Genomic DNA, 226,416 nt, shown 5'->3' with positions numbered 1-226,416 from the left:
CACCTTGGTTGAAACGGATATTGCGCGGATGGAACGCCAGGCGATCCGTGACGGCATCGATTTCATGCGGATCGAACCAGTGATTACGCGAAACGATCGCACCCTGACCTTGGATGTGGAATACCGCATCACCCGTGGCCCGCGTGTTTTTGTCGAACGGATCGATATTGAGGGCAACACAACAACGATGGACCGTGTTGTGCGTCGTCAGTTTGACAGCGTCGAAGGTGACCCGTTCAATCCCCGCGAAATCCGCGCCAGTGCCGAACGCATCCGCGCGCTTGATTATTTCGAAACCGCAGAGGTTAATGCCCGTGAAGGGTCAAGCCCCGAACAGGTGGTGATCGACGTCAACGTTGTTGAAAAACCAACCGGGTCGCTGAACTTTGGTGGCTCGTTCTCGTCCACGGACGGGGTCGGTGTCGCGATCAGCTTTGCCGAGGATAACTTCCTTGGGCGTGGGCAAAAACTGAACCTGACCGTTAGCACCGCAGAAGATGCAAAACGCTATGGGTTGGGCTTTATTGAACCCAGCCTGCTGGGCCGCGACGTGGCCTTTGGTCTGAACCTGGATTACGCGGAAACCAATTCGTCCTACGCGACCTTTGATTCCGAGCGTCTGACCTTTAGCCCCAGCCTGACCTTCCCGGTCAGCGAAAATGGTCGCCTACAGCTGCGCTATACGTTTGAAGACTTTGAGATGATCGAACGCGAGACGCCAGAGCAGGGCCCGGTTATCAGCAATGATATCGCTGCGGGTGCGCAAACGGCGTCGTCGCTTGGCTATACCTACAGCTATGACACACGCCGTGCCGGTATCGACCCGACCTCGGGCGTATTGCTGCAATTTGGTCAGGATTTTGCCGGACTGGGTGGCGATTCCAAATTTGTTAAAACCACAGCCAAGGTTGTTGGTGAAAAGCAGATCCTGAACGAGGAAGTTACCTTGCGTGCCAGCCTTGAAGGCGGGGCATTGGCGTGGAGCGAAGGCAACAACCGCGTCGTTGACCGTTTCTTGCTTGGCCCGTCGATCATGCGTGGCTTTGAATCCGGTGGCATCGGTCCACGTGACCAAAGCGGCACCTATGACGATGCGCTTGGCGGTAACCTCTATGTGGTTGCCCGGTTCGAGGCTGAATTCCCCATCGGTCTGCCCGAAGAATACGGCATCTCGGGCGGTGTGTTCTATGACGTTGGCAACCTTTGGGACCTGTCCGACGTAAATACGACAGGCGGCACAATTGTCGGTGAAGACGGCTCCTTCCGCCATGTTATCGGCGTATCCTTGTTCTGGGAAACCCCTGTCGGGCCATTGCAGTTCAACGTGTCGAAGGCCCTGCAAAAGGAAGACTACGATCAGGAACAATCGTTCGAAGTTACCCTAAGAACCCAGTTCTGATGGCCAGATGCGTCTGAACCGATTTATAATATGTTTGATCCCGGCTTTGTCTCTTTTGACAGGGCCGGGATTTTCGCAACAGGCAGGTGGCCCCGCCGCCCGCGCCTTGATCCAAAGCCCAATCCTGACCATTGATTCCGACCGCGTTTTCAACGAAAGCGCCTTTGGTCTGCGGGTTGCTGCGGAAATCGAAGCCCAAAGCGCGGAACTCTCCAACGAAAACCGCAAGATCGAACGCGATCTGGAGACAGAAGAAGAACGGCTGACCGCGCTGCGCAAAACCATGAACGCCGAAGCCTTTCGTTTGCTGGCAAATGCCTTTGACGAAAAGGTACAGCAAACCCGTCAGGCACAGGCTGCCAAGAGCCGGGCGTTGAGCGATCTGGTGGATCAGGAACGCGAAGTGTTCCTAAACGCCGCCAGCCCCGTACTGGAGGAGTTGATGCGAGACACAGGGGCGGCCGTGATCCTTGAACGCCGCTCTGTTTTCGTAAGTGCCAACGCCATCGACATCACAAATCAGGCCATCGCACGCCTGAATGCATCACTGGGCAGTGGCAAAGACTAGACCGCCCGCTTGCTCAAGCGCAGCAATATTGCTAGCCAGACGTAGTTTTTCAAAAGACAGGACCCGCAATGACTGACACCCTGCCAAGCGCTGACATCCAGATGATCCAGCGGATCATTCCCCACCGTTACCCGTTTTTGCTGGTCGATAAGGTGGTCGATATCCAAGGTACCGACAGCGCCGTGGGCCTGAAAAACGTGACCATGAACGAACCGCATTTTCAGGGGCATTTCCCCGGCATGCCGATCATGCCCGGCGTCACAATCGTCGAGGCGATGGCACAAACCGCCGCTGTGATGGTCGGTGTGACGCTTGAGATGGCGGATAAGGAAATGAAGGTCTATTTCATGGCCATCGACAAATGCAAATTCCGCCGCAAGGTTATCCCGGGCGACGTTCTGCGGATGGAGCTGAAAACCCTGCGCGGCAAGCCCGGCGGCAAGGTCTGGCGCTTTGGCGGCGTGGCCAGCGTCGAGGGCGAAATGGCGGCCGAGGTCGAATTCACCGCTATGATGGACATGTCCTGATGGGTCATATTCACCCCAGTGCGGTTATCGAAGAGGGCGCGCAGATTGATCCGTCGGCCACCGTCGGGCCGTTTTGCGTTGTTGGCCCTCAGGTTGTGCTGCATGCGGATGTCATTCTGAAATCCCACGCCATCGTCACCGGCCAGACCGAGGTGGGCGAGGGCACGGTTATCTTTCAGTTCGCCGTGATCGGTGAGATTCCCCAAGATTTGAAATTCAAGGGCGAGGCCAGCCGTCTGGTGATTGGCAAGCGCAACCGCATCCGTGAACATGTGACCATGAACTGCGGCACCGAAGGCGGTGGCGGGCTGACCAAGATCGGTGACGACGGTCTGTTCATGGCAGGCTGCCACGTTGCGCATGACGCCATTCTGGGCGACCGGGTGATCATGGCCAACAGCAGCGCCGTTGCGGGCCACTGTATCATCGATGATGACGTGATCATCGGCGGGCTTGCGGGTATCCATCAATTCGTACGCATCGGCCACGGGGCCATTATCGGTGCCGTGACCATGGTGACCAATGATGTGATCCCATACGGGCTGGTGCAGGCCCCACGTGGTGCCTTGGACGGTTTGAACCTTGTCGGGCTGAAACGGCGCGGCGTTGCGCGCAGCGACATCACCGCCCTTAGGGCCGCGTTCCAAATGTTGGCGCAGGGCGAGGGAACGTTCCACGACCGCGCGCAGCGCTTGGGCGGCGAAACCGAAAGCGACTATGTACGCGAGATCGTCGATTTCGTTATGGCCGACACGGGCCGCCATTTCCTGACGCCGGGCTGATGCTAGCGCTGATCGCTGGGGGCGGCGGACTGCCCCAACGGGTGGCAGATACGCAGGCCGAAGCACCGCTGGTTTGTGCCTATGAGGATGTGCCCGTCGAAGGGCTGACACCCGCGCTGACCTTCCGGCTGGAAACCCTTGGCAGCTTGATTAAAGCCTTGACAGAAAAGGGCGTTTCCCGCGTCTGCTTCTGTGGCAGCGTACCGCGCCCGCGCTTTGATCCGTCAAAGCTCGATGCGGATACCATGCCGCTGGTGCCGATGTTCCAAAAGGCCTTGGCGGCAGGGGACGACGGTGCCCTGCGCGTGCTGATCGAGATCTTCGAACAAGCCGGCATGACGGTTATTGCAGCCCATGATTTGGCCCCTGATCTTTTGGCAAAGGCCGGTGTTCTGGGCGCGCAGGAACCTGACGCCGCGATGGAACAAGACGCCGCGCGTGCCGCCCAAGTGGTTGCGACCCTTGCGCCCTTGGACGTCGGACAATGCTGTGTTGTTGGCGGTGGTCAGGTCTTCGGGATCGAAGCCATCGGCGGCACCGATCATCTTCTGGCCACCTTGCCCGAGCGGGTGAAAACCTCCCGCGCCATCCTGTTCAAAGGGCCAAAACACGGCCAAAGCCGTCTGATCGACATGCCCACCATTGGCCCCGCGACGCTTGAGGCTGCCCATAAAGCGGGCCTTGCCGGTGTCGTGATCGCAGCAGGCGGGGTGATTGTCCTAGAGCCTGAACGCTGCGCTTCCCTTGCGGATGATCTGGGGCTGGTCCTTTGGGCGCGGGCACCGGAATGAAGGCGTTTATCATCGCGGGCGAACCTTCTGGGGATCGTTTGGGTGGTGCGCTGATGGCGGGGCTAAAAACCTTGCGCCCTGATGTGACGTTTGAGGGGATCGGCGGCAGTGACATGACCGCTGAGGGGCTGCAAAGCCGGTTCGACATGTCGGAACTGTCGGTTATGGGCATCGCCGAGATCCTGCCGAAATACCGCGCCTTGATGGCCCGGATCAACGAGACTGCCGAGGCCGTGATCGCCGCCAAGCCCGACGTGATGATCACCATCGATAGCCCTGATTTTTCGCTGCGCGTGGCCAAGCGGGTCAAGGCCAAGTCTGACATTCGCACGGTTCATTACGTCGCCCCCACGGTCTGGGCATGGCGCCCCGGTCGGGCCAAAAAGATGGCGCGCTACATCGATCACGTGCTGGCGCTATTCCCGTTTGAAACACCGTTGATGCAAGCCGAAGGCATGGACTGCGATTTCGTGGGGCACCCCGTGGTGGCCGAACCCGTCGCGACGCAGGGCGAAGCGCAGGCGTTTCGTGCAGAGGCCGGTATTGGCGACGCACCGCTGTTGATGGTTTTGCCCGGATCACGGCGGTCAGAGGTAGCTAAACTGTCGGGTGTGTTCGGCGATGCGGTGGCGCAGTTTGCCAAAACCGTGCCGGATTTGCGCGTTGTTATCCCTGCGGCGGGCCCCGTTGCAGATGCGGTGATTGATGCCTGTCAGGATTGGGCGGTCGCGCCGGTCATCCTCGATCCACGCGGGCTAAGTCGAGAGGATGCACAAGCCCGCAAGCTGGCTGCATTCCGCGCGGCGGACTTGGCGCTGGCGGCGTCAGGTACGGTTTCGCTGGAACTTGCCGCCGCTGCGACCCCGATGGTCATTGCCTACCGCATGCATTGGCTCAGCTTTCGTTTGATCAAGGCGATGGCGTTGATTGATACGGTGACCTTGGTGAACTTGGTCTCTGACACGCGTGTGGTGCCAGAGTTTTTAGGGCCAGACTGCACGCCGGACCGGATTGCAGGCGGATTAAGGGATGTCTTTGAGGCACCGGATGCACAGAGGGCCGCCATGGCCCTGACGATGGCGCGGTTGGGGCAGGGTGGTGAAGCCCCCGGTTTGCGCGCTGCACGGGCCGTTTTGGGCCGTATGGGACTGGTTTCAAGCGACGCATGAGGGGCGCTGCCCCTCAAACTCCCCGGGATTTTAGTCCATTTGGAAATAGTTTAGCCTTTGTGGATCCATCCGCCGCCAAAGATGCGCGAGCTGTCTGGGTCATAGAAGACGCAAGCTTGGCCCGGGGAAATACCTTCCTCGGGGACCAGCAATTCAACCTCGGCTGTGGTGTCGCTGATCGGGCGCAGGATGGCGTCGATCGGCGGGCGGGTTGAGCGGACTTTGACGGCGATTGGCCATTCGGATTTCGACATCAACGGGGTGTCGCCAAGCCAGTTGATCTCGCGCAGGGGGACCGTGCGTGTGGCGAGCATGGATTTCGGGCCGACGACGACTTGGGCCTTGTCCGCATCAAGACGGACCACGTAGAGCGGATCGGCGAGGCCACCAATGCCAAGCCCGCGACGTTGCCCGATGGTATAATTGATCACACCATCATGACGGGCCAGAACATTGCCGTCTGTATCAACGATATCACCGGGATTTGCGGCCTCGGGGCGCAGTTTGCGGATGACGGCAGCGTAATCACCATTGGGCACAAAACAGATGTCTTGGCTGTCGGGTTTATCCGCCACGCTCAGCCCGTATTTTTCCGCCAGCGCACGCGTATCGTTCTTGGAGGGCAGGTGCCCCAAGGGAAAACGCAGATAGTCGAGCTGTTCTTTGGTCGTGGAAAACAGGAAATAGCTTTGATCGCGGTTAGCATCGGCGGCGCAGTGCAGTTCGGCACCGTTTTCACCCATCTTGCGTTGGATATAATGGCCTGTCGCCATGCAATCAGCATCCAGATCCTTGGCGGTTTCAAGCAGGTCTTTGAATTTCACCCGTTCGTTGCAGCGAATGCAGGGGACCGGGGTCGCGCCGCCCAGATAGCTGTCGGCGAATTCGTCGATCACCGCGTCTTTGAACACGTTTTCATAGTCGAGCACATAGTGGGGGAAACCCATGTCCTCGGCCACGCGGCGCGCGTCGTGAATGTCGATCCCTGCACAGCATGCGCCCTTTTTCGCCAGGGCCGCGCCGTGGTCGTAAAGCTGCAGGGTGACGCCGACGACATCATAGCCTTCCTCGGCCAGCATGGCGGCCACGACCGAACTGTCGACGCCCCCGGACATGGCGACGACAACACGCGTATCGGCCGGGGCTTTTGCAAAGCCCAATGAGTTCAACGGCGGTGTGCGATCGAGTGGCATGACAATTCTCCGGGAGGTTTGATGCGATATATAAGAAAATGCGCTGTATTCTCAAGGGGGCACTTCATATGTCTTTAAGGCTGCCGTTTAACAATCGCTTTTATGACTAGGATTGGTGAATGGTGGTAGATGGTATGTATCTAAAGAAAGTCGACGGGCCGAGGGCGGTCACATTGCCGGACGGGACAACGTTCAGCCATGCAGATTTGCCCGATCGGGCGACCTGCAGATGGGTTGCATCCCGCAAAGCAGCGGTGGTGCGTGGTGTAGTCTATGGATTGATTAGCCAATCTGATGTATTTGAGAGATATAACATCAGTGAAGACGAGTTCCTTGAATGGGTTCGTGCTGTGTCAGAACATGGGGAGGCTGCCTTGCGTACAACGGCCTTGCAGAAATATAGGCAACTCTAGGTTGTTTTGCTGCAAATCATATGCCATTAACGTGTGATTAATTGTTTTTGTCCACGGTATGCTTTGGTAGAGCAAAGATTGAAGTAGCGGAGAAACCGAATGCGCGTATTGCTGGTAGAAGACGATCCTACAACCTCGAAAAGCATCGAAATGATGCTGACCCACGCCAATTTGAACACCTATGCAACAGATTTGGGGGAGGAAGGGATCGATCTGGCAAAACTGTATGACTACGATCTTATCCTGCTCGATCTGGATTTGCCGGATATGAACGGGCACGAGGTGCTGCGCCAGCTGCGGCTGAGCCGGATTGAAACGCCGATCCTGATCCTTTCGGGGTCCGACGATACCGAAAGCAAGATCAAGGGATTTGGTTTTGGCGCTGACGATTATCTGACAAAGCCGTTTCACCGCGAAGAACTGGTCGCACGCATTCACGCGATTATCCGGCGGTCCAAGGGGCATTCGCAATCTGTCATCAATACAGGAAAAATTTCGGTTAATCTGGACGCCAAGACTGTGACTGTGGATCAAAAGACCGTGCATCTGACGGGCAAAGAATACCAGATGTTTGAACTGCTGAGCCTGCGCAAAGGCACGACATTGACCAAAGAAATGTTCCTGAACCACTTATATGGCGGCATGGACGAGCCCGAGCTGAAGATTATCGACGTCTTTATTTGCAAACTGCGTAAAAAGCTAAGCGTCGCCACGGGTGGTGAAAACTACATCGAAACCGTGTGGGGCCGTGGTTATGTTTTGCGCGATCCGGAACCGGATGCGATGTCGGGCCAAGAAAAGATGGCTGTCGGGCTTTAATCTTCTGAGCGCGATATCTGCTAGACCTGCGAAAGATGCCTGCGTATTTATGCACCAGTAGTGACAGTAAACTGGGGCAGTGCTTTGAATTCAGATATCGCCGTTCAAGACCTGACGGAAACCCAAGCACGGGCTGAGTTGGAAGCGCTGGCCGCTATCCTACGCCAGGCCAACTTGGATTATCACGGCGAGGACGCGCCCCGGATCAGTGACGCGGAATATGACCGGCTCAAGCTGCGCAATGCGCAAATTGAAGAACGGTTTCCATCGCTGAAGCGCCCCGACAGCCCCAGCGAGCAGGTAGGGGCTGTACCGTCCGAGGGGTTTTCCAAGGTCACCCATGCGGTTGCGATGCTGTCGCTGTCCAACGCGTTCGATGATGAGGACGTGATCGATTTCGATGCGCGGATTCGAAAGTATCTGGGTCTGTCGCAAGAAGCAGAGCTTGAATACACGGCAGAGCCAAAGATCGATGGCCTGTCTTTATCGCTTCGCTATGAAAATGGGGTTTTGGTGCAGGCGGCCACGCGCGGCGATGGGGCCGTCGGCGAAAATGTGACAGCAAATGCCAAGACCGTCGACAATATCCCCCAAAAGCTGGACGGCGCACCCGACCTGCTTGAGGTGCGCGGCGAAGTATATATGAGCCACGCCGATTTTGAGGCGCTGAACGAACGTCAACTGGCCAACGGCGGCAAACCCTTTGCCAATCCGCGCAATGCGGCGGCGGGGTCTCTGCGTCAGCTGGATGCTGAGATTACCCGGTCGCGCCCGCTAAAGTTTTTTGCTTATGCATGGGGTGCATTATCGGCACCACTGTCGGATACCCAATATGGCGCGATCAAACAGCTTGAGGCGTTTGGTTTTTCGGTAAATGCGCTGACAGAAATCTGCAAAACGCCGCAGGATCTTATCGACCATTATGCGAAGATCGAAGAACAGCGCGCGACACTTGGCTATGACATTGATGGCGTGGTCTACAAAACAAATGATCTGTCGTTGCAAGAGCGTTTGGGCTTTCGGTCAACAACGCCGCGATGGGCCATTGCGCATAAGTTCCCCGCTGAACTGGCTTGGACACGGCTTGAAGATATCACAATTCAAGTCGGTCGCACCGGTGCCTTGTCACCCGTTGCGCGGTTGAAACCGGTCACGGTAGGCGGTGTCGTCGTGTCAAACGCGACGCTGCATAACGAGGATTATATCAAAGGGCTGGACAGCAAGGGCAACAAAATCAGGGACGGCAAAGACATACGCATCGGCGATTGGGTGCAGGTGTATCGCGCGGGCGATGTAATCCCTAAAATTGCAGATACTGATCTGAGCAAACGCCCTGCCGATGCCGAACCCTATGAATTTCCAACCATATGCCCCGAATGCGGCAGCGATGCGATCCGCGAAGAAGGGGATGCCGTCCGCCGCTGCACAGGTGGGCTGATTTGTCCGGCGCAAGCTGTCGAAAAGTTGAAGCATTTTGTGTCACGTGCGGCGTTTGACATTGATGGTTTGGGCGCAAAACAGGTCGAACAGTTCTATACTGACGGATGGATCGCCGAGCCTGCGGATATTTTTACGCTGAAAGAACGTTATGGCAGCGGCATGCAGCAGTTGAAAAACCGCGAAGGTTGGGGGGATAAATCCGCCGACAAGCTGTTTCAGGCGATTGAGGATAAGCGTAAAATACCGCTGTCTCGGCTGATTTTCGCCCTTGGAATTCGCCATGTGGGCGAAGCTGCGTCAAACCTTGTGGCCCAGCATTACACCACGTGGGACGCGTTCGAGGCCGCGATGGCCCAAGCAGCACCGATGGAAGGGCCCGCTTGGGATGATCTGATTGGTGTCGATGGCGTGGGTGCGGTGATGGCGAAATCTTTGGTTAACAGCTTTAACCAAGAGGCCGAGCGCGCGTCGATTGACCGGCTTGTGGCGGAGTTAACCATTCAAGAGACCAAGCGCCCATCGACCGAAGGGTCGCCTGTCGCGGGCAAAACGATTGTGTTTACCGGCACGCTTGAGAAAATGAGCCGCGCGGAAGCCAAAGCGCGCGCGGAACGTTTGGGCGCGAAGGTGTCGGGATCGGTCAGTGCCAAGACCGACATCTTGGTGGCCGGGCCGGGGGCCGGTTCCAAGGCGAAAAAGGCGGCTGATCTGGGGATCAAAACATTGGACGAAGACGAATGGCTTGACCTGATTGCAGGCTTATGACGGGCCGGCCCGAACCCCTTTTCCCGCTGTTCGCGGGGCTTGAAACCCTCGAAGGGGTAGGGCCGAAAACGGCGCAGCATTTCGCACAGTTGAACATTCTCGCGCCGCGTGACCTGCTGTTTACATTGCCATATTCCGGGATTGACCGGCAACTGCGGCCGACCATCAAAGACGCGATTTTGCCCGACACGGTGACCGTGGCCATCACCGTCGGCCCACACCGGCCAGCGGCCAATAAAACCGGCGCGTACCGCATCCATGTCGAAGATTCGCAAACGTCGTTTCAACTGGTGTTTTTCCACGCGCGCGGGGATTATCTTAAGCGCCAATTGCCCGAAGGATCGCGCCGGATTGTGTCCGGGCGGGTCGAATTATTCGACGGGATGGCACAGATGGTGCACCCCGATTTCATGGTGGCCGAGGACGAAGCGGACCAGGTACCCGCGTTCGAGCCTGTCTATCCGTTAACCAGCGGGATCACGCAAAAACTGATGTACAAGGCCACGCGGGCGGCGCTGGCCCGGGCACCCGAATTTGACGAATGGATTGATCCGTCGCAGAAAGCCAAGGCCGGTTGGCCCGATTTCAACGTGGCGATCCGCGCCGCCCATGACCCTGAAACCATGGCCGATTTATCGGCGACGGCCCCCACACGGGAACGGTTGGCCTATGATGAATTCATGGCGCATCAGTTAACGCTGGCCCTGGCCCGCGCCAAGGAACGCCGCAAAAAGGGCAGGCCTAGCCAAGGGACTGGTGAGCTCCAAAAACGGGTTCTGGCGGCGTTACCCTACAAGCCGACCACCGCGCAGACCCGTGCAATTGCCGAGATCGCCGCGGATATGGCCAGCCCGCAGCGCATGAACCGGCTGTTGCAGGGCGATGTGGGCGCGGGCAAGACCTTGGTCGCCTTTATGGCGCTGCTTGCGGCGGTCGAATCCGGCGGGCAGGGCGTGTTGATGGCCCCGACAGAAATCCTTGCACGTCAGCATCTTGAGGGGCTGCAACCGCTTGCTGAACAAGCCGGTGTGGTTCTGGAAATCCTGACCGGCAGGGACAAAGGGGCCGAACGCCGGGCCAAGCTCGCGGCCTTGGCCAGTGGTGCGATCCAGATTTTGGTCGGCACCCATGCCGTATTTCAGGCCGATGTCAGCTTTGCCGATCTGCGCCTTGCCGTGGTTGATGAACAGCACCGTTTTGGCGTGCGGCAACGGCTTGAGCTGGGGCAAAAGGGACATCTGGCCGATGTCTTGGTGATGACGGCAACGCCGATCCCCCGGTCCCTCGCCCTGGCGCAATATGGGGATATGGACGTGTCGGTCTTGGATGAAAAGCCAGCGGGGCGCAAACCGATCCGCACGGCCTTGGTCAGTACCGACCGCATTCCCGAAGTGGTCGAACGCCTGCGCGCCGCCGTTAACGAAGGGCGGCAATGCTATTGGGTTTGTCCGCTCGTCGAAGAAAGCGAAGTCAGCGACCTGATCGCGGCCGAGGAGCGGTTTAAACGTCTGCGCGCAGCACTGGGCGAAGGCGTAGTTGGCTTGGTGCACGGGCAGATGCCGCCCACCGAAAAAGACGCCGCCATGCGGGCGTTCCAGAATGGTGAAACCAAGGTGCTGGTTGCCACGACGGTGATCGAGGTTGGCGTTGACGTGCCCAATGCCAGCATCATTGTGATCGAACGCGCCGAAAGCTTTGGTTTGGCGCAGTTGCACCAGCTGCGCGGCCGTGTGGGGCGGGGGCAGGCGGAATCGACCTGCCTGCTGCTGTACAAATCCCCACTAAGCGAGACAGGCAAACAACGGTTAGAGGTCCTGCGCGAGACGGAGGACGGGTTTGTGATCGCCGAAACCGATCTAAAGATGCGCGGCACAGGCGATTTGATCGGTACGGCACAATCGGGTGTTCCGCGTTTTCGGGTCGCCGATCTGGAACGTCAGGCAGCATTGATGCAAACCGCCCAATCCGACGCCCGCAAATTGCTGGCCGATGACCCCGAACTGGCAAGCCACCGGGGGCAGGCCGCGCGGATGTTATTGTGGCTCATGCGGCAGGATGAGGCGATCCGTTTGATTACAGTGGGTTAGCGGTTTTCGACACTCTTTGTTCGCAAATGTTCTCAAAAAGTTCTTTACACAGCGTTAAAAAAATGAGAACAAAGAGGCAACAGAGAGTGGAGGACGCAGATGACAACGTTTAGAACAGTCAAAGCCATCGCCAAACGGTCGCAAGATACGATTTTGCAAGATGCTGTTGGTATGGCCGCCTTGGTTGTGATCCTTGTTGCCGGGTTGCACATTCCCTCTTTTGTTTGACTTCTGCCTACGCACTTTGTGTCGTATTGATCTAGGAAACGCATCTGTCCCAAACTTTATGCGTTCAACCACACTGCCTGTCCTTGGTTGAAAACGCCGATTGTCCCCTCGGCACCCGGATCAACACGAGCCTGCACAAATAAAGCGTGACTGCGCCGCCATCCCTTTGGATGTGCGGCGTTTTTTTTAGACCGTTGTCGGGAGTATTAACGAGTCTCGGCAACGCCTTCGGACTGGCTTTGCTGCATGGCTTCGGCCAGTGCTTCGATCGTTAGCAGGATCGACGCATGGCGGTTTTTATAATCAACAGCGGGGGTCAGTACCTCGAACCCATCGAACGGCGCGTCGGGAACCGGGCCCTTGCCCTTGAGCATCGCCTTAAGCTGGTCGCGCGCAGTTTCGATCTGGGGCAAGGTTGCACCGATTGCCGCGGCACCCGATACCGCTGCCGCCGCCTGACCCAATGCACAGGCTTTGACGTCTTGGCCCATCTCGGCCAGCTTGCCGTCTTTCACGACCACATCCACCGTCACGGTCGACCCACACAGGGGCGAGCGCCGCGTGACCGTCGCATCGGGATGATCCAGCCGCCCGACATGCGGAATGTCAGCTGCCAAGCCCAAAATACGGGCGGAGTAGAGCTTGATCAGATCCGTGTCGGCACTCATGGCTGTTCCTTTCTGCGCGTACACCCTACATAAGCCACTAAACAGATGATGCAAAAATAAATTGGGGGTCCCCATGGAATTCGATCCAAGCACATTGAAATATAACGAGGCCGGGCTGATCCCCGCAATCGCCCAAGATGCGGAATCGGGCGAAGTGCTGATGATGGCATGGATGAACGCCGATGCGGTAAGCCAAACGCTGGCCACTGGCCGCGTTACCTACTGGAGCCGTTCGAGGCAATCTTTCTGGATCAAGGGCGAAACCAGCGGCCACGTGCAAGAGCTGGTCGAGTTCCGTATTGATTGTGACCGCGATTGTCTGCTGGTCGTTGTGAACCAGACCGGTGCGGCGTGTCACACGGGGCGGCGGAACTGCTTTTACACCTTGGTCGATAATGGTGTTGAACGTATCACACTGGACGTGATGGATTAACGACGCCAGCTAAGCACTTGTCATTAATCGGATATCTTGCGGCGATGCCCCTTCGGAGCGATAGAGAGATATCGCCCGCGCGTCGTCGCGTTTGGCCAACCGTTTGCCATGTTCATCGCGGATCAGTTTGTGGTGGTGGTAAAGCGGTGGTTTATGCCCAAGCAAATGCAGCAACAAAACCTGCACTTGCGTAAATTCAAACAGGTCGACACCCCGCACCACATGGGTGATCCCTTGGGTGATGTCGTCCAAGGCAGAGGCAAGGAAATAGGCCGCGGTTTGAATATCTTTCCGCCCGATCACAATATCGCCGACAGATGCAATAATCTCTTCCCGATCAATGACATGAACGCCTTTCTTCAAGTCGCCAAGCTCCGTAAATGACAACGGCTCACCGCCCAAGGCATCCATTGCGCGATCCATATGCAAGCGCAGCGCGTCCGTGGGGCCGCGCTCTGACATGCTCCGGTGCTTGCAGGTCTGCGGATAGACGGCGTGCGGCGCACCCTCTTGCGGGGCGGCCAAGGCGGCGGTGATATCTTTGCGGCTGCAGCGGCAGGGATAGGTTAAACCCTGCGCAATCAGTGCCTCAACACTTTGATTATAGGCGTCAAAATGTTCCGACTGCATCAGGGGTGGCGCGTCCCATGTGATGCCAAGCCAGGTCAGATCATCGATGATCTGCGCGACATACTCCGGCTTTGACCGCTCCAGATCCGTATCTTCAAACCGCAGCAAAAACTGCCCACCTGCCGCGCGCGCCATGTCATGGGCCAGCAATGCGGAATAGGCATGCCCCAGATGCAGCGGCCCCGTGGGGGACGGCGCAAATCGGGTGACGAAGCTCACGCGGAAACGGGCGCGCCGTTCAGCCAGGCCTGCCAGTCTTCCTTGGCGCGGTCGGTATAGGCTTTGTAGCGGTCTTTGCGGCCACGGCGGCCTGATTTCAGCCCTTCAACCGGGGGAAACAGCCCGAAATTGACATTCATGGGCTGGAAGGTTTTCGCCTCTGCGCCGCCACTGATATGGGTGATCAACGCGCCGGTTGCCGTTGTCGGTGGGGGCGGTGTGGCGGTTTCGCCCTTGATTTCGGCCACGGCCAAACGACCGGCCAGCAGACCCATGGCAGCACTTTCAACATAGCCTTCGACGCCGGTGATTTGCCCTGCAAACCGGATATTGGGCTGGCTGCGCAGGCGCATCTGATCGTCCAACAACGTGGGCGAGTTCAGGAATGTATTGCGATGAATGCCGCCAAGCCGCGCAAAGGATGCGTTTTCAAGGCCGGGGATCATCCGCAACACTTCGGTCTGGGCACCGTATTTCATCTTGGTCTGGAAACCGACGATGTTGTACAGCGTGCCCAGTTTGTTGTCGCGGCGCAGCTGCACCACAGCATAGGGTTTGTTTTCCGGATCATTGGCATTGGTCAGGCCGACAGGCTTCATCGGGCCAAACCGCAAGGTCTCGCGGCCACGTTCCGCCATCACCTCGATCGGCAGGCAGCCGTCGAAATAGCCCGCAGTTTCGCCTTCTTTAAATTCGGTCTTATCGGCGGCCAGCAGGGCGTCGATGAACGCCTCGTATTGATCCTTGGTCATCGGGCAATTGAGGTAGGCGGTGCGCTCTTCCTCGGTCTCGCCCTTGTCATAGCGTGATTGCATCCACGCTTTGCTCATGTCGATGCTGTCATGATAGATGATCGGCGCGATGGCGTCGAAAAAGGCCAACGCCTCGGCCCCGGTTTCAGCCGCGATGGCCTGCGCCAGATTGCCCGAGGTCAGCGGCCCCGTGGCAATAATCCAATGCCCCTCGCGGGGCAGCTCGGTAATCTCGCCGTATTCAACGGTGATATTGGGGTGCGCCATCAGCGCGTCGGTTACCGATTGTGCGAAAGGGTCACGGTCAACGGCCAGCGCACCGCCCGCAGGCAGGCGGTGTTTTTCGGCCGTGGCCATAATCAACCCGTTGGCCGCGCGCATTTCCCAATGCAGCAGTCCCACCGCGTTTTGTTCGCTATCGTCCGAACGGAACGAATTTGAACACACCATTTCCCCCAGTAAACCGGTCTGATGGGCAAAGGTGCCGACCTTGGGCCGCATCTCGTGAAGAACGACCTGAATGCCAGCGTTCGCGGCCTGCCAAGCGGCCTCTGATCCGGCCATTCCGCCGCCGATGATATGAAGTGTTTGTGTCATACGGCCGATGTAGGGCAGGGGCGGTATCTATGCAATAGAACCTCGCCAAAACCTAAACGTGGCCAACGACAGTCTGGGGTTACTGGTCCCACGCCGGATCACGTTTTTCCAGAAAGGCGCTGATCCCTTCCTCGGTATCGCGGTGCAGCATATTTTCGACCATCACATCGCCCGTATAGGCATAGGCCTGATCGGTGGGCATTTGCAGCTGATTGTAAAATGCCTGTTTGCCGATTTTGACGGCCACGCCCAGCTTGGCCGCGATCTGGTCCGACAGCGCTTGCGTTTCCATGGCCAGCTCATGTTCAGGCACGACACGGTTGATCAGCCCCAGCTCTTGCGCGCGGGATGCTTCGATAAATTCACCGGTGGTGAGCATTTCAAACGCGTGTTTGCGCGGGATGTTACGGCTAAGCGCGACCATTGGGGTCGAGCAAAACAAGCCGATGTTAACGCCATTGACGCCGAACCGCGTGCCTTCGGCGGCGACGGCCATGTCGCAGGTCGCGACCAATTGGCACCCTGCTGCCGTGGCGATCCCGTGAACTTGGGCGATCACCGGCTGGGGCATCGACTGAATGCCCGCCATCACGCGGCTGCACCGTTCGAACAGATCCTTGAACGCCGCAGCGCCGCCGTCTTGGGTCTGGCGCATGGCGGTCATCTGCTTGAGGTCATGGCCTGCACAAAACGCCTTGCCCCGCCCGGCAAGGGTGACAACCCGTATCGAAGGCGTCTCGGCGATCTCGTCCAATGTGGTTTGCAGCGCCGCCAACATTTCATCCGAGAGGGCATTCAACCGCTCGGGTGCATTCATGGTTAACCTTGCTACCGCACCGTCACTTTCAACTTCGAGAATTGTCATCTTGCCCTCCTGATCAATTTGCCAGAGCGTAGCCCCGACATAAGAAGGAAGACAAGTATGCCGATTATGATGGATGCCGATGCGCTCGCCGTTTTTATGAAAGACGTGTTTAAACAAGTCGCTGATGATTTTGCCATTGACCATGTGGGAGAAACCGACCTGACCACTCGGCTGCTGGTCGGCGACCGCCATTTGCGCCCAGGTGGCACGGTTTCAGGCCCGTCGATTTTCGCGCTGGCCGATGTCAGCGCCTATCTGATGACACTTGCGCGGATCGGGCCAAAGGCGTTGGCGGTGACAACGAACTGTTCGATTGATTTCATGCGCAAACCCGAAGCCGGCGTCGATCTTATCGCCAAAACACGGCTTCTTAAGCTGGGTAAACTGCTGTCGGTGTGTGATGTGCTGGTGTTTTCCGATGGGATGGAACAACCCGTGGCGCGGGCATCGCTGACCTATGCCATTCCGCCAAAATAAATGTATCAAAACACCTTTGGTACAATTGAAAAAAGGGCCGGTGTATACCGGCCCAAGTGAAGAGGTCTGGCTAGCGCCACAGGGACGTTACGCTTTCCAGAACACCCGAATAGACTCATCATGAGCCTGTTTAGGTGTCAGTCCTACGTCATCCAACTGCCACGCCTCTAACTGTTTTAGAGCATGACGTGTACGGCGACGTGTTGCCATTTTCGTGACGCAGACCGCGAATTTTACCGCAATAACAGCTAGAACAGGCGTTCCGCGCTGGTTCAGGATGGCCACTGTTTCAGTGGAAAGGGTAAGGGTCTGTGTCATGAGAATCTCCTTAATATCTAATTGTATTGACACAATGTTGAGTGTACCGTAATAAAGTGGTACAAAATGCAGTACATTTTGAAAAGGAAAACATTGTAATGGGTACAATTTGGCAGCCGTCACTGGATCACGGGGCAGGGCCCAAGTACAAAGCTGTCGTTGCAGCCATTCGGCAAGGCATTGAAACCGGCGACCTGAAAGAGGGCGATAAACTGCCCCCCGTGCGCGATCTGGCGTGGACCTTACAAATTACCCCCGGCACCGTGGCGCGCGCCTATACGATGCTAACCGAAAGCGGCACCTTGCTGGCCGAGGTCGGGCGCGGCACCTTTGTTGCATCAAAGACGCCAACACCCGAACCCGAAGGCCCGATTGAAATTGATGTCATCGCCCACCAGTCGCAAAAGCTCGATGACCACTATAACGTTAATATGTTTTCTCCACATTTGCCGTCAGGCGGGCAGGCACGGCTGATCCGCAAACTGCTGGCCGAAGTGGCGCAGGAACCGCCGTCGGGCATCATGCATTACCCCAGCCGTATCGGCGCGCAACCGGCCCGCGAAGCTGTGGTGCGATGGTTAACCGGCACGCCGATGGGGGCCTTTGATCAGAGCGATGTGGTTCTGTCACATGGCGGGCAACATGCACTGTTGCTGGCGTTTCAGGCGATCTTGCAAGGGCGCAGGCCCGCGATTTTGATCGAAGAGCTATCCTATCCCGGCTTTCGCCGCGCTGCCGAACTGCTGCGCGCCGATGTGATCCCGCTTGCGATGGACGCCGATGGTGTGATCCCCGAGGCGATGGAGGAAGCCGCAAGAAACCACGACGCGCAAATCTTTTGTACCTCGCCAGAAGTCCACAACCCGACCGGCGGCTTTACCCCGGTCGCACGGCGCAATGAATTGGTGCGGATCGCGCGTAAATATGACATTCAAATCGTCGAGGATGATTGTTACCGGATGCGGGTTGAACGCGCACCGACCTACCGCATGCTGGCACCCGAACGCGGTTGGTATATCTCGTCACTGGCGAAAATCCTGACCCCAGCCTTGCGGATCGGTTTTGCCGTCGCCCCCGAAGGACGCACCCCCGATTTGCGCCGCGTGGCCGAATACAATTGCTTTGGCCTTGCCACCCCGTTGATTGACCTCTGCGCGAAACTGCTGACCCATCCGCAAATCGACACCTTGGCCGAAAACACCCGTCAGGGCTTTAACGTTTATGTGCAAAGCGCTGTGAACATTCTGGGCGGCTATGACGTAAGCTGGCGGGCGAATGTGCCCTATCTTTGGCTGCGTTTGCCGCAAGGCTGGCGGGCAGGGGCGTTTTGCCAAGCCGCCGAAGCGCGAGGGGTGCAGATCAGATCGGCCGAGGAATTCGTGAGCCGCGACGCCCGCGCGCCCCATGCGGTACGGATGGCTGTGAATGCAGGTGTTTCGCTAGAAAGCTATGAGGCCGCGATTTTGCGGCTGCGGCAGCTTCTGGATAACCCGCCAGAGCAGTTGAGCGTGTGATTTTTATGGGGTATTATTATACCTAATTTTCAAGACATTGTTTTTGAACGATTATTTCGGAAAAGCTGCGCTTGACGCGACATGGGGCGTGTTTATAACCCAGCCATCAGATAGCGGGGTTCGCGTTTCGGGCCCCTTCACCACATTAACGGGAATTCCCTCCATGAAAACCTTTTCTGCAACACCGGCAGATATCGATAAGAAATGGATCATCGTCGACGCTGAAGGCGTTGTCCTTGGCCGTCTTGCATCGATCATCGCCATGCGTTTGCGCGGCAAGCACAAAGCATCCTTTACACCTCACATGGATTGCGGCGACAACGTCATCGTTATCAATGCTGAGAAAATCCAGATGACCGGCAAGAAGCGCGAAGAAAACTTCTATTGGCACACTGGCCACCCCGGCGGGATCAAAGAGCGCACCAAGGCGCAAATCCTTGAGGGTGCACACCCAGAGCGTATCGTGACTTTGGCTGTTAAGCGCATGTTGCCTGGCAACCGCCTGAGCCGTCAGATCATGACAAACCTGCGCGTTTATGCCGGTTCCGAACACCCCCACGAGGCGCAAAGCCCCGAGGTTCTGGACGTGAAATCCATGAACCCTAAAAACACGCGGAGTGCATAAGCATGGCTGATGAAATCAAAACACTCGAAGGCCTCGAAGCGGCCGTAACCGAGAACATCGGCGCTGTTCAAGGCACCGAAGTTGAAATGACCCCACGCGAGCCCGTCCGTGACGCGCTTGGCCGTGCCTATGCAACCGGCAAGCGTAAAGATGCGGTTGCCCGCGTCTGGATCAAGCCAGGTTCCGGCAAGGTGATCGTAAACGGTAAGGCGCAGAACGAATATTTTGCACGCCCCGTTTTGCAGATGATCCTGGCACAGCCTTTCACCATCACAGGCACCGACGGTCAGTTTGACGTTGTTGCAACTGTTAAGGGTGGCGGTCTGTCCGGTCAGGCCGGCGCGGTAAAGCACGGTGTTTCCAAAGCACTGCAGCTTTATGATCCCTCCTTGCGCGGCGCGCTGAAAGCGGCAGGCTTCCTGACCCGTGACAGCCGTGTTGTTGAACGTAAGAAATACGGTAAGGCCAAAGCGCGTAAGAGCTTCCAGTTCTCCAAGCGCTAAGTTTTATCTTCAGAATATTTGGAAAAGGCCGCTCCTGCCCGGGGGCGGCCTTTTTCGTATGGTGCTTGTGGCGGGCCGACCCTTCGGGGAGAGTTTATTTGGCAAAATGAAACGGGCGGGGTGGTTTTGTTTTGACCCTCGCGTGCTTAGATTGGCAGCAAGGTTAAAGGAGACATCCCCATGCGCTATTCTGTTTTGGATCTTTCGCCCGTCCCTGAAGGGTCGGATGCGCGCCAAGCCATTGCAAACACGATTGATTTGGCAAAGCGGGCCGAGGCGGCAGGGTATCACCGCTATTGGATGGCCGAGCACCACAACATGCCGGGGATTGCGTCGGCGGCCACATCCGTTTTGATCGGCCATGTGGCAGATCACACGTCAACGATCCGGGTCGGGGCTGGCGGGATTATGTTGCCCAACCACGCGCCACTGGCCATTGCAGAGCAGTTTGGCACGCTTGCCACGATCCATGGCGACCGGATCGATCTGGGCTTGGGCCGCGCGCCCGGGGGCGATCAGGCCGTCTATCATGCGCTGCGGCGCGGGATGCAGGGGGGCGACCGGTTCCCTGATGATGTGGCCGAATTGATGAGCTATCTGGATGAAGCGCAGCCCAATGCCCCGGTCAAGGCGCATCCGGGCCAAGGCACCCATGTGCCGATCTGGATTTTGGGATCATCGCTTTATGGGGCGCAGCTGGCGGCGCATTTTGGCTTGCCTTATGCGTTTGCCTCGCATTTTGCGCCGGACGCGCTGGAGGATGCGATCGCTATTTACCGGCGTGATTTTAAACAGTCGGCGCAATGGGCCAAGCCGCATTTCATGCTGGCCGCCAATGTGTTTGCCGCTGATACGGATGCGCAGGGGGCGTATTTGCGGACCTCGATGCAGCAGGCCTTTGTCCGGTTGCGGACGGGAAGACCCGGAAAACTGCCACGCCCCGTCGATGATATTGACGCGGAAGTTGGCACGCAGATGCGCCAAGCGGTCGATCAGGCGTTACGGGTGACTGCCGTCGGCAGCCCCGACAGCGTGCGCAGGCAGCTGGCGGCGATGATTGAACGCTATCAACCGGATGAAATGATCCTGACCGGGCAAATCCACGACCATGCGGCGCGGGTTAAATCCTTTGAAATCGCGGCTGATGTTCTATCGGAACTGGTAGGGCGCGCAGCGGCCTAAGGGCGCGTCTCTAGGCGTCGGGGTCAACCAAACCCAATCCGCGCAGATAAATACCAACGCCGCTTTCCAGCAATTCATCGGCTGGAAAGGGCGATGCCCGGCCGGGTGAGTTTCGTGCGAAAAGTTCGACCACGCCGTGGCTGAACGCCCAGATATGGGCCGAGAACATTGACGCAGGCGGGCGTTTTTCCACGGGAATATGCTGGCTTAGATCGCTTGCCGCCTGTTCCAGCACATTACTGGCCCGATTGGCAGCCGCGGCAAGTTCGGGTGTGCGGTTCACGGAAATTCCGCTTTCGAACATCGCGATGTAATGGCCGGGGTTGGCGCGGGCAAAAGCCAGATAGGCGCGGCTGGTCGCCTCGAACGCCTTGAGGGCGGAGGGTTGGCCGGAATTATACGCCGCCTCCATCAGATCCGCGAAAATCACATAGCCTTGCAGCGCCCCTTCGGCAATCAGGTCTTCGCGCCCCTCAAAATGCCGATAGACGGCGGCGGGGGTCACGCCCGCTTGTTTGGCGGCCTCGGAGAGGGTGAAACCCGTGGGGCCGCGCAGTTCGATCAGTTCGAGCGCTGCGTCGATCAGCGCCTGACGTAGATTGCCGTGATGATACCCTTGTTTAGGCATCCCAAATATCCGGTCCGCCGCAAATTTGATCGTCTATGGCACCAATCGCGCGGGTGTCTTTCTGCGCATAGTCAAACGCGTGCAATACCGTGCGGATCGCCTGCAAGCGCGCGCGGCGTTTGTCGTCTGACCGAATGACCGTCCATGGGGTGACGTCATTATGGCTGCGCGCCAGAGTGTCGCTGATCGCGGCGCTATAGGCATCCCATTTGGCAAGGCCTTTTACGTCGATCATGCTGAGCTTCCACTGCTTGAGAGGATCACGCTCGCGCGCCAGCATACGGCGCAGCTGTTCGGCGCGGCCGACGTTCAGCCAGAACTTGAACAGATGAATGCCGTCATCCACGAGCATCTGTTCAAATGGCACCACTTGAGAGAAGAAATGTTCACGCTGCGCGTCGGTGCAAAAGCCGAATACCGGCTCAACCACGCCACGGTTATACCACGACCGGTCAAAGAAGGCCGAGTTACCGGCACTCGGTAAGTGCTGGATATAACGTTGGAAATACCATTGACCCATTTCGGTTTCGGTGGGTTTGGGCAGGGCGACGATATGCGCCTCGCGGGGGTTCAGGTTTTCACGGAAACGCTCAATCGTGCCACCCTTGCCAGCGGTATCGCGCCCCTCGAACACCATGGCGATCCGGGTGCCTGTATCACGCGCCCATGATTGCAATTTGACCAGTTCGATCTGCAGACGTGCCATTTCCTTGTCATAGCTTTTGCGGCCCATCCGTTCGGAATGCGGATAGCTGTCGCCCAGAATATCGTCCTTTTCCGCGCGTTTGATTTCTTTGCGGATTGAATCGGGGGCTTCATTTTCGAAATAGGCGCTGATTGCCCCGTCAAATGGCAGGTCCATGGCGGCCTCCTGAGTGGTGTTGTTATCTTGTTATGAAGCGTTCCGGCCCCTAGCGCAAACCCGCACGCGCGGTTGCGCGGTCAATCGCGTCAAAAACCGCGCTGTGATCAACATGTTGGGGCATATGGCCAATGCCGGGCAGGGTGGTCAGATGGGCATTGGGAAGTTGTGTCATCAGCACCTTGGCGTGGATATCCATCGGCACAATCGTATCTGCGGTGCCGTGGATCACCTCAACCGGCATGGTCAGGGTGCTGTAGCGTGGGACCATTTCCTTGATATGTGGTAAAAGCGAATTCACCTGTTGGGAATTGGCCCGCATCGATACGCGGCGCAAGGCAAGGTCGGGGCCGATATGACTGATATACCCCGCCGGGCTGGGTTGCGGCGCGAATATACTGTCGATGCTGTGCTGCACCAGTTTTTCAGGCCAGAACCCCGTGATGACGGGGATCAACAAACCACTGCCAAGGGTCGATCCGGTAAGCTGATATTGCCAGCCAAGGCTGCCGGGCCATTCCTCGGACACGGCAGAGACGAGAACGAGTGCGCTGGTCTGATCGGGCCGCGCCAAGCCCCAAGCCAAGGCGACAGCGCCGCCATAAGAGTGGCCCAAAACAATCGGATTATGAACGCCCAGTTGATCGGCCGCTTGCTGGAGCAGCGCCGCTTGATCGGCGGGCGAAGCCGCGCGCTTGTTCCACGCACCGGCATGTTGCGGCAAAACATCTGTCCAGCCAAGGCCGGGGCGGTCGAACAGGATGACGCGGTAGCGGGTGGCCAGTTCATCAACCATGTCAAAGGTGAAATCGCGCATGTTGCCCGATGCGCCGTGGATCAACACCAGATCAGGCCCGCTGCCCTGCACCAGTGCGTGCACCTTGGTGCCGCCGACATCCAGTAACTCCCCAATGGGGGGATATTGCGCATTCGCAGCGGCTTCACGACGGTAAGCGCGCCATTGGACAAGGGCCACCAGCCCCACAATCAGCAGGACAGTTGTCAGCATAGGTTAGGTGCCAATTTTGGTGATATCAAAATGCGTCGACTGGTAAATTTCGTTGATCCAATTGCCATACAGCAGATGCGCATGGCTGCGCCACCGGTTCAACGGCACCTGTGTCGGGTCGTCGTCGGGGTAGTAATTGCCCGGCACGTTGATCGGCACGCCCGCTTCGACATCGCGGTCATATTCGTCTTTCAGCGTGTCGCGGTCGTATTCAAAGTGGTTAAAGATATACAGCGCGCGGTGCGCCGCATCTTCGACCAGACAGGGGCCAACCTCGGAACTGCCCAGCAGAATATTCAGGCCCGGCACGGCCTCAACCTCCGCCGCGCGCATTTCGGTCCAACGGCTGACAGGCACCACGCAATCGTCTGAAAAACCGCGCAAATACGGCGATGATGGCACCAGGTTTGTATGCCTGAAACAGCCAAAGGCCTTGTGATCCAAGATGTGTTTTCTCACGCCGTGGAAATGGTTAATCATCGCCATGCCGCCCCAGCACACGCCAAATGTCGAATGCACGTTGGTTTGGGTCCAATCCATCACCCGGGTCAGTTCATCCCAATAGGTGACATCGTCGAAATCCATATGCTCGATTGGCGCGCCTGTAATGATCAAACCATCGAATTTTTCGTCCCAAACTTCGGACACAGGGCGGTAAAAGCTCTCCATATGGTCCGCAGCCGTGTTGCGTGACTGGTGATCAGACATGCGCAGCAGGCTCAATTCAATCTGCAACGGCGTCGCCCCGATCAGGCGCGCAAACTGATTTTCGGTCTGAATCTTTTTCGGCATCAGGTTCAGCAAGGCGATGCGCAGCGGGCGGATGTCCTGCTTGGCGGCCTGACCTTCATCAAGCACCATAACGCCTTCCTGCGTCAGCACATCATAGGCGGGCAGGTCAGAGGGGAGCTTGATCGGCATAGGTGAATTCCAACTTGAAACAGACGTCTAGAAAGGGGTGTTCAGTAGATAGAGCGCGCGGGCATCACTGCCAAGGGTCAGCCGTCAATCGCTTTGGCGATCAGGTCGACGAAATCCTCTTCGCAGGTCAATGCCGCCACCTGATCGGCGCTTACGGTGACCCCCCAACGGGCCATCGCCTCGTAGCGGGGCTGACGGTGGGCAAGCGCTTGGGCATAGGTCCAACGCACGAAGGCATCAGGATCAACATCGCCTTCTTCGCAGTTGTTTTCGCTTAGATATTCATCCCAGACACGCGCCAAAAATTCGGGCTGATAGGCCATCGGTTTGGGGGCTTTATCAAAGCGGCGGATTAATTCCTGCGTATGGGCATCATCGCCCTTGATCCAGACCAGCAGACATTCCTCGGCCAGGGCGGTCATCAGCGGATCGTGATCATCATCGGGATCGACCCATTCGCAGATCGAGCCGCCGGTGTCGCAAATGAAATGCGGATAATCATACAGGGCTTGGGCACGCTCGGCAAAATGCGCGGTATCCATCAACGCCGACAGCTCCGCCTGTTTGAACGCCTCTTGGCGCTTTGCATATTCGGCCATGGGCAGGCCACCTTTTGCCGGATCGCCCGGTTTGCCCAACCATGTGGCGACGGGGCTTAGGTTATCAAAGGTGATGTTTGACCCGATATAAATGCTGTCGCTTAGCAGCAGATCGCGCAGAAACGGCACCTTCATCGCCTCGGCCTTGGCATTATCCGCGATGGTTTCGCCCAGATAGCGGGTGCCAATGCGGTAATCGATGGAATAGTGAAACCAATCGCCATTGCTGCGCAACAGATGGGCGAGGTGGGTTTTTCCAAGGCCAGACATGGCAAACAACAGCACCTTTTTGCGCGGCGCGGCACGCCATGCATCAGCAGAAGGGTAAAGCATCAGTATCGTCCTTGGATCAAACGGTTTTGCGTTAACTATCAAATGGCTTGCAGATAGACTAGCCACCCCATTACCCCCAAACGCAAAAGCCCGCCGCAGTTTTGCGACGGGCCAGTTTTACACCTGATCAACGGTATTAGAAATTGTAACCGATTTTTACACCCACAGACACGGCTGAGTTGTCTGCAAAGGTTGCTTGAGCTACCCCGCTCGTCGCAGCGCGGGCATCACCCAGCTTGGTATAGCGAACACCAACCGACACATCCAACTGCTCTGTCGCTTGGTATTTTGCACCCACCGACACATATGTGGCGCCGTCCGTCGGCGACAGGGGGGACACAAGATCATCGCCCTGTTCGTCTTGGTAGCCAATAGCCACAGAACCCGACCACTGGTCATTGATGCGACGCCCGATGCCGATTTCATAATCGGTCGAATCCTCGATATCGGTCAGGTTACCGCCGCCTGTTTGGGTGTTGAAAAAGGTTGGCGACACATAAGTGCCGCTATGACGTGCATAGCGCACAGAGCCAAAGACCAAGGTGTCTTTTGCGACGCCCGTCTGGAATTCCAGATTTAGGGCCTCTGGTGTCTCAACAAGTGTTTCGCTTGGCCCGGCCGTAACCGCAGCCCCATTTAGGGTTTCAGTGGTGGACACATGGTGCGAGATTTTCGAGTTATAGGTCAAGGCGACCCGCAATGCGATTTCGGGCTTTTCAAACGCGGCACCTACGACATACCCAACAGCCCCGTCCGAGGCAAAGTCACCTCTATAACCGCTCAGCCCGCCATAGCCTTGGCCGCTCAGGGTGACCGACGCCTTCAGCTCTTGATAACGCAAACCACCATGAACACTGAACGCATCGTTAAATTTGTACCGTGCGACAGCGGTCAAGGCCACGGTCTCTACCGTCGCCTTAGTACCACCATAGGATGGTGAGGTCGCAATCACGGGGAACGCGATATCGGACCCAAACGGTTCATCAACAATCAAACCCAGCGACCATTGATCGGACAATTCATAGCGCAAGGCACCGCTGAGGATGTTGAAGTCATTGGCGATATTGCTGGTGGTTTGGCCACCGCTGCGCACATCTGTGCCGTCAATGCTTGGCGACACTTGGCCAAAGCTCAGCTCAAAGCGGTTGCCGCTTTCGAAAATAATACCAATATCCTGGTTCGATCGGTCAAGCCCACCCGCCTGAACCCCTGTTGCACTGCCGGCCAGCACTGCAACTGCAATCAACTTCTTCATTACTGTAACCCCTCCCAAGGTCAAAAACGGCTCAGGTTCGAGCACGCGTTTTACAATTAGAAAGGGTAAGGTAAACGCTCCGTCAACGAGGACCCAAGGTCAACCTCGGATGACCTTGCGGCAACTAAATCGACTGACAGGCTAGGCGCGTTTGTGTGTCTCAAACCAGAGATTGATGTAGTTACCGGCAAAGATAACGGCCGCCCCGACAAAGACCCAGATGTCCAAAGCCTCGGCATAGACCAGCATCCCGATGATCGCGATTACCGGCAGGCGGATGAAATCAATCGGCACCACTACGGTGGCCGGGGCAATCGACAAGGCGTTTGTCAGACAATAATGCGCCACCAGTCCGGCAATCCCGATCACCAGCAAAAGCGGGCCATGCGTCATGTCAGGCAACGCAATATCGCCATCATACCCCGCCATAACCAACCCGAACGCCAGCTGTGTAACGGTCAGATAAAACAGGATGGTGGTTATGGTCTGGGTGCGGGTCAAACGTTTGGTGAGCATGATCGTCAGGGCAAAAAAGATCGCCGATGACGCCGCCGTAATCACACCGGCATTGATCCCTGCAACGGTGGGCTGCGCCACAATTAAAATGCCGATAAAACCCATGATCGCAGCCAAGGCCCTGATCTTGGTCAGCTTTTCACCCAGTATCAGTGGCGACAACACGATCACCCACAAGGGCGAGGTGAATTCGAGCGCAAAAACCTGCGCGAGCGGAATCACGGTCACCGCATAAAACCACAGGTTCTGCCCGGTAAAATGCGCCAGATTGCGCCCGATCTGAAGCCCCAAGTTGCGCGTGTTGATCTGCCGCCACGCGCCCGTGGCCAAGGCCAAAGTCACAACAATCAGAACACCAACCGCAGAGCGGTACATCATGATCTCGAATGTATCGTAAACACCCGACAGCTCGCGGCCCGCGACGGCCATCGCGGAAAACGAAGTGATCGACCCGACCATCCAAAGCGCTGCCTTAAGGGTCGGGCTCACAACCTATTTTCCAAATGGACTAAAATCCTCGCCGAAGGCAAAGAATCTCTTTTGGTCCTTATTCCCATTCAATCGTGCCGGGAGGTTTGGACGTGATGTCATAAGTGACCCGGTTGATGCCCGGCACCTCGTTGATGATGCGCGTTGCGGTCTCACCAAGGAAATCATGGGTAAAGGGGTAATAATCCGCCGTCATCCCGTCCACAGATGTCACCGCACGCAGGGCGCAGGCGAAATCATAGGTCCGTCCATCGCCCATCACGCCAACCGTGCGCACGGGCAGGATCGCAACAAACGCCTGCCAGATTTCATCATACAGATTATGTTTGCGAATTTGGTCGATATACACGGCATCCGCCTCGCGCAGGATCGCCAGCTTTTCGCGGGTAATCTCGCCGGGGCAGCGGATGGCCAGACCGGGGCCAGGAAACGGATGACGCCCGATAAAGCTGGTGGGCAGACCCAATTCACGGCCCAAGGCGCGGACCTCGTCCTTGAACAATTCGCGCAAGGGTTCGACCAGTTTCAGGCCCATCTTTTCGGGCAAGCCGCCAACATTGTGGTGGGATTTGATGGTGACCGAAGGCCCACCAGAAAACGACACCGATTCAATGACATCAGGGTAGAGCGTGCCTTGGGCCAAAAACTTGGCATCGCCCACGGCGGTCGCGTGTTTCTGGAATACGTCAATGAACAGCCTGCCGATGATCTTGCGTTTGGTTTCAGGGTCGGAAACCCCGTCCAATTCACCCAAGAACAGCTCTTGTTCATCCGCATGGATCAGCGGCATGTTATAATTGTCGCGGAACATTTTCACGACTTCTTCGGCTTCGCCTTTGCGCAGCAAACCGTGGTCGACAAAAACACAAGTGAGCTGGTCACCGATCGCCTCGTGAATCAACACGGCGGCAACGGACGAATCAACACCGCCCGAAAGACCGCAGATCACCTTGGCATCACCCACCTGTTCGCGGATCGCGGCAATCGCTTCCTCGCGGTAGGCGCGCATGGTCCAGTCGCCCTTGAAGCCCGCCAGTTTGACGAAATTTTCGTATAGTTTGGCACCGTTCGGGGTGTGGTGCACCTCGGGGTGGAATTGCACGGCGTAGAAATGTCGCGACGCGTCGCCGGTGATGGCAAAGGGTGCGTTGGGTGAGGTGCCGTAAACCTCGAACCCCGGGGCGATGGCGCTGACATGGTCGCCGTGGCTCATCCAGACCTGTTCGCGGTCTTGCGTGAACCAACCCTCTAGAAGATCAAGCTTTTCTACGGTCGGCGTCACAAAGGCACGCCCGAATTCTGCGGTGCCGTGGCCGCGTTCAACCTTGCCGCCCAGGCAGTGCATCATCACTTGCTGGCCATAGCAAATACCCAAGATCGGCACGCCCAGATCGAACACCGATTGCGGCGGCATGGGTGCCCCTTCGGCGAATACCGAAGACGGCCCGCCCGAGAAGATCACCGCTTTGGGATCAAACTCCTTGAGGAAGGCGTCATCCACCGTGTTGAACGGATGAATTTCGCAAAACACGTTAAGTTCACGCAAGCGGCGGGCGATCAGCTGGGTGACCTGGCTGCCGAAGTCGATGATGAGAAGGCGGTCATGGGAGATATCTGTCATGCAGACTGATTATGGGCGGATCGCCCGCGTGGCAAGAGAGGACTGGGGGCCAGCCCCCAGACCCCCGGGATATTTTTAAGCCAGAGAAGGGGCAAGAGGGGGACAATGTCGGTTTTTGACCCCTAAAGCCGTTATCCGCGTGAAGCCGCCCGAAAGAATAGGGTAGCTAGGCGGCAGTTTTGACGAAAAGGAAAGTAACATGGCGGAATCAGCAAGACGTGGGCGTGGTGGCGGTGGGGCAGCACGGCGAGCGGAGCGTTCGGCCGTGTCCTTTGAGACCGCGAAATACATCGAACGGAATATCCCGAACTTTGAGATTTTGAACGACGAGGCGCTGGAGATCATCGAGCGCAACGCGGATATCGTTCTGGAAGAGATCGGCGTGAATTTCCCAGACAACCCTGAAGCGTTGGAGCTGTGGCGCGCGGCGGGGGCCACTGTGACTGGTGACCGTGTGCGCATTCCGCGTGGTTTGGCGCGCGAACTGTGCAAGACGGCCCCGTCGGAATACACCCAACATGCCCGCAACCCGGAGCGTAACGTCGTGATCGGCGGGCGTAATTTGGTGTTGGCCCCGGTTTACGGCCCGCCATTCGTGCGCGATGCCGCCGGCGGGCGCCGCTATGCCACGATGGATGATTTCAACAAATTCGTGAAGCTTGGCTATATGTCGAAATGGTTGCACCATTCGGGTGGTACCGTGTGCGAGCCGACGGATGTGCCGGTGAACAAGCGGCATCTGGACATGCTGCATGCCCATATGACCCTAAGCGACAAGCCGTTTATGGGCTCTGTTACCGAGCCGAGCCGCGCGCAGGATTCGGTTGATATGTGCAACATCCTGTTTGGTGCGGATTTCGTGCAGCAAAACACGGTCATGACGTCACTGATCAACATCAACTCGCCCATGACATTTGACGATGTGATGATGGGTGCGCTGAAGGTGTTTGCCGAAAACAATCAGGCGGCGATCATTTCGCCCTTTATCGTCGGCGGGGCGATGGCACCTGTGTCGGTGGCGGGGACCCTGACGCAGGTCTTGGCCGAAGTGATGGCCGGTATCGCCTATAGCCAGTTGATCCGCAAAGGCGCGCCGGCGATTTTCGGGGCCTTTGTGACGTCGATTGATATGAACTCCGGTGCGCCCACATTCGGCACGCCAGAGGCCGCGCATATCACATATGGCGCGGGTCAGTTGGCGCGGCGGATGAAACTGCCGTTCCGGTCCGCGGGATCGTTCTGCGGATCGAAACTGCCCGATGCGCAGGCTGCTTATGAAACCGCGAACAGCCTGAATATGGGCCTGTTGTCGGGCGTGAACTTCATGCTCCACGCCTGCGGCTGGCTTGAGGGTGGATTGGTCAGTTCGTTCGAGAAATTCGTGATGGATGCGGACCAGCTGGGCACCTTGCACCATCTGGCCCGCGGCATTGAGATGGACGAGAACGCCCAGGCGTTGGATGCCATCCGTGAGGTAGGGCCGGGTGGCCACTATCTGGGCTGCGCGCACACCCAGGCGAATTTCAAACAGGCGTTCTGGAAATCTGATTTGTTGGATTACAAACCGTTCGAGACGTGGTCGGATGAGGGGTCACGTGACACCCAAACCTTGGCCACGGCGCGGGTTGAAAAACTGTTGGGCGACTATGTTCAGCCCCCCATGGATCCGGCCATTCGCGAGGCGCTCGACGCGTTCGTGGCTGAACGTAAGGCGGCAGAGCCGGACAGCTTTATGTGATCTGATCAAGCCCGCCACGCAAAACGCGGGCCTCGCCGATCATCGCGATAACGACCTCCACATGGCGGACCAGGCAATAGCTTGCGTCCGCCATTTTTCGTTGGTCGTTCAGCTCTGCCTCGATCTCGATCAGATGCATTAACGCGGGGCCGCTGCGGGGCAGGGTGCTGCACCCCAACAGGCGGCGCAAATGGCTTGCCCGTCTATAACGTTCGGAACCAATGCGCGCCGCACGCATCAAGAGAGACGGGCGGTGCAAGCTGTTGAGACGGGTGAGAATATCTTGCATGTTTTCATGTCCTTAAAGGGTTGAGCAGCCCCACGTCGGATGCAGGTACAGCACAACCTTTCCACGAATTTTTCGCCCGTTGCGTCGCTTTTAATCCCTCCGAACGGGATGGTTACGGCTGTTTACGAATTAGAAACAATGATTGAGCGAACGGTCGAATTTTAACAAACGCGTAACCAGTACATCCGTAGGTTATGTGGATAAGTCTGGGGATAAGTCGGCCACCTGGAGAAAAAGGACATTTGCTATGACAGGGCTATTAAACACGCATGCTTCGCCAGTTTTCGCGGGATCAAAGATACCGGGCTGGGTGCCGAGAGAGGCGCGGCACTATCTGTCGCATGTAGAATTGGGGCGCCCCATCCGTGCGCTGGCACGTTCCGCCGATTGCCACGCCTCGACGATTTTACGCCAGATCAGAAAACTTGAAACACGGCGGGATGATCCGCTGATTGACGATGCTTTGGAAACTCTGGGCCGCGCCAGCCGTAATGAAATGCCCGCAGATATCGAAAGGCCCAAGATGAACCAGCCCAATGACCCGAATATGCCAGATGACGAAACGCTGAACTGCGAGGCGCACCGCATTTTACGCCGCCTGTGCGAAACCGGCGCTGTGCTGGCAGTCGCGGCGGAAATGGAGAAGGCTGTTGTGGTGCGCGACGGGGCAGGCGGGACAAGTACCCGCACGGCGGTGGTTGACCGGCCTATTGCGCAGGCAATGGCGTTGAAGGGCTGGATTGCGACCAATGGCGGCGGCCGCATCACCCGATATTTTATTACCGCAGCGGGGCGCACGGCCCTTGAGCAGTTGCTACAGCAGGAAAAACCCCGCGCGCTACAGGGCTTTGCCGATGCACAAGCCGAGTTTACCCCCCAACAAGACGAAGACGAGACGCCGCGCATGTCGCGCCGGGCGCGCTATACATTGGCCGAAAGCCCCTTGGCCGCCCTTGCGCGGCGCCGGGACAAGGATGGCACGAACTTTCTGTCGGACCGGTTGGTGCAGGCAGGAGAGCGGTTGAGAGAAGATTTTGAACTGGCGCAAATGGGCGAGAAGACCACCCAGAATTGGGACCGTTTCCTGACCCCCGGCGGTGACGCACCAAGCGGCAGCTTTAGCGGCAGCGCGCCGTCAGCGGCACGTGCGCGGGTTGCCTCGGCGCTGGCCGATTTGGGACCGGGACTGTCAGATGTGGTGTTGCGCTGTTGTTGCTATCTGGAAGGGTTGGAAACAACGGAAAAGCGGCTTGGCTGGTCGGCGCGATCTGGCAAGATCGTGCTGCGCATCGCCTTGATGCGGTTGCGCAAGCATTATGACGAAACACTCGGGCCAGAAAGCGCGATGATCGGATAACCAAAAATCACCAACGGTGGGGGCAGCGATGGCGCGGCAGTGATATGCCGCGCCATTTCTTTATTCTGCGGCGGCTTGTTGCTGGGCTTGGCCGAGACCCACGCGGGCCAGAAACGCATCAAGCTGTCGGCGCGCGACATCCGCAGGATCAACCGTGCCGCCGGCATCGGCAAATGTCATCTGCAACACCGTGCCTTGGTCGCCATCACGCGCATCGCGGGGGCGCCAATCGGCATCCAGATGATCGGCCATGTGCATTTCATCCACGACCTCACCATCGCTAATCAACCGGATGACAGGGTGAATAAACGCGTCCGGCTCTTTGCCAAAAACATTGTTCTGGCGTTTGACATGCAATGCATCGGCACCGAAATCCCCATATTCCAACGTGACTTGCAGAAACCGGCCCGTGGTGAACGGCGCGTTTTTCGTCCAAGATACCGGTACATCATGATAGGTTTTACCCGCCTCATCTCCGTCCAGCAAAATCAGATCAGCCATGAAACCGGGCTGAAGGAATATCCCCGAAGCCGTGCTGATACGGTGAATGATACTGTCGCCGAGAGCCGATGCTGTGAGCGGCGTCGTCACGGTGGGGAATTCGGTGCCCTGCACCCGCGCCACGATCAAATCAGCCAAGCTTTTTACATTATGTCGAAAGCCGTGAATGAACCCCGACATGGTTTTCTTGTAGTCGCAAGATTGCATAATCGTCCCGGCAAAGAACAACCCTTTGACGTTCTCGCTTTCCCACTCGCCGGTCATGACGGGGAATTTATCAAAATGGCGCAAGGCGGGTTGGATATCTGGGGCAAAGATCGAATTGTCGAATTGGAACCCTGTGCAGGCGATAACATGATCGTAGGTCAGCACAATCTCGTGCCCCTCGGCCGCCGTCATCGCGGCGCGCACGGTGCAAATGTCGCCGTCCTTTGTGATCTCAAGCGCCTTGGCGTCAATCACGGCGTTCTGGGATTTCAATTGATAGGTATCGAGGAAGTTATTGTTCACCGCCCGCAGGTTACCCACAAAATGGGTCTGCCATGCGAACTTGATCGGGTTCGGGCTCATCACGTGGATGCTGGCGGCGTGTTCCACCAGCGAATCCGCTGTCTCAAAGGCCGAGTTGCCCTTGCCAAGTATCAGCACCCGTTTGTTTTCGTAAAGCGCAGGATCGGTATCAAATTCGGTATAATTCGCGGCCAGTTCGAAACCTTCGATGCCCGGATCCCAGGCTTGGCTGACCCCTGTGGCCACGATCACATTGGCTGCATGATGGGTGGCCCCATCGGCGCAGGTAATCAAAAACCCGTCGTCGGATTTTTCGATTCTCTGAACATCGGAATTGCAGATGATGTGATCAGCCAAGGGTTTGGCAAAGGTTTCGGCATAGTCGATAAAATCATCGGCACTGGGAAAATACTTGCGGCTCCAGTCCTTGAACAGAATTCCCTCGTCATTCAGCAGCGAATTCCAGTCGTGGCGCAGGCGGGTTTCGGGATTACTTAGGCCCGTATGAACCTTGTTGATCGAAATAAATGTGCGATGCCGTGGAAAATTTCGCAAAAACGCGCTGATCTTGTCCGACCGCTCAAGAATGGTAAATGACAGCCCCTTTTTGGCGAAGTAATAGGCGGCCTGAAGCCCGGCAGGGCCGGAGCCAATAATGCAGACATCTTGGGTCTTGGTCGGTGTAGACATAAAATTTCCCTTTTTACTGTAACAATCCGATTTGCGACAACCATAGGGGCGATATATGGCGGTGCGAAGGAAAAACATACACGCAGGGCGGGGATTTCCATTTGCCGCAGGGGGGCGTAACCGTTTGGAAACACGCATAAGGCCGAAAACCCGCCATGCGCCCGACGCCCCTTTCCTGTAGGGCACGAACCGACTACATTGCAGACGAACCGCCATACGGAGCCTGATCATGCGCGACCTAAAGATTCCCGAGCAGCGCCACCCCGAGAAAGCCAAACGCCCCGACAATCCGCAGCCGAAAAAGCCTAGCTGGATTCGCGTCAAGGCACCCGGCGGTCAGGGCTATGCTGAGACGGCCAAGATCATGCGCGAGAACAAGCTGGTCACAGTATGCGAGGAAGCGGGCTGCCCCAATGTGGGGGAATGCTGGTCGCAAGGCCACGCGACCATGATGATTATGGGCGAGGTTTGTACCCGCGCCTGTACCTTCTGCAACATCGCAACCGGTAAACCGCCCGAAGATTTGGACGTGTTCGAGCCGGGCCGCGTCGCCGCTGCCGTGGCCAAGCTGGGCCTGAACCACGTCGTCATCACATCCGTAGACCGCGACGATATCGACGATGGCGGGGCTGAACATTTCGCCCAAACCATTCGCGCCATTCGCAAACGGTCGCCCGACACCACGATCGAGATTCTGACCCCCGATTTCATCCGCTGCGATCCGTCTGTGCTTGAGACCGTCGTCGAAGCGCGCCCTGATGTGTTTAACCACAATCTGGAAACCGTGCCGGGCCTATACCCTGAAGTCCGCCCCGGCGCGCGCTATTTCCACAGCTTGCGTCTGTTGCAGCGGGTCAAGGAACTGGACCCGTCGATGTTTACCAAATCCGGCATCATGGTCGGCTTGGGCGAAGATCGCCAATCCGTCATTCAGGTCATGGAAGACATGCGCGCCGCCGACATCGATTTTCTGACCATCGGGCAATACCTGCAACCCACGCCGAAACATCACCGGGTGGACCGTTTCGTGCACCCTGATGAATTCGCATCCTATGAAAAGGCGGCGTTCGGCAAGGGGTTCTTGATGGTATCAGCGACACCGTTGACCCGGTCCAGCTATCACGCAGGCGATGATTTTGCCCGCCTGCGGGCCGCCCGTCTGGCGAAACTATCAGCGCGTTAGGTTAAAGCCCGCGGCCGATACGGGTCGCGGTTAACCACTCGGGCCAATAGCCCGCATATTCCAGAGCAAAGATGATCGCCGCGACCAGAATGATGGCAAAGATGAACTTGACCCGCCGCGGCGACGGCGGGTTTTGCGCCCAGCGTTTCATGCGCATGAACCAGACGGGGCTCATCATGTGAAACGCACCTTGCCGATAAAGGGCAGGTTGCGGTCGCTTTGGGCAAAATCGATGCCATAGCCCACAACAAATTCATCCGGTATTTCAAAGCCGATCCAATCGGCCTTCATATCCACCTCGCGGCGGCTGGGTTTGTCCAGCAGCGCAATGGTTTTCAGACGCGCCGGTTCGCGCGACATCAGCAGATTGCGCACGTGATGCAGGGTATGGCCGGTATCCACGATATCCTCGACAACCAGCACATCGCGCCCTTCAATTGCGCCGCGCAAGTCCTTGAGAATGCGCACTTCTCTGCTGCTTTCCATGCCGTCGCCATAGCTGGACGCCTCAAGGAAATCGACCTCGATCGGCAGGTCCAGCTCGCGCACCAGATCGGCAATGAACACGAACGATCCGCGCAGCAAACCGACCACGACCAGCTTCTCGGTGCCATCGAATTCAGCTTGAATTTCGCGGCACAAAATCTCGATCCGCGCGGCGATCGATTTGGCAGAAATCATTTCATCGATAACATAAGGGCGCGTTGGCATGGGTTTAACCTTGAAAAAGGGGCATTTAAGATTTCATAAGGGCTAACTTCTAGACAGATGGAAATCAATGCCTACCCATTCAGAGACCCGCGAACTGCCCTACACCGCGCAACAGATGTATGATCTGGTGGCCGATGTGGCGTCTTACCCCGAATTCCTGCCTTGGACAGCCGCCGCGCGCATCAAAAGCCGCGACGACAGAGGCGATCACGAGGTGATGGACGCCGATCTGGTGATCAGTTTCAAAGTGTTCCGCGAACGGTTCACCAGCCGTGTGGTGCTGTGGCCTGAGGCGAAAAAGATCGACACCGAATATCTGGACGGGCCGTTCAAGTTCATGAAATCCAACTGGCATTTCGAGGATGCCGGGCAGGGTGCCTGCAAAGTGCATTTCTTTGTCGATTTCGAGTTCAAGAACCTTGTGCTACAAAAGATCATCGGCGTGGTGTTTAACGAGGCCATGCAACGCGTCGTCCGCGCTTTTGAGAAACGCGCGGCGGACTTGTATGGGGCAAAGGCTTAGGGGCTGCGAGGGGGCGCGGATCGATGTCGTGGCAACGGCAGCAATCAGTCCAAGCTTACTTGGGATAGGTGCCTTCTTCAAACCGGCAAAATTGCTCATATTGAAGATTCACATCCAAGTCCGAAATCGTGATGACGCCGATATTTGGGGCCTCTTCACTTGGCTTAAAAGTGTCCCAATTCCATTCTGGTCGCGGAGCTGGGGCTTGATACAGGATTGAGCGCATCGTCGAAAACGGGACGCCGCGTATCGTGCCAGAAATGGGACGGTGAACATGCCCGATGAACAAATATTTCACACAATCATATTTCGAAACCAAGTCCAGAAAAACATCCCCATCTGCCAAACCGTCGGCGTCCTGCATCGGCAAACCGACAGCCATGGGTGGATGGTGCATAAAGATGTAGACTGGTTTGTCTGCGTTATTTTCCAATACGTTACGAAGCCAATCAAGACGCTCTTGGCATAGCTCGCCAGCGTCTGATCCGACCTTTAATGTATCTAAACACACAATAAATCCGCTGGGCGTGGAAACCGAGAATTGAATGAACTCTTTCATACAAGTGTCAGGTAGCGATAGGTTTTTCCTAAACAGCTTACGATCATCATGGTTGCCCACCATTGGCAGCAGGGGAACGTCAAGCTTTTCAAGCAGCTTGGATATCGCCTCGTAATTTTCCCGTGTCCCTTGGTTGACCATGTCCCCAGAAATCACACAAAAACTGGCGTCAGAATGGTTTCCGTTGATGTGATCCAAGGCACTTTCCAGCCGAACGCGGGGATCGTGACCCAATATGTCGCCTTCATATGAAAAATGAGGGTCAGACATCCAAATTACTTTCAGCATGCTCGCCACCTTTCGATCTGTCGTTGTGTCAGAGCTATAGCAACCGACGACCGACAGGAAGGTCCACGAAGCAAAACCGCAGTTCGGAAAAACCCTCGAACATCTCCAAAAAAAAACCCTTCCAACAAAGGCCTGCGGGCATCTCAATCCGCCGCAGGCCCCTGATGTGTTTAGCTGGTCAGCTCGTAGGCGCGTTCGCCGTGTACGGCCAGATCTAGGCCGGTGATCTCGTCTTCTTCCGAGACACGCAGCGGGGTGATCGCTTTGCAGATGAACAGCAGCGCCACGGTTACGACCGTGGTGTAGACGCCCACAATCGCCAGTGACCCAAGCTGCGCGGCCCATGAACCGGCACCAAAGGCGGCGATCATGATCGTGCCGAAAATACCGCCCACGCCGTGTACGGCAAAGACGTCCAGCGTGTCGTCGATCTTGGCCTTGTTTCGGATCAGCACAACGGCCTCTTGGCAAAGCACACCAGCGACGGCACCGATGATCAGCGCCTCCCACGGGCCGACGAAACCGGACGCGGGGGTGATCGACGCCAGACCGGCGATTGTGCCAGTGACGATGCCAACCATGGATGACTTGCCAAATTTGACACGTTCCCACAGCGCCCAGGACAGCGACGCCGTCGCGGCCGAGATATGTGTGACCGTGATCGCCATGGCCGCACCACCGTCCGCGGCCAGTTGCGAACCGCCGTTGAAGCCGAACCAACCGACCCAGAGCATCGCGGCACCGATCATCACATAGCCGGGGTTATGCGGCGGGGTGTTGTGGTTTTTGCGCGCGCCCAGAAAATAGGCGATGATCAACGCGGCAATACCTGCGGTTTCATGCACAACGATGCCGCCCGCGAAATCTCGCACGCCCACGTCGCCAAAGATACCGCCATCGGCCAGAAAACCACCGCCCCAGACCCAATGCACGACCGGCGCATAGCAGATCAGCATCCACAGCCCCGAAAACAGCATGACAAAGCCAAAGCCGATCCGTTCGACATAGGCACCAACGATCAGCGCGGGCGTGATGATGGCAAAGGTCATTTGAAACGCGAAAAACAAGATCTCGGGCAGGGTGCCTGACAGGCTGTCGGCGGTCACTCCGCTAAGGCCCAGTTTATCCAAACCGCCCCAGAAACCAGATGTACCGGGCCCGAAAGCGATGGAATAGCCGACGAAAAACCAAAGCACGCTCATGAGACATGCAATCGCGTAACAATGCATGAAAACGCTCAGCACATTGCGCCCTCGCACGAGGCCTCCGTAAAACAGCGCAAGCCCCGGCAATGTCATAAACAGAACCAAGGCCGTCGCGGTCATGATCCAGGCTGTATCAGCAGCATTCATTGGTGAATTCCCCCCATTAATTTTACTTGGAGGGTGGCAAAGCCGATGGGGCTACGCAGTGAAAGTTAAAAAGCAGGCAGAACCGCCATTTAATCGTGCATTTATGCAAGTGCCTTAATGGTGGGCGCTATATCGGGCGGCTTGCTTAATATATAATCAGTTTGAAACTGCAGCCAAAAGCAGGTTCAGCGCATGGTCGCGGGCCGCCAAACGCACCTTGCCGCGGCCCAAGGCACCGAATTCTTGGGTGTGGGCATCGACGTGATCCGACGTGGCGATGGCAAAGCACACGCGCCCCTCGGGCTTATGCTCTGACCCGCCGGGGCCCGCGATTCCGGTGATGGACACGGCGATATCCGCCTTGGAATGCGCCAGCGCGCCTTGGGCCATTTCGCGGGCGACCTGTTCAGAGACAGCCCCGAATTGATCTAGCGTTTCTGGCGACACGCCCAGCAGATCGATTTTTGCGTCATTGGTATAGGTCACAAACCCACGGTCAAACATCGCGGATGATCCGGGCAAATCGGTCAGCGCCGCCGCGACCATGCCGCCCGTGCAGCTTTCGGCGCAGGTGATCATGACGCCGCGCGCGATGGCGCGTTCCAGCAAGGCAGCCGCGTCAGAGAAGCCCATGATACAGCCCCGCCAAGGCAATCACGCAGATCAGCGCAAAGACACCGGCAATCACATCGTCAAGCATCACACCAAGCGCGTCGCCGCGCCGGTCGGCCCAACCCACCAACAGCGGCTTCCAGATGTCGAACAGACGAAACAGGGCAAATGCGGCAATCCAGCCCGGCCACATCACAAGGATGTCCAAGCCCATTGACCACGCCGCATAGCTCAGCGGCAGCAGGGCGATCCACTGGCCTGCGACCTCGTCTATCACGATCTCGGACGGGTCGTGGTCATCACTGCCCGCTGTCATTTTCGCAGTCGCCCACCAACCCGCAGCAAAGGCCACGATGATCCCGATCACCAGCAAGGGGAACCCGCCGATCACATGCAGTAACCATCCCCACGGCAGGGCGACCAGCGACCCCCATGTGCCGGGGGCAGGGCGTATATATCCGACACCCAAAACAGTCGCGATCAGCTTTGCAAGTTTCATAATTTCACCAATGTTGCTGTGGCCATGCAGGCGATACCTTCGCCCCGTCCGGTAAAGCCCAGACGTTCCGATGTGGTTGCTTTAATTGATACCCGATCCGCTTCAATGCCCAGATACATCGCCATCACGTCGCGCATCGCAGCGGCATGTGGGCCAACCTTGGGGTGTTCGCAGATTAGCGTGCAATCGACATGGGTCAGGGTGAACCCCTGGGATCGGGCCAGATCGGCGGCATGGGTCAAAAAGATATGGCTGGCAGCGCCCTTCCACTGCGGATCAGAGGGCGGGAAATGCTGGCCGATATCGCCCATGGCCAGCGCGCCGTATATTGCGTCCGTCACCGTATGCATACCAACGTCAGCATCGGAGTGACCCACAAGCCCTTGATCGTGATTAATTTTCACGCCGCACAACATCACATGATCGCCCGGACCAAAGGCATGTACGTCAAAGCCGTTGCCGGTGCGAATGTCCATCTGGCTCTCCAATATACGGGCGGCCCGGGTCAAATCGCCGGGCATTGTTATTTTCAGGTTATCGGCGCTGCCGGGGGTGATGGCAACGGGCAATCCGGCGGCACGGGCTACTTCCACATCATCGGCGGCTGTGCCTTCGAACGCGGCATGGGCGGCGCGAATGGCGGCGGTGTCAAAGCCTTGCGGCGTTTGGGCTGCATAAAGCGCTGTGCGGTCTTGGGTGCCTGCGACCTCGCCATCCTCGCCCAGCCACAGGGCATCGGTGATCGGCACCCCCGGCGCGGCGGCAGGGCCATCCACCAAGGCATCGAGCACGCCATCAATCACCGCGCGGGAAACGCAGGGCCGCGCCGCATCATGGATCAACACCTGATCGGACCCGTCTACCAACGCCAAACCATTGCGCACCGACGCCGCGCGGTCGGCACCACCCGTGGCGATCAGGCAACCGCTGGCGCGGAACCTGTCCGCCTGATCCATATCGCTGTCGTTCAGAACAACCACGATGGTGTCGATCCTGTCGTGGTTTTGAAACGCGGCCACCGTGTGGTCGATCACGCGCTTGCCGCACAGCGCCTGCCACTGTTTAGGCACAGCACCACCTGCGCGCGTGCCACGCCCTGCGGCGACGATAATGGCGGCAATTCTTGGCGGTGATGACATCGGCGGCCCCTTGAAGTGTTAGCGTGGTTTTAGGCAAAGCAGGACTGCGGCGCAATCTCTTGGCGCATCTGCTTAAAAAATAGGCAGCAGCACGCATATATCTGCCATAAAGCCCCAGCGTTTCTTGAGTTCAGGCAAGGCTGTCGCTACACCCAATGGAAATGCACAAGGATTAATCATTTGGGTCTTACCGATCTGCCATTTACCCTAAACCCGCCTGTTTTACTTGCACCCATGGCCGGGATTACGGACCTACCCTACAGAAATATGGTCGCGTCCTTTGGGGCGGGGCTGGTGGTTTCTGAAATGGTGGCATCGGAAGATATGATTAACGCACGCCCCGGCACCCGCGAGAAAGCCGAACTGGGTCTGGGTATCGAAGGCACCGCCGTGCAGCTTGCCGGCCGCGAAGCCGCCCCGCTGGCAGAGGCAGCCCGCATGGTCGAAGCGCAAGGCGCGCGGGTGATCGACATCAACATGGGCTGTCCCGCCAAAAAGGTCACCCAAGGTTATTCCGGTTCCGCGCTGATGCGCACCCCGGATTATGCCCTGACGTTGATCGAAGCGGTGGTGAATGCGGTATCGGTGCCAGTGACCCTGAAAACCCGCCTTGGCTGGGATGACGCGATGCTGAACGCGCCGCACATTGCTGCGGCGGCGGAAAACGCGGGCATCACCATGATCACGATCCATGGGCGCACGCGCTGCCAATTCTACAAAGGCTCTGCCGATTGGGCCGCCATCGCCAAGGTGAAAGACGCCGTGTCGATCCCCGTGATCGCAAATGGCGATATCATTGACAGCACCACCGCGCGGACGGCCTTGAAACAATCCGGCGCGGATGGGGTCATGGTCGGGCGCGGGTCGCAGGGGCAACCGTGGATCTTGGCGCAGATCGCGCATCAGCTGTATGGAACCCCCGCGCCGCTTGTGCCGCAGGGCGCGGATTTCACCCGCATGGTCGCCGATCACTACGAAGAGATCATCCGCTTTTACGGTTCCACCATCGGATTGCGCGCCGCGCGCAAACATCTGGGTTGGTACATGGACACCTGCGCCACGCCGACCGACCTGCGCCGCGCCATTCTGACAGCACCCGACCCGCAAACCGTGCACAGCCTGATCGATGACGCCATGGTCGCGCACCCCGCAAAGGCAGCAGCATGATGAGCATGGACGCGGTGTTTAACTCGCTGCCGGTGCCCGCCGTGTTGATCGGGCCTGATGATAAAATCGTTGATCTGAACTCCGCCGCCGAAGGGTTCCTGAACACCTCGGCCAAATCGGCCAAAGGCATACCCGTCTGGGATCTGATCGCCGTAAATGCCCCGCTGGAGGAGGCATTTGGCCGCGCACGCAAACATGACACGCCGTTGTTCGTGAATGACGTTGATGTCGGTAGTGGCCAACGCCCACCCGCGCTGTCCGATCTGCATCTGGCCCCGCTGAACGGCATGCCGGGCCATATGCTGCTGATGATCACCCCGCGTGAATTTGTCGGCAGGATGAGCCACAACAATCAGGTGAAATCCGCCGCTAAATCCGCGATTGGCATGGCCGAAATGCTGGCCCACGAGATCAAGAACCCGTTGGCGGGGATCACGGGTGCGGCGCAACTGCTCAGCATGAACCTGAATGCAGAAGACCTTGAGCTGACCGATTTGATCGTCGCGGAATCGCGCCGGATCGTAAAGCTGCTGGAACAGGTCGAACAGTTCGGCAACCTGATGCCGCCCGAGCTGGGGGCCGTGAACCTGCATGACGTGCTGGACCGCGCCCGTCGGTCCGCGCTGCTGGGTTTTGGTGCGCGCATGACCATCGTCGAAGACTATGATCCGTCCTTGCCGCTGGCATTGGGCGACAAGGATCAACTGCTCCAAGTCGTTCTGAACCTTGTTAAAAACGCTTCTGAGGCCGCAGGAGAGACCGGCGGCACCATTCGGCTGCACAGCTTTTACGAACATTCCTTCCGTCTGCGCCGCGCGGATGGCAGCGGCCAATCGCTGCCCCTGCAGATCGAAGTGATTGATGACGGCCCCGGCCTGCCGCAATCCATTCAGGATGATGTTTTTGAGCCCTTTGTGTCGGGCCGTGAAAACGGCACCGGGCTGGGGCTGGCGCTGGTCAGCAAGATTATTTCCGACCACGGCGGCTGGATTTCGGTCAATTCCGCGCCCGGCAAAACCGTATTTCGTATTTCACTGCCACGCGCCGACAAGGCGATGCTGGCGACCCTCGCACCCGAACAGGAGACATAAAAATGGATGGCACAGTTCTGGTCGCCGACGACGACCGCACAATCCGCACCGTCTTAACGCAGGCGCTGACCCGCGCCGGGTGCAAAGTGCATGCGACCTCCAGCCTGACCACGCTCATGCGGTGGGTCGGCGAGGGCAAAGGCGATGTGGTCATCTCGGACGTGGTGATGCCCGATGGCAACGGGCTTGAGATGCTGCCAAAGATCGCCAAGGATCGGCCCGGCCTGCCAGTGATTGTCATTTCGGCGCAAAACACCATCATGACCGCGATCAAGGCCGCCGAGGCCGAAGCCTATGATTACCTGCCCAAGCCGTTTGATTTGCCTGACCTGATGAAGCGCACGGCGCGGGCATTGGAACGCAACGGGGCACCACGCCGCGCCGTGCAAACCAACGATGCAGGCGACCGCGACGATCTGCCGTTGGTCGGGCGCACACCGGTGATGCAATCGTTGTACCGCGTGGTGGCGCGGGTGATGAACACCGATCTGCCCGTGTTGATCTGGGGTGAATCCGGCACCGGTAAATCCCTGATCGGCAAGGCCATTCACGATTTTTCCGACCGGCGCAATCTGCCGTTCGTCACAGTGACATCCGCCGATCTGCAAGACATCGAAGGGCCAGCGCGCGTGTTGGCACGGGTGCGGGGCGGGACATTACTGATCGACGAAATCGGTGACTTTTCCGAGGAAATTCAAGCCCGTATCGCACGCATGATGGATACACCGGGCGATCACGCGCCGCGTTTTCTGGCCACCAGCCAGTCCGATCTGGCCGCCGCGATGAAGGCGGGCACCCTGCGCCGCGATCTGTATTACCGCCTGTCGGGGGCGACCTTGCACGTGCCTGCATTGCGTGACCGGGTCGAAGACATCAGCCTGCTGGCCGCGCATTTCCTCGAACGCTCTGAAACCGGCAACACCGTGCCGCGCGCGCTGTCCGAAGGCGCGGCCAAAGTGTTTGCCAACTATCAATGGCCCGGAAACGTCCGCCAGTTGGAACATGCCATGCGTCAACTGGCCCTGACCAGCCGCGCGCCGGAAATCACCCAAGTGGAAGCCGAACAGGTCTTGGGTGCGCAGCCCGATCCGGAACCTTTGCGGGCGCAGGCCAATACCGAAAAACTGGGCGCGTCCGTCGAACGTCATCTGCGGCGGTATTTCGATCAACACGGGTCCATGTTGCCGCCTCCGGGTCTGTATGCGCGGATACTGCGCGAGATTGAGGCCCCGCTAATTGAAATCGCGCTGGCCGCAACCGCAGGAAATCAGGCTAAATGTGCCGATTTGCTGGGAATCAACCGCAATACCTTGAGAAAAAAGATCACTGACCTCGATATTGAGGTGACACGCGGTCGTAAGATGATGTAAAAGAGCCACATAACCGTGGCCATCGGGCCTCACAGCCCGATCAGGACCACATTAATAGGCAGTGGATGCATTTATGCATCACATCATCGGTGAGGATTGCGGGTGCTAACCCGGTCACGCAGTTATTATCTGTTACGTCTTGAGCGACTGCGCCGGGTTCGGCGGTATCGCAACTTGGCGACCCTTGGGCTTGTGGTCTTGGGGCCTGTTTTGGCGATCATCACCTATCTGGTCTTGGGGCCATTGGGGCAGGGCAGCAATACGCCCAGCTTGCGGCTGATCCTGCTGACCGACCTCGTCTATATCCTGTTGGTCGCCGCCCTCGTTTTCATTCAAGTCGCCCGCCTGATCGCGGCACGCCGTGCGAAATCTGCGGGGTCGCGACTTCACCTGCGGCTGACCGGTGTGTTCGCGCTTATGGCGCTTATTCCCACCGTCAGTGTCGCGGTTTTCGCGGGACTGACGATCAATGTAGGGCTTGAGGGATGGTTTTCCGACCGTGTGCGCGGTGTGGTTGGCAATTCACTTGCTGCCGCGCAGGCCTACGAATCCGAACAACGCGATGATCTGATCGAAGATGCGCTCACGCTGGCCCGTGGCATCGACCGGGCCCGCGATCAAAATTTACCGCTGGCTGACTCCCAATTATTGGCCGAGGGGCAGTTGCAAATTCAGCGGGGCCTGCGCGAGGCGTATTTGATCGATGGCACAGCGCAGATCAGGACCCGTGGCGATCGGTCGTATTTGTTCAACTACGAAGCCCCAGACGCAGCACAGCTGAGAAGCGCCCAAGAGAACAACGGCCAGCCTTTGGTGATCGAGGATTGGCCAAACAACGAATTCCGCGCGCTTGTGGCCCTCGATTCCTATCTGGACCGGTTTTTATACATCAGCCGCGATGTTGACGGTGAAATCCTGTCTTTGCTGGACGATACCAAAGAAACGGTGCGCCTGTATCAGCAGTTGGAGAACGACCGGGGCAAGTTGCTGTTTGAGTTCGGCCTCCTTTACGTCGGCTTTGCGCTGATCCTTATTCTGGCGGCGGTGTGGCTTGGCCTGTGGTTTGCGGAACGGCTGTCTGGCCCCGTTGGGCGGCTTACCGGTGCGGCGCAACAGGTTGGCGCGGGCGATCTTGAGGTGCAGGTGCGCGAGGCATCGGGCGATGATGAAATTGCCATGCTCGGGCGTTATTTCAACCAGATGACCAAGCAGCTGAAGGCGCAGCGTGAGGCGCTGTTGGACAACACCCGCCAGATCGAACGCCGCCGCAGGCTGTTTGATTCCGTGCTCAGCTCGGTCACGTCCGGGGTTGTCGGTCTTGATCCAGAAGGGCGGGTGGCCTTTGTGAACAAGTCTGCCATGCGGCTGCTGGATTGGGCCGAAGACCAGCAATCACTGGCGATCTCAGTCGCGGTGCCCGAGTTCGGGCCGCTCTTCGATACCGTGGTTTCCGGTCAGGGCGAGGTTGCCCAAGGCGAGGTCAAAGTATCGCGTCACGGCAATATGGAGAACCTGTTGGTCCGCGTCGCCACACGGCGCAGCGAAGATGGTCGCCTAGAAGGCTATGTTGTGGCCTTTGACGATGTCACCGATCTGGTTAGCGCGCAGCGCATGGCGGCATGGGGCGACGTGGCCCGCCGGATCGCCCACGAGATCAAGAACCCGCTGACACCGATCCAGCTGAGCGCCGAACGCATCCAACGCAAATTCGCCCGCAAGCTGCCCGACGATGCGGCTGCGCTTGAACAGATGACGGGCGTGATTATCCGCCAAACCGGCGATTTGCGCCGCATCGTGGATGAGTTCTCGAAATTCGCGCGGATGCCAGAGCCTGAAACATCGGAGCAGGATATCGGCCAACTGGTGCGCGATGCCGTGGTGTTGCAGCAAAGCGGCCAGCCCGATGTGACCATTCACGCCACGTTACCTGACGGCCCCGTTCTGGCGCAGGTGGATGCAACCATGCTGTCGCAGGCCTTAACCAACCTGATTAAGAACGCTGGCGAAGCCATTGAAAGTTTGGTGAAAAGCGGCGCGCCTGACGGTTTCGAGCCACGTATCAAGGTCGCATTGACCGTTCAAAAAACCACGCTGCAAATCGCAATCGCGGACAACGGCATCGGGTTGCCAGAAGACCGCGCGCGGCTATTTGAACCCTATGTAACCACACGCAGCGAAGGAACAGGCCTCGGCTTGCCGATCGTGAAAAAGATAATCGAAGAACATGGCGGAACCTTGGTGCTGGAAAACGCACCTGTGTTCGACGGCCAATCCCATTTCGGTGCCATGGCAATCATTACATTGCCGCTGGCGCCCTCCCCAAAGACAACCGCATTGGAGACCCAAGATGAGTGACATCCTGATCGTGGACGATGAACGCGATATTCGCGAACTGATTTCAGACATTCTCGAAGACGAAGGTTTTGCCACGCGTCTGGCCGGTAACTCAGACGAAGCGGTCGCCGCCATTAACGCAGAACCACCCGCGCTGATGATCTTGGATATCTGGCTGAAAGACAGCCAGATGGACGGCATCGACATCCTCAAGGCGGTCAAGCGGGACAACCCCGATGTGCCTGTGGTGATTATTTCGGGTCATGGGAACATCGAAATCGCCGTCGCCGCGATCAAGCAGGGTGCGTATGATTTCATCGAAAAGCCGTTCAATATCGATCAGTTGCTGGTGGTGATCCGCCGCGCGATGGAAACATCACGTTTGCGCCGCGAAAACCTGTCGCTGAAACGTCGTGATGTAACAAGTGCCGATATGATCGGATCATCGACGGCGTTCAAAATGCTGATGGCGCAGTTGGATAAGGTCACCAAATCCAATGGCCGCGTGATGCTGCGCGGGCCTGCTGGGTCGGGCAAGGAAATTGCCGCGCGTTATATCCATAATAACTCCGCCCGTGCGTCAGCGCCGTTTGTGACCGTCAATTGTGCCAGCGTCGCGCCCGAGCGGATGGAGGAAGTGCTGTTCGGCACTGAAAGCGCCGACCGCGGCGTTGAACCCGGCTTACTCGAACAAGCCCATGGCGGTGTGATCTTTTTTGACGAGGTCGCGGATCTGCCACTTGGCACCCAATCGAAAATCCTGCGGGTGTTGGTTGACCAGCAATTCACCCGCGTTGGTGGCCATGACAAGGTGCGTGTCGATCTGCGCGTGGTGTCCAGCACGAACAAGGATCTTGATGCCGCGATCAAGGCCGAAACATTCCGCGAGGAACTGTATCACCGCCTGAACGTCGTGCCGATTTCCGTCCCGTCGCTGGAAGACCGCCGCGAGGATATTCCGGTACTGGCCGAGCATTTCATTGCCGAGTTTAACAGCAGCCAAGGGTTGCCGTTGCGCAAGTTTTCCGACGATGCCGTGGCCTTGCTGCAAACCATGATCTGGCCCGGCAACGTGCGTCAGTTGAAAAACCTTGTCGAACGGGTGCTGATCCTTGGTGATGGCACTGGCCCGATCGAGGCGCGTGAACTGCCGGGCGAGGATGACAACGCCGATGAAGACGGCCGCGTTGTTCTCTCAGGTGCCTTGGCGACCTTGCCCCTGCGCGAGGCCCGCGAGGCGTTCGAGCGTGAATATTTGCTGACGCAGATCAACCGTTTCGGCGGCAACATCAGCCGCACCGCCAATTTTGTCGGCATGGAACGGTCGGCGTTGCACCGCAAACTCAAAAGCTTGGGCGTGGTGACATCGGCGAAATCCGGCACCCGCATCGCCCATGTCGACGAGGATGCAGAAGTCGACAGTTAACCCCGTGTAACGATCTGAAAACTGCCGTCGTCGTTGCGGATCACGCAGGATTTGTCGTTCAGCGGGGGCAGGGTGGTTGTGGCCCGTTGCGGGGCCGCTTGGGCCACGGCACTGGGGCAGGCGGGGATCGACACGGGCACAAAGCCTTGATCGGCCATGCATTGTGTCTCTACCCGGTTGCGCAGATCAACATTGGGATCGACGGTATAGACCGCCCCCGGCTCGTAATACCCCGGCAAAATGCGGCAACGACCGGCGCTGTTACATATCTCGCGCGGCGGGATAAAGCGGGGCGGCGCGCGGCGGATTTGGGTTGAAACCGGTACCTTGGCCAGTGCTTCGACCTCGCAAGCGGTGGTTTGGCGCTGCACCGCTGTAATATCGGCACCGGGTTTGTAATAGGTGTTCAGCGGTGCGCAGGCCCCAAGGCCGATCAACACCGCCGCAGTCATTGTCACATGTTTCATCGCACCGCTCCCCTTTTGCCGTTATCCCCATGTAGACATTTGAATTGACCCTTGCAAAGCCATCTGTCATTCAAATCAACGATCAAGCGGGTGGTTTCCGCCTTGCCCCGTCATCAGGCGCAACACCAAAGGAACCTTTCATGAAAGTGATTATTTGCGGTGCAGGTCAGGTCGGCTGGCAAATTGCGCGCCATTTGTCGGGCGAACGCAACGACGTAACAATCGTGGACAGCAATGCCGATCTGGTGCGCCGTGCCACGGATACGCTGGATGTCCAGGGCATTGCGGGCTTTGCCAGCTATCCCGATGTGTTGGACCGTGCAGGCGCGCGCGATGCGGAAATGATCATCGCCGCCACCCATTCGGACGAGGTCAACATGGTCACCTGTCAGGTGGCCCATTCGGTGTTCGGCATCAACCGCAAGATCGCCCGTTTGCGCAGCCAATCCTATCTGACGGCGATTTATTCCGACCTTTACCGCCGCGATCACATGCCCATCGATGTGGTGATCAGCCCGGAAAAGGAAGTCGCCGCTGCCGCCCTTCAGCGGCTATCGGCGCCTGCTGCGTTTGACACGGAAACCTTTATGGATGGCATGGCCCATCTGATCGGTATCCAGATCGAAGAGGGCTGCCCGGTTATTAACACGCCCCTGCGCCAGTTGTCTGACCTATTCTCGACCCTGCGCGCTGTTGTGGTTGGTGTGCGCCGTGATGGCACGTTGTTTGCTCCGGAAAGCAAGGACCAGCTGTTTGTTGGCGACGCCTGCTATGTCTTTACCCACCGCGATGACATCCCGCGGACCCTTGATATTTTTGGCAAGAAAACCAGCAAGCTGGAACGTGTTGTGTTGGTGGGCGGAGGCAATGTTGGTCTGGCCGTCGCGCAAAACCTTGAAAGCAAGGGAAAGCGCGTCCGCACCAAGATGATCGAGAAAAACCGCGCCATCGCCGAACGCGCCGCCGAGGCGTTGGAACGCACGATTGTACTGAATGGCGACGGTCTGGATGCGGCGCTGCTGGCCGAGGCGGGGATCAACCGCGCGGATGCGATGATGGCCATCACTGATGATGATAAAACCAATATGCTGGCCTGTGTGCGCGCCAAGGCCGAAGGCTGCCCCTTTGTGATTGCCTTGATCAACGACCCGACTTTGGTGCCCTTGATGCAACCGCTTGGTATCGACGCATATATCAACCCGCGGGCGACGACCGTCAGCTCGATCTTGCGCCACATCCGCCATGGCCGCGTGCGGTCGGTCTACTCCATCGGCGACGCCGAGGCCGAAGTGATCGAGGCCGAAGTGCTGTCAACCTCGCCGCTGGCTGGCAAACGCATTACCGACATTGATTTCCCCGAAGGGGTGTTGGTGGGCATGGTCCAAAAGGGCGATCAGGTGATCCGCCCCTTGGGCAGCACCCGCATTGACGAAGGCGACGTGATCGCTGTTTTCTGTCTGGCCAAAGACGTGCCGCAGGTCGAACAGTTGATGCAGGTATCGATCGACTTTTTCTGATGCCACATCGGGATGCCCCATCATGAGACGCAAAAGCTATATTCGCCGGGAAATCCTTGATCTACCGCTGTTTTTGCTGATTTTTGGCGTCTTTAGCGCCTCCATGATCATTCCCGCGTTCTTTGCGGTGGTCACCGATGATCTGCTCGCATCGCGGGCGTTTTTCTATTCCTGCCTGCTTGGCGTCGTCGTGTTCACCATGATCGCAATCGCCCATTCGGGGCGCAAGGCGCGGCACGGGTCGTTGGGGCCGCTGCTGTCGCTGTTTTCCAGCTTTGTGATCTTGCCTGCGATCCTTGCCATCCCGTTTCTTGAGGCCTTGCCGACCACGCGTTTTATAAACGCTTATTTCGATATGGTCAGCTCGATCACCACCACAGGGGCCAGCCTGTTTGACGATCCCGGACGTCTAAGCGACACGCTGCATCTGTGGCGCGCGCAGGTCGCGTGGATGGGTGGCTTGCTGATGTGGATTGCCGCCTCGGCCATTCTGGCACCCCTGCATCTTGGCGGGTTCGAGGTGACATCCCAAGCCGAACCCGGTAATCCAGACGACCGGCGCACCACGGCATCCGCGCCGATTAACCCGCGTCTGCGTTTGCTACGTTCAGCGGCGGCGCTAGCACCCACCTATCTGGCGCTGACGCTGTTTTTGTGGGTTTTGCTGCTGGCCAACGGCGACCGATCGCTGGTGGCGCTGTGCCATGCCATGTCGGTGATGGCGACCTCCGGTATTTCGCCCTTGGGCGGGACACATGACACCGGCGTCAGTTTTGGTGCCGAAGCGGTGATGATGCTGTTCATGCTGTTCTCGCTGTCGCGGCTGACCTTTTCCAAGGATACGGTCACAGCGACCCAAGGCGGCCTGCGCACTGATCCTGAATTTCGCATGGGGCTGGCGTTGATCATTGGCGTGCCGCTGATTCTATTTGCGCGGCATTTTCTGGGGGCTTTTGACGTGTCCGCCAGCGGCGAGGCTTATGAAAGCGGCAGCGCGCTGTGGGGCGCGATCTTTACCGTCACATCATTTTTGACCACCACAGGGTTTGTCAGTTCGTCTTGGGCCGAGGCGCAAAGCTGGTCCGGGCTGGAAACGCCGGGGCTGATCCTGATGGGGCTGGCATTGATCGGCGGCGGGGTGGCCACCACCGCAGGCGGGGTGAAATTGCTGCGGGTGTTTGCGCTTTACCGCAATGGCGCGCGGGAGTTGGAACGGCTGGTGCATCCCCATTCGGTTTCGGGGGCAGGGACCACGGGCAGACGCCTGCAAAGCAACGGGGCCTTTATCGCATGGATCTTTTTCATGCTGTTCGCCCTGTCGCTGGCTGCTGTCACGCTGCTCCTGACCTTTGTCGGGGCCCCGTTCGAGGATGCGCTGGTGATGTCTGTGGCCAGCCTGTCGACCACCGGACCGTTGATCGAATTCGCCGCAGACGCGCCCATTAGCCTGATCGAACTTGGGGATCCGGCCAAGATAATCCTGATCGGTGCCATGGTGTTGGGACGGCTGGAAACCCTTGCCATCATCGCCTTGCTAACCCCAGACCTGTGGCGCGCGTGACACGAATTACCATCTGCCGTACTGTGCTGTGTGACATTTGGGGTGGAAACTCCTGACCGGCATCTACATACTCGTTCTAAATCGGAGCTCGGTCCGCGAGCATCAGCAAGAAAAACAGCAAGAATAAAGGCGAGACCATTATGGCGTCTGACAGACAAAACCTTCAGGACGCATTCCTGAACCATGTGCGCAAAACCAAAGTTCCGGTAACGATCTTTTTGATCAACGGTGTGAAGCTGCAAGGTGTGATCACTTGGTTTGACAACTTTTGTGTGCTTTTGCGCAGGGATGGCCAGTCGCAGCTTGTGTATAAGCATGCGATCTCGACCATAATGCCAAGCCAGCCAATCTCGCTTTACGAGGGTGAAGACGCGAATTGACGCGCCCTCCCTTCCAGATCGACGACACAGCAGGCCCGAAAGTAACCCGGGCTTGGGTGCTGCACCCTGACATTAAAACCGACAACAACCGCCGAATCGCGGAACCGGCCTTGGCCGAAGCCGTCGCCTTGGCCGAAGCGCTTCCTCATTTGGAAGTCGTGGGGGAAGAGGTTGTTATTCTGCGCACCGTGAACGCGGGCATGATGTTCGGGTCCGGCAAGATCGAAGAATTAAAGCGCCGCATGGAGGACGCCGAGGTCGATCTGGTCTTGGTTGATGGACATGTGACGCCGGTACAGCAACGCAACCTTGAAAAAGCATGGGGCGTGAAACTGCTGGATCGCACCGGTCTGATCCTCGAGATTTTCAGCGACCGCGCCGCCACCCGCGAGGGTGTGTTGCAGGTCGAAATGGCCGCGCTGAACTATCAGCGCACGCGGCTGGTGCGGGCATGGACCCACCTTGAACGCCAGCGTGGCGGGTTGGGGTTTGTTGGCGGTCCCGGTGAAACCCAGATTGAATCGGACAGACGCGCCATTGACGAACAGTTGGTCCGGTTGCGCCGCCAGTTGGACAAGGTCGTAAAAACCCGCGCGCTGCACCGTGCCGCCCGCGCCAAGGTGCCGTTCCCGATTGTCGCTTTGGTCGGCTACACCAACGCAGGAAAATCCACGCTGTTCAACCGGTTGACCGGTGCGGATGTGATGGCAAAAGACATGCTGTTTGCCACGCTCGACCCGACCATGCGCAGCCTCGTGCTGCCCGATGGCCCCGAGATTATTCTAAGCGACACGGTTGGATTTATCTCTGACCTGCCGACCGAGCTGGTTGCCGCGTTTCGCGCCACGCTAGAAGAGGTATTGGCCGCCGATATCATCTGCCACGTGCGCGATATTTCCCATGCCGAAACCGAAGAGCAGGCGCAGAATGTCCGTGATATTCTGGCGTCTTTGGGTGTGCCCAAGGAAACCCGCAGCTTTGAGATTTGGAACAAGATCGACCTGCTTAGCCCGGACCGTGCCGATGCCGTGCGCGCCCGTGCGGCTCGCGACGAAAACGTCTTGGCGATTTCGTCACTGACGGGCGAGGGTCTGGAGGAGTTTCAGGCTGTGATTGCCGAAGCCCTGCAAGGGGCAGTGCGTGAGGCCGATCTGGTGCTTGGGTTTGCAGAGGGTAAAAAGCGTGCATGGCTCTTTGCTCAAGAGGTGGTTGTGGACGAAGAGCAGACCGAGGACGGTTTTGCCCTCAAGGTCCGTTGGTCAGCCGAGCAAGAAGCCCAGTTTCAGCGGCTGTAACCCGCTGATCCGCACGCAATAAAATTTTTCCGAAAAATTTTGACCGGAAAATTCGAATTTTCCGCCGCGCGATACATATGGTAACCTGCATCACGGCGGGAGGGCCCTTATGACGCTGATCATTCTATATGTGCTGACCTTCGCGGTTTTTCTGGGGCTAGATATTCTGGGTCTGACCTATTTGGTCAAACCCGTCTTTTCGCGCTACATCGACCCGCTGTTGCTGGATCGGTTTCGGATGATACCGGCCTTGGCCTTTTATGCGTTCTACATTGCCGTGTTCTTGTATTTCGTATCCTGGCCCGCGGTTCTGCAGGACAAAAGCTTGCTTTGGGTCTTTGCAAACGCGGCGCTGATTGGCGCGTTGGGCTATGGCACCTATGAGTTCACCAATCTTGCGACCCTCAAAGACTGGACGCCGAAGATGGTTGCCACTGATTTTTCATGGGGCGTGGTGTTGACGGGTGTTTCGGCAACTGTTGGGGTTTGGGCGACGCGGGTGTTTGTCTGAACTGCGGAGTGATTTAGGGGACCAGCCCCCCGGCCTTTGGCCGTCCCCCGGGATTTTAGTCCATTTGGAATTAGCGGCCTGTTTCTGAGGAAAAGCGCCATGTGCCGGGTTGCATGTTGTTGAGTTGCCAGTCGCCGACTTGGGCGCGGATCAGGCGCAGCGTGGGCAGGCCCACATGGGCGGTCATACGGCGTACTTGGCGGTTGCGGCCTTCGGTGATGGTGATGGAAAGCCATGCATCGGGCACCGATTTGCGAAACCGCACCGGCGGGTCGCGGTCCCACAGCGCTGCGGGCGTGTCGATTTGGCTGACCTTGGCGGGGGCGGTTTTGCCGTCTTTGAGGGTGACGCCGCTGCGCAGGGCATTCAGGGCCGCGTCATCGGGGGTCCCTTCGACCTGAACCCAGTAGGTTTTTGCAAGTTTGTATTTTGGGTGTGATATCCGCGCCTGCAGTGGACCGCTGTCGGTGAGCACCATCAACCCCTCGCTGTCGCGGTCAAGGCGGCCAGCGGGGTAGAACCCCTTTTCATCGATATAGGCGGACAGGGTCGGGCGAAGGGACCCTTCGGTGCCTTTGTCGGTGAATTGCGACAGCACGCCGTAGGGTTTGTTGAACAGGATGACGCGGTTCATGGCTGTGCCGGGATCAGTTTGGTCACGCCCACGGATGCGGCGCGGGCCAGATCCTCGTCCAGCGACATGGGGATATATTCGCCGCGCCGCCACAGCTGGGCGAGGTTGTCATAGTAGCGTGACAGGAAATGCCCCGACTGGCCGGTTGAGGTGATAAAGACCGACGAATCCGGATCGGCGAAATCATAGACGCCGCGGTATCCGGCCCCGTGCACGTTAAAGAACGGATCGGGGCTGGTGCCTTTGGTCCGGCCGCGCAGCAAGGTATTATCGCCGCCCGAGGTCGATTGGCGGATGTTGACGAAGTAGCGCAGGATCGGCACCTCGCCCAACGTGGGGTGATCATGGGTGGCTTGGTGCGCATCGCCCCACCGCAGGGATTCGAGCTGGCTGCCCCATGTTTCATTGATCCAGATCAGGGCGTCATCCAAGGCAAGCCGGGCCATGTCAGGGCAGGTCTCCACTGGGGCGGATTGCAGCACGTCACACCATACAGCGGCACCATCGACATCGCGGAACACGCGTTCGATGAACAGCGGCTCAACATGGTCGAACTCCTCCGCCAGCGGGCCAAGCTCGTCCTGAATCAGGCGGTCCTGCAGGGCGCGCAGCCAGGCGGCATAGATCAGCGGTTCGGGCAGGTGTTCGTTCATCTCGCCCGACCACCCCGCGAGCAAGATCAAAGCGCGTTCGCGTTGGCGCGCGGCGGTGCCTTCGGCGGCGGCCTCGCCGGTGAACCATAGCTCGGCCCCGATCAACGGCAGCAAGGTGCGCGCGGTAAAGCTGACCGTATCAAGCTGCGCTTCGATAAAGCTGTCGCGGGTGTGGACTTGGCGGCGTTGCATCAGGTTACGCCAGCGCTGAATGCGCTGCGTATCGCCCCATAGAAACGACACATGGTTGGGGAAGGGGCGGTCCAGCGTCTTGTTGTTGGTGTTGCCCAGAATACCGCCCAGCGGGGCCACGAATTCGGGGTTGGACGCATAGGGCAGCACCCCCTGCCAGCGGTTGGCGGCGTTCCAGCCGACGGTGGGCATGCGCCCTTGGCTTTGGTGAGCCGGATCGCGGGCGGGCAATGCGCCGATGGTTTTCAGCGCAATCGTGTCGGCATCCACCAGCGTCAGGTTTTGCGATGGGGCGATGTAATCGGCGGTGGCGGCAAGGCCTGCGTCCACCGATTTCGCCTCCATCAATGCCATGGCGGCGGCGAGGGAGGTATCGTCCGGGCTAAGCGCTGTCCAACTCACCGTGGCCACATGGCCGGGCGGGGTGATGGCGGCGAGGTTGTAGTGTCTGCCGGGCAGCACGGGGCCGTTATCCGTCCAGCGCAGGGTCAGGGTGATGGGATCGGCGTCCTTGACCGTGATAATCGACGCACGTTTGGCAAAGGGTTTGAACCCGTCCGGCGTGCGGTATTCTTCGGGGTTGTCTGGGTTCAGCTCTTCTACATAGACGTCTTGGTCATCGGCATAGGACGATGTGATGCCCCATCCCAAGGCGGCGGAGCGGCCGGTTAGCACCACGGGAAGGCCCGGAATAGTGCCGCCGATCACACCACCCGATTGCAGTTCGAGCCGCGCGAGATACCAGATGCTGGGTGCGGTAAAGCCAAGATGCGGATCATTGGCAATCAGCGTGCCGCCGGATGCAGACCGATCGCGCGCCGCAGCCCATGCATTGGATGCCCCGGCCAGCTCAAACGGCTTGAACGGCGACAGCGGATTGGGATCAAGGGGGATGTTTTCGGCGAATTGCGGCAGCTTGCCGGGAACAAGGGCAGCATATTCCGGCAGGGCGGCGATGCCGCTGCCCGGCGCATCGGGTAAAATATCCAGCAGACGTTTCTGATCGGGCAGGGCAAGCGAGGTGCGCGCGCGTTTCACCTCGGCATCCAGATGGCCAGAGAGTTGCAGCGACATCAGTTTCGTCATTGCCAGCGAATCTGCCGGGCGCCACGGGGCGACGGGCACATCGAACATCAGCATTTCGGGCGCGCCCCGGCCCAATGCTTCGGTATTGATCTGGTCAAGACGGGCGTTCACCCCGGCGGAATACGCCTCGAGCGCGGCGCGGGTTTTGGGGTCAAGGGTGTCAACGGATCTGACGGCAAGGGGGTAGAGATCGAACCGGCGCAGCAAGCGGTCAATGTCGATTGTCGCAGGGCCGAACACCTCGGACAGGCGGCCCTGAACGGTGCGGCGCATGGTAATCATCTGCCACAGACGATCCTGCGCATGGGCAAAGCCAAGGCCGTAAAACACATCCTGATCGTTTTGCCCGAAAATATGCGGCACATTGGCGTTGTCGCGCACGATCTCGACCTCGGCACGCAGATTTGGCACCACGACCGTGTCGTCATATTCAGGCAAAGACCGCGACGCGAGCCAATAAATGCCGACAACCGCGACCACCGTTAAGACAATCAACAAGGTGGCCAGACGCATAAGCCACTTAAATACCACTGCCATTGGGTGCTCCTGAATAAACCCCTCAGTTGATTGACCAAACTCTGTGGGCTGTTAGATGTTATACCAGCCAATAGCGCAACTAATAGATAAGGAAAAGACGATGGCAAAACTCGCATTTCTGGGACTGGGAGTGATGGGCGGGCCGATGGCCGGACATCTACAGAAAGCCGGTCACACGGTCACCGTATACAACCGCACAACCGAGAAAGCCCGCCAATGGGCGGAAACCTATGGCGGCGACATGGCACAGACCCCGCGTGAAGCGGCGCAGGGGGCCGATATCGTATTTTCCTGCGTGGGCAATGATGATGATCTGCGGTCTGTCTGCGTGGGCGACGACGGGGCCTTTGCGGGCATGGCCGAGGGGACGATTTTCGTTGACCACACAACGGTTTCCGCCGCAGTAACCCGCGAACTGTACGACGCTGCAAATGCCGCGCAGATCAGCTTTGTCGATGCGCCGATCTCGGGCGGGCAGGCAGGGGCGGAAAACGGCCAACTGTCGATCATGTGTGGCGGCGATAAAGGGGCGTTTGACCGCGCTTTGCCGATCATGGAGGTGTATTCCAAGATTTGCCGCCGTTTGGGCGACACAGGTGCCGGCCAGATGACAAAGATGTGCAACCAGATCGCAATTGCTGGTTTGGTTCAGGGCCTGTCAGAGGCGCTGCATTTCGCCCAGAAAGCCGGGCTTGATGGTCGTGACGTGGTCGAAGTCATCAGCCAAGGTGCGGCAGGCAGCTGGCAAATGTCCAACAGGTTCGAGACAATGCTGGACGACGAATTCAACCACGGTTTCGCGGTGGACTGGATGCGCAAGGATTTGGGTATTTGTCTGGACACCGCAGACGAGATTCAGGCAAGCCTGCCTGTGACCGCCTTGGTCGATCAGTTCTATAAGGATGTGCAAAAACTGGGCGGTGGCCGTTGGGACACCTCAAGCCTGATCAAACGTTTGAACGCCGTCGGCTAAAACAAAAGCGCGGCCCGCAAATGCTGCGGGCCGCGCTTTTCGCTTATGGAATGATCCGCGTGTATTTGCTGCCCTCAAGGGTGGCACCGATGCGCAGACCCGCGCGGCCAAAAACAGCGGCCAGAACCGGCGAAAGCGATGTGGTGGTATCCGCGTTGACGCTGTCGCCCACATTATCAATCACATATTCGACATTCGCACCTGCCGCCCAACCGGGGGAGCGGCGGAAATTGTTCAACGCGTCTTCGGTCATGAAAAACAGAACATGCGCATATTGCTGCGCGCCGATTTGCAGCCCGCCTGTCGCCTTGGTCATCGAATAATAATCAACCGAGATGTTGTTGACCCGCAGCGCGCCGCGCCCGTAACCGCCGCCCAGGCCCACGCCTGCCTCGGTCACCAATGGCATAATCAGCATACCGTTAGATTTCGCGGCCAGCTGTTGGGTGTTCGGGAATTGGCGGTACATTTCTTGCAAGGTTGCATCGACGCGCGCATCGATCTGACCGCTGCCACGGCTTCCAACCCCATTGCCACAGGCCGCGACGGCCCCTGCAGTTGCCAACGCGCCCAACGCAAACGCGCGGCGCGAAAAAGAAGAATTGCTCATTTTAATATGCCTGTAATTGCCTGTGCCGGTTTGTCCCGACTTATGCGCGACCTTATGCCGAAAAATCGATGCTGTCACCTTTTTAGGCCACGAATCGGCGGTGAACTGCCTTTGCCTGGCGGTTTTTGCGCTGATTTAGCGCCCGCGCGCCATTAAACGGGCTACGTCCGGCGCGAAATAGGTCAACACGCCGTCACAGCCCGCGCGTTTGAACCCCATCAGGCTTTCCATCATCACACGCTCTTCCTCGATCCAGCCATTTTGCGCGGCGGCCTTGATCATGCTGTATTCACCGGACACCTGATAGGCAAAGGTCGGCGCGCCAAAGGTGGTTTTCACACGGTGGCAAATATCCAGATAGGGCTGGCCGGGTTTGACCATCACCATATCCGCCCCCTCGCGCAGATCGCGTTCAATCAGGCGCAGGGCCTCGTCGCTGTTGGCATAATCCATCTGATAGGTCTTTTTGTCGCCCGTCAGCGCGCCTGATGCGCCAACCGCATCGCGAAACGGCCCGTAATAGGCAGAGGCGTATTTTGCCGAATAGCTCATGATCATCACATCGCTATGGCCCGCATTTTCCAGACCCGCGCGAATGGCCGCCACGCGCCCGTCCATCATATCAGATGGCCCGATAATGTTGGCACCCGCCTCGGCTTGGGCCAGCGACATCTTGACCAGCGCCTCGACCGTGCGGTCATTGACGATAATGCCATCTTCCACAAAGCCGTCATGCCCGTTGATATTATAGGTATCCAGCGCCACATCCGTCATGATCACCATTTCTGGCTGGGCCTTGCGGATGGCGCGAATGGCACGGTTTGCATTGTTCTGCGGGTCCCAAGCGCCGGCGCAATCCTCTGTCCGGTCCTCTATCCCGGTGTAGGGAAAGATGCACATCGCGCCGATACCCAGATCAGCGGCCTCGCGGGCGGCTTCGACCACCTTGTCGACACTGCGGCGGAACACGCCGGGCATGGAGGGAACCGGTTCTTCGATCCCTTCGCCTGAGCGGACAAACACGGGCCAGATCAGATCCCCCAGCTCAAGCGCGTTTTCGCGCACCAACGCACGGATGCCAGCAGATTGACGGGTGCGGCGCAGTCGTGTCGCGGGATAGGCGGCTTGTTGGGGTCTCATGCAAAATACCTTAGATGTTTCATCACAAGGCTTTGCATTTATTTTTGCACGGCTCAAGGCTAGGAATTAGAGGCAAGCGCCGCTATGAGGGCATAAGCGCGGTACGAATTGCCGCAGATGGCTAATTTTACGATCAAAGACGGGCGTTCCTTGGACTTGTACCAGACAATCTTAGAAGTGATCGACATGCGGTCGTTCTCAAACCTCTGGTTCTGGATCATGTTGGCCGTCGTTTGGTCATCGGCAAGCCACTGGGTCTTGGGCGTTCCTTATGATCTGGTCCTGCGTGCGCGCCGCTACGGAGAGCAAACCCAGGTCGATCTGGAAGACCTGGTCCGCATCAACGTGAACCGTACCCTTTATATCGCGCAGGTGTCGGGTATATTGATTTTGGCCTTTGTCAGTTTTGTTCTGACGGTGCTGTTCATATTGGCCATGTTTTACAACGTCGAATTTGCCCAAGCCGTGCTGTTTCTGGCGTTTCCCTTGTCGATTATCGCCATGCTGAATGTGTCGACCGCCCAGCAGATATTCGAGGAATCCGCCAAGGGCGAATTGCTCTACAAGCGGCTTTCGCGCCATCGGCTCTATACGCAGATCATCGGGATCATCTCGATTTTTGTCACCTCGATCTGGGGCATGTATCAAAACCTCTATGTTGGTCCGTTCGGCGGTTGACAAACCGGCACCAAGGAACAACTGACACTTCATGTCGAATTCCACACAAATAACGCTGTCCGGCGTGCCCGAAGGCTTTGATGCCCGCGCCTTGCTGGACGAGCTGACCAAAAACAAGCGCCCCGTGATCCATGTGGCGCGCGATGACAAACGCATGGCGGCGATGCAGGCGGCCTGCCGCTTCTTTGCGCCCGATGTGCCGGTGATCACCTTTCCGGGGTGGGATTGTCTGCCCTATGACCGCGTGTCGCCCAACGCCGATATTTCGGCGCAGCGCATGGCGACGCTGGCGGGGTTGGTGCATGGGATGCCCGACCAGTTCATCCTGCTGACCACGCTAAACGCCGCCACCCAGCGGGTGCCGGCACGCGCCGTGCTGCGCGATGCCGCGTTTTCCGCCCGTGTGGGGGATCGCATTGACGAGGCCGCATTGCGGAATTTCCTTGTCCGCATGGGGTTTGTACAAAGCCCCACAGTGACCGGACCCGGTGATTATGCGATACGGGGCGGGATTATCGACATCTACCCGCCCGGCGATCTGGGCCCCGTACGGCTGGATCTTTTCGGCGACACGCTGGATGGCGCGCGCCGCTTTGATCCGCTGACCCAACGCACCACCGAAAAGCTGGATCTGGTCGAACTCGCCCCGGTGAGCGAGGTTATTCTGGACGAGGCGGCGATTACGCGTTTCCGCCAGAACTACCGTATCGAGTTTGGGGCCGCGGGCACCGACGATCCGCTTTATGAGGCGATCAGCGCGGGGCGCAAGCACCAAGGTGCCGAACATTGGATGTCGTTCTTTCACGACACGTTGGAAACCATCTTTGACTATCTGCCCAAGGCCACGGTCACCTTGGATGACCAAGTCACCGCGCAGCGGCTGTCGCGGTGGGATAGCATCGCCGACCAATACGAGACGCGCCGTTTGGCCATGGCGAACCGGTCCAAGATGGACAGCGTTTACAAACCCGCACCGCCCGAAGGGCTGTACCTGACCGATACTGCTTGGGAACAGGCGTTGATCGGCAAGCGGGTGATCCAGTTCAAACCCTTGCCGCAGCCCACAGGCCCGAATGTTCTGGACGCAGGCGGGCGCATCGGACGTGACTTCGCCCCCGAACGCCAACAAGAATCCATCAGCCTTTTCGGTGCCTTGGCAACCCATCTTAAGGTAAAGTTAGGCGAAGGCCCGGTTGTCATCGCGAGCTACTCCGAAGGTGCGCGCGAGCGGCTGACCGGATTGATCGAAGACGAAGGCATGGGCGAAACCATCGCCATTCCCAACGGTACACGCATCGGCAAACGCGGCCTGTATCAGGCGGTTTGGGCGCTGGAGCATGGGTTCGAGGCGCCTTTAACCAGCGATGGCCAAAAGCTGACCGTTATCTCTGAACAGGATATATTGGGGGATCGTCTGATCCGCGGCCCCAAACGCAAACGCCGTGCTGAAAACTTCCTGACCGAAACGCAATCCCTGACGCCGGGCGATCTGGTCGTGCACGTGGACCACGGTATCGGCCGCTATCTGGGCATGGAGGTTATCACCGCCGCAGGGGCGGCCCATGAATGCCTGTTGCTGGAATATGCAGAGAATTCAAAGCTGTACCTGCCGGTAGAAAACATCGAACTGCTGTCGAAATACGGCCATGACGAAGGTCTGCTGGACAAGCTGGGCGGCGGGGCGTGGCAGTCGAAAAAGGCCAAGCTCAAGGAACGCATCCGCGAGATGGCCGATAAGCTGATCCGCATTGCCGCCGAACGCGCGTTGCGCCGCGCGCCGGTCATGGATCCGCCTCCGGGCATGTGGGACGCGTTTTCCGCGCGCTTCCCCTATACCGAAACCGACGATCAGATGTCGGCGATCAACGATGTGATCGACGATCTGACCAGCGGCAAACCGATGGACCGGCTGATTTGCGGCGATGTCGGCTTTGGCAAAACCGAAGTCGCCATGCGCGCCGCATTCGTGGCGGCCATGTCGGGTCTTCAGGTTGCCGTGATTGCACCGACGACCTTGCTGGCACGCCAGCACTATAAATCCTTTGCGGAACGGTTCCGGGGCTTCCCGCTTGAGGTCCGTCAACTGTCGCGGTTCGTATCTGCAAAAGACGCGAACACCACCCGCGAAGGGATTACCAAAGGCACCGTAGACGTCGTTATCGGCACCCATGCTTTGCTGGCAAAATCGATCAAGTTCAACAACCTAGGTCTGTTGATCATTGACGAAGAACAGCATTTCGGCGTCGGCCACAAAGAACGCCTGAAAGCGATGCGCACCGATATCCACGTCCTGACCCTGACCGCGACGCCGATCCCGCGCACCTTGCAGCTAAGCCTGACAGGCGTGCGCGATCTGTCGATCATTGGCACGCCGCCTGTGGACCGTCTGGCGATCCGCACCTATGTCAGCGAATTCGACAGCGTCACCCTGCGCGAGGCGTTGCTGCGCGAACATTATCGCGGCGGGCAATCGTTCTATGTCGTGCCGCGCATCTCGGACCTGCCCGAGATCGAGGCCTTCCTAAAGGAACAACTGCCTGAACTGACCTATCTGGTCGCCCATGGCCAGATGGCAGCGGGCGAGCTGGATGATCGCATGAACGCGTTCTACGACGGGAAATATGACATACTGCTGGCTACTACGATTGTTGAATCCGGTCTGGATATTCCAACCGCCAACACCATGATTGTGCACCGCGCCGATATGTTCGGCCTCGCGCAGCTTTATCAAATTCGCGGACGTGTAGGCCGGTCAAAAACCCGCGCCTATGCCTATCTGACCACCAAACCGCGCGCCAAACTGACGGCTACCGCAGAAAAACGTCTGCGGGTGCTCGGCAGTCTGGACACGCTGGGGGCAGGGTTCACGCTGGCGTCGCAGGATTTGGATATTCGCGGCGCGGGCAACCTGCTGGGCGAAGAACAATCCGGCCAGATGCGCGATGTCGGGTTCGAACTGTATCAATCCATGCTGGAAGACGCCATTGCCAAGATCAGGGCGGGCGAGCTGGAAGGCGTGATTGACGATGATGGCCAATGGGCACCGCAGATCAATCTGGGCGTGCCTGTGCTGATCCCGGAAACCTATGTGCCGGACCTTGATGTGCGTTTGGGTCTGTACCGCCGTCTGTCGAGCCTGACCACCAAGGTCGAGTTGGAAGGCTTTGCCGCCGAGATGATCGACCGCTTTGGCAAGCTGCCGCGCGAGGTGAATACGCTGATCCTTGTGATCCGCATCAAGGCGATGTGCAAACGGGCAGGGATCGCCAAGCTGGACGGCGGGCCAAAAGGCGTGACGATCCAGTTCCACAACGATAAATTCGCCTCGCCCGAGGGGCTGGTGACATTCATCCAAGACCAACGTGGACTGGCCAAGGTCAAAGACAACAAGATCGTCGTGAAACGCGATTGGGCGACAGATACGGACAAGATCAAAGGGGCCTTTGCCATTGCCCGCGATCTGGCCGAACATGTTATCGCCAAAGAAAAGCAGGCCAAAAAAGCAAAAGCCTGAGCCGTTTCTCGCTCAGGCTTTCACGCTGTCATTCAGACCGTCTGGGTCAGGTGTAAAGCGACGGCACACCCATTTGTTCGTGAATCTCATTCACCGCCGCAGGTTTCATGCCGTACCCCTTGGCAAGCTGGTGCAGATACTGCGCCTCGTCTTGGGTATCCAGATCAATGGCCAGCAGGGACATTGCGTAAACCTGCGCTTCCATGCCCTCGGGCGTCTGCGCAACCAAACCATCGACATCGACGGGGGCGTCCATACGGGCGTTTACAAACGCCGCTTCCTCGGCATCGACATCGCCAAGGTGGCTGAGCAGTTTTTCGCGCTCCGCCTGATCAAAGGTGCCATCGGATTTCGCCGCTTGGATCATCGCGGCGATCATCAGCGCGGCCAAAACCTCTTGGTCTTGGGACGGTTGGATCGCAGGCGTCGGGTTGGCGTCAAATTGCGAATTCAACACCGCGCCAAAATCTGCTTCTTCACGTTCGGGTTTGCCGCTGGTTGACCCGCCAAGGCCAGCCATCAAGCCGCCAGCGCCTGCCGCACCGGCCAAACCGCCCAACAATCCACCCAGACCGCCACCGGACGCGCTGGACCCGCCAGCGCCGCCCAACTGGTTCAACAAACCACCCAAACCGCCAGAGGCACCGGAACTGCCGCCAAGCTGGTTCAGCAAGCCGCCCAAACCACCAGACGCACCGGTGCTGCCACCCATCAGGCCGCCCAGCATGTCCTGCAAGCTGCCTGCCGATGATCCGGCACCGCCTGCCGACCCGCCCGCCAGACCACCCAGCAAACCGCCAAGCCCGCCAGCGCTGCCCGCATTGGTGCTGCTGCCGCTTTTCTTCATCATCGCGCTGGCACCTTTGGCCACAGCAACGCCGATGGCCACTTTGGCCAGTGTTTTCATCAAGCTCATTTCGGTGACTTCCCCGTTTGTAAATTATGCGCGGAGTGTGTTGTAATTCTGCGACGGACACAACCAGATAGCGATCAACCCCGCGGAACTCGGCGCTTTATTGCGATTGACAACATGCCCGTAACGCGGGTCTGTGAGGCATGGAACGTAAAACTCAAATTGACATGTTTGGCGCGCTGGCGCTGATCGCCTTTGCGCTGAACCTTGCCTTTAATCAGGTCGTAATCAAAGTCACAAACGGGGGCTTTAATCCGGTGTTCGCGGCGGGCCTGCGGTCGCTGGGGGCGATTGTTATCCTGACGATCTGGATGAAGGCGCGCGGGGTCAGTTTTTCCTTTCCCCGGCCCACATGGGGCTGGGCCGTGGTGTCGGGGTTGCTGTTCACGTTCGAATTTACCTGCCTTTTCATTGCGTTAGACACGACAACTGTCAGCCGCGCGTCGGTGATATTCTATTCCATGCCAGTATGGCTAACCATTGCCGTGAATTTCCTGCTGCCCGATGAACGGCTGACCAAGCTCAAGATCATTGGCCTTACGCTCGCCATGGCAGGTGTGGTTGTGGCGCTAAGCGAACGCAGCGGCGGGCATGTCAGTTGGATGGGCGATCTGCTGGCCTTGGCCGCAGCGCTGTGTTGGGCGGGCATCGCGCTGTTGGTACGGGTGACCCCGCTGGAAAAGGTGCCACCTGCGCAGCAGTTGATGTGCCAGGTTGCGATCTCGGGGCCCATTCTGGTGCTGATCGCCCCGCTGTTCGGCCCCCTGATCCGCGACGTGCAAATGATCCATCTAGCCGGATTGGGTTTTCAGATCATCGCCGTTGCCAGCCTTGGGTTTCTGGCGTGGTTCTGGCTGATGTCGGTATATCCGGCCTCAACCGTCGCCTCGTTCAGCTTTCTATCGCCGGTGTTTTCAGTGATTTTGGGCTGGTTGCTGCTGTCCGAGGAGGTGGCCCTATCAGTCTGGGCCGCGCTGGTATTGGTCGCCCTCGGGATTTACCTAATCAACCGCAAACCGCGCGTGGCCCATTAGGTCCCGCAGAACGTCGCCGGTACAATTTCGCTGTCTGTCGGCGGGCGCTGCAGGTCTGTATCGGTGGTGTGATACGGCGTTGCCAAGGCTTTCATCAAACGCTCAAACGGTGCCATATCGCCAGCAACGGCGGCTTGGATCATCTGTTCAATCCGGTGATTGCGCGGTATGATCACGGGGTTGGCGGCATTCATCACGGCCACCGGATCAGCCTCGTCTGCGATGCGCGCCTGCCATCTGGCCTGCCACGCGGCAAAGGTATCTTGGTCAAGGAACTGATCTTGCGGGGCATCGCCAGATAATGCCCGGAACGCATTGGTAAAATCGGCACCGTCTTGCTGCATCAGTGCCAACAGATCGTCGATCAGCGCCGCGTCACCGGCCACCGGATCAGCGATGCCGATTTTCGCGCCAAAGCGTTTCAGCCAAGCCCCCTCGATCAGCGCGGGCATGGCGTGCACGATCTCGGTCGCTTCGGCCACGGCGGCATCGGGGTCGTCCAACTGCTGGATCAATGCGGTTGCCAACTGCGCCATATTCCACACCGCCATTTGCGGCTGGTTCGAGAACGCATAGCGGCCCTTACGGTCGATCGAGCTGAACACCCGATTGGCATGAAACGCATCCATAAAGGCGCAAGGGCCGTAATCAATCGTCTCGCCCGAGATCGAACAATTATCGGTATTCATCACGCCGTGAATGAACCCGACAGACATCCACGCCGCGATCAGTTCGGCCTGTGCCGTACAAACCGCACGCAGCAACCCCATGGGGCCGTCGGCCTGCGGATAATGCCGCTGGATCGCGTAATTGGTAAGGGTGCGCAAGTTATCAACCTCGCCACGATGGGCAAAAACCTGAAATGTGCCGACGCGCAGATGGCTGGCGGCAACGCGGGTCAACACAGCGCCGGGCAGGGCGGTTTCGCGGTAAATATCTTCGCCCGTGGCAACGGCGGCAAGGGCGCGGGTGGTGGGAATGCCAAGGGCATGCATCGCCTCGGACACCACATATTCACGCAGCACAGGACCTAGCCACGCACGCCCGTCACCGCCCCGCGAATAGGGCGTGGGGCCAGACCCCTTAAGCTGGATATCGCGGCGCTGGCCGGTGACATCGACAACTTCGCCCAGCAAAATCGCACGGCCATCGCCAAGCTGGGGATTATAGTTGCCAAACTGGTGACCCGCGTAAAGCTGCGCCAACGGGTCCGCGCCCAATGGCAGTTCATTCCCGCCAAAGGTAAAGGCGAGATCATCTTCCCCGGCATCATCAAGACCCAGTGTTTTCGCCAAGTCAGCGTTAAAGGCCAACAACTTGGGGTCGGCCACAGGGGTCGGGGTGATGCGGGTGTAAAAGCCGGCCGGCAAAGCGGCAAAACTGTTATCAAAGGGGGCGTTAAATGTCATGGCTTAGATATAGCCATCAAACGCCGCATTGCCAGTGCGATCACAGCTTTCGTGTCATGAACATATAGTTATCGCGCGGCCTAAACCCTGCGCGGCTGTACAGTTTCTGCGCAATCAGGTTCTCTTTGTCGACCTCAAGATGGACGGCCTTTACACCAGCACCTGACAGGGCATTCGGTAGGGCCAGCAGCGCCTCGGACGCGATACCGCGACCACGCACGCCGGGGCGAACATAGATTTCGTCAATGATCGCGTCCAACCCGCCAAATTCAACCGACCAGCCAAGGGTAATGATGACATAGCCGATGGGCGCACGGGGCGGGCCGATCAGATAGGCAATACCATGAGGGATACCGTCGAGCAGCGGCGCGATGCCATTGTGCCGGTCCTCGTCCGATTGTTCGATCCCCGCCTCGGCGTGAAAAGCCGTAACCAAACCGATCAACCGCTCAAGATGCTCCGGCTTGGCAAGGGTAAAGGCGGCGCTCACAACCGGGCCAGACGTTCGGTGAGCAGGCCGAAAAACCCGTCCGCATCCAAGTCGCCCATGAAAGTCGCGTTCGCGGCACGATCGGTGACGCCCCACCAATCGGCGACGGTCATGCCCATGGTCAGCTCGGAGTCTGTCTCGATCTCGACGTTGATATGACGGCCTTTGAACAGATCGGGGCGGATCAGATAGGCTGTCACGCAGGGATCATGCAGCGGGGCCCCTTCGGAGCCGTATTTTTCCTTGTCGAAACGTTCAAAGAATTCGGTCATCTCGGCCACGGCGATCCCTACGGGGCTGCCGATGTTGCGAAACGCGTCGTTGCGGGCCGTCGTGACCAGCGCCTTGTGCGTGACATCAAGGGGCATGACCACAATCGGCGCACCTGATTTAAACACTATATCAGCGGCTTGCGGGTCAACGTAAATGTTGAACTCGGCCGCAGGGGTGATATTACCGCCCTCGAAATAGCCGCCGCCCATCAGCACGATTTTCGCTATACGGTTGGCGATCTCAGGGGCCTTTTGCATCGCCGTCGCGATGTTTGTGAGCGGTCCCAGCGGGCATAGCGTCACGGTGCCGGGTGCGTGTTCGCGCAGCATATCGATAATGAAATCCACCGCATGGCCGTCGGCGATTGGCATCGTGGGTTCGGGTAGCACGGGACCATCAAGGCCGGTTTTGCCATGCACATGTTCCGCCGTGACCAATTCACGGCCCAGCGGGCGATCGCATCCGGCAAAGATTTTCACGTCCGTCTTACCCGCCAATTCGCAGATAATACGGGCATTTCGCACCGTCAGATCCAGCGGCACATTGCCCGCGACACAGGTGATCCCTAAAACCTCGATGTCTTCGGGGCTGGCCAGCGCCAGCAAAATCGCCACCGCATCGTCCTGACCGGGGTCGGTGTCGATGATAATTTTGCGCGGTGTCATGGCGTGTCTCCTGTCTTTTATGTTGTCCGAGCCTTGCCGGATGCGACGGGGCTTGTCCAGTGCAAGCGCTTGATCTAGCTGCGTTCCGCCTGTTTTACCGCATCCCACAGCGCGTCCATCTCGGCCAGGTCGCTTTGCTCGGGCGTCTTGCCGATCTGCGCAAGCCGCGCCTCCACGCCCTCAAACCGGCGGATGAATTTGGCGTTGGCACTGCGCAGGGCCGCCTCCGGGTCAAGGCCCAGATGCCGGCCCAGATTGGCCATCACAAACATCAGATCGCCAAATTCCTCTTCTACCTCGGCTTGGGTCAGGGTATCGCGGGCCTCGACCAGTTCGGCGGCTTCCTCAGCGATCTTGGCGACGACATCGCCAGTATCCGGCCAGTCAAACCCCACACGCGCGGCACGTTTTTGCAGCTTATAGGCGCGCAGCAAGGCTGGCAGGCCAACGGCCACACCATCCAGCGCGCCGCCTTGAGCCTTGCCCGCACGCTCAGTCGCTTTGATCTTTTCCCAATCAGCGGTCTGCTGATCGGCCGATTTATCGCGGGATTCATCGCCAAACACATGCGGATGACGCGCGACCATCTTATCGCTGATATTGCGCACCACGGATTGAAAGGTGAAATGCCCGTCTTCTTCGCCCATGGCCGTGTGATAGACGGTTTGCAGCAACAGATCGCCCAACTCGCCCTCCAGCTCGGGCCAGTCGCCGCGTTCAATCGCATCGGCGACCTCATAGGCCTCTTCGATGGTGTAGGGCGCGATGCTGGCGAAATCCTGTTCGATATCCCACGGGCAGCCGGTTTCGGGATCACGCAACCGGCGCATGATTTCCAAAAGCCGCTCAATCCCTGCGCTTTGATCAAAGATCAGTGCATCTTTCGATGTCTCGGCCATTGCAGCCCCCGTGTGTCTGGTGTCAGATGCAACCTGACCAAGATATATGCAGGAGTCCACCCAATGCCCGTCGTGAACCGTATCGCGGATTTTGCCACCTTGATGACCGAATGGCGCAGACATCTGCACACGATACCCGAGCTGGGCTTTGACTGCCCCAAAACAGCAGCGTTCATCAAAGAGCGGTTGCAGGAACTGGGCGCAGACGAAATTCACGAGGGCATCGCGCAAACCGGCATTGTGGCGATCATCAACGGCAGCAGCGATGGCCCGACAATCGGCCTGCGCGCGGATTTTGACGCGCTGCCGATCCTTGAGGAAACAGGCGTTGAGTATGCATCGACACACCCCGGCAAAATGCACGCTTGTGGCCATGACGGGCACACGGCCATGCTGCTGGGGGCCGCAAAATATCTGGCCGAGACGCGCAATTTTGCAGGCCGCGTGGCGCTGATTTTCCAACCAGCAGAAGAAGACGGCGGCGGTGCCCAAGTCATGTGCGCCGAAGGCATGATGGACCGTTTCGACATTGCGCAAGTCTACGGCATCCACAACATGCCAGGGGCCGAGTTCGGGTCGTTTTTCACCACGCCGGGGCCGATCATGGCGGCGGTTGATTCCTTTACCATCCAGATCAACGGGCGCGGCGGGCATGGTGCCATGCCGCACGAAACCGCCGATCCGGTCGTCGCCGCCTGCGGCATTGTCCAAGCGATCCAGACGATCACCAGCCGCAACGTGCCATCGGCGCAGGAAATGGTGATCTCGGTCACGCAGATCCACACAGGGTCGGCCAGCAACATCATCCCCGACACGGCAATGATCAACGGCACCGTGCGGACGTTTGATAAAGACGTGCAGACGCTGATCCGCAAACGCATGGAAGATATCGTTCAGGGGCAAGCGGCAAGCTATGGCGTGACCGCGACGCTGGATTACGAGGTTGGATACCCCAGCACGCAAAACGCGCCCGAACAGACAGCGCTGGCCGCTGATGTGGCGCGCACCGTTGCAGGCGACGCCAATGTCGACGCGGAATTCCCGCGCGTCGCAGGTGCCGAAGATTTTGCCTATATGCTGGAGGAACGCCCCGGCGCCTATCTGTTCCTTGGCGCGGGCGAGGGTGCCGGATTGCACCACCCCAAATTCAACTTCAACGATGATGTGGCCCCCGTGGGCGCGTCGTTCTTTGTGCAACTGGTCGAACAACTGCAACCGGCGGCGGGTAAATAATGGCGCTCGAAGACGCAAAAACTCAGGTAGATCAGGCCTTTACCCGCGATGATCTAAAGGGGCCCAGCTTTGAAAACGCCTTTGGCGGGGCAACGTCATTCCTGCGCCGCCGCTATACCAAGGACCTGACAGGGGTCGATATCGCCGTGACGGGCGTGCCGTTCGATCAAGCCGTGACCAACCGCCCCGGCACCCGGCTTGGCCCCCGCGCGATCCGCGAGGCGTCCAGCCTGCAACCCTATGATCCGCCCTATGGCTGGGATTTCGATGTGCTGAGCGAATGTGCCATCGCCGATTATGGTGACATGGCGTTTGACTATGGCCATACCAGCCAGTTCCCCGCCACATTGACCAAACATATCAAAGGGATATTGGACGCAGGTGCCGCAAGTGTGGTGCTGGGGGGCGATCACTATATCAGCTTTCCGATCCTCAAGGCCTACGCCGAAAAATACGGGCCGATCAGCCTGCTGCAATTCGACGCGCATTCCGACACCTGGCCCGACGACGATATGGACCGGATCGACCACGGCACGATGTTCTATAAGGCGGTAAAATCCGGCATCGTTGATCCGGCGACATCCGTGCAGGTGGGGATCAGAACGACCAACCCGGATACGCTGGGTGTGACCACCATTGACGCACGAGAGATCTATGAGAAGGGGCCGCAAGCCGCCGTTGCCAAGATAAAACAAATACTTGGCGACCGGCCTTGCTATCTAACCTTTGACATTGATGCGCTGGACCCGGCCTTTGCACCCGGCACTGGCACGCCCGTGTGGGGCGGTCTGACGTCCGCGCAATGTGCCATCATGTTGCGCGATCTGGCCGGTATCAATATCGTCGGCGGTGATATCGTCGAAGTGTCACCCCCTTTTGATACAACCGGGGCCACAGCCATTGCAGGTGCCCATGTGGCGACCGAGATCCTTTGCCTGCTGGGATGGAGAATGCGGAACAAATGAGCGTAAAAAATCAACCTATAAGCGGCAATGATCTGGCCCGTTTTTCAGGCCCCAACACCTTTATGCGTCTGCCTTCTGCAAGCGACCTCAAGGGGTTAGACGTCGCGGTTCTGGGCATACCGCTGGATATTGGCACGTCGTGGCGATCTGGCACGCGCTTTGGCCCAAAACAGGTCCGCGCAGAAAGCGCGATGCTGCGGCCCTATAATCTGGGCACGGGGGCGGCGCCGTTTGATTCACTTCAGGTCGCGGATATCGGTGATCTGGCCATCAATACGTTTTCGTTGTCTGATAGTTTGTCAATTATTCAAGACAGTTACACCGAAATCTTAAGGTCGGACGCGATGCCATTGGCGATTGGCGGCGATCATTCGATTACGCTGCCGATCCTGCGCGCAATGGCCAAACGGCACGGGCCTTTGGCGCTGGTGCATGTGGATGCCCATGCAGACGTGAACGAGGACATGTTCGGGGAGCGTGAAACCCACGGCACCGTGTTTCGCCGCGCCTATGAAGAAGGTCTTGTAAACCCCCATAAAACCTACCAAATTGGGTTGCGCGGCACCGGCTATGGTGCCGATGATTTCACCGAAGCCACCGGTTGGGGCTTCCAGCAATTCCCCGCGCAAGAGCTGTGGCACCGCAGCCTGTCACCGCTGGGGGCCGAAATCAGACGCGATATCGGCGATGCGCCTGTTTATGTCACCTATGACATCGACAGCCTTGATCCCGCCTATGCACCGGGGACGGGCACGCCCGAAATCGGCGGTTTGACCACACCGCAAGCGCTGGAACTTATACGAGCGCTCAAGGGTTTGAACGTCGTTGGGGCGGACTTGGTTGAGGTATCACCGCCCTATGACACGAGCGGGAACACGGCGCTGACGGGTGCAAATATCCTGTATGAAATCATGTGCATCCTGCCCGGTGTTGCATACCGCTGATCCGGCGGACGCTCCGCGGGGAGTTTAAAAGGCAAAATGAAAGCAAAGCGAATGATGAGTTTCTTTTGGGTCGTGGTTTTGGTGTTCGTAGGGTTGCAGGCCTATATCCGCTTTGCCCCAAGTGACGCTGCAAACTGGACGGTGGATGCGAATGCAGATGCGCCGGGAACATACCCCAAGGGGGGTGGGTTCAAGGTTGTCGCAAAGGTTGATGGCGACGCGGATGCGCTTTTGGGGGCCTTTGACACGGCCATGATGGCGCAGCCGCGCACGCAAAAGCTGGGTCAGGCCGGCGGGCAACAGATCTATGTCACGCGGTCTTTGCTTTGGGGGTTTCCAGATTACACAACTGCCGCGCTATCTGGCGACCGGAGCCGTGCGACATTCTATAGCCGGTTGCGGTTCGGCAAGTCGGATATGGGTGTGAATGCCAAGCGGTTGCGCGAGATTTTAGGCACCATCGGCATCGCTGTCTAAGCTTGAGCTCTGGCAGCCTTGCCCGACCTCGCGCCACATGGGCACGTTCAGCGACATCTGGCATTGCGCCTGAAACAAGCGGTCGCCGATTTGCATGCAAATGGTTTGGCCCAGCTCGACGCGGCGACCTTGGGTGTTGGTGCAGTAGCAATCAACCGCCTTACCGCTGGGATAGGTCGCTTGCGCGGGTGCCGATTGTGCCGTCAGGCTGAACAACAGCCCCGATATCAGAGCAATCTGTTTCATGAGCCATCATATTAACACATAGCGGCTCTTGACCAAAGCGCTATCATCAGCGACAGAAACCCGATGATCCCCATGGACCGCCTTGCCCAAATCACCCAACGTTTCCAGTTTCTGGAGGCGTCAATGTCGTCTGGGTCAGACGGCGCTGACTTTGCCAAACTGGCCAAGGAATATGCCGACCTGCGCCCCGTGGTCGAGCAGATCGAAGAATACCGCCAGTTGCTGGAAGACATGGACGACGCGCGCGCCATGCTTAAAGACCCCGAGATGGCGGAACTGGCCGAGGAAGAGCTGCCGCGCCTGAAAGCAGCGCTGCCCAAGGCGGAGGACGCCCTGCAATTGGCGTTGCTGCCCAAGGACGCAGCGGATGCCAAACCGGCGATGCTTGAGATACGCCCCGGCACCGGCGGGGACGAGGCCGCGCTGTTTGCCGCAGATCTGTTGCGGATGTACCAGCGCTACGCCGAGGCGCAGGGCTGGAAATTTGATCTGATCGAAGAGCAAATGACCGAGTTGGGGGGCGTTAAGGAAGTCGTCGCCCATATCAAAGGTCAGAATGTTTTCGCCCGGTTGAAGTACGAATCCGGCGTGCACCGCGTGCAGCGTGTGCCGACAACCGAAAGCGGCGGGCGTATTCACACCTCAGCCGCCACTGTCGCAGTATTACCCGAGGCGGAAGATGTGGATATTCACATCGACGCCAATGACTTGCGGATCGACACAATGCGCAGTTCAGGGGCAGGGGGGCAGCACGTCAACACCACCGATTCCGCCGTGCGCATCACCCATATCCCGACTGGCATCGTTGTGACGTCCTCCGAAAAATCACAGCACCGCAACCGCGAGATCGCGATGCAGGTGCTGAAAGCGCGGCTGTATGATGCGGAGCGACAGCGCGTGGACAGCGCGCGGTCGGCGGATAGGGCCGCTCAAGTCGGATCAGGCGATCGGTCGGAACGCATCAGAACCTATAATTTCCCCCAAGGGCGGATGACCGACCACCGGATCAATCTAACGCTATATCGGCTTGATGCCATCATGCAGGGCGATCTGGACGAGATTATCGACGCACTGACGGCGGATGCGCAGGCCCGGATGATGGCGGAGATGGGCCAGTGAGCGCACCAACAGCGGCGCAAGCCATGGCATCGGCGGCGGCACGGTTGCGCGCTGCGGGTGTGCCCGATCCGGCCCGTGATGCACGGTTGTTGCTGGCCCATGCCGCATCGGTGGACGCATCGCGCGTGACTTTGATTGCCCCAGAAGAGATCGCGCCGGAAATTGCAGAGCGCTATGAGAACCTGATCGCATTGCGGGCGGTGCGTGTGCCTGTGTCGCATCTGGTCGGGCAACGCGCCTTTTACGGGCGGGATTTCAAGGTCAGCCGTGATGTATTGGACCCACGGCCCGAAACCGAAACGCTGATCGAACTGGCTTTGTCTGAACCTTTTGACACTGTGCTGGACCTTGGCACCGGATCAGGCTGCATTCTGGTGACATTGCTGGCTGAGCGGCCGGACGCAACTGGCGTCGGGTTGGACCTGTCGGAATCGGCCTGTTTGCAGGCCAGCGCCAATGCGGTGCTGCATGGGGTTCACGCGCGGGCCGACATCCGCCAATCCGATTGGTTCGAGGCGGCGAACGGCCGGTTTGATCTGATCGTGGCAAACCCGCCCTATCTGGCAAAATCGGAAATGGCTGCGGTGTCGCCCGAATTGCGCCTGCATGAGCCTGAAATGGCCCTGACAGACGGGTTAGACGGGTTAAGCGCCTACCGCGTGATTGCATCCCAAGCCCAAGGGTATCTGACCGCCACAGGCCGCGTGCTGGCAGAAATTGGCTGGCAGCAAGGGCCGGACGTGGCAGAGATTTTCAGGGCCGCTGGATGGGGACGGGTACGGATTTTGCCCGATCTGGATGGGCGTGATCGTGTTCTTTGGGCCGACACACCGGCGTGAAACTGCAAAATAAACGCGATCTCACGCATTCTTGACAGTTTGTGCTTGATCGCGCCTGACAGCCGTGCTTATTCAATCATGTTGCAGCGGTGGATGCTTATTGGCGGTCCCGCGCGGCGTTAAGCCCAACAAATCGTATGGCGCGCTTTTGAAGGATGTAGATGCATCCGGCGGCTTTCTCGAAGCACAGCACAACAAGGCTGAACGAATTACATGAAATCTTCAAGATCACGTTCCAGATCCAAGAACAGTCGCAACCGTCAACCACAAGGTGGCGGCAACGTCGTGAACCGCGTGTTCGACAGCTCTGGCCCAGAAGGCAAAGTGCGCGGCACGCCGCAGCAGGTTATTGAAAAATATAACCAGTTGGCCCGTGATGCACAGCTGAGCAATGACCGTGTCGCCGCTGAAAACTTTCAGCAGCACGCAGAGCATTACCTGCGCATGCTATCTGAGGCACAGCGCGAAATGGACCAGCGCCGCGAAGAGCAAGAACGCCAGCAGCGCGAGCGTCAGGAAGAGCAAGAGCGTCAGAACCGCGAACGCCAAGCCGAGCGCGACCGCGAACGGGCAGAGCGTCAGGAACGCGATGCGGCCAATGGTGTTCCCTCCAATGAGGGTGATGCAGAGACCGGCAATCAAAACACGGGCGGCAATGACCAGTCCCAACAGCATGGTCAAGACAGCCAAGACCAGCAGCCCAAGCGCCGCCGCAACAACCGCACTGCAAAGCAGCCGGACCTTCTTGAGGGTGACGGCGCGGCACAGGGCGGGGACGACGGCAGCAATCTGGTTGAAACACCCGAGAACAAGCCCAAGCCACGCCGCGCGCCCCGGCGCAAGCCGCAGGCAAAATCGGATGATACATCTGGGCAAACACCCGAAGGTGGCGATCATACCGAAGCCGCTGAATAAACGGGTTAATGAATATAAAAAAGGCCTCGCATTCTGCGGGGCCTTTTGCGTTTGGGCGACAGCTGTGCGGGTTTAAGGCTTGGCGAGCTCGCGCGCCAATGCGCAGAAAGCTTCTAGCGATACTTGTTCGGCACGCTCCGTCGGTTTGATGCCCGCTGCGATCAGGCGATCCTCGATATCCGGTGCCGCCGCCTTGAGCGCCGAGCGCAACATTTTGCGGCGTTGGTTAAACGCCATCGCGACAACGCGGCTTAGCACGGCGGGATCGGCGGGAAAACGCGGCTCGGGAAGCGCGGTTAAATGCACCACGGCAGAGGAGACCTTTGGCGGTGGGGTAAAGGCCTCGGGCGGGAGGTTCATCACGATCCGCGCATCGGCCCGCCACTGCGCCAGCAAGGCCAACCGGCCATAGGCTTTGGAGCCCGGCTTGGCCACAATCCGTTCGGCAACTTCGCGTTGGAACATCAAGGTCAGGCTGTCCCAGAACGGCGGCCATTCAGCAGGGGTCAGCCAGCGCACCAACAGTTCTGTGCCGACATTGTAAGGCAGGTTCGCGGCGATGCGGATGGGCGGGGTCAGATAGGCCAGCGGGTCAATCTCGAGCGCGTCTCCTTCGATCACGGTCAGGCGGCCGGGATAGGCCTCTGCGATCTCGTTCAGGGCGGGCAGGCAGCGTTTGTCTTTTTCGATGGCCAGCACCCGCCGCGCCCCTTCGGCCAGCAGGCCACGGGTCAACCCGCCGGGGCCGGGGCCGATTTCAAGCACGTCGCAGCCGGACATATCGCCCGCTTGGCGCGCGATCTTGGCGGTCAGGTTGAGATCAAGCAGAAAGTTCTGCCCCAGCGATTTACGCGCCTTGAGATCATGGGTGTTGATGACGTCGCGCAGGGACGGAAGCGTATCGATTGTGGTCATGTTGTGATTTCGCCTTCGGCGAGGATATTTAAGAGCCAGAGAAGCATTAGGACGTCGCCATTTTATGGGCGAGGCGGATGGCTTCGACCATGCTGGTGGGATTTGCGATGCCTTTGCCCGCGATGTCAAAGGCGGTGCCGTGATCGGGCGAGGTGCGGATAAAGGGCAAGCCCAGCGTCACATTCACGCCGCGGTCAAAATCAAGCGTCTTGATCGGGATCAGCGCCTGATCATGATACATCGCAATTGCCGCGTCGTAGCGGGCACGGGCGGCAGCGTGGAACATCGTATCGGCGGGCAGGGGGCCGAGCAGATCGTAGCCTTCGCCTCGCATGGTGACGACCAGATCATTCATCCAGTCGACCTCCTGACGGCCCATTGTGCCACCTTCGCCCGCATGGGGGTTTAGGCCAGCGATGGCGATTTTGGGCTGTGCGATGCCAAATTGTTTCCTTAGCCCCGCAGTGGTGATTTCGATCACCCGGCGCAGGTGGGCGGGCGTCAGGACATTTGGCACTTGATCGAGCGCGATGTGGATTGTCGCAGGCACAACGCGCAGTTGGTCCGAGGCCAGCATCATCACCACATCATCGACACCGGCAAGGGCGGCGAGGTATTCCGTATGGCCCGGGTAGGCGAAATTCGCGCCGTCCTTAAGTGCTTTTTTATGGATGGGTGCGGTGGTCAGGGCGCAGGCGTCGCCCGCGCGCACCAGATCAACGCCGCGTGCAATCACGTCAATCACGGCTTGGGCATTGGCGGGGTTGGCTTGCCCAAGCACGTTGTCGGCGGGGAAGGCATGGGCAAGGACGGGCAGCGCATCGGCGGATGCATCCAATGCCTGATCGCAGCTTTCGATCACACGGTGCGGAATGTCGCCGGGCAGATGGCGCGGATCACCCAGCCAGACCATCGGTACTTCACCCGCCAGCACGGCCCAAGCGCGGGCTGCGACTTCAGGTCCGATGCCTGCCGGTTCACCGCATGAGATGACGACAGGCCGTGCGCCGGTCATTTGCGCACGATACGCGCGTCGGCTTTGAGCTGATCAAGCAGTTGATCCGCATAGCCCACGAGCCGTTCCTGACGCAGCGCATTGATCACGGCCTCGCGGCTTGCTTCTTGGTTCGCGGTCGCGGTGCGGCTGCACATCATCAAGAACATCAGCGTTTGCCCGTCAGAACGGGTCAGTGCCGTGGACACTTCGCCCGGATCAAGCTTGGACAGCTCAATTGCGATGTCTTGGGGAATTTCACCCGGTGCCTTGGTGGCGCGTTCCAGCACGTCTTCAGGCTGGCCAAGGGCCTCTCCGTAAAGATCATTACAGGTGTCAACGCGGGCCTGAATTTTGGCTGCCTGGGCCAAGGTTTCGGGGCTGCGGCCGCCGGGCAGATAATAGGCGGCATATTCAATCGACGAATAGCTGCTGGTCGGGCTGCTGGTTTCCTGGATGTCGCGCAGCTGGAACAGGGCAACGGCATTCGGGATCGGCAGGGGTGCTGTCACTTCGCCCGGGGCAAGGGAAAGGATCAGCGGCTGCAAGGTCGGCGGCAGCAAGGACAGATCTTGCCAGCCCAGACGACCCCCACGACCGCGCGAGGCGGTTGCAGAATATTGCGTGGCATAGTTGGAGAATTCTGCCGTTGATTGCGATTGCGAGATTTGTTCAGCAAGCGCAGTTACGCGCGCGGCGTTTTCGGGTGGGGCGGGAATGATGATCTCGGACAGGAGCACGCGCACGCCACTGCTGTTTGCAGTGCCAAGCGCGCGGTCGATCTCCGCATCGGTGATCTGCACCCGCGATGAATAGCGCGCCCGCACCAGTTCGCGCCAGCCGATGGAATTCACCACAAAGTCGCGAAATGTCTCACGCGACACGCCGGATTGGCCAAGCGCTTTGGTAAATTCTTCGGTGCTCAGATTGGCGCGGCCTGCAAATTCTGCAAGGCTCTCGTCGATGCCTTCGGCGGTCAGTTCGATCCCTGCGTCGGCCACAGCCTCGTTACGCACACGTTCGTCGATCAAGGCGTCGATGACCCCTTCGCGGGTGGCCCCGGGCGCATTCAACAGTTGCAAAAACCGTTGCCGCTGCTGGACTTCGTATTCGGTCACAACGGATTGGTTCACCTTGGCCACAGGCGCATACAGACCTTGCGCAAGCGCGGGAGCAGCGGCCATGACCGCGAGGCCAACAATCGCAACGCGGTGTGTCAGACGGTTCAGGTTCATCTTAGTTACATCCCACATGATCGCACATATCTTTCTTTTCCGTTGGAGGCCGAAAAGCCCCGCAGGCCGATGTTAAACCCGATATCGGTCGAGGGCTCAACACTTGTTGATGAGGTATAGCGCCGGCGCACCGAAAGGTCGACGCTGACGCATTCATTGTTATAGGTCAGGCCCAAGCCTGCCGTTGCAGCACGGTTGTTTTCAACGTCATAGCGGACATCGGCGCTGGCGGTCCATTGATTGCGAAAATCATAGGACCCATCGAGCGATATCTCTGACACGGGTTCGGTCCGATCTTCGGCAGCATCGGTCTCAAGCCAAACATAAGTGCCGCCAAGCGTGAGGTTCCCAAGCCCCCAATCGCCGCGCACTTCGGCCTTGGAGACCTCAAAATCATTGTCAATCAAGGTACGCGCGGTCAGCGACATGCCCGCTTGGTTGCGGATTTGACCGGCCAGCAAGATGTTTGATTTTGTCCCAGACAGGCCCGACGTATTGGTAAAATCACTATCAAAGACTGATCGAAACACCTGACCTGCGGCGATATGGGCGTCCCAGCCTTGCGGATCAAAGCGCGACCAATTCAACCCCACCGCCGTGACAGTACCGCGTTCCTGCCGGTCAGGGCTGGGAAAGCGTGACAGGCTCAGCAGGTTGCCCTGATCGAATTCGACCCGTGTGCTTTCCTCGTTCGGGATATCCAGACGTTCGCCGCCCGTCCAACCAACCTGCGCAAGCGGCGTCAGCATTTGTGTCACGCCGCCAGACCCGGTCCGCATCATCGGATAGCTTAGACCAACAGAGGCGGTTGGCACCAGATCGGTGTGGTTTTGCGAATAATTCGAGTCTTGGGTCACATCAAAGGCGTTAAAGCCCAAGCCAGCGCGCGCATCCGTTACCAGCCCGCTTTGGTGGGTGAAGCGGCGCAGGTACTCCAGCTTGCCATTGATCCGCGCCACGTCGCGGCCAATCACATCGGCGGTGGAGCTGCGCTGATGGCTGTGTGCCTCTAACGACAGGCGAACCTCGCCGCCCACGGATTTTGGAAAAAAGCGGCGTTCAAACTCCCCGTCAATCACAAGGGTTGGCAGGGTCGAATTAATCTCGCCGTCGCGTAGGGTTTCAAAGCTATAGAGGCTCGCCCGGACATAGCTGTCACGCCGCGCCCGGCTGACGGTGATATCGCTGCGTAACCGGTCTTCGTCCAGATAGCCGTATTCGGTGAAATACCCCTCGTCGCTGACCACCTTGATGTCAAAGCTCAGCTGGTAATCGCGCCGCAGATCAAACCTGCCTTGCCAATCGAAATAGCCGCGCTCTGTATCGGGCAGTTCATCATCGCGGGTATAGGCCCCTTCGAATGAAATATACCCACCAACAAACGCCTGCCGGTAGCGGAATTCAAGGGTGCGCGTGGCGGACGACAGATAGGGGGTCAGGGTCAAATCGCGGCTATCGCCCAGCTTGATAAAATACGGGATTTTCAGGCCCGTGCCCAGTTGCGAGGTCGTGCGTATCGACGGCATCAAAAATCCGGTTGCACGGTCTAGCGTCGGGTCGGGCATCCGCAAACGGGGCAGATAAAACACCGGCACGCTTCTGATGTGAAACGTTGCATCATCAAAATACAGCTGTTGTTCGACCTCGTCGTGGATGACCCTGCGCGCCCTGATTTGCCACAGGGGAACGTCGCCATCTTCGCATATTTTACAAGAGGTTACGGCAGTTTTGTAAAGCTGGCTATAGCGGCCATCGACGCGATCAATCTGCACGGCGGCCAATTGCACCTGTTGGTTCATCACCATACGCGCGCCGGTCAACAGGCCGTTTTGCAACCCGCTATCCAATTGGGCGGCATCGGCCAAGATCACGGTTTCCCCGCCATCGGTCAGCACAATCGGCCCCTCGATAGTCAGCGCGCCGGTTTGTTCATCATAGCTGATTGATTTGGCCTGAATACGGGTGTTGCCTTGGAACGCCTCGACGTTACCGCGGGCGATCAGCACCCGATCACGTGTGATCATCAGATCATCCGCCACCAGAACCGCAGGGCGTTCGCCGGAATTTTGCGCAGTGGCAGGGAGGGGCAGCAGCAAGCAAAGCGCCAAGAGAAACCGCCGCATCTCAGCCATCCTCCGCATGGAGCAGCAAACCAAGCGCCAATAGGATCGATGCGACCGGTGGTGCCCAAGCCGCCAGAAGAACCGGAATTTGCCCGTTTTCCCCCAAAATCTGTGCAAAGCTGCGAATGAAATACAAACCGAACCCCAACAGAACAGATGCCAACACGGCAACGCCTGTGCCTCCGAACCTCGTATGGCGCATGGTGAATGCGCTCGCAACCAGAACCATCGCAATAAGGAAGAACGGCCGTGCCAATTCTGTCTGCAACCAAACCTTGTGACGGCGGGGCGAAAACCCTGCCTGTTCAAGCTGGTTGATAAATTTGGGCAGATCATAGATCGACACAGCACCCGGATCGCTGATGCTTTCGCGGATGCGGTCCAGCGTCAGGTTCGACGGCAAGGTGAGGGTTTCAAAAAACTCGGCGTTGCCTTCGGCGTTCACCCCAACCTCAAGCGGCCATGATTTTGCACCGCTTAGCACCCAGGCGTTTTCCTCCAGCGCGGCGCTGGATGCCTCGATCCGGCGAACGGGGCCGCCTTCGGGGGCGTAGGAAATGAACGTCACATCATACAGCACCGACGCATCGGCATTCGACCGCCACGCGCGGATCACGGTTTGCCCCATCTCGCCGCCCTGACGCAGCCACAACCCTTCGTCGCTGATCGACAGGGCAGAGGCACCACCGGCGCGGATGTTTTCAGACAGCTGCAAATAGCGTTTCGCCGTGGCGGCCACGATGGGGTTCAACATCCCAACCGCCATAACCCCGATGATAAACGCCACCACGACGGGCGCCTGCAAGGCCGTCAACGCCGACCGCCCCGACGCACGGGTCACAACCAGTTCCGATGACCGCGCAAGCGACAGGAACAAGACCACCGTCGCCAAAATCATAATCAAGGGTAAGATCAGGTTCATGGTTTCGGGGGTGTTCAGCAACGTCAGCCCCAAAATACGTTCCCAACCGATGTCATAGCCGCTAAATTTGCGCGTCTGTTCGACCAAGTCGACCAACACCAACAGCGCAAACAGCACCGTGGAAATCAACAAAAAGCCGGTCAGAAAGCGGCGCGCGAAGTAGAAATGCAGGATCATGCGGCCACCTTTGCCCGACGTAACCGGCGCAGCCAACCGGGATGCGCCGTTTGCCAAATCATCGCCAGCACCAAAATCAGACCGATCAAACTGGGCAGGTAAACCAGCGGCCAGCGGCTGGGGTCGCTGCGCACCACGCCTTCCAACGTGCCACGAATACCGTCAATGGCGATGAGCAGACCAAAGGCGATCACAATTTCGCGCCAGACGCCGAACCGCGAAAACCCGCCCAAAATCAATGTGGCATAGCCGATCATCGCCGCCACAATGCAAAACAGCGGGGCGGCGAACCGCGCGTGAAACTCTTCGGCGATCGTTCCTTGGGTTATGTCGACGCGCTCACCAAGGGCGGTCCAATCGGTAAACAGCGCAGGGGTCACCATACTATCGACGGATGTGTATTCTTCGGTGCTATTGCTAACCAAGGCTGAGATATCAAAGGAAAAATCCCGAAACTTCGCCGTTGAAAGCTGGTTGGTTTCGCTGCTTAGCCGCTGCGCCAGACCGTCGACCATGATCAAGGTCGTCCCATCCCCATTGCGCACAAGATAGGCCTCGGAGGCGGAATAGATCATGCCTTCTTCGGGGTTGCGACGGTCTGACAGAAACACATCACGCAAAACGCCATCCGTCCCGATCAACCGGGTGTAGAACGTCACCTTGGAGGACGGATGCAGGAATTCGCCTTCGGTCAGCAACCGCGCCGATACGTTTTGCGAAATCTCGGCCTCGCGTTGGGTCAATTGCGCCTTGGCCATGGGCACCAGAAAATGGGTCAGCACCGATAACATCACCGCAACACAGATACCGTAGACAAACACAGGCCGCGCCAACCGCCATGGCCCACTGCCCGTGGCCTGCAACACGGTCAGTTCGGATTCGCTGGTCATGCGGTTGATCACATAGACCGACCCGGCGAATGCGGCGATGGGAAATACGGTGGTGATCAACTTGGGCAGGCCCAACACGGTGAATTCCAGAAACACCAAAGCCGTCTGGCCGTCGCCAATCAGGCGATCAAACAAGATCACAGCACGGTTGATCCAGAAGATCGCGACCAGGATCAGCGCAAAGAAACTGAACAAGATCAGGAACTGGGACAACATATAGCGGTCAAACTTAGACAAACTGTGTCCCTTAGACATTTTTTCGCTGATATTATGCACGCAGGATAAAACAAATTTTCGTCGGCGAAAACTGCTATCTGGCCTTACCGGCGGCTGCGCGCTAGGTCTTGGGGTAATTCATATCAAAAGGACGCCGATCATGACCGCATTGACCCCAATCAGCTTTGCCCAAACTGACATTGACCAGATTGCGGGACACGCGGGTCGTGTTGCCGTCGCCATTGATGCCGAAGGCAAGATGAACCCAGGTGCCCGCCGGATCAACAAACTGACCAAAGGCGCGCTGGAGCGTCTGATCCAAACGACGAAATTCGCCGATCTGAAACCCGGCGAGGTGCTGAGCATGGGCTATCCCACCGGCATGACCGCCGAGGCCGTTGACGTGATCCAACTGGCAAACAACGCCAATATTCCGGATCTGCGCAAAGCGGGGGCAAGCCTTGCCAAGCTGCGCGGAAACGCGGATCTGCTGGTGCTGACAGGCGGGCTGCGCAAATCGGCGGAACTGTGCTTTGGCCTTGCCATGCGCGACTACAGCTTTGAGGATAATAAAAGCGACGGTAAACCCCGCAAGGGGACGGTCACGATTATGGCCAGCAACCCCGACGATGTAAAAGAGGCCGCGGAACCCTTGCTGGCCATCGCCGACGGGGCCTTTATGACCCGTGATCTGACCAATGAACCGGCCAACGTGCTGACCACAACCGAATTTGCAAACCGTCTGGCCGAGATGGAAAACATCGGGCTTGAGGTCGAAGTGCTGGACGATGCCGCGTTGGAAAAACTGGGGATGCGCACGCTGCTGTCGGTCGGGCAAGGATCGGCCAGCCCGTCCTATGTCGTTGTTATGAAATGGAACGGCGGCGAAAAAGACGCAGCACCGCTGGCGTTGGTCGGCAAGGGTGTCGTCTTTGATACCGGCGGCATTAGCCTGAAACCCGGCCTTGGCATGGAAGACATGACCATGGATATGGGCGGTGCCGGTGTTGTGGCGGGTGTCATGCGGTCTGTCGCCTTGCGCAAGGCAAAGGCCAATGTCGTGGGCCTTGTGGGTATCGTCGAAAACATGCCATCGGGCACCGCAACGCGCCCCGGTGATGTGATCAAAACCATGAAGGGCGACACCGTCGAGGTGATCAACACCGACGCCGAGGGGCGCTTGGTGCTTTGTGATGTGCTGTGGTACGCGCAGGACCGCTTTAAACCCGCTGGTATGATCGATCTGGCCACACTGACAGGCGCCATTGTGATCGGCCTTGGCCATGAAAACGCAGGTGTGTTTTCGAACAATGACACGCTGTGCAATGCGTTCCTCAAGGCCGCTGCAGCAGAAAATGAAGGGGCTTGGCACATGCCCATGGGCCCCGGCTATGACAAGCTGCTGAAAAGCCGGATTGCCGACATGAAAAACATCGGCGGGCGCGACGGCGGTGCCATTTCTGCGGCGCAGTTTCTGGGCCGCTTCGTCAAGGACGAGACCCCCTGGATCCACCTTGATATTGCCGGTGTGGCATCCCTGAAAACCGAGACAACTTTGTCGCCCATCGGGGCCACAGGATGGGGCGTTGCATCATTGAACCGGTTGATCTCGGACAATTTTGAGGGCGAGTAACCCCGTGGGTGCTGCGTATTTCTATCATCTGACACAGCGACCTTTGGTCGAGACGTTAACCATGCTGTTGGGCAAAGCCCAAGGGGCAGGCTGGCGCGTCGCAGTGCGCGGCACGGACCCCGATTTATTGGCGCAAATGGATGCCGCCCTGTGGCAAGGCCCCGATGACCGGTTCCTGCCGCACGGGTTGGCAGGCGGCCCGCATGACGCGGAGCAGCCGGTCTTGCTGACCACCCAAGCGGACGCGCCAAACGGGGCCACCTGTGTGTTTTCAATCCACGGCGCTGATGTGACGGCCGACGAAGTCTCAACCCTCGACCGGGTATGCATTCTGTTTGACGGGTTGGACGAGCTTGCGCTGAACAAGGCGCGCGGGCAGTGGAAGGCGCTAAAGGACGCAGGTGCGTCGGCGCAATACTGGTCCGAAGAAAGTGGCCGTTGGGAGAAAAAGGCGGAGACCTGAATAGGTTACTGATCGATCTTAACGCGTCAGGATCAGCTCGTTATTCGAAATCTCGATCCGGCCCCAGCGTTGTAGATAGCCCATCCCCAACAAGGATTGCCCCATCTCGCCGTCATTCACCACGGCAGGGACATCGAAATCACGCACATCGCCCAATTGTACTTCGTTCAGGCGCACAAAGGCGGTGCGCACCTCGCCATTCGCGGTATTGGCGCGGCCAAGGTAGTTGAGCGTATCAGGCGATAGACCGACGCGCTGCGCATCCTCGCGGGTCAGCACCATGTCGCTGGCACCGGTATCCACGACAAAGCGGATCGGCGAGCCGTTGATCTGGACTGTCAGGTAATAGTGGCCATCGCGCGCGCGGGGCAGGGTGACGGTGCCAATGCCGCCTGCATAGCTTTGCTGCGGCGCACCTGAATTGCGGGTGATGTCGCCCCAAAGGCCATAGCCCGCAGCGGCACCCACCAAAATCATGCCCCAAACCGCGGCCTGTTGCAGGGTTTTGTTAAACCCTTCGCCGCGGCCCTGCATAAAGAACCAGCCCGCGACCATCGCAAGCAATACCAAAAGATAGATCAGCCGACCGGTTTCAAACTCTGCCATTGGACGCTCCGTTGTTCCTTGGGTGGAATATGGGGCGCGTCACGGGGTTTGTCAGCCCGCACCCGGCCCAAATCCAAAGGCGCTGAGACCTTCGAGCACGAATTGCACCGAAAGTGCGGCCAAAAGCATGCCCAGCAGGCGGGTGATAACGTTGATCCCGACCTTGCCCAACACCCGTTCCAGATGGCCGCTGGCCTGCATCGTGATCCCCATGAGTACTAGCACGGCAAAGGTGATGCCCATCACGGTTACGAAGCCTTCGAGTCCGGGTTTTTCGCCGGTCAGCAGGATGACCGACGCAATTGAACCCGGGCCCGCAATCAAGGGTATTGCCAGCGGGAAAACCGACGGGTCGTCATGATCGTCGGCCTCGTGGTCAGGATCTGTCGTGGCTTTCTCGCGCCGTTTCGTCCGGCGGTCGAACAGCATTTCAAGCGCGGTCAGGAACAGCAAAATCCCACCCGCCACGCGAAACGCGGGCATTGAGATTCCGATGAAACCCAAAACAGCCTCGCCGAAGGCTGCGAAGATCAGCAGGATCAGCCCGGCAATAAAAACGCCACGCCATGCGATGCGGCGGCGTTGGGCATGGGACAGGCCGGGGGTCAGGGCCAGAAACATCGGCCCGATCGCGAAGGGGTCGATGATGACGATCATCGTGGCGAACGCCGTGATCATAAAGGCAATGTCGAGTGTCATCATATGTTGTTACCGGGGGCCAGCCCCCGGACCCCCGGGATATTTTTGAGCCAGAGAAGTCTTAGGCGGAGGCTGTCTCGAGCTTTTCGAGGGCAGCCATCCAGATCGATTCCGCCCGTTCAAGTGCGGCCATGACTTCGGCGTATTTCTTGTTCCAGACTTCAAGTTCGCCGACTTTTTCCTTTTCGTAAAGGGCAGGGTCGGCAAGTTTCTTGGCCAGCTTGTCGCGCATGTCGTTAATTTTGGTCACGCGCGCCTCGGCGGTGCGGACTTCGGACCGCAGGGCAAGGATGTCTTCGCGGTTGGCCCGCTTGGGTTTTGGGGCCTCTTTCACCGGCTTGGCGTTCTTGCTGACCGGTTTTTCGACCGTCAGCAGCATCTTACGATACGCTTCGAGGTCGTCCTCGTAGGGTTTGACCGTGCCATCGGACACCAGCCACAGACGGTCGGCCACCATCGACAGCAGGTGCATGTCGTGGCTGACAAGGATCACAGCACCCGAATAGCGGGTCAGCGCCTCGACCAGCGCCTCGCGGGATTCGATATCAAGGTGGTTGGTCGGTTCATCGAGGATCAGCAAATGCGGCGCGTCGAGTGTGGCAAGCAGCAGTGAAAGCCGTGCCTTTTGACCACCGGACAGGCGACCAACCTCAGTATCGGCTTGGTCGGGGCCCAGGCCGAAACCGGCCAGCTGCGCGCGCAATTTCGACTGCATCACGCCGGGGCGCGCGGTGATCATGTGCTGCAACGGGGTTTCGTTGATGATCAGCTCATCCACCTGATGCTGGGCAAAGAAACCGATGCGCAGTTTGTTTGAATTTACCGCTTTGCCTTCGAACAACACCAGACGGTTGGAGAGCAGCTTCGACAGCGTCGATTTGCCCTGACCGTTGCGGCCCAAAAGCGCGATACGGTCGTCTTGGTCAATGCGCAGGTTCAGGCGCGACAACACAGGGTTGCCTGCGGTATAACCGGTGGAGCCACCTTCAATGCTGATGATCGGCGGGGACAATTCATCGGGCTGCGGGAAGGTAAAGACCTTGCGGGCGGCTTCCTCGGGCGGCGTAATAGTTACCATCTTTTCGATGGCTTTCATCCGCGATTGCGCTTGCTTGGCTTTGGATGCCTTAGCCTTGAACCGGTCAACAAAGGCCTGCATATGCGCCTTATGCGCCTGCTGCTTTTTCGCGGCGGCAGACAGTTGCGCGCGTTTTTCGGCGCGCATTTTGGCGAATTGATCGTAGTTGCCTTGGTAATAGGTCAGCTTGCGGTCTTCGAGGTGCAAGATGCCGCCGACGGCGCGGTTTAGCAGCCCACGGTCGTGGCTGATGATGATGACCGTGTGGGGGTATTTGGCCAGATAGTTTTCCAGCCACAGCGCCCCTTCAAGGTCGAGATAGTTGGTCGGTTCATCAAGCAGCAGCACATCGGGCTGCGCAAACAACACGCCAGCCAAGGCCACACGCATACGCCAGCCACCGGAATAGGCCGAGCAAGGTTGTTGCTGGTCGTGATCGTCAAAGCCGAGCCCCTTGAGGATCGAGGCGGCGCGCCCTTCGGCGGACCATGCGTCGATGTCGGCAAGGCGGGTTTGCACCTCGGCGATGCGGGCAGGGTCTGTGGTCGTCTCGGATTCTGCGATCAGGGCCGCGCGTTCAACATCCGCGGCAAGCACCGTGTCGATCAGCGACACATCAGACGATGGCACCTCTTGCGCGACGCCGCCGATCTTGGCGCGGGACGGCAGCGAAATATCGCCCGCGTCCAGCCCCAATTCGCCGCGAATAATGCGAAACAAGGTGGTTTTACCCGCGCCATTGCGGCCGACGAGGCCCACTTTATGACCTTCGGGGATGACGGCGCTGGCTTCCTCAAACAAGGGGCGGCCTTCGACGGAATAGTTGATTTCTGAAATGCGTAACATGGGCGCGGTGTGAACCATGTCTGGCCCCGCGTCAATCGCGCCTTTTCACGCGGCAATCCCCATGTTAGGGAGCGCCCAATTTAACCCCTATAGGAGAGCTATCATGGCCCTTGAGCGCACATTCTCGATCATCAAACCAGACGCAACACGCCGCAACCTGACCGGCGCAATCGTTAAGAAATTCGAAGACGCAGGTCTGCGCGTTGTTGCCAGCAAGCGTATTCACCTGTCCAAAGCACAAGCGGGCGAGTTCTACAAAGTACACGCCGAGCGTCCTTTCTATGACGAACTGTGCGAATTCATGGCCTCCGCGCCAATCGTTGCTCAGGTTCTGGAAGGCGAAAACGCCATCGCGAAAAACCGCGAAGTTATGGGCGCAACCAACCCTGCAGACGCAGCAGCCGGCACCATCCGCGCTGAATTTGCTGAATCAGTTGGCGAAAACTCGGTTCACGGGTCGGACGCACCCGAGACAGCCGAAGTTGAAATCGCTTACTTCTTCTCGGGTCTTGAACTGGTTGGCTAAGCCCACCTGCATTTGAGATGCTGTTTAAAGGGTCGCAGGAAACTGCGGCCCTTTTTCGTGTCTGCTGTTTAACCGCGCAAGGTGGGGTGATGGGATGACAGCTGTCCCTCGACGTCCTTAGCCGCCAAGCTGCGGTCCGCCAGATGATCGCGTAGCAAAGCCACGTTGCGGGTGTTGGCTTTCCAACCGATGTCGAACAGGTCACCGACCAGCGGGATCGCACCGATGACCATGTCGATCCCGACATTCGCGCCCATCCGACCCAACACCGGGGCGCTGGCCCCCATGCGGTGTGCCTCTTTTATGATGTAACCGGCAGGGGCCACGGCCAGAACGTCGCCGACACCCGGCACCAGACCCAAGATTGAATCCCAGCCCAAACGGACGCCAAGCAGCGGGATGCGAAACGCATAATCCATCCTGCGGGCCAGCCTGTGCAGGCGGTCCAGATCATTTTCCGTGGTGGGATGTAGTGGCATTGGGAACCTCGTAAGCGTTCGGTTATCTAAGACAACGCGTTAAGGGGTAATCCGGTTCCTGTGGTGGCAGTATTCTAGGGGCTATGCTCCCTGACGCCGATCTGGTCCATCATGCGTTCAAACTCTGACTGGGCGGGATCAAAAGCCCGCGCTTTCATCGCGTCAAACTTTACACGCAGGGCTTTCTTTTCTTCGCCTTTGCAATCATTCCACGGGCGGCCCTGTAGGCCCATCACCAACACGTAATATCCGATGAAATGGGGGCGATGACCGGCACGTAACAGCATTTCATAGGCCGCATCCGCGCCAAGATCGCGCAATTGATCGGCAGTGTACACGCCAACCTTGGCCAGGCTTTGCTCAAAGGCAGGGCCAAGATTACGGATTGAGGAAACAGGTTCGGACATGGGGTAAAGTTTACCGCGTCCCACATCCGCTGTCACCTATCAGATTGCGGGTTAGATGCTGGCGTAATCTGTGAAAACCGGCTGCGTTGTTTGCGGCTGTACGGGTTTTGCGGGCGCAGGTGCCGCCTTGACGGGGGTGGGGATGCTTTGGGCCATTTAACTGCTCCATTAGGGTGCGAAGTTTAATCTCGCGGGCCGCTTAATCAAGCCGTGCCACTCTGTCCATCCCAAGGCATGTATGTGGCCATTCTGTGCCTGAAACATTGGCCAAATCCGGCAATATTCCGCCGCTCGGTAAGCCATGCAAAAACTGCATATCGACTATGGTTTGCACCTTTGCATGGTCAGGCACATATGCAGTCCACGGGCAACGAAGCCCAGAAATGGAAAGCTGAAAATGACTACCAACGTCACATACCGTACCGCCACACCGTCAGAAGTTGACCGGATCCTTGCGCGTGCCAATGCAGAACGCAGCGCGTTCATCGCATCGCTCGCAACCAAAGCATCCGCCAAACTGCGCGGTCTGTTTGCGAAAACACCACGTGGGGCGATCCCTGCGTAATTCATGCGACTTGTCCCTGCGATAAGACAGGGAACAAAACGCGATACCAACCCGTTGCGGTGGATAGGCCACCGTAATCCGAAGATGAGAAGAAAAAATGAGCTATACATATACAACAGCAACCACACCAAGCTTTGACGTCGCTGCAAAAATGCACGGCCTGATCGAAGGCTTTCGCGCCAACCGCGCCCAAAAGCGCGCCGAGCGTCAAACATATAACGAACTGGCCGCAATGAGCGACCGCGATCTGGCCGATATCGGCATTGCGCGCGGCGAAATTCGCCATATTGCCGCACAGGCCGTCGTTCTGCGCTAACCCGCGCATAGAACACCCCAGAGATTTCACCCCCGCATAGCCCGGCGCTATGCGGGGGTTTCATATTTTAAGGGGTGGGTTTTCGCCTCGCTGTTTGTGATCTTCCTGTGCTAAGGCAAGGCAACGCAAGCCGTTGACCGCCCAACAGGAATTGGGCGCACGGGCATCTGAATTTCGAGGGACGACATGACAATCAAAACAGCAATCATCGGTCTGGGCATTATGGGTCAGCGCATGCTGGAACACATGCAACAACATCCCGCCTATTCGGTTGTCGCGGTTTGGGACCCAAGCGAGGAGGCCAGCAGCAAAGCCAAGGCCGCCGCACCCGATGTGACTCTGGCCGCAACTGCCGAAGACGCGATTGCCGCTGCCGATCTGGTCTATCTTGCCTGTCCGCCCGTACCGCGCAAAGCATATTCCTTGGCCGCAGCCGAGGCTGGCAAGGCTGTGTTCCTAGAAAAACCCCTTGGCATCGACATCGCAGAAAGCCGCGATCTGGTGGCCAAGATTGATGCCTTTGGTGTGCCCGCTGCGGTGAATTTCACCCAAGCAGCCGGTGCGGCCCTGACCGATGTGCACGCCGCTGCCAAGGCGGGCGATCTGGGCGAATTGGCGGGTGCCGATATTATCGTGACCTATCCCGCATGGCCCCGCGCGTGGCAGCAGGCGGCAGATTGGCTGCGCTTTCGTGCCGAAGGCGGCATGACCCGCGAAGTAATCTCGCATTTTCTGTTCTTTTCCGAACGCATCCTAGGCCCGCTCGAACTGGTCTGGGCGCAGCCTGACTATCCTGCGGGCGGCGAATTATGTGAAACCCATGTCGCCGCACGATTGGTATCTGCGACCGGTGCGCCAGTTACCATCATGGGCAGTGTCGGCGGCGCACAGCCAGACCGTCAGGAACTCACCATCAAGGGGACCAAGGCCAGCCGCCGCATTTCGGAATTCTACCTTGATGATGTGTCGACAGGCGGAGCCTTCACCCCGGTGGTCGAGGAATACGCCGACCCACGGTCGACCAGCCTGCGTGCGCAATTGGATGATCTGGTGCTGCTGATCGACGGCAAACCGAACCGTCTGGCAACCTTGGCCGAGGCGCTGCGCGTTCAAATCCTGATCGAAGCCATTTTAACGGGCAAACCCGCGCCCGCCCCATAAAACGACCAAGGCTGACGTACCGGCGTGGTGGACTTTGGGCGGGGCTGCGGCTACCGAAGTTGCAAGCTTTGCCAGAGACGCCCATGACTGAAACAACTTTCCCCAGTTCGAACCCGCTCCACCGGCGCGCCGATATGGCTGTGCACGTCTTTGGCTTGGTACTGGTTCTGGGGGCAGGTGGTGCCTTGATCACCAAAACCACAGCCGAGTTGGGCGTCGCGCCGATCATTGCTGTTTGGGTTTACGTGCTAAGCGCTTTGGCGTCCAATCTGGCCTCTTGGGCCTATCATTTTCTGCCTTGGCACGCGCAGCGCGTACAGTTGCGCCGCATTGATCACGCCGCCATTTATCCTAGCATCTCGGGCACCTTTACCCCGTTTTTCGTCCAAGCAGGCACACCGTGGACGATCTTTCTTTTGTGTCTGTGCTGGGGCCTGACGGTCGTGGCGATTTGGAACAAGATCATCAACAAGCAGGTCAAATCACGCTGGTCGACAGCATCCTACCTTGGGCTGGGGGCCATCGGCCTTTGTGCGGTGCCCGATATGAAAAACGTGCCCATTGAAACGCTTTGGTGCGTGATTGCTGGTGCGGGTGCCTATGTGGTGGGCACGGCGTTTTATGCGCGCAAGACCATGCCGATGCGCTATGCCATCTGGCATCTATGGGTGAACATCGGCAGCATCCTGATGTTTGTGGGAATCTGGCGCGCTTACTTTTACCCCGTGTAACCCGCGTCGGTTGAGGGTCGGCAAAATCCTGCCTGAAAACCATCCTGAATAGTAAAATCGTTACGTCACTCAACGCTGACGACCGCCATATTGCGGTCACAATTCCGCTAACCGGGTGTTGCTCTCGTGTTTTTGTAGGTAGGTAACCGTCAAATTCTACTGCGTTTGAAAGCGGGTTCGCTGCTGAACCTTTCATGACGCTACGACACTTAAAGGCTGCTTTGATGGCAACGATAAATGGGACGTCGGGCTCTGACACGATTCAGGGAACGGCTGACGACGACCAGATACAAACTGGCGGCGGCGATGACCGCGTGTCCGGCGAGGGTGCAAACGACCTGATTGACGGCGGGGCGGGTAATGACGTGCTGTTCGGCGATGGGGGCATCGGCACGGCACCCGGCAGTGACGCAACGCCCGTCACGCTGTCATTCGACAAGCGGGAAACCGATTCCAGCGGCTTTGCCAAGCCGGGCGACAATGTCGTGTACCGTGATGTCGCCACGTTAACAGACGGCACGTCGGTGTCTGCCCGTGTGGTTCTGGTGCGCACATCCAACGCCGACATGCCCGTCACCCTAAGCGGCGGCGAAGGGTTCGAGATAGCCTTGAACACCGGTAGCGGGTCCAGCACCCGCTATGGCGGCGAAACGGCGACGTTCCGGCTGGAATTCTTTGACCCTGCAACAGGATCGCCCGTCGCCTTGAACTCGACCGCGACGTTCAACGATCTGGACAGAAACAGCCCCGGCGATCAGGAATCCGTGACGCTGGATGCCGACAGTTTCACCGCCTTCGCAACCAGCGACGATTCCGCGCTTACCGTGACGACCGAAAACGGCAACGTCACCGCGGCCGGCACCCAAGAGAACGATCCGAACGATCAGGATTCGTGGTTTTCAGGGCGGTTTGAAAACCGCGAGTTCATTGAATTCACCCTCGAGACGCGCACGACACGGTCAGGCTTTACCCTGTCGGGCGATCTGATTGATGAACCGGTCGAGGTGCCGATCGAGGCCGGCGATGACACGCTTTTGGGTGGTTTGGGCGATGACACGTTGCTGGGCCAAGGCGGCGATGACAGTCTGGACGGCGGCACCGGCAGCGATCAGATGTCCGGCGGCGAGGGCCAAGACACACTGACAGTCGGCGGCGGCAATGATCTGGCGGACGGCGGGCAGGGGTCCGACCTGATCACCTTTACCTCAGGCGGCAACCACACGATTGTCGGCGGTGAAGATGCTGATGGCCTTGATAGCGATGTTCTTAATCTGACCGGGCTCGACAAGTCGCGCTATACGCTGATCAAAGACGGCCCGGAATCCGGCAGGATCGAATTCCGCGATGCCCTTGGCAATACCACGGGCACCACCACCTATTCCGAGATCGAAGAGGTCGTGATCTGCTTTACCCCCGGCACCCGTATCGCGACACGTCGCGGCGAAATTCCGGTGCAGCAGCTCAAGATCGACGATCAGGCGATCACCCGCGACAACGGCTTTCAGCCGGTCCGCTGGGTCGGCCGCCGCAACCTGAACCGTGCTGATCTTGCGGCCAAGCCCGACTTTCACCCGGTTTTGATCCGGGCAGGGGCCTTGGGCAACGGCCTGCCGCAATGGGATATGGTGGTCAGCCCGAACCACCGCATGTTGGTCAGCTCGAACCTGACCGAGGTGATGTTTAGCGAACGCGAAGTATTGGTGGCCGCCAAGCATCTGGTCGGGTTGGACGGGGTCGAACGCACCCGCCCCGAGCGGGTCAGCTATATCCACGTCTTGTTCGACCATCACGAGGTCGTGCTGGCCGACGGGGCTTGGGCAGAAAGCTTTCAACCCGGTGAACATTCGATGGCTGGTATTCTGGCAGATCAGCGCGATGAAATTGTGGCCCTGTTTCCCGAGCTGAAAAAACCTGACGGCCTGTCCAACTTTGTCGCGGCCCGCCGATTGCTGCGCGCCCATGAAGCGCGGATTTTGACGGCGGAAACGGTGCACTAAGCGCGGCCTTACCTCGGTTGGCTGAATTCACGTGATGTTAATGGCGGGGCCGTTAACTCTGTTCATGCTGAAAACACTGTCGCTTATTTTGCCTGTTTTGCTGCCATCATGGCGGTTTTTCCAAACGATTGAACCCTCACCAAGGGTGCAGTGGGCCCAGCTGTCGAAGGGCGGCGCCGCCGCGGGCGATTGGCAGGAACTGCGCCCGCGCCCCATGTCCGTGACCGCGCGTCAGATGCTGGTCCGGCTGTTTTGGAACGCACCGCGAAATGACGCGCTGTTTGTGGTCAGCTGCGCGGAACGGATTACGGAAAATCCCACCGCCCATTGCATCACTGAGATTACCCGCCGTGTTCTGGAGGACCTCACGCACGGGGCAGAAGGCAAAGCCGCCAGTGCTGCCCAATTTCGTCTGGTATTTATCTCTCGCGATGACACAGGCATCTACCAAGACATCCTGTTCCAATCCGACCCGTTTCCAACCGCCGGTTTTGTCCCGCGATGACGTTTGAATTTGCGTTGCGGGCGACAGAAATCCTGTTGGCCATCGCGTTTTTGCAGCAATCGGCGGAGCATATATTTGGCGCGCACGCGGCACCGCTGCTTTTTCTGCCCCGCGCGACCCTAAGCGTTGTGTTGCTTGCTGGTTGGCACAGCCCATGGGTTCTGATGGCGCTTTGCATCCATAGCCTATTGGTTTTGCACCGTTTTCAGGGGCCGTATAACGGCGGCAGTGACCGCATGGGATTGTTGATCCTGTACTGCCTTTGCCTGTCGCGCTGGTTGCCCGATGGATTACCCGCGCAATCGGCATTTGGCTATCTGGGCATACAGGTCATCCTGTCCTATTTCATCTCGGGGCAGGTCAAGATCGTGAACCCCGAATGGCGCAGCGGTCGTGCGCTGGCGGATGTTTTCAGCTTTTCGGCCTATCCTGTAGCTGAGAACTTTCGCCGCTTGGCGGGCTGTCCACGGCTGCTCTGGGCAGCGTCATGGGCTGTTATGCTTTTTGAGGTGCTGTTTCCGTTAAGCTTCATTAACCCCACACTCCTCATCGCAGCGCTGGCGGTTGCCGCGACGTTCCACCTGGCAAATGCACTGCTGTTTGGATTGAACCGCTTTTTATGGTTCTGGATCGCATCTTACCCGTCGCTGCTGTGGCTCCAATCGCGCCTAGTTGAGGGCGGATAGAAACCGGTCAGCCGGCCAGATCCTGCTTTTCGGCTGCAGGGAAACGGATCATAAACACCGTGCCCACGCCAAGCTCGCTTTCATAGTCGATGGTCGCGTTATGCTGGGTTAAAATCTGCTTGCAAATATGCATCCCCAGCCCGGTCCCACTTTGCGAGCGTGTGTCGGAACCGTCCACTTGGGTAAACAGGCCGAACACCTTTTCCTTGGCCCCGTCGGGAATGCCCATGCCGTCGTCTTTTACCATGATCCGCGGGCCACCCCCTTCGCAGTGCAGGCTGATTTCGACATTACCGCCGGGCTTGGAAAATTTGAACGCGTTCGACAGGATATTGGCCAACACACGGTCCAGCTGGTGTCGATCACCGCTCACAATACAGGACGGGCCGGTGCCCGACATGGTCAAGGTTACGTTCCGGTCTGCGGCATAGTTGCGATAAGCCTCTGCCGAGGTTTCGATCAGCTCGCTTAGGTTAACGGGCGCGAAGCTGGAGTGCGAGGTGCCAAACTCCTGTTTTTGCAGCTTTAGAATGTCATCAACCAATGAAAGCAGGCGGTCGCTATTCTCGCAGGCGATCTTGATCAGACGCTGGGTTTTTGGCGAACCGATCTGATCCGGATCATTCCGCATCAAGCCGAGCGCCCCCTTGATCGAGGTAAGTGGCGTACGCAATTCGTGGCTAACGATCGACACGAATTCATTCTTGGTATTTTCCGCGGCGACCAGTTTTTCCATCGAGCTGCGAAGAGAGGTAGTCAAGTCGGTCATTTCCGAATTTCGGGTGGCAAGTTCTTGGGCGTAGTTAATGACGTCCATTTTCTCGCGGTAGGATACGATCAATGCGGTGATCGCTTTGCCGATCTTCGACAGGCCTTCTTTCACCTCATCTGAATAGGTTTTCGGCTCAACATCCAGCACGCATAATGTACCAAGGCGCATGTCGTCTTCGGGCTCAAGAACGGTGCCCAGATAAGACCGGAACCCCGGCTGCCCCGCGACAAAGGGATTGTCGGAAAACCGCGGATCGGCCGTGGCGTCGGTCACCTCGAACTGTTCGCTGTTCATGATCGCATGTGCGCAGAACGACACGTCCCTGCTGGTTTGCCTAACATCGCCAAGGCCGGTCCCGGCCAGAATATTTTGGTGAACATCGTCAATCAACGTCACCAAAGCCACAGGTGCCCCCGCCAAAGTTGACGCGACTTTGCACAGGCCATTGATTTCGTCGAAGGGCAGCGACAGATCAAGACCCAGGCCATGCAGATATGCCAGTCTTTCGGTTTCATTTTCGGGGACCGGGGGTTTTAGCATAGGGCAGTCACCGGGGCGGTGGATGATGTGAAATGCGTTACCGTAATACGGGTCATTATAGCCTCTTATACTCAAAGAATCGGGTCGGCAGAATTCGCCTTATGGTAGTGTTTCCTCAATACCGCAAGCGCTAACATGCTGGAAAATTCCAAGCGCTTTTCTCACCATCAAAACAGTTCATAAAGGAGGATATTGGCAATTCTAAGACTGCATCACAGCCTTGTGTTACCCCTGCAGCCAAGAACCATGTCACCCGGTCCTATCCCCCCATCGGCGAAGGCGGTCAGCCACCGTGGGCACGGCCCAATCACGCGTTGCTAAAGCTGAACTCTTGCGCTTCGCTCAGATGTGCCTCGAAGAAATCCGTAAAGGTGGCCACCAAAGGCGGCAGCACATCATAGGGCGGATAAAACAACGTCAGCCAAAGGGGCGTGATCACCCAATCGGACAACAAGGGGACGACTACGCCGGCGTTGATCCCGTCGTTAACGATGAAGTCCGGCAGTACCGTCACGCCGTTTCCCAATTTCGCGAGCGAATACAAAAAATCCCCGTTGTTCGATGCAATGGCAGTGCCCGCCGTAACGGTCTTTTTCCGCCCGTCCTTATGAAACGTCCACTCTTCAGCCTTACCGGAGGCGGAATAGGACATACAGAAATCGGGATTCAGGTCATCGGGTGTTTCGGGCCGCTGCATCCGCTCAAGCAGGCTGGGGGCCGCGACCGCGTGGCGGGGCACTTCGCAGATTTTGCGCCAGATCGTGGATTTATCGCCGGGCGGGCCGGACACCCGAATGGCAAGGTCACAGTTTTCCTGCACCACATCCACCAGCCGGTCGGTCAGCGTCACGTTCACCATAATATTGGGATAGGCCAGACGAAACCGGTCAATCACCTCTGGCAGTAACCGCATCCCCAGTGACAGCGGCACATTGATCGACAGCCGCCCCCGATCCGGGCGCACGGCACCTGTGATTTCCCTTGCGACCTGATCAAAGCTTTCGATCACGGGGCCAAACCGCGCTGCCACCATTGCCCCCGCGCTGGTCAGCGCCACTTGTCGCGTCGTGCGCACCAACAACTGTTGACCCAAATCCGTCTCAAGCTTGGCGACGATGCGCGTGACTGACGCAGGCGTCATGTTCAGGCTGCGGGCGGCAGCGGCAAAGCTGCTTAGTTCGACCACCTTCAAAAAAACGCGGATTGGTTTGATATCTTGCATCCGCAATTATTGCATTATCAACAACAGTGAATGCAAGAAAATATCCATTCATAATAATTATCGTCGGCGCTATATCTGGGGCAAGATAAATGGACGACTTGAAAGGCGATACCATGATCAATCAAATCAAAGGTCTGCACCACGTCACGTCAATGGCGGCCGATGCGGCAGAGAATAACACTTTCTTCACGCAAACCCTTGGCCTGCGGCGCGTGAAAAAGACCGTGAATTTCGACCAGCCTGACGTCTATCACCTGTATTACGGTGACGAGGTCGGCACGCCCGGCTCTGTGATGACCTATTTCCCCTTTGGCCAGATGCCCCGCGGGCGTCGCGGCACGGGCGAGGTGGGTACGACCGAATTTGCCGTACCAAAGGGCGCGCTGCCGTTCTGGAAAGAACGGTTGGGGAACCACGGCGTCAGCGGTCTGGCTGAAAGCAGTTTCCTTGGCGAAAACCGGTTGCAGTTTGACGGGCCTGATGGCGATGGCTTTGCACTGGTGGAAAGCGACACGCGCGACCGCACGCCCTGGACCGGTGCAGATGTGCCGGAGGACGCGGGGATCTTGGGCTTTCACGGTGCCCGTTTCACCCTGCGCGATGCGGCAGCGACCGGTGAATTGCTGGGCTTTATGGGCTATCAAAAGGACGAGACGGCAGACGGCGTGACACGTTACCGGATCGAGGGCGGCAACGCCGCCGATACCATCGACGTCGAAGAACTGCGTGGGGCCAAAACCGCGGGGCAGGGTGCCGGGTCCGTCCACCACATCGCCTTTGCTGTCGAAAACCGCGCGGCACAGCTTGAGGTGCGCAAGGCGCTAATGGACACCGGATATCAGGTGACGCCAGTGATTGACCGCGATTATTTCTGGGCGATTTACTTTCGTACCCCCGGCGGTGTGCTGTTTGAGGTGGCCACCAACGAACCCGGCTTTGACCGTGACGAGGATACGGCGAACTTGGGGCAGGCGCTGAAACTGCCCGACCGTTACGAAGGGCACCGCGCCCAGATCGAAAGCCTGCTGCCCGCGATTGACGGATAAGGAGAACGCCATGTCCACCGATACCTATCACACGCTAACGAAATCCCCCGCAGCCGGCGCGCCGCTGATTTTTGCCTTCCACGGCACCGGCGGCGACGAACACCAGTTCTTCGATTTGGCCCAATCGCTCGTGCCCGGGGCAGGGGTCGTGTCGCCCCGCGGGGACGTGTCCGAAGGGGGTGCCGCGCGTTTCTTTCGGCGTACGGGCGAGGGCGTCTATGACATGGATGATCTGGCCAAGCGGACCAAGACAATGGCGGCCTATGTCGCGACCCATAAGGCAAAGCACCCCGGCACGCCGGTCTATGGCTTTGGCTATTCGAACGGCGCGAATATCCTCGCCTCTGTCGCCATGGCGCAACCTGACCTGTTCGACCGGATCGGATTGCTGCACCCGCTGATCCCGTGGAAACCTGAGGCCACGCCGGGCCTTGCTGGCAAACGCGTGTTGATCACCGCTGGCAAACGCGACCCCATCTGCCCATGGCCGCTAAGCCAGCGCCTGATCGACTGGTTCACCGCCCAACACGCGCAAGTTGACACCGAAGTTCACGACGGCGGCCACGACCTGCGCCAACCCGAACTGCTGGCGCTGCAAACACTGCTGAACGCAGGTTAGCGTTATAGGTGTGGTTCATTCTGAAAAGGGAAATGGCGGAGAGACAGGGATTCGAACCCTGGGAACCCGTGAAGGCTCAACGGTTTTCGAGACCGCCCCGTTCGACCACTCCGGCACCTCTCCGCATCGGTGTGGTGCGCTCGTTTAGTCCCGATTTGGCGGGGTGACAAGGGGGGCGGCGGTATAATTCTGGGTCACGGGGATTTTCATTGCCGCCGGTCTGATTTGTCCTAAGATTAAAGGCGCAAAATAACACAAGGATCATGTGATGCGGGCGCTTGAGAGAATTTGTCACTTGGTGATCTTGGCGGCCACCGTCTGGGCGACTGGCTTTACAGGCCCCGCAAATGCCGCAGAGCGGGAGCGCGTCGATGCGTTTCTTGAGGTGACCGGATTCGGCGTGGCGCTGGAAAGCATCCGGCTGTCGGCGGATTCCGCGCCTGAAATGCTGGGGATTGATGCAGAGGCCTTTGGGTCTGAATGGTCGCGGCTGGTGCGCGAGGTGTTTGATACGGATGTGATGTTGCAGATGGGCTCTGACATCCTCACGCAAACGCTTAGCGATGATGCGTTGGAACACGCGGCCGGGTTTTATGCCTCGGATCTGGGTCAGCGGTTGGTGGCGGCGGAAAACGCCTCGCATATGAATGGCGATAGCGTGGCCAAGTCGGAGGACGGCAGTGCGATCCTTGAGGGGTTGCAGCGTATCAATCCGGACCGTGTCGCGTTGTTGCAGCAATTGAACGCGGCCAGCAATGTCGAGGACAGTTCAATCCGGGCGATCCAAGAGGTGCAGATCAGGTTTTTGATGGCGGCAGCTGGGGCAGGGGTGATCCGCTTGCAGATGGAAGAACCCGACCTGCGCGAGGTTTTGCGCAGCCAAGAAGCCGAGATGCGCGCGTCGATCCAGCAAAATGCGCTGGAAACATCGGCCTATACCTATCAGTCGTTTTCCGATGACGAGGTATTGGCCTATGCGCAAGCGCTGGAGCATCCCAAGATGCAAGAGGTCTATGCCCTGATGAATGCGGTGCAATACGAGATCATGGCCAACCGGTTCGAAGCCGTAGCCGCGCGTTTGGCGGGCATGCAGCCCAGTCAGGACCTTTGATGCGCCTGCTGTTTATCACGCCGCTGCTGTGGCTGTTGGCGGCACCGCTTTGGGCGGACGCGCGGGCGCAGGTATTGATGGATGTCCTTAAGATCGATGAGGTTGCGCGGATATTGCAGGCTGAAGGGTTGGACTATGCCCAGACCCTGAACCAAGACATGTTGGGCGGGCAGGGCGGTGCAGGCTGGCAGATGCAGGTCGATGCGATTTACAACCCCCAGCGAATTACCGAAACGCTGCGCGGCTATCTTGAGGCCGAACTGCAAGGCGATATGCGCGAGCAAACGATCGATTTTCTAGCCTCAGGCGTCGGTGCCCAGATCGTCGCGCTGGAAAATGCCGCCCGCGCCGCGATCACGGATCAAGAGATTGAAAACGCTGCCCGCACCCGGTTTGCCGAGCTGGAGGGCAGTGACGATCCGCGTTTGGCTCAAATTACCGCGCTGATTGATGCCGGCGCTATGATCGATCGCAATGTGACTGCCGCGATGAATTCGAACTACCAGTTCCTGCGCGGGCTGGCCGATGGCGGTGCCATGGATATGACCCAAGAGGAAATGCTGGCCGAGGTCGGGGGACAACAAGACGAGATTGCCGAGGACACCACCGGCTGGCTGTACGGTTATTTGCTCATGGCCTATTCACCGCTGGAGGATGACGCGCTGGACCACTATATTACCTTTGCACAAACCAAAGCGGGTATGGCCCTGAACCGGGCGCTGTTTGACGGCTATGGCGCGGCCTATGCCGAGATTTCATATGCCTTGGGTCGGGCCATCGCGCTGAATATGGTCGCAGAGGAGCTTTAGCCCCTAAAACCCCGGTTCGCCGCTTGACATAAAGGCGGCGGTGGTGCATTTGGCAGCTCTCAACCCAAAGGTATCCATCTCGGATGCCTTTATTATTTTATGATCATCCCGAAATGGGGTGCGCTGTCCGAGGTGGGCTTAGGCCCGAAAACTCCCGATCTGGGGACCACAGGACGCGAAAGCGAAAAAGGAATACGCATGTTTGCGGTCATCAAGACAGGCGGCAAGCAGTACAAAGTTCAATCCGGCGATATGCTTCGGGTAGAACGTTTGGCTGCTGACGCGGGCGAAACAGTCCAATTCAACGAAGTTCTGATGCTGGGCGGCGACAGCCCTGTTGTTGGCTCCCCCATGGTAGACGATGCCGGCGTTCAAGCCGAAGTTGTTGACCAGATCAAGGGCGAGAAAGTCATCCACTTCGTCAAGCGCCGCCGGAAGCACTCCTCCAAGCGCACCAAAGGCCACCGTCAAAAACTGACGCTGGTTAAAATCGGCGAGATCATGGCATCTGGCGCAGGCAAGTCCGGCGCAAAAGCAGCCATCGGTACAGGTTCGGTAAGCGCAGCAGCAGTTGCAGCCATCGAATCCAACGCAGCCGCCAAGTTTGACGCGGCCAAGCCTGCGAAGAAAACCAAAGCAGAGAAAAAAGAGGCAGCACCTGCTGCTGAAAAGCCCGCGAAGGCAGCCAAAGCAAAGCCAGCCAAAAAAGCGGCAGCAGCTGAAGGCGCAGACGATCTGAGCAAGATCTCAGGCGTTGGCCCCGTCATCGTTGGCAAGCTGAACGGCGAAGGTGTCACCACATTTGCACAAATCGCAGCGTGGACAGATGCAGACGTAGAAGCGATTGAAGAGAAACTGTCGTTCAAAGGTCGTGTGGGTCGTGAAGACTGGATCGCACAGGCCAAAGAACTGGCAAAAGGCTAAGGAGAGACACCAATGGCACATAAAAAAGCAGGCGGTTCATCCCGTAACGGTCGCGACTCCGCAGGGCGTCGTCTTGGCGTAAAGAAATACGGCGGCGAAGCTGTTATTCCCGGCAACATTCTGGTGCGTCAGCGCGGCACAAAATTCTGGCCAGCTGAAGGCGTTGGCATGGGCAAAGATCACACCATCTTTGCCAAGGTCGACGGTAAGGTTCAGTTCCACAAGGGTCTGAAAAACCGCACGTTTATCTCGGTCCTGCCAGTGGCAGAAGCCGCAGAGTAAGCCGTACCTACAAGGGTTTTGAAAAAATTCAGGGATCGGCGGAAACGCCGGTCCTTTTTTGCTGTTAATCAATTGTTTAATTTACCTGTCCAGAAAGGAAGGGCCCAGATGACACTGCCACAACGCTCTTCCCGGATCATTGGCATCGCGGCGCGTGCGACAGATATAGCGGTTGGGGTGACCTCATGAGCGTCGCAATCGCATCGCTAGCGGTATTTGCCGTCAGTCAGGTCGGCACACCGGGCCCCGCCAATATGGCGATGATGGCCACCGGTGCGCGCTTTGGCTTTCGCGCGGCGTTGCCCTTTGTGGCAGGCGTGGTGTTGGGCAAACAACTGATCATCTGGCCTATCGGCTTTGGCCTGATGCAATTGGCCGAACGTGCGCCAATGTTGTTTACGCTGCTGAAATTCGCCTCGGCCGCCTATATCATCTGGTTGGCATGGAAAGTGGCAAACCTGCGGCTAGGGCAGGGGCACGAGACGGCCAGCGCCCCCGGATTTGCCGCCGGACTGATCGTACACCCCCTGAACCCCAAGGCATGGGCGATGATCGTTGGCAGCTTTACCGCATTTGTAACCCCCGGCACTCCGACCTTGGTGGCCACCGCGACAGTCGCCGCCGTGTTGCTATGCTGTCAGGTCGTCTTGCACCCGCTTTGGACACTTGCCGGGGCAGGTATTGCAAAGACCGTCGCCGGCACCATCTGGGAAAAATACCTGATGTGGACCTTGGCCGCGTTAACGGTTGCATCCGTCCTATTCGTATTGTTCGGAGGAGGAACATGACGGTGGAAATTCTAAAACTACCCGCGCAGCCCGTGATTGAAACGGAACGCTTTGACCTGCGCCCTGTGCGCCGCTCTGATCTGGGTCTGATCGAACTTTACGCCAGCGATCCGCGTGTGGCGATGAACACCGTGTCCATCCCGCATCCGCTGCCCCCCGGCGTGATCGAGGCCTATATCAAACGCGCCACCAGCGATGAGCGTGTCGAAGACGTGTGGGTAATGGACGGGCTGAAAACCGGCGGCTCCGAAGTGATGGGTGTCATTTCCCTCGTTAAAATGGACCGCGACCAATCCGAGGTCGGCTATTGGGTGGCACCTGCGTTCTGGAACACCCATCTGGCGTCCGAGGCCGTGCAAGCACTGGTTCAGGCCAATCCGCTTGGCAACACCAATATGTTTGCCTCTGTTTTTCGTGACAACCCGGCCTCGGCCAAAGTATTAACCAATGCAGGTTTCCGCTATCTTGGGACTGCCGAAAGCTATTGTCTGGCACGCGAGACCTGCGTACCTACATGGACATATAGCATTAAACTGTGATCTGCCGCGCCCCGGAAAGGCCCCTGAAATGAAGTTTCTCGACCTGTGCAAAGTTTACATCCGCTCTGGCGCAGGCGGGGGCGGTTGTGTGTCGTTCCGCCGCGAGAAATACATCGAATATGGTGGCCCCGATGGCGGTGACGGCGGCGGCGGCGGTTCTGTCTGGGCCGAAGCTGTGGACGGTCTGAACACGTTGATCGATTTCCGCTATCAGCAGCACTTTTTCGCCCGCAACGGCCAGCCCGGCATGGGCAAACAGCGCACCGGCAAAGACGGCGATGATATCATCCTGCGCGTCCCCGTCGGCACCGAATTGCTGGACGAAGACCAAGAAACCGTTCTGGCCGACATGACCGAACTGGGCCAGCGCGTTGAACTCGCCCGTGGCGGCAATGGCGGCTGGGGCAACCTGCACTTTAAATCCGCGACGAACCAAGCCCCCCGTCGCGCCAACCCCGGCCAAGAAGGCGTGGAACGCACGATCTGGCTGCGTCTGAAACTGATCGCCGATGTGGGCCTGCTGGGCCTGCCGAATGCGGGCAAATCTACGTTTCTGGCTGCAACCTCAAACGCGCGTCCAAAAATCGCCGACTATCCGTTTACGACCCTGCACCCGAATTTGGGCGTTGTGGGCGTGGATAACACTGAATTCGTCGTCGCCGACATCCCCGGCCTGATCGAAGGGGCCTCCGAAGGGCGCGGCCTTGGCGATCTGTTCTTGGGCCACGTGGAACGCTGCGCCGTGCTGCTGCATTTGATCGATGGCACCTCTGCCACCATCGCCGAAGATTACCAAACCATCATCACCGAGTTGGAAAAATACGGCGGCGATTTGGCCAACAAACCGCGCGTGACCGTGTTGAACAAGATCGACGCCTTGGATGAAGAAGAACGCGAAGCCGCCCGTGCTGAATTGGAAGAGGCCTGCGGTGGCGACGTGATGATGATGTCCGGCGTTGCCCGCGAAGGCGTAACCGATGTGCTGCGTGCCTTGCGCGGACAGATCGACGATGACCGTCTGCGGTTCCGCCCCGTCGAGGAAGAAGCGCCTTGGGCTCCCTAAGCGACGGCAAACGTATTGTTGTTAAAATCGGCTCGGCCCTATTGGTGGACCGGGCAACAGGCAAGCTTCGCGCCGATTGGTTACGCTCGCTGGCCCAGGACGTGGCATGGCTCAAGGGGCAGGGCAAAGACGTCGTGCTCGTCTCCTCAGGCTCTATCGCGTTGGGTCGCGGTGTGCTGGGCCTGCCCGCAACCACGCTGGCGCTGGAGCAATCCCAAGCGGCAGCCGCCGTCGGCCAGATCCGCCTTGCCCGCGCCTATGAAGAAGCGCTAGAGCCTCACGGCATTACCACAGCGCAAGTGTTGGTCACCCTCGAAGACAGCGCCGATCGTCGCCGCTATCTGAACAGCCGTGCCACGCTGGAACAGCTGCTGTCCCTTGGTGCCGTGCCAATCGTCAATGAAAACGACACCGTCGCCACCGACGAAATCCGCTTTGGTGACAACGACCGTCTTGCCGCGCAAATCGCGGTGACCGTGGGGGCGGATCAGCTGATCTTGCTGTCGGATGTGGATGGGTTCTATTCGGCAAACCCCAATGACGATCCCACCGCCATCCGCTATGAAACCGTCACCACAATCACGCCCGAGATTGAGGCGCAAGCCGGCGATGCAGGCTCCGGTCTGTCCAAGGGCGGTATGAAAACCAAACTCATGGCGGCCAAAACCGCGACCGCCGCGGGCTGCGCCATGGCCATCTCCGAAGGGTCGCCCCTGCGCCCGTTGTTTGCGCTGGAAAACGGTGCAAATGCCACATGGTTTACCGCGCAGTCCGACCCGCAAACCGCCCGCAAGCTTTGGATCACAGCGATGAAACCGCGCGGCAGTGTGACCCTTGATGCCGGTGCCGTGGCCGCCATGTCACGGGGCAAATCCCTGCTGCCTGCTGGCGTCACGTCGGTTCAGGGCCCCTTTGCGCGGGGCGACAGTATTTCGATCCTGACGCCGGACGGGCACACCATTGGATACGGGCTTACGCGTTATTCCTCTCACGAGGCGCAGATCATAAAAGGCCACCAAAGCACTGAAATAGAAGAACTTTTGGGGTCCCCGGGCCGCGCAGCGTTGATCCACCGGGATGATCTCGCACTGACATAACTTCCAAATGGTTTAAAATCCTCGCCGAAGGCTTTAGGTAGTGCTGTAACCGAATTTAATAAAAGTGATCTGAAATAATGACCTTGGACATGACACAGACATCTGACATTCCCGCGTTGATGGCAGACATTGGCCAACGTGCCAAAGCCGCCGCCGCGACCCTTGGCTTTGCATCAGCCGAGCAAAAACAAGCCGCCCTTGAAAACGCCGCCGACGCCATGTGGGATGCGCGCGCTGATATCTTGGCGGCGAATGCACAAGACATGGAATTTGGCCGGAACAAGGGGCTGTCTGACGCAATGATGGACCGTCTTTTGCTGGACGAAGGCCGGATCAAAGCGATCACCGACAGCCTGCGCAGCATTGCGGCGCAAAAAGACCCCGTTGGCGAGGTTCTGACTGAATGGGACCAGCCCTCGGGCCTGCATATACAACGTGTGCGCACGCCCTTGGGTGTGATCGGCGTGATCTATGAATCGCGCCCCAATGTGACAGCTGACGCCGGTGCCTTGTGCCTTAAGGCGGGGAATGCCGTCATTCTGCGCGGCGGCTCAGAAAGCTTTCATTCCTCGCGCGCCATCCACGCCGCCTTGCAACAAGGGCTTGAGGCCGCTGGCCTGCCCAAGGACGCGATCCAGCTTGTGCCCACCCGTGACCGTGCTGCCGTTAGCGAGATGTTGACCATGACCGATACGATTGACGTGATCGTGCCCCGCGGCGGCAAAGGGCTGGTCGGTCTTGTCCAGCGCGAGGCACGCGTGCCGGTTTTTGCCCATCTCGAAGGGATCGTGCATATCTATATCGACGAGGCTGCCGATCCCGAAAAGGTTCTAAAGGTCGTGTTGAACGCAAAAACCCGCCGGACTGGTATTTGCGGATCGGCTGAATGTCTGCTGATCCACGAAAAAGTCGCGCGTACCATCGGCAAGGGCGTGATCAAAGCGTTGATCGATGCCGGTGTCGAAGTCCGCGCCGCCGCACCCCTGTCCGAGATTGAAGGCACTGTGCCCGCCACTGATGACGACTGGGGTCACGAATATCTGGACATGATCATTGCCGCGAAAACCGTGCCCGATGTCGACGGGGCCATCGCGCATATCCGTGAATTCGGCTCCAACCACACGGACTGTATCATCACCGAAGACGATGCGGTGGCGACCAAATTCATGACCCGTTTGGATTCAGCGATTTTGATGCATAACGCGTCCACGCAGTTCGCGGATGGCGGGGAGTTTGGCATGGGGGCCGAGATCGGGATTGCCACAGGTAAAATGCACGCGCGCGGCCCTGTCGGGGCTGAGCAGCTGACCAGCTTTAAATACCTCGTGCGCGGGGATGGCACCGTTCGCAGCTAAGGCACCCAAAACGGCGGGGCTTTAGAACGACAATGTAATCTCGTTTTCGAGGATTTGTGAGGTCACTTGCTTGCCCGCTTCGCGCGCGATGATGGGCAGCAAGCCAAATTGTACCTGCGAGGGCCGCAGCTTGATCGCGGACTGCCCGGTGGCCAACACCGACCACAGTTCTGCATCGATGTTAAGCTTTTCCGCTTGTCCGGTCAGAACCCATTTGGAGCCTGACGACCTGACGGTAACGGTACCGCCATAGGGCATGCCCGTTTCCATGCACAGCAGCGCCAGAAAACACATCCGTATATCCGGACGCTGTTGCGCCTCGGCTAGAGTCCAGATGACATCCCAACGGGTGGTTTGATGATAGTCGTCCAAGATACCTTTGGCCTCAGACACACCAATCGTTTGGTTTCCGGCCACCCCGAACGCCACCCGAAAAAACCGTATCCGCGCGCTGGCACTGCAAACGCTCTCGTCAATCAGCTCCATTTCCGCTGTTGATCCGTCACCGGCCATCGAAAGCAGTTCCAGCCCATTGTTGACCGCGCCAATGGGCGATATCAAATCATGACAAATGCGGCTGCCCACCAATGCTGCAAGCTCGATCTCTGAATTAGGCATGCGTTGCCACCCCTGGTAAAGGAAACCCCATGGATGATCTGAATGCCATTTTGACGCCGGGCATGTTGGTGCGGCACCCGGAACATCCAAACTGGGGTGTCGGACAGGTCCAAAGTAACATAGATGGCAAAGTGACAGTGAACTTTCGCAGCGAAGGCAAAATGGTCATAGATAGTTTCCGGGTCGGTTTGACGCCTGTCTTTGGTGACAGTTCTAGGTTAGCAAAAGGTTAACAGCATCTGAGCCCGCCGAAAACCACTCTGTCCAATCCCCGCCATCGACCACGACCAAGGAAGCCCCATTGACCTTTGGAACCGCCGCAGATTTTGAGCTGAAGCTGGCCCAAACGCCGGCTGACCTGCGCGCGGCGCAGCGCTTGCGCTATGATGTATTTGTGACCGAGCTAGGGGCCAGCGGGGCCATGGTTGACCATGATCAACAGCTTGAACAAGACCAGTTTGACGGCTTTGTCGATCACTTGATCCTGACGTGCAAGAAAACCGATCGGGTCGTGGGCGTTTATCGTCTTTTGCAGGCCGAGGCGGCAGAAAGGGCAGGGGGTTTCTATTCCGAGACGGAATATGACCTGACCCTGCTCAAACGCTCGGGCCGGCGGTTGCTGGAATTGGGGCGCTCGTGTTTGCATCCGGATTACCGCCGCGGGATGGCCCTGCATCATCTGTGGTCTGGCCTTGCCACCTATGTCGCGCAGCATCAGATCGAGATATTGTTCGGGGTTGCCAGCTTTCACGGGACCGATATTTCAGCGCTGGCGCAGCCGTTGTCGCTGCTGCATCGAAACCACCTTGCGCCGCCCGAATTACGGGTGCGCGCCCGTCAGGATGCCTATCAGAACATGAACATCATACCCGCCGAAGAGCTGGACCGCCGTAGCGCCATGGTTCAGGTGCCCGGCCTGATCAAAGCATATCTGCGCCTTGGCGGCTGCGTCGGGGATGGCGCGTTTATTGATCACGCGTTTAACACCACCGATGTGTGTCTGATCATGGACACAGCCAAGCTGAACGACCGCCAAGCGCGCATTTATAGCGGAGCAATCAAATGAACCCCCGTTGGGATGGCTCGGAGACGTTGATGGAGCACCGCATCGGCCCGGTCGGGTGGCTGCGCGTTTTGGTGCGCGGTGTGGCGCTTGCGCTGCTTGTCGCCATCGGCTTGATCATCTTGATGCTGATCCGGCTGATTGAGCGGCCCTTGTGCGGGCAGGGCAGGCCGGTATCGCCCCATATCACCCAAGCGGTCTGCCGCACGGCGTTCTGGATCATCGGGTTGCGCCGCCGCCGCATCGGCACCGCCATGCAGCACCCCGGTGCCGTGGTCGCAAACCACGCCAGCTGGTTGGATATTTTTTCGCTCAACGCCAGCCAGCGTATCTATTTCGTGGCCAAATCCGAGGTGGCCAGCTGGCCCGGTATCGGCTGGCTAGCCCGCGCCACCGGCACCGTTTTCATTGAACGCAACCCAAAGCGCGCGCGCGAGCAAACCGAATTGTTTCAACAGCGGCTTTTGCACAATCACCGCTTACTGTTCTTTCCCGAAGGCACCAGCACCGACGGGCAGCGGGTTCTGCCATTCAAGACCACGCTGTTTCAGGCCTTCATGGCCCCGCAACTGCGGGATGTAATCTGGATACAGCCGGTCAGCGTGACCTATAGCACGCCGGATGGATCAGACGACCGGTTCTATGGCTGGTGGGGTGATATGTCCTTTGGCGCGCATCTGCTGGCGACCCTTGCCGCCAAGGACCACGGCATGGTGATCACGCGCTATCATCCGCCGCTCAAGGTGTCTGACTTTGCGGATCGCAAAACGCTTGCCCTGACCTGCGAACGCATCGTCCGCGAGGGGCATCAGACCGATCTGTTGGGCAGCAACGTCTAAGACAACAGGGCCAGCGGCACCGACAGAACGGCCGCCAGAAAGACGGCTGCTGTGATTTCGTCCGGCTTGAAACCGTCGGGCTGCGCACTGCCCGACATTTCGACCGTGCCCCAAACCGTGCCATCAAACAAAATCGGCACGCCGATATAGCGCGCGGGGGTGCGGCCGCTCAGGTCTACCGCTTTTGTAATCGGCGTCGCTTTGTCAGCCTCGGCCGCGATCAGCGTTCTTTGCCGGATCATCTGCCCCGTCGCATAAAGGTCAATTTCCTTGAGCGGCACAGATTGTGGCCAAATATCCGACGGCGTGGCGCACAGAATGCGCACCCGCTTTTTCTTGATTTGTGTAATGCAGACATCTTCCATGCGCAGGGCATCGCGTGCCGCAACCAGCAGCATTTGCAGTCGATCATTGATCAAATACCCTTGCTCTCCAAGGATATTTTGAACATCACGGGCGAACGCCTCGATCATCGGCTCCGTTTTGGATGCAGCGGTCTCGCGAAAAGATAGCGGGATGGGATCGTCCAAAAGAAATAAGCTCCCTTAGCAATATGGATGGCAAAATCAGGCGGTGACGTGGCGCAATAATGACCCCATAACAGCAAACATTATCGCGCATCAACTTCTGCGAGAGGGTTTTTATCGATTTCCCTTTTTTCGACAGGATGACCGGTTATTGACCGTGGGTAGGCCAGAAACACCCCTTGTACATCCTGAAAATCCGTCCTATACGCGCGCTACTTAAACCCGCAGTCGGGGTTGGGCACTTGAGGGAGAAATCCTTGAATGTCCGCCGGTTGGTCCCAACACGGGATCGAGACCCCCGACGAGGCAAAACCGGAAAGGTATAAAGACATGGCTCTTCCAGAGTTCTCCATGCGCCAACTGCTTGAAGCAGGCGTACACTTCGGCCACCAAACGCAGCGTTGGAACCCACGTATGGGTCCATACATCTATGGCGCGCGTAACGGCATCCACATCATGGATTTGACACAGACTGTTCCAATGCTGGACCAGGCCCTGCAAGTCATCCGTGACACCGTCGCCAAAGGCGGCAGCATTCTTTTCGTTGGTACCAAGCGTCAGGCCGCACAGCCTATCGCCGATGCTGCAGAAAAATGCGCACAGTATTACATGAACCACCGTTGGTTGGGTGGCACATTGACCAACTGGCAGACTGTTTCCAAGTCGATCCAGCGTCTGAAATCCATCGACGAGCAATCCGAAAACGGCTTTACCGGCCTGACCAAGAAAGAGCGTCTTGGCATGGAGCGTGACCAGTTCAAACTGGAAGCATCCCTTGGTGGTATCCGCGAAATGGGCGGCCGTCCTGACCTGATCTTTGTCATCGACGTGAAAAAAGAAGCACTGGCAGTCGCCGAAGCCAACAAACTGGGGATCCCCGTGATCGCCGTTGTTGACACCAACTGCTCGCCAGATGGCATCGACTATATCATCCCAGGCAACGACGACGCGGCACGCGCCATCGGTCTGTATTGCGACCTTGCAGCACGTGCAGCACTTGACGGCATGTCCGCTCAGCTTGGTGCAGCCGGTGTTGACCTTGGTGCAATGGAAGAAGCACCCGAGGAAGAAGCATTGATCGGTGGCGGCGTTGAAGTTGGCGCAGCATCCACCGAAACTGTTTCCAACGACGCAATGAGCGCCGACGCACCTTTGGATATCGAATCCAAGCAGGAAACTGTCGAAGCGGCAAAGTCCTAAGCGGCAAAGCTAAAAGGCGGGCAGGGGACATCCCCCTGCCTGTCGTCAAACCGTTACATTTTTGAGACATGAGTGCAGGCTAAACCTGCCCCTCATATCATCCCAATTCAAGGAGAACCAAAGCGATGGCAATCACAGCATCCATGGTCAAAGAACTGCGCGACACCACCGGTGCCGGCATGATGGACGCCAAAAAGGCGCTGACGGAAAACGACGGTGACATGGAAGCCGCCGTTGACTGGCTGCGCACCAAAGGTCTGGCCAAAGCCGCCAAAAAATCCGGTCGTACCGCCGCAGAAGGTCTGGTCGCAGTTAAAGTCGAAGGCGGCCACGGTGTTGCAGTCGAAGTAAACTCCGAGACCGATTTTGTTGGCAAGAACGCCGACTTCCAGAAAATGGTTTCCGGCATTGCCGACGTCGCTGTAAACGTGTCCGACATCGACGCGCTGAACGCAGCCGACATGGGCGGCAAGCCCGTTTCGACCGTTATCACAGACGCCATCGCGACAATCGGTGAAAACATGTCGGTACGCCGCATGCAGTCCCTGGATGGCGATATCGTTGTATCCTATGTGCACAACGCAGCGGCACCTGGCATGGGCAAAATCGGCGTTCTGGTTGCAATGACCGGCGGCGACGAAGCGCTTGGCAAACAGATCGCAATGCACATCGCAGCGATCAACCCGGCGGCCCTGTCCGAAGCCGATCTTGACCCAGCCGTGGTCGAGAAGGAAAAGCAGGTTCAAATGGATATCGCACGCGAATCCGGCAAGCCTGACGCCGTGATCGAGAAAATGATCGTTGGCCGCATGCAAAAGTACATGTCCGAAGTGACATTGCTGAACCAAGCGTTTGTTGTGAACCCAGACCTGACCGTGGGTGCCGCCGCAAAAGAAGCCGGCGCAACCATCACCGGTTTCGTACGTTTGGAAGTTGGCGAAGGCATCGAAGTCGTCAAAGAAGACTTTGCTGCTGAAGTTGCAAAAGCCGCCAAAGGCTAAGCGACCAAATAGCAAGATTTAGGGGCGGGGGCGCAGATGCGCTTCCGCCTTTTTCATTTTAAATTAGTGTCTTAGCTGCCTAAATGCGCCTTGATGGCATCGAGCGCCAGCACATAGCCCTGCGCGCCAAAGCCGCAAATCTGACCCACCGCAACAGGTGCGATATAGGATTTGTGCCGGTATGCTTCTCTGGCGTGAATGTTGCTCAGGTGCACCTCAACCACAGGCAGTTCGACCGATGAAATCGCATCCATCAGTGCAATCGACGTATGGGTATAGGCACCCGCGTTCAGGATAATCCCCGCATGTATGCCCTTGGCCGCATGGATGTGATCGATCATCGCACCCTCGTGGTTTGACTGCTCAAACCCGATCTTCAGGCCCAGTGTATCAGCATGGCTGCGGCACAGCGCTTCGACATCCGCCAAGGTCGTTGCCCCGTAAACCTCGGGCTGGCGCGTGCCTAAAAGGTTCAAATTCGGTCCGTTCAGGATTAAAATAGATGTCATATACCGTGCCTTTTGTCGTGGTCCCGCTGGTCTAGCACAGCCGCCAATGCCTGTTTAGTTTTTCTTTTCAGGGAATTCGACAGGCCCGCTGTGATCCTTCCAAGTTGAAAACCCTTCTTTCAGATGCGCAGCCTCAAACCCCATGTCTTGCAAAGTCGCCGTGGTGATGGCCGACCGCCAGCCTGACGCGCAGTGAAACACAAAAGTCTTATCCTCGCCGAAGATCGGTTTGAAATAGGGGCTGTCGGGGTCAATCCAAAATTCGATCATACCGCGCGGCGCATGAAAACTGCCGGGAATATAACCGCTGCGCTGGCGTTCGCGGATGTCGCGCAAATCAACAATCACAACGTCAGGATCCTCTAACATGGCGATCAGATCGGGGGTTTCGATCTCTTTAATCCGGGCACGCGCAGCCTGTACCATCTGCGCCGACGACATTTTCAACTTGGCCATTTCAAGTCCTTTCAAGGCGACTGCCATATGTCCGTAAACGCACCAATACAGGTGGAAGATTGGATTGGCGCTGTTGCTGTGAACTATGGACAGCAGATCAAGATAGGTAAAGACGGGGCGTGGTGTTAGCCGCGGGTGATTGTGTCGATCCGTTCCAGCGTGAAAGACTGAAGCCTAGATCGGTTTTACAAACAATATCAGGCGGTTCACACTCGATGTAGATGTATAACATCACGTCACTAGCGCGATCATAGCGCGTCAATATATTACATAATACCAATTATACGTATTGCTGATACATCCTAAAGCCGCGCCCTGACTCATGTTTCAACCAGCTGTGTATTGCGCGCCAAGCGCGTTGATCGCTTCGACATTCTGCGCCGATGCCCCTGCGGGATCGAACTCTTTCTCAAGATACGCATCGACGATTGTCTTGGCCAATTCAACGGCGACCGTGCGTGCGCCCAGCGTTATGATCTGTGCGTTATTCGACGTTGCGGCTTTCGCGGCGGAATAACTGTCGCTGACCAAGGCCGCGCGGATGCCCGGCACCTTGTTGGCGGCGATACAAACGCCGATGCCGGTCCCACAGCACAGGATTGCCCGGTCATAGGTTCCATTGACCACCTGCGACGCAACCCGCGCCGCCAGGTTCGCATAATAGTCATCTGGCCCGTTCTCGGTACGCGAAATCTCGGACACCTCGAAACGGTCTGACAGGTATTCCGCCAAGGCAATGGCCAGTGGTTCACCAGCGCTGTCACCCGCGACTGCAATTTTCATGACGTCTCTCCTAACTATGTTGCGCAGCAGCGCAGCGTTGCAGAATGTCCAGGTATCCATCGACATCCCAAGCGGAACGGCCGATGAACAACCCGTCGATATCGGGGCATTTCAGCAGTTCGGCGCAGTTATCCGGGTTCACCGACCCGCCGTATAAACACGGGATCCTGCGGCCCAATACGCTTTCGGCGACGGCGATAATCTCGGCATGGCGGTCGTTCGCATATGCCGCACTGGCGGGAATTCCGTTTTCTCCGATTGCCCAGACCGGTTCATAGGCAAAAAGGATGGTCGCATTCTTCTTGGCTTCGGGGATAAGGCCCAATGCAGCACGGACCTGATGTTCAAGGACCTCAGGCCCCTCCCCCGCATTGCGCTGGTCCAGCGTTTCCCCGATACAAATCAATGGGATAAGGTTATTTTTTACCGCAGCAGCAGTCTTGCGACCCACGAATTCATCGGTTTCGCCAAAGAATGTGCGGCGCTCTGAATGGCCCAGTTCGACCATATCCGCCCCGCAATCCCGCAACATCGGGGGTGAGATTTCACCGGTCCACGCGCCTTTATCCGCCCAATGCATATTTTGCGCGCCGACCTTGACCGATGTCCCCGCCAAGACGTGCTTGACCTCTCGCAGCACAGTAAACGGCGGGATGACAAAGCGCTGGATGTCAGGGTCAGCATCTGCGTCAGCCTGACCCAGCTTTGAAGCGAAAGCCACTGCCTCGGGCAGCGTCTTGTTCATCTTCCAACTGGTGCCAACCCATTTCATTTATGTGCTCTCCGGTCCCAGCAGACTGATTCAACTGGTATGACCACATAATTATTATGCTTTCATGATCAATGCAAGGAATCTGAAGGCACTCGGTCACGTCCCGCACGACAATGGTCGCTCAGGGCGTCTAGCAGGACAAACCCGCCCGACCGATCAGCCCCATTTGGCAAGTGCTGCGGCAAGTTCGGGGTGGTCTTTCGCATAGGCATCAAGCGCGACGTCTTGCTCGGCGGCTTGCCAGGCCTGTTTGATCGCTTTAACGCCCGCCGCCGCGCCCATGGGGTGCCCATGGATGCCGCCGCCGCCCAGATACATCAGATCAAGGCTCCGCCCGGTGCGCCGGTAGGTCTCAACCGCCTGCCCGCCCCATTGGCCCGAACACACAACCGGCAGCGCACAATCCTCCTCGCGGAAAATCGGGGTTGTGACGTCTTCAAAGGACTTCACGAAACTCTCGTCCGGCTCCCAATATTTGGCACCTATGCCATTGATTTGAAACTGATCAACCCCCAGCAAGCGCCAGATTTTCTGATAGGCCCGAAACTCCATCCCCAAGCCGGGATGACGGGTCAGAATATCCCAGCCGTTGCGATGCGCGTGCAGACAAAGCTGCGATCTCTTGCGCAAAAATGACATGCCGCCATAGCCGATTGAGTTGATGTTGATCACCGCCGCGTTGCCACCGGCCTCAAGCACCAGATCATGATTTCGCATCATTGTATCAGGGTCAGCAGACGAGATTCCAAAGGCATACATGACCTTCTTACCGGTCTTTTGCTCATGGTTTTTGATGACCGGCATAATCGCTTTTACGCGATCCGCGACAGAGGAATAGCCGGGGTTCATCAGCTTTTCATCGTCTTTGATAAAATCGACCCCCGCGTCGCACAGCAATTGCACCACCTGCGCAGTCTCGGCCGGCAGCAACCCCAGCGACGGCTTGATAATCGACGCGATAATCGGCCCTTTTTCGACCCCTGTCAGACGACGGGACCCGGCAATGCCGAACTGCGGTCCGGGATGACAATCCCACGCTTGCGGCAGGTCAATGTCCATCACCCGAACGCCGCTTACCCCCCGCACGGCAAAGACACCGCCAATGGTAATCGTCATCAGCGCGGCGATATCCGTTGAAACTGCTTCAAGCGGATAGGCGATCACCGCATCCGCGCGGTTGTAGGGCCCCTGCCCCTGTGCATCTGGCAGGGACGGTTGTTCGGCAGGCTCCAGCGGGGTCAATTTCACAACCCGCGCAGCACATCGTTTACGCACGGCTTCGGTCTCTCCCGGAAGCTCCGTAAAGGTGCCAGTGGATTGATCAGACGCGATTTTCTCGGCCAGAGCACCAACATCGCCCGAAGTTTCAAGCCGGTAGGTGACGTGGATCCACTCGCTGTTCATCATATCCTCGGCCCTTGGTTGTTCACTGCCGCGGCCCCCCGCCATCACGGACCCATCCGAAATAGTCTTCCGATCCCATTTGCCCGCCTTTCAAGGCCAGCTCTAACCCGTCGAATGCATTGGTTGAATGCACCCGGCAAATTGATGCCCCCGGAATGGTCGGGGCCAGTGCTGTCAGCGCAAAGATACCAAGCTGCTGCGTGACACTGCCCGACGTATCGCCCCCAGAAACAACAGCGCGGCGGACACCGCAATCTGCTAAGACCTGCTTGAGGATACGGCCCAGTGTTTCGCCTATTTTCTGGTTAACGTCGCTCATACTCAAAGGCGATTTTGACACGGCTTCGATCAGCCGCTCCACCATCGGGTCATCCGGCCCCGCCGCAGAATAGACCAGCGGATCACGCCCGTGGGTAAGCGCCTGTTTGGACGCCTGAACAATACGCGCGATCTCGCGGTGGGTTGCAGCCTCATCGTGACACAGCTGCGTCGCATCAAGGGCGATGCATTCAAACCCGTTGTGTTTGGACCATTCAATCTGGCTGGCCGTGATGGGCGAGACCGAGCCTGACACGCACATCATTGCACTGGCTTTCCCGATACCCGACGGCGGTGAAATCGGTTCAAGTGCTCCCGTCCGCTGCCAGTGCTCGACCAGCGCATATTCGATCCCTTGGGACCCAACGACAAACGGCATCGCGCGGCGGTTTTCCCAGATTATCCGCCCCGCAACAGCATCCGTGTCGTCATTCACACCGTCGATCGAAACAAGCGTTAACCTGTCAGCCTGCCCTCGCGTTTGGGGCACATAAGTCAATGACGCAGTCATCTCATTGAACGGTATCAGCTCTGCGTTCAGGCGATCCGACTGCTTGAGGATATGTGCGGCGACATCCGGTTCCTGCATCGGCGTCACGGGATGGCGCGCCATGACCGGGTGCTGATCCAGACGAAACGTCTGATCGCCCATCCCCGCGAAAAGCTGCCCGAAACACTGATACCTGCGCATTTTGGGGGCCGCGACAAGAACGGGGATTGATCGGCTGTCGAAACAATCCGCGCCCAGCTCAATGGCTTTACCAATCGATCCGATATGCGGCGCGGAATCCAGTGTTGAACAGACTTTGTAGTGAACAATCTCGGGCTCTAACGCCTTGATCCGGTCAAAGGCCAGAGGCAGATGCCGATCCATCCAATCCGGTGTTTGCGCCCGCGCCGTTGACGCCACACCAAACCCCTGAAGACCCGGAAATTGGTCAAGCTGCTGGGCCGTCGGCACCTCTAAAAACAGCGCCGTTTTGATACCGGCAAAGTTCAACACCTCCATCGTAGCAGCGGCACCAGTGAAGTCGTCCGCATACCATGCCACAAGCAGTTTATCAGCAGATAAGCGCATGCCTTCGCGGCTGGGGGTGTTGATTTCTCTAGACATTTCTCATGACTAGTATCTGGTCATACCAGTTGTCAATCTAATCCATCGTCGACATAACGAATGTTCAGAATACAGCGCCCTTACCGCTCCAAATACATCTCAATCGCGGCGCGCGTCTTGTCGCGGAGATCTTCGTGCTCGTACCCTTCGACAAAGCGGCCATATAGCTGTTCGCCAATAAGGAACGGCAGCGTCGTTTCATATTCATTCACGTTCAAAACACCGCTTTCCAGAAATGGATCGATAAACTCCAATGATATGCCATACCGATGCCCGCCCACGGGGCTCGGCGCATGAATTTGCAACCAGACCAGAAACCGCGCCACGTCCTTGGCCACGGCCAGCCAGCTTTCCCCTTGGATATCAACGCCGTAGATCGTTCCCTGATGATAATGCGCGTTTATGCCGACGAAATCGCCATGGGTGGCTGCCTGAACAACCGGCACCCCCCTGACCCCTTCAACCTGGCCCCGAATGGATGCCAGCAAACGGTCCAAAAGCAGTCGATCCTGCGGTGACGCAATGCGATCCGTCTTAACCGACGTCACCTTTTTCACCCAGAATGCGGGTCCGAAACGACTGTCTCTTTGTCGGAACGAACAATAGCGGCGGAGCCACTCGGCGCTTTGCTTCACCAACTGTCGCCGCTCTTCGCCAGACGCCTGCGCGATCTGGTCACCTAATCGGTTGCCAGGGGCAAAGCTGAGCGCTGCAATGCCGTCCTGCGGCCAAGCGTAAAGGCACCGGTTGGCCTGATATCGGATGTCGTCAAATGACCGCTCAAGAAAATCCAGCTCGTCTTTAAGCCGGCGGATCGTTTGTGGCGCGTCACCGTCAAAGAAGCGTTTTATAACCGCATCTTCGCCGTTAATCTTGGCCCGAAAAACCCAGCTTTTCTGGCTGCATTTCAGGGCATCCCCAAGGGTGAAATGCTGCACATCACCCTTGGCATTTAAAACTGCCGTCAATTCTTGGCGTGCCGTCTCCTCCGCCACCAGTTTATCGACCCACGAAGGCTTTTCTAAACGCATTTTCCCGGACGGTCCCCAAATCCCTGCCCCAGCATAGCGCGAATGCCGCTATGGTACAGACGCAACTGAGACTGGCTTAGATGACGTGCGAGATAGCGTAGCACACCTAAGATCGGAGCGGTTTCCGCCGGAAGTTTACTCGCTCCACCCGTGGACATGAACATCCCGTCCGGAATGTTCTTTCATGATCTTGGTGGCCAGATCCTCGTGCTCTTTGTCTTTCACCCGCACCCACAGCAGGATACCGCCGTGTTCGATCTGTTTCGCGTAATAGTCTTTGTGGTGCTGTCCCACGCGCCGGGCCAGCAGCGCGCCAATGACCGCCGCAGGGACGCCACCAATGGCGATTGCAGCGATGGATGCCGCCAGTGTGCTGGCCGCGGTCAGCATCGCCGCCATGGCGACATATGAACCTAGAAAGAAAAACCCGCCTGCGATGCCGCCTTCAAGCTCGCCAATCGCTTCCTCGGATACGAATGCCGCGCGGGGCGCGTCGGGGTCGTCTTCCAGCTCGGGCGAGCGCCAATAGGCCGTGCCCAGCTTTTCCTTCAGCGTATCCTCTGCGCCAAGCAGGCTGATGTCATATCGGCTGAACCCAACCATTCGCAGATCATAGAAGGCCTTTTGCAGGTCTTCAAAACTGTCGAAAACGCCGACGGCCTCGGGAATTTTGATGACGGTGGTGTGGTGGTCTGCGTCTTTGGTCGCGGTCATGAACTTGTCCTTCTGCGCAATGCTGGATTTGAGTTCAATCTAGACGGCGAATTTCTGTACAACATTGATCCATATCAACCACGCGCGTAGGTGGGCGGCACCCCTACCCTGCGCAGACCCCAACAGCTGTCCGTTCAAGTCCTTGCGATTGCCCAATCCGACATCGCTGGCAAAAGATCGTTCAGCACGTTCTGAAATGCGGCCACAATTTCAGTGACCTCGTCAGAGGCAACCAAATCCGTCTGCGAGAACCGGCGCGATGCGACAACACGCTGGTTGCTGTCATTGATCAACGTCAGATCAAGGTCAACGGTGACGCTAAACGCACCGTTTTCCAATGCGTTAACCTCGAAAGCGTCGATACGCACCAGCAATGCTTTGTCAGGGATCGGCCCCGCGTCGCTGCGCCCGACATATGCGACACGGCCCGTTTCAGATATGCTGCGGATCAACAAGGATTGCACAACAGCCGGTACTTCATCGACCCAACGGGCGTCGGGCAGATAGGTGACCGACACCGCGTCGGGCTTGATCATAATCCGGTCCGTGGCCAGCGCCGCCGATGCTTGCGGCTTGGCCACCAATAAGGTGCGTGATCTGCGGCCACCGCTTGTTGATCCGGCGGCAGGGCGCAGGTCATAGGTGTCTAGCGGTGCGGCTGCGCTGTTGATCGACGATATTGCAGCACAGCCGCTTAGGGTGGACAGCGCCCCGAACAGGGCGGCGCGGCGGGTCATGGTTTGCATAGATCTATCTCCTGTATTCAGGGACACGGCCGTCCAAGATAAAGCGGGCGGGATCGCGTTCAATGCGGCGCGCAAGACTGCCCAAAGTGTCGATTAACGTGCGCGCCTCGGTGGCGAGCCTTGTGAGTTCTGGCAGTCCTTTGTTGGCAAAATCGCCGATGCCGGGGGTGGCGTTTGCCACGGCGGTCTGTATCTGCCGCGCCACGGCATCGCTGCGGGCAATCAGCGCGCGCAGCTCGGATGTGATGGCGGGCATGTCGCGGGTCACGTCCGTTACGGCACGGCTGATCTCATCCGCTGCTGTGCGAATGTCGGTCATCATCGGTTCCAGATCGGTGTTCAAAACCACCGTCGCCGCGTCAAAGGTCGTTTGCGCCGATCCAAGCGCCCCATTGGCCACACCCAGCGTCGTATCCAGATTGGTCAGGCTCGTTTGCGCTTGGGTGAACAGCGTGTTGGCAGAGCGGATCGCCGCCTGCACATCATCGGCCATCGGGTCCAATCGGTCGGTAAAGCCGGTCAACTGCGCGGCAAGGTCTTCGATGGCTTGGTTCGCGGTGGCAACGCCGCTGCGGATATCGGCCGTGATCACAGGCACATCATTCGCAATCACCGCGCTTATCCCGTCGATGGCGGTTTTTGCATCGGCCAGCACCACGCGCGCCTCGGCCACCAGCTGCGTACCATCGCCATCAACCAGATGATCAAAACTGTCAGATGCTTCGGTCACGGCGGTAAAGGCGGTATTGGCCCCTTCGAGCGACGCCTCAAGCTCTACCAGCCGCGCGTTCAACAGCGCTGCGGTCTCGGAAAACCCGTCCAGCGTGGTGCCCGTGCGTTGCTGCACATCCGCAATCGCGGCATTCGCCTGCGCTGTTGCCTCAGACACCAGTGCCAGGATTTCGGGAACCTGCTGCGTCAGAATAGCTTTGGCCTGATCAAAGGTTTCTTTGGCGCTTTCGATGGCCCCCACCGACCCTGTTAGCGCCTTATCCGCCGTGCCGAACGCAACGGTGGCCGCCTCAAGCGTGCTGTCGGCTTGCTCAAGCGTGGTCGTGACGGCGGCACCGATGGTATCAAGTCGATTGGTAAAACGGGTGATCTGGTCGGTCGCATCGCGCACGGTGCCGGTGATCTGTGAAAAATCGCTTAACGCCTCATCCAGACGGCCAGACGAGGTATCGATATTGCGCAGGATGCTGGTCACGTGCTCTTGGTTTTCCGGCCCAGCGAGGTTTTGAAACTGCTCTAGCAACTTCTTCGCCTCGACCAAAAGGTCAGGCCCGTCTTCCACCAGCGTTTGAACGGTGGACCGGCGCGAGGGGATCATCAACCAACCATCCGCATTGGCAACAAGCGGCGGTGCCGTGGGTGTCCCCCCCGAAAGCGAGATATAAGCGACACCTGTGACCCCCTGCGATTGCAGCTGTGCCACTGTATCGGACCGGATCGGCACGTCGCCTTCGATCTCGATGGTGGTGAAAACCTTGGAAGGGTCTTGTGCGGCTATCTGCAAACCGACGACCTTGCCGACCGAGATACCGTTGAACAGAACGTCGCCCGACGCATCCAGCCCCGACACGTTGTCGAACAGAATGCCGTAAGTTTGGTATTGCTTGTTGATCTGAACACTGGCCAACCAGACGAAGAACGCCAAGGTGCCAAGGATTGAAAGCAGGGTGAAAATCCCGATCAGGATATAATTCGCGCGGGTTTCCATCAGTGTGCCCCTTCGTTCTGGGCAGAAGACAAAGCCGCCCGCGCGCGGGGGCCGTGGAAATACTCATGCACCCAGGGGTGATCAACCTGCATCATTTCTTCCATTGTTCCTACGGCCAGTACTTTTTGATCGGCCAATACAGCGATGCGGTCACAGATCGCATGCAGACTGTCCAAATCATGCGTCACCAAAAACACCGTCAGCCCGAGCGAAGCCTGCAATTGTTTGATCAATATATCAAAGGCCGCGGCCCCGATCGGGTCAAGCCCTGCGGTGGGTTCATCCAGAAAGACAATCTCAGGATCCATGGCGATGGCCCGTGCAAAACCCGCACGTTTGCGCATCCCGCCAGACAGCTCTGACGGGTATTTCGCCATCGCGTTTTCGGGCAAACCGACCATGCGGACCTTGATACCAGCCAAAGTTTCACGCACGTCATCCGGCAAGGCCAGCTGTTCGCGCATCGGTGCCTCGACATTCTGGCGCACGGTCAGCGACGAAAACAACGCCCCGTCCTGAAACATCACGCCCCACCGACGACGCAAGGCCCGGAACTCTGCATCAGAGGTGGATCGCACGCTTTGGCCGAACACCTCGATCTGACCCGCGTCAGGTTCCAGCAGCCCGACAATTGCCCGCAGCAACACGGATTTACCGGTGCCGGACCCGCCCACGACGCCAATGATCTCGCCCTGTTTCACATCCAGGTCCAGACCGTCATGCACCGTATGCGTCCCAAACCGCGTCACCAGTCCGCGCACGCTGATAATTGGATCGTTCACCGCATCCATCATACACCCACCACCGCGAAAAAGACTGAAAACAACGCGTCCATCACGATAACCATAAAGATCGAAAGCACCACCGAAGCCGACGTCAGCCGCCCCAGCGATTCAGCGTCGCCGCCCACTTTCATGCCCTCGTAACAGCCGATAATGCCGATGATCAGCGCAAAAAACGGCGCTTTGATCATGCCGACGCTAAAATGCCAGACGTCCGTGTTGGTGACCAAACGCGTCTGGAAAACCGCAGGCGATACGCCCAGTTCGATCCATGACATCAGCGCGCCACCAATCAGGCCGGAAATATCCGCGATAAAGCCCAATGCCGGCAGCATCAACATCAGCGCCAGTACGCGCGGCACCACAAGGATCGTCACCGGATCAAGGCCAAGGGTACGCATGGCGTCGATCTCTTCACGCATTTTCATCGAACCGATTGAGGCCGTGAACGCCGACCCGGACCGGCCCGCCACGATGATCGCGGTCAACAGGATGCCAAGTTCACGCAGGATCGAAATGGCAATCAGATCCACGACAAACACCTCGGCACCGAACTGGCGCAGCTGTGCTGACCCCTGAAATGCCAGCACCACCCCGATCAGAAACGCCATCAACGCCACGATGGGCACCGCGCTTACGCCTATTTCCTGACAGTGATGTACCACCGATGTCAGACGCAGGCGGCTGGGGTGCCGGATGATGCCGCCCAATGTCGCGATGACCTGCCCCAGAAAGGAAATCAGCTCGACCGTCATGCGCAAGGCGCGGACGACCTTACGGCCATACGCCTCGAAGCGGTCGGCGATTGTAATGGGTTTTACCGGTGCCAAATCATCCGGCGGCATGTTCTTTTCAACCGTCTTGATCAATTGCGCCTGCGCGTCCGACGCGCCCGTAATCTCAAGCGATATGTTATGCTGTGCCGCCCGTTTCTTGTGATCCATCAGAAACCATGCACCAGCGGTATCAAGCTGGGATAGCGCTGTAATATCAATGCAATGGATCGTTTCCTGCGTGGCGTTTGCTGTGCGCCCCCTAAGCTGAAGCAATGTGTCGATCAGCAAACGCCCCGAAAGGGTCAATGTCCCCTCGGAGATCGAGCTGCTGATCGTTTTCACAGGCGCGTCGGCGGGTTCAGTCATAGCATTAACCCTAAGTTATCGTGGTGACGGGTGCCATGTCTTTTCGCTTTGCTCCCCAAGCATTCTTCGGAACAAAGCACAGACAGGCCGATGCAATTGACTATGTGAACGGGGGCCGAACTGCTAATGATTTGCAGCGCAGTCCTTGCAAAGCGGCGCATATAGAACAGCGGCCAAGCGCGCCTCCGAAATCTGCGCGCCGCAGTTCTTGCAAATGCCATAGCTGCCGTCTTTGATCCGCTCCAAAGCGAGGTTGAGCAGCGCAATTTCCTTTTGCGCCGCCATCCCGATGCCTTCCAGCACCTCGTCATCCTCAAGGTCGATCGATTGGTCGTTCATATCCGGCGATTTGGGTTCTCCCAGCTCGTCATCGACCTCGTGCATACGGGCATCTAGTTCTTGCAGGCGCGCCTTGATCAAGTGGGCGTAATGAGCGTGGTCAAGCATGTTTCATCCTCGATATGTATGTGATCACCCTTTTGCGGGTGCCGTTAATGTGGCCGCCGCACCCCTGCTATAGTTTGCAGGTTGAGATGCCAAAGATGCGGTAAAGCGGGCAGAACCGGAAAAGCCCGGTGATCACGAGGATAAAGCCAACGGCCATGCTGCCGTATGAAAGCACTGCACTGCTCCAGACGGCGGGGATGTTCAAAAGCGGCGCGACGATCAGCGCAAGACCAAGAATGATCCTGATGACACGGTCCAGATTTCCAAGATTGGCGTTCATGATACTCTCCATTTCTAAGGGGGTTAGTGAATGTGGGTTGGTCGATCTCTGACGGGGCGGTCGTGTTTTCGCACCATCAGGTCTGCCATACGTCGGGAATATGACGCGAAAACAAAGGCCCGGAACGCTTTGGACTCTGACATCAGCGCGTCAAAGATACGGCTAGGGATCAGGACCGCCTCGACATCGGTTTCGGCAATGGCATGGGCAGAATTTCCGCGATAGGCCAGCAAACAGGCCGTCGTCAGAACGCAGCTTTCGCCAGCCTGAATGTGATAGGATACAGTTTCGCGACCGGCGTCAGAATACAGCTGCACCCGAACGGTACCCGTCACGACAAGCAGCAGGTTTTCGCCTGCGTCATCCGCGCCAGATAGCGCCGCCCCAAGGGGCCGTTTTATCATGCGGGCATGGCGGTCAAGCTGGGCCGACACATGGTCAGAGATGCCCGCCAAATCCGGAAATGCCGCGCGCCATTCGTGTGTTATCACCATAATACATCACCTGTGTTTCGATCAGATTAGACGACGAAGCACAGCGTGGATTGATCTAGGTCAACGCAGCAGTTTGGGCAGCATTTCAGGCAGATCTTCTGCAATCAAACCGGGGCCAAATGCCTCTGCACAGCGAAAATGCAGATTGGCTGCGATGCAGGCCGCGTCAAACGCGTCAAAGCCACGGGCCAGCAAACCAGTGATGAACCCCGCCAACACATCCCCTGATCCGGCGGTTGCCAACCAGCTGCTGTGTTGAAACGGCGCGGACGATACGATGACGGGCGCATGATCCGGTCCTGCGATGACGGTGTCTGGCCCTTTGAACAACACCACACAACCGGCTTTTTCAGCGGCGCGCTGCGCTAGGGTCACGCGGCAGGATGTTTCCTCGAACGCTTTGGGGATGAAACGGCGCAGCTCGCCCTCGTGCGGGGTCATAACGCTTTGCCGGTTCGAAATCTCGGGCAGCGGGTTTGAGGTGTGGGATAAAAGCGTAATCGCGTCTGCATCGATGCACATCGGCACCCCCAGCGTCAGCGCCTGCCCCAGTAGCGTTTTGCTGGCAGATGACAGGCCGAAATTCGGGCCAATGCAGATCGCTTGCGGCTTGATCGCGCTTAGATGGTCCTGAAAACCGGCATCATCCGCATAGGGTTTAACCATAATCGCGTTTAGCTGGGCGGCATGTTCGGCCACCGCATCAGCGCGACACACGATACTGACCAGCCCTGACCCAATCCGCAATGCCCCGCGCGCGGCCAACCGCGCGGCACCACCTTGGCCAAAGGGGCCGGAAACGACAGCGCCATGACCATAGCGATGCTTATGCCCCGCCCCCGATTTGCCAAGCGACTGCCAATGGTGATCCGCCATTTCAAAAACGGGGGTTTCGTTTTCGGGATTGGTCATGTGCGGCTTTCAATTGATGGGCGGAATGCGCCTGGACACAGCGGTACATAGGGCACAACAATACGATGTCACCCGGTGACCAATACCAATCAAATCGGCTCGTGCTGTGCAAGGCGACGCATGATCGCGTCACGTTCCTCTAGCAGATCCAGCACCAACGCAACCCCTGCAATATTGATACCCAAGTCACGATTTAGCCGTCTGGCCTTTTTCGCACGGGCGATGCTTGCCCCGACAAAGCGCCAGTTCCCGCTGCTGCTGCCCATGGGGTCGATTACCCCATGTTCGACCAATTCAATTACCCAGGTTTCGTCAGCCTGACAAAATCGACATAGGTCAGGCAATGACAGCGCATCAACAACATCAGGCTTCATTGTTGTCTTTTTCATTTCATTTCCCTCCAAAACCGGCCCGCGGATCAAAGGCCATCTCTTTAGCCATTTTCTCGAAGAACGCGCGGGCCTCTTCCGTTTCAACCTTTGGATTTATGATTTTCAGCGTGGCATAGATGTTGCCCGCCGGGGTGCCGGGCAGCCCCTTGCCTTTCAGCCGCATTTTCTGGCCGGACCGCGCGTTTTTGGGGATGCGCAGATCAACCTTGCCGCCGGGGGTGGGCATGACCACGTGACCGCCCAATGCGGCCTCCCATGGGGCGATGGGCAGATCAAGGTACAGGTCTCTGCCATCGGCCCGGAAAATCGGATGCGGTGCAAAGGCGACCTCAAGAAACAGATCACCTGCGGCCTTTGCACCCGGCGACCCTTGACCGGCCAGCCGAATATGCTGCCCTGCCGAAATCCCCTTGGGCACATGCACCGAAATCTTGCGGTCCTGCATGGTCACAGTTCCGTTCGGACCGACGACCGGCGATCTCAGACTCAATGTACGATCGGCACCGCTATAGGCATCCTCGATCGAGATCTCGATACGTCCGTGGCTGTCTGCACCCCGACCCGATCCCATGCCCATGCCGCCAGTTGGGCCAGAGCCCCTGCGGAATAGGTTTTCAAAGAAGTCGCTGAACCCTTCGTCGCTCTGCGGGCCGCCGCCAGAAAACTCGAAATCGTTGTCCCAACCGGGGGGCGGCTGATAGCGGCCTTGCGATTGCGGGGGCTCTTTGCCCAGTTGATCATAGGCGGCGCGGCGTTCGGGGTCTTTTAAAACCTCATAGGCCTCGTTCACATCTTTGAACTTTGCCTCGGATTCCGCATCAGGGTTGATATCAGGGTGGTATTTGCGCGCCCCCTTGCGGAACGCCTTTTTGATCTCGTCATCCGTTGCGCTGCGCTCGACGCCAAGCACCTTGTAGTAATCTTTGAATTCCATTTGCCAATCGTCCAATTGATAGCTTTGGATTTTATAGTGTCATGAAATTTCGGTCACCGTTTGATCTGTGTCATTTTACCCGCTTCGGCTGATGTTAGCCTATAGATCACAGCCCCAGCCCCTTGCCCGGGCGCATTTTTGGAACGGAGAATAATATGAAGCGCCGCACGATATTATATGTGATGGATATCAACACCCCCGACACCCTGATCAGCGAGGCCGCCGAAGCCGCCGCCGTGCAAGACAACCGATTAATCTGCCTGATCTTGGGCGCATCGCCGTTCATTCCGGTTTATGTATCCCCGTACGGGGCCGGTGCCGTTCCGGACAATTGGGCCGAACTGGTCGCCGAGGTCCAGCAAACGCAACAAGACCGCGTGCAAGAGGTCGAAGCCCTGCTGGCCAAAAGCAACGTGCCGGGCGATGTCCAATCGGTGATCTGTGCCACAGCGGACGCAAAACACGCTGTCGCACGGGTCGCACGCGTATGTGACGAGGCCTATCTGGCCGCAAACCTACGCGACACACCAGACTTCCTGCGCGAGGCGGCATCGGGCGTGTTGTTCCATTCGCCAATCGGGCTTCGCATCAACGGGTCCACCGCGGACAAGGTCGCGCGTGTTTTCGTGGCATGGGATGACAGCGAAGCGGCGGCAAGTGCTGTGCATGCGGCCCTGCCCTATCTGATGGCCGCAAAAGAAGTCGTGATCGCCAGCATCGACCCGCTGATGACCGCCCAAGGCGATGGCCAAGACCCCGGCACCGATGTCGCCGCATGGCTTAGCCACCATGGCTGCAACGTCACCGTTTCGCAGTACCCAAACGGCAAGCTGTCGGTTGAGAAATGCATCCAGGACCGCGCACAGGAGTTCGGGGCCGATCTTGTGGTGATGGGGGCCTATGGCCACGCGCGGATGGTTCAGGCGGTTCTGGGTGGCACGACACGGTCGATGATCGAACAAACTGTCCTGCCGGTATTCCTGGCACATTAAGCCATTTAGACGACGCATACCCCAAGACCATCAAAGCGGGCCGCAAAACTATAGCGGCCCGCATTTAACATGTTTCTAGGTCGCCCGTTCTCGAACTCTAAATTGGGAAATTTCCGTTATCGAAGGGATCATACTCCGGGTCTTCGGGCGCGGTATCCGGTTGCGGCACCTCGGTCGGGGTCGGGTTTTGATCTGGATCCTGCGGCCCTGTTGGCTGCGGCGGTTCTGCCGCCGGTTCAGGGTCATTTGGCGCAGGTACTTCTTTAGGCGGCGTATCGGACGGCGGGCGGGGATTTTCAGGCGGCATGGTTTTTCCTTTGCTTAAGATCGGCCCAAACTACCGCGCCTGCGCCAGCCCCGACTTGATCGGCGTCAAGTCACGCCGCCGACGATTGATGTGCATCAATCTGAAGTAGCACGAATCGGATACCTGTTTACTTGGGTGCCAAAGCGTACCGACCCAACCCCTAACCGATTTCCTCAGGGCCGTTTCGTTGTCCGGTTGCGATAGCGCAAATGCCCCCACGTGCAACTTTGGAGACTTTCCATGACTATGAACTCTGCCGACGACCTCCCATTCGCTGACGGCATCAAACGCGGTCGCAACGTGATGATTGCCCTTGGTGTTGTGATGATACTGGTGGGCTTTGCGGCCATCGTCTTTCCCTTGATCAGCACCTTGGGTGTTGTCTGGATGACCGCCGTTATGCTGATTATTGCCAGCATCGCCCAAACCATCGGTGCCTTCAGCTATCCCAAATGGAGCGGGGTCATCCTTGGCCTTTTGGTCGCTGCGGTGTGGCTGATCGCTGGTTTGTATTTGCTGCTCTTCCCTCTCGAAGGGGTGTTTGTCCTCACAATCATCCTTGCCGCGATGTTTCTGGCCGAAGGGGTCATCAAGACCGTCCTTTCCTTTCGCATGCGGCCACTTTCAGGCTGGGGATGGCTTTTGTTTGACGGTCTGATCACCGCCGTTTTGGGGGCCGTATTGGTTTGGCAGATGCCTTCCGCAGCACTTTGGGCTTTGGGGACGCTTGCCGGGATCAGCATCATGATCTCGGGCTGGACATTGGTGATGATCCCCATCGCAGTCAGCAAGGCATTTGGTGATCTCACATAATTCGGGTCAACCGATCTGTCAGAATATCAACCCGCCTTGGACATCGGGTTTCTACCCACGGCAAATATTTCCAAGGCATGCTCTAGGAGAGTGACATGAAAAAGAAAAACGACATTTCCCCCTATGAAGAATGGGTCAAAAGCCGCCTCGACGAGATGGAAGCGGTGTTGAAAGTCTTTGAAAACACTGCCGAAGACGTCAAAAAAGACACCCGTAAGACCGCCGAACAGGCGATAAAGGACATGAAAAAACACCGCGATGCCTTCAAGAAAAAGCTGAAGGCTGAATACAAAGACGACGCGAAGACGTGGGACCAGACAAGCGCGAAGCTCGAAGCGGAATGGGACGCATTTGAGGATGATGTAGAGGCCTATTGGAAGAACGTGGGCGAAAAGACGGATGCCATCGAAGACACCTTTAAAGCACAGGCCGAGGCCCAGCAAAAAGCCTGGAGCGATGCCGCAGAGCGGATCAAGCAAGCCACCGCCGACTTTAAGGCAGAACGCGATGCCGAGGTCGATGCAGCCGTCGCCAAAGCGGATCATATTGCTCAGAACGCCGGGGCCAAGCTTGAGAATATGGGCGACGCGGGCAAAGCATCATGGGCCGCATTGCGCTCCGCTTTGAATGAATCCCGGTCGGCTTTTGATACAGCCAATGCAAAGGCCCAAGCAGCGTTCAAAGACGCGTTGAAAAAGCACCGGAAAACCTGAACCGCTTGGCCCCAATCATCTGGGGCCATACGATAACAGTATGCCCGAACGGGGTGGCGGAGTATATTCAGTCCGGCACCCCGTTTTGCTGACCCCAAAGATTACTATGACCAAGGAAACAGAGCCATATGAAACGCGCAACCGATGACCTCGTGAAAATTGCGTTGCTGGTCTGCGCTGTTTCGGGGCTCGTCTTGGGCATTGCCTTATATCTGGCCGGGAAAAGCGATCTGGCGACGCTGTTTTGGGTCATCGGTGTGGTACCGGTCCTGATCGCCCTATTGGTCGAGATTTTGCGCAGCTTGTCGCGCGGTGACGTCGGGCTCGACATTGTTGCAGCGCTGTCGATGTCTGCTGCCCTTGCCTTTGGCGAAACCCTTGCGGCGGCTGTTGTCGCGGTGATGTATTCCGGCGGCACCTTTCTGGAAATCTTTGCCCAAGGCCGCGCGCGCCGCGAGATGCACGACCTGCTGTCGCGGGTGCCGCGGACGGCAACGCGCCATAAAAATGGCAGCCTTGAAGAAATCCCTTTGGATGAAATCGAACCGGGTGATCTGCTGTTGATCCGCAAGGGCGACACGGTGGCGGTCGACGGCACGGTCGCCTCTGACATCGCTTTCGTCGACACCTCGGCCCTTACCGGGGAATCCTTGCCAGCCAAGCTATCGCGCGGCGATCCGACCCTCAGCGGGTCCACCAACGCGGGCGAACCGTTCGAACTTACCGCGACGCACCGCGCCAGTGAAAGCACCTATGCAGGCATCATGCGGCTGGTAGAGGAAGCCCAACGATCCAAAGCGCCCATGGCACGGCTGGCTGATCGTTGGTCGCTCGGCTTTCTGGTGGTGACGGTCGCAATCGCCTTTGCCGCGTGGTGGTTCACCGGTGATCCGATCCGCGCCGTGGCCGTGCTGGTGATCGCGACACCCTGCCCGCTTATCTTGGCCGTGCCGGTGGCATTGGTGGCGGGGCTGTCACGCGCCGCGCATTTCGGGGTTCTGATCAAAGGGTCCGGCGTGCTGGAAAAGATGGCGCGCATTCAGACGCTGATCTTGGATAAAACCGGCACCTTGACCGACGGGCGGCCGCGCATCGTCGCAATTCAAACCCATACCGACATTTCCGAGGATGACATACTCGGCCTTGCCGCAGCGCTTGACCAGACCTCGACCCATCCCGTCGCACAAGCCATCGTCGCCGCTGCAAAAGCACGCAACCTCCCGCTTCCCTTTCCGTCACAGGTGGTCGAGGCACCTGGCGAAGGCCTTTCGGGCCGTATCGACGGGCGCGATGTCATCGTCGGTGGCGACGGGTTTGTGACCCATCAGGTGGGTGCCACAAGCAGCAGTGATCTGTCACGTACGGCGGGATCGGTTGTCGTTGCTGTGGCCGTGGACGGTGCGATGGCAGGGCATTTGGTGATGGCGGACCCGCTACGCGAGGGGATTTCAGCCATGCTGGCCAGCCTGCGCCGGATCGGGGTTGGCCGGATCATGCTTGCCACAGGCGACCGGGCCGCAGTGGCGGAACAAGTGACCAAGGATTTGGGGCTCGACGCGATCAGGGCCGATCTGACACCTGAACAAAAGGTGCTGCTGGTGCTGACCGAACGCAAGAACGGGCCGGTGATGATGGTTGGCGATGGGGTAAACGACGCCCCTGCCCTTGCCGCCGCTGACGTGGGCGTGGCCATGGGCGCACGCGGGGCTGCGGCCTCGGCCGAGGCGGCGGATGTGGTGCTGCTGATCGACCGTGTGGATCGGCTGGCCATGGGGATGGATATCGCGGGGCGGTCCCGTGGCATTGCCCTGCAAAGCGTGGTTGCGGGGATCGGATTATCGGTCATCGGCATGATCGCTGCGGCCTTTGGATATCTGACACCCGTCCAAGGCGCGCTGATCCAAGAGGTGATTGATGTGGCCGTTATTCTGAATGCCCTGCGGGCCTTGCGCATCACGCCCCCTGACCCGACCCTTTCCTGAGCAGATAAAATAACGCCTTGAGGATTGACGCAGGTCAATTTCATACCGGCGGATCAGGTGTATCCCACTGATAGGTTCACGTTGGTTGGAAAGGGCAGGAAGATGGCAAATGTCGCCGCACTTCATAATGAAACACCCGTGGCACCGCGCCCCAGCCCCCGGGCGGAGCCGACCTTCTATTCCGATCCGGATCTGGAGCGCCGCTCGCATATCCACACAACGATGGAACAGGCGCTGGACAAAGGGCTAAAGGCCGCTCAGGCGCGTTTCACTGGCGGCATATCCCCTATCGCCCTTGCGGCTGCATATGCAGACTGGGCTTTGCATCTGTCCTCGGCCCCCGGCAAACAGCTTGAGCTGCTTGAGAAAGCCGGCAAGAAAATATGGCGATTCACCACCCATGCCGCCCGTTGCGCCCAGAACCCGAACACGGCCGAAACCTGCATCACGCCGCTGCCGCAGGACAAACGGTTCAAGGATGAAGCGTGGCAACAATGGCCCTTCAACATGATCTCGCAGGGTTTTTTGCTGAACCAACAATGGTGGCAGAACGCGACAACTGGCGTGGCCGGGGTCACCCGCCAGCATGAAGACGTGGTGACATTTGTCACGCGCCAGATCCTCGATGTTTTCTCCCCCTCAAACTTTGCGCTGACCAACCCCGAGGTGCTGGCCAAAACCGCAAGCGAAGGCGGGATGAACCTGGTGCGCGGCTGGCAGAATTTCCTTGAGGATGCGACGCGGGCCAACAGCGGCGAAAAACCTGTGGGCCTTGAGGACTTTAAGGTCGGTGAAAATTTGGCAACGAGCCCCGGCAAGGTGGTGTATCGCAACCGGCTGATCGAACTGATCCAATATGCCCCGACAACCGATAAGGTGCGGCCAGAACCCATTCTGATCGTCCCTGCGTGGATCATGAAATACTACATCCTTGATCTAAGCGCGGAAAACTCCTTTGTCCGCTATCTGACGGCGCAGGGGTTCACGGTTTTCATGATCTCGTGGCGCAACCCTGATGGCGCTGATCGCGATCTGGGCATGGATGATTATCTGTCCAGCGGCGTGATGGCGGCTGTTAATGCGGTCGATACCATAACGGGCGGCGAGCACATTCATGCCATCGGGTATTGTCTGGGTGGCACGCTTTTGTCGATTGCGGCGGCGGCGATGGCACGTGACAATGATGCACGGCTGGAAAGCCTCACGCTTTTGGCGGCACAGGTTGATTTCACCCAAGCGGGTGAATTGACGCTGTTCATCAATGACAGCCAGCTGGCCTATCTTGATGATATGATGTGGGACAAAGGCTATCTTGATACCAAACAAATGGCGGGTGCCTTCCAGCTTTTACGCTCGAACGACCTGATCTGGTCGCGGGTGATCCATGACTATCTGATGGGTGGCCGGTCTGAGATGAACGATCTGATGGCTTGGAATGCGGATGCGACGCGCATGCCGTACAAAATGCATTCGCAATACCTGCGCCAACTGTTTCTCAACAACGACCTGGCAGAGGGACGGTTTCTGGCCGGTGGTAATAACGTTGCGATTACCGATATCCGCGCACCCGTCTTTATGGTCGGCACCGAACGCGATCATGTCGCCCCTTGGCATTCGGTTTATAAGTTCAACCTTCTGTCCGATACCGATGTTACTTTTGTTCTGACCAACGGCGGGCATAACGCGGGCATCGTATCCGAACCCGGCCACCCGCACCGCCACTACCGTATGCGCGCCAAACACAAGGACGCGCCCTATCACGATCCCGACCGGTGGTATGCCGAGGCCGATGTTGTTGACGGATCGTGGTGGCCCGCCCTTGTGACGTGGCTGGGCGACAAATCCGGCGATCCGGTACCGCCGCCCCCGATGGGCACCCCCGACGGCAGCTATGCACCGCTGTGCGACGCCCCCGGCACCTATATTTTTCAGGAGTAACACCCGATGCGAATGACAGCCCCCAAAGGGACGCTTTGATGCAGTTTATCGAAAACCGCACCTTCGACGAGATCAAGCTGGGGGAAAGCGCCGAATTGACCCGGACGCTGAAGCCTGCGGATATCGAGCTGTTTGCAGTCATGTCGGGCGATGTGAACCCTGCGCATGTGGATCAGGAGTATGCCCATTCTGACATGTTCCACAAAGTTATCGCGCACGGGATGTGGGGGGGCGCGCTGATTTCTGCGGTTTTAGGCACGGAACTGCCGGGACCAGGAACCATCTATCTTAACCAGAATTTGAAATTCTTGCGGGCCGTCGGGCTGGGTGACACGGTGACGATCCGTGTGACGGTCACGGCGAAAGACGCCACACAGCACCACGTGACGCTGGCCTGCCTGTGTACCAACCAAAGCGGTGAAACCGTGATCGAGGGCGAAGCAATCGTCGTGGCCCCAACCGCCAAAGTCCGCCGCCCCCGCGTTGTGCTGCCAGAGGTCCACCTGCACGAGCGCGGAAGCCGCTTTGCCGACCTGATCAACGCGACATCTTCGCTTGCACCGGTGCGCACTGCCGTTGTTCACCCCTGCGATGCCGCGTCTTTGAAAGGCGCGCTTGAGGCCGGTGAAAAAGGTATCATCATTCCGGTTCTGGTGGGGCCTCAAGCCAAGATCGAAGCCGCAGCACAGGATGCGGGCTGCGACCTGACTGGTATTGAAATCATCGACGTGCCCCACAGCCATGCCGCCGCCGAACAGGCCGTGGCGCTAGCTCGCGCCGGCAAGGTTGATATGTTGATGAAGGGTAAGATCCACACCGATGAGCTGCTGAAACCCGCCTTGGACAAGGTGACAGGTCTGCGCACCGAACGCCGGATGAGCCATATTTTCGCGCTTGATGTGCCGACCTATCCCAAGCTTTTGCTGATCAGTGACGCGGCGATCAATATCTTTCCCGATCTGTCGGCCAAACGCGACATCGTCCAAAATGCAATCGACCTTGCCATCGCACTGGGCATTGACCTGCCCAAGGTCGCGCTGCTGTCAGCGGTCGAGACTGTGACCGCCAGCCTGCCCTCGACCGTCGATGCGGCGGCCCTGTGCAAAATGGCGGATCGAGGCCAGATTACCGGCGGGTTGCTGGACGGGCCGCTTGCATTCGATAACGCCATTTCCAAAGCCGCAGCAGAGGCCAAGGGCATCGTTTCCGATGTCGCTGGACAGGCCGATGTTCTGATTGTGCCTGATCTGAATTCCGGGAACATGATTGCAAAGCAGTTGATCTATCTTGCCGGGGCAGATGCTGGCGGGGTCGTGGTGGGCGCACGCGTTCCGATCATCCTGACCAGCCGCGCGGATGGCGTGTTGTCCCGCATCGCGTCCGCCGCCATGGCGCAACTGATGGCCCATGCCGCGCACCCCGCCCCCATTCCATAAGCGGCTCGTATCTCACGCCTCCTGCCCGCTATGCCCCTATGCCAGATCACATTTTCGCGTGCGACGGCTGGTAACCACCGTCGCATTGATCTTCATCAACCCGTTTTTGAGAAATCAAACTAGCAAAGGGGGAAACAACGCGAGGAGGAAGGCAGCATGACCAAAAGCACAAGGCGCAAACAGCGATCAAGCGGTGCGACCATAAGCACGAAACACGCTGCGGCTTGCCGGTTCATGCGCGACCAAAACCGAATGTCCGACGGGAAAATTTATGTGGGGTAACGCCATAAAGATCGCGCAACTGCGCGGGTTTGATATCAAGATCGACGCCAGCTGGGTGCTGATCGCCGCGCTCATGGTCTGGAGCCTTTCAACGAGTTATTTCCCCAGCCAACTGCCCGACATCGACCAACCGACCGTATTGACGATCTCGATCATCGCGATGCTGGGGTTGTTTGGCTCGTTACTGCTGCATGAATTGGCCCATGCCGTCGTCGCACGGCGGTTTGGCGTTCGGGTGTCGGGGATCACCTTGTTCCTCTTCGGCGGCGTTGCAGAGATGCAGACAGAGCCCCTGAGCGGCAACACCGAATTCTGGATTGCCATCGCCGGTCCTGCGGCCAGCGTCGCCATTGCCCTGGCCTTTTGGTTTACCGAGCTGTTGGCGTTTTTCGCAGGGCTACCGGATACGGTGCAGTCGGTCCTATCCTATCTGGCCATCATAAACTTGGTCCTTGCGCTGTTTAATCTGTTGCCCGCCTTTCCAATGGACGGCGGTCGCGTCTTGCGCGCGTGGCTTTGGGCGCGGTCTGGCGATTTGCTGGCCTCAACCCGCACGGCGGTCACGATCTCGACCTTCTTTGCCTACGGGCTTATGGCGCTTGGCCTTTATGCTGTGTTTTCGGGCTCGGCGGTTTCAGGGCTCTGGCCCGTCCTGATCGCGCTGTTCTTGCTTGCAACGTCACGCGCAACCTTGACCCAGATCGAGACGAAGACCGCGCTGGACGGGCGCACAGTGGCCAGCCTGATGACCCAAGACCCGTGGACCGCCGACCCCAGCCTGTCCCTGTCGGAACTGGTGAACCGGGTTTTCCTCAAGCATTCCATCAGCTTTGCCCCGGTTGTCGAAAGCGGCACGCTGTTGGGCTATGTTGATACGCAGATTGTCCACAAGATCGATCGCGAACACTGGACCACCACCATCGTCGAAGACGTGGTAGAGCCGACGTCGCAAGAAAACACGGTGCCCTATGATATGATGGCCTTGGATTTGATCAAGCTGATCCAAAAAACCGGCCGGCGCAAATTTCTGGTTGTGGGGGCGCATGGGCTTGTCGGGGTGATCACGCTTTCAAATATGATGGCCCTGTTAAACGTTTCGCGGGATATTAGGTAGCGCGTCCCGCATATGTGTGAAAAACTGGTCCAGTATTTTCGGATACAATCGGCCCATGTTTTTGACGCGGAAGTGAACAGATGGAAATTGAGGACGACGGCGCTGTCCTGCTTGCACTACTTGATGCGGCAGTTGACGCCATTCTGATCTCGGATCAATCGGGCAAAATTTTGCGCCTGAACAAGGCCGCTGCGAACCTATTCGGGCATACAGTCGAAGACCTGACTGGTCAGAATGTGAAGGTCCTGATGCCACAAGACATGGCCGTGCGACATGACGGTTTCCTGCGCCACCACCTTGAGACGGGTGAAAAACGGATCATCGGGCTGGGCCGCGATGTCGAAGGGATACGCGCGGATGGCACGACCTTTCCGCTGCATCTGTCAGTCGGGCGCGCGGATATCGCGGGCGAAGTTGCCTTTGTCGGTATTTTGCACGACCAATCGCGCAGACGCGCCGCCGAGGAAGCCGCCGCACGGTCTCAACGCATGGATGCCATCGGGCAAATGACCGGTGGTATTGCACATGATTTCAACAACTTGCTGGCCGTTGTGATCGGCAACCTCGAACTGCTAGAGATGGACGAGACCCGCGAGAAAAGCCGCGCCATGATCACTGACGCCCTTGAGGCGGCAGAGCTGGGCGCAGACCTGACATCACGGCTGATGGTCTTTGCCCGCACCACCAGTCTGAAGCTTGAGACCATCGCGATGAACGATGAGGTATCCAAAGCTGTTTCCATGCTCAGGCGGACAATCGGGGCGCATGTGAGTGTCGAGGCCGCGCTGGCCAACGATTTATGGCACACCCGCGCCGATGCAACACAGCTGCAAACCGCCGTTCTGAACATGGCCTTGAATGCGCAGGATGCGATGCCCGAGGGCGGCAAGGTGTTTTTCGAGACCCGGAATGTCGTGCTGGACGATTCCTATATCGCGCAGGAGATCGGCATCGAAACCGGCAGCTATGTTCGCCTGTCGGTCAGCGACACCGGCGAAGGCATGTCGCCCGAAACCCGCAATCGCGCGATGGAGCCGTTTTTCACCACAAAACCAACCGGCGAAGGCACCGGTCTTGGCCTGTCGATGGTCTATGGGTTCGTCAAGCAATCCGCAGGTCACGTCACGATTTACAGCGAGCTGGGCCAAGGCACCACAATCAGCCTGTATTTCCCCGCCTCTATGGATGCCGATACCAAAGAGGTCGCCAATAAAGACAATGACCAAGCCTATGAAGGTATCGGTACGGACCGGTTGATCCTCTTGGTCGAGGACGATGTTCGGGTGATGCGCCTCTCCAAGGCCCGCCTCCTGGCCTTTGGGTTCCGGTGTGTCACGGCCGAAACCGCTGATGCGGCATGGGCCATCTTGCAAGAGCGCGACGATATCGATCTGGTGTTCACCGATTTGGTGATGCCCGGGAAAATGACCGGCCATGACCTTGCCCAGCGGATCGCCGCGGAAAAGCCGGATCTGCGGGTGCTGATGACATCAGGGTTTTTCGAGGGCGTGCTGCGCGCGGAAGACATCGGTGCCGAAACCGCGATCCTGCGCAAACCCTACCGTCAGGCCGAACTGGCCCAAGCGCTTCAGGCGGTGTTTGAGGACACGCAACCCTGATCAACCGCACGCGCCGTCAACATGTAGCCGATCCCGCGCACTGTTTTAATCAGCACCGGCCGCGACACGTCGCGTTCGATCTTTTTGCGCAGACGCGCCACCTGATTGTCGATGGTTCGATCCAACGGTGCCCAGTCATGCCCGCCAATCAAATCCATCAGTCTGTCACGTGACAGCGGCTTTTGCGGGTTGTCCAAAAACGCCGCCAACAGCTTGAAATCGGCGGTCGTCAGCTCGCAATGCTGGCCCGTCCGGTCAATCAACAGCATCTGGTCCAGCCCGATTTTCAAACCGTCCAGATCAAGCAACCCGTCGTTTGACGTTGCTTTAGGGGCAGGCTCAACCGCCACAGGCGCGTGCCGTTCAGCGCGACGTAAAACCGAATGCACCCGCGCCAACACTTCGCGCACGTGAAACGGTTTGGTCAGATAGTCATCGGCGCCCAGCTCTAACCCGACAACGCGATCAATCACGTCGTCCTTTCCGGTCACCATAATAATCGGAACTTCGTGATCGCGGCGTATTTCCCGGGCGACGTTCAGGCCGTCTTCGGCACCCAGGTTTAGATCAAGGGTCACCAGATCGGGCATATCGGTTGCAAAGGCATCGCGAACGTCTTGCGATGTCATCGCCTCGTCCACAATGTATCCGTCCCCCTCCAGACAGCGCCGAAGGAGCGTACGAATTTTGGCATCGTCATCGACGACAAGGATTCTTTGCTGCGCCATGGCTCCAATCATCTCCTACGTCGATCATACTGACAGCGTCATAAATTTCCACCCGCATAAGTGGAAGCCGCGTCAGGATACAATCAGTTACAATTTGATACAGTGATGCGCGTCTTGCTGCGACCAATACTTGAGAAAGTGCCCCTAAGCAAATTGGGGAATGCAACATGTACGTAACACTTTCAAGCGAATCTACTGCGGCAAATCAGACATTGGCACCTAGCCTGATATTTCAGGCACCAGCACCACAGCAGCAGCAAAGAAGCTATGCAACCGGCACGCACCTGTTTCACGAGGGCGACACAGCCAACCACGTCTATGAGGTAAAAACAGGTGTTTTGCGCCTGACGCGGGTGCTTGAAAACGGCCGCCGGCAGGTTATTGCCTTCGGTTTGCCCGGCGATATCATCGGGTTTCCCAACGGCGACGCGCATCACACAGATTGCGACGTGGTCGCCACAGCCGAGATCGTAGCACACCGCCGGTCCACCTTGGAAACCGGTGCAGGCGACCCCGAGACACATCAACGTCTTTTGCACGCCGCCCTGCGCGAGATCAGCGCCATGCAAGACCATTTCATGATGCTTGCCCGCAAATCCGCGTCCGAGAAAGTCGCCTCGTTCCTTTTGGCGATTTCCAACCGGACCGGATCACCACGTGGCAACTTCACCACGTTTTCACTGCCCATGAGCCGCGCTGACATCGCCGATTTCCTAGGTCTCACCGTTGAAACGGTCAGCCGCACGTTCAGCATTCTGCGCAAGGATGGGATCATCTCGCTTGAGACCCCTCAAACCGTGCTGGTGCTTGACATGGAAGCGCTGCTGGATGCGTCACAAACCGACGACTAAGACCCTCCTACCCCCATATTCCCTGATACTATCCGTAATGACCGCTGACAGCTCAGTCAGCGGTCATTACTTTTTTGCGGGCGGCGATCAGCGCCCGATCACTGCGGCGTATCCAGAACCGGGCCGGCATCGCTGTTCATCCGATCGAAAAGCGCCATCGACATGCCGCCGATCCCCAGCAAGACGAGTGCAAAGTTGGCCATCCACCCCAGCACGGGAATGAAGTTCAACAGCGACGCCACCGTAACGCCGATCACAAGCGCCACCAGCCGCACCCAGATTTTCGGGTTCTCTTCTGATCCAAAGCTGTGCAAGACGCGCATCGTCAACGCATAAGCCCCCAGAATGTAACCCAGCGTCCAGATCGCCACCAAACCAAGCAGCACAATCGGTACGAGCGGCAGACCAATCACCGTCAAGGCGCTGATCGGGACCAGCCCGAACAAGATAGACAGCCCCAGGGCACCAAACAGCAGCGCCTTGCCAGGCCGTGCTTCGATCTTGCGGCGCAGATGACGCACGCGGTTGGGCACAAGCGCCAGAAACAGCGCACCAATCACCACAAAGAAACCTACGGTTACCAGAAACGCCCCAAGCACCGACATAAAGGTCGGCAGAACGGGGTATTCCCAATCAGACCACATCTCTTGCGCGCCTTTCATCACATCACTGCGGTGGTAGGGTTCGAATGTAATGCGGTCGGCCGATACCACGCTTTCGGGAATGTCCATGCGGGTCGGTGCAGAATAGGTCAGCGCGCCGCCAATGCGGGCATCCTTGCCGAACACCAAGGTTTCTCCCGTCAGGAAGACGTCGCCATCCACCTGCGCATCCAGCGTCACCGTACCCCCGACAGCCATGACCGCGCCGCCGACGGGCCCTTCAATCGTGACCTTCGCCCCGGTCAAACGCGCATTGCCAGCGACCTCGGCGTCAGGCGCTGTCCTGACGCTGAAGCCCGATGCTGTTAAATCGCCCGCGACACTGCCCCGCAGGCTGACGGAAAAGCCCATGAGGTACAGGTCGCCACCCGTTGCGGCATCTGCGTCTACGTCAAACCCCACGGCATGTGCGTCCTCGGCAATCTTGCCCTGCAAGGTAACAGTTGCGCCGGTTGCGAACACGTCGCGCCCCGCCTGAAACGGTGCCGTGCTTTCGCCCGCCCGGAATATATCACCGCCAAACGTGCGATCTGTGGTCTCTGCCATGGTTTGGCCCGCGATCACCATCGCGGCGCAGGCCGTTAAAATTCTAATGAGTCCGATCATCATCAATCTCCTCCAATACGTATATATCCGCAGGGTACGTGTGATGGTGGGCATCGGAGTTGATCGGGATCAAGTCGGAGGCGCGGCGACTTGGCACGTACTGAAGAAAACAATTAAGTGGTTATACTTCAACTACTTGAGGCGAAAAGATGATGTTACACATCAACCTTCAACACGGCTCTCGAAGTCATCTATTTCTATTTAAAATCAACGCTCTAAACAGCTAACCTAAAGCATATCCTGCACCGCGGACCGTGCGGATCGGATCTTCACCCCCATGCTGGGTCAACGCTTTGCGCAGACGTGCGATGTGCACGTCAACCGTGCGGGTATCCACATAGATGTCGCGGCCCCAGACGTGATCGAGCAGCTGATCGCGGCTGAACACGCGGCCCGGACGTTCCAGCAATGTAACCAGTAAACGGTATTCCGTCGGCCCCAGCTTCAACGCCTGCTTGGCGCGGTTCACACGGTGGGTTTCGGGATCAAGGGTAATGTCATCAAAGCTAAGCGATGTGCCCCCGCTTGCCGGGCGCACACGCCGTAACTGCGTCCGGACACGGGCCATCAATTCACGCATGGAGTACGGCTTGACCACATAGTCATCCGCGCCGGTTTCAAGGCCGCGCACGGTGTCGACCTCCTCGGACCGGGCCGACAGCATGATTACGGGAATATGGCGCGTGTCCTCGCGGGTTTTCAACTGGCGGCAAACCTCGATCCCGCTCAGCAGCGGCATCATCCAGTCCAGGATCACCAGATCGGGTAAGGCTTCGGCGACCAGCAGCATCGCTTCTTCGCCGTTTTCGGCGCGCCGCACCTCGAACCCTTCGGATGTCAGGTTATAGGCCAGAATTTCACGCTGTGCCGGTTCGTCTTCAACCAACAATATCTGAGGATGCGCCACAGACATGCGTTTACCCCTTTAGCTTGGTCGAGGTATCGTCGGCCTTTGGCCTGTCCTCATCCGGTTGCGTGCCGGTGACCAGATACACGACCTGTTCGGCAATCGACGTCACCAGATCCCCCATGCGTTCCACGTTTTTGGCGATGAAATGCAGGTGCATGCAGGATGTGATGTTGCGCGGGTCTTCCATCATAAAGGTCAGGAATTCGCGGAAAAGCGCGTTGTACATTTGGTCCACGTCTTTGTCGCGCGCGATGACGTCCATCGCCAGCTCGGCGTCGCGTTGCACATAGCTGTCCAGCGCGTCCTTCAGCATCGCCTCGACGGTTTTACACATCCGCCGGATCGCGCCGGTGCTATCGCTAACCTCGGGCAATTGCGCCAGAACCGTGTTCCGCTTGGCCATGTTTTTTGCATAGTCACCAATGCGTTCCAAGCTGGCGCTGATCTTGATTACGCTTAGGATCAGACGCAAATCAATCGCGGTCGGGGCGCGCAATGCGATGACGCGGGCGGCCCGTTCGTTAATCAGTTCTTCGAGCGCATCAATGGCTTTGTCGCCATCACGCACCTGTGCGGCCAGTTCTTCATCGCGGGCCTCAAGCGATTGTGCGGCAAGGCGAATGGCGTCTTCGACCATCCCGCCCATTTTCATGATCTGCGCCTGAACGCTTTCCAGATCGCGGTCAAAGGCTGATGCAATATGTTGATCTGACATGATATTATCCAATCCGGCCTGTGATATAGCTTTCCGTCCGAGGGTCCTCGGGCGATGTGAAAATCTTGTCTGTTTCGCCGTATTCAACCAAGTTTCCCAAGTGGAAGAACGCGGTTTTCTGGCTGACCCGGGCAGCTTGCTGCATCGAATGGGTGACAATCACCACAGAATAATCCTGACGCAGCTCGTCGATCAGCTCTTCGACCTGCGCGGTGGCGATCGGATCAAGCGCGGAACAGGGCTCATCCATCAACAGCACTTCGGGTTCGGTCGCAATGGCGCGGGCAATACACAAACGTTGCTGCTGCCCCCCCGACAGGCCCGTGCCGGGCGCATGCAGGCGGTCCTTGACCTCGTTCCAGATCGCGGCACGTTTCAGCGCACGCTCAACAATATCGTCCAGCTCGCTTTTGTTGCGGGACAGGCCGTGGATGCGCGGGCCATAGGCGACGTTGTCGTAGATCGATTTGGGGAACGGGTTCGGCTTTTGAAACACCATCCCCACCTTGGCGCGCAATTGCACCGGATCAACGCTGCTGTCATAGATGTCTTCGCCGTCAATCAGGATGTCCCCTTCGACGCGGCAGATATCAATTGTGTCGTTCATCCTGTTGATACAACGCAAGAAAGTTGACTTGCCACAGCCCGACGGCCCGATAAAGGCGGTGACGGTTTTGTCTTGGATTTCGACCGAGACATCCTTGATCGCGTGGTTGTCACCGTAATAGACCTGCACGTTACGGGCCGAGATTTTGATCTTATCTGTGGTCACGTCCATCTCCGAAATAATATAATCTTTCATTGCCTTACCGTCCATTCTTACCAGCGCCGCTCGAACCTGCGCCGCAGCATGACGGCGATGGCGTTCATGGTGATCAGGAACACCAGCAGGATAATGATACCACCCCAAGCCCGTTCATAGAACGCAGGGTCGGCGCGTTTGGCCCATTCGTATATCTGCGCAGGCATGGCCGAGTTCGGGTCCATCAGGCCCGACGCGATCCCGTCAGGCGGGTTAGACGCGATAAAGCCGACCATACCGATCAACAGCAACGGCGCTGTCTCGCCCAAGGCCTGTGCCAGACCGATGATGGTGCCCGTCAGAATGCCCGGTGCGGCCAAGGGTAGCACGTGGTGGAACACCGATTGCATCTTGGACGCGCCAACCCCCAACGCCGCATCACGGATGCTGGGCGGCACGGATTTGAGCGAGGCGCGGGTCGAGATGATGATCGTGGGCAAGGTCATCAGCGTCAGCACCAAACCACCAACCAGCGGGGCCGAGTTTGGCAAATGCATATAGTTGATGAACACGGCGAGACCCAAGATACCAAACACGATAGACGGCACAGCGGCCAGGTTCGAGATGTTGACCTCGATCACGTCGGTGATCCAGTTTTTAGGGGCGAATTCCTCGAGGTAGATCGACGCGGCGACCCCGATGGGCAGCGCCAGCGCCAGCACCACCAGCATCATGAACAGCGACCCGATCATCGACACGCCCATGCCAGCGGCCTCGGGCCGGGCATCGGAGGCGTCTGCGCCCGTGATGAACGCAAGGTTAAAGCGTTTTTCGAGCGATCCATCGGCAATCAGCGCATCGACCAGATCAAGCTGTTCAGCGCTGATGTTTTTGTCGTTGGCGATGCTGGCGCGGGTCACGCGCCCCTTAAGGTACCCATCCACACGGCTGTTGGTTAGGAACCTGAATTCAACCGACGTGCCGATCAGATCCGTGTTCGCCAGCACAAAGTTACGCAATTGCGCGGCGGCGTCTTTGGATAGAATAGCCGCCATTGCTTTGGGCTTCAGATCGGTGGTCACACCGCTGTCTGCGACTTTTTTCTCAAGTGCGGCGGCCATCAGCGGGGCGTATCCAAAGGTTGATACCTTTTTGATATCCGCCAGATCGCGGTTACCCTTTTTGTCCAGCTTTGCCTCAAGCAATTGGACATCCAGCGTCAGGAATGTCTGTTGAAACGCGCCCGCGCCACGGCCGATAATCGTAACCAGCAAGATCACCAGCATCAGCAGCCCCACCGTAATCGCCGCGATGCCATAAGCCTTGAACCGGGTTTCCGCGCGGTTGCGTTTTACGGTACGCGCGTCTTGGCGTAGCAATGAATTTGGCGGCGTGGTCGAATTTGACATGTCGGTCATTCGTACTGCTCCCGGTATTTGCGCACGATATAAAGCGCCAGCACATTCAGCCCCAGCGTCAGCACGAACAGTGTCAGGCCAAGGGCAAAGGCAACAAGGGTTTCAGGGCTGGCAAAGTCGGTATCGCCCGTCAGCTGGCTGACGATGCGGGTGGTGATCGTCGTCATCGCCTCGAGCGGGTTTGGCGATACGCGGGCAATGGCCCCTGCCCCCAACACCACAATCATGGTTTCGCCAATCGCGCGGCTGGCGGCGAGCAGGATCGCGCCCACAATGCCCGGCAGCGCCGCTGGCAGCACAACCTGACGGATGGTTTCGGAATGGGTGGCACCCAGCCCGAATGACCCGTCGCGCAGCGATTGTGGCACCGCGTTGATGATATCGTCACTGAGCGAGGAAACAAACGGGATCAGCATGATGCCCATCACCAAACCGGCGGTCAGCACCGATGTGGCACCGCTCATCCAATCCAGCCCCAGGTAGCCATCCTCGCCCCGGCCAAACAGTTTGACCAGAAACGGCCCCACCGTCAGCAGCGCGAAAAGACCGTAAACAATCGTGGGAATACCGGCGAGGATCTCAAGCAGTGGTTTGGCGAAAGCGCGGACTTTGCTGTTGGCATATTCCGACAGATAGATTGCCGCGAACAACCCGATGGGCACAGCCACCAACAGCGCGATGATCGAGATATAGAGCGTCCCCCATAGCAGCGGCAGGATCGACAGGTCGCTGTCACCGCGAAAGTTCGGTGCCCATTTCGAGCCCAGAAAGAAATCCTGCCACGGGTGCAGTTTAAAGAAATTGATCGATTCAAACAGCATCGAGAACACGATGCCCACGGTCGTCAGGATCGCCAAGGATGCCGCAAGGATCAGTAGGCTAAGGACGAAGCGTTCGACCATATTGCGCGCGCGGAACGTTGTTGTCGTCGACCACAGCGCGATCAGCAGGCCCGCAACGGCGATCACTATCACAGTTGCAATCATCAGCCATTGTCCGGTCGATTGCATACCGCGATAGCGCTGCGCTGCGGCCAGAACCTCCGGCCCTACGTCGGACCCCAAGGCGACCCCTGTATCAGCAAGCACCGCGCGCACATCGTCGGCAGCGGTCAGGTTCTTGGCAGCATCGGCGGTGAGTGCACCGGTCTGCACGGCACCGTCCAGCCCGTCGGCCACGCGGCGCACGTCGCTCATCACCAGATTAACGGATGACCCTTCGGAAATCGCGCTTGGCGGGATCAGGTCGATCACCGCGTTCTGCACCAGCATCGGTTGGATTAAAAGCCAGATCGCCAGCACAAACAACGCCGGGATCGCCGTCAGCATTGCGGCGTTATAACCATAGTAGTTGGGCAAGGAATGCAGTTTGCGGGCGTCGCCCCCTGCCGATGACATCGCGCGGCTGCGCGCGGAAACAAAGGCAAATACCGCCAGTATCAGGATCACAAGAACAAGCAGCGTGGTCGGTGCCATATTAAGAAGATTGCTCACGAATGGCCCCCAGTCGTGCCCTTGTGAAATGGGCGGTCGTTTTCAAATTTCAGCAGACAGTAGCAGAAAACCCGGAGAGGCAGCAACGCCTCTCCGGGTGATCATTTAGGGCTTAGGAGCCGCCGCCCATTACAGTTTCGTCTGCAACGGTGCTTTGAACTGTTGCCAGCTCGGGGTCGGAAACCAGACCGTATTCAGCCAAAGGACCATCAGGGCCAGCGATTTCGTCCGCCACGAAGAACTCAGCATATTCTTTCAAGCCGGGGATCACGCCGATGTGGGCTTTTTTGACGTAAAAGAACAATGGGCGGGATACAGGGTATTCACCGGTCGAAATGCTCTCAACCGATGGAACAACACCGCTCATTGTGGCAACGCTCAGCTTGTCTGTGTTGTTTTCATAGAACGCCAGACCGAACACGCCGATGCCGTCTTTGTTGCTTTCGATGCGGGCCAAGGTTTCGGTGTAGTCGCCATCGATATCGACCGATTTGCCATCGGTGCGGATCGCGATACAGGCTTTCTCGGCGGCTTTCTTGTCGTCGCCATTCGCTGCTTTGAACACGTCAAAGTCGCCTGTGGCTTCACAACCGGCCAGGATCACCTTGTCTTCGAACACTTCGCGTGTGCCGTGCTTGGTGCCGGGGATATAGGCCTGGATCGGCTGGTCAGGAAAGCTGGCGTTGACTTCGTTCCAGTTTTTGTTGGGGTTTGGAACGATTTCGCCATCAACGACGATGGTTTCGCTCAGCGCTTTGTACCAGTCTTCGGGGGTGAATTCGAATGTGTTGCCGTTGATGTCGGAGGCAAAAACGATGCCGTCATAGCCGATGCGCACTTCGATAATGTCTGTCACACCGTTTTCGGCGCAGGCTTTGATCTCTTTGTCTTTGATCTGGCGCGATGCGTTTGCAACGTCGATTGTGTTCTCGCCAACGCCTTCACAAAACCGCTTGAGACCCGCAGAGGACCCGCCGGATTCAACAACAGGTGTCGGGAAATCAAAGTTTTCACCAAAGGCTTCGGCAACGATCGACGCGTATGGCAGCACGGTGGAGGAACCAGCAACCTGAACCTGATCGCGGGCAACAGCAGCAGTTGCACAAACAGCGGAAATGGCCAGGGCGGACGTAGTGATTTTAACGAGCGACATGATGTCTCCTGTCAGCTTTGAATTTTTGACCACCCCCATGGTGGTCTTATCGCAGCACTAGGGTTTCTACATTTGGCTTTTGTGACAGTAGTGTTACAGTTTTATGACAACGCAAGAAACTGTCATGTTTTTTTCGCCGCCCCTTAGTCTTGGGCCGTATCCAAGGGCAAAATCACCGTAAACCGGCTGCCTTTTCCAAGCTCGCTGTCGATTTTCAAGCGCCCGCGATGGCGGCTTAATATATGTTTTACAATCGCCAGACCCAGCCCCGTCCCGCCAAGCGCACGGCTGCGGTGACTGTCAGCACGGTAGAACCGTTCGGTCAGGCGGGGGATATGCAGCGGATCAATGCCGGGGCCGTGGTCAATGACCGTGACCCGCACCGCAGGGCCGCGCAAGGCGGGATCACGCAGGGTGGTTTCAACGTCAATCTCGACAGTTTTGCCTTTGCCGCCGTATTTGATCGCGTTTTCAATGAGGTTGGTGAATACCTGCAACAACTGGTCGGAATCGCCAATCATCGGCAGATCAACATCCGCCATATGCGGCAGCAAGGTTACATCGGCTTCGACCGCGAGGGGATTTAGGTTGCGCAAGGTCGACTGCACCACATAGCGCAGGTCAACCTTTTGCGTGGGGCGCAGCCTTTCTTCGGATTCCACCCGGCTGAGCGACAGCAGATCGCCCACCAGACGGTTCATGCGCTCGGCCTCTTGGGTCATGATGCCCAAAAACCGGTCGCGGGCTGGCGCATCATCGCGGGCCGGGCCGCGCAGGGTTTCAATGAAGCCCATCAAGGCGGTCAGCGGCGTGCGCAGTTCATGGCTGACATTGGCCACGAAATCGCGGCGCATCTGGCTGGCCTTGGTCAGTTGGGTAATGTCCTGAAAACTAAGCAATACATAATCAGACCCTTTTACCTTGCTGACATAGACCTGAAACCGGGTGTCATTGCCCCCGTCACTGGACAGGTAATGCGCCTCGCGGGGTTTGCCATCGCGCTGGCATTGTTCGACCGCGTCCACCACCGTGGGCTGGCGCAACACATTGATATAATGGCGGTCCAATGCGGCGGCCCCCACAAGGGTCTGCGCGCCCGTGTTCATGGCAACAATCCGTTCCGCGCGATCAACTGCAAGCGTGGGCAAAGGCAATGCCGCCAGCAGATCGGGTAAAAGCGGCCGGATCACCATCCGCTAGACAGGTTTAAGGTCGCGACGGAACCGGCGCGCGTTCTCTTGGTAATGCAGCGCGCTTGCGGTCAGCCGCGCAATTGCAGCCTCGTCCAGCTCGCGCACGACTTTGCCCGGTGCGCCCATCACCAGTGATCCGTCGGGGATCACCTTGTTTTCCGTAATCAGCGCCCCTGCCCCGATCAGACAGTTCTTGCCGATCTTGGCCCCGTTCAGGATCGTCGCCCCCATGCCCACCAGTGAATTGTCGCCAATGGTACAGCCATGCAGCATCACCTTGTGACCGATGGTACAGTTTTCGCCGATGGTCAGCGGACAGCCGGGATCGGTGTGAAACACACAGTTTTCCTGCACATTGCTGCCTGTGCCGACGGTGATCGGTTCGTTATCACCACGCAGGGTGCAGCCGAACCAGACCGACGATCCGGCCATAAGCGCGACATTGCCAATTACATTGGCATCCGGTGCCACCCACGCATCTGCATCAACGGTCGGGGCCGTATCGGCCAAGGCATATAGGGTCATTCTGTTTCCTCGAATTCGGCTTGCAGGGTGCGAACATGATCCACCAGATTGGGCTGCTGGGAAAGCCGCAACCGCTCTGCCACGATGATCGCCTTCAGCTTGGCCTCGGTCTCGGCCAGATTGTCGTTGATCAAAACATAGTGGTAGCCATCCCAATGGCTGATCTCGTCCCAGCTTTTTTCCATGCGCAGGGCAATGGTTTCGGCGGTGTCCTGACCGCGTGTTTCCAGCCGGCGGCGCAGTTCGCGGATGGTGGGCGGCAGGATAAAGATCGACAAAACATGCTGCTTTAGCGCGGATGTGCTGATCTGTTGCGCGCCTTGCCAATCGACGTCGAACAACACGTCACGGCCTTCGTCGATGGAGGCTTGCACCGGCTCTTTGGGCGATCCGTAGTAATTGCCAAAGACCCGCGCATGTTCCAGCATCTCGCCGGATTTCACCATGTGGCGGAACTTTTCTTCGTCGGTAAAGAAATAGTCTTTTCCGTCAACCTCGCCCACGCGGGGGGTACGGGTGGTGGCCGACACGGAAAACTGCAGCGACGGGTCCCAATCGCGCAGCTTACGCGCAAGGGTGGATTTACCGGCCCCCGAGGGTGAGCTGAGGATAATCAAAAGGCCGCGACGATCGCTCATGTCTGTCTCCACAATCTAAGTTGGACGGACAAAGAAAGCATGAACTGGCCGCTGTCAACAAGCATGGGGCAGATTCCAGCGCGTTATGGCCCGGTTTTAATCACCGATCCCGACGCCAATACGTGGCACTGATCTGCGTGGTTTTATCCAGGCCCAGACCCTTTTTGAAATGCGCGCGCAGGGATTGGGCATTGCCAAATTCACCCGCGAAAAATGCGTATCCGGTTTCGTCCTTGACCGTCAGGCGTTCAGCCATTTCCACAACGTTTTCCTCAAATGCGTCCGGTGACAGGGTGTGAACAGTCAGCCCGCTTTCCGGCAGATAGCTGCGAGGATCGACAGAGGGTGGCAGCGCCACGACCACATCACCCACAGCATCCTGCGGCAGCCGTGACAGCAATTGCGCAACCGCTGGCAGTCCGGTGCCATCCGCCGCAAGGAAATAGGATTTTGCCTCGGGCAGGTTTTTCATGCCTGCGGGGCCCATCGCCCCGACCAATTGCCCTTGGCTCGCGTTTTGCGCCCATTGCGACACGATGCCGGTGCCGTGGCGCACAATGTCGATATCGACCTCTTCCAGATCGGCGCGGATGTTTTTCAAGGTGACATAGCGGGCGTGCAATTCGTCTGCGCCCACAGGCCAAACCGGCGCGCCGTTTTCACCCATCACCGGCCAGACCGGTACGCGCGACGGATCGCGGGGCAGGATCATGCGCAGGTGAATACCGCGGGTCTGGAGCGTTTCGATATCAGGGTAATGCAGCGTCACCCGCTGCATGCCGTCAAACACCTGCTCGCTTTTGCGCACGGTAAGCACGCGAAAATTCTCGGGCGGCGTACCGATGCGCGCCTGTTCGTTATCCCAGCGGATGCTTGCAGCAGCAGCGGTATCAAATTCCTCAACGTGGTGAACGATCCCCTCTTTGCTAAAGCTCATCGCGTTCTCATCCGGGGCCTCTAGCCGGATACGCAGGCCGCGATCCTGCGCGTGCAGCTCGATCCGGTAGCCGTCGTTTTCAAAGCTGTGGGCACCATCATCGGCCACGTTAAAGGCCATACCGTGATCATCGCGCATATGCGCCACAAACTGCCCCAGCAATGCCTGTGGCGTGGCAAGGGAAATGGTGGTTTCTGCGGTGGCTTTTTGCATAACGGGCCTATGGGGTGCTGCGGAAATAAGGGGCTGGATTTAGAGAGTGTAAGGGCGGCGCATGGTGATGCGCCGCCCCAGATCGATTACCAAGTATGGGCCAGCTTGACCTGTACTTCGCGACCCGGGCTGTAGAAGTTCGCGTAGGCACCGCCGTAGGATACGTGCTTTTCATCGAACAGGTTGGTGACGCTTGCAGACAATGTTGTCTGTTTGGTCAGCTCATAGGACACGGCTGCATCGACGACGACAAAGCTGCCTGTCTCGCCCGAGGTGTTCGAGTCGGCAAAGTAGTAGCCGCCGTTAAAGCGCAAACCCAAACCAGCGGTCAGATCGCCACGTCCAACGTTTTCCCAGGTACGGCTGCCCCAGATCGACGCAATATGGTCGGACACAAGCGCCGGAGTGTTGCCCACATTGCCCGAGGTGCCGTTTTCAACGATCTCGGCATCCAGATAGCTGTAGGATGCGGTGAAGTCATAGGCACCGACTTCGGCTTTCGCTTCCAGATCCAGACCACGCACGCGGACTTCGCCGATGGCTTCGGACAGGTTGGTCACAGGGTTGGTGCGGGTGATGTTGGTCTTGGACAGCTGATAAACCGACGCTGCGAACAACGCATTGGTGCCAGCGGGACGCCATTTTGTACCAAACTCGATTTGATCGCCTTCTTCGGGCTCAACCCCTGCGCTGGCAGGAACAACCGATTGCGCATAGCTACCGTACAAGGACACCTCGGGGGTGATCTTATACGTCAAACCAATGCGGCCCGTTGTTTCAGAGATGTTGTTCTCTGTAGTGGCGTTGGTGTTGTTGTTTTGCTCGGTGATGTCGATCCAGTCGTGACGCAAACCAAGGGACAAGATGGTTTTATCATTCCAGGTCAGCTCTTGCTGGGCATAGACCGCACGGCTGTCTGTTTCAGTATCCAGATTGGCAAAGTTTGCCACGCTTGCAGGTGCGCCTGTCGGGACAGGGTTGTTCAGATCAATGGACGGTGCCGATGACCAATCACGTACATCTGTGCTTTCAGCGTGCGAAAATTCGATACCTGCCACCGTCGTGCTTTTTACGTTCCCGATGACGCTGTCATAGGTCAGATGTGCATCCGCGATAAGGGTTTCGGTGGTGCCCGCACTTTCGAAGAACGCGCGGTTTACCGTGGTCCCCGATGTTCCGTTTACATAGGCATAGCCAAAGGCGTCTTCTTGATCGCTGTAGCGCAGGTTGCCCGAGAATTTCAGCCCATTGCCAAAGCTATGGTCGGCCATAAGCGACACAGATGTCCGTTCGGCATTGCGGTAGTTATAATCAGGTTCGCCATAAAAATTTGAACCACGGTCGAAATCATACCCGATGGGGAAGCCGCCGCTGCCGGGCACATAGTCGCGGTCAACGTGGTCCACGACGAGGGTCAGTTCTGTCGCGTCAGACGGGCGCCATGTCAGCCCCCCCATAACGAATACCTCATCGTTTTCAGAGGAAGGGTATTCCAATTCGCCGTCGCGCAGCAGACCTGTGAAACGATAGGTCAATGTGCCGTCTTTGTTCAACTTATCGCCAAAGTCCAGCCCGACCTCTTTGGTATTAAAGGACCCCAGTTGGGTGTAAACTTCGCCGAATTTCTCGTCGCGCGGTTTTTTGGTGACATAGTTCACCGAACCGCCCGGATCAGAGATACCAAAGCTTGCAGAATTCGCACCTTTGAACACTTCGACACGCTCATAAGCGAAAGGCTCTTCACGGAAACCGCCGAAGTTTTTGCCGATCATCAGACCGTCGCGGTAGGTGTAGGCATTAAACCCGCGCAGGGTGAAATAATCGTACCGGTCATCCGCACCATAGCTGTCTGTCGATGCACCGGCGGTGTAGTTCAGCACTTCTTCGACAGTGTCGGCGTTGCGCTGTTTGATTTCTTTGCTGGTGATGACCGAAACGCTGGCCGGAATGTCCAGCAGATCGCCTGAAAACTTGCCACCTGAATCGACACCTGTTGCGACCACGGACTGCGCATCCGAAGCGCCGCTATAGGTGCCGTCTGCCTGTAGGGTCACGTCATCAAGACGGTACGCGTCTTGCGCGATTGCCGCCGCGGGCAGCATCGCGGTACAGCACATCAGAACAGACTTAAGGGATCCGCGGCCAAAGCGACGGGGTGAAGAATTCGAAGGTAACACGGGGAGCTCCAGTATAGTTTAGTGATTCACTCGGGTACTGCCATAAAACGTGCGATCTCAAAGTTCTAGGCAAATACGACTTAATTAGTCAGTTATTTTCAGGCAGCGCTATTTTTTGCGCGCGTGACCTTGTGGCGGCCAATCGGCACCATCGCAGGCGTGTTCGAAACCGGGTCATTGATGATGCGACATTCAAGGCCGAAAACATCGCGTACCAACCCTTCGGTCAGGATGTCGGCGGGCGCGCCCTCGGCATAAATCCCCTTGTCCGCCACAGCGACCAAATGATCCGCATAGCGCGCGGCAAGGTTCAAATCATGCAAGACCATCACAATGGTGGTGCCACGGGCGGTGTTCATATCAACCAGCACGTCCAGCACATCAATCTGGTGCGATACATCCAGAAATGTCGTCGGTTCGTCCAACAACAGCAACTCGGTCTCTTGCGCCAAGGCCATAGCGATCCAGGCGCGTTGCCGCTGCCCGCCGGACAACGTGTCGAGCTCGCGCTCGGCCAGCGGCTCGATCCCCGTTGCCTTCAACGCGTCGGAGACGGCGCGGTCGTCGTCATGGCTCCACCGTGAAAACAGGCCGTGATGCGGATGGCGGCCCCGCCCGACCAGATCGGCAACGGTAATGCCTTCGGGTGCGATGGGCGACTGCGGCAAAAGCCCCATGATCTGCGCAACCTCGCGCGACCGCATCTGATGCAGGGATTTGCCGTCCAGCAGAACCGTGCCGGACTTTGCTGGCAAAATCCGCGCCAGCGTGCGCAGCAGGGTGGATTTGCCCGATGCGTTGCCGCCCACAATCGCGGTGATTTGTCCGGGCCGCAGACCTAGCGTGACGTTTTCAAGGATCGTGCGTTTGTCGTATCCAGCGGATAGTTCCTGCGCCTCAAGCGTTCGGTCAAAGCTCATATTGTGCCCCCGTTTCGGTTGGTGCGCACGATCAGATACAACAGGAACGGTGCACCAACCGCCCCCGTAACAACACCCACGGGCAGCCGCCCTGGCAGCAAAAACTGCCCCGTGAAATCGCCTGCCAGTACAAGGATCGCACCGACCAGACCCGCAGCCGCCAGAATTCCCCGCGACCCGCCCAGCAAACGCGCCGCAATAGGCCCTGACAAAAACGCGACAAAGGCAATGGGGCCAGCGGCGGAGGTGGCAAAAGCCACCAACCCGACCGCCGCGAGGGTAACGCGCAGCCGCGTCCCTTCGGTATGCACGCCAAGGGCGCGGGCCGCATCATCGCCCAAACGCAGGATATTCAAATCGCGCGCGCTGGCGGCCAGTAGCCCGCCAAAGACGATCAGCGCGCCCAGAACGGGAATAACATTCGGCAGCTGCGCCCCGTTCACACTGCCCGTCAGCCAGCGCATCGCCTCGGCGCGGTCCCATGCGGGGGCTTCAAGCAGGATATAAGCTGTTACGCTGTCGAGCATCGCCGAAACGCCGATGCCGATCAGGATCAACCGCGCCCCGGCCGCCCCACGATTGGACGACAGCGCCCAGATCAGGGTCGCGACCAGCAACCCAGACACAACGGCAACGGCAGAGACCAGCCAACCATCAAAGGCCAGAATAACAATCGCAAACACCGCAGCGGCCCCGGCGCTGGCGCTGATCCCGATGATGTCGGGGCTGGCCAGCGGGTTGCGCAGCATCACCTGAAACGCGACACCGCCCAGACCAAAGCACAGTCCCGTTGTCACAGACATCAGCGCCCGTGGCAATCGCAGGTCATTCACCACGAATGTCGCCCCGGATGCATCATCGCCCATCAAGGCAGCAATCACGTCATTGGGGGCAAGGCATCCGCGCCCGCAGCTTAGGGTGATGGCGGTCAGGATCAGCACAGTCGCTATCAGCAAGGCCAAGATGACCACACTGCGCCGGTTAACCCGCTGACGAATTGCGCCTTGTACCGCGCCGGAAAGTTCAGCCGTTTGAACGCTCATAACCCGCGCATCCTTTGCCGCCGAACGGTCCAGATAAAGAACGGCGCGCCGACGAATGCGGTAACAATGCCCACGTCCAATTCATTCGGGCGCGCAATAACCCGCCCCAGCACATCAGCCATGCCCAGCAGGCTGGCCCCGCCAAGCGCCGACAAGGGCAAGACGATCCTGTAATCAATCCCCGCGATCATCCGGCACATATGCGGCACCACCAACCCGACAAAGCCAATCGGGCCGCAAAGTGCTGTTGCCGTGCCGCACAGCACAATCGCACCTGCCGCCGCCATCGCGCGGCCCCATGCCACGTTTTGTCCCAGCCCTGCGGCCATTTCCTCTCCCAAGGCCAGTGCATTCAGAATGCGCGCCGACCCCAAGCTGAGCAAAAGCCCGATGGCAAGGAACGGCAGGCTGGGCAGGATCGTGTCAAACCGCGCCCCGCCAATGCCGCCCACCTGCCAAGATTGGATGCTGCCCGCGATGTCATTGCGCGGCAGCACCACCGCAATGATAAACGCCGACGCGGCGATAGAGGTCGCGGTACCCGCCAAGGTCAGCTTGAGCGGTGTCGCACCGCCCTGCCCGGTTGACCCGATGGCATAGACAAAAACCGCCGCACAGCCCGCGCCCGCAATGCCCAGCCATAGAAAGGTTGTCGCGCCGCTAATGTTGAACCACGCAACGCCCACCACAACAAACAAGGCCGCACCGGCGTTCACGCCCAAAATACCGGGATCGGCCAACGGGTTGCGGGTAATGCCCTGCATCACGGCCCCCGCAATCCCCAAAGCGCCGCCTGCCAAAACAGCCAAGGCCGTGCGCGGCATCCGCACCGCGACAGCAGCCGCACCGATGCTATCAATCCGCCCGGTAAGCCCCGCCCAGATCTCGGGCCAAGGCACGCTGCGCGTCCCCACGGCAAGCGACAGCCCAACCGTCGCCAGCAGCAGCAATGCCACACCGAACACACGCATGGCCTTATGATCGCGGGCTAGGGTCACCCTTCGCCGCGCGCCACAGCGTCTGCCAAACGGGTCAGATAATCCTCAAGCACATAGTCAATCGAAAGCGGTGTCGGGTTGGCCGCGGTGCCCATCGGATCATTGGCCAGCAAGATGACCGACCCGCGCGCAATCGCCGGGAAACGGGCGATCAGCGGGTTCTTCACCAACTCGCTGAGCCGCGCCATGTCGCCGTACGTTACGACCACATCAACGTCGTTGAACAAATCAATCCGCTCGGCGCTGACGCGGCCCGAATATTTGCCCGCTTCGCTGGCTTCGCGCACAGCGCGGGGCGTGGCCATGCCAAGGTCTTCCAGAAACTGCACCCGCTGATCGGCGGCTGCGTAAAAGCCAATTGTGCTGAGGTCGCGAATGTCCAGATGGGTCACGAACATGCCGGTTTTGCCCGCAAGCTGGGGATAGTCGGTCAGCGCCTCCGCAATGCGTTCTTCGATCTGCGTCACCATCGCCTCGCCCTCGGCTGCCATGCCAAGGCCTGCGGCGTTCTGGCGGATCATCTGCCGCCATGTCGTGGTCCAGGCACCGTCGGGATAGGCAACAACAGGGGCGATCCGGCTAAGCGTATCGTAATCCGATTGCGAGATGCCCGAATAGGCCGCAAGGATCACATCAGGGTTGGTCGATGCGACCGCCTCGAAATCAATGCCATCCCCTTCGTCGAACAGCACCGGGGTCTGCGCGCCCAGTTCCTCAAGCTTTTCCGTCACCCAAGGCAACAACCCGTCGCCATCATCATCGCCCCATGACGCGCGGGCAAAGCCGACCGGCACAATGCCCAAGGCCAGTGGCACTTCATGGTTGGCCCAGCCGACCGATGCGACACGGGTTGGGCGTGCTTCGATGGTTGTTTGACCAAAGGCGTGGTCGACCGTGACAGGGAATTCCTGCGCAGTTGCTGAGCCTGCCCACAAGGCAACCCCGATGGTCATCAAAACGCGTAACATGGATTTTCCTACTCTGATTATTTGTGCCTGTTAGGGCGGCGTTGGGGTCAGCGGCTATGCACATGAATGCGTACTGGCCCGTGCCCTAGCGCCCCTTGATCTTGATCGTGTATTGACGCCGCGCGCCTGCTGGCGGTTTGGGGAATGGCGCGGCTTTGCGGATCAGCGACAGCGCCGCCTGATCCAGCGCGGCTGACCCCGAACTGCGGGCAACAGAAACACCGCCCAAACCGCCGCTCGCCGAGATCGTAAAGGCAATCACGGCCTCACCTTTGGATTTCACCTGTGGCTTACCCACCCGCGAGATCCGGCGCATCACTTGGCCGGGATAGTTGCTGACCGCGGCGTTCCCTGCCTGAGAGGCGGCCTTTTGTGTCTGGCCGGTTGTGGTCGCCTTAGCGTCCTTGTTTTGCCCTGCATCCGCGCCTTTGGTGTTGTCACGCTTCGCGTTGCCGCGCGCCGCGGGCTTTTTGACGGGTTTCTTTTTGGACTTTTTCTTGACGACCTCTGGTGTCTTTTCCTTGGGCCGCTGGGATTGCAGGGGTGCCTCGGTCTCGGGCGGTTCGGCAGTAATCGTCTCAACCTTGGGTGCCTGTGCCGTGACCGGCGCGGTGGGGGCAGCCGGCAACGGGGTCAACGCCGCCATCATGGTTGGGGTCGGCGTCATTTGCTGCGTCAGTTCGGGCATCGGCGTGGGGACAGGCTCAACAACGGGTTCGGGCTGCACCGCTTGTGCTTTTACGGGCTCAACGGGTTCAGGCTCGACGGGCGGTTCTTCCGCACTGTCCGGGGTCTTGGCCGTCAAAGTACCTACGGCCATATCCTCGAACTTTGAGCCTATTCTGGCCTCGGCCTGAACACCGCCGCCAGCCATTTCAATCTGCGAGCTGGGCAGGCTTAGCTTTGCCGCGCCCGCAACGATACCGGTGGCCAGAACCAGCGACACAGCTTTGGCGATTGGGGACCGAAATATCATTCCAAAGCCCTTTCTGTGACAAGCATGACGCGCTGTGCGCCCGCGGTCCGCAGCTCTCGTGTCAGGTTGACCAATGCTGCTGCGGGCAACGCGCGATCGGGTACCAGCCGCACGGTTTCACGGTCTTCCTCAGACAGGCTGGCCACGAACGTCGCGGCATCGGCCTGATCGTTCCCCTCGAACGCAATGCGCCCGTCGGGATAAACCACCAGCGCATTTGGCGGCGCTTGGCCCTCCAATTCGCGCGTCTCGACCAGTGTCAGCGACGGATCAAGCGGCTGCGCCAAGGTGCCCGCAACCATAAAGAACACCAACATCAGAAACACGATGTTGATCAAAGCGATGGTCGGTTCGCGTTGGGGTTTGGCCTTTGCAAATTTGCGCATCTGTCAGCCCCCCAGAACCGAAACCTGCAAAGCAGGCAAACCGCGTAACGCCACCAGCAAATCCGTCAGCCGTTGCGCATCCACATCCGCCCCAAGCGACACCAGCAAAACGGTGCCTTCCTCGGCTTGCCCCAAGGCAGAAGAGGCCAATGCATCAAGCCCCAGATCATCGCCATTCAAGCGCAAGGTTTCGGTGCCAAGCTGCAAGAACAACGGCTTGGCATCACTGGGCGCAGCCGTGCCCGGCCCCGCCGCGGCCAGTTCGACCTCGGAGAATTTGGAGAAGGTAGAGGTGAGCATAAAGAACAAAAGCAGCAAGAAAATAACGTCGATCAGCGACGTCATCGACAACCTGCGTCTGCGGGTGCGTGGCCTAGCCATGGGCGGCAACTGCCCCTTCATATGCACCCGCCTGAAGCGATGGGTGCCCGGCGGTGGGGTACAGAACCGTTAGAATAGCCTTGTCAGCGATCACGCGCTCGGCCTCCATCCGCTGTTCAAGCCAGCTGAGGATCACGGCGGTGGGCATGGCGACAACCAGCCCCACGGCTGTGGTCAAAAGTGCCACCCAGATGCCACCGGCCAGAATTGACGGATCAACCTGCGATCCGGCGGCCTGCAAGGCCTGGAACGCCTCGATCATCCCCAGAACCGTGCCGAACAGACCCAAGAGCGGGGCCAGCTGCGCCACAGAATCCAGCAGGCGGAAACCGGTTTCCAGCTTGGCAAACTGCGCCTCGGCCTCGGCCTGCAAACGTTCGGCCCCGCCTTGGGGCGACGACATCGCCAGATCGACCACAGGCACCAGATAGCTTTTGGAGCGGCCCAAGGCCGCGCGCGCGGCAGCGCGATCGCCCTGATCCCACGCAGCGACCGCTTGGGACAACGCGGTGTGCCGCCCCACGGCGGAACGCCAGAATTGCCATACTTTATAAATAGATACCGCAAGCGTTAGCACCGCCACAGCCATCAAAACGACCACAACCGGGCCACCGGTTTCGGCGACCTGCGCAAATGAATGGAGAAGTGAGTTCAGGATATCCATCAGCCCAACACCTCGATATCCGTCCGCGAGGATGGCAGCAGGCCGGTCTCGCAAACGCCAGCTGGAACGCCGTCGCCTTCGCAAGTGTTGGCCCCGTTAAACAGGACACGGCCCAGATTATCGCAGCTGGTTTGCGGCACCGCGAATTGGCGCACACGTGGGCGTGCGGGCGGCAATGTGCCAAAATCGAACAGGGTCAAACGGCTGACCTGACCTGCCTTGTCAAACAACGCGACTTCGTAAACGACTTTCTCGATCGGCGTTTGCAAGCCGTTGGTGATCATAAACGACAGCGTGCAGGCGTCGGCGCTGGTCTCGGCTGCGTTCAGCTCAACCGCGATATGGCCTGTTATGTCCGCGTCTTGGGCGCATGCGATCTGCGCCGACAATACAAGCGGTGCCGCCAAAAAGGCGAAACGGAAACGGGGCATGGAAACTCCTGACCGGATGATAGTTATTGTGCTGGCTAAGACGGCGTGCGCCTTTGGCTGGTCGTCGGTTTTAGGAAATAGGTGGTTCCACCAAACCGCGTGATTCCACGCTTGCTACCAAACAAACGGTGCCGCGACAATCCCGACTTTTATACTCAACTACTGAGTGTGAGCGCAAAAATGCCCATTTACTCGGGCGTTAGCACAGCTGAAAACCGCCCGTATCCTCGCGCCTTGGCACGGTCTATTCGACGTTTTGAACCTGCTCGCGCATTTGGTCGATGACGGCCTTCAGCGCCAGCCCAACGCGGGTCAGATCGGTGTTCTGGGCCTTTGAGCAAAGTGTATTTGCCTCGCGGTTGAATTCTTGCATCAAGAAATCAAGCTTGCGCCCGACGGCACCGCCCTGCCCTAGCAAGTCGCGCGCGGCGCTGACATGGGCATACAGGCGGTCGATTTCCTCGGTGACGTCTGCCTTGACCGCGATCAGCGCCAGTTCTTGCGCAAGGCGGCCTGCCTCCACGCCCTCGGTATTATCCAGCACGCGTGCCAGATTGCGCTGCAAGGTTTGCGCCATCTCGGCTTTGCGTTGCTCGGCCAAAGATGCGGCTTGGGCGGTCAGGGTTTCCACCTCGGCCAGTTGCGCCTGTAGCACCTGTTCAAGTGCTGCCCCTTCACGGGCGCGCATGGCGTTGAAATCGGCCAGTACCGTTGCAAATTCCGCCAGCAGCGTTTTGGCCAGCGTTTCCACATCATCAACGGTTGTCGCCTGTTCCAGCACGCCGCGCATGGTCACGATATCGCTTGCCTTGGACGGGGCAAGTGACACGCCCGCATCCATTGCGCGCGCCTCGATCTGTTGCAGTGCCTCCAGCACCGTCTCAAGCTGGGCCGCATTCACCGTCAGCCCGCCAGTATTTTCGTCGCGGGCGATCCGCAAATTGCACGACACATTACCCCGCGCGATGTCCGCGCCAAGCTGTTTGCGCAGCCCGGCCTCTAGCCCGTCAACCCAATCAGGAACGCGCAGGCGCAGGTCCAACCCCTTGCCGTTGACCGACCGCAACTCCCACCCCCAGCTGTGCGGGGCCAATGCGCCATTTGCTGAGGCGAAACCGGTCATTGAACGTATCATAGGGGATCCTGTCGGCTAAGAGGTCTGGCCCGCTTTAAAAGCCAAACTGCGATTTTGGGCAAGCCCCAAGGCCAACGGCCCACACCCGCTTGTCCTAACGAGAAGTTAACCACTTCATGAGATTTGTATGCAAATTTGCGATGAAATCGCTATAACAGGAGAAAGACGGCATCACTGTGCCGTTCTCAAACACGCGCCACGGCGCACAACTTCTGACTGCCGAGCAGATCGGAAATACAGCCGAGACGAGCCAAAACTATGTATGAAAGCCCAAAAGACGGCGAAAATGTCGTTAACCTGACCAATTTCCACACAAGCCACAGCTTTTCCGCCGTGGCCCAAGTCGAAGCATATTGGGAAGGTTTGCGCCAAGACAAGCTGCTGCCAAAGCGTTCGGACATCGACCCGCGCGGGATCGAGGCTGCGCTGGAATATGCCTTTATTCTGGAACGTGTCGCCCCCGGCGTGGCGCGGATGCGCATCGCGGGCAGCCATCTGAGCGATCTGATGGGGATGGAGGTGCGCGGCATGCCGATCACTGCGTTTCTATCGACAGACTCCCGGCGCAGGTTCAGTGATACGCTGGAAGAACTGTTTGCGACCCCCGCCGTTGGCACCCTTGCCCTGCGCAACGACACAGGTGCCGTCGAAGGGCGCATGATATTGCTGCCCCTGAAAAGCGACATGGGCGATGTTACCCGCATGTTGGGCTGTTTCGTGACCAAAGGCGATATCGGGGCCGATCCGTGCCGGTTTAACATCGAGGATATCAAGATCCGGACCATTTCACTGGCGCAAACTGCATTTCAGCCCGCACCGCAGGCACCAGCAGATGAGGTGCCCCAAGCGCCGCGCGCCACGCTACAGCGCACAGCGACTGGCGCGCGCACCGTTCCCTATCTGCGGCTGGTCAAGTCCGACAGCTGACCCCACACAGACGGGCAACGGACCGTTGCCACCGACGACATAGAAAAGGCCGCGCATCATAATGATACGCGGCCTTTTCTGATTACTTTTTTATGCCTTAGCTGGCGACTTTGGCCTGATGGGCCGTGCGGCGCGCCGACAGTTCTTCGGCCACGAGGAACGCAAGCTCTAGCGATTGGCTGGCGTTCAGACGTGGATCGCATGCCGTGTGGTAACGGTCTGACAGATCTTCATCCTGCACAGCACGGACGCCCCCGGTACATTCGGTCACATCTTGGCCGGTCATCTCGAAATGTACGCCGCCGGGAATGGTCCCCTCGGCCGCATGCACTGCAAAGAATTCACGGACCTCTCGCAGAACTGAATCAAAGGGCCGCGTTTTATAGCCGCTCGATGATTTGATCGTGTTGCCATGCATCGCGTCACAGGTCCAAACCACGTTTGCGCCCTCTTCCTGAACGGTTTTGATCAGACGCGGCAGGTGTTCACCCACATTGCCCGCACCGAACCGCGCGATCAGGGTCAAACGCCCCTCTTCGTTTTGTGGGTTCAGCTTTTTCATCAACAGTTTCAGATCATCGCTGGTCATGGACGGGCCGCATTTCAAGCCGATGGGGTTTTGTACGCCACGGGCAAATTCCACATGGGCACCGTCTGGCTGACGTGTACGGTCGCCGATCCAGATCATATGGCCAGACCCTGCCAACCATTTACCGGTTTGGCTGTCCTGACGGCACAGCGCCTCTTCATACTCAAGCAAAAGCGATTCGTGGCTTGTATAATATTCCACCGATTGCAGGGTATGAGCCGTCTCGGCCGTAACGCCAGCCGCCGCCATGAAATCCAACGTGTCGGAAATCCGGTTGGCGATCTCGCGGTATTTTTCGGCCTTTTCGCTTTCGGTAAAGCCCAAAGTCCAGCCGTGTACCTGATGCACATCAGCATAGCCGCCCGTCGAAAAGGCACGGATCAGGTTCAGCGTCGCGGCGGCCTGCGTATAGGCGCGCAGCATCTTTTGCGGATCGGGAATGCGGGCTTCTGGGGTGAAGTCCAACCCGTTGATGATATCCCCACGGTAGCTGGGCAGCTCAACACCATCGACCACCTCGGTCGGGGCTGAACGCGGCTTGGCGAACTGGCCTGCCATACGGCCGACCTTGATCACAGGGACCTTGGCACCGTGGGTCAGCACGATCGCCATTTGCAGCATAACCTTGAAGGTATCGCGGATCATGTCGCTGCTGAATTGCTCAAAGCTTTCGGCGCAATCGCCGCCCTGAAGCAAGAACGCCTCGCCACGGCCAGCGGCGGCCAGATGCTTTTTCAACCGGCGCGCTTCGCCTGCAAAAACCAACAATGGATACCGGGACAATTCGGCCTCGACCGCCTGCAATGCAGCTTGGTCTGGATAGTCGGGCATCTGGATCCGCAGTTTGTCGCGCCAGCTTGATTTTGTCCAATCGGTCATCTTCTCTCTCCGAAGTAGGCATAGCGCCGGATGTCCTGCGCTAACGGTTGAGCCAATGGTATACAAAAGCCAGCGCCCAGTGACCAGAACCGAATTCCGCCTATTGACCTTTGCCCCCCCGCGCGGGCAAGGTTTTCGGCAGGTTTTACGGGAGCGAAGCCTGGTCAACGATAATTTCTACAGTACTGAAAGAGCAGCGATGTCAGACACGCAATCGGCCATCCGCATTCCGGTTAACGAGGACAAGCCAAAGCTGTTTGTTTTTGTTTTGCTCGAGAATTTCACCATGCTGAGCTTTGCCTCGGCTGTTGAATGTTTGCGCATTGCCAACCGCATGGCGGGCCGCGACCTGTATGACTGGCGTTTGATCGGCGAAGGCGGGACATATGTCAGCTGTTCGGCTGGCGCGCAGTTCACGCTTGATGGTGATCTGGATGAATTGCGCCGCGAAGATACGCTGGTTATTTGCAGCGGCATCGACGTTCAGGCAGCCACCACCAAGAAACTATTGGGATGGCTGCGCCGCGAGGCCCGCAAGGGCATGATGGTCGGCGGGCTGTGTACTGCGGCCTTTACGCTGGCCAAAGCCGGATTGCTGGATGGCAAAAAGGCGACGATCCACTGGGAAAACCAAGACAGCTTTACCGAAGAGTTTGAAGACGTGACCCTGACCAAATCGGTGTTTGTGGTTGATGGCAACCGCATGACCACCGCCGGTGGCACGTCGTCGATTGACCTGATGCTGAAACTGATTGCCGATGATCAGGGCGAAGAAATGGCCAATTCGGTGGCGGATCAGCTGATTTATTCATCAATTCGCACAGACCAAGACACACAGCGTCTGTCCGTGCCCACCCGTATCGGCGTGCGCCACCCCAAGCTAAGCCAAGTCATCCAGATGATGGAACGCAATATCGAGGAACCGATCAGCCCCTCAACCTTGGCAAAAGATGTGGGCATGTCGACCCGCCAGCTGGAGCGCCTGTTCCGCCGCTATCTGAACCGCAGCCCCAAGCGATACTATATGGAACTGCGCCTGCAAAAGGCGCGCAACCTGCTGATGCAAACGGATATGAGCGTGATCAACGTGGCGCTGGCCTGCGGCTTTGCCTCGCCCTCGCATTTCTCAAAATGCTACCGCGCGCATTATGACACGACGCCCTACCGCGAACGCGGATCACATGCGGCACGGTTGTCGATCTAGGCGTAGATGTGGCGCGTAACCGTGGTTTGCGCCCATAGTCTCCAATAACTGATAGGCTGCGGACCCTTTTGTGAACGGCTGCCCCAACTTGACCTACCGTGAACACCTGATTGCACTTTTCTTTTTGAAAAACCCCGCATAGGCTCCGCTTAGAACAAAAAAGTTCAACACGGGAGATAACAATGAAAAAGATGCTTATGGCCTCAACGGCCGCGGCACTGCTTGCGACGAACGCATTTGCGGGTTCGCACACGACAGAAGTAAAAATCGGGATCGAATTCGGTTTTACCGGCCCTATTGAATCGCTGACCGGCCCCATGGCCTCTGGCGCTGAGATGGCGATGAAAGAAGTCACCGACAGCGGCAAGCTGCTGGGCGGCGCGACGGTCACCGGTCTGCGTGCAGATTCCGGCTGTATCGACAACGCGCTGGCGGTTGCTGGTGCTGAACGTCTGATCTCCGAAGGCATCAACGGCCTGATCGGTGCGGATTGTTCCGGCGTTACAGGTGCGGTCTTGCAAAACGTCGCCATTCCAAACGGCATGGTCATGATTTCGCCCTCAGCCACATCGCCCGGTCTGTCCACAATGGAAGACAACGGCCTGTTTTTCCGCACCTCCCCATCGGACGCGCGTGAAGGTCAGGTTATGGCAGAAATCCTGCAAGAGCGTGGCGTGAAATCCATCGCCCTGACCTACACCAACAACGACTATGGCAAGGGTCTTGCTGACGCGATCCAAACCTCGTTCGAGGCCGTCGGCGGCGAAGTCACCATCGTTGCAGCCCACGAAGACGGCAAAGCAGATTACTCTGCCGAAGTTGGCGCGCTGGCATCCGCTGGTGGCGACATCCTGGTTGTTGCGGGTTACCTTGACCAAGGTGGTCCTGGCATCATCAACGCAGCCCTTGATACCGGCGCATTCGACACATTCGGTCTGCCAGGCGGCATGATCGGTGACACATTGCCCGGTCGTATCGGCGATGATCTGAACGGTTCTTACGGTCAAATCGCGGGTTCCGAGGGTGAAGGCATCGACGTTTTCACCAAGATGGCCGAAGACGCCGGCTTTAACGGTACATCGCCTTACACACCTGAATCCTATGACGCAGCGGCGCTGTTCATGTTGGCGATGCAGGCGGCAGAATCCACGGATCCAGCCGTATACGGCCCCAAGATCCTTGATGTGGCCAACGCACCGGGCGAAAAAATCTACCCCGGCGAACTGGCCAAAGCGCTTGAGCTGATCGCAGCTGGCACGGATGTTGACTATGTCGGCGCATCCGCAGTCGAACTGATCGGACCTGGTGAATCTGCCGGTACCTACCGCATGATCGAAGTCAAAGACGGCGTGATCGAAACCATCGGTTTCAAGTAAGCCTTTCTTACAGTGACATTGCAGCAGTCCGGGCAACCGGGCTGCTGTTTTCTAGATATAACCGCGCATTTACGACGCGGACACGGGGATAGCCATATGATCGTCGTTGACGATGTACACAAACACTTCGGTGGCTTTCATGCCGTCGACGGGGCCAGCCTGACCATTGAACAAGGCACAATCACCGGATTGATCGGCCCCAACGGTGCGGGAAAAACCACGCTTTTCAATGTGATCGCGGGCGTTCTTAAACCAACCTCGGGCCGTGTCACCATGGGCGGCGAGGACATCACCGGCCTGCCCCCGCACGAGCTGTTTCATAAAGGGTTGCTGCGTACCTTCCAGATTGCGCATGAATTTTCGTCGATGACCTGCCGCGAGAACCTGATGATGGTGCCCGGCGATCAGGCGGGCGAAACCCTGTGGAATACATGGTTTGGCCGCAAACGCATCGCCGATCAGGAACGCGCCCTGCGCGCCAAGGCCGACGAAGTGCTGGAATTTCTGACGGTCGAACATCTGGCCGAGCAAAAGGCCGGTCAAATCTCGGGCGGTCAGAAAAAGCTGCTTGAGCTGGGCCGCACCATGATGGTCGACGCCAAGATCGTGTTTCTGGACGAGGTCGGTGCAGGCGTGAACCGCACGCTTCTGAACACCATTGGTGACGCGATCATTCGCCTGAATCAAGAACGCGGCTATACCTTTGTCGTCATTGAACATGACATGGATTTCATCGGCCGTCTCTGTGATCCGGTGATCTGTATGGCCGAAGGCAAAGTGTTGGCCCAAGGCACCCTGCCCGAGATCAAAGCCAACGAGCACGTGATCGAGGCGTATCTGGGCACCGGCCTCAAGAACAAAACCGCATGAAGCACCGCCTGTCATTCATTGCATTCGCCGCCGCCATGGCGTTGCCGCAGGCATCTGCCGCCTGCGCGCAATTGTCTGCGGATGTGTGGATGTGTGATCGGGGCACCGTGTGGGAAGCGGCGAAATGGGATGTCATCGGTGACGGCTCTGCCCGTTATATCGATAACTATGTCCTGAACTTCACCCAGGAATGGCCCGGTCACGAGATCACCGACAACGTCGCCACGCTTGAGGAACAATTCGCAACCTATGACGCCTGGATCGAGGCGGATGGCAATGCCCCGCTTGAAGTATTGCAGATCGACAAGATCGTCACCCCGCGCGGCCTGACCCTGCGCCACCTGCAATATGACCAGATCAACGGTGACCGGACCCTAAGTGCGATTATGCTGTCGCAGGTCGGACCTGCGCGGATCATGCTATACTTGGACACGGCGGACACCACACCGCTTGAGGACATGGAAAAGATGTCTTTTGACGTGGCCATGATGCTGCGCGACACCTGCGAGGACCCGTTGTCTTGCGCTGACACCATTGACCCGCTGCACACCAGCGGCACCGACTGAAAGAGACTGACATGAGCGACCCATATGGTGATCGAGGCAACAAAGACCTGTCGATCGGCAACACCAAAGGCCAAGGCACCGCGCAGCCTGTCAAACAAGGCGGCAAAAGCCATGCTGCCCCCGGTGGGCCATTCCTGATTGGTGAGGCGATGACGGGCGGCTATGGCAAAGGGCCCGATATCCTGCACAGCTGCACCATCGCCGTCGAAAAGGGCGAAATTGCCGTGATCGTTGGCCCCAACGGGGCTGGTAAATCAACCGCGATGAAGGCCGTTTTCGGTATGCTGGACCTGCGCGACGGCCATGTGCGGCTGGACGGCGAAGACATCACCGCCCTATCCCCCCAAGACCGCGTGGCCAAGGGCATGGGCTTTGTCCCGCAAACGTCGAATATCTTTACCTCGATGACGGTCGAGGAGAACCTTGAGATGGGTGCCTTTATCCGCCGCGACGATTTCCGCGATACCATGGCGCAGGTTTATGACCTGTTTCCGATCCTCAAGGAAAAGCGCTATCAGGCGGCAGGTGAATTATCGGGCGGTCAGCGCCAGCAAGTCGCCGTGGGCCGCGCCCTGATGACCCAGCCCAAGGTATTGATGCTGGATGAACCCACCGCAGGCGTCAGCCCCATCGTTATGGACGAATTGTTTGACCGCATTATCGAGGTCGCGCGCACCGGCATCCCCATCTTGATGGTGGAACAGAACGCCCGCCAAGCCCTTGAGATCGCTGACAAAGGATATGTTCTGGTGCAAGGTGCCAATGCGTTTACCGGCACGGGCAAAGAGCTGCTAAACGATCCAGAAGTCCGCAAATCATTCTTGGGGGGCTAGGAATGCGCTGGATTATCCCCCTTGTGCTGATTTCGACCCTGCCCGCCGTGGCACAGGAAAAAGCACCCGACGCGGCGGCGGCAGACAGCACGCCCCAGCAAAACCTGACCATTGAAACGGCACCATACCGCAAAGACATCTTGCGGAGATGCGAGTTTGTCACCGAATGCGTTGAAAACGAACCTTGCACGGAAACCGAGTTTACCCCCGAAATCACGGGCATCGGTGGCGGGCTTAGTGCGGATGATTTGGGCATTCAGGCGCAAATGGTTACGGATGCTGAAACCGTCGAACTGCTGGGGGTGACCTCGGGCAAATCGATGTCGCTGGCGGGGGGCACCTTTGCTGCGCGCCACATGATCACGATCACAGAAAACGGTGCGACACGTTATACGGTGCACTACGCTGACGGGCCTTTCGTCATCAGCTATCTAGGGACATGCAACTGATGGATTTATTGAACGCTTTAGTGGCGCTGGCCAATTATGTGCTGGTCCCCGGCATCGCCTATGGCTCGCAACTTGCACTTGGTGCGCTTGGGGTGACGCTGGTATACGGCATCTTGCGGTTTTCGAACTTTGCCCATGGGGATACCATGGCGCTTGGGGCGATGTCGGCGGTGTTGATCACTTGGGGCTTTCAGTCCCTCGGCCTACATCTTTGGGTGCTGCCCACGGCGCTGCTGGCCCTGCCCTTTGCGATTTTGGTCACCATCGGTTTGCTGCTGGGCACCGACCGGGTGGTGTATAAATTCTACCGCGAGAAAAAAGCCAAACCGGTGATCTTTGTGATCGTGTCGCTGGGGGTGACGTTCATCTATAACGGCATCACGCGCTTTATCATCGGGTCTGATGACAAGAATTTTCTGGACGGCGAACGGTTCATCATCTCGGCACGGACCTTTAAGAAAATGACGGGCTTGCAAGAAGGTCTGGCGATCAAAACCACCCAAGGGCTGACCGTGATTACCGCCATTATCGTGGTGGCCGTGCTGTTCTGGTTCCTGAACAAAACCCGGTCGGGCAAATCCATGCGCGCCTATTCCGATAACGAAGATCTGGCACTGTTGTCGGGCATCAACCCCGAACGTGTGGTGATGATCACTTGGATCATCGTGGCCTGCCTTGCGACCACGGCGGGCGTTCTGTACGGGCTGGATAAGTCATTCAAACCGTTCACCTATTTCCAACTGCTGCTGCCGATCTTTGCATCAGCCATTGTTGGTGGTCTGGGCAATCCGGTGGGTGCCATTGCCGGTGGCTTTGTCATCGCCTTTTCCGAAGTCACCATCACCTATGCGTGGAAAAAAGTGCTGGGTTATATGCTGCCCGACAGCCTTGCCCCCGATAGCTTGGTTCAGCTTTTGTCCACCGACTATAAATTCGCCGTCAGCTTTGTGATCTTGTTGATCGTGTTGCTGTTCAAACCCACAGGTCTGTTCAAGGGGCAATCGGTATGAACGAGACACTTAGAAATACCGCGCTTTTCGCGATTATTGCGGCCCTTATTGTCTATACCGGCTTTGCACAAAGCTGGAATGCGGCACTGCTGATCATCTCGATGGGGCTGATCTCCAGCATCATGGCGTTGGGCGTGAACCTGCAATGGGGTTTTGCCGGATTGTTCAACGTGGGCATCATGGGCTTTGTCGCCTTGGGGGGCTTGGCTGCGGTTCTGGTGGGCATGCCCGCAACCGAAGGTGCTTGGTCTGCCGGTGGCTGGGGCATTCTGGGGGCCTTGCTGCTCGGGGCTGCGACTGTGGTTGCGGCCGTTCAGGTGATGAAACGCATGGCCAAAGGCTGGCTGCGTACGGTGGTGGTGCTGGCGCTGTTGATCGGCGGGTTCTTCTTGTTCCGCGCGATCTTTGATCCCTCCGTCGCGGCCGTTGAGGACATCAACCCTGCCCATACCGGATATCTGGGGGGCCTTGGCTTGCCGGTGATCCTTGCCTGGCCCGTGGGCGGTCTGTTTGCCGCCGGCGCCGCTTGGGTGATTGGTAAAACCGCGCTTGGGCTGCGGTCGGATTATCTGGCCATTGCGACGCTGGGCATTGCCGAGATCATCATTGCCATTCTCAAGAACGAGGACTGGCTGTCGCGCGGTGTGAAAAACGTGATCGGCATCCCGCGCCCTGTTCCCTATGAGATTGATCTGCAAAACAATACCGGGTTTGTCGAACGCGCCGCCGGTTTTGGTTTTGACCCCGTTGAGGCGTCTACCTTGTGGGTCAAGTTCCTATACATCGTGCTTTTTGCCGCTGTGCTGCTGCTGCTGCTGTGGATGAGCCAACGCGCGCTGAATTCCCCCTGGGGCCGGATGCTGCGCGCCATTCGTGACAACGAAGTCGCAGCCGAGGCCATGGGCAAGGACGTCACCGCGCGGCACCTGCAAGTGTTTATCTTAGGCTCGGCCATTTGCGGGATCGCAGGCGCGATGATGACCACGCTGGACAGCCAACTGACGCCGGGATCGTACCAGCCGTTGCGCTTTACCTTTTTGATATGGGTGATGGTGATTGTCGGCGGGTCAGGTAACAACTTTGGGGCCGTCCTGGGCGGGTTCCTGATGTGGTATTTGTGGGTGATGGTTGAGCCCATGGGCCTGTGGCTGATGAATGTGATCACCTATGGCATGGCGGATGGGTATTGGCTGAAGGATCATCTGATTGAATCCGCCGCCCACATGCGGTTGATGACCATGGGCGCGGTTTTGCTGCTGGTCTTGCGGTTCAGCCCGCGCGGGTTGATCCCCGAAAAGTAGGGTTTCGGCTACTGCTAAAGAAATGGCCTTATCCCAAACGGGATAAGGCCAGCCTTCGGCGAGGATTTTAGTCCATTTGGAATTGGGGTGTTAGCGCCCTTTGAACAATCCGCCCAAGATGCCGCGCACGATGCGCCGGCCTGTCGTTCCCTTGAGTTCCTTGATCACCACACTTGCAATCGCGCCACCAAAGCTTTCGCTGGATTTGGATGTGCGTTTTGAAGACGAGCGCGAAACGCCTTTGCCGGCATAGCGGCGCGCGGCGTTGAATTCGCGCAAGACCGGTGTGGCCTCTTCGGCCTCTTCCTCTGCTTTGGCGGCGGCTTTGGCAGCATCATCCGCGCGTTTGGTGAGGATTTCAAAGGCGGATTCACGATCAAGGCGTGTGGTGTATTTATCCGCCATGGCGCTTTGCGCGATCAAAACCGCGCGGGTTCCTGCATCGATGGGCCCCAGATGCGATGACGGCGGGCGGATCAATGTCCGCTCGACCACGCCGGGCACGCCCTTTTTCTGGAGCATGGATGTCACGGCCTCGCCCACGCCAACCTCGCGAATGGCTTCTTCTGTGTCGAAGCGCGGGTTTTCGCGGTAGGTCTGCGCAGCCATGCGCAGTTCCTTGCGGTCCTTGGCGGTAAAGGCGCGCAGGGCGTGTTGAATGCGGTTGCCAAGCTGGCCCAAGATGTCTTCGGGCACGTCGGCCGGGTTTTGCGTAATGAAATAGACCCCGACCCCCTTGGAGCGGATCAGCCGTGCGACCTGTTCCACCTTATCGACCAGCGCCTTGGGCGCGTCGTCAAACAGCAGATGTGCCTCGTCAAAGAAGAACACCAGCTTGGGTTTGTCCGGATCGCCGACCTCGGGCAGTTCCTCGAACAGCTCGGACAACAACCACAGCAGGAAGGTCGCGTAAAGCTTGGGCGAGCTCATCAGCTTGTCCGCGGCGAGGATGTTGATAAAACCACGACCATCCTTGTCGGTGCGCATCAGATCGGAGAGTTCCAACGCCGGTTCACCAAAGAGATCAGCGGCACCTTGGTTTTCCAGCACCAGCAAGCGGCGCTGGATCGCGCCCACAGAGGCCGGCGACACATTGCCATAGCGCAGGGCGAGGGTTGAGGCGTTTTCACCCACCCAGACAAGCAGGGCTTGCAGGTCTTTGAGGTCGAGCAGCGGCATGCCGTCTTCGTCGGCCACGCGGAAGGCGATGTTCAAGATGCCCTCTTGTGCTTCGCTTAGGCCCAAGAGTTGCCCCAACAACAGCGGGCCCATTTCCGATACAGTGGTGCGCACCGGGTGGCCCTGTTCGCCGAACATATCCCAAAAAGCGACCGGGAAGGAGCCGTAGGAATAATCGCTAAAACCGATGGTTTCGGCGCGTGACATGAAAGGTTCGTGCAGTTTATGCCCTTCCGATCCCGCGATAGCGAGGCCGGACAGGTCCCCTTTGACGTCGGAGAGGAACACCGGCACGCCTTGGGCGGAAAACCCTTCGGCCAGAATTTGCAGCGTCACGGTTTTGCCTGTGCCCGTCGCCCCTGCGATCAGGCCGTGGCGGTTGGCATAGCCAATGTTGAGAAACTGCTGCGTGGCATAGTCTGCGCCGCCGCCGCCGATAAAGATATCATTTGTCACGTATTCATCATCCTTTTGGGTCCCGCCGTAGCAGGCAAAGTGCCGCATAAGCATACAAACTTAACCTTTCGGCACCATAGTGAAATTGTTCCGGATCTACATGTCCTTTTGGTCCGTGAACACTTCCTCCCTGTCAGACTGGCCGTGCCTTCGGGTACGGCCCTTTTTTAAACAGTTAAGTCGTCAGCGGGGCTGCATATTTCCTATTGACCGCGCGGATGTGCTTTCGTAACCTTCGTGCAATAAGTCGGCCCAGTCCGACGGGGAGAAACGAAGAACAGGGAAAAGGGCGCTTGCGTCCTTTTTTCTTTTTCAGCCCCCACATTCAAATCATCAGCAAAAAACTGCCGGAACGGTGCAAAAACCGGGTGCATCTTGCCTGACATCCGTTCACGGGCGTGGTAAATGGCGATAAATATAATTGATTTGGAACGAGCATGAACAAGTATTTGAACATCCTTCCCCTCTGTGCGGCTTTGGCGATGACCTTGCCCATGGCATCTTTTGCGCAAACAACCACCACAACCAGCGAAAAACCGGCGGCGGCCCCGGCCGAAGAAGCCACCCCGCCAGCAAACGCGCTGGAATCGCAGTTGAGCATGGGCGTGGATGCCGAGGGCGAGACAGATATCGGCAAACCCTACACCAAAGAGGTTATCGGTGCCTGGGAAATGCGCTGCATCAAGACCGAAGAAGAAAACGACCCGTGCCAGATGTACCAGTTGATGGACGACGGCCAAGGTGTTCCCGTTGCTGAATTTTCGCTGTTCCGCTTGCCGGGCAATGGCAAAGCCGAAGCAGGCGCGACGATCGTTGTGCCGCTTGAAACCGCCCTGCCCGCGCAGCTAAGCCTTGCGGTCGATGGTGGCAAAGCGCGCCGCTATCCTTTTGCGTTTTGTAACCCTGTTGGCTGCTATGTCCGTATGGGTCTGACCAACGAGGATGTCGCCGCATTCAAACGCGGTAAAGAAGCGACAATCACCATCGTTCCGGCGCTGGCACCTGATCAAAAGGTCGAACTGTCCCTGTCACTGGACGGCTTTACCGCAAGCTTTGACAAGTCTTCGGTGATCGATCAGTAAATCTGGTTTGGTTTGAAAATGCCAAAGGCCGTCTCGGGACCCGAGGCGGCCTTTTTCATGTCAGGGCTGTAGAACAGCCCGCTATACTTTGCGTAATGCGATCACGGCGTTCAGCCCGCCAAAGGCAAAGGCGTTGGACAACACAACCGACACTTCTGCGTCGCGGGCCTCGTTCGGGACAACATCAAGCGCGCATTCGGGATCAGGTTCCTGATAGCCAATCGTGGGGGCAATCACACCGTCGCGCAGCGCCATGATACAAGCCAGCAGTTCGACAGCCCCGGTGCCGCCAATCAGATGGCCGTGCATCGACTTGGTCGAGCTGATCATCAACCGGTCCGCATGCGGGCCGAACACATCAGCCACCGCCGCGCATTCGGTTTTGTCATTCGCCGCCGTGCCCGTGCCATGGGCGTTGATATATCCGACCTCATCCGCATTGATCCGCGCGTCTTGCAATGCGCCTTGCATCGCACGGGCAGCACCGGCCTTGGACGGCATCACGATATCGCTGGCATCCGATGTCATAGCGAAACCGGCGACCTCGCACAGGATATCGGCCCCACGGGCGCGGGCGTGGTCATAGTCTTCGAACACAAAGATGCCTGCGCCCTCGCCCTGCACCATGCCATTGCGGTTGGCGGAAAACGGGCGGCAGGCGTCGCGGCTCATGACGCGTAACCCTTCCCACGCTTTGACGCCACCAAAGCATAGCATAGATTCAGACCCGCCCGTGACCATCGCCGGGGCCATACCGGATCGCACCATCGCAAATGCCTGCGCCATCGCGTGATTGGACGAGGCACAGGCGGTCGACACGGTAAACGACGGCCCTTTAAGGTTATATTCCATGCTCACATGACTGGCGGCGGCGTTGTTCATCAGCTTGGGCACGACAAAGGGGTGAACGCGGTTCTTACCCTCTTCATAGACGGCGCGGTAATTGTCATCCCATGTGCTGACGCCGCCCCCCGCCGTGCCCAGAACAACCCCTGCCTTGGCGGATAATTCGCCCGAGAACACCAGCCCGGATTGCGCAATCGCCTGCCCTGCGGCATCCAGGGTAAACTGGGTGAACCGATCATAAAGCGACAGCTGCTGGCGGTTATAACGTTCAGGGGGCGGGAAATTCTTGACCTGCCCGCCAATCTGGATCGACAAACGCTCTACGTCCCGAAACTCAAGCGGGCCAATGCCGCAGGTGCCGTTTTTCATGGCGGCAAAGGTGTCGGGCACGTTCAGACCAAGCGCGTTGATCGTCCCGGCCCCGGTAATAACAACGCGTTTCACCGGCCTATCCCTGCTCGGCTTTTAGCCGCTTGATGCCCGCCACAATGCTGGCCACGCTTGAGATATCGAAATCTGAATCGGCGGGCTGGTTGGCGTTGAACGGCACTGAGATATCAAAGGCTTCCTCGATCGCGAAAATGCTTTCAACCACGCCCATGCTATCGATACCCAGATCCTCAAGCGTGCTGTCCATCGTGACATCTGACGGCTCAAGCACGGCTTGTTCTGCAAGAATTTGGATGACTTGGTCTTGGATACTCACGAACCTTCTCCTTACACTACGTCCGCTTTTGCCCCGCGCTAAGCGTCGGACGCAGGTTTGGACAACTCTTTCTTTAACGCCGTAAATTCACGCAGCAAGCGGGGCAAACGCCGCAGCGATTTATAGCTTTCGATCTGCTTGCCCATCTCGGTTGCGGGATATCCCAGCATCGACCGGCCCGCAGGTGCGTTCGACATCAGTTTGGTGCCACCACCTGCGATCACACCATCGCCGACAAAGATATTGTCGCTGACGCCGCATTGCCCGCCAAGCACCACGTTATTGCCGATGGTGGCAGAACCCGCGATGCCAACCTGCCCGCAAAGCAGGCTGTTGCTGCCAACCACAACGTTATGGCCAAGATGCACCTGATTATCCAACTTGGTGCCATCGCCGATCACCGTATCGCGGATGGTGCCGCTGTCGATGGTACAATTCATTCCGCATTCCACATCATTCCCGATGGTCACACTGCCCAAGGTGTGAATACGCGTCCATTGTTGCGCTTTTGTGTCGCCCCGGTCGCCTAGGGTTTTGCGGGTTTGCTCAACCGTGCTGGGTTCAGCCGTCACAAAGGAAAACCCATCCCCGCCGATGCGGGCACCGGGTTGCGCGATGAAATCATCGCCGATGGTGACCCGTGCGCCGATGCTGACGTTATCGCGCAGATAGGCTTTTGTGCCCAACACCGCGTCCTTGCCAATATAGCATTGCGGGCCGATCACGCTGCCCGCGCCGATTTGCGCACCTGCCGCGATAATGGTGAACGGACCCACCGACACGTCAGCGCCCAGCTTGGCCGTGGGGTCGATGATCGCCGACGGGTGAATGCCAGGCTCGAACCCTTGGCCCTGATCCATCATTTTTGTGAGACCCGACATGGCATAGCGCGGACGGTCCGGCAGGATCGCGGCCTTAAGGCCAAGCGCCTGCCAATCGGCATCGGGCCAAAGCATCGCGGCGACCGCAGCCCCTTCGGCGAGGCTTGCAGCGTATTTGGGGCTCATCGCGAGGGCCAGATCATCCGGACCTGCCTGCGCAGGTTCGGCCAGCTTTTCGACGGTCAAAGACGTATCACCAACGGCGGTGGCCCCCAGTGACGCGGCAATCTCTTGAATAGTGTGGCGCATGGTTCATTCCCCTTGTCGGGGATGAATTAACCCTGAACAGCGCCCATTGCTACCCCTGCCTTGCTCAGCGCGTCCCAGATCTTGGCATCACGCCCATAGATGTCTGCGCGGTACTGGGTGTGGCCCCGCGCCGTGGTAAAGGCAGTGCGATAGATCAGATGCACCGGCAATTCGACATCCAGATGCACAAAGGTTTCGCGCCCTGTGTTCAGCTGTGCCTTGAAAAAGCCCACCGGATCGCTCTCTTGACGCGCCAGCAGCGCATAGGCGAAATCGAACGGGTCTTTCAGGCGCACACAGCCGTGGCTGAACGCCCGCACATCGCGCGCAAACAGGTTTTTCGACGGGGTGTCGTGCAGGTAGATGTTGTGTTTGTTCGGGAAAATGAATTTCACCAGCCCAAGCGCGTTTCGCGAACCGGGTTTCTGGCGCATGCTAAAGGGGAAATTACGCGCATTGTACTGGCTGAAATCCACAGAATCCCGGCTGACAACCCGCCCACGACCATCAATCAGATCGATATGGCCCGCCGCACCCGGGTTGGTCTTCATCGACGGCAGGTATTCCTTGGTCACGATAGACCGGGGTACGTTCCACGTGGGGTTCACCACGATATATTCCATCGTATCTGAAAACTCGGGCGTATAGCGGCCCGCTTTGGTGGCCCCCACAACCGTGCGTGTTTCAAAGGTGACGCGGCCATCATCCACAATTGCAGCCGTAAAGGCAGGAATATTAACCAGCACGTGACGTGGGCCGCGTTCCTTGTTCAGCCAGCGCTCCCGCTCCATCGCGACGATGACGGATTTCAGCCGCGTCTCAACGCTTTTGTTGATCTCGGACATGGTACCGTTGCCAGCCACCCCATCCGTGTTCAAACCGTGATCCTGCTGGAATTCGCGCACTGCGTCTTCCATCAAAGCGTCATAGCGCATCGAATTTGAGCGTTTGAGATAGCCCATCGCAATCAGGCGATTGCGCAGTGCCACGACCGCGTTGCCTTGCGCGCCGGGTTTCAGCGACGCCACAGGCACAGCTGGCCCCCAACCGCCCTTGGACAGCAGGTTTTCCATCGCCAGCTTTTCACGCATCAGCGCATTATATTCCAAGGTCCGCGGGCGCAGATCGCGCAGAAACTGCATCGGATCAGCGCTGGTGAAATCGGTCATATACCCTTGGCGGTCGCGATACGGCACCTCGCGCACGATGGCGCTGTCGATACGGGATGGCACCACCACGCCGGTTTGCAGGTCACGGGCGTATTGTAAAAAGACCTTGGTCATTTCCACGTCAACAAGGCCACGGTCACGGGGTGTTTTGGCGTTTTTCAGCTGTTCCATCAGGCCGATGGGATCATAGCGCGCCGTCGGTAGACCATGTTTATCCGCCGTCGAAATTGCGGCCATCAGTGCCGCGCGGCGGTCGCGTTGGGTGTCGGACCCATCGGTCCAGACCGGTGCATAGCCGTGGATCCGGTAATAGGTGGCAATATCGGCGTCGCGCGATGCTGCCTCGGCAACGGCCTGTTTGAACGCAATCGACTGCGCAAAGGCAGGCGCGGGACTGGTTAGAACCGTAAAAGCAACGGCGGCAGCGCCCAAAAATGTGGCTAATCTGCCTGTGGCACCTGATTTGATACCTGGATATTTAATCATCGAGTCCCCCAAAGACCTAAAACACGACTGGACCCCATAACGCGTGCAAGCGTCTGATTTTGTCCAATAACATTACGTGTGAGGGCAGCATATTGTTCACCGCTGATGTGTTTGAGCATCGCCGCTGTTGCAAAAATGATCACCCGCCGCATGTTTGCGCAATTATTCGCCTAAATTTGTTGATAGATGGAACCTTTTTAATTCAGCGCTTGGTAAAAGAATCACTCTATGACATATATGCGTTGCATCTGGGGATGGTTGAGATCTTGCATGTAACATCATGAAAGATCGGGTTTAGTACGGGACGTTTGACGCATGACTGGTAGTAATTCTTCGGGTTTATCCCGCCGTGCCCTATTGGGCGCATTCGCAGCGACAGCAGTAACAGCAGCCCCCACATTCGCCAATGCAGCAGGTTTTCTGCGCGGTGCAGGCGACATTCGCCGTATCAAGATGTATTCCGGTCGCACCGGTGAACGCCTCGACATGATCTATTGGATCGAAGGCGATTATATAAAAGATGCCGTAAAGGAAGTGAACCATTTCATGCGCGACTGGCGCACGAATGGGGTGAAATCCATCGATCTGCGCACCATCGATATCATGGCCGCGTCGCATAACCTTTTGGACGTCAGCGAACCTTACATGCTCTTGTCCGGCTACCGCAGCCCGCAGACGAACGCGATGCTACGGTCGCGGTCGCGCGGTGTTGCTAAAAACTCGCTCCACATGCGCGGTCAGGCGGCTGATTTGCGGCTGGCATCCCGTTCCGTCAACCAAATGGCCAAGGCGGCAATCGCATGCCATGGCGGCGGTGTTGGCAAATATTCGGGGTCAAACTTCGTACATATGGATTGCGGCGTGGTCCGCAGCTGGGGCGGCTGAAGCCCCTATTCCATATCATCCCGACACGAACAAAGCGCCGAAAGGCGCTTTTTCTTTTTCCGCGCCCTTAAAAATCAACCGCCCGTTGGCGGAAACCATGCGAGCGTGATCATCGCCAAAGCGATATATCGCGCTGCCTTGCCCACCGTGACAATCGCGACAAAGGACCAAAGCGGTTCGCGCAGCACCCCGGCCATGATCGTTAACGCATCGCCCACGACCGGAAACCAACTGACCAGCAGCGACCAGCGCCCATAGCGGTGATACCAGACTTCCGCACGGGCCAGCTGCGCATCATTGGCGGGGAACCAACGTTTGTGTTTGAACTGCAAGGCAACCCGCCCCAAGACCCAGTTCACCACCGATCCCGAAACATTTCCCGCTGTGGCAACCAATAGCAAAATTACCAATGTGTGCTGATTGCCCAACATCAACGCGATCAGCAACGCCTCGGACTGCATCGGCAGAAAGGTCGCGGCGATGAATGCAGCGGAAAACAGGCCAAAATACCCGATCATCGAAATTTAACTGTGCTGGCTAAAACGGGACGACCCTTTGCAAATTGGTTGGTTCACATCGACGCTTAACAAATGGCAATCGATACAGTCAGGCCACAGCAGGCAAACCTGCGTCACGGCCAATAAAAAGGGGTAATGGCGGATCGACAGGGATTCGAACCCTGGAGACGGTCTCCCGCCTACACACTTTCCAGGCGTGCGCCTTCGACCACTCGGCCACCGATCCATTAGGGCGGTGTTTAGCGTGAGGTATGGTCTGGGTGCAAGGGGTAAATCACGCCAATTTCAACAACAGTGCTAACCATCCAAATGTACGTAAATACGACGATTTTGGCGGCCCTTCTTTTCAATCTTACCCAGCACCAGCGCGCCCACCTCGCCGCTGCGCGCCACATGGGTGCCACCGCAGGGCTGTAGGTCGATCCAGCTTGTGCCATCGCCGATCTCGACCAACCGCACCTTATCCGCGCCTTTGGGCGGCTTGACCGCCATCGTCTTGACCAGCTCGGGGGCTGCGGCAAGTTCCTCTTGGGTGATCCAATGGGTTGTGACGCGCAGATCGGCCTCTACAAAATCGTTCAGCACCGCCTCGATCGCGTCGCGATCTTCGGGGGCGTCCGGCATGTCGAAATCCAAGCGACCATGACGGGCCGAGATTTGCCCGCCTGTCACCCCGAACGGCACGGCAACCGACAAAAGATGCAGCATGGTATGCACGCGCATGTGCTTGTGGCGCCGGTCCCAATCCAACACCTGCGTGACATGGGTGCCAACGTCTGGCAAATGCGACGGCTCTGCCGGAACAAGGGCAATCGCATCGCCCGGCCCCTTGACCGTGGTGGCAATTGGCAAGCGCTTGCCGTCCCACATCAGCCAACCGCTATCGCCGGGCTGACCGCCGCCCGTCGGGTAAAAGATCGTCTTATCCAGCACGACCCCGCCCTCTTCGGTAATTGCGGTCACACGTCCCGGCGCTTCGCGTTGGTATGCGTCATCAAGGTACAGCGGTTTCGTCATGTGTCAGACTCGCCTTTCAGCGCCTCGGGGTTGCGGAGCCAGATGTCGCGCTGCGCAAAGGGTACTTCGATCTCTTCTTCGGCAAAGCGTTTGGCGATGGCGTGGTTAATGTCGCTTTTAACGCTCATCATCCAGTTCACATCGCGCAGGAATGCGCGGATTTCAAACTCCAACGCATCCGCGCCAAAATTCACGAACAATACGTTGGGGGCCGGATTGGCCAACACCATCGGCTGCTCTTCGGCGATTTCGCGCAAGATTTTATCGACCCGTTTTGTGTCCGTGCCATATGCTACACCGACCGAAATAATCACACGTCCCACGGTATTGCCGCGGGTATAGTTGGTGACCGTCCCGCTGACGAGATCGGCGTTTGGCACAATCACATCCGTGCGGTCAAAGGTTTCGATCCGGGTGGAGCGCACGGAAATATCGCGCACATAACCGGTTTTGCCGCCGACCTCGATCCAGTCCCCTTCGGAAATGGGGCGTTCAATCAGCAAGATGATCCCCGAGACAAAGTTGCTGACGATGTTTTGCAGACCAAAACCGATACCGACCGACAGAGCCCCCGCCACAATCGCGAGGGAGCTTAGATCAATACCGGCCCCGGTGATCGCGGCCAAAGCGGCCAGAAAAATACCGACATAGCCCAAGCCCGACAGCAGCGCGTTCTGCCCGCCAATATCGATCTTTGTCTTGGGCAAGACATTTGAACGCAAGGTGCCCTGCAACAGCCGCGTCAGCAAAAAGCCGACTGAAAAGATCACAGCAAAGGTCAGCAGGTTCGTCGGTGAAATGCGTGTGTCGCCAATCGAAAACCCGTTAGAGAATGTCGACCATAATTCGCTAAGATCGGTCAGCCGCGCGCCCCAGACCAGCGCCAGAACCGGCGTGGCCAGCAGCAACAGGATCATGCCGAAAAACACCGGCATCAACGCCTCGCGCGCGGCAATTCCCTGCCCTGTGATCGCACCATACACATCCGCCGCAAAGCGTTGCAGCGCCATGACCAGCCCCAAAATCACCAGTGTCACCACAAACGGGCGCAAAATCGCATCCGCCAGATCCTGATACCCAAAAGCGAAAAGCAGCGGTGCGACGATACCAACCGCCATTGCCCCCAGCCCGTGACTGCGCACAACCCGCGCAAGGGTCGAACTGCGCTGCGGGTCCTCCGGGTCTTGGGCTTCTTCCTCGGCGTCTTGATAGCCACGCAGGATTTGGCCAATCCGGAACAGCGCAAAGCTGATCAGCACCGCAAAGGGAAACGCCACAACGGCGCTGGTTGCGGCACTTGGCAATTCAAACTCGAGTATTTTAATGGTGATAATCGACACGATCATCACGACGGTAATGCCATTCACATAGAACCGCGCCCGGCGACGTTGGTCTTGGTCGAGAAGCAGCAGCGCCTCTTCGTCATCGCGTGAGAATACGCGTTCCGACACCCATCGAAAGCCAAAGACCACCACACCCATAAAGGGCAAAAGGCGGATCACCTCGGTCCCGCGCACCCCAAGATAGCCGCTTTGGCGTGCCGCCGTGGCCAGCAGAAACAATCCGCACAACGGCAAGATTATCCGCAGCAAGGACACGACAAAGCGCCATATCCCAAGGCCGCGCGCCTGATGTCTGCGCAGCCCCGACACCATCATTACTGCCCACGGACGGCCCCGCAAAAGCAGCAACAGCCCCACAACAGTGGAAAAGACGACAAACGGCAGGTTTTCACGCAGCGCGGCAAATTTCTGGGCGCTACCCACCGCGCCGCGATCAATCAGCATACCGCCAAACGCATCGGTAAGATCGCGCAGCGCGGGGACCCAATGTTCGGGGTTCAACGGGCTGGGCGTGGCCGAAAGCAGTTTTTCTGCCTGCCGGGTCCGCAATATTTGATCAATCTGCCGCACCAGCCCATCCGCGCGCAAATATTCGCGCTCAGCGATTTGAACAGGTGCCAACAGCGCGTTCAGCTGTTGGTTAAGATCGGTGCGGGTTTGCGCCAAGGCCGGTGGCTCTGGTTCGGCATTCTCGCCCTCTGGCGGGTCACCAAGGGCCGCGATCTGTTCGCGCAGCGTGGCAATGCGTGCGGAATTAGCGTTGCGTTCGGTGTCAAACACCGCGCGAAAATCAACAATCCGCCCCCGCAAGGTTTCCAGAACCGTGTCGCTGGTTGTTGCGTCGTCCACAACCGTTTCTGCACGGGTGGCAACATTCTCCCAGCGGTCAATGGCTTGAACCGGCTCCTCTTGGGCCGAGACCGCCCCGACCATAAGCCACAGCGCCAGCCAAAGCCCGGTGAAAATCCTGCGCAAGGGCTGGCTCATTGGTCTTCGAAAACGCCGGGAATGGATTGGGGCGCGCGGTCCAGCCAACCGGGAACAGGCAGGCCTTTTTCACGCAGGAATTCAGGGTTGAACAGCTTGGACTGATAGCGCGTCCCGAAATCACACAGGATCGTCACAATGGTGTGGCCCGGCCCCATTTCGCGCGCCAACCGGATCGCACCAGCGACGTTAACGCCCGACGACGCCCCTAGGCACAGCCCCTCGTGTTGCAGCAGGTCAAACACGATCGGCAGCGCCTCGCTGTCGTGGATGTTATAGCTGTAATCGGGGGTGAACCCTTCAAGGTTTTTGGTGATGCGCACCTGACCGATGCCTTCGGCAATGGAACCGCCTTCGGCAACCAATTCGCCCGTGGTGTAATAGCTGTGCAGCGCCGCACCATCGGGGTCGGCCAAGGCGATTTTCACGCCTTTTGGCTGCAACGCCATGCCGATGCCCGCCAATGTGCCGCCCGATCCGACAGCACAGCAAAAGCCGTCAACCTTGCCGCCGGTTTGATCCCAAATTTCGGGGCCGGTTGTTTCGATATGCGCTTGGCGGTTGGCGACATTGTCAAACTGGTTGGCCCAAATCACCCCTTCGTTGGTCGACCGCGCCAGTTCATTCGCCAGACGTTCGGAATAGCGCACAAAGTTGTTGGGGTTGCGGTACGGGGCGGCTGGAACCTGCACCAGTTCCGCGCCCGCCAGACGCAACATGTCTTTCTTTTCCTGACTTTGGGTTTCGGGAATAACGATGACCGTTTTGAACCCCATTGACGCCCCAACCAATGCCAGACCGATACCCGTATTACCCGCTGTCCCTTCGACAATCGTGCCGCCGGGTTTCAACGTGCCCTTTTCGATGGCATCGCGAATGATAAACAACGCCGCGCGGTCCTTGACCGATTGGCCGGGGTTCATGAATTCGGCCTTGCCATAGATGTCACATCCGGTCTCTTCGCTTGCCTTGCGCAGACGAATAAGAGGTGTGTTGCCAATGGCTTGTGCCAGATCAGATGCGACGTGCATGGGGTGCTCCTAATTCAAGTTATATTAGGTGTAGCCTTGGGGGGGGCCAACCTCAAGCGGTCGCGATGACGTGCAAGCCAATATGCGGCGATTACAAGCGGCGAATTGGCCGCTTGTTGCGTGTCTGCCATCGCCATCAAGTCGTCAAAAGACATCAGATGCGACCGGATATCTTCGTCTTCGCTGTCCAGACCGGCCACACCGGTAGCTTTGTCCGGCAGATCGGCAAGCCCCACGTAGATATAGAAAAATTCTGTGCTGCATCCCGGCGAGGCATAGACCTCGGCCACGGGTTCAAGCGATTGCAGGGCAATCCCGGCCTCTTCAGCGGCTTCGCGGTGGGCGGCCTGCTGCGGGGTTTCGCCGGGGTCGACGCGGCCCGCGATGGGTTCGAACTGCCAAACCGACCGATCCCCCCGCGCAATGGGGCCCATACGCACCTGTTCCACCAGCATCACACGGTCGCGTACCGGATCATAGGGTAGCACCAGCGCCGCATCAGACGCTATGAACACGGCGCGCTCCACCACCTCTGACATGGTGCCGTCAAACCGTTCGTGCCGCAGGTGGTATTCGTTCAGCGCAAAATAGTTGGTATAGGCGCGATCAATCCGCTGCACATCGATTGCGCCGTGTAATGTCCCTGCCCCGTGCTTCGACTGCGCCGCTTTGACCATGGCCGCGGCCCGCGTGCGGATCATCGGGAACATGCGGGCCACCTGCGCGACGGTATATTTGCCAAAGTAATCCATCACTTCGCGCGCGGCAAAGCAGCTGAGCGCGGCCCAGTTGTGTTCCCATTCGGCCAGATCCCAAGGGGCTTTTGTCGTCCAGACACCCGGCGCGGGGAAATAGACCTGCGCCGTTTGCCCACCCGCCAGCACCACATCGCGCAGGTCATAGGCAAAGCTGCCCTCGTAAAAGTCCAGCCGCGCAATATCGGTATCGGTTAACCCTTCGACCAGCAGCCCGTCAGTGACGGCACCAGCACGCTCTACCACGCAGGGGAACGGCCCTTCGGCAACGGCAAGGGCGGCGTGATCGTGCAATTTTTCTGGGGTAAATTTGATATCAGCGGCGGCGCGGCCCAGCACGATCTCAAGCAGGGGAACATGCCTAAGCGTGCCGTAAAAGAACAGGTTTTTCATTATGTTACGACCATTTTCTATCAGCATAGTTTGTCATAAACCCGCTGATAACACCCCCGACAACCAACGCAATGCCAACCGGCAGCGTGGCCAGTAACAAGAAATATTCGGCCCCAATTGAAAAAACAGCAACAGCCGCATCGCCAAGCCCGTGATATTGACCTTTCATAGACCGGTCGACCATCCGGATCACCCCAAGCGCTGCCAATGTCCAAAACGCCAGGGCGACAGCACCCGTTAAGCCGTTGGTAATCGCACCGCCACCGGCACGCGGGGCCATGACAAACCAGCCAATCAGCGCACCAATGGCCATGTTGACGGGAATCAAATACTTAAAATCGGAAAGCTCCGGCATCAGCGGCGTGATGATCACGGTTAAAGCCAAACCCAACAAAGCCAAACACATGGCGGCGACCAATTTGGCACCTGTAGGCATCGACTGCTCCTTGGATCACCTGCGCGCCTTTAAATAGGACGCTTCACCGTAATTTGTGTCACATCACAATTGCCGCTGTCAAAGGTAGAAGCGCAGGAGGTGAGGTAGAAATTCCACATCCTTTTGAACCGCTCGTCAAAGCCCATGGCCGCGATATCATCCCATTTTTCGTTGAACGTTTGATGCCACCGGCGCAGAGTCAGATCATAGCTTTTGCCAAATTCAATCGATCTTTCAACGGCAAGCCCGGCCTTTTCCACCTGCTCGCGCAGCACGGTCGGGCTGGGCAGCATGCCACCGGGGAAAATGTATTTCTGTATGAAATCGACCCCCCGTTTGTAGACCTCCCAACGGCGATCCTGCACGGTGATAATCTGCAACGTCGCGAATTTCCCAGGCTTCAGGCGGTCACGCACGGTGTTGAAATAAGCGGGCCAGTATTTCTCGCCGACGGCCTCAAACATCTCGATACTGGCGATGCCGTCATAGATACCGCATTCATCACGGTAATCCTGCAACTTGATCTCGACCACATCTGAAAGACCAGCGTTTTCAATGCGTTCTTTGGCATAGTTAAACTGCTCTGTGCTGATGGTCAGGCATGTTACCTTTAGTCCGCGTGTTTTGGCGGCATATTCGGCAAAGCCACCCCAACCGCACCCGATCTCAAGCACATGATCGCCGGGGTGAACCCCCATCTGGTCAACCATTGACGCATATTTTGCCGTCTGGGCGGATTCCAGCGATTGCTGCGCACCATCCTCGAACAAGGCGCTGGAATAGGTCATCGTGTCATCCAGCCACAGCTTGTAGAAATCATTGCCCAGATCATAGTGATAGCTGATGTTCTTACGCGCCTGTTTCTTGCTGTTGCTTTGCAGCCAGAACCGCAGGGATTCAAACCTGCGCACCAATCCCATCCCCGGGAATGAATCGTAGATGTCTTCGTTGGCATGGGCGACATCCATAAAGGCTTGCAGGTCCGGCGTGCTCCACCACTGGTCCAGATAGGCGTCGCTAAAACCCAAATCCCCCTCGCGGATCAGTCGCGAAAAAAGGTCGGCGTTATGAATTTGAATCTCGGCCACGGGCATCGGATTTGCCCCTTTGGCGCGGAATTTGCGCCCATCCGGCAAGACAAAATCGATTTGCCCATGATGCATCTGCTGGGCCATTGCAAAAACCCGCGCAAAATATCTGGGAAGGGACGTTTGCCCTTCTGTACTGGTTAATATCATGTCTGATCCCTGTACGTGGGGTTGATAGCCACGTTAAGGTTTATACACCCAAACGCGATTATCACCCATTAAAAATTTCTGTTCTTGTAGCTGTCAAGCGCGCGCTGACGTCCCTCATCCAACGGGATAATGCGGGTTGGATAGTCGTCCTGTGGTGACAAGGTCCAGCTTTCGGGGATCGCGTCGAAATAGGCCAGCGCGTCCTTATGCGGTTTGGCGCGCCCTTCGGCGATCCAGCGGCTGGTGTAGTCGTGGTTCTTATCAAATTTATCCAGCTGGGTCGCAGGGTTGAACACCCGGAAATAGGGCGTTGCATCCGGCCCGGACCCCGCCGCCCACTGCCAGCCCATCGCATTGCTGGCCTGATCCCAATCGATCAAACAGTCCTCGAACCATTTTTGACCGATACGCCAATGGCACATCAGATGTTTGGTCAGATAGCTGGCCACAATCATACGCCCGCGGTTATGCATGCGCCCCGTCACGTACAGCTCTCGCATCGCCGCATCGACAAAGGGCTCGCCAGTGCGCCCCTGTTTCCAAGCCTTCACCTCGGCGCGGCGCTCGTCCTCGTTCCACGGAAAAGCCGCCCATTCCTCGCGCCAGTTCTGGTCCAGAATACGCGGCGTGTGGTGCATCAGATGATAGGCAAACTCGCGCCAGACCAGCTCCTTGAGGAAGGTTTCCGCCCCTTGTTTGCCATCATACAAGGCGCGCTGCCCCGCGTGCCAACATTGATGCGGGCTGATCTCGCCCAGCGACAGGTTTTCCGACAGGTTCGATGTGCCATCCACCCCCGGCAGATCGCGGTTTGCCTTATATTCAGCAACCCCATGCGCCATAAAAGTGCCAAGCCGCGATTGCGCCGATTTCTCGCCCAGTTGAACAAAGGGCCGCACCACATCCGCACCGCGCCGCATGGCCGCGCCCAAATTCCAGTCTGCCAAATCATCGCTGTCGGGCCATTGCGCAGGGGCAGCCAGCGTTGAAGGGGCCGCAAGCGGCGCATCGACGCCCCGATTTTTCACCGAATTCCAAAATGGCGTGTACACCTTGTAATAGCCGCCGGTCTTGGTCTCGACCGTCCAAGGTTCAAACATCAGATGCCCGCCAAAGGACCGCGCCTCGACGCTCGCGGATTTTAACGCGTCCTTAACACGGCTGTCCCGCGCCGTGGTTTCGGGATCATAAAGCCGCGACCAATAGACTGCCCCCGCCCCGGTTTGCGCGATCAGGTCCTGCAGCACCTCAAGCGCATCACCTTTACGCAGAACAAGTTGGCTGGATTTCTCGTGCAATGCCTCTGCAAAACACCCGACCCCCAGCCCCAAACGCCATTTCGGCGCGGCGGCAAGGCTTTCGACCAAACTGTCATTGATAAAAACGGGAATGATCGGCCGGCCCGTTTGCGCCGCCGCAGACAAAGCAGGATGATCGGTTAATCGTAAATCACGGCGAAACCACACAAGGATCGGGGATGTATCGGACAAGGTTAACCTTCTTCATATGATATGAGGAAACATAGCCCGAAGTCCCCGTTTTCAAGAACAAAAATGTACCGCAGGCAATAAAAACACCGTAACAGATCGCGGCAAAGACGGGGGCAGCCTGAACCGCCCCCATATGGAGATCCGGCGCAAGCCAGGCCACGCCAAAGCGCGGCCCAATCTCTCGCATTTTAGCCGTTTACATCAACCACCACGCGGCCGCGCACCTGACCGTTCAGGATATCTTTGCCAAGCTGCGGCAAATCACCAAGGGTCGCAGGCACGATCATATCCTCAAGCTTCGAAATCGGCAGGTCTTTTGCCACCCGCTCCCATGCGCGCAAACGGTTGTCATAGGGCTGCATCACTGAATCAATTCCCAACAGGTTCACACCGCGCAGCAAGAACGGAATAACCGTCGCAGGCAGACCAGCGCCGCCGGCCAAACCAACGGCGGCAACCGATGCGCCATATTTCATCTGCCCCAACACCCGCGCCAGCATCGCGCCGCCCACGGCATCAATGCATCCGGCCCAAGTTTCCCCCTCAAGCGGGCGCTTGACCGTCTCGTTGATCTCTTCGCGCGCGACAATCTGGCTGGCCCCAAGCGATTTCAGGTAATCCGAAGTCTCGGGCCGTCCCGTCACACCGGTAACCTCGTGACCCAATGCCGCCAAGATCGCCACAGCAACCGACCCGACGCCGCCCGCCGCACCAGTGACCAACACAGGACCATGGCCGGTTTTCAGCCCATGATCCTCCAACGCCATCACCGCCAGCATTGCGGTAAAACCCGCCGTGCCCACGGCCATCGCCTGACGGGTATCCAAACCTTTGGGCAGCGGCACCAACCAATCGGCCCGCACCCGCGCCTTTTGCGAATATCCACCCCAATGCGCCTCGCCCACGCGCCAGCCGGTCAACACGACCTTGTCACCGGGCTTGTAACGATCATCATCCGACGCCTCGACCGTGCCTGCAAAATCGATGCCCGGAATATGCGGATAGTTCCGCACCAACCCGCCGCCCGGTCCAATGCACAAACCATCCTTGTAATTCACCGTCGAATACTCGACCGCAACAGTCACATCACCGGTTGGCAACTGATCCAGATCGATCTGCGTCACCGCGGCAGAGGTCTTGCCGCTCTCTTCATCCTTGGTCACCATCAACGCATCAAACATAATCTCTCCTATCCGGGTCACACTTCGCCACCCTTTTCATTTTGCCAATAAACTCCGGGGAGCCCGAGGGGCTGGCCCCTCGGTCCCCAACTCTCATCCAAGCGATTACGCCCAGAAATTCTCGCGGACCACCGCATCGCGCAGGCCGTCGGGCGTGCGCACCTGCACCTCGCATCCCTCGTCCCAATGGGTCATCCGCACCATACCAATCGCCACATTCGTCTTGAAATCCGGCGAATACGCGGCCGAGGTCACCTGACCGACCTTCTTGCCCTTTGCCTCGATATCCCACGCGCGATCACAGGGTGGCACGGCCTCGCCCGCGATATCAATCGCGCGGACCTGTTTGGTTGGCCCTTCCTTGGCCACCCGCAACAGCGCATCCCGGCCAATACAGCCAATCGCCGTTTGGGTGTCGCAGAACCGGCCCAAGCCGCATTCATGAGGCGTGTTGTCGTCGGTCATGTCATTGCCATAGCTCAGCAATCCGCCCTCGACCCGTTCGATCCCGTTGGGGCATCCGGCGCGCACGTCCAGATCACGGCCCGCCTCCATCAACGCGTTCCAAAGCGGCATGCCTTTGTCTTCACCATCCACGTAAATTTCGAACCCGCCCTGTTTGGAATAGCCCGACCGGGCCACGGCCATGGACCGCCCTTCAAAATCGAACATACCAAAGCGGAAAAACCGGATGTCGCGCACGGCATCGCCAAAAACCCGCGCCAGTAGATCATCCGCTTTGGGCCCTTGGATCGCCAGCGGGCTGATATCGGGTTCGTCGATCAGCACATCCAGCCGGTAGCCATTGGCGATCCCCTTGACCCAAAACATCAAATCACTGTCGGCGATGGAAATCCACCAGCGGTCCTCGGCCAGTTTCACGGCCACCGGATCGTTCAGCATCCCGCCGGTTTCATCGACGATCGGCACATAGAAACACCGCCCCGGCAGCATCCCGCGCAGATCGCGCGGCGTCAGCATCTGCATCAGCTTTGCCGCATCCGGCCCGCGCAGTTCCACCTGCCGTTCGCAGGACACATCCCAGAGCTGCACTGACTCTTTCAAGTGGTGGTAGTCTTCTTGCACGCTTTTGAAAACCGTGGGCAGAAGCATATGGTTATAGACCGTATAGGCCTTCACCCCCGCCGCTTCGACACCTTCGGAAAACATCGTGCGCCGGATCCGGCGCGAGGGGGAAATGAGGGCCATTTATGCAGTCTCCGGCAAAAAGGCGATGTCCGTAACCGGTGCGCTTTGACCTGCGGCCGTCAGCATCGCGTGGATTTGACCCCGGTGATGGGTCTGGTGATTGAACAATTGCAACATGCCCTGCCCCTTGGGCAAGTTATAGGCCGCACCGCCCCCCGCAGGGACACAATGCAGATCGCCCAGCAAATCGACCTCGCGCAGGCTGTGCGCCCACTCGCTGATTTTACCGTCCACCCGCTGCCGATCCGCCGCCCAATTGCGCCCGTCCTTGTGCAGCTTGGTCCATTTATCAAAGCTCTCGAACGGTGGTGCCATCGACGGATCAAACCGCGACAACCACAACATGTCAGCAGCCAAGATATGGTTTGCTGTGCTCAGGATCGATCCAAAGAACGCCCCGCGATCTTTGGTCAAATCCGCCTGTGGCATATCCAGAAACAGCGGTATCAGTTGATCATTTTGCCAACTGTTATAGCGCGCCATAATCCGTGCATAGCCGGCGTTGATCATGGGTTGGGGCCTTGCCAGTCAATCGGGCAAATCTCGGCTGATTTGCCGCCAAAATCCCAGACGCGGCCGTAATCGCGCACTTTGGATTTCAACCCGCGTGCCGCGATAATATCCGGCCCCATCCAGTATTTCGAGTTTGAGATCATCACCGGATGATCCGGCGATTTACCCGCGATCATTTCGATTTCACCTGCGATCTTGCGGCCGATCTGGATTGACCGTTTATTGCCATCGCGGATGATTTTCACAGGCGCGCGTTCGGCCCCGATAATCTCGGACACCAGCATGGTAAACAGGCCCGTGGTACCGCCCGCCGCACCGGAAAATATTTGCAAAATACCATTATACGCTTTGCCACTGGCGTTTTCATCGACGTAAGCCGCGACCTTCCAGTTGCCCTCGCCCATACGGCCCGGAATATCCACCAGCAAGCCCACGTTCAGCCCTGACAGGTCCTCCCCCTCGTAATGGCCCTCGTCGATGGCGATGGCCATCCACGCGTGGCAATGCCCTTCTGTGGGCGGGTGCGCGCCAAGGCTGACAACGCAGGGGCAGAACATCTCGCACGAGCAATTGAGGAATAATTCGCCCTTGATCTGCCAATTCGTCGGGGTCGCCTCGCGCCGTTTCGGGTTTGGCATGCGCTGATCAATGCGCTGACTGATCGGCAAACGGTCTGCGTCCGCTCTTTTGTTGGTCGCCATCTTATCCTCCTGAATACAAGGGCCAAGCTGCCACAGCGCATGCGCCAAGGATCAGCAGGACACCCATAGGTTTTATCACTTTATGTCCGATTTGCGGTAGCTTTTCGAGCACCATGAACAGCGTCGCCAGCCCCATCCAAGCCAGGTTCATCACACCGCCCGCAAAGCCAAGCGCCATGAAACCCCAGCAGCAGGCCACGCAGAATGTGCCAAGCCCCAGCCCCATGCGTACACCGCCCGCAAAGCCCGCGCGCCAATGGCCCATGAAATACATCATCGGGGAATGGCACACGCCGTGGCAGATTTCCTTGGCGCGGGTGAATTGGAACACACCCACGGCCAGCAATAATGCGGCGGCAAACCAGCGCGATTTTGCGATGCCCAACATATCGATCACCCCGCCATACAGCAGCGCCATCTGCACCGCCGTTATGACAAGCGCAAAGCCGACCCACATGATGAAATAGCCCAGCAACACGCCAAACCACCCTGCCCGCGTGCCGTTGGCACTGACCATGAGGTCTTCGTAGCTGCGCAAGGTCGGGATCATCGTGGGCAGCATCATCGCCGCCATCATCGCGGCCCACATCACAGCCAAAGGCCCGAAACTGGCCATCGGCATGTACATGTCCATGCGCGGATCCATGCCGCGCATCATCTGGCCCATCGCGTTGGGACGGCCCAGCAGATCCAGCCCCATGCCGGTGCTCATCACATACATCATGACCCAAGCGGCCAAAATCAGGCCAAAAAAGCCAAGCCATAGGGCCGAACGGATGACAGGTGCCATGTGACGCGATCCTCCCAGACTTGCGCGACTCGGTGCTTGAAAAAGTAATGTCAGACATTTAAAGTTTTTCCAAATATTAAATGTAAGACATATGAAATCCAATCTCGTCCCCTCTGCCGATCTGTCGGCCCAGATTGCGGCCAATATCCGCGATGCCATCGTCAGTGGCGCGTTGATTGTGGATGAACGCCTGCCGTCCGAGGCGGAACTGTCGCTGAAGTTCGACGTTTCCCGCGCCACGGTCCGCGAGGCGTTGAAGCGGCTGGCGGCACAATCGCTGATCCGCACGCAGCGCGGGGCGACCGGTGGTGCATTCGTAAATCGCATCAGCTTTGAGGCCGCACAGGCCCAGCAGATCACCACCTCGACGCTGCTTTTGTCGATGAACGACGTGAGTTTCGAGACCGCCTGCGAAGCGCGATATGCGTTGGAGCGCGCCTGCGCACCACTATCCGCTGAACGTCGAAAACAACCTCATATCAATGCAATGCGGGATGAGATTAAGGTACAAGGCGAAGCGGATTTGACCGATGAGGCATTTTGCGCCTCTGACGTCGCCTTTCACCGTGCCCTCGTCGATGGTGCGGGCAATCCGGTACTGTCTTATCAATTGGCAGGTGCGGTCGAAGCGATGCAGCCGTTGATGAACATGATCACCTTTACCGCCAGATCCCGCGATGCGATCATTGCGCTGCACGTCACCATCGCCGACGCGATCGAGGCTGGGGACGGTGCAGCCGCCAGCGCAGGCCTCACCGCGCTGGAGACCGAGACCCAAGCCCTTGCCCGCCGTGTTTTTGCACAGCGCAGTGGAAGTTCTGCCCAGGTTTGACCGGCGATCTTTATCGGTTTTCACACCGATGACGCCTTGCAAACCCTGCGCAGCTTCCTATGTTATGACTGTCCTTCGGGACTATGGGTATAAACGCGCATGTAATAAGCGGTTCGGACCCGGGGGCGGTACCCGGCGACTCCACCAATAATCCGTCATTTGCGGATCATGGGGTCGAAATAGGATCGACGAACGTCTAAAGATGTAGCCTTATCTCGGCTGACTGCCACCGTTATCGGCGTAAAATGTACAATTGCAAATGACAATCGTGCTCCAATGGCGATGGCCGCGTAAGCGACTGGAACTATTGAAACTTAAGTCCTTGGGTTTAGCGACCTAAGGCGGGGTTCGCAGGTACCTGGCAACAGAAACCTGCACTTTTCCCCTGCCTTTGAGTTGACGGTTTTGATCCATTGTCGTCGCCCTGCGCGATGCTGATGACGGTCCAAAAGATGCCTTCGGCGAGGATTTTTTACCATTTGGAATAGAAGACCCGCACAGCTTGACGCGGTGTGCTTTGGTATGTCAGACAGTTTTTATGGGGATTTCCGCGAACGCCCCGTGAGGCGCCAGCCAGAAGTTCGCATGTTTCCGTTTTGAAAGGATGCATGCCATGGCTGCCCCGAATGAAATCACCGTCCCCCAATTGTTGCGCCTGATCGGCACACCCGACGCGCCGGTCATTGTGGATATTTCCATAGACCCCGACTTTGACGAAGATCCCTTTTTGATCCCCGGTTCACTGCGACACCCGCATACAGATGTGTCCGGGTTAAAAGACCTTTTGGCTGGACGCCCCTGTGTCATCACCTGTCAACGCGGCATCAAGCTGAGCCAGGGCTTGACCGCGCGGCTGCGTGCCGATGGCATTGCTGCAGAATATCTGGCAGGTGGCATGTATGCGTGGCGCGATTACGCAGGAACAATGCGCGTTCCCGCAACGGCCCTGCCCGAGCCCGTGGATGGTGCGACCCTCTGGGTCACCCGCCACCGGCCCAAAATCGACCGTATTGCCTGCCCTTGGCTGATCCGGCGATTTGTTGACCCTGCAGCGCGGTTCTTATTTGTCTCGCCGAGCGAGGTGTTAGGTGTGGCGGATCGGTATGGCGCAGTGCCCTTTGACGTTGAAGGGGTCGCATTTTCCCATCAGGGCGAGAACTGCACCTTTGATACCATGCTGGATGTGTTTGAATTGCATTGCGATGCGTTGGAACAAATGGCCAAGGTGATCCGCGCCGCCGACACCAACCGTCATGATCTAGCCCCCGAGGCGGCTGGATTGCTGGCCTTATCTGTTGGGTTGTCGCGCCAGTTCAAGGATGATCAGGAACAGCTAGCACAGGGATTGCTGATGTATGATGCCTTGTTTCGCTGGGCACGTGACGGTGCTGGCGAAACCCATGACTGGCCTGCGGGGCGCGGCGCATGAACGCGCCAAGCTGGCCCTTGATGGGGCGTGTTTTCGGGCGGATTGGGCTGCTGTCTTTTGGCGGGCCCGCCGCCCAAATCGCCCTGATGCACCGCGAATTGGTTGAACGACATGGCTGGCTGACTGAGGCTGCGTATCTGCGCGCACTATCGCTGTGCATGCTACTGCCCGGCCCCGAAGCCATGCAATTGGCGACCTATGCAGGCTGGCGCTTGCGTGGGACGGCGGGTGGTCTGTTGGCCGGGCTTTTGTTCGTGGTGCCCGGCGCGTTGGTGATCGGCATACTGGCCTTGGGATACGCTTATTACGGCCAGCTGCCCCTAGTTCAGGCAGCGTTTCTGGGTATCAAAGCGGCAGTCATCATCGTGGTGTTTCAAGCCCTTAAGAAGGTCGCGGCAAAGGCGCTGCACGGCGGCGAAGGCTGGGTGTTGGCACTTGCGTCCTTTGCCGCGCTGTTCGTCTTTGGGCTGCCGTTTCCGCTGATCATCCTTGCGGCTGGGTTGTGGGGATTCACGCGTGGTTCGGACACGTCTGTGTCTCTCGACCCGCCCCGAACCGACACCGCGCAACCGATAAAAACCGCCGTGATTTGGGGCAGCCTGTGGGCGGCACCCTTGGTTCTGGTGTGGGCCTTGGGCCAAGGTTTTCTGCTGCAATTGGGTTTGTTTTTCTCAAAGCTGGCGGTGGTAACCTTTGGCGGGGCCTATGCCGTGTTGGCCTATATGACGCAAAGCGTGGTGCAGGATCACGGCTGGATCACCACCCAGCAAATGATCGACGCGTTGGGGCTGGCGGAAACCACCCCCGGCCCGCTCATTCTGGTGACCGAATTTGTTGCCCTGCTGGCCGGATTCGCGCAAAGCGGGGTCAGTGGCGCGATTGTTGCAGGGTTATTGGCGCTGTGGGTCACGTTTACCCCCTGTTTTCTTTGGATATTCCTTGCCGGTCCCTATCTTGAGGCAATCTCGACGCAGCCACGGTTAAGTTCCGCCCTGCGCGCCATTACGGCGGCGGTCGTGGGGGTGATCGGCAACCTATCTGTGTGGTTCGGCCTACATGTGCTGTTTGAACAGGTCGTGCCAGCGGGCCTTTTGGCGATGCCCCTGCCGGTTTGGTCCAGTTTTAACATCACGGCCATGATATTAACGGTTTTGGCGGGCGTCCTGATGCTTGTTCTAAAGCGCGGCTTTGTGTTCACCATGGCCGTGCTCAGCGTGGTGGCGCTGGTTCCTGCTCTCGTCGGATAAACCCGACGCGACGCTTTTTGTTCATGCTTCAGGTTGCCCCTTTTCACTCATGCTAAATGGCGTATGCTAGCCCTACCAAAATTGGGGGTTAGACGGATAAAATGAGCCGAAGCATTGAGTATGGCAACCTGATGCACGACGCCATGCGCGGATTAATCCGGCAGGTGCTTTTGGATGTGGCAGCGAATGGGTTGCCCGGAAATCATCATTTTTTCATCACCTTCGACACAGAACACCCCGATGCGGAGCTCGCCGATTGGCTGTCTGATCGCTATCCCGGCGAGATGACCGTGGTCATGCAACATTGGTATGACAAGCTTGAGGTGACCGACGAAGGATTCTCGGTCACGTTGAATTTTGGCGACGCGCCAGAGCCGATGTACATCCCCTATGACGCGATCCGCACCTTTGTGGACCCGTCTGTGGAATTTGGCTTGAAGTTCGAGCAGCAAGAGAGCGCCGAAGACGATGATGCGGCCCTAAGCCAGATCGACGAAAGCGAGCTTGAGGTCGCCGAGGAAACCCCAAAAGCTGCCGAAATCGTATCTTTGGACAGTTTTCGCAAATAACTTGCCAGATTGCAGTCGCGTTAGCGCCATCCCTTGATTGCGCCGCGCCCCTGCGCAGGCTAAACCCTGATCCAACATATTGCCAAGATCAGGAGCCTGCACATGGCCGATACACGCACAGAAACAGACAGCTTTGGCCCGTTGGAGGTCCCTTCCGATAAATATTGGGGGGCGCAAACCCAGCGGTCGATCATCAATTTCCCGATCGGTTGGGAAAAACAGCCAGTGCCAATCATCCGCGCCTTGGGTGTGGTGAAAAAAGCCTGTGCGATGGAGAACCTTAAGCAAGGTGATCTGAGTACTGAGGTTGGCGATGCGATTGTCGCGGCGGCCTCCGAAGTGATCGAGGGGAAGTTCGACGATAACTTTCCTTTGGTTGTTTGGCAGACGGGGTCTGGCACCCAGTCGAACATGAACGCGAACGAAGTGATCTCGAACCGCGCCATCGAGATGCTGGGCGGCGAAATGGGATCGAAGACACCCGTTCACCCCAATGATCACTGTAACATGGGGCAGTCGTCCAATGATACATTCCCCACTGCGATGCATGTGGCCATCGGGATGCAAGCGCGCGATGTTTTGCTGCCCGGTTTGCAGAAACTGCATGATGCGCTGGCCGCCAAATCGGTAGAGTTCAAAGACATCATCAAGATCGGTCGCACCCACACCCAAGACGCGACGCCGCTGACGCTGGGCCAGGAATTTTCCGGCTACGCGCATCAGGTTAAAAAGGGCATTGAACGCGTCCACGCCTGCCTGCCCGACATTTACGAGCTGGCCCAAGGCGGCACAGCGGTGGGTACAGGTCTGAACACCAAAAAAGGCTGGGCCGAAGCGGTTGCGGCCCACATGGCACAGATCACCGACCTGCCATTCGTGACTGCCCCAAACAAATTTGAATCGCTGGCCGCCCATGACGCGATGGTCATGTTCTCTGGCGCGCTGAAAACCGTTGCGGGATCGCTGTTCAAAATCGCCAATGACATGCGTTTGCTGGGTTCCGGCCCGCGCTCTGGTCTGGGCGAGCTGATCTTGCCGGAAAACGAGCCGGGATCGTCGATCATGCCGGGCAAGGTAAACCCGACACAGGCCGAAGCGCTGACAATGGTCTGTGCCCACGTCATGGGCAACGATGCCGCCGTTGGCTTTGCCGGATCGCAGGGCCACTTTGAGCTGAACGTCTATAACCCGATGATGAGCTATAACGTGTTGCAATCCATGCAGCTTTTGGGCGACAGCGCATCGGCGTTCACGGACAATATGGTAGTCGGCACCCAAGCCAATGTCGAACGCATCGACAAGCTGATGAAAGAAAGCCTGATGCTGGTAACGGCCCTCGCGCCGACCATTGGTTACGACAACGCGACCAAGGTTGCCAAAACAGCCCACAAGAACGGCACGACCCTCAAGGAAGAAGCAATCGCCTTGGGCTTTGTCGACGCTGAAACATTCGACCGCGTTGTGCGGCCGGAGCAAATGATCGGACCAAAAGAATGAGCGCCCCCATCAACCTCAACAAGGTCAAGAAAGAGCGCAACCGCGCGTCTCGCAAGGCCCGCGCTGACGAAAACGCAGTGCAATTTGGCCAAAGCAAGGACCAAAAAGAGGTCCTGAAAGAACGTCTGGCTAAAATCACGCGCAATCTGGAAGCCCACAAGCGCGAGACATGAGCGCACGGCCTATCAAACACTCGGTGACCCTGCGGGGTCACCGAACATCGATCTCACTCGAAGATGAATTCTGGAATGAATTCAAAGAGATCGCAGCCGACCTTGATCTTCCGATCAACGCCCTTGTGGCGCAGATTGATGCAGATCGCGGGATGGAAGCTGGCCTTGCCTCGGCCATTCGGGTCTTTGTTCTGCGGAACTTAAAGGAACGTTTACCAACGTCGGAATAACGTTCCGGTATGATACTGGCACGCCCTTCCCCCTTATCACCCGATCAATGGGTTCTAGATTTATTCAGTTCTAAATCTGCGCGTAGCGGCGGAGTGATCCGCCGTAGAATACGGGACATTGAACGATATGTGGGGAAAGCCGAATTCGAGCAGGAATTGATGCGCCGCGGATTTCATGCGGTAGAGAACGCGGGCCAGCTTGTGATCTTTTGCAATCAGGAAACGGTCCGCGTTGTTTTGTAGACGTTTTCTTTGAAAGAAAACGGTTCGGAATTTTTGAAAAATCCCGTCTTGTTACGCCAGTGATGCTTTGTAAATCTTGTCGATATTCGCACCCAATGCAGCATTAAATTCTGCATCGGTCATCTTCACGTTCAACCCTTCGGTCAAAGCACGCGAAAAGCTTGCGATCATCTTCGCATTCTTGCTCAGACGTGCGCTGGCATCATCCGTAGAATATCCCCCCGACAGGGCGACAACCCGCAAAACATTCGGCAAGTCTGCCAGATCATCGTAAAGCCCTGCTTTCTCGGGCAATGTCAGCTTTAGCATCACGATTTGATCCGGACCCAACAACGCCAGCTGGTTTTCCAGCTCGGTCTTCAGGATATCCTCGCATTCGGATTTGCTATCGGAATGAATGTTCACCTCGGGCTCAATGATCGGCACCAAACCCGCGGCGCAGACGGCTTTAGCGACCTCGAATTGCTGCGAAACAACCTCGCGGATGCCATAGGCATTGGCGGATTGGATCACCGAGCGTTCTTTGGTGCCGAAAATGCCAGCAGCCTTGGCGCGCTTCAGCAGCGCATCCAGATCAGGCATCGGTTTGAGCAGTTGAACACCGTTGACCTCGTCCTCAAGACCTTTGTCAATCTTCAAAAACGGCACGACGCCGCGGTCATTCCACAAGACATCGGCGACGGGTTTACCATTGATTGTATCGTCCATGGTGCGCTCAAACAGGATCGCGCCCAGAACCTTGTCGCTGGTGAAATCATCGGCCAGAATGATCCGCGCGCGCATGTCATGCATCGCTTGAAACATTTCCGCGTCGCCAGAATAATCCGACGGTTCAACACCGTACAAGCTAAGCGCTTTGGGCGTCGATCCACCGGACTGGTCCAATGCGGCAACAAATCCTTTGCCGGTCGCCATCTGTGTGCGTTGTGCGTCTGTCGTGCTCATTGTGGTTCGGCCCTTACTGATTCCGTTTTGCTTGGTTTAATGCATCTTAACGCCCGATGATATATCGTTAGCGTCGGACAAGACGCAGCCAAATGCCATCTTTTGACCTTACCGTAAGGTGTGCGACAGGAACCGGCAGTTTTGATGCAATCGCTTCGACCCGGTAATCACGCAAAAGGCGCGACAGGATCAACGGGCCCTCGATCATCGCGAACCCTGCCCCCGGACACACACGCGGCCCCGCACTAAAGGGCAGATAGGCCTCGCGTTGGCATTTCTGTCCGTTTTCGGTTTGCCACCGCGCGGGGTCAAAGCCATCGGGGTTGTCCCACAGGCGTTCCTGTCGGTGCAGGTGCCACGGGCTGATCACAATCTGCGCCCCCGCTTTCACATCACGACCCCGGAACTGCTCCGGACAGGTCGCCTCGCGTACCATCATCGGCACGGGCGGATACAGCCGCAGCGTCTCGCGGAACACATCCCGGCTGAGACGTAACTTGGACATGACCGCGAAGTCACAGGTATCAATCTGCTGCGCTTCCTCGGCCAACCTGTCCTGCCAGTCGGGATGGATTGCCATCAGGTACAACGCCCATGCAAGGGCCGACGCGCTGGTCTCGTGTCCCGCAAGGAAAAAGATCGCGACCTGATCCACCATCTCTTGCGTGCTAAAGGTGCCGCCATCCACCGGGTCGGCAGTTGTCATGATCTTGGTGGCAAGATCCTCTGGCGCGGTACCTTGCGCAATCTCGACCATCCGCGCTTCGGTCAGTTCTGTGATCAAGCGACGTATCTTGGCCGCACTTGATTTCGTGTCTTTGCGAAACAGACGTGGCAACCAGCGCGGCAGCGGAATAAACGCCGCGATGTTCAGGATCGGCTGGCTGCGTTGATAGGTTTTGAACTCTTCAAACACCTCGCGCGCCAGATGATGCTCAATGGGTAGCGAAAACAGCGTGCGAAAGATCACGTCGGCTGCGGCATGGCTGGTTTCCGCTTCAATCTCGATCACTTGGCCCGCTTGCGGTTCTAACCGTTCTGCCATCGCCTCGGCTGCGTCCCACATCGCGGGAAAGCTGCCCCGCAAGCGGCCACCTTCAAAGGCAGGATCGATAATGCGCCGCTGGCGTTTCCATGTTTTGCCATTGGTCAAAAACACCGAATTCCCCAACAAGGGCCGCAACCCTTCGCCAATACGGTTCGATTTTGGAAAGTCATCGGGCCGGTCTTTCAGCACCGTTTTGATCAGATCGGGCTGGTTGATCAGATAGCTGCGAAAGAACGGCGTCTTAAACTCGGCCATCCACGCACGGTACAAACGGGCGGGTTGCGCCGACAGGATATCGCGCCGAAACAGCTTGGCATAGCGCCACAGCGATACTTTATCGGGCCTGCTGTCGGGTTTGGGCGGCTGGGTCATGGCGTAACCGAGGTGAATTTATTCACCGGCTTCACAAGGCGCGACTTTGACGCGGGCCGGTCAGCATAGCGTTCTGCAAGGGTCAGCGGGCCTGCGGTGATCTGGAAATAGTCGTAATCTTTGGGCATATCAAACGCGCAAAGATACTGAAAATGCAGACGGAAAAACCGCCAGCGCAATTCCTTCCAACGGGCGGGGCTTAGCGATTGGGTAAACGCCGCCGAAAAGACCAGCGGCCATTTCTGATTTTCCGGCGCGACACCGGACACGGCAACAGGATCGCACAATGCAAAGGCACAGCCATCACCGGGGGCCGTCACGTCGATCCATGTCAGCTCATCCCGCTGAGACAGATAGCGTAGATCGGCCCGCAAGCGGTGTGCATCACGCAGAAACGATACCATCGGCACCACCTGCCCCAATGTCAAAAACCCCAACTTGGGCCCGTTGTCGGGCACTGCCCCCGCCCGCACCAGATCGGCCAGAATGGACACGCCCAAATGCGCGCCGGAGGAATGGCCGACAACCAAAACCTCATCCACATCCGATTTCAGCGCCTCGGCAATCGCTGCGCCAAATTCGGTCATCCGCGCCTCAAGCGCGGGCGGGTTCGCGCCGCGCGATGCAGCGCCATAGGCAAAATCATGCATCAGGTAATAGGCGTAGAACTTGCCGTCGCGCTTTTTGAACCATTTTAACACGGACCACGCCATAACCACGCACAGGGCTGCGGCGATCCCTTTGAGCCAAAACGGGCCCCCGAAATAGGTCAGCGCGGCATATGCCAAAAGCCCGACAAGAACGGCAATCACCAGCTGCAACAACAGCATCCCGACAGGGTATAGTGCTGCAATCACGGGGCCTTTGCGCAGTTTCATCAACCGCCACAGCGCGCCGGACGCGATATAGACCCACGCGGTGTGGATCAATTGCGCATAGGTCGCGAAAATCGAATTATGCATCGACACGCGCACGATGTCGGACCAGACCAGCACCTCGACCTGCGCGTTGACCTGCGCACCGTCGATTGTCGCATCAACGACCCAGCCGTAATTGCCCTTGGTGGTTTTTGGTTTTAACCCGATTTCATAGCCGGAAATGCGCGCCTGATCGCCGGATTCCTTGCGGTATAATTCACGGTAGCGGCGGGGATGGATCGGGTCATAACCCGGAATGTAGAACACCCGGCGCCGTTTGACTGATTGATCGATTTCTGCGGCCATATCCCACCTGTCGTTAGCCGCAGCTTAGACAGGTTTTTAGCCAAGTGTAAGGTGTCTAGCCCAGTGATCCGAGCGCTGGAAAGCTTTCGAGCAGCCAGAATGAAAACGCCGAGAATGCACCGGTCAAAAGGGCCACGCCGACGATGATCAACAGCAGGCCCATGATCCGCTCGATCAGCCTCATATAGGGTTTGATCCGGTTCATCAGCAGCGTGGCGCGGGTGATGAACATCGCGGCCAGCAAAAACGGAATGCCAAGCCCCGCCGCATAGACACCCAGCAGCAATGTGCCGCGCGCGACCGATGCCTCGGACGCGGCAAGCGACAGGATCGCACCCAGCTGCGGCCCGATGCACGGCGTCCAGCCAAAGGCAAATGCAAGGCCCAGCACATAGGCCCCAAAGGACGATCCACCCTTGTCACCCGCATCCAACCGCGCCTCCTGATCAAGGAAGGGAATGCGGAACACACCCAAAAAGTGCAGACCAAAGACGATGACCACAATACCCGAGATACGGGCGAAAAGTATCTGATTTTGCAGGAAAAACGCGCCGAAGGCTGATGCGGTAAAGCCCAAGATCAAAAAGACCGTGCTAAGCCCCATGACAAAGAACAGCGCCGCAATCACCGCCTTGCGGCGTGCCGATCCGACAGCTGACATATCGTTTAGGGTGACGCCGCTCATATAGGCCAGATAGGGCGGTACAATCGGCAAGACGCAAGGGCTGAGGAAACTGATAATCCCCGCCGTCAATGCGATAAAAATGGCGGGCAGCAGGCCTGCGTCAATTAGATCAATACCAAACATATCGCATCTTTACTGCGCTTTGGCGGTGGCGTCACGCACTGTTGCGCGGCGGCCTGTCACAAGGTTGTGGACGCATTGAAACATCTGCCTTATCTGAGACTTATGAACGATGAACATATCCTTGATGCGACCGGGCTGCTGTGCCCCCTGCCCGTGCTTAAAGCGCGCAAACGGTTGCAGGCGATCCCGTCGGGCGGCGTGCTGAAAGTGCAGGCCGATGACCCTGCCGCGATCATCGATATCCCGCATTTTTGCGCCGAGGCGGGGCATGATCTGATCCGTCAGGATTTGGACACAACCCCGCAAACCTATGTGATCCGCAAGAAATAGCCCCCAAAACGCAAAAGGCAGACCCGAAGGCCTGCCTTTGTCGCTATTTTGTCAGCTTATGAGCCGCCCAGTGACCACCAGCCGCGCCGTCTTGGCTTGGCGGGCTTTTCCTCGACCTTTGCAGGCTCTGGTGCGGCGGTCTGGTCAGGGACCTCTTCCACTGCCGGTGGTGGTGTCACCTCTTGCGTTGGCGGCACTTCGACAGGTGCTTCAATCGGAACCTCGACCGGTGCCGGTGTTGGCTCTACCGGGGCAGGCTCGGGCGCTGGAACCGGTTTTGGCTCAGGCTTTGGTTTCGACTTTCTAGCGGGCTTGTCTTCCGATGCTGCCGGCTTGTCCTCGGCTGCAACCTTAGGCTTGCGCGTGCGTGTCCGCTTTTTGGGTGCGGGCTTCTCTTCGGCCGTTTCCTCAGTCGCGTCTGTCGCTTCAACACTCACTGTCGCATCGGCAGTCTCTGCCTCTGCTGCTACTTCTGCCTTGGGCTTGCGCGGCTTACGGGTGCGCTTGGGCTTTTCAGCGGGTTCGGCTTTTGCCTCGGGTGCGTCTGCATCAGCGGGTGTTTCAGCCGCAGCATCAGCCGGGGCTGCATCGCTGTCTTCAGGCTTGCCCTCAGTCGACTGGCCGTCATCAGATGTTGCGTTATCCGCGCCGTTGTTTTCACCGTTTGCCGCATCATCCCCGTTGGATTTACCACCGCGACGACGACGGCGGCGACGACGGCGTTTTGGTTTGCCCTCACCATCATTGTCATCACCGTCACTGTCATGCGCGCGGCCATTGCCACGGTTAGACGGCTGATCCTCGTTCACGTCCTCTTCGGCCTCAACGGCCTCGGCCTCTTGCTCGTCGATCTCGTCCATCAGGCTGGTATCAACCGACACAACATGTTCGATCTGTTGCACCACACGGGTGGCCGTTTTGAACTTTTCGATCTTGAAATCGGGGCTGACCAAGGTTGGGTCGCCTTCGATGCGCACGGACATGCCATAGCGGCCCTCGATATGGGCGATATGTTCCCGCTTTTGGTTCATCAAGAAGTTGGCGATGCCAACCGGCGCTGTGATCAGCACCTCGCGGGACCGTTTGCGTGTGCCTTCTTCTTCGATCTCGCGCAGGATCGACAGGGCAAGGTTGTCGTCCGAGCGGATCAATCCGGTGCCGTGACAGGCGTGACACGGCTGGGTCGTTGCCTCGATCATGCCGGGGCGCAGACGCTGACGCGACATTTCCATCAAACCAAAGCCCGAGATGCGACCCACCTGGATACGCGCACGGTCGGTTTTCAGCTTGTCCTTCATCATCTTTTCGACGGCGATATTATTACGACGCTCGTCCATGTCGATAAAGTCGATGACAATCAGACCGGCCAGATCGCGCAGGCGCAACTGGCGGGCCACTTCGGCGGCCGCTTCAAGGTTGGTTTTCGTCGCTGTCTGTTCGATCGACCCTTCTTTGGTGGCCCGACCCGAGTTGACGTCGATTGCGACCAAGGCTTCGGTCACGCCGATCACGATATAGCCACCCGATGGCAGCTGAACCGTTGGGTTGAACATGCCCGACAGATAGCTTTCGACCTGATAGCGCGCGAACAGCGGCAATGTTTCGCTGTACAGCTTCACGTTTTTCGCGTGGGACGGCATGATCATTTTCATGAAGTCCTTGGCGATGCGGTAGCCGCGTTCGCCCTCCACAAATACTTCGTCAATGTCGCGGTTATAAAGATCGCGAATCGACCGTTTGATCAAATCACCCTCTTCATAGATTTTGGCAGGGGCGATTGATTTCAGCGTCAGCTCGCGGATCTGTTCCCACAGGCGTTGCAGATATTCATAGTCGCGCTTGATCTCGGCCTTGGTGCGTTGTGCACCGGCGGTCCGGACAATCAGGCCGGCACCCTTGGGCACCTGAATTTCGTTTGCGATTTCTTTCAGCTTCTTGCGGTCGGCAGCATTCGTGATTTTGCGGCTGATCCCGCCCCCACGCGCAGTGTTCGGCATCAAGACGCAGTAACGGCCTGCCAGCGACAGATAAGTTGTCAGGGCAGCGCCTTTGTTGCCGCGTTCTTCTTTGACGACCTGAATCAGCAGGATTTGACGTACTTTTACGACTTCCTGAATTTTATACCGCTTGGGCCGAGGCTTGCGCGCCGGGCGCAGGTCTTCTTGGTCGTCATCATCCGCAACAGATTCGATGCTGTCGTCTTTTGAGGACGCGTCCTTGGCTTTCACCTCGGGCTCGTCATCGTCGCCATCTACATCGGCGTCGCTGTCGTCGGCATCTGAAGACGCTTCATCCTGATCGGGTTCCTCGACGGGTGTCTCAGCGACACGCTCCATCGGGGAAGACCCTTCCTCGTCGTCCAGATCAACGGTTTCCATGCCGTCGATTTGGTCGCTATCCGCGTCCTTAGTGGCGACGGCATCTCCGCTTACCGTGTCCTCAGCCTTGGCTTTGCTACGGCTGCGCGACCGGGTGCGGCGCTTGGGTTTCTCGTCTTCGTCTTCTTTGGCGGCCTGCGCTTCTGCATAGGCACGTTCTTCCTCCATCAGCGCGATACGATCGGCGACGGGGATCTGATAATAATCAGGGTGAATTTCCGAGAACGCCAAGAAACCATGGCGATTTCCACCATAATCCACAAAGGCCGCTTGCAACGAAGGCTCTACTCGCGTGACTTTCGCGAGGTAGATGTTGCCAGCTAGCTGGCGTCTATTCTCTGATTCAAAGTCAAATTCCTCGACCTTGTTTCCATCAACCACAACAACGCGAGTTTCCTCAGCGTGGGTGGCATCGATAAGCATTTTCTTAGGCATAAATCCATTTTGCACAGCTGCGCACGCAAGCGTCCCGGTGGGGCACCGCGCGGCAGGGTATGTCTTGTCAGGGCGATAGGTGACGCGGCTAAAACAGGGCCCAAAAGGCCGCCTGTTTGTCTGCTCGTGGCGTCTGCGCGCGTCATCGCGGTTCTTCTCCGACGTGAAAGGCACCTTGGCGCGGTTCACATCCATTAATTACTGCTTTTGATCAGGGCCTTGGCCCATGCCATCCGTCAGCGGTTCTCTGGCCTTTTTTAAGGGCCTTATCGGTCTGCCTGGACACCGGCTGAGCGGGTAACCGAGGCAGCGAAACTGTCAAAGGGTCTGCGGTTGCGCCTGAAACGCAAAGAGCCCTGTACCCAATTAAAGGTAGAAGCGGGCAAATGACAATGGTCAATCGCGTTTGGCGCAATATGGGATGCATCATAACCGCGCCAAAGCCCCATCGCTTGACATCACGTCTGCGTGTGAGAAACAGTCGTATCAGGCCTGTTGGTCGATACTGGGATTGGACCTGCGGTGGGGCATGCCCCGAAAATAAGGAAGATACGATGCATTTTTCCCTGCGCTTTGCGCTTTGCCTGCCTTTTATGGCACTCGCTGCCTGCGAAGATATGGCCGTTGCGAATGATCCTGCAGCACGTGCCGAACTGAAAGCGCATAGAAGCTGCATTCGCGCCGTCGAAAAACATACCGGTGTTTCGGGCGGTGTGATCAACACGACGATCCCAATCGTCGAGACACGTCAACATATTGTCGATCTGCCGGGGATTGCGCCCTGGACCTGCTATACCGACGAAAACGGTGCCGCCAAGCAGTTGATCGAGACGCGGCTGTAACCCCGCATCCCGATTTTGCCTAAAGGGATCAGCGTTCAGAGGTAATCTGAGCGCTGCAATCCGTATTTGGCCATTTTTTCGTTCAAGGTCCGGCGCGGCAGGCATAGCTCATCCATCACGGATGCAATGGACCCTTTGTGGCGGCGCATGGTGTTGTCGATCAGCATCCGCTCGAACGCTTCGACATATTCCTTAAGCGGCTTGCCGTCCGTGGTCATCACCGGCTGCATTTCCTCGTGATCGGTCATCAGCAACGACGCAATCGACCCCGACCCGCGCCGCGATTGCAGCACCGCACGTTCTGCCACATTGATCAGCTGACGCACATTGCCGGGCCATGGGGCCTGTAACAATTGCGCGGCTTCCTGCGCGGACACTTGCGGCGCATCGCAACCATATTCATCGGCAAACTCTTCGCTCAACCGTGTGAATAGCGTCAGGATATCTTCACCACGCTGGCGCAAGGGCGGCACGGTGATACGCAACGCCGCCAAGCGATAGAACAGATCCGACCGCAGCGCGTCCTCAGACGTGCGTCCAGCTTCTTGCAGGTTGGAAATCGCAACGATCCGCGTTTCCGCAGGTGTGCCCTGCTCGTTAATCGCGCTTAGCAACCGCGCTTGCAACGTCTCGCTCAGCGCCTCGATCCCCTCAAGCACCAGCGTGCCGCCGCGGGCTTCTTCGATCGCGGGCAATTGCGCGTCTTCGGGCATCATTGGGCCAAACAGGCGCTTGCTCAGGGCGTCTTCCTCAAGTGCGGCACAGCTGACCAACACGAATTTCTTGCCCGCACGTGACCCGACAGCATGCAGCGCGTGGGCGACCAGCGTCTTGCCCGTACCGGTTTCGCCGTCAATCAACACGTGACCATCGGCTTGGCCCAGATCAAGGATATCCTCGCGCAGGCGCTCCATCACCGGCGATCCGCCGATCAGCTTTTTCATCAGCTGGGTGCCATCCGACAATTCACGGCGCAGTGCGCGGTTGTCCATCACCAGACGGCGCGCGTTGGTGGCTTTCTTGGCCAGCTCGCTCATCCGGTCGGGGTTGAAAGGTTTCTCAAGAAAATCGAACGCGCCGACGCGCATCGCCTCGACCGCCATGGGGACATCGCCGTGGCCAGTGATCATGATCACCGGCAACGCACTGTCGCTGCCCATCAGCTTTTTCAGGAACTCCATCCCGCCCATGCCGGGCATTTTGATGTCGGAAATCACGATGCCGGGATAATCCGGCCCCAGTTTCTTCAACGCATCTTCCGCGCTTGGGAATGTTTCTGTGTCGTATCCTGACAACGCCAGCCATTGGCTGATGGATTGCCGCATGTCCTGTTCATCATCAACAATCGCGATTTTCATTGCCTGAGCCATAATTTACTCTGCCGCCTGTGTGTTTTCTGTGCTGGCCATAATGGGCAGCTGCATTTCAAAGACCGCGCCGCCGTTCTGGCCGTTGCGCGCTGTCAGCCTGCCCCCCAATTCGGTGACAATACCGGATGAGATCGCAAGCCCTAGCCCGACACCATCGCCGGGCTGTTTGGTGGTGTAAAACGGTTCGAACAACGCATCGAGATCTTCGATGCCCGGACCGTTATCCCGCACAGTCAAGGTGGCGGTTTCGCCAGCCGAAAGCATAATCTCGACCTGTGGGTTACGTTCTGACTTGGTGGCGTCCAATGCATTCCGCAAGAGGTTGACCAACACTTGTTCCACCCGCATCCGGTCGCCCATCACCCGTACGGGTGCATCAGGCAGGATGCGGTTGATATGCACCTGACGCTGGCGCAATTGCGGTTCCATCATCGACAGCGACGACGCTAGCGCATCGCGCATATCGAAGGGGGAGAAACTCTCTTGCCCCTTACGGGCATAGCTTTTGAGCTGCCGGGTGATGGCACCCATGCGTTCAATCAGATCGTCAATGCGGCCAAAGGACGACAAGGCCTCGTCCGTACGGTTTCGCCGGATCAACAAACGCGCGCCCGCCAGATAGGTTTTCATCGCCGCTAGCGGTTGGTTCAGCTCGTGACTAACGGCGGCTGACATTTCGCCCAAGGCGGCCAGTTTGCTCGATTGTTCTAGCGTTTGCTCGGCCACAGCCAGCGTTTCCTGCATGCGTTTACGTTCGGCAATTTCCCGCTGAAGGGCCGCGTTCAGTGCCCGCAATTCGGTGGATTCACGCTGGAACAAGGCCGCCCTGCCCGCCGTCTGCCGGCTCAGCGCATAAAATGTCAGCGCCAGCAGGATCGCAAAGCCCATCACCTCAAGCGCCAGAACGCCGTTCACCTTTTCACGCACCGACGCATAGGTCGTGTAGCTGGTGATCCGCCAACCGCGAAACGGAATACGCGAGGACAGCCGCATCACGGCCTCGCCCTGCAAATAGGCGTCGGGCGGCAAGGCCGTCCAATCCGCCGTCGCCTTGATCGCGCGTTCAATTGCACTTTGCGGGGTCTGGTTCGACAGCGCCTCGGTCTCGGTCAGGCCGCGCCAGCGCGGTTCCGTCGCCATGATGATGTCGCCGGTGCTGTCGGTGACGATCACAGCGTCCGAAATGCCGGCCCAAGCACGTTCAAACCGTTGCAAATCCACCTCTGCGGCAATCACCCCAAGGGTCGTACCGCCTTCTTGGATGCGCCGCGAATAAAAGAACTGATAGCCGCCGGTTTCACGCGGGATCACGCTGAACACCGTCGAATTCGACCGCAAGGCATCGACGAAATAGGCGTCCGTGCGGTGCGTTGCCCCCAAACGGTTGCGATCCGTCGCCGCCACCATCCGCCCGTCAATATCATACAGCATCAACGACGCCGCGCCGATTTCCTCAACAAACGAGATCAGGCGCTGCGTGGAAAGCGAATAATCCGCTTGGTACAAGGCTTGGATCAACGTGGGGTCACGCGCCAGTAGCTGCGGCACAATCGCATTTTGCCGCAGTTCGGCCAGCAGGTTCCCGCTATACAGCGCGATGCGCAGTTCGGCGCGGTTGCGCGTACTGTCGGTAAACCTGTCCGTGAGCAGCTTGTTTGTGACCGCAATCGTCGCAATCGCAATCACCAACAAGATCGCCAAAGCCAGCCGAACACGCCAGCTGACTGATATAGGATAGGCGCTAGAGGGCGGTGATTGGCTCATTGCCCCAATCTACGCAACCTCGACCGTGCACTCAAGTCACGCTGTGACCAGTGCCCCCGCCAATGCGCGGAAGAGCGCCACCCCGTCGGTGCCACCATGCACAGGATCAGCCATACGTTCAGGGTGCGGCATCATACCCAGCACGCGCCGGTTGGCAGACAAGATGCCAGCAATATCGGCCTGCGCGCCGTTCGGGTTGTCCTCATAGGTAAAGGCAACGCGGTCTTCGGCCAGCAATTCGGCGATGGTGTCAGCATCGGCATAGTAATTGCCATCGTGATGCGCGATAGGAATGTCGATCACTGCACCGGCATTATAACCCGATGTGAAATCACTGTCCGATGTCGCGACCTTCAGGCCCACGGTCTTGCAGATGTACTTCAACCCGGCATTGCGCAGCAGCGCGCCCGGCAGCAGACCGGTTTCCGTCAATACCTGAAAGCCGTTGCAAATCCCCATGACATAGCCGCCACGGTCCGCGTGGGTTGCCACTTCGCGGCAGATCGGGGAATTCGCGGCAATCGCGCCGCAGCGCAGGTAATCACCATAGGAAAAACCGCCCGGCACGCCGACGATATCGACGCCAGCAGGCAGTTCAGTATCCTTGTGCCAGACCATCGAAACCTTGGCCCCGGCCGCCTCAAAAGCGACCGCCAGATCACGGTCACAGTTAGAGCCCGGAAAAACGATGACGGCTGCATGCATCAGATCATCTCCACGCTGTAGGATTCGATCACCGTATTGGCGAGCAGCTTTTCGCACATCGCCTCGACATCCGCCTCGGTCGTGCCGGCATCCAGATCAAGCTCGATCACCTTGCCCTGACGCACGCCTTTGACCCCGTCAAAGCCCATGGCCCCAAGTGCATGGCGCACGGCCTCGCCTTGCGGATCCAGAACACCGTTCTTCAACATCACATGCACCCGTGCTTTCATGGCGCGTCCCCCTGCTTCATTTTGCAAAATAAACTCATATCCGACGCCAGCCTCAATTGATCAACGTCGGTTTCATCATCGGTGTCGACGTCTTGGGCATCACGCCCAAACGCCGTGCGACTTCGGTATAGGCATCCGCCAGCGCCCCCGCGTCGCGTCGAAACACATCCTTATCCAGCTTCTGGCCGGTCTCCATGTCCCACAAGCGGCAGCTGTCCGGGCTGATCTCGTCTGCGATGATCAAGCGCTGGAAATCCCCGTCATAAACGCGGCCAACCTCGATCTTGAAATCCAGCAGCCGGATGCCGACGGCCATCATCACGCCCGACATGAAATCATTGACGCGCAAGGACAGGCTCAGGATGTCTTCCATGTCCTGCTGGCCAGCCCAACCAAAGGCCGCGATATGTTCCTCGGTGACCAGCGGGTTCCCGAGTTCGTTGTTTTTGTAGTGGTATTCAACGATAGGCCGCGGCAATTGCATGCCTTCTTCGATCCCCAGCCGCTTGGAAAAACTTCCCGCAGCATAGTTGCGCACCACGATTTCGAGCGGAACAATCTCGGCCTGACGGATCAATTGCTCGCGCATGTTCAGACGTTTGATGAAATGGGTCGGCACACCGATGCTGTTCAGCCCGGTCATGAAAAACTCGGACAACCGGTTGTTCAACACACCTTTGCCTTCGATCACAGCCTGTTTGCCGGACCCGATAGAGGCGGTGTCATCCTTAAAATACTGGACAATCGTCCCCGGCTCCGGCCCCTCGTACAGGATCTTGGCATTGCCTTCATAGATTTTGGTGCGACGGGCCATGCGCATACCTTCCAGACATCAGGCGGACGGCAGGGGCCGTCGGGCCTTTGAGGTGTCACATAGTCCAACCATCCCTTTCGCGCAAGCGCATGACCTGCCTTGCTGCGGTGCGGGCGATACTTGTGGGCGACCGAAACCATTCCCATGTTATACTTACCAAAGCCATATTTTCAGGAGAACGCCAATGTCGACCTTTAATGACCGCGAAAACGCCTTTGAGAACAAGTTCGCACACGATTCGGAAATGCAATTCAAGGCCGAGGCACGGCGGAACAAATTGCTGGGCCTTTGGGCGGCAGGGTTGTTGGGCAAAACGGGCGATGACGCGTCGGCCTATGCCGCCGAGGTTGTCAAATCAGACTTTGAAGAAGCTGGCGAAGAGGACGTGTATCGCAAAGTTTCAGGCGATCTTGGCTCCCACGCGGATGAGCCAACCATTCGCGCCAAGATGGCCGAACTGATGATCGAGGCCAAGGCGCAACTGATGCAGGACCTGACCTAACCTTTCGACGTCCTTTAAGAAAACAACCGCGCCTTTGAGTTAAATCTGGGGCGCGTTTTTTGGTGCTCTTAACATATTGGAAGGGCACCGGTGGTCAAACTCCAGCCTACGTTGGGCCGGGGGACACAACCATGATGAAAAAGCTTCTTTCGGGGCAAGGCACGCGTGCCGCGCAGCTCGCTGTTTCGGTGGCGATTGGCGCAGTATGTGTATGGGTTTTGACCGGCCAACTGTCGGCGGGGTTCTGGCAGGATGTCACGGCTGAACTGCGCGGGCTTGATCCCCTGTCAGTGATGTTGGCCGCCTGTTGCACGGGCCTTAGCTTTGTCGCCCTCGGGCGCTATGACGCGGTGGCGCACCGTCATTTGGGCAGCGACACGCCGACGTTGCAGGCCTGCGGTGCTGGCACAATCGCCATCGCCTTGGCACAGACCCTTGGGCTTGGTGTGCTCACCGGTGCGCTTGCACGCTGGCGCATGTTGCCCGATATCTCAATGGCGCTGGCACTGCGTCTGTCCGTTTTTGTGTGCCTGACCTTTATGGTGGCTTTGCTGGTTGTGACGGCGGTGGCCTGCGTTGTCTTTCCATCACCGGCGTTCATGTTCTGGCCCTCTGTTATTGTCGTTGCGGCCCTGCCCGCCGCCGTTGTTGGCCTTTATCTCTGCCCCGTCTTCACCTTAGGCCGCTTTACGGTCCGGCTGCCCAGCCTGCGTGCGCTTGCCTCCATCCTGTTGTGGACGGTGATTGATGTGCTGGCGGCGTCCACCGCGCTTTATCTGCTTATTCCGGGGGGCGAGGTTCCCTTTACCGTATTGTTCCCGCTGTTCCTGATCGCCCTTGGCTCCGCCCTGTTGAGCGGCACACCGGGGGGCGTGGGGCCGTTTGAGCTGGTACTTTTCGCGGCCCTGCCGGGTGGCGCGTCTGTTCAGGTTCTTACGGGCATCATCGCGTTTCGTGCGATTTACTATGCAATACCAGCGTTGATCGCGATGGCCCTGATGCTTCGGCCCTACGCCAGCGTCGATGCGATGGCACCCCGCGCTCGTGGCGATATTGCAACCGCCCCGAGGGCCGAGGTGGGCGTGATCCGGCAGAACGGCGGCTTTATCGCAGATCACAGCGCCCTTTGGCACTGCGGCCAAACGCTGTGTGCCCTGTTTGACCCCCTTTCAAACGCGACACCTGACCCGATAGCAACTGTTTCAACCCATGCAAGGGATCGAAACCTGATCCCGGCCCTATATAAATGTTCAGCCCGCACGGCGCTGCTGGCCCGTCAGCAAGGCTGGTTTATCTCGCATATCGCGGACGAGGCAATGTTGAACCCCCTGCAATTTATCACCACCACAGCCCCGTTTCGCAGCCTGCGGCGCAAACTGCGCGCCGCCGACAAGGCGCAGATCACCATATCGCAGGTCACCCCCCTGCCCGTTTCGGATATGGCCCGCGTCGATGAGCTTTGGCAGCGCGCCCGTGGCGGCGCACGGGGCGGCACCATGGGGGTCTTCGCGCCAGAATACGTGGCGCATCAACGGGTGTATCTGGCCCATCACAAGGGCCGCCTTGTCGCCTTTGCCAGCTTTCATGAAACCACCCGTGAATGGTGTCTGGACCTGATGCGCCAAGACCCGAGCGCCCCGGACGGCACTATGCATGCGCTTATACACGCAGCAATCGGCGACGCCGCGACCCAAGGGATTGCCCGCCTCAGCCTCGCGGCAGTCCCCGCCTGCCCTGATCCGTCCTCCGCGCTCATGGTCAAACTGTCACAGATCGCCGTGCGCAAAACCGGCGGGCCGGGGCTGCGCCAGTTCAAATCGAACTTCCGCCCAACTTGGCAACCGCTCTATGCTGCGGCCCCGAACCGCGCCCTATTGGCGCTTACCTTGGTTGATATTGCCCGCGCCGTTCACCGCCCAAGCACCGCAACGAATGATACCAAATCTCATTACGATGATGAAAATTATGAGGTTGCCTCACGTTTGGCATCGTGAGAAGACGCGAAATCACATCTTTAGCGGAGCTTTTCATGTCAAATCCTCTTACCGACCTTCTGGCTGAAAAAGGCACGCTGCTGGCGGATGGTGCCACCGGCACCAATCTGTTCAACATGGGGCTGATGTCTGGCGACGCGCCCGAAATGTGGAACACGGACGAGCCGCAGAATATCATCAAACTCTATAAAGGCGCGGTTGAGTCAGGCAGCGATATCTTCCTGACCAACTCCTTTGGCGCGAATGCATCGCGGCTGAAACTGCACGGCGCTGAAAAGCGCGCGCATGAGCTGAGCCGCGTTTCCGCCGAACTGGCCCGCGAAGTCGCAGATACCGCCGGGCGCAAGGTCATCGTCGCAGGGTCGGTCGGCCCCACCGGCGAAATTATGGAACCCGTCGGCCCCCTGACCCACGCGCTGGCCGTCGAGATGTTTCACGAAACCGCTGATGGCCTAAAGGCTGGCGGTGCCGATGTGGGCTGGCTGGAAACCATCAGCGCGCCCGAAGAATACCGCGCCGCTGCCGAAGGGTTCAAGCTGGCTGGTCTGGATTGGGTCGGCACGATGAGCTTTGACACCGCTGGGCGCACCATGATGGGCATGACATCTGCGGCCATGGTCGACATGGTACACGGGCTGGACAACATGCCGCTGGCCTATGGTGCCAACTGCGGCACCGGGGCGTCAGACGTGTTGCGCACGGTCTTGGGTTTTGCCGCCAAAGGCATGGCAACCCCGATCGTGTCCAAGGGCAATGCGGGCATCCCCAAATATGTCGAAGGCCACATCCACTATGACGGCACGCCCGAATTGATGGCAGATTACGCGGAACTGGCGCGCAACTGCGGCGCGTCGATCATCGGCGGATGCTGCGGCACCTTGCCTGAACATTTGGTACACATGCGCGCAGCCCTTGATAGCCGCCCCAAAGGTGACGCGCCCAGCTTGGAACAGATCGTCGAAGTCTTGGGCCCGTTTTCGTCGGCCAGCGATGGCACCGATGGCGAAGGCCCGGTACGTGCGCCTCGCCGCGGTCGTCGTGGCCCCAAAACCAGCTAAAACAAATCCAACTGCGCGCTCGCCCGTTTGGGCGGGCGAAACAGATCGCAACGCATGGGCGGCAAAAGCGTCGAAAGCCCCAACCGTTTTACTGCCAGATCAAAACGTTGTGCGATGATCTGGGCATAGGGGCCTTCGCCACGCATGCGGGTATGCCAATTGGCGTCATATTCCTTGCCGCCGTGCATTTCACGCAAGCGCGCCATAATGCGCCCCGCCCGATCAGGATAATGCTGCGCCAACCAGTCTTGCATTAGCATCGACACCTCGCGCGGCAGACGCAGCATAATCCAACTGGCAGATTGCGCGCCCGCATCACGGCCCGCTTGCAAGATCGCCTCCAGCTCTGGATCCGTCAACGCTGGCACCAAGGGCGACGCCATGACCCGCACCGGAATTCCGGACTTTGCCAGCCTTTCGATGATCTGCAACCGGCGTTTTGGCGTAGGCACCCGCGGCTCCATCAACCGGCTGAGTTTTGCATCAAGCGTGGTGACCGAAACGCCAACCCGCACCAGCCCGCGCTGCGCCATGTTCGATAAAATATCAATGTCCCGCTCGATCAGGCTGCCCTTGGTGACAATCGCCACGGGGTGATTCACCTCTGACAATACCTCAAGCAACCGCCGCATAATCTGGTGATCTTTCTCAATCGGCTGATAGGGATCGGTGTTTGTTCCAATCGCAATCGGGGCCACCTGATAGCGTTTGCTGGCCAATTCACGCCGCAGCACATCCGGCGCAGCCGGCCGCGCAATCAGCCGCGTCTCAAAATCCAACCCCGGCGACAGCCCCAGATAGGCGTGACTGGGGCGGGAAAAACAATAAACGCACCCGTGTTCGCACCCCCGATATGGATTGATCGACCGGTCAAACGGCAGATCCGGCGACCGGTTATAGGTGATGACACTGCGCGGCATTTCCTCGCTCACCTGGGTCCGCAAGACCGGCAACGGACCCTCATCACCGGCCCATCCATCATCAATTGCGGTCGTGGAAATGCGTTCAAACCGACCCGCATGGTTCGACGATGTGCCCCGCCCGGCAAGTTTAAATCTGATATCTTCGCGATCCATTCAAATCTTCTGGAACAAAATAGGAACATCGTCAAGTAAGGACCGCCAAGCCATTGTTTTACAGGACCATTGACGCTATTTATTTGGGATGAATGCGTCGCTTGTGATGCGGACCGTGTCGCAAAATGCACGCGGTTTTGCCTGATTTCATGACACAAGGACAAAAGCCTGATGGGCACGCTAACCGATGAGGAACGACTATGTCGGATGAAGACGAAATTATCCTTGCTGAACTGAACGACGAAGATCTTGTTCAACAGATGTTTGACGATCTTTATGACGGTTTGCGCGAAGAAATCGAAGAAGGCGTGAACATCCTGATCGGTCGGGGCTGGGCCCCTTACGATGTGCTGACAAAGGCGCTTGTTGGCGGCATGACCATCGTTGGCGCAGATTTCCGCGATGGTATTTTGTTCGTGCCCGAGGTGCTTTTGGCCGCCAACGCGATGAAGGGTGGCATGGCCATTCTCAAACCGCTGCTGGCCGAAACCGGCGCGCCACGCGTGGGCAAGATGGTGATTGGCACCGTCAAAGGCGACATTCATGACATTGGCAAAAACCTTGTGTCGATGATGATGGAAGGTGCCGGGTTTGAGGTTGTCGATCTGGGCATCAACAACTCGGTCGAAAAATACCTTGAGGCGATGGAAACTGAAGGCCCTGATATCCTTGGCATGTCCGCGCTTTTGACGACCACAATGCCCTATATGAAAGTCGTGATCGACACGATGGTAGAACAGGGTATCCGCGATGATTACATCGTGTTGGTCGGCGGTGCCCCCCTGAACGAAGAATTCGGCAAAGCCATCGGCGCAGATGCCTATTGCCGCGACGCAGCCGTTGCTGTGGAGACCGCCAAGGAATGGGTCAGCCGCAAACATAACAGCGCCAAGGCCTGAGAACTTTATGATTTAGTCGAAAGGCCTCTCCTGACCGGAGGGGCCTTTTGCGTTATAGGAATATGATGAACACGCCCAGCGACACCCAGCTTACCGAAAATGGCATGCCTGTTACGGCAGGCAACGGGCGTGTTTTATTGATCGCCTGCGGTGCCTTGGCGCGCGAGATTTTGGACCTCAAGGCCGCCAACCGCTGGACCCATCTTGACCTGACCTGCCTGCCGGCCAAGCTGCACCTATACCCCGATAAAATTACCGATGCCGTGCGCGCCGCCGTCGACAAACATCGCGGCCAATATGCTGATATATTTGTGGTTTATGCCGATTGTGGCACCGGTGGATTGCTTGAAAAAGCCTGCGACGAGATGGGCGTAAAAATGGTCGCCGGCCCGCATTGCTATAGTTTTTTCGAGGGGAACGACAGCTTTGCCAAAACAGCCGAAACTGAAATAACGACGTTCTACCTGACCGATTTTCTGGTCCGCCAATTCGACGCGTTTATCATAAAACCCATGGGGTTAGACCGGCACCCTGAACTGCGCGACATGTATTTCAGCAACTATGAAAAGCTGGTGTATCAGGCGCAAACCGACGATCCGGCCCTGACGGCCAAGGCCGAAACCTGCGCTCAGACCCTTGGTCTAGCGTTCGAGCGGCGCTTTACCGGCTATGGCGATCTTGAGAAGACTCTCAAAACCCTTTGATTTTCATTTTGCCAAATAAACTCAACTGTCCGACCGCCAGACAAAAACGCACCCGCCCCTAACGGCCCCTACGCCTGCGCGGCTGCCGTTTCGCGCACCCGTTCGATCATCGCAGTCAGCCCGTTAGACCGCTGCGCAGACAAATGTTCGTTTAGTCCAAGTCGGCCCATCTCAGCGCGGGCGTCGACAGCGATCACATCCGCAGGGGCCAACCCGTTGTAAAGCGTGCGTAAAACCGCAATCAGCCCGGATACGATCATTGCGTCGCTGGCACCGTCAAAATGCAAAACACCGTCTTCAAAAGTCGCGTGAAGCCAGACCTGACTGGCACAGCCGTCTACCTTTGTTGCAGGGACGCGCAAGGCTTCCTCAAGCGGGTCCATCGCTTTGCCCAGATCGATCACATGACGGTATCGGTCTTCCCAATCCTCCAGAAATTCAAAATCCTCGACCAGTTCTTCAAACGCTTCAGTTGCCACGGTGATACCCTCGCTTTTCGTAGCCCACAGGTAGGTCGCGCATTGGCAAAGGTCCACCCCTTCCCAACCGCCTTGGGATCGGTTAGTCAAATGACACGGCAATTTCACGGCGGACCCTATGCGCAAAATCTTCTCGGCCATTTTGGTATCAACCCTTGTTCTGACCGGCTGTGCGACAGTGCGCGAAAGTCGGGTCAATCCGTTCAATTGGTTCGGCTCTGCCCGTTCGGAACCCATTGCCCGCACCGAGGTCAGCACCAACCCGCTGATCCCGCAATCTTCGGGCCTGTTCTCGCGTGGACGTCAGACCGAGGTGATTTATCCCGGTCGGCCTTTCGATCAGGTGACCGACCTGACGATTGAACGTATTCCCGGCGGTGCCATCATCCGCGCTACTGGGCTGGCAGCACGGCAAGGCATTTACGACGTGCAACTGACACCAGCACACCCCGAAGAGCTGCCTGTGGACGGGGTTCTGACCTACCGTCTTGAGGGGATCGAGCCCGGAAAGAACACGGCCGTTGGCACTGCGCCCACACGGGAAGTGATCGCAGGGCGCAAGCTGACCGATCAGATGCTGGCAGGTGTTCGGGTGATCCGCGTCGAAGGTCAACGCAACGCGCTGACGTCTCGCCGCTAAGATTTACACTTTATTAAAAAATGGTTGAGCGTTAAAGCTCAACCACTTTCACGGACGCACCTACAGCCGTCAATGCGATTTTTCCATCGCACAATAGCAATGCGTCATCACCGAACACTTCACGACGCCAGCCCTTGAGCGCGGGCACATCACGCAGACCACCGGCAATCGCGTCCAGATCAGCGGCGGGTGCAATTAGCTTGGCCGCGACCCCTGCGCTTTCTGTTTTCGCCTTAAGCAAGACCCGCAATAGATCGGCCAGTGCGGGGTTCACCTGCAGCTTGTCACGGCTGCGATCCGGTTGCGGCTGATCAGATGCAGAGCAGTTCACGCCAGCAGCAACCGCTTTCAGAATGCCTTCGGCAATCTCGCCTTTACGCGCATCCCGCAGCAGCAGTCGCGCGCGGCCCAGTTCCTCGTGGTTTTTGGGCTTGTTGCTGGCCAGTTCGACCAGCGCATCATCCTTGTACACCCGGCTGCGCGGGATGTTGCGGGTCTGGGCATATTCTTCGCGAAAGGCCGCCAATTCGCGCACGATTGCCAAGAACTTTGATGAATTTGTCCGCGTCTTGACCCGCTTCCACGCGTCCCGTGGGGCGGTCGTATATGTATCGGGGCTGGTCAACGTCTCCAGCTCTTCTGCGACCCACCGCGCGCGGCCGGACTTCTCCAACTGGTCAGACAGAAATTCATAGACCTGCCGCAGGTGCGTCACATCGGCCAACGCATATTTGGCCTGTGCCTCGCTCAGCGGGCGGCGCGACCAATCGGTAAAGCGTGAGGTTTTGTCGACGGCCTGATGCGCGATTTTGCGAACCAGCGTTTCATAGCCGACCTGTTCACCAAAGCCGCACACCATCGCCGCGACCTGCGTGTCAAACAACGGCTCTGGAAAGACGCCCGCATCAACGAAGAATATCTCAAGATCCTGACGCGCGGCGTGGAACACCTTGACCACGGACGTATCGCGAAACAGCGTATAAAGCGGTTCGAGCGACATGTCCCCGGCCAACGGATCAACCAGCACGGCGTTGGAATCGTCCGTACCCGGCATCGCCAGTTGGATCAGACAAAGTTTCGAATAATAGGTCCGTTCCCGCAAAAATTCGGTGTCGACGGTCACATAATCATGCTTCGCAGCTTCTAGGCAATACGCCTCAAGCGCGTCAGTTGTGGTAATTGTTTTCATATCAGTACTTTGACCAGAGCTGTGCCAACAGGCAATGTGTAATCGGAACAAGACAGGTCAAAAAACCTGATCGTTAACTATCGAGCGTTAAAAGGCTGCGATCCCCGGCGGCAAAGCGCCGTAATACCGCCGGATACAAGCGGTGTTCTTGGACCAAAACGCGTTTGGCCAGATCATCGGCGGTATCGCCTTCCAAAACCGGCACCCGCGCCTGCCCTAAAATAGGACCATCGTCCAAGGCAGCTGTCACCTCGTGTACCGTGCAGCCATGGACCTTGTCCCCGGCCTCAAGCGCGCGGGCGTGGGTGTGCAACCCCTTGTAAAGCGGCAACAAAGACGGGTGGATATTGATCATGCGTCCCGCCCAGGCATCGGTAAAGCCAGCGGTCAGTTTGCGCATAAAACCCGCAAGGCAGATCATATCGGGCGCATGGGCGGCAAGACGCGCTGACAGTTCGGCCTCGAACGCGGCGCGGTCGCCTTTAAACGGTTTGTGATCAACGACTTCGGTTGCGATTCCACGGTCTTTGGCCCATGCGATACCCCCCGCATCAGCCACATTCGACACGATAACACAGGGCCGCGCCGGGTGGTCGCCGGTCATATCCTCGACCAGCGCACGCATGTTAGAGCCGCCACCAGATAGAAAAATCGCGACCCGTTTGGTCACAGCAATTGGCCCGTGTATTCGACCCCGGCACCCGTGGTGACATGACCCATCGGATAGACGGTTTCGCCCGCATCGCTCAGCAGTTTTTGCAGGGCATCGGCCTGATCCGCTGCCACAACCAAAATCATGCCCACGCCGCAGTTAAAGGTCTTGAGCATCTCGGCCTGAGACATCCCACCAATCTGCGCCATCCATTTGAAAACACCGGGCAAATCCCATGCGTCCAGATTGATGTCAGCGCCCAGATCATCCGGCAAGACGCGCGGCAGGTTTTCGGTCAGACCGCCGCCGGTGATATGGGCCAGCGCGTGCACACCGCCTGCCCGCACTGCTTCCAAGGCTGGTTTTACATACAGCCGCGTTGGCGTCAGCAGCACCTCGCCCAAGCTGCCGTCGGCCCATGGGCAATCGGCATCCCAGCCAAGGCCGGACATCGCCACCAGCTTGCGCACAAGGCTGTAGCCGTTTGAATGCACGCCATCGCTGGCAAGGCCCAGCAACACATCGCCAGCAGCAACGCCGCTTGGCAGATCCGCACCGCGTTCCATCGCACCGACAGAAAAACCTGCAAGGTCGAAATCACCGTCGGAATACATGCCTGGCATCTCGGCGGTCTCGCCGCCAATCAATGCGCAGCCCGACCCTTCGCAACCGCGCGCGATCCCTTCAATGATGCGGGCGGCCTCTTCGGTTTCCAGCTTGCCCGTGGCAAAGTAATCTAGGAAAAACAGCGGCTCTGCGCCCTGACACACCAGATCGTTGACGCACATCGCCACCAGATCAACGCCGACGCCGTCAACATTGCCGGTATCAATGGCGATCCGCAGCTTGGTGCCGACACCATCCGTGGCCGCGACGAGGATCGGGTCGGTGTACCCTGCCCCTTTGAGGTCGAACAGCGCGCCAAACCCACCCAAGCCAGACATCACACCGGGGCGTTTGGTCCGCTTGGCTGCTGGTTTGATCCGTTCCACCAACGCGTTGCCCGCATCAATATCCACCCCTGCATCCACATAGGTGATTCCGTTTTTGGAGTTGGTCATCGTCGGGCCCCGCCGCTTATTGCCTATGCGAAAGCGGGTTACATCACCGCGCGCGGGCGCGCAATGCAAGACACGTCCGAGTTCGCGTTCTTGGTCTTGACGCGCTGCCGCCGCCCGCTTACGAAACCGCCATGGCGGGCCTGTAGCTCAACTGGTTAGAGCAGAGCGCTCATAACGCTTTGGTTGCGGGTTCAAGTCCTGCCGGGCCTACCAAAAAACCGCTTTTTCCCTTTGCTTTCAGTGATCATACGCCACTCGAACGAGAAAGGATTCTCATATTATTTCAACAGCTTGTGAGCTACATGTCACACGCTGCATCACCTTAAATGCAAACATAAGTGACCGAGGTGCCAGGAGTTTAGGGTGAATTTGAAATCAGTTCCTGTACTCGTGGGAAACGCTTTTGACATGGATACCTGAAAACGGCTTACTACTCATCGGCAACATATTCCTACACACATATTTCTGCTTTTGTCCGTCGTCAGGGTTTTTGGAACCAAATGCAGCTTAAACTAAGAGAGTATTCGGCTCATCTGGTTGGTTTGATTATGCGGCGCGTTGTCTGTGATGCAAGCGTCGTGTTTCGAGCGTCTTTCGTTTGATCCTTTCTCCTTGTTGTAGAATGGCTTTGTCACGTCCGAAGTAGACATCTGATGGTGTGACGTTGTTCAGGCTCTCATGATAGCGCTGATGGTTGTAGTGGTCGATGAAGGCCACAATCTGAGCGTCGAGATCACCTGGCAGGAAGTAGTTTTCCCGTAGGATGCGGTTCTTCAGGGTCTGGTGCCAGCGTTCCATTGACCGGCAGGGTATTGCGCAGCAATGTCCCGAGAGGTGATCTTTCCCTGTGTTTGGGGATGATAGGGCGCGCCACGCGCGCGCTTCATGCCTTTGCCTTGAAGCCATTCGGCCAAGCCACCAGAGACGTAGCTGGACCCGTTGTCACTGAGCAGTCGAGGTTTATGAATGACGTGAACCTGATCGCAACCGGATGCCTGCAGTGCCAGATCGAGGGTGTCGGTTACATCTGCAGCTCTCATGTTGGTGCAGAGTTTCCATCCCTCTCGGGACATTGCTGCGCAATACCCTGCCGGGCAGTGAAGATAATGTAGCGGCTGTAGTCGTCCAAGATAGTGCTGAGGTAGCACCAGCCGCTGCCAAGCACTTTGAGATAGGTGAAGTCGGTCTGCCACAGCTGATTGATGGCCGTGGTTTTGTCTTTGAACTCGCTGGCAGCCTTGATGACAATGAACGCGGGACTAGTGATCAGGTCGTGCGCCCTCAGCACGCGGTAGACGGAAACCTCTGATACAAAATAACTTTCCTTGTCAGTGAATGTCACTGCCAATTCCCGTGGCAACAGCTCCGTTTCCTTCAGCGCCAGTTTGACGATCTTGCGCCGCACCTCGTTTGGAATGCGGTTCCAGACGTGCCTGGGTTTGGGTGATTGATCCTGCAGGCCAGCCTCGCCACGCTGCAGATACCGATCATACCCGTTGACCGGCAACACATGCACTGCATGTGTGAGAGGGGTCGGTAGAATGTCGTGCCCGGGATGCCCAGCTTGGCCAGCGTCTGACGGGCTGATAGGTGACTTTCTTCGACCAGCCGGATGATCTCAAGTTTCTCAGATACAGGGTATCTCATTCGTGGTCGCCCCCATTGCCTATCATGATTTTTTTGAGAAGATGCAGTTCAAGCGTTTGCTCAGCCACAACTTCTTTGAGATCGCGGGCTTCGCGGCGTAGATCTTTGCCTGAGCTACTCCCCATTCCTTGGACAAGATCTGAGATAAATTAAGCTACTCTTTGCACCTGCTGATCGGGGTTGTTTG

Annotated in this window: 228 protein-coding genes, 3 tRNA genes, 1 other RNA gene and 1 pseudogene (1 of these 233 only partly in view); 105 read left to right on the top strand and 128 right to left on the bottom strand. The window is 58.0% G+C overall.

Translation table 11 applies throughout. The annotated features are described in order from the left end of the window. The 6 genes from bamA to lpxB form a co-directional block, all read left to right on the top strand. Positions 1-1,399 carry the 3' portion of an outer membrane protein assembly factor BamA gene (gene bamA / locus WNY39_RS01165; RefSeq protein ID WP_342843376.1) on the top strand. 869 nt of this gene lie to the left of the window's left edge, so 1,399 of the gene's 2,268 nt are visible here — the last part of the coding sequence; the start codon falls outside the window, past its left edge; the stop codon is at positions 1,397-1,399. Between the two features lie 46 nt (positions 1,400-1,445). Beyond that, positions 1,446-1,967: an OmpH family outer membrane protein gene (locus WNY39_RS01160; RefSeq protein ID WP_342843375.1), complete on the top strand. Its 522-nt coding sequence runs from the start codon at positions 1,446-1,448 to the stop codon at positions 1,965-1,967. A gap of 68 nt (positions 1,968-2,035) precedes the next feature. After that, positions 2,036-2,494, top strand: a complete 459-nt coding sequence (gene fabZ, locus WNY39_RS01155) for a 3-hydroxyacyl-ACP dehydratase FabZ (RefSeq protein ID WP_341235097.1) — start codon at positions 2,036-2,038, stop codon at positions 2,492-2,494. Further along, positions 2,494-3,276 carry an acyl-ACP--UDP-N-acetylglucosamine O-acyltransferase gene (gene lpxA / locus WNY39_RS01150; protein ID WP_342843373.1) on the top strand — a complete coding sequence of 261 codons (783 nt, stop codon included), beginning with the start codon at positions 2,494-2,496 and terminating at the stop codon, positions 3,274-3,276. Before fabZ ends, lpxA begins: the two co-directional genes overlap by 1 nt. After that, positions 3,276-4,067 (top strand): UDP-2,3-diacylglucosamine diphosphatase LpxI, encoded by a 792-nt coding sequence (gene lpxI / locus WNY39_RS01145; protein WP_342843371.1) that lies wholly within the window; start codon positions 3,276-3,278, stop codon positions 4,065-4,067. Before lpxA ends, lpxI begins: the two co-directional genes overlap by 1 nt. Continuing rightward, complete coding sequence (lpxB, locus tag WNY39_RS01140; protein WP_342843369.1) at positions 4,064-5,236, top strand: lipid-A-disaccharide synthase; 1,173 nt, start codon at positions 4,064-4,066, stop codon at positions 5,234-5,236. The genes lpxI and lpxB overlap by 4 nt, the downstream gene beginning before the upstream one ends. Positions 5,237-5,286: 50 nt before the next feature. Here lpxB and mnmA read toward each other — a convergent pair whose 3' ends face one another. Further along, positions 5,287-6,429 carry a tRNA 2-thiouridine(34) synthase MnmA gene (mnmA, locus tag WNY39_RS01135; protein ID WP_342843368.1) on the bottom strand — a complete coding sequence of 381 codons (1,143 nt, stop codon included), beginning with the start codon at positions 6,427-6,429 and terminating at the stop codon, positions 5,287-5,289. Positions 6,430-6,563: 134 nt separating this feature from the next. On the opposite strand from mnmA, the gene WNY39_RS01130 reads away from it, so the two are divergent. The 5 genes from WNY39_RS01130 (at position 6,564) to WNY39_RS01110 (ending at position 12,181) form a co-directional block, all read left to right on the top strand. Further along, positions 6,564-6,842, top strand: a complete 279-nt coding sequence (locus WNY39_RS01130) for a DUF1153 domain-containing protein (protein ID WP_342844331.1) — start codon at positions 6,564-6,566, stop codon at positions 6,840-6,842. Between the two features lie 99 nt (positions 6,843-6,941). Next, on the top strand, positions 6,942-7,661 hold the full coding sequence (locus WNY39_RS01125; RefSeq protein WP_341235102.1) for a response regulator transcription factor: 720 nt from the start codon (positions 6,942-6,944) through the stop codon (positions 7,659-7,661). An 84-nt stretch (positions 7,662-7,745) separates the two neighbouring features. After that, complete coding sequence (gene ligA / locus WNY39_RS01120; RefSeq protein WP_342843366.1) at positions 7,746-9,866, top strand: NAD-dependent DNA ligase LigA; 2,121 nt, start codon at positions 7,746-7,748, stop codon at positions 9,864-9,866. After that, entirely contained in the window at positions 9,863-11,953 is a 2,091-nt protein-coding gene (gene recG, locus WNY39_RS01115) for an ATP-dependent DNA helicase RecG (RefSeq protein WP_342843364.1), read from the top strand. Before ligA ends, recG begins: the two co-directional genes overlap by 4 nt. Positions 11,954-12,052: 99 nt before the next feature. Further along, the gene (locus WNY39_RS01110; RefSeq protein WP_257884172.1) at positions 12,053-12,181 is read left to right on the top strand and encodes a hypothetical protein; all 129 of its coding nucleotides are present in this window, start codon (positions 12,053-12,055) and stop codon (positions 12,179-12,181) included. Between the two features lie 206 nt (positions 12,182-12,387). On the opposite strand, the gene WNY39_RS01105 is transcribed toward WNY39_RS01110, so the two are convergent. After that, a complete protein-coding gene (locus WNY39_RS01105; protein WP_342843361.1) occupies positions 12,388-12,849 on the bottom strand; it encodes an iron-sulfur cluster assembly scaffold protein in 462 nt (153 codons plus the stop codon). A gap of 73 nt (positions 12,850-12,922) precedes the next feature. On the opposite strand from WNY39_RS01105, the gene hisI reads away from it, so the two are divergent. Beyond that, the gene (hisI, locus tag WNY39_RS01100) at positions 12,923-13,282 is read left to right on the top strand and encodes a phosphoribosyl-AMP cyclohydrolase (RefSeq protein ID WP_342843359.1); all 360 of its coding nucleotides are present in this window, start codon (positions 12,923-12,925) and stop codon (positions 13,280-13,282) included. Positions 13,283-13,291: 9 nt separating this feature from the next. Here the strand turns inward: hisI and gluQRS are convergent, their stop codons facing one another. The 3 genes from gluQRS to WNY39_RS01085 all read right to left on the bottom strand — a co-directional run bounded on the left by gluQRS (position 13,292) and on the right by WNY39_RS01085 (position 16,345). After that, positions 13,292-14,131, bottom strand: coding sequence for a tRNA glutamyl-Q(34) synthetase GluQRS (gluQRS, locus tag WNY39_RS01095; protein ID WP_342843357.1), 840 nt, complete (start codon positions 14,129-14,131; stop codon positions 13,292-13,294). Continuing rightward, entirely contained in the window at positions 14,128-15,480 is a 1,353-nt protein-coding gene (gene trmFO, locus WNY39_RS01090; protein ID WP_342843355.1) for a methylenetetrahydrofolate--tRNA-(uracil(54)-C(5))-methyltransferase (FADH(2)-oxidizing) TrmFO, read from the bottom strand. Before trmFO ends, gluQRS begins: the two co-directional genes overlap by 4 nt. A gap of 79 nt (positions 15,481-15,559) precedes the next feature. Further along, the gene (locus WNY39_RS01085; protein ID WP_342843353.1) at positions 15,560-16,345 is read right to left on the bottom strand and encodes an enoyl-CoA hydratase; all 786 of its coding nucleotides are present in this window, start codon (positions 16,343-16,345) and stop codon (positions 15,560-15,562) included. 57 nt (positions 16,346-16,402) lie between these two features. On the opposite strand from WNY39_RS01085, the gene WNY39_RS01080 reads away from it, so the two are divergent. Then, positions 16,403-16,822, top strand: coding sequence for a PaaI family thioesterase (locus tag WNY39_RS01080; protein ID WP_342843351.1), 420 nt, complete (start codon positions 16,403-16,405; stop codon positions 16,820-16,822). Positions 16,823-16,909: 87 nt separating this feature from the next. On the opposite strand, the gene WNY39_RS01075 is transcribed toward WNY39_RS01080, so the two are convergent. Beyond that, positions 16,910-17,140: a DUF1127 domain-containing protein gene (locus tag WNY39_RS01075; protein WP_341235111.1), complete on the bottom strand. Its 231-nt coding sequence runs from the start codon at positions 17,138-17,140 to the stop codon at positions 16,910-16,912. Positions 17,141-17,238: 98 nt separating this feature from the next. Here WNY39_RS01075 and WNY39_RS01070 point away from each other — a divergent pair, with 98 nt between their 5' ends. The 4 genes from WNY39_RS01070 (at position 17,239) to WNY39_RS01055 (ending at position 20,964) form a co-directional block, all read left to right on the top strand. After that, complete coding sequence (locus WNY39_RS01070) at positions 17,239-18,654, top strand: PLP-dependent aminotransferase family protein (RefSeq protein ID WP_342843348.1); 1,416 nt, start codon at positions 17,239-17,241, stop codon at positions 18,652-18,654. 163 nt (positions 18,655-18,817) lie between these two features. Further along, positions 18,818-19,279, top strand: coding sequence for a 50S ribosomal protein L13 (rplM, locus tag WNY39_RS01065; protein ID WP_341235113.1), 462 nt, complete (start codon positions 18,818-18,820; stop codon positions 19,277-19,279). Between the two features lie 2 nt (positions 19,280-19,281). Further along, positions 19,282-19,782 (top strand): 30S ribosomal protein S9, encoded by a 501-nt coding sequence (gene rpsI, locus WNY39_RS01060; protein WP_342843345.1) that lies wholly within the window; start codon positions 19,282-19,284, stop codon positions 19,780-19,782. 180 nt (positions 19,783-19,962) lie between these two features. Beyond that, positions 19,963-20,964, top strand: a complete 1,002-nt coding sequence (locus WNY39_RS01055) for an LLM class flavin-dependent oxidoreductase (RefSeq protein ID WP_342843343.1) — start codon at positions 19,963-19,965, stop codon at positions 20,962-20,964. 10 nt (positions 20,965-20,974) lie between these two features. Here WNY39_RS01055 and WNY39_RS01050 read toward each other — a convergent pair whose 3' ends face one another. The 8 genes from WNY39_RS01050 to guaA form a co-directional block, all read right to left on the bottom strand. Further along, a complete protein-coding gene (locus WNY39_RS01050) occupies positions 20,975-21,592 on the bottom strand; it encodes a TetR/AcrR family transcriptional regulator (protein WP_341235116.1) in 618 nt (205 codons plus the stop codon). Further along, positions 21,585-22,454 carry a polyphosphate kinase 2 gene (ppk2, locus tag WNY39_RS01045; protein ID WP_342843341.1) on the bottom strand — a complete coding sequence of 290 codons (870 nt, stop codon included), beginning with the start codon at positions 22,452-22,454 and terminating at the stop codon, positions 21,585-21,587. The genes WNY39_RS01050 and ppk2 overlap by 8 nt, the downstream gene beginning before the upstream one ends. A gap of 49 nt (positions 22,455-22,503) precedes the next feature. Next, the gene (locus WNY39_RS01040; RefSeq protein ID WP_342843339.1) at positions 22,504-23,463 is read right to left on the bottom strand and encodes an alpha/beta hydrolase; all 960 of its coding nucleotides are present in this window, start codon (positions 23,461-23,463) and stop codon (positions 22,504-22,506) included. A gap of 3 nt (positions 23,464-23,466) precedes the next feature. Continuing rightward, on the bottom strand, positions 23,467-24,384 hold the full coding sequence (gene metA / locus WNY39_RS01035) for a homoserine O-succinyltransferase (protein WP_342843337.1): 918 nt from the start codon (positions 24,382-24,384) through the stop codon (positions 23,467-23,469). Between the two features lie 77 nt (positions 24,385-24,461). Further along, positions 24,462-25,316: an ATPase gene (locus WNY39_RS01030; RefSeq protein ID WP_342843335.1), complete on the bottom strand. Its 855-nt coding sequence runs from the start codon at positions 25,314-25,316 to the stop codon at positions 24,462-24,464. Positions 25,317-25,452: 136 nt separating this feature from the next. After that, the gene (locus tag WNY39_RS01025; protein ID WP_342843333.1) at positions 25,453-26,571 is read right to left on the bottom strand and encodes an outer membrane protein transport protein; all 1,119 of its coding nucleotides are present in this window, start codon (positions 26,569-26,571) and stop codon (positions 25,453-25,455) included. Positions 26,572-26,712: 141 nt separating this feature from the next. After that, on the bottom strand, positions 26,713-27,576 hold the full coding sequence (locus WNY39_RS01020; RefSeq protein WP_342843332.1) for a DMT family transporter: 864 nt from the start codon (positions 27,574-27,576) through the stop codon (positions 26,713-26,715). 58 nt (positions 27,577-27,634) lie between these two features. Beyond that, on the bottom strand, positions 27,635-29,197 hold the full coding sequence (gene guaA / locus WNY39_RS01015) for a glutamine-hydrolyzing GMP synthase (protein ID WP_342843330.1): 1,563 nt from the start codon (positions 29,195-29,197) through the stop codon (positions 27,635-27,637). A gap of 199 nt (positions 29,198-29,396) precedes the next feature. Here guaA and WNY39_RS01010 point away from each other — a divergent pair, with 199 nt between their 5' ends. Beyond that, complete coding sequence (locus WNY39_RS01010; RefSeq protein ID WP_342843328.1) at positions 29,397-30,935, top strand: trimethylamine methyltransferase family protein; 1,539 nt, start codon at positions 29,397-29,399, stop codon at positions 30,933-30,935. Here the strand turns inward: WNY39_RS01010 and WNY39_RS01005 are convergent. Then, complete coding sequence (locus WNY39_RS01005; protein ID WP_342843326.1) at positions 30,928-31,224, bottom strand: DUF6477 family protein; 297 nt, start codon at positions 31,222-31,224, stop codon at positions 30,928-30,930. The genes WNY39_RS01010 and WNY39_RS01005 overlap by 8 nt on opposite strands. 247 nt (positions 31,225-31,471) lie before the next feature. On the opposite strand from WNY39_RS01005, the gene WNY39_RS01000 reads away from it, so the two are divergent. Next, positions 31,472-32,581 (top strand): DUF6456 domain-containing protein, encoded by a 1,110-nt coding sequence (locus tag WNY39_RS01000; protein ID WP_342843324.1) that lies wholly within the window; start codon positions 31,472-31,474, stop codon positions 32,579-32,581. 60 nt (positions 32,582-32,641) lie between these two features. Here WNY39_RS01000 and WNY39_RS00995 read toward each other — a convergent pair whose 3' ends face one another. Then, entirely contained in the window at positions 32,642-34,282 is a 1,641-nt protein-coding gene (locus WNY39_RS00995; protein WP_342843323.1) for an NAD(P)-binding domain-containing protein, read from the bottom strand. Positions 34,283-34,511: 229 nt separating this feature from the next. Here WNY39_RS00995 and lipA point away from each other — a divergent pair, with 229 nt between their 5' ends. Further along, on the top strand, positions 34,512-35,465 hold the full coding sequence (lipA, locus tag WNY39_RS00990) for a lipoyl synthase (RefSeq protein WP_342843322.1): 954 nt from the start codon (positions 34,512-34,514) through the stop codon (positions 35,463-35,465). A gap of 1 nt (position 35,466) precedes the next feature. Here the strand turns inward: lipA and WNY39_RS00985 are convergent, their stop codons facing one another. Then, complete coding sequence (locus tag WNY39_RS00985; RefSeq protein ID WP_342844374.1) at positions 35,467-35,643, bottom strand: hypothetical protein; 177 nt, start codon at positions 35,641-35,643, stop codon at positions 35,467-35,469. Beyond that, on the bottom strand, positions 35,640-36,176 hold the full coding sequence (gene hpt / locus WNY39_RS00980) for a hypoxanthine phosphoribosyltransferase (RefSeq protein WP_342843320.1): 537 nt from the start codon (positions 36,174-36,176) through the stop codon (positions 35,640-35,642). Before hpt ends, WNY39_RS00985 begins: the two co-directional genes overlap by 4 nt. Positions 36,177-36,243: 67 nt before the next feature. Here hpt and WNY39_RS00975 point away from each other — a divergent pair, with 67 nt between their 5' ends. Further along, positions 36,244-36,699, top strand: a complete 456-nt coding sequence (locus WNY39_RS00975) for a type II toxin-antitoxin system RatA family toxin (RefSeq protein WP_342843318.1) — start codon at positions 36,244-36,246, stop codon at positions 36,697-36,699. 55 nt (positions 36,700-36,754) lie between these two features. Here the strand turns inward: WNY39_RS00975 and WNY39_RS00970 are convergent, their stop codons facing one another. The 5 genes from WNY39_RS00970 to WNY39_RS00950 form a co-directional block, all read right to left on the bottom strand. Then, on the bottom strand, positions 36,755-37,546 hold the full coding sequence (locus WNY39_RS00970; RefSeq protein WP_342843317.1) for a phosphodiesterase: 792 nt from the start codon (positions 37,544-37,546) through the stop codon (positions 36,755-36,757). Between the two features lie 170 nt (positions 37,547-37,716). Beyond that, complete coding sequence (locus WNY39_RS00965; RefSeq protein ID WP_342843314.1) at positions 37,717-38,898, bottom strand: ammonium transporter; 1,182 nt, start codon at positions 38,896-38,898, stop codon at positions 37,717-37,719. A gap of 156 nt (positions 38,899-39,054) precedes the next feature. After that, a complete protein-coding gene (locus WNY39_RS00960) occupies positions 39,055-39,531 on the bottom strand; it encodes a CinA family protein (RefSeq protein ID WP_342843313.1) in 477 nt (158 codons plus the stop codon). Beyond that, positions 39,518-40,009, bottom strand: coding sequence for a phosphatidylglycerophosphatase A (locus tag WNY39_RS00955; protein ID WP_342843312.1), 492 nt, complete (start codon positions 40,007-40,009; stop codon positions 39,518-39,520). The genes WNY39_RS00960 and WNY39_RS00955 overlap by 14 nt, the downstream gene beginning before the upstream one ends. Continuing rightward, positions 40,006-41,148 carry a bifunctional 2-C-methyl-D-erythritol 4-phosphate cytidylyltransferase/2-C-methyl-D-erythritol 2,4-cyclodiphosphate synthase gene (locus WNY39_RS00950; protein WP_342843311.1) on the bottom strand — a complete coding sequence of 381 codons (1,143 nt, stop codon included), beginning with the start codon at positions 41,146-41,148 and terminating at the stop codon, positions 40,006-40,008. Before WNY39_RS00950 ends, WNY39_RS00955 begins: the two co-directional genes overlap by 4 nt. Before the next feature lie 180 nt (positions 41,149-41,328). Here WNY39_RS00950 and dusB point away from each other — a divergent pair, with 180 nt between their 5' ends. The 5 genes from dusB to WNY39_RS00925 all read left to right on the top strand — a co-directional run bounded on the left by dusB (position 41,329) and on the right by WNY39_RS00925 (position 48,536). Next, positions 41,329-42,315 (top strand): tRNA dihydrouridine synthase DusB, encoded by a 987-nt coding sequence (gene dusB, locus WNY39_RS00945; RefSeq protein WP_342843310.1) that lies wholly within the window; start codon positions 41,329-41,331, stop codon positions 42,313-42,315. Beyond that, a complete protein-coding gene (locus tag WNY39_RS00940) occupies positions 42,312-43,406 on the top strand; it encodes an ATP-binding protein (RefSeq protein ID WP_341235138.1) in 1,095 nt (364 codons plus the stop codon). Before dusB ends, WNY39_RS00940 begins: the two co-directional genes overlap by 4 nt. A gap of 2 nt (positions 43,407-43,408) precedes the next feature. Further along, positions 43,409-44,776, top strand: coding sequence for a response regulator (locus WNY39_RS00935; RefSeq protein WP_341235139.1), 1,368 nt, complete (start codon positions 43,409-43,411; stop codon positions 44,774-44,776). A 102-nt stretch (positions 44,777-44,878) separates the two neighbouring features. Then, positions 44,879-47,131, top strand: coding sequence for a PAS domain-containing sensor histidine kinase (locus tag WNY39_RS00930; RefSeq protein WP_342843308.1), 2,253 nt, complete (start codon positions 44,879-44,881; stop codon positions 47,129-47,131). After that, positions 47,124-48,536, top strand: a complete 1,413-nt coding sequence (locus WNY39_RS00925; protein WP_342843307.1) for a sigma-54 dependent transcriptional regulator — start codon at positions 47,124-47,126, stop codon at positions 48,534-48,536. Before WNY39_RS00930 ends, WNY39_RS00925 begins: the two co-directional genes overlap by 8 nt. On the opposite strand, the gene WNY39_RS00920 is transcribed toward WNY39_RS00925, so the two are convergent. Continuing rightward, positions 48,533-49,003, bottom strand: coding sequence for a hypothetical protein (locus WNY39_RS00920; RefSeq protein ID WP_342843306.1), 471 nt, complete (start codon positions 49,001-49,003; stop codon positions 48,533-48,535). The two genes, WNY39_RS00925 and WNY39_RS00920, sit on opposite strands and share 4 nt — an antisense overlap. A gap of 140 nt (positions 49,004-49,143) precedes the next feature. Between WNY39_RS00920 and trkA the strand changes: the two genes are divergently transcribed. The 5 genes from trkA to WNY39_RS00895 all read left to right on the top strand — a co-directional run bounded on the left by trkA (position 49,144) and on the right by WNY39_RS00895 (position 54,267). Beyond that, positions 49,144-50,520: a Trk system potassium transporter TrkA gene (gene trkA / locus WNY39_RS00915; protein ID WP_341235143.1), complete on the top strand. Its 1,377-nt coding sequence runs from the start codon at positions 49,144-49,146 to the stop codon at positions 50,518-50,520. 22 nt (positions 50,521-50,542) lie between these two features. After that, positions 50,543-52,081 carry a potassium transporter TrkG gene (locus WNY39_RS00910; protein ID WP_341235144.1) on the top strand — a complete coding sequence of 513 codons (1,539 nt, stop codon included), beginning with the start codon at positions 50,543-50,545 and terminating at the stop codon, positions 52,079-52,081. Between the two features lie 140 nt (positions 52,082-52,221). Then, positions 52,222-52,461: an RNA chaperone Hfq gene (gene hfq, locus WNY39_RS00905; protein WP_093915014.1), complete on the top strand. Its 240-nt coding sequence runs from the start codon at positions 52,222-52,224 to the stop codon at positions 52,459-52,461. Next, positions 52,458-53,756 carry a GTPase HflX gene (gene hflX / locus WNY39_RS00900; RefSeq protein ID WP_342843303.1) on the top strand — a complete coding sequence of 433 codons (1,299 nt, stop codon included), beginning with the start codon at positions 52,458-52,460 and terminating at the stop codon, positions 53,754-53,756. Before hfq ends, hflX begins: the two co-directional genes overlap by 4 nt. Positions 53,757-53,865: 109 nt before the next feature. Beyond that, positions 53,866-54,267, top strand: coding sequence for a DUF2177 family protein (locus tag WNY39_RS00895; protein ID WP_342843302.1), 402 nt, complete (start codon positions 53,866-53,868; stop codon positions 54,265-54,267). 70 nt (positions 54,268-54,337) lie between these two features. Here WNY39_RS00895 and WNY39_RS00890 read toward each other — a convergent pair whose 3' ends face one another. Together WNY39_RS00890 and WNY39_RS00885 are read right to left on the bottom strand one after the other, a co-directional pair. Beyond that, positions 54,338-54,901 (bottom strand): pseudouridine synthase, encoded by a 564-nt coding sequence (locus WNY39_RS00890; protein ID WP_342843300.1) that lies wholly within the window; start codon positions 54,899-54,901, stop codon positions 54,338-54,340. Further along, the gene (locus WNY39_RS00885) at positions 54,898-57,369 is read right to left on the bottom strand and encodes a penicillin acylase family protein (protein ID WP_342843298.1); all 2,472 of its coding nucleotides are present in this window, start codon (positions 57,367-57,369) and stop codon (positions 54,898-54,900) included. Before WNY39_RS00885 ends, WNY39_RS00890 begins: the two co-directional genes overlap by 4 nt. 55 nt (positions 57,370-57,424) lie before the next feature. Here WNY39_RS00885 and WNY39_RS00880 point away from each other — a divergent pair, with 55 nt between their 5' ends. Then, positions 57,425-58,342 (top strand): NAD(P)-dependent oxidoreductase, encoded by a 918-nt coding sequence (locus WNY39_RS00880; RefSeq protein ID WP_342843296.1) that lies wholly within the window; start codon positions 57,425-57,427, stop codon positions 58,340-58,342. Between the two features lie 43 nt (positions 58,343-58,385). Here WNY39_RS00880 and WNY39_RS00875 read toward each other — a convergent pair whose 3' ends face one another. After that, positions 58,386-58,952 carry a YSC84-related protein gene (locus WNY39_RS00875; RefSeq protein WP_342843294.1) on the bottom strand — a complete coding sequence of 189 codons (567 nt, stop codon included), beginning with the start codon at positions 58,950-58,952 and terminating at the stop codon, positions 58,386-58,388. A gap of 135 nt (positions 58,953-59,087) precedes the next feature. Continuing rightward, on the bottom strand, positions 59,088-60,092 hold the full coding sequence (gene hemB, locus WNY39_RS00870; RefSeq protein ID WP_342843292.1) for a porphobilinogen synthase: 1,005 nt from the start codon (positions 60,090-60,092) through the stop codon (positions 59,088-59,090). 150 nt (positions 60,093-60,242) lie between these two features. On the opposite strand from hemB, the gene WNY39_RS00865 reads away from it, so the two are divergent. Together WNY39_RS00865 and mfd are read left to right on the top strand one after the other, a co-directional pair. Next, positions 60,243-60,770 (top strand): component of SufBCD complex, encoded by a 528-nt coding sequence (locus WNY39_RS00865; protein WP_342844329.1) that lies wholly within the window; start codon positions 60,243-60,245, stop codon positions 60,768-60,770. 31 nt (positions 60,771-60,801) lie between these two features. After that, positions 60,802-64,284, top strand: a complete 3,483-nt coding sequence (mfd, locus tag WNY39_RS00860; protein WP_342843290.1) for a transcription-repair coupling factor — start codon at positions 60,802-60,804, stop codon at positions 64,282-64,284. A gap of 46 nt (positions 64,285-64,330) precedes the next feature. Here the strand turns inward: mfd and WNY39_RS00855 are convergent, their stop codons facing one another. Further along, entirely contained in the window at positions 64,331-65,200 is an 870-nt protein-coding gene (locus WNY39_RS00855) for a DUF533 domain-containing protein (RefSeq protein ID WP_342843288.1), read from the bottom strand. A gap of 140 nt (positions 65,201-65,340) precedes the next feature. Here WNY39_RS00855 and WNY39_RS00850 point away from each other — a divergent pair, with 140 nt between their 5' ends. After that, the gene (locus WNY39_RS00850; protein ID WP_342843287.1) at positions 65,341-66,231 is read left to right on the top strand and encodes a DMT family transporter; all 891 of its coding nucleotides are present in this window, start codon (positions 65,341-65,343) and stop codon (positions 66,229-66,231) included. On the opposite strand, the gene WNY39_RS00845 is transcribed toward WNY39_RS00850, so the two are convergent. The 4 genes from WNY39_RS00845 to mazG all read right to left on the bottom strand — a co-directional run bounded on the left by WNY39_RS00845 (position 66,228) and on the right by mazG (position 69,967). Next, on the bottom strand, positions 66,228-67,640 hold the full coding sequence (locus WNY39_RS00845; RefSeq protein ID WP_342843286.1) for a YdiU family protein: 1,413 nt from the start codon (positions 67,638-67,640) through the stop codon (positions 66,228-66,230). The two genes, WNY39_RS00850 and WNY39_RS00845, sit on opposite strands and share 4 nt — an antisense overlap. Positions 67,641-67,680: 40 nt before the next feature. Then, a complete protein-coding gene (locus WNY39_RS00840) occupies positions 67,681-68,130 on the bottom strand; it encodes a GNAT family N-acetyltransferase (protein ID WP_342843284.1) in 450 nt (149 codons plus the stop codon). Continuing rightward, positions 68,127-69,068, bottom strand: coding sequence for a nucleoside hydrolase (locus WNY39_RS00835; protein WP_342843282.1), 942 nt, complete (start codon positions 69,066-69,068; stop codon positions 68,127-68,129). Before WNY39_RS00835 ends, WNY39_RS00840 begins: the two co-directional genes overlap by 4 nt. A 74-nt stretch (positions 69,069-69,142) precedes the next feature. Next, positions 69,143-69,967, bottom strand: a complete 825-nt coding sequence (gene mazG / locus WNY39_RS00830) for a nucleoside triphosphate pyrophosphohydrolase (RefSeq protein ID WP_342843280.1) — start codon at positions 69,965-69,967, stop codon at positions 69,143-69,145. A gap of 63 nt (positions 69,968-70,030) precedes the next feature. On the opposite strand from mazG, the gene WNY39_RS00825 reads away from it, so the two are divergent. The 4 genes from WNY39_RS00825 to WNY39_RS00810 are packed head-to-tail and all read left to right on the top strand — an operon-like array spanning position 70,031 to position 73,586. Then, positions 70,031-71,200, top strand: a complete 1,170-nt coding sequence (locus tag WNY39_RS00825) for a M20 aminoacylase family protein (RefSeq protein WP_342843278.1) — start codon at positions 70,031-70,033, stop codon at positions 71,198-71,200. Then, positions 71,200-72,165 (top strand): agmatinase, encoded by a 966-nt coding sequence (speB, locus tag WNY39_RS00820; RefSeq protein WP_342843276.1) that lies wholly within the window; start codon positions 71,200-71,202, stop codon positions 72,163-72,165. Before WNY39_RS00825 ends, speB (WNY39_RS00820) begins: the two co-directional genes overlap by 1 nt. Beyond that, a complete protein-coding gene (gene speB / locus WNY39_RS00815; protein ID WP_342843274.1) occupies positions 72,162-73,109 on the top strand; it encodes an agmatinase in 948 nt (315 codons plus the stop codon). The genes speB (WNY39_RS00820) and speB (WNY39_RS00815) overlap by 4 nt, the downstream gene beginning before the upstream one ends. Before the next feature lie 51 nt (positions 73,110-73,160). Next, the gene (locus WNY39_RS00810; RefSeq protein WP_342843272.1) at positions 73,161-73,586 is read left to right on the top strand and encodes a DUF1499 domain-containing protein; all 426 of its coding nucleotides are present in this window, start codon (positions 73,161-73,163) and stop codon (positions 73,584-73,586) included. Here WNY39_RS00810 and WNY39_RS00805 read toward each other — a convergent pair. Beyond that, the gene (locus WNY39_RS00805) at positions 73,560-73,832 is read right to left on the bottom strand and encodes a hypothetical protein (protein WP_342843270.1); all 273 of its coding nucleotides are present in this window, start codon (positions 73,830-73,832) and stop codon (positions 73,560-73,562) included. The two genes, WNY39_RS00810 and WNY39_RS00805, sit on opposite strands and share 27 nt — an antisense overlap. A gap of 63 nt (positions 73,833-73,895) precedes the next feature. Here WNY39_RS00805 and prfA point away from each other — a divergent pair, with 63 nt between their 5' ends. From prfA to WNY39_RS00790, 3 genes are all read left to right on the top strand, one after another. Then, positions 73,896-74,951, top strand: a complete 1,056-nt coding sequence (gene prfA, locus WNY39_RS00800; protein ID WP_342843268.1) for a peptide chain release factor 1 — start codon at positions 73,896-73,898, stop codon at positions 74,949-74,951. Next, positions 74,948-75,790 carry a peptide chain release factor N(5)-glutamine methyltransferase gene (prmC, locus tag WNY39_RS00795; protein ID WP_342843266.1) on the top strand — a complete coding sequence of 281 codons (843 nt, stop codon included), beginning with the start codon at positions 74,948-74,950 and terminating at the stop codon, positions 75,788-75,790. The genes prfA and prmC overlap by 4 nt, the downstream gene beginning before the upstream one ends. A 213-nt stretch (positions 75,791-76,003) precedes the next feature. After that, positions 76,004-76,705 (top strand): DUF4167 domain-containing protein, encoded by a 702-nt coding sequence (locus WNY39_RS00790; RefSeq protein WP_342843264.1) that lies wholly within the window; start codon positions 76,004-76,006, stop codon positions 76,703-76,705. A 72-nt stretch (positions 76,706-76,777) separates the two neighbouring features. On the opposite strand, the gene rsmA is transcribed toward WNY39_RS00790, so the two are convergent. The 6 genes from rsmA to lptF are packed head-to-tail and all read right to left on the bottom strand — an operon-like array spanning position 76,778 to position 84,198. Beyond that, entirely contained in the window at positions 76,778-77,620 is an 843-nt protein-coding gene (gene rsmA, locus WNY39_RS00785) for a 16S rRNA (adenine(1518)-N(6)/adenine(1519)-N(6))-dimethyltransferase RsmA (protein ID WP_342843262.1), read from the bottom strand. 46 nt (positions 77,621-77,666) lie between these two features. Continuing rightward, the gene (gene pdxA, locus WNY39_RS00780; protein ID WP_342843260.1) at positions 77,667-78,635 is read right to left on the bottom strand and encodes a 4-hydroxythreonine-4-phosphate dehydrogenase PdxA; all 969 of its coding nucleotides are present in this window, start codon (positions 78,633-78,635) and stop codon (positions 77,667-77,669) included. Further along, positions 78,632-79,867, bottom strand: a complete 1,236-nt coding sequence (locus WNY39_RS00775) for a peptidylprolyl isomerase (RefSeq protein WP_342843258.1) — start codon at positions 79,865-79,867, stop codon at positions 78,632-78,634. Before WNY39_RS00775 ends, pdxA begins: the two co-directional genes overlap by 4 nt. Next, positions 79,855-81,972, bottom strand: coding sequence for an LPS assembly protein LptD (lptD, locus tag WNY39_RS00770; protein WP_342843256.1), 2,118 nt, complete (start codon positions 81,970-81,972; stop codon positions 79,855-79,857). Before lptD ends, WNY39_RS00775 begins: the two co-directional genes overlap by 13 nt. A 1-nt stretch (position 81,973) precedes the next feature. After that, the gene (gene lptG / locus WNY39_RS00765) at positions 81,974-83,071 is read right to left on the bottom strand and encodes an LPS export ABC transporter permease LptG (RefSeq protein ID WP_342843254.1); all 1,098 of its coding nucleotides are present in this window, start codon (positions 83,069-83,071) and stop codon (positions 81,974-81,976) included. Next, positions 83,068-84,198 carry an LPS export ABC transporter permease LptF gene (gene lptF, locus WNY39_RS00760; protein ID WP_342843252.1) on the bottom strand — a complete coding sequence of 377 codons (1,131 nt, stop codon included), beginning with the start codon at positions 84,196-84,198 and terminating at the stop codon, positions 83,068-83,070. Before lptF ends, lptG begins: the two co-directional genes overlap by 4 nt. Before the next feature lie 139 nt (positions 84,199-84,337). On the opposite strand from lptF, the gene WNY39_RS00755 reads away from it, so the two are divergent. After that, a complete protein-coding gene (locus WNY39_RS00755; protein ID WP_341235173.1) occupies positions 84,338-85,810 on the top strand; it encodes a leucyl aminopeptidase in 1,473 nt (490 codons plus the stop codon). A gap of 4 nt (positions 85,811-85,814) precedes the next feature. Then, positions 85,815-86,273 carry a DNA polymerase III subunit chi gene (locus WNY39_RS00750; RefSeq protein WP_342843250.1) on the top strand — a complete coding sequence of 153 codons (459 nt, stop codon included), beginning with the start codon at positions 85,815-85,817 and terminating at the stop codon, positions 86,271-86,273. Positions 86,274-86,291: 18 nt separating this feature from the next. Here WNY39_RS00750 and WNY39_RS00745 read toward each other — a convergent pair whose 3' ends face one another. The 3 genes from WNY39_RS00745 to WNY39_RS00735 form a co-directional block, all read right to left on the bottom strand. After that, positions 86,292-86,879: a TIGR02281 family clan AA aspartic protease gene (locus WNY39_RS00745; protein ID WP_342843248.1), complete on the bottom strand. Its 588-nt coding sequence runs from the start codon at positions 86,877-86,879 to the stop codon at positions 86,292-86,294. Between the two features lie 51 nt (positions 86,880-86,930). Continuing rightward, positions 86,931-87,578 carry a MarC family protein gene (locus WNY39_RS00740; protein WP_341235520.1) on the bottom strand — a complete coding sequence of 216 codons (648 nt, stop codon included), beginning with the start codon at positions 87,576-87,578 and terminating at the stop codon, positions 86,931-86,933. A 61-nt stretch (positions 87,579-87,639) separates the two neighbouring features. Further along, positions 87,640-89,502 (bottom strand): ABC-F family ATP-binding cassette domain-containing protein, encoded by a 1,863-nt coding sequence (locus WNY39_RS00735; RefSeq protein WP_342843247.1) that lies wholly within the window; start codon positions 89,500-89,502, stop codon positions 87,640-87,642. Positions 89,503-89,605: 103 nt separating this feature from the next. Here WNY39_RS00735 and ndk point away from each other — a divergent pair, with 103 nt between their 5' ends. Then, positions 89,606-90,028 carry a nucleoside-diphosphate kinase gene (ndk, locus tag WNY39_RS00730; RefSeq protein WP_093915044.1) on the top strand — a complete coding sequence of 141 codons (423 nt, stop codon included), beginning with the start codon at positions 89,606-89,608 and terminating at the stop codon, positions 90,026-90,028. Between the two features lie 68 nt (positions 90,029-90,096). On the opposite strand, the gene WNY39_RS00725 is transcribed toward ndk, so the two are convergent. Together WNY39_RS00725 and WNY39_RS00720 are read right to left on the bottom strand one after the other, a co-directional pair. After that, positions 90,097-90,507, bottom strand: coding sequence for a DUF4112 domain-containing protein (locus tag WNY39_RS00725; RefSeq protein WP_342843245.1), 411 nt, complete (start codon positions 90,505-90,507; stop codon positions 90,097-90,099). A gap of 74 nt (positions 90,508-90,581) precedes the next feature. Next, on the bottom strand, positions 90,582-90,914 hold the full coding sequence (locus tag WNY39_RS00720; protein WP_342843243.1) for a TfoX/Sxy family protein: 333 nt from the start codon (positions 90,912-90,914) through the stop codon (positions 90,582-90,584). A 397-nt stretch (positions 90,915-91,311) separates the two neighbouring features. Between WNY39_RS00720 and WNY39_RS00715 the strand changes: the two genes are divergently transcribed. From WNY39_RS00715 to WNY39_RS00685, 7 genes are all read left to right on the top strand, one after another. Further along, complete coding sequence (locus WNY39_RS00715; RefSeq protein ID WP_341235180.1) at positions 91,312-91,479, top strand: hypothetical protein; 168 nt, start codon at positions 91,312-91,314, stop codon at positions 91,477-91,479. Positions 91,480-91,576: 97 nt separating this feature from the next. Next, positions 91,577-91,795, top strand: a complete 219-nt coding sequence (locus WNY39_RS00710; protein WP_341235181.1) for a DUF1127 domain-containing protein — start codon at positions 91,577-91,579, stop codon at positions 91,793-91,795. Positions 91,796-91,981: 186 nt separating this feature from the next. Further along, a complete protein-coding gene (locus WNY39_RS00705) occupies positions 91,982-92,956 on the top strand; it encodes a Gfo/Idh/MocA family oxidoreductase (protein ID WP_342843241.1) in 975 nt (324 codons plus the stop codon). A gap of 83 nt (positions 92,957-93,039) precedes the next feature. Beyond that, positions 93,040-93,687: a hemolysin III family protein gene (locus tag WNY39_RS00700; protein WP_342843239.1), complete on the top strand. Its 648-nt coding sequence runs from the start codon at positions 93,040-93,042 to the stop codon at positions 93,685-93,687. A 224-nt stretch (positions 93,688-93,911) separates the two neighbouring features. After that, positions 93,912-95,684: a Hint domain-containing protein gene (locus WNY39_RS00695; RefSeq protein WP_342843237.1), complete on the top strand. Its 1,773-nt coding sequence runs from the start codon at positions 93,912-93,914 to the stop codon at positions 95,682-95,684. A 64-nt stretch (positions 95,685-95,748) separates the two neighbouring features. Further along, positions 95,749-96,189, top strand: coding sequence for a hypothetical protein (locus WNY39_RS00690; RefSeq protein ID WP_342843235.1), 441 nt, complete (start codon positions 95,749-95,751; stop codon positions 96,187-96,189). Then, on the top strand, positions 96,186-96,875 hold the full coding sequence (locus WNY39_RS00685; protein ID WP_342843233.1) for an HTTM domain-containing protein: 690 nt from the start codon (positions 96,186-96,188) through the stop codon (positions 96,873-96,875). The genes WNY39_RS00690 and WNY39_RS00685 overlap by 4 nt, the downstream gene beginning before the upstream one ends. Positions 96,876-96,882: 7 nt before the next feature. Here WNY39_RS00685 and WNY39_RS00680 read toward each other — a convergent pair whose 3' ends face one another. Further along, positions 96,883-98,187 (bottom strand): GAF domain-containing sensor histidine kinase, encoded by a 1,305-nt coding sequence (locus tag WNY39_RS00680; protein ID WP_342843231.1) that lies wholly within the window; start codon positions 98,185-98,187, stop codon positions 96,883-96,885. A 307-nt stretch (positions 98,188-98,494) separates the two neighbouring features. Continuing rightward, on the bottom strand, positions 98,495-99,409 hold the full coding sequence (locus WNY39_RS00675) for a LysR family transcriptional regulator (RefSeq protein WP_342843229.1): 915 nt from the start codon (positions 99,407-99,409) through the stop codon (positions 98,495-98,497). Between the two features lie 113 nt (positions 99,410-99,522). Between WNY39_RS00675 and WNY39_RS00670 the strand changes: the two genes are divergently transcribed. Together WNY39_RS00670 and WNY39_RS00665 are read left to right on the top strand one after the other, a co-directional pair. Then, positions 99,523-100,455, top strand: a complete 933-nt coding sequence (locus WNY39_RS00670) for a VOC family protein (RefSeq protein WP_342844328.1) — start codon at positions 99,523-99,525, stop codon at positions 100,453-100,455. Between the two features lie 10 nt (positions 100,456-100,465). Beyond that, complete coding sequence (locus WNY39_RS00665) at positions 100,466-101,074, top strand: alpha/beta hydrolase (RefSeq protein WP_342843227.1); 609 nt, start codon at positions 100,466-100,468, stop codon at positions 101,072-101,074. Between the two features lie 33 nt (positions 101,075-101,107). On the opposite strand, the gene WNY39_RS00660 is transcribed toward WNY39_RS00665, so the two are convergent. After that, positions 101,108-101,197: transfer RNA gene (locus tag WNY39_RS00660), tRNA-Ser, on the bottom strand. A 145-nt stretch (positions 101,198-101,342) separates the two neighbouring features. Here WNY39_RS00660 and WNY39_RS00655 point away from each other — a divergent pair. The 9 genes from WNY39_RS00655 to WNY39_RS00615 all read left to right on the top strand — a co-directional run bounded on the left by WNY39_RS00655 (position 101,343) and on the right by WNY39_RS00615 (position 109,042). After that, positions 101,343-102,185, top strand: coding sequence for a DUF2059 domain-containing protein (locus tag WNY39_RS00655; protein ID WP_342843226.1), 843 nt, complete (start codon positions 101,343-101,345; stop codon positions 102,183-102,185). After that, on the top strand, positions 102,185-102,994 hold the full coding sequence (locus WNY39_RS00650; protein ID WP_342843225.1) for a hypothetical protein: 810 nt from the start codon (positions 102,185-102,187) through the stop codon (positions 102,992-102,994). Before WNY39_RS00655 ends, WNY39_RS00650 begins: the two co-directional genes overlap by 1 nt. Before the next feature lie 198 nt (positions 102,995-103,192). Continuing rightward, positions 103,193-103,918, top strand: a complete 726-nt coding sequence (locus WNY39_RS00645) for a 50S ribosomal protein L21 (protein WP_341235192.1) — start codon at positions 103,193-103,195, stop codon at positions 103,916-103,918. Positions 103,919-103,930: 12 nt separating this feature from the next. Then, positions 103,931-104,200, top strand: a complete 270-nt coding sequence (gene rpmA / locus WNY39_RS00640) for a 50S ribosomal protein L27 (protein WP_008225807.1) — start codon at positions 103,931-103,933, stop codon at positions 104,198-104,200. A gap of 185 nt (positions 104,201-104,385) precedes the next feature. Further along, on the top strand, positions 104,386-104,988 hold the full coding sequence (locus tag WNY39_RS00635; protein ID WP_342843224.1) for a LysE family translocator: 603 nt from the start codon (positions 104,386-104,388) through the stop codon (positions 104,986-104,988). Beyond that, entirely contained in the window at positions 104,985-105,527 is a 543-nt protein-coding gene (locus tag WNY39_RS00630; RefSeq protein WP_342843223.1) for a GNAT family N-acetyltransferase, read from the top strand. The genes WNY39_RS00635 and WNY39_RS00630 overlap by 4 nt, the downstream gene beginning before the upstream one ends. Before the next feature lie 28 nt (positions 105,528-105,555). Next, entirely contained in the window at positions 105,556-106,590 is a 1,035-nt protein-coding gene (gene obgE, locus WNY39_RS00625; RefSeq protein ID WP_341235195.1) for a GTPase ObgE, read from the top strand. Further along, positions 106,578-107,687: a glutamate 5-kinase gene (gene proB, locus WNY39_RS00620; protein WP_342843219.1), complete on the top strand. Its 1,110-nt coding sequence runs from the start codon at positions 106,578-106,580 to the stop codon at positions 107,685-107,687. The genes obgE and proB overlap by 13 nt, the downstream gene beginning before the upstream one ends. A gap of 89 nt (positions 107,688-107,776) precedes the next feature. Further along, the gene (locus tag WNY39_RS00615; RefSeq protein WP_342843217.1) at positions 107,777-109,042 is read left to right on the top strand and encodes a glutamate-5-semialdehyde dehydrogenase; all 1,266 of its coding nucleotides are present in this window, start codon (positions 107,777-107,779) and stop codon (positions 109,040-109,042) included. A 21-nt stretch (positions 109,043-109,063) separates the two neighbouring features. On the opposite strand, the gene WNY39_RS00610 is transcribed toward WNY39_RS00615, so the two are convergent. Next, a complete protein-coding gene (locus tag WNY39_RS00610; RefSeq protein WP_342843215.1) occupies positions 109,064-109,660 on the bottom strand; it encodes a histidine phosphotransferase family protein in 597 nt (198 codons plus the stop codon). A gap of 29 nt (positions 109,661-109,689) precedes the next feature. On the opposite strand from WNY39_RS00610, the gene WNY39_RS00605 reads away from it, so the two are divergent. From WNY39_RS00605 to WNY39_RS00595, 3 genes are all read left to right on the top strand, one after another. Further along, positions 109,690-109,893, top strand: a complete 204-nt coding sequence (locus WNY39_RS00605; protein WP_342843213.1) for a DUF3553 domain-containing protein — start codon at positions 109,690-109,692, stop codon at positions 109,891-109,893. A 68-nt stretch (positions 109,894-109,961) separates the two neighbouring features. Next, on the top strand, positions 109,962-110,726 hold the full coding sequence (locus WNY39_RS00600) for a GNAT family N-acyltransferase (protein ID WP_342843211.1): 765 nt from the start codon (positions 109,962-109,964) through the stop codon (positions 110,724-110,726). Beyond that, positions 110,723-111,562 carry a lysophospholipid acyltransferase family protein gene (locus WNY39_RS00595; protein WP_342843209.1) on the top strand — a complete coding sequence of 280 codons (840 nt, stop codon included), beginning with the start codon at positions 110,723-110,725 and terminating at the stop codon, positions 111,560-111,562. Before WNY39_RS00600 ends, WNY39_RS00595 begins: the two co-directional genes overlap by 4 nt. Here WNY39_RS00595 and WNY39_RS00590 read toward each other — a convergent pair. Next, positions 111,559-112,092 (bottom strand): GAF domain-containing protein, encoded by a 534-nt coding sequence (locus WNY39_RS00590; RefSeq protein WP_342843207.1) that lies wholly within the window; start codon positions 112,090-112,092, stop codon positions 111,559-111,561. The two genes, WNY39_RS00595 and WNY39_RS00590, sit on opposite strands and share 4 nt — an antisense overlap. A gap of 327 nt (positions 112,093-112,419) precedes the next feature. Here WNY39_RS00590 and rpsB point away from each other — a divergent pair, with 327 nt between their 5' ends. Both rpsB and tsf read left to right on the top strand, forming a co-directional pair. Further along, positions 112,420-113,289: a 30S ribosomal protein S2 gene (gene rpsB / locus WNY39_RS00585; protein ID WP_341235522.1), complete on the top strand. Its 870-nt coding sequence runs from the start codon at positions 112,420-112,422 to the stop codon at positions 113,287-113,289. A 125-nt stretch (positions 113,290-113,414) separates the two neighbouring features. Further along, the gene (gene tsf / locus WNY39_RS00580; protein WP_341235203.1) at positions 113,415-114,290 is read left to right on the top strand and encodes a translation elongation factor Ts; all 876 of its coding nucleotides are present in this window, start codon (positions 113,415-113,417) and stop codon (positions 114,288-114,290) included. A gap of 71 nt (positions 114,291-114,361) precedes the next feature. Here tsf and aroQ read toward each other — a convergent pair whose 3' ends face one another. From aroQ to WNY39_RS00490, 18 genes are all read right to left on the bottom strand, one after another. Beyond that, on the bottom strand, positions 114,362-114,799 hold the full coding sequence (gene aroQ, locus WNY39_RS00575; RefSeq protein WP_342843205.1) for a type II 3-dehydroquinate dehydratase: 438 nt from the start codon (positions 114,797-114,799) through the stop codon (positions 114,362-114,364). A 54-nt stretch (positions 114,800-114,853) separates the two neighbouring features. Further along, a complete protein-coding gene (locus WNY39_RS00570) occupies positions 114,854-115,255 on the bottom strand; it encodes a rhodanese-like domain-containing protein (protein ID WP_342843203.1) in 402 nt (133 codons plus the stop codon). Between the two features lie 327 nt (positions 115,256-115,582). Next, positions 115,583-116,038 carry an RpiB/LacA/LacB family sugar-phosphate isomerase gene (locus tag WNY39_RS00565; protein ID WP_342843201.1) on the bottom strand — a complete coding sequence of 152 codons (456 nt, stop codon included), beginning with the start codon at positions 116,036-116,038 and terminating at the stop codon, positions 115,583-115,585. Between the two features lie 10 nt (positions 116,039-116,048). Continuing rightward, entirely contained in the window at positions 116,049-116,810 is a 762-nt protein-coding gene (locus WNY39_RS00560; RefSeq protein ID WP_342843199.1) for a triose-phosphate isomerase, read from the bottom strand. A 156-nt stretch (positions 116,811-116,966) separates the two neighbouring features. Next, positions 116,967-118,217, bottom strand: a complete 1,251-nt coding sequence (oiaX, locus tag WNY39_RS00555; RefSeq protein WP_342843197.1) for a 3-oxo-isoapionate-4-phosphate decarboxylase OiaX — start codon at positions 118,215-118,217, stop codon at positions 116,967-116,969. A gap of 19 nt (positions 118,218-118,236) precedes the next feature. Beyond that, complete coding sequence (locus WNY39_RS00550) at positions 118,237-119,646, bottom strand: four-carbon acid sugar kinase family protein (RefSeq protein ID WP_342843196.1); 1,410 nt, start codon at positions 119,644-119,646, stop codon at positions 118,237-118,239. Between the two features lie 80 nt (positions 119,647-119,726). After that, complete coding sequence (locus WNY39_RS00545) at positions 119,727-120,677, bottom strand: hypothetical protein (RefSeq protein ID WP_342843195.1); 951 nt, start codon at positions 120,675-120,677, stop codon at positions 119,727-119,729. A gap of 135 nt (positions 120,678-120,812) precedes the next feature. Next, entirely contained in the window at positions 120,813-121,391 is a 579-nt protein-coding gene (locus tag WNY39_RS00540; RefSeq protein WP_342843194.1) for a hypothetical protein, read from the bottom strand. 134 nt (positions 121,392-121,525) lie between these two features. After that, entirely contained in the window at positions 121,526-122,137 is a 612-nt protein-coding gene (locus WNY39_RS00535; RefSeq protein ID WP_342843193.1) for an ABC-type transport auxiliary lipoprotein family protein, read from the bottom strand. A 4-nt stretch (positions 122,138-122,141) separates the two neighbouring features. Next, complete coding sequence (locus tag WNY39_RS00530) at positions 122,142-123,857, bottom strand: MlaD family protein (RefSeq protein ID WP_342843192.1); 1,716 nt, start codon at positions 123,855-123,857, stop codon at positions 122,142-122,144. Further along, positions 123,857-124,648: an ABC transporter ATP-binding protein gene (locus tag WNY39_RS00525; RefSeq protein WP_342843190.1), complete on the bottom strand. Its 792-nt coding sequence runs from the start codon at positions 124,646-124,648 to the stop codon at positions 123,857-123,859. The genes WNY39_RS00530 and WNY39_RS00525 overlap by 1 nt, the downstream gene beginning before the upstream one ends. Then, entirely contained in the window at positions 124,648-125,781 is a 1,134-nt protein-coding gene (locus tag WNY39_RS00520; RefSeq protein ID WP_342843188.1) for an MlaE family lipid ABC transporter permease subunit, read from the bottom strand. Before WNY39_RS00520 ends, WNY39_RS00525 begins: the two co-directional genes overlap by 1 nt. Before the next feature lie 123 nt (positions 125,782-125,904). Then, positions 125,905-126,228: a TraR/DksA family transcriptional regulator gene (locus tag WNY39_RS00515; RefSeq protein ID WP_342843186.1), complete on the bottom strand. Its 324-nt coding sequence runs from the start codon at positions 126,226-126,228 to the stop codon at positions 125,905-125,907. A gap of 67 nt (positions 126,229-126,295) precedes the next feature. Further along, positions 126,296-126,508: a DUF2892 domain-containing protein gene (locus WNY39_RS00510; RefSeq protein ID WP_342843184.1), complete on the bottom strand. Its 213-nt coding sequence runs from the start codon at positions 126,506-126,508 to the stop codon at positions 126,296-126,298. A gap of 23 nt (positions 126,509-126,531) precedes the next feature. Beyond that, the gene (locus WNY39_RS00505; protein WP_342843182.1) at positions 126,532-127,002 is read right to left on the bottom strand and encodes a Crp/Fnr family transcriptional regulator; all 471 of its coding nucleotides are present in this window, start codon (positions 127,000-127,002) and stop codon (positions 126,532-126,534) included. A gap of 60 nt (positions 127,003-127,062) precedes the next feature. Then, positions 127,063-127,914, bottom strand: a complete 852-nt coding sequence (locus tag WNY39_RS00500; RefSeq protein ID WP_342843180.1) for an NAD(P)H-hydrate dehydratase — start codon at positions 127,912-127,914, stop codon at positions 127,063-127,065. Positions 127,915-128,003: 89 nt separating this feature from the next. After that, positions 128,004-128,303, bottom strand: a complete 300-nt coding sequence (locus tag WNY39_RS00495; protein WP_342843178.1) for a chaperone modulator CbpM — start codon at positions 128,301-128,303, stop codon at positions 128,004-128,006. A gap of 1 nt (position 128,304) precedes the next feature. Continuing rightward, positions 128,305-129,240 (bottom strand): DnaJ C-terminal domain-containing protein, encoded by a 936-nt coding sequence (locus WNY39_RS00490; RefSeq protein WP_342843177.1) that lies wholly within the window; start codon positions 129,238-129,240, stop codon positions 128,305-128,307. 155 nt (positions 129,241-129,395) lie between these two features. On the opposite strand from WNY39_RS00490, the gene WNY39_RS00485 reads away from it, so the two are divergent. Beyond that, positions 129,396-130,232 carry a universal stress protein gene (locus WNY39_RS00485; RefSeq protein ID WP_342843175.1) on the top strand — a complete coding sequence of 279 codons (837 nt, stop codon included), beginning with the start codon at positions 129,396-129,398 and terminating at the stop codon, positions 130,230-130,232. Between the two features lie 97 nt (positions 130,233-130,329). On the opposite strand, the gene WNY39_RS00480 is transcribed toward WNY39_RS00485, so the two are convergent. Beyond that, positions 130,330-130,539, bottom strand: a complete 210-nt coding sequence (locus WNY39_RS00480; protein WP_342843173.1) for a hypothetical protein — start codon at positions 130,537-130,539, stop codon at positions 130,330-130,332. 240 nt (positions 130,540-130,779) lie between these two features. On the opposite strand from WNY39_RS00480, the gene WNY39_RS00475 reads away from it, so the two are divergent. The 7 genes from WNY39_RS00475 to WNY39_RS00445 all read left to right on the top strand — a co-directional run bounded on the left by WNY39_RS00475 (position 130,780) and on the right by WNY39_RS00445 (position 140,436). Further along, entirely contained in the window at positions 130,780-131,352 is a 573-nt protein-coding gene (locus WNY39_RS00475; RefSeq protein WP_342843172.1) for an HdeD family acid-resistance protein, read from the top strand. Positions 131,353-131,447: 95 nt separating this feature from the next. After that, complete coding sequence (locus WNY39_RS00470) at positions 131,448-132,065, top strand: hypothetical protein (protein ID WP_342843170.1); 618 nt, start codon at positions 131,448-131,450, stop codon at positions 132,063-132,065. Between the two features lie 128 nt (positions 132,066-132,193). Continuing rightward, positions 132,194-134,047 (top strand): heavy metal translocating P-type ATPase, encoded by a 1,854-nt coding sequence (locus WNY39_RS00465; protein ID WP_342843168.1) that lies wholly within the window; start codon positions 132,194-132,196, stop codon positions 134,045-134,047. 222 nt (positions 134,048-134,269) lie between these two features. Then, positions 134,270-135,985 (top strand): alpha/beta fold hydrolase, encoded by a 1,716-nt coding sequence (locus WNY39_RS00460; protein ID WP_342844326.1) that lies wholly within the window; start codon positions 134,270-134,272, stop codon positions 135,983-135,985. A 38-nt stretch (positions 135,986-136,023) separates the two neighbouring features. Further along, positions 136,024-137,421, top strand: coding sequence for a bifunctional enoyl-CoA hydratase/phosphate acetyltransferase (locus tag WNY39_RS00455; protein ID WP_342843166.1), 1,398 nt, complete (start codon positions 136,024-136,026; stop codon positions 137,419-137,421). Between the two features lie 271 nt (positions 137,422-137,692). Next, entirely contained in the window at positions 137,693-138,817 is a 1,125-nt protein-coding gene (locus tag WNY39_RS00450) for a site-2 protease family protein (RefSeq protein ID WP_342843165.1), read from the top strand. Between the two features lie 80 nt (positions 138,818-138,897). Continuing rightward, complete coding sequence (locus WNY39_RS00445; protein WP_342843164.1) at positions 138,898-140,436, top strand: ATP-binding protein; 1,539 nt, start codon at positions 138,898-138,900, stop codon at positions 140,434-140,436. Here WNY39_RS00445 and WNY39_RS00440 read toward each other — a convergent pair. Beyond that, complete coding sequence (locus WNY39_RS00440) at positions 140,406-141,164, bottom strand: response regulator (RefSeq protein WP_342843162.1); 759 nt, start codon at positions 141,162-141,164, stop codon at positions 140,406-140,408. The genes WNY39_RS00445 and WNY39_RS00440 overlap by 31 nt on opposite strands. A gap of 167 nt (positions 141,165-141,331) precedes the next feature. Between WNY39_RS00440 and WNY39_RS00435 the strand changes: the two genes are divergently transcribed. After that, positions 141,332-142,015: a helix-turn-helix domain-containing protein gene (locus tag WNY39_RS00435; RefSeq protein WP_342843161.1), complete on the top strand. Its 684-nt coding sequence runs from the start codon at positions 141,332-141,334 to the stop codon at positions 142,013-142,015. A 98-nt stretch (positions 142,016-142,113) separates the two neighbouring features. Here the strand turns inward: WNY39_RS00435 and WNY39_RS00430 are convergent, their stop codons facing one another. The 22 genes from WNY39_RS00430 to WNY39_RS00325 form a co-directional block, all read right to left on the bottom strand. Continuing rightward, positions 142,114-143,286 carry a hypothetical protein gene (locus WNY39_RS00430; protein WP_342843159.1) on the bottom strand — a complete coding sequence of 391 codons (1,173 nt, stop codon included), beginning with the start codon at positions 143,284-143,286 and terminating at the stop codon, positions 142,114-142,116. A gap of 220 nt (positions 143,287-143,506) precedes the next feature. Next, positions 143,507-144,196, bottom strand: coding sequence for a phosphate regulon transcriptional regulator PhoB (phoB, locus tag WNY39_RS00425; protein ID WP_341235232.1), 690 nt, complete (start codon positions 144,194-144,196; stop codon positions 143,507-143,509). Between the two features lie 4 nt (positions 144,197-144,200). Continuing rightward, on the bottom strand, positions 144,201-144,908 hold the full coding sequence (gene phoU, locus WNY39_RS00420; RefSeq protein WP_341235233.1) for a phosphate signaling complex protein PhoU: 708 nt from the start codon (positions 144,906-144,908) through the stop codon (positions 144,201-144,203). A gap of 4 nt (positions 144,909-144,912) precedes the next feature. Further along, positions 144,913-145,710, bottom strand: a complete 798-nt coding sequence (gene pstB, locus WNY39_RS00415; protein WP_342843157.1) for a phosphate ABC transporter ATP-binding protein PstB — start codon at positions 145,708-145,710, stop codon at positions 144,913-144,915. Positions 145,711-145,727: 17 nt separating this feature from the next. Continuing rightward, positions 145,728-147,068 (bottom strand): phosphate ABC transporter permease PstA, encoded by a 1,341-nt coding sequence (gene pstA / locus WNY39_RS00410; RefSeq protein WP_342843156.1) that lies wholly within the window; start codon positions 147,066-147,068, stop codon positions 145,728-145,730. Beyond that, on the bottom strand, positions 147,065-148,543 hold the full coding sequence (pstC, locus tag WNY39_RS00405) for a phosphate ABC transporter permease subunit PstC (RefSeq protein ID WP_342844324.1): 1,479 nt from the start codon (positions 148,541-148,543) through the stop codon (positions 147,065-147,067). Before pstC ends, pstA begins: the two co-directional genes overlap by 4 nt. Positions 148,544-148,673: 130 nt before the next feature. Beyond that, positions 148,674-149,714, bottom strand: a complete 1,041-nt coding sequence (locus tag WNY39_RS00400; RefSeq protein WP_341235236.1) for a substrate-binding domain-containing protein — start codon at positions 149,712-149,714, stop codon at positions 148,674-148,676. Positions 149,715-149,857: 143 nt separating this feature from the next. Further along, complete coding sequence (locus WNY39_RS00395; protein ID WP_342843154.1) at positions 149,858-150,907, bottom strand: ATP-binding protein; 1,050 nt, start codon at positions 150,905-150,907, stop codon at positions 149,858-149,860. Positions 150,908-150,910: 3 nt separating this feature from the next. Continuing rightward, positions 150,911-151,432, bottom strand: coding sequence for a gamma carbonic anhydrase family protein (locus tag WNY39_RS00390; protein WP_342843152.1), 522 nt, complete (start codon positions 151,430-151,432; stop codon positions 150,911-150,913). Then, positions 151,429-152,070, bottom strand: a complete 642-nt coding sequence (gene gmk / locus WNY39_RS00385; RefSeq protein WP_342843151.1) for a guanylate kinase — start codon at positions 152,068-152,070, stop codon at positions 151,429-151,431. Before gmk ends, WNY39_RS00390 begins: the two co-directional genes overlap by 4 nt. 100 nt (positions 152,071-152,170) lie before the next feature. Continuing rightward, positions 152,171-153,220: a siderophore-interacting protein gene (locus WNY39_RS00380; protein WP_342843150.1), complete on the bottom strand. Its 1,050-nt coding sequence runs from the start codon at positions 153,218-153,220 to the stop codon at positions 152,171-152,173. 86 nt (positions 153,221-153,306) lie between these two features. Continuing rightward, entirely contained in the window at positions 153,307-155,397 is a 2,091-nt protein-coding gene (locus tag WNY39_RS00375; protein ID WP_342843149.1) for a TonB-dependent siderophore receptor, read from the bottom strand. A gap of 98 nt (positions 155,398-155,495) precedes the next feature. Beyond that, positions 155,496-156,317 carry an ABC transporter ATP-binding protein gene (locus tag WNY39_RS00370; protein WP_342843148.1) on the bottom strand — a complete coding sequence of 274 codons (822 nt, stop codon included), beginning with the start codon at positions 156,315-156,317 and terminating at the stop codon, positions 155,496-155,498. After that, positions 156,314-157,360: an iron chelate uptake ABC transporter family permease subunit gene (locus tag WNY39_RS00365; protein ID WP_342843147.1), complete on the bottom strand. Its 1,047-nt coding sequence runs from the start codon at positions 157,358-157,360 to the stop codon at positions 156,314-156,316. The genes WNY39_RS00370 and WNY39_RS00365 overlap by 4 nt, the downstream gene beginning before the upstream one ends. Further along, positions 157,357-158,331, bottom strand: coding sequence for an iron ABC transporter permease (locus WNY39_RS00360; protein ID WP_342844322.1), 975 nt, complete (start codon positions 158,329-158,331; stop codon positions 157,357-157,359). The genes WNY39_RS00365 and WNY39_RS00360 overlap by 4 nt, the downstream gene beginning before the upstream one ends. 23 nt (positions 158,332-158,354) lie before the next feature. Further along, on the bottom strand, positions 158,355-159,326 hold the full coding sequence (locus tag WNY39_RS00355; RefSeq protein WP_342843146.1) for an iron-siderophore ABC transporter substrate-binding protein: 972 nt from the start codon (positions 159,324-159,326) through the stop codon (positions 158,355-158,357). Between the two features lie 85 nt (positions 159,327-159,411). Continuing rightward, a complete protein-coding gene (locus WNY39_RS00350) occupies positions 159,412-160,302 on the bottom strand; it encodes a TonB family protein (protein ID WP_342843145.1) in 891 nt (296 codons plus the stop codon). Next, positions 160,299-160,688, bottom strand: a complete 390-nt coding sequence (locus WNY39_RS00345; RefSeq protein ID WP_342843143.1) for a biopolymer transporter ExbD — start codon at positions 160,686-160,688, stop codon at positions 160,299-160,301. Before WNY39_RS00345 ends, WNY39_RS00350 begins: the two co-directional genes overlap by 4 nt. A 3-nt stretch (positions 160,689-160,691) precedes the next feature. Then, complete coding sequence (locus WNY39_RS00340; RefSeq protein ID WP_342843141.1) at positions 160,692-161,069, bottom strand: biopolymer transporter ExbD; 378 nt, start codon at positions 161,067-161,069, stop codon at positions 160,692-160,694. After that, positions 161,062-161,733 carry a MotA/TolQ/ExbB proton channel family protein gene (locus WNY39_RS00335; protein WP_342843139.1) on the bottom strand — a complete coding sequence of 224 codons (672 nt, stop codon included), beginning with the start codon at positions 161,731-161,733 and terminating at the stop codon, positions 161,062-161,064. The genes WNY39_RS00340 and WNY39_RS00335 overlap by 8 nt, the downstream gene beginning before the upstream one ends. After that, positions 161,733-162,164, bottom strand: coding sequence for a hypothetical protein (locus tag WNY39_RS00330; protein WP_341235245.1), 432 nt, complete (start codon positions 162,162-162,164; stop codon positions 161,733-161,735). The genes WNY39_RS00335 and WNY39_RS00330 overlap by 1 nt, the downstream gene beginning before the upstream one ends. Positions 162,165-162,408: 244 nt before the next feature. Continuing rightward, positions 162,409-163,299, bottom strand: coding sequence for a YicC/YloC family endoribonuclease (locus tag WNY39_RS00325; RefSeq protein WP_342843137.1), 891 nt, complete (start codon positions 163,297-163,299; stop codon positions 162,409-162,411). 258 nt (positions 163,300-163,557) lie between these two features. Here WNY39_RS00325 and WNY39_RS00320 point away from each other — a divergent pair, with 258 nt between their 5' ends. Then, positions 163,558-164,226 carry a PAS domain-containing protein gene (locus WNY39_RS00320; protein WP_342843135.1) on the top strand — a complete coding sequence of 223 codons (669 nt, stop codon included), beginning with the start codon at positions 163,558-163,560 and terminating at the stop codon, positions 164,224-164,226. A gap of 97 nt (positions 164,227-164,323) precedes the next feature. Here the strand turns inward: WNY39_RS00320 and WNY39_RS00315 are convergent, their stop codons facing one another. Next, positions 164,324-165,694, bottom strand: a complete 1,371-nt coding sequence (locus WNY39_RS00315; RefSeq protein ID WP_342843134.1) for a 3-deoxy-7-phosphoheptulonate synthase class II — start codon at positions 165,692-165,694, stop codon at positions 164,324-164,326. A 199-nt stretch (positions 165,695-165,893) separates the two neighbouring features. Between WNY39_RS00315 and WNY39_RS00310 the strand changes: the two genes are divergently transcribed. The 8 genes from WNY39_RS00310 to WNY39_RS00275 all read left to right on the top strand — a co-directional run bounded on the left by WNY39_RS00310 (position 165,894) and on the right by WNY39_RS00275 (position 173,303). Beyond that, the gene (locus WNY39_RS00310; protein ID WP_341235249.1) at positions 165,894-166,898 is read left to right on the top strand and encodes a GlxA family transcriptional regulator; all 1,005 of its coding nucleotides are present in this window, start codon (positions 165,894-165,896) and stop codon (positions 166,896-166,898) included. A 182-nt stretch (positions 166,899-167,080) separates the two neighbouring features. Next, positions 167,081-168,274, top strand: coding sequence for an ABC transporter substrate-binding protein (locus WNY39_RS00305; RefSeq protein WP_341235250.1), 1,194 nt, complete (start codon positions 167,081-167,083; stop codon positions 168,272-168,274). Positions 168,275-168,370: 96 nt separating this feature from the next. Continuing rightward, positions 168,371-169,144 carry an ABC transporter ATP-binding protein gene (locus tag WNY39_RS00300; protein WP_341235251.1) on the top strand — a complete coding sequence of 258 codons (774 nt, stop codon included), beginning with the start codon at positions 168,371-168,373 and terminating at the stop codon, positions 169,142-169,144. Next, positions 169,141-169,710, top strand: coding sequence for a hypothetical protein (locus tag WNY39_RS00295; RefSeq protein WP_342843133.1), 570 nt, complete (start codon positions 169,141-169,143; stop codon positions 169,708-169,710). The genes WNY39_RS00300 and WNY39_RS00295 overlap by 4 nt, the downstream gene beginning before the upstream one ends. Before the next feature lie 11 nt (positions 169,711-169,721). Beyond that, positions 169,722-170,543 carry an ABC transporter ATP-binding protein gene (locus tag WNY39_RS00290; RefSeq protein ID WP_342843131.1) on the top strand — a complete coding sequence of 274 codons (822 nt, stop codon included), beginning with the start codon at positions 169,722-169,724 and terminating at the stop codon, positions 170,541-170,543. 2 nt (positions 170,544-170,545) lie between these two features. Next, on the top strand, positions 170,546-170,992 hold the full coding sequence (locus WNY39_RS00285; RefSeq protein ID WP_342843130.1) for a hypothetical protein: 447 nt from the start codon (positions 170,546-170,548) through the stop codon (positions 170,990-170,992). Beyond that, positions 170,992-172,002, top strand: a complete 1,011-nt coding sequence (locus tag WNY39_RS00280; protein WP_341235255.1) for a branched-chain amino acid ABC transporter permease — start codon at positions 170,992-170,994, stop codon at positions 172,000-172,002. Before WNY39_RS00285 ends, WNY39_RS00280 begins: the two co-directional genes overlap by 1 nt. Next, positions 171,999-173,303: a branched-chain amino acid ABC transporter permease gene (locus WNY39_RS00275; protein ID WP_342843129.1), complete on the top strand. Its 1,305-nt coding sequence runs from the start codon at positions 171,999-172,001 to the stop codon at positions 173,301-173,303. Before WNY39_RS00280 ends, WNY39_RS00275 begins: the two co-directional genes overlap by 4 nt. A 90-nt stretch (positions 173,304-173,393) precedes the next feature. On the opposite strand, the gene WNY39_RS00270 is transcribed toward WNY39_RS00275, so the two are convergent. Beyond that, positions 173,394-174,938: a helicase HerA-like domain-containing protein gene (locus tag WNY39_RS00270; RefSeq protein WP_342843128.1), complete on the bottom strand. Its 1,545-nt coding sequence runs from the start codon at positions 174,936-174,938 to the stop codon at positions 173,394-173,396. A gap of 437 nt (positions 174,939-175,375) precedes the next feature. On the opposite strand from WNY39_RS00270, the gene WNY39_RS00265 reads away from it, so the two are divergent. Further along, on the top strand, positions 175,376-176,020 hold the full coding sequence (locus tag WNY39_RS00265) for an invasion associated locus B family protein (RefSeq protein WP_342843127.1): 645 nt from the start codon (positions 175,376-175,378) through the stop codon (positions 176,018-176,020). A gap of 81 nt (positions 176,021-176,101) precedes the next feature. Here the strand turns inward: WNY39_RS00265 and WNY39_RS00260 are convergent, their stop codons facing one another. The 4 genes from WNY39_RS00260 to WNY39_RS00245 are packed head-to-tail and all read right to left on the bottom strand — an operon-like array spanning position 176,102 to position 180,357. Beyond that, positions 176,102-177,310 carry a beta-ketoacyl-[acyl-carrier-protein] synthase family protein gene (locus tag WNY39_RS00260; RefSeq protein ID WP_342843125.1) on the bottom strand — a complete coding sequence of 403 codons (1,209 nt, stop codon included), beginning with the start codon at positions 177,308-177,310 and terminating at the stop codon, positions 176,102-176,104. Positions 177,311-177,314: 4 nt separating this feature from the next. Beyond that, complete coding sequence (locus tag WNY39_RS00255; protein WP_342843123.1) at positions 177,315-177,572, bottom strand: acyl carrier protein; 258 nt, start codon at positions 177,570-177,572, stop codon at positions 177,315-177,317. 38 nt (positions 177,573-177,610) lie between these two features. Continuing rightward, positions 177,611-178,702 (bottom strand): UDP-3-O-(3-hydroxymyristoyl)glucosamine N-acyltransferase, encoded by a 1,092-nt coding sequence (lpxD, locus tag WNY39_RS00250; RefSeq protein WP_342843121.1) that lies wholly within the window; start codon positions 178,700-178,702, stop codon positions 177,611-177,613. 26 nt (positions 178,703-178,728) lie between these two features. Beyond that, on the bottom strand, positions 178,729-180,357 hold the full coding sequence (locus WNY39_RS00245; protein ID WP_342843119.1) for a L,D-transpeptidase family protein: 1,629 nt from the start codon (positions 180,355-180,357) through the stop codon (positions 178,729-178,731). Positions 180,358-180,672: 315 nt separating this feature from the next. On the opposite strand from WNY39_RS00245, the gene WNY39_RS00240 reads away from it, so the two are divergent. Then, the gene (locus WNY39_RS00240; RefSeq protein WP_341235263.1) at positions 180,673-181,242 is read left to right on the top strand and encodes a DUF882 domain-containing protein; all 570 of its coding nucleotides are present in this window, start codon (positions 180,673-180,675) and stop codon (positions 181,240-181,242) included. A gap of 74 nt (positions 181,243-181,316) precedes the next feature. On the opposite strand, the gene WNY39_RS00235 is transcribed toward WNY39_RS00240, so the two are convergent. From WNY39_RS00235 to WNY39_RS00170, 14 genes are all read right to left on the bottom strand, one after another. Continuing rightward, the gene (locus WNY39_RS00235) at positions 181,317-181,760 is read right to left on the bottom strand and encodes a YqaA family protein (protein WP_342843116.1); all 444 of its coding nucleotides are present in this window, start codon (positions 181,758-181,760) and stop codon (positions 181,317-181,319) included. Positions 181,761-181,896: 136 nt separating this feature from the next. Next, positions 181,897-181,986: transfer RNA gene (locus WNY39_RS00230), tRNA-Ser, on the bottom strand. 71 nt (positions 181,987-182,057) lie between these two features. Then, positions 182,058-182,777: an alanyl-tRNA editing protein gene (locus WNY39_RS00225; protein ID WP_342843114.1), complete on the bottom strand. Its 720-nt coding sequence runs from the start codon at positions 182,775-182,777 to the stop codon at positions 182,058-182,060. Then, positions 182,774-185,107, bottom strand: coding sequence for a DUF3772 domain-containing protein (locus WNY39_RS00220; protein WP_342843112.1), 2,334 nt, complete (start codon positions 185,105-185,107; stop codon positions 182,774-182,776). The genes WNY39_RS00225 and WNY39_RS00220 overlap by 4 nt, the downstream gene beginning before the upstream one ends. After that, on the bottom strand, positions 185,104-186,138 hold the full coding sequence (locus tag WNY39_RS00215) for a cysteine synthase A (RefSeq protein ID WP_342843110.1): 1,035 nt from the start codon (positions 186,136-186,138) through the stop codon (positions 185,104-185,106). The genes WNY39_RS00220 and WNY39_RS00215 overlap by 4 nt, the downstream gene beginning before the upstream one ends. Positions 186,139-186,152: 14 nt before the next feature. Further along, the gene (locus tag WNY39_RS00210; protein WP_342843108.1) at positions 186,153-187,286 is read right to left on the bottom strand and encodes an NUDIX domain-containing protein; all 1,134 of its coding nucleotides are present in this window, start codon (positions 187,284-187,286) and stop codon (positions 186,153-186,155) included. 4 nt (positions 187,287-187,290) lie between these two features. Next, positions 187,291-187,722: a TrgA family protein gene (locus WNY39_RS00205; RefSeq protein WP_342843106.1), complete on the bottom strand. Its 432-nt coding sequence runs from the start codon at positions 187,720-187,722 to the stop codon at positions 187,291-187,293. Positions 187,723-187,751: 29 nt separating this feature from the next. After that, positions 187,752-188,960, bottom strand: a complete 1,209-nt coding sequence (locus WNY39_RS00200) for a cyclopropane-fatty-acyl-phospholipid synthase family protein (protein WP_342843104.1) — start codon at positions 188,958-188,960, stop codon at positions 187,752-187,754. A gap of 68 nt (positions 188,961-189,028) precedes the next feature. Next, positions 189,029-190,450: a deoxyribodipyrimidine photo-lyase gene (locus tag WNY39_RS00195; protein ID WP_342843102.1), complete on the bottom strand. Its 1,422-nt coding sequence runs from the start codon at positions 190,448-190,450 to the stop codon at positions 189,029-189,031. A 188-nt stretch (positions 190,451-190,638) separates the two neighbouring features. Beyond that, the gene (acuI, locus tag WNY39_RS00190; protein ID WP_342843100.1) at positions 190,639-191,631 is read right to left on the bottom strand and encodes an acryloyl-CoA reductase; all 993 of its coding nucleotides are present in this window, start codon (positions 191,629-191,631) and stop codon (positions 190,639-190,641) included. A gap of 105 nt (positions 191,632-191,736) precedes the next feature. Then, complete coding sequence (locus WNY39_RS00185; protein ID WP_342843099.1) at positions 191,737-192,840, bottom strand: dimethylsulfoniopropionate demethylase; 1,104 nt, start codon at positions 192,838-192,840, stop codon at positions 191,737-191,739. Beyond that, complete coding sequence (locus tag WNY39_RS00180; protein WP_342843097.1) at positions 192,841-193,350, bottom strand: DinB family protein; 510 nt, start codon at positions 193,348-193,350, stop codon at positions 192,841-192,843. Continuing rightward, the gene (locus tag WNY39_RS00175) at positions 193,347-194,054 is read right to left on the bottom strand and encodes a DUF1326 domain-containing protein (RefSeq protein ID WP_093915135.1); all 708 of its coding nucleotides are present in this window, start codon (positions 194,052-194,054) and stop codon (positions 193,347-193,349) included. The genes WNY39_RS00180 and WNY39_RS00175 overlap by 4 nt, the downstream gene beginning before the upstream one ends. 1 nt (position 194,055) lies before the next feature. Next, positions 194,056-194,844, bottom strand: a complete 789-nt coding sequence (locus WNY39_RS00170) for a DUF2182 domain-containing protein (RefSeq protein ID WP_342843095.1) — start codon at positions 194,842-194,844, stop codon at positions 194,056-194,058. A gap of 91 nt (positions 194,845-194,935) precedes the next feature. Between WNY39_RS00170 and WNY39_RS00165 the strand changes: the two genes are divergently transcribed. The 8 genes from WNY39_RS00165 to WNY39_RS00130 all read left to right on the top strand — a co-directional run bounded on the left by WNY39_RS00165 (position 194,936) and on the right by WNY39_RS00130 (position 200,821). Continuing rightward, complete coding sequence (locus tag WNY39_RS00165; RefSeq protein ID WP_342843093.1) at positions 194,936-195,676, top strand: FCD domain-containing protein; 741 nt, start codon at positions 194,936-194,938, stop codon at positions 195,674-195,676. 32 nt (positions 195,677-195,708) lie between these two features. Continuing rightward, positions 195,709-196,055, top strand: a transfer-messenger RNA (tmRNA) gene (gene ssrA / locus WNY39_RS00160). Between the two features lie 234 nt (positions 196,056-196,289). After that, positions 196,290-197,105, top strand: a complete 816-nt coding sequence (locus WNY39_RS00155) for a sulfurtransferase/chromate resistance protein (protein ID WP_342843091.1) — start codon at positions 196,290-196,292, stop codon at positions 197,103-197,105. Next, positions 197,102-198,352: a chromate efflux transporter gene (gene chrA / locus WNY39_RS00150; protein WP_342843089.1), complete on the top strand. Its 1,251-nt coding sequence runs from the start codon at positions 197,102-197,104 to the stop codon at positions 198,350-198,352. The genes WNY39_RS00155 and chrA overlap by 4 nt, the downstream gene beginning before the upstream one ends. A 101-nt stretch (positions 198,353-198,453) precedes the next feature. Then, a complete protein-coding gene (locus WNY39_RS00145) occupies positions 198,454-198,921 on the top strand; it encodes a ClpXP protease specificity-enhancing factor SspB (protein ID WP_341235278.1) in 468 nt (155 codons plus the stop codon). A 102-nt stretch (positions 198,922-199,023) separates the two neighbouring features. After that, positions 199,024-200,418 carry a class II fumarate hydratase gene (gene fumC, locus WNY39_RS00140; protein ID WP_342843087.1) on the top strand — a complete coding sequence of 465 codons (1,395 nt, stop codon included), beginning with the start codon at positions 199,024-199,026 and terminating at the stop codon, positions 200,416-200,418. Beyond that, positions 200,415-200,591 (top strand): DUF4169 family protein, encoded by a 177-nt coding sequence (locus WNY39_RS00135; RefSeq protein WP_342843085.1) that lies wholly within the window; start codon positions 200,415-200,417, stop codon positions 200,589-200,591. The genes fumC and WNY39_RS00135 overlap by 4 nt, the downstream gene beginning before the upstream one ends. Then, positions 200,588-200,821: a ribbon-helix-helix domain-containing protein gene (locus WNY39_RS00130; protein WP_342843083.1), complete on the top strand. Its 234-nt coding sequence runs from the start codon at positions 200,588-200,590 to the stop codon at positions 200,819-200,821. Before WNY39_RS00135 ends, WNY39_RS00130 begins: the two co-directional genes overlap by 4 nt. Positions 200,822-201,115: 294 nt before the next feature. Here the strand turns inward: WNY39_RS00130 and WNY39_RS00125 are convergent, their stop codons facing one another. From WNY39_RS00125 to WNY39_RS00110, 4 genes are all read right to left on the bottom strand, one after another. Continuing rightward, complete coding sequence (locus tag WNY39_RS00125; RefSeq protein WP_342843082.1) at positions 201,116-202,009, bottom strand: fructose bisphosphate aldolase; 894 nt, start codon at positions 202,007-202,009, stop codon at positions 201,116-201,118. Between the two features lie 67 nt (positions 202,010-202,076). Next, a complete protein-coding gene (locus WNY39_RS00120) occupies positions 202,077-203,429 on the bottom strand; it encodes a cytochrome P450 (protein WP_342843080.1) in 1,353 nt (450 codons plus the stop codon). After that, positions 203,426-204,652 carry a hypothetical protein gene (locus WNY39_RS00115; protein WP_342843079.1) on the bottom strand — a complete coding sequence of 409 codons (1,227 nt, stop codon included), beginning with the start codon at positions 204,650-204,652 and terminating at the stop codon, positions 203,426-203,428. The genes WNY39_RS00120 and WNY39_RS00115 overlap by 4 nt, the downstream gene beginning before the upstream one ends. Before the next feature lie 55 nt (positions 204,653-204,707). Further along, positions 204,708-205,460 (bottom strand): cytochrome c biogenesis protein CcdA, encoded by a 753-nt coding sequence (locus WNY39_RS00110; protein WP_342843078.1) that lies wholly within the window; start codon positions 205,458-205,460, stop codon positions 204,708-204,710. Positions 205,461-205,562: 102 nt separating this feature from the next. Here WNY39_RS00110 and WNY39_RS00105 point away from each other — a divergent pair, with 102 nt between their 5' ends. Further along, positions 205,563-205,790, top strand: coding sequence for a sulfurtransferase TusA family protein (locus WNY39_RS00105; RefSeq protein ID WP_341235286.1), 228 nt, complete (start codon positions 205,563-205,565; stop codon positions 205,788-205,790). A 56-nt stretch (positions 205,791-205,846) separates the two neighbouring features. On the opposite strand, the gene WNY39_RS00100 is transcribed toward WNY39_RS00105, so the two are convergent. Then, positions 205,847-208,603 carry an Rne/Rng family ribonuclease gene (locus tag WNY39_RS00100; protein ID WP_342843077.1) on the bottom strand — a complete coding sequence of 919 codons (2,757 nt, stop codon included), beginning with the start codon at positions 208,601-208,603 and terminating at the stop codon, positions 205,847-205,849. Between the two features lie 554 nt (positions 208,604-209,157). On the opposite strand from WNY39_RS00100, the gene WNY39_RS00095 reads away from it, so the two are divergent. Further along, complete coding sequence (locus WNY39_RS00095) at positions 209,158-209,445, top strand: hypothetical protein (protein WP_341235288.1); 288 nt, start codon at positions 209,158-209,160, stop codon at positions 209,443-209,445. Positions 209,446-209,480: 35 nt separating this feature from the next. On the opposite strand, the gene WNY39_RS00090 is transcribed toward WNY39_RS00095, so the two are convergent. From WNY39_RS00090 to purC, 5 genes are read right to left on the bottom strand one after another with little or no spacing between them, the layout of a single operon-like run. Next, on the bottom strand, positions 209,481-210,815 hold the full coding sequence (locus tag WNY39_RS00090; RefSeq protein WP_219578396.1) for a sigma-54 dependent transcriptional regulator: 1,335 nt from the start codon (positions 210,813-210,815) through the stop codon (positions 209,481-209,483). Positions 210,816-210,818: 3 nt separating this feature from the next. Next, positions 210,819-212,579, bottom strand: a complete 1,761-nt coding sequence (locus WNY39_RS00085; RefSeq protein WP_342843072.1) for an ATP-binding protein — start codon at positions 212,577-212,579, stop codon at positions 210,819-210,821. A 36-nt stretch (positions 212,580-212,615) separates the two neighbouring features. Beyond that, positions 212,616-213,284: a phosphoribosylformylglycinamidine synthase subunit PurQ gene (gene purQ, locus WNY39_RS00080; protein ID WP_342843070.1), complete on the bottom strand. Its 669-nt coding sequence runs from the start codon at positions 213,282-213,284 to the stop codon at positions 212,616-212,618. Continuing rightward, positions 213,284-213,514, bottom strand: a complete 231-nt coding sequence (gene purS, locus WNY39_RS00075; RefSeq protein WP_342843068.1) for a phosphoribosylformylglycinamidine synthase subunit PurS — start codon at positions 213,512-213,514, stop codon at positions 213,284-213,286. The genes purQ and purS overlap by 1 nt, the downstream gene beginning before the upstream one ends. 52 nt (positions 213,515-213,566) lie before the next feature. Next, positions 213,567-214,328 carry a phosphoribosylaminoimidazolesuccinocarboxamide synthase gene (purC, locus tag WNY39_RS00070; protein WP_341235292.1) on the bottom strand — a complete coding sequence of 254 codons (762 nt, stop codon included), beginning with the start codon at positions 214,326-214,328 and terminating at the stop codon, positions 213,567-213,569. A 184-nt stretch (positions 214,329-214,512) separates the two neighbouring features. On the opposite strand from purC, the gene WNY39_RS00065 reads away from it, so the two are divergent. The 3 genes from WNY39_RS00065 to bmt all read left to right on the top strand — a co-directional run bounded on the left by WNY39_RS00065 (position 214,513) and on the right by bmt (position 217,882). Further along, positions 214,513-214,830 carry a DUF1476 domain-containing protein gene (locus WNY39_RS00065; RefSeq protein ID WP_341235293.1) on the top strand — a complete coding sequence of 106 codons (318 nt, stop codon included), beginning with the start codon at positions 214,513-214,515 and terminating at the stop codon, positions 214,828-214,830. 131 nt (positions 214,831-214,961) lie between these two features. Next, positions 214,962-216,824 carry a phosphatidylglycerol lysyltransferase domain-containing protein gene (locus WNY39_RS00060; RefSeq protein ID WP_342843061.1) on the top strand — a complete coding sequence of 621 codons (1,863 nt, stop codon included), beginning with the start codon at positions 214,962-214,964 and terminating at the stop codon, positions 216,822-216,824. Positions 216,825-216,859: 35 nt separating this feature from the next. Then, the gene (bmt, locus tag WNY39_RS00055; RefSeq protein WP_342843059.1) at positions 216,860-217,882 is read left to right on the top strand and encodes a betaine--homocysteine S-methyltransferase; all 1,023 of its coding nucleotides are present in this window, start codon (positions 216,860-216,862) and stop codon (positions 217,880-217,882) included. On the opposite strand, the gene WNY39_RS00050 is transcribed toward bmt, so the two are convergent. After that, on the bottom strand, positions 217,879-218,958 hold the full coding sequence (locus tag WNY39_RS00050; RefSeq protein ID WP_342843057.1) for a PA0069 family radical SAM protein: 1,080 nt from the start codon (positions 218,956-218,958) through the stop codon (positions 217,879-217,881). The two genes, bmt and WNY39_RS00050, sit on opposite strands and share 4 nt — an antisense overlap. Positions 218,959-219,158: 200 nt before the next feature. On the opposite strand from WNY39_RS00050, the gene WNY39_RS00045 reads away from it, so the two are divergent. Both WNY39_RS00045 and WNY39_RS00040 read left to right on the top strand, forming a co-directional pair. Beyond that, positions 219,159-219,857, top strand: coding sequence for a B12-binding domain-containing protein (locus WNY39_RS00045; RefSeq protein WP_093915158.1), 699 nt, complete (start codon positions 219,159-219,161; stop codon positions 219,855-219,857). A 65-nt stretch (positions 219,858-219,922) separates the two neighbouring features. Next, on the top strand, positions 219,923-220,561 hold the full coding sequence (locus WNY39_RS00040; RefSeq protein ID WP_342843055.1) for a DUF1638 domain-containing protein: 639 nt from the start codon (positions 219,923-219,925) through the stop codon (positions 220,559-220,561). 68 nt (positions 220,562-220,629) lie between these two features. On the opposite strand, the gene WNY39_RS00035 is transcribed toward WNY39_RS00040, so the two are convergent. Then, positions 220,630-221,040: a SufE family protein gene (locus WNY39_RS00035; protein WP_342843053.1), complete on the bottom strand. Its 411-nt coding sequence runs from the start codon at positions 221,038-221,040 to the stop codon at positions 220,630-220,632. 118 nt (positions 221,041-221,158) lie between these two features. Between WNY39_RS00035 and WNY39_RS00030 the strand changes: the two genes are divergently transcribed. Next, on the top strand, positions 221,159-221,680 hold the full coding sequence (locus tag WNY39_RS00030) for a hypothetical protein (protein ID WP_342843051.1): 522 nt from the start codon (positions 221,159-221,161) through the stop codon (positions 221,678-221,680). A 31-nt stretch (positions 221,681-221,711) separates the two neighbouring features. Here WNY39_RS00030 and rnd read toward each other — a convergent pair whose 3' ends face one another. The 3 genes from rnd to purM all read right to left on the bottom strand — a co-directional run bounded on the left by rnd (position 221,712) and on the right by purM (position 224,582). Beyond that, positions 221,712-222,869, bottom strand: a complete 1,158-nt coding sequence (rnd, locus tag WNY39_RS00025) for a ribonuclease D (protein ID WP_342843049.1) — start codon at positions 222,867-222,869, stop codon at positions 221,712-221,714. Positions 222,870-222,942: 73 nt separating this feature from the next. Further along, on the bottom strand, positions 222,943-223,539 hold the full coding sequence (gene purN / locus WNY39_RS00020) for a phosphoribosylglycinamide formyltransferase (RefSeq protein ID WP_342843047.1): 597 nt from the start codon (positions 223,537-223,539) through the stop codon (positions 222,943-222,945). Continuing rightward, a complete protein-coding gene (gene purM / locus WNY39_RS00015; RefSeq protein ID WP_342843046.1) occupies positions 223,536-224,582 on the bottom strand; it encodes a phosphoribosylformylglycinamidine cyclo-ligase in 1,047 nt (348 codons plus the stop codon). Before purM ends, purN begins: the two co-directional genes overlap by 4 nt. Positions 224,583-224,718: 136 nt before the next feature. Between purM and WNY39_RS00010 the strand changes: the two genes are divergently transcribed. Further along, positions 224,719-224,795, top strand: a tRNA-Ile gene (locus WNY39_RS00010). Positions 224,796-225,128: 333 nt separating this feature from the next. Here the strand turns inward: WNY39_RS00010 and WNY39_RS00005 are convergent. Then, positions 225,129-226,336 (bottom strand): annotated as a pseudogene (locus WNY39_RS00005) (DDE-type integrase/transposase/recombinase); the annotation flags it as partial. Positions 226,337-226,416 lie beyond the last annotated feature (80 nt).

This window comes from Sulfitobacter sp. AS59 (assembly GCF_038899995.1).
Lineage (GTDB): Bacteria > Pseudomonadota > Alphaproteobacteria > Rhodobacterales > Rhodobacteraceae > Sulfitobacter.
This window is presented reverse-complemented; position numbering and strand designations above follow the sequence as displayed.

Excerpts from the sequence above, each read along its gene's own strand:
- fabZ (WP_341235097.1), top strand. The coding sequence starts at position 2,036 with ATGACTGACACCCTGCCAAGCGCTGACATCCAGATGATCCAGCGGATC.
- lpxA (WP_342843373.1), top strand. The coding sequence starts at position 2,494 with ATGGGTCATATTCACCCCAGTGCGGTTATCGAAGAGGGCGCGCAGATT.
- lpxI (WP_342843371.1), top strand. The coding sequence starts at position 3,276 with ATGCTAGCGCTGATCGCTGGGGGCGGCGGACTGCCCCAACGGGTGGCA.
- lpxB (WP_342843369.1), top strand. The coding sequence starts at position 4,064 with ATGAAGGCGTTTATCATCGCGGGCGAACCTTCTGGGGATCGTTTGGGT.
- mnmA (WP_342843368.1), bottom strand. The coding sequence starts at position 6,429 with ATGCCACTCGATCGCACACCGCCGTTGAACTCATTGGGCTTTGCAAAA.
- WNY39_RS01130 (WP_342844331.1), top strand. The coding sequence starts at position 6,564 with ATGTATCTAAAGAAAGTCGACGGGCCGAGGGCGGTCACATTGCCGGAC.
- WNY39_RS01125 (WP_341235102.1), top strand. The coding sequence starts at position 6,942 with ATGCGCGTATTGCTGGTAGAAGACGATCCTACAACCTCGAAAAGCATC.
- recG (WP_342843364.1), top strand. The coding sequence starts at position 9,863 with ATGACGGGCCGGCCCGAACCCCTTTTCCCGCTGTTCGCGGGGCTTGAA.
- WNY39_RS01110 (WP_257884172.1), top strand. The coding sequence starts at position 12,053 with ATGACAACGTTTAGAACAGTCAAAGCCATCGCCAAACGGTCGCAAGAT.
- WNY39_RS01105 (WP_342843361.1), bottom strand. The coding sequence starts at position 12,849 with ATGAGTGCCGACACGGATCTGATCAAGCTCTACTCCGCCCGTATTTTG.
- hisI (WP_342843359.1), top strand. The coding sequence starts at position 12,923 with ATGGAATTCGATCCAAGCACATTGAAATATAACGAGGCCGGGCTGATC.
- trmFO (WP_342843355.1), bottom strand. The coding sequence starts at position 15,480 with ATGACACAAACACTTCATATCATCGGCGGCGGAATGGCCGGATCAGAG.
- WNY39_RS01085 (WP_342843353.1), bottom strand. The coding sequence starts at position 16,345 with ATGACAATTCTCGAAGTTGAAAGTGACGGTGCGGTAGCAAGGTTAACC.
- WNY39_RS01080 (WP_342843351.1), top strand. The coding sequence starts at position 16,403 with ATGCCGATTATGATGGATGCCGATGCGCTCGCCGTTTTTATGAAAGAC.
- WNY39_RS01075 (WP_341235111.1), bottom strand. The coding sequence starts at position 17,140 with ATGACACAGACCCTTACCCTTTCCACTGAAACAGTGGCCATCCTGAAC.
- WNY39_RS01070 (WP_342843348.1), top strand. The coding sequence starts at position 17,239 with ATGGGTACAATTTGGCAGCCGTCACTGGATCACGGGGCAGGGCCCAAG.
- rplM (WP_341235113.1), top strand. The coding sequence starts at position 18,818 with ATGAAAACCTTTTCTGCAACACCGGCAGATATCGATAAGAAATGGATC.
- rpsI (WP_342843345.1), top strand. The coding sequence starts at position 19,282 with ATGGCTGATGAAATCAAAACACTCGAAGGCCTCGAAGCGGCCGTAACC.
- WNY39_RS01055 (WP_342843343.1), top strand. The coding sequence starts at position 19,963 with ATGCGCTATTCTGTTTTGGATCTTTCGCCCGTCCCTGAAGGGTCGGAT.
- WNY39_RS01050 (WP_341235116.1), bottom strand. The coding sequence starts at position 21,592 with ATGCCTAAACAAGGGTATCATCACGGCAATCTACGTCAGGCGCTGATC.
- ppk2 (WP_342843341.1), bottom strand. The coding sequence starts at position 22,454 with ATGGACCTGCCATTTGACGGGGCAATCAGCGCCTATTTCGAAAATGAA.
- WNY39_RS01040 (WP_342843339.1), bottom strand. The coding sequence starts at position 23,463 with ATGCTGACAACTGTCCTGCTGATTGTGGGGCTGGTGGCCCTTGTCCAA.
- metA (WP_342843337.1), bottom strand. The coding sequence starts at position 24,384 with ATGCCGATCAAGCTCCCCTCTGACCTGCCCGCCTATGATGTGCTGACG.
- WNY39_RS01030 (WP_342843335.1), bottom strand. The coding sequence starts at position 25,316 with ATGCTTTACCCTTCTGCTGATGCATGGCGTGCCGCGCCGCGCAAAAAG.
- WNY39_RS01025 (WP_342843333.1), bottom strand. The coding sequence starts at position 26,571 with ATGAAGAAGTTGATTGCAGTTGCAGTGCTGGCCGGCAGTGCAACAGGG.
- guaA (WP_342843330.1), bottom strand. The coding sequence starts at position 29,197 with ATGACAGATATCTCCCATGACCGCCTTCTCATCATCGACTTCGGCAGC.
- WNY39_RS01010 (WP_342843328.1), top strand. The coding sequence starts at position 29,397 with ATGGCGGAATCAGCAAGACGTGGGCGTGGTGGCGGTGGGGCAGCACGG.
- WNY39_RS01005 (WP_342843326.1), bottom strand. The coding sequence starts at position 31,224 with ATGCAAGATATTCTCACCCGTCTCAACAGCTTGCACCGCCCGTCTCTC.
- WNY39_RS01000 (WP_342843324.1), top strand. The coding sequence starts at position 31,472 with ATGACAGGGCTATTAAACACGCATGCTTCGCCAGTTTTCGCGGGATCA.
- WNY39_RS00995 (WP_342843323.1), bottom strand. The coding sequence starts at position 34,282 with ATGTCTACACCGACCAAGACCCAAGATGTCTGCATTATTGGCTCCGGC.
- lipA (WP_342843322.1), top strand. The coding sequence starts at position 34,512 with ATGCGCGACCTAAAGATTCCCGAGCAGCGCCACCCCGAGAAAGCCAAA.
- WNY39_RS00985 (WP_342844374.1), bottom strand. The coding sequence starts at position 35,643 with ATGATGAGCCCCGTCTGGTTCATGCGCATGAAACGCTGGGCGCAAAAC.
- hpt (WP_342843320.1), bottom strand. The coding sequence starts at position 36,176 with ATGCCAACGCGCCCTTATGTTATCGATGAAATGATTTCTGCCAAATCG.
- WNY39_RS00975 (WP_342843318.1), top strand. The coding sequence starts at position 36,244 with ATGCCTACCCATTCAGAGACCCGCGAACTGCCCTACACCGCGCAACAG.
- WNY39_RS00970 (WP_342843317.1), bottom strand. The coding sequence starts at position 37,546 with ATGCTGAAAGTAATTTGGATGTCTGACCCTCATTTTTCATATGAAGGC.
- WNY39_RS00965 (WP_342843314.1), bottom strand. The coding sequence starts at position 38,898 with ATGAATGCTGCTGATACAGCCTGGATCATGACCGCGACGGCCTTGGTT.
- WNY39_RS00960 (WP_342843313.1), bottom strand. The coding sequence starts at position 39,531 with ATGGGCTTCTCTGACGCGGCTGCCTTGCTGGAACGCGCCATCGCGCGC.
- WNY39_RS00955 (WP_342843312.1), bottom strand. The coding sequence starts at position 40,009 with ATGAAACTTGCAAAGCTGATCGCGACTGTTTTGGGTGTCGGATATATA.
- WNY39_RS00950 (WP_342843311.1), bottom strand. The coding sequence starts at position 41,148 with ATGTCATCACCGCCAAGAATTGCCGCCATTATCGTCGCCGCAGGGCGT.
- WNY39_RS00940 (WP_341235138.1), top strand. The coding sequence starts at position 42,312 with ATGATGAGCATGGACGCGGTGTTTAACTCGCTGCCGGTGCCCGCCGTG.
- WNY39_RS00935 (WP_341235139.1), top strand. The coding sequence starts at position 43,409 with ATGGATGGCACAGTTCTGGTCGCCGACGACGACCGCACAATCCGCACC.
- WNY39_RS00925 (WP_342843307.1), top strand. The coding sequence starts at position 47,124 with ATGAGTGACATCCTGATCGTGGACGATGAACGCGATATTCGCGAACTG.
- WNY39_RS00920 (WP_342843306.1), bottom strand. The coding sequence starts at position 49,003 with ATGAAACATGTGACAATGACTGCGGCGGTGTTGATCGGCCTTGGGGCC.
- trkA (WP_341235143.1), top strand. The coding sequence starts at position 49,144 with ATGAAAGTGATTATTTGCGGTGCAGGTCAGGTCGGCTGGCAAATTGCG.
- WNY39_RS00910 (WP_341235144.1), top strand. The coding sequence starts at position 50,543 with ATGAGACGCAAAAGCTATATTCGCCGGGAAATCCTTGATCTACCGCTG.
- hfq (WP_093915014.1), top strand. The coding sequence starts at position 52,222 with ATGGCGTCTGACAGACAAAACCTTCAGGACGCATTCCTGAACCATGTG.
- WNY39_RS00895 (WP_342843302.1), top strand. The coding sequence starts at position 53,866 with ATGACGCTGATCATTCTATATGTGCTGACCTTCGCGGTTTTTCTGGGG.
- WNY39_RS00890 (WP_342843300.1), bottom strand. The coding sequence starts at position 54,901 with ATGAACCGCGTCATCCTGTTCAACAAACCCTACGGCGTGCTGTCGCAA.
- WNY39_RS00885 (WP_342843298.1), bottom strand. The coding sequence starts at position 57,369 with ATGGCAGTGGTATTTAAGTGGCTTATGCGTCTGGCCACCTTGTTGATT.
- WNY39_RS00880 (WP_342843296.1), top strand. The coding sequence starts at position 57,425 with ATGTTATACCAGCCAATAGCGCAACTAATAGATAAGGAAAAGACGATG.
- WNY39_RS00875 (WP_342843294.1), bottom strand. The coding sequence starts at position 58,952 with ATGAGCAATTCTTCTTTTTCGCGCCGCGCGTTTGCGTTGGGCGCGTTG.
- hemB (WP_342843292.1), bottom strand. The coding sequence starts at position 60,092 with ATGAGACCCCAACAAGCCGCCTATCCCGCGACACGACTGCGCCGCACC.
- mfd (WP_342843290.1), top strand. The coding sequence starts at position 60,802 with ATGTCGAATTCCACACAAATAACGCTGTCCGGCGTGCCCGAAGGCTTT.
- WNY39_RS00855 (WP_342843288.1), bottom strand. The coding sequence starts at position 65,200 with ATGAGCTTGATGAAAACACTGGCCAAAGTGGCCATCGGCGTTGCTGTG.
- WNY39_RS00850 (WP_342843287.1), top strand. The coding sequence starts at position 65,341 with ATGGAACGTAAAACTCAAATTGACATGTTTGGCGCGCTGGCGCTGATC.
- WNY39_RS00845 (WP_342843286.1), bottom strand. The coding sequence starts at position 67,640 with ATGACATTTAACGCCCCCTTTGATAACAGTTTTGCCGCTTTGCCGGCC.
- WNY39_RS00835 (WP_342843282.1), bottom strand. The coding sequence starts at position 69,068 with ATGACACCGCGCAAAATTATCATCGACACCGACCCCGGTCAGGACGAT.
- mazG (WP_342843280.1), bottom strand. The coding sequence starts at position 69,967 with ATGGCCGAGACATCGAAAGATGCACTGATCTTTGATCAAAGCGCAGGG.
- WNY39_RS00825 (WP_342843278.1), top strand. The coding sequence starts at position 70,031 with ATGCCCGTCGTGAACCGTATCGCGGATTTTGCCACCTTGATGACCGAA.
- speB (WP_342843276.1), top strand. The coding sequence starts at position 71,200 with ATGGCGCTCGAAGACGCAAAAACTCAGGTAGATCAGGCCTTTACCCGC.
- speB (WP_342843274.1), top strand. The coding sequence starts at position 72,162 with ATGAGCGTAAAAAATCAACCTATAAGCGGCAATGATCTGGCCCGTTTT.
- WNY39_RS00810 (WP_342843272.1), top strand. The coding sequence starts at position 73,161 with ATGATGAGTTTCTTTTGGGTCGTGGTTTTGGTGTTCGTAGGGTTGCAG.
- WNY39_RS00805 (WP_342843270.1), bottom strand. The coding sequence starts at position 73,832 with ATGAAACAGATTGCTCTGATATCGGGGCTGTTGTTCAGCCTGACGGCA.
- prfA (WP_342843268.1), top strand. The coding sequence starts at position 73,896 with ATGATCCCCATGGACCGCCTTGCCCAAATCACCCAACGTTTCCAGTTT.
- WNY39_RS00790 (WP_342843264.1), top strand. The coding sequence starts at position 76,004 with ATGAAATCTTCAAGATCACGTTCCAGATCCAAGAACAGTCGCAACCGT.
- rsmA (WP_342843262.1), bottom strand. The coding sequence starts at position 77,620 with ATGACCACAATCGATACGCTTCCGTCCCTGCGCGACGTCATCAACACC.
- pdxA (WP_342843260.1), bottom strand. The coding sequence starts at position 78,635 with ATGACCGGCGCACGGCCTGTCGTCATCTCATGCGGTGAACCGGCAGGC.
- WNY39_RS00775 (WP_342843258.1), bottom strand. The coding sequence starts at position 79,867 with ATGTGGGATGTAACTAAGATGAACCTGAACCGTCTGACACACCGCGTT.
- lptD (WP_342843256.1), bottom strand. The coding sequence starts at position 81,972 with ATGCGGCGGTTTCTCTTGGCGCTTTGCTTGCTGCTGCCCCTCCCTGCC.
- lptG (WP_342843254.1), bottom strand. The coding sequence starts at position 83,071 with ATGATCCTGCATTTCTACTTCGCGCGCCGCTTTCTGACCGGCTTTTTG.
- WNY39_RS00755 (WP_341235173.1), top strand. The coding sequence starts at position 84,338 with ATGACCGCATTGACCCCAATCAGCTTTGCCCAAACTGACATTGACCAG.
- WNY39_RS00745 (WP_342843248.1), bottom strand. The coding sequence starts at position 86,879 with ATGGCAGAGTTTGAAACCGGTCGGCTGATCTATCTTTTGGTATTGCTT.
- WNY39_RS00740 (WP_341235520.1), bottom strand. The coding sequence starts at position 87,578 with ATGACACTCGACATTGCCTTTATGATCACGGCGTTCGCCACGATGATC.
- WNY39_RS00735 (WP_342843247.1), bottom strand. The coding sequence starts at position 89,502 with ATGTTACGCATTTCAGAAATCAACTATTCCGTCGAAGGCCGCCCCTTG.
- ndk (WP_093915044.1), top strand. The coding sequence starts at position 89,606 with ATGGCCCTTGAGCGCACATTCTCGATCATCAAACCAGACGCAACACGC.
- WNY39_RS00725 (WP_342843245.1), bottom strand. The coding sequence starts at position 90,507 with ATGCCACTACATCCCACCACGGAAAATGATCTGGACCGCCTGCACAGG.
- WNY39_RS00720 (WP_342843243.1), bottom strand. The coding sequence starts at position 90,914 with ATGTCCGAACCTGTTTCCTCAATCCGTAATCTTGGCCCTGCCTTTGAG.
- WNY39_RS00715 (WP_341235180.1), top strand. The coding sequence starts at position 91,312 with ATGACTACCAACGTCACATACCGTACCGCCACACCGTCAGAAGTTGAC.
- WNY39_RS00710 (WP_341235181.1), top strand. The coding sequence starts at position 91,577 with ATGAGCTATACATATACAACAGCAACCACACCAAGCTTTGACGTCGCT.
- WNY39_RS00705 (WP_342843241.1), top strand. The coding sequence starts at position 91,982 with ATGACAATCAAAACAGCAATCATCGGTCTGGGCATTATGGGTCAGCGC.
- WNY39_RS00700 (WP_342843239.1), top strand. The coding sequence starts at position 93,040 with ATGACTGAAACAACTTTCCCCAGTTCGAACCCGCTCCACCGGCGCGCC.
- WNY39_RS00695 (WP_342843237.1), top strand. The coding sequence starts at position 93,912 with ATGGCAACGATAAATGGGACGTCGGGCTCTGACACGATTCAGGGAACG.
- WNY39_RS00690 (WP_342843235.1), top strand. The coding sequence starts at position 95,749 with ATGCTGAAAACACTGTCGCTTATTTTGCCTGTTTTGCTGCCATCATGG.
- WNY39_RS00685 (WP_342843233.1), top strand. The coding sequence starts at position 96,186 with ATGACGTTTGAATTTGCGTTGCGGGCGACAGAAATCCTGTTGGCCATC.
- WNY39_RS00680 (WP_342843231.1), bottom strand. The coding sequence starts at position 98,187 with ATGCTAAAACCCCCGGTCCCCGAAAATGAAACCGAAAGACTGGCATAT.
- WNY39_RS00675 (WP_342843229.1), bottom strand. The coding sequence starts at position 99,409 with ATGCAAGATATCAAACCAATCCGCGTTTTTTTGAAGGTGGTCGAACTA.
- WNY39_RS00670 (WP_342844328.1), top strand. The coding sequence starts at position 99,523 with ATGATCAATCAAATCAAAGGTCTGCACCACGTCACGTCAATGGCGGCC.
- WNY39_RS00665 (WP_342843227.1), top strand. The coding sequence starts at position 100,466 with ATGTCCACCGATACCTATCACACGCTAACGAAATCCCCCGCAGCCGGC.
- WNY39_RS00655 (WP_342843226.1), top strand. The coding sequence starts at position 101,343 with ATGCGGGCGCTTGAGAGAATTTGTCACTTGGTGATCTTGGCGGCCACC.
- WNY39_RS00650 (WP_342843225.1), top strand. The coding sequence starts at position 102,185 with ATGCGCCTGCTGTTTATCACGCCGCTGCTGTGGCTGTTGGCGGCACCG.
- WNY39_RS00645 (WP_341235192.1), top strand. The coding sequence starts at position 103,193 with ATGTTTGCGGTCATCAAGACAGGCGGCAAGCAGTACAAAGTTCAATCC.
- rpmA (WP_008225807.1), top strand. The coding sequence starts at position 103,931 with ATGGCACATAAAAAAGCAGGCGGTTCATCCCGTAACGGTCGCGACTCC.
- WNY39_RS00635 (WP_342843224.1), top strand. The coding sequence starts at position 104,386 with ATGAGCGTCGCAATCGCATCGCTAGCGGTATTTGCCGTCAGTCAGGTC.
- WNY39_RS00630 (WP_342843223.1), top strand. The coding sequence starts at position 104,985 with ATGACGGTGGAAATTCTAAAACTACCCGCGCAGCCCGTGATTGAAACG.
- obgE (WP_341235195.1), top strand. The coding sequence starts at position 105,556 with ATGAAGTTTCTCGACCTGTGCAAAGTTTACATCCGCTCTGGCGCAGGC.
- WNY39_RS00615 (WP_342843217.1), top strand. The coding sequence starts at position 107,777 with ATGACACAGACATCTGACATTCCCGCGTTGATGGCAGACATTGGCCAA.
- WNY39_RS00610 (WP_342843215.1), bottom strand. The coding sequence starts at position 109,660 with ATGCCTAATTCAGAGATCGAGCTTGCAGCATTGGTGGGCAGCCGCATT.
- WNY39_RS00605 (WP_342843213.1), top strand. The coding sequence starts at position 109,690 with ATGGATGATCTGAATGCCATTTTGACGCCGGGCATGTTGGTGCGGCAC.
- WNY39_RS00595 (WP_342843209.1), top strand. The coding sequence starts at position 110,723 with ATGAACCCCCGTTGGGATGGCTCGGAGACGTTGATGGAGCACCGCATC.
- rpsB (WP_341235522.1), top strand. The coding sequence starts at position 112,420 with ATGGCTCTTCCAGAGTTCTCCATGCGCCAACTGCTTGAAGCAGGCGTA.
- tsf (WP_341235203.1), top strand. The coding sequence starts at position 113,415 with ATGGCAATCACAGCATCCATGGTCAAAGAACTGCGCGACACCACCGGT.
- aroQ (WP_342843205.1), bottom strand. The coding sequence starts at position 114,799 with ATGACATCTATTTTAATCCTGAACGGACCGAATTTGAACCTTTTAGGC.
- WNY39_RS00570 (WP_342843203.1), bottom strand. The coding sequence starts at position 115,255 with ATGGCCAAGTTGAAAATGTCGTCGGCGCAGATGGTACAGGCTGCGCGT.
- WNY39_RS00565 (WP_342843201.1), bottom strand. The coding sequence starts at position 116,038 with ATGAAAATTGCAGTCGCGGGTGACAGCGCTGGTGAACCACTGGCCATT.
- WNY39_RS00560 (WP_342843199.1), bottom strand. The coding sequence starts at position 116,810 with ATGAAATGGGTTGGCACCAGTTGGAAGATGAACAAGACGCTGCCCGAG.
- oiaX (WP_342843197.1), bottom strand. The coding sequence starts at position 118,217 with ATGATGAACAGCGAGTGGATCCACGTCACCTACCGGCTTGAAACTTCG.
- WNY39_RS00550 (WP_342843196.1), bottom strand. The coding sequence starts at position 119,646 with ATGTCTAGAGAAATCAACACCCCCAGCCGCGAAGGCATGCGCTTATCT.
- WNY39_RS00545 (WP_342843195.1), bottom strand. The coding sequence starts at position 120,677 with ATGCGTTTAGAAAAGCCTTCGTGGGTCGATAAACTGGTGGCGGAGGAG.
- WNY39_RS00540 (WP_342843194.1), bottom strand. The coding sequence starts at position 121,391 with ATGACCGCGACCAAAGACGCAGACCACCACACCACCGTCATCAAAATT.
- WNY39_RS00535 (WP_342843193.1), bottom strand. The coding sequence starts at position 122,137 with ATGCAAACCATGACCCGCCGCGCCGCCCTGTTCGGGGCGCTGTCCACC.
- WNY39_RS00530 (WP_342843192.1), bottom strand. The coding sequence starts at position 123,857 with ATGGAAACCCGCGCGAATTATATCCTGATCGGGATTTTCACCCTGCTT.
- WNY39_RS00525 (WP_342843190.1), bottom strand. The coding sequence starts at position 124,648 with ATGGATGCGGTGAACGATCCAATTATCAGCGTGCGCGGACTGGTGACG.
- WNY39_RS00520 (WP_342843188.1), bottom strand. The coding sequence starts at position 125,781 with ATGACTGAACCCGCCGACGCGCCTGTGAAAACGATCAGCAGCTCGATC.
- WNY39_RS00515 (WP_342843186.1), bottom strand. The coding sequence starts at position 126,228 with ATGCTTGACCACGCTCATTACGCCCACTTGATCAAGGCGCGCCTGCAA.
- WNY39_RS00510 (WP_342843184.1), bottom strand. The coding sequence starts at position 126,508 with ATGAACGCCAATCTTGGAAATCTGGACCGTGTCATCAGGATCATTCTT.
- WNY39_RS00505 (WP_342843182.1), bottom strand. The coding sequence starts at position 127,002 with ATGGTGATAACACACGAATGGCGCGCGGCATTTCCGGATTTGGCGGGC.
- WNY39_RS00500 (WP_342843180.1), bottom strand. The coding sequence starts at position 127,914 with ATGACCAATCCCGAAAACGAAACCCCCGTTTTTGAAATGGCGGATCAC.
- WNY39_RS00495 (WP_342843178.1), bottom strand. The coding sequence starts at position 128,303 with ATGAAAAAGACAACAATGAAGCCTGATGTTGTTGATGCGCTGTCATTG.
- WNY39_RS00490 (WP_342843177.1), bottom strand. The coding sequence starts at position 129,240 with ATGGAATTCAAAGATTACTACAAGGTGCTTGGCGTCGAGCGCAGCGCA.
- WNY39_RS00485 (WP_342843175.1), top strand. The coding sequence starts at position 129,396 with ATGAAGCGCCGCACGATATTATATGTGATGGATATCAACACCCCCGAC.
- WNY39_RS00480 (WP_342843173.1), bottom strand. The coding sequence starts at position 130,539 with ATGCCGCCTGAAAATCCCCGCCCGCCGTCCGATACGCCGCCTAAAGAA.
- WNY39_RS00475 (WP_342843172.1), top strand. The coding sequence starts at position 130,780 with ATGACTATGAACTCTGCCGACGACCTCCCATTCGCTGACGGCATCAAA.
- WNY39_RS00470 (WP_342843170.1), top strand. The coding sequence starts at position 131,448 with ATGAAAAAGAAAAACGACATTTCCCCCTATGAAGAATGGGTCAAAAGC.
- WNY39_RS00465 (WP_342843168.1), top strand. The coding sequence starts at position 132,194 with ATGAAACGCGCAACCGATGACCTCGTGAAAATTGCGTTGCTGGTCTGC.
- WNY39_RS00460 (WP_342844326.1), top strand. The coding sequence starts at position 134,270 with ATGGAACAGGCGCTGGACAAAGGGCTAAAGGCCGCTCAGGCGCGTTTC.
- WNY39_RS00455 (WP_342843166.1), top strand. The coding sequence starts at position 136,024 with ATGCAGTTTATCGAAAACCGCACCTTCGACGAGATCAAGCTGGGGGAA.
- WNY39_RS00450 (WP_342843165.1), top strand. The coding sequence starts at position 137,693 with ATGTGGGGTAACGCCATAAAGATCGCGCAACTGCGCGGGTTTGATATC.
- WNY39_RS00445 (WP_342843164.1), top strand. The coding sequence starts at position 138,898 with ATGGAAATTGAGGACGACGGCGCTGTCCTGCTTGCACTACTTGATGCG.
- WNY39_RS00440 (WP_342843162.1), bottom strand. The coding sequence starts at position 141,164 with ATGGCGCAGCAAAGAATCCTTGTCGTCGATGACGATGCCAAAATTCGT.
- WNY39_RS00435 (WP_342843161.1), top strand. The coding sequence starts at position 141,332 with ATGTACGTAACACTTTCAAGCGAATCTACTGCGGCAAATCAGACATTG.
- WNY39_RS00430 (WP_342843159.1), bottom strand. The coding sequence starts at position 143,286 with ATGATGATCGGACTCATTAGAATTTTAACGGCCTGCGCCGCGATGGTG.
- phoB (WP_341235232.1), bottom strand. The coding sequence starts at position 144,196 with ATGTCTGTGGCGCATCCTCAGATATTGTTGGTTGAAGACGAACCGGCA.
- phoU (WP_341235233.1), bottom strand. The coding sequence starts at position 144,908 with ATGTCAGATCAACATATTGCATCAGCCTTTGACCGCGATCTGGAAAGC.
- pstB (WP_342843157.1), bottom strand. The coding sequence starts at position 145,710 with ATGAAAGATTATATTATTTCGGAGATGGACGTGACCACAGATAAGATC.
- pstA (WP_342843156.1), bottom strand. The coding sequence starts at position 147,068 with ATGACCGACATGTCAAATTCGACCACGCCGCCAAATTCATTGCTACGC.
- pstC (WP_342844324.1), bottom strand. The coding sequence starts at position 148,543 with ATGGCACCGACCACGCTGCTTGTTCTTGTGATCCTGATACTGGCGGTA.
- WNY39_RS00400 (WP_341235236.1), bottom strand. The coding sequence starts at position 149,714 with ATGTCGCTCGTTAAAATCACTACGTCCGCCCTGGCCATTTCCGCTGTT.
- WNY39_RS00395 (WP_342843154.1), bottom strand. The coding sequence starts at position 150,907 with ATGGTGATCCGGCCGCTTTTACCCGATCTGCTGGCGGCATTGCCTTTG.
- WNY39_RS00390 (WP_342843152.1), bottom strand. The coding sequence starts at position 151,432 with ATGACCCTATATGCCTTGGCCGATACGGCCCCGACCGTTGATGCAGAT.
- gmk (WP_342843151.1), bottom strand. The coding sequence starts at position 152,070 with ATGAGCGATCGTCGCGGCCTTTTGATTATCCTCAGCTCACCCTCGGGG.
- WNY39_RS00380 (WP_342843150.1), bottom strand. The coding sequence starts at position 153,220 with ATGCAAAAAGCCACCGCAGAAACCACCATTTCCCTTGCCACGCCACAG.
- WNY39_RS00370 (WP_342843148.1), bottom strand. The coding sequence starts at position 156,317 with ATGAGCTTTGACCGAACGCTTGAGGCGCAGGAACTATCCGCTGGATAC.
- WNY39_RS00365 (WP_342843147.1), bottom strand. The coding sequence starts at position 157,360 with ATGAGCGTTCAAACGGCTGAACTTTCCGGCGCGGTACAAGGCGCAATT.
- WNY39_RS00360 (WP_342844322.1), bottom strand. The coding sequence starts at position 158,331 with ATGCGTGTGTTCGGTGTGGCATTGCTGCTGCTGGCGACGGTTGGGCTG.
- WNY39_RS00355 (WP_342843146.1), bottom strand. The coding sequence starts at position 159,326 with ATGTTACGCGTTTTGATGACCATCGGGGTTGCCTTGTGGGCAGGCTCA.
- WNY39_RS00350 (WP_342843145.1), bottom strand. The coding sequence starts at position 160,302 with ATGATATTTCGGTCCCCAATCGCCAAAGCTGTGTCGCTGGTTCTGGCC.
- WNY39_RS00345 (WP_342843143.1), bottom strand. The coding sequence starts at position 160,688 with ATGCGCAAATTTGCAAAGGCCAAACCCCAACGCGAACCGACCATCGCT.
- WNY39_RS00340 (WP_342843141.1), bottom strand. The coding sequence starts at position 161,069 with ATGGCTAGGCCACGCACCCGCAGACGCAGGTTGTCGATGACGTCGCTG.
- WNY39_RS00335 (WP_342843139.1), bottom strand. The coding sequence starts at position 161,733 with ATGGATATCCTGAACTCACTTCTCCATTCATTTGCGCAGGTCGCCGAA.
- WNY39_RS00330 (WP_341235245.1), bottom strand. The coding sequence starts at position 162,164 with ATGCCCCGTTTCCGTTTCGCCTTTTTGGCGGCACCGCTTGTATTGTCG.
- WNY39_RS00325 (WP_342843137.1), bottom strand. The coding sequence starts at position 163,299 with ATGATACGTTCAATGACCGGTTTCGCCTCAGCAAATGGCGCATTGGCC.
- WNY39_RS00320 (WP_342843135.1), top strand. The coding sequence starts at position 163,558 with ATGTATGAAAGCCCAAAAGACGGCGAAAATGTCGTTAACCTGACCAAT.
- WNY39_RS00315 (WP_342843134.1), bottom strand. The coding sequence starts at position 165,694 with ATGACCGATTGGACAAAATCAAGCTGGCGCGACAAACTGCGGATCCAG.
- WNY39_RS00310 (WP_341235249.1), top strand. The coding sequence starts at position 165,894 with ATGTCAGACACGCAATCGGCCATCCGCATTCCGGTTAACGAGGACAAG.
- WNY39_RS00305 (WP_341235250.1), top strand. The coding sequence starts at position 167,081 with ATGAAAAAGATGCTTATGGCCTCAACGGCCGCGGCACTGCTTGCGACG.
- WNY39_RS00300 (WP_341235251.1), top strand. The coding sequence starts at position 168,371 with ATGATCGTCGTTGACGATGTACACAAACACTTCGGTGGCTTTCATGCC.
- WNY39_RS00295 (WP_342843133.1), top strand. The coding sequence starts at position 169,141 with ATGAAGCACCGCCTGTCATTCATTGCATTCGCCGCCGCCATGGCGTTG.
- WNY39_RS00290 (WP_342843131.1), top strand. The coding sequence starts at position 169,722 with ATGAGCGACCCATATGGTGATCGAGGCAACAAAGACCTGTCGATCGGC.
- WNY39_RS00285 (WP_342843130.1), top strand. The coding sequence starts at position 170,546 with ATGCGCTGGATTATCCCCCTTGTGCTGATTTCGACCCTGCCCGCCGTG.
- WNY39_RS00280 (WP_341235255.1), top strand. The coding sequence starts at position 170,992 with ATGGATTTATTGAACGCTTTAGTGGCGCTGGCCAATTATGTGCTGGTC.
- WNY39_RS00275 (WP_342843129.1), top strand. The coding sequence starts at position 171,999 with ATGAACGAGACACTTAGAAATACCGCGCTTTTCGCGATTATTGCGGCC.
- WNY39_RS00265 (WP_342843127.1), top strand. The coding sequence starts at position 175,376 with ATGAACAAGTATTTGAACATCCTTCCCCTCTGTGCGGCTTTGGCGATG.
- lpxD (WP_342843121.1), bottom strand. The coding sequence starts at position 178,702 with ATGCGCCACACTATTCAAGAGATTGCCGCGTCACTGGGGGCCACCGCC.
- WNY39_RS00245 (WP_342843119.1), bottom strand. The coding sequence starts at position 180,357 with ATGATTAAATATCCAGGTATCAAATCAGGTGCCACAGGCAGATTAGCC.
- WNY39_RS00240 (WP_341235263.1), top strand. The coding sequence starts at position 180,673 with ATGACTGGTAGTAATTCTTCGGGTTTATCCCGCCGTGCCCTATTGGGC.
- WNY39_RS00235 (WP_342843116.1), bottom strand. The coding sequence starts at position 181,760 with ATGATCGGGTATTTTGGCCTGTTTTCCGCTGCATTCATCGCCGCGACC.
- WNY39_RS00225 (WP_342843114.1), bottom strand. The coding sequence starts at position 182,777 with ATGACGAAACCGCTGTACCTTGATGACGCATACCAACGCGAAGCGCCG.
- WNY39_RS00220 (WP_342843112.1), bottom strand. The coding sequence starts at position 185,107 with ATGAGCCAGCCCTTGCGCAGGATTTTCACCGGGCTTTGGCTGGCGCTG.
- WNY39_RS00215 (WP_342843110.1), bottom strand. The coding sequence starts at position 186,138 with ATGCACGTCGCATCTGATCTGGCACAAGCCATTGGCAACACACCTCTT.
- WNY39_RS00210 (WP_342843108.1), bottom strand. The coding sequence starts at position 187,286 with ATGAAAAACCTGTTCTTTTACGGCACGCTTAGGCATGTTCCCCTGCTT.
- WNY39_RS00205 (WP_342843106.1), bottom strand. The coding sequence starts at position 187,722 with ATGCCTACAGGTGCCAAATTGGTCGCCGCCATGTGTTTGGCTTTGTTG.
- WNY39_RS00200 (WP_342843104.1), bottom strand. The coding sequence starts at position 188,960 with ATGATATTAACCAGTACAGAAGGGCAAACGTCCCTTCCCAGATATTTT.
- acuI (WP_342843100.1), bottom strand. The coding sequence starts at position 191,631 with ATGTTTGATGCGTTGATGGTGACCAAGGATGAAGAGAGCGGCAAGACC.
- WNY39_RS00185 (WP_342843099.1), bottom strand. The coding sequence starts at position 192,840 with ATGGCCCTCATTTCCCCCTCGCGCCGGATCCGGCGCACGATGTTTTCC.
- WNY39_RS00180 (WP_342843097.1), bottom strand. The coding sequence starts at position 193,350 with ATGATCAACGCCGGCTATGCACGGATTATGGCGCGCTATAACAGTTGG.
- WNY39_RS00175 (WP_093915135.1), bottom strand. The coding sequence starts at position 194,054 with ATGGCGACCAACAAAAGAGCGGACGCAGACCGTTTGCCGATCAGTCAG.
- WNY39_RS00170 (WP_342843095.1), bottom strand. The coding sequence starts at position 194,844 with ATGGCACCTGTCATCCGTTCGGCCCTATGGCTTGGCTTTTTTGGCCTG.
- WNY39_RS00165 (WP_342843093.1), top strand. The coding sequence starts at position 194,936 with ATGAAATCCAATCTCGTCCCCTCTGCCGATCTGTCGGCCCAGATTGCG.
- WNY39_RS00155 (WP_342843091.1), top strand. The coding sequence starts at position 196,290 with ATGGCTGCCCCGAATGAAATCACCGTCCCCCAATTGTTGCGCCTGATC.
- chrA (WP_342843089.1), top strand. The coding sequence starts at position 197,102 with ATGAACGCGCCAAGCTGGCCCTTGATGGGGCGTGTTTTCGGGCGGATT.
- WNY39_RS00145 (WP_341235278.1), top strand. The coding sequence starts at position 198,454 with ATGAGCCGAAGCATTGAGTATGGCAACCTGATGCACGACGCCATGCGC.
- fumC (WP_342843087.1), top strand. The coding sequence starts at position 199,024 with ATGGCCGATACACGCACAGAAACAGACAGCTTTGGCCCGTTGGAGGTC.
- WNY39_RS00135 (WP_342843085.1), top strand. The coding sequence starts at position 200,415 with ATGAGCGCCCCCATCAACCTCAACAAGGTCAAGAAAGAGCGCAACCGC.
- WNY39_RS00130 (WP_342843083.1), top strand. The coding sequence starts at position 200,588 with ATGAGCGCACGGCCTATCAAACACTCGGTGACCCTGCGGGGTCACCGA.
- WNY39_RS00125 (WP_342843082.1), bottom strand. The coding sequence starts at position 202,009 with ATGAGCACGACAGACGCACAACGCACACAGATGGCGACCGGCAAAGGA.
- WNY39_RS00120 (WP_342843080.1), bottom strand. The coding sequence starts at position 203,429 with ATGACCCAGCCGCCCAAACCCGACAGCAGGCCCGATAAAGTATCGCTG.
- WNY39_RS00115 (WP_342843079.1), bottom strand. The coding sequence starts at position 204,652 with ATGGCCGCAGAAATCGATCAATCAGTCAAACGGCGCCGGGTGTTCTAC.
- WNY39_RS00110 (WP_342843078.1), bottom strand. The coding sequence starts at position 205,460 with ATGTTTGGTATTGATCTAATTGACGCAGGCCTGCTGCCCGCCATTTTT.
- WNY39_RS00105 (WP_341235286.1), top strand. The coding sequence starts at position 205,563 with ATGAACGATGAACATATCCTTGATGCGACCGGGCTGCTGTGCCCCCTG.
- WNY39_RS00100 (WP_342843077.1), bottom strand. The coding sequence starts at position 208,603 with ATGCCTAAGAAAATGCTTATCGATGCCACCCACGCTGAGGAAACTCGC.
- WNY39_RS00095 (WP_341235288.1), top strand. The coding sequence starts at position 209,158 with ATGCATTTTTCCCTGCGCTTTGCGCTTTGCCTGCCTTTTATGGCACTC.
- WNY39_RS00090 (WP_219578396.1), bottom strand. The coding sequence starts at position 210,815 with ATGGCTCAGGCAATGAAAATCGCGATTGTTGATGATGAACAGGACATG.
- WNY39_RS00085 (WP_342843072.1), bottom strand. The coding sequence starts at position 212,579 with ATGAGCCAATCACCGCCCTCTAGCGCCTATCCTATATCAGTCAGCTGG.
- purQ (WP_342843070.1), bottom strand. The coding sequence starts at position 213,284 with ATGCATGCAGCCGTCATCGTTTTTCCGGGCTCTAACTGTGACCGTGAT.
- purS (WP_342843068.1), bottom strand. The coding sequence starts at position 213,514 with ATGAAAGCACGGGTGCATGTGATGTTGAAGAACGGTGTTCTGGATCCG.
- purC (WP_341235292.1), bottom strand. The coding sequence starts at position 214,328 with ATGGCCCGTCGCACCAAAATCTATGAAGGCAATGCCAAGATCCTGTAC.
- WNY39_RS00065 (WP_341235293.1), top strand. The coding sequence starts at position 214,513 with ATGTCGACCTTTAATGACCGCGAAAACGCCTTTGAGAACAAGTTCGCA.
- WNY39_RS00060 (WP_342843061.1), top strand. The coding sequence starts at position 214,962 with ATGATGAAAAAGCTTCTTTCGGGGCAAGGCACGCGTGCCGCGCAGCTC.
- bmt (WP_342843059.1), top strand. The coding sequence starts at position 216,860 with ATGTCAAATCCTCTTACCGACCTTCTGGCTGAAAAAGGCACGCTGCTG.
- WNY39_RS00050 (WP_342843057.1), bottom strand. The coding sequence starts at position 218,958 with ATGGATCGCGAAGATATCAGATTTAAACTTGCCGGGCGGGGCACATCG.
- WNY39_RS00045 (WP_093915158.1), top strand. The coding sequence starts at position 219,159 with ATGTCGGATGAAGACGAAATTATCCTTGCTGAACTGAACGACGAAGAT.
- WNY39_RS00040 (WP_342843055.1), top strand. The coding sequence starts at position 219,923 with ATGAACACGCCCAGCGACACCCAGCTTACCGAAAATGGCATGCCTGTT.
- WNY39_RS00030 (WP_342843051.1), top strand. The coding sequence starts at position 221,159 with ATGCGCAAAATCTTCTCGGCCATTTTGGTATCAACCCTTGTTCTGACC.
- rnd (WP_342843049.1), bottom strand. The coding sequence starts at position 222,869 with ATGAAAACAATTACCACAACTGACGCGCTTGAGGCGTATTGCCTAGAA.
- purM (WP_342843046.1), bottom strand. The coding sequence starts at position 224,582 with ATGACCAACTCCAAAAACGGAATCACCTATGTGGATGCAGGGGTGGAT.